The 208,902-nt window shown below is 59.9% G+C and carries 195 protein-coding genes and 7 tRNA genes; 127 read left to right on the top strand and 75 right to left on the bottom strand.

What is annotated here, in order from left to right; genetic code table 11:
- Positions 1 to 431: 431 nt before the first annotated feature.
- Both QP908_RS03510 and QP908_RS03505 read left to right on the top strand, forming a co-directional pair.
- Positions 432 to 1,160: an ABC transporter ATP-binding protein gene (locus QP908_RS03510; RefSeq protein WP_239270132.1), complete on the top strand. Its 729-nt coding sequence runs from the start codon at positions 432 to 434 to the stop codon at positions 1,158 to 1,160.
- Positions 1,161 to 3,704, top strand: a complete 2,544-nt coding sequence (locus QP908_RS03505; protein WP_284771648.1) for an ABC transporter permease — start codon at positions 1,161 to 1,163, stop codon at positions 3,702 to 3,704.
- Here the strand turns inward: QP908_RS03505 and QP908_RS03500 are convergent.
- From QP908_RS03500 to QP908_RS03485, 4 genes are all read right to left on the bottom strand, one after another.
- Positions 3,701 to 5,836, bottom strand: coding sequence for a bifunctional lysylphosphatidylglycerol flippase/synthetase MprF (locus QP908_RS03500; RefSeq protein WP_284771647.1), 2,136 nt, complete (start codon positions 5,834 to 5,836; stop codon positions 3,701 to 3,703). The two genes, QP908_RS03505 and QP908_RS03500, sit on opposite strands and share 4 nt — an antisense overlap.
- Positions 5,823 to 7,022, bottom strand: coding sequence for an alpha/beta hydrolase (locus QP908_RS03495; protein WP_284771646.1), 1,200 nt, complete (start codon positions 7,020 to 7,022; stop codon positions 5,823 to 5,825). The genes QP908_RS03500 and QP908_RS03495 overlap by 14 nt, the downstream gene beginning before the upstream one ends.
- Positions 7,023 to 7,084: 62 nt before the next feature.
- The gene (locus QP908_RS03490; protein WP_284771645.1) at positions 7,085 to 7,444 is read right to left on the bottom strand and encodes a fluoride efflux transporter FluC; all 360 of its coding nucleotides are present in this window, start codon (positions 7,442 to 7,444) and stop codon (positions 7,085 to 7,087) included.
- Complete coding sequence (locus tag QP908_RS03485) at positions 7,441 to 7,743, bottom strand: fluoride efflux transporter family protein (RefSeq protein WP_284771644.1); 303 nt, start codon at positions 7,741 to 7,743, stop codon at positions 7,441 to 7,443. Before QP908_RS03485 ends, QP908_RS03490 begins: the two co-directional genes overlap by 4 nt.
- A gap of 85 nt (positions 7,744 to 7,828) precedes the next feature.
- Here QP908_RS03485 and QP908_RS03480 point away from each other — a divergent pair, with 85 nt between their 5' ends.
- The 4 genes from QP908_RS03480 (at position 7,829) to QP908_RS03465 (ending at position 11,183) form a co-directional block, all read left to right on the top strand.
- Complete coding sequence (locus QP908_RS03480) at positions 7,829 to 8,275, top strand: MauE/DoxX family redox-associated membrane protein (protein ID WP_239270138.1); 447 nt, start codon at positions 7,829 to 7,831, stop codon at positions 8,273 to 8,275.
- A 53-nt stretch (positions 8,276 to 8,328) separates the two neighbouring features.
- Entirely contained in the window at positions 8,329 to 9,087 is a 759-nt protein-coding gene (locus tag QP908_RS03475) for a DsbA family protein (RefSeq protein WP_284771643.1), read from the top strand.
- A gap of 1,028 nt (positions 9,088 to 10,115) precedes the next feature.
- Positions 10,116 to 10,188, top strand: a tRNA-Ala gene (locus QP908_RS03470).
- 158 nt (positions 10,189 to 10,346) lie between these two features.
- Complete coding sequence (locus tag QP908_RS03465) at positions 10,347 to 11,183, top strand: cutinase family protein (protein ID WP_284771642.1); 837 nt, start codon at positions 10,347 to 10,349, stop codon at positions 11,181 to 11,183.
- A 36-nt stretch (positions 11,184 to 11,219) separates the two neighbouring features.
- Here QP908_RS03465 and QP908_RS03460 read toward each other — a convergent pair whose 3' ends face one another.
- The 3 genes from QP908_RS03460 to QP908_RS03450 form a co-directional block, all read right to left on the bottom strand.
- The gene (locus tag QP908_RS03460; protein WP_284771641.1) at positions 11,220 to 12,419 is read right to left on the bottom strand and encodes an IS30 family transposase; all 1,200 of its coding nucleotides are present in this window, start codon (positions 12,417 to 12,419) and stop codon (positions 11,220 to 11,222) included.
- A 549-nt stretch (positions 12,420 to 12,968) separates the two neighbouring features.
- Positions 12,969 to 13,766 carry a GDSL-type esterase/lipase family protein gene (locus tag QP908_RS03455; RefSeq protein ID WP_284771640.1) on the bottom strand — a complete coding sequence of 266 codons (798 nt, stop codon included), beginning with the start codon at positions 13,764 to 13,766 and terminating at the stop codon, positions 12,969 to 12,971.
- Between the two features lie 43 nt (positions 13,767 to 13,809).
- Positions 13,810 to 14,655, bottom strand: a complete 846-nt coding sequence (locus tag QP908_RS03450; protein ID WP_284771639.1) for a GDSL-type esterase/lipase family protein — start codon at positions 14,653 to 14,655, stop codon at positions 13,810 to 13,812.
- 170 nt (positions 14,656 to 14,825) lie between these two features.
- Here QP908_RS03450 and QP908_RS03445 point away from each other — a divergent pair, with 170 nt between their 5' ends.
- Positions 14,826 to 15,563 carry a fructosamine kinase family protein gene (locus tag QP908_RS03445; RefSeq protein ID WP_284771638.1) on the top strand — a complete coding sequence of 246 codons (738 nt, stop codon included), beginning with the start codon at positions 14,826 to 14,828 and terminating at the stop codon, positions 15,561 to 15,563.
- On the opposite strand, the gene nadE is transcribed toward QP908_RS03445, so the two are convergent.
- The gene (gene nadE / locus QP908_RS03440; RefSeq protein ID WP_284771637.1) at positions 15,560 to 16,381 is read right to left on the bottom strand and encodes an NAD(+) synthase; all 822 of its coding nucleotides are present in this window, start codon (positions 16,379 to 16,381) and stop codon (positions 15,560 to 15,562) included. The genes QP908_RS03445 and nadE overlap by 4 nt on opposite strands.
- A 27-nt stretch (positions 16,382 to 16,408) precedes the next feature.
- Between nadE and QP908_RS03435 the strand changes: the two genes are divergently transcribed.
- From QP908_RS03435 to nrdE, 5 genes are all read left to right on the top strand, one after another.
- Positions 16,409 to 17,758: a sugar porter family MFS transporter gene (locus QP908_RS03435; protein WP_284771636.1), complete on the top strand. Its 1,350-nt coding sequence runs from the start codon at positions 16,409 to 16,411 to the stop codon at positions 17,756 to 17,758.
- Positions 17,759 to 17,885: 127 nt separating this feature from the next.
- Positions 17,886 to 18,008 (top strand): type B 50S ribosomal protein L36, encoded by a 123-nt coding sequence (ykgO, locus tag QP908_RS03430; RefSeq protein WP_003847162.1) that lies wholly within the window; start codon positions 17,886 to 17,888, stop codon positions 18,006 to 18,008.
- Positions 18,009 to 18,378: 370 nt separating this feature from the next.
- The gene (nrdH, locus tag QP908_RS03425; RefSeq protein WP_005284554.1) at positions 18,379 to 18,618 is read left to right on the top strand and encodes a glutaredoxin-like protein NrdH; all 240 of its coding nucleotides are present in this window, start codon (positions 18,379 to 18,381) and stop codon (positions 18,616 to 18,618) included.
- A gap of 24 nt (positions 18,619 to 18,642) precedes the next feature.
- Positions 18,643 to 19,074 carry a class Ib ribonucleoside-diphosphate reductase assembly flavoprotein NrdI gene (gene nrdI / locus QP908_RS03420; RefSeq protein WP_239269913.1) on the top strand — a complete coding sequence of 144 codons (432 nt, stop codon included), beginning with the start codon at positions 18,643 to 18,645 and terminating at the stop codon, positions 19,072 to 19,074.
- Positions 19,075 to 19,128: 54 nt separating this feature from the next.
- Positions 19,129 to 21,291, top strand: coding sequence for a class 1b ribonucleoside-diphosphate reductase subunit alpha (nrdE, locus tag QP908_RS03415; protein WP_239269912.1), 2,163 nt, complete (start codon positions 19,129 to 19,131; stop codon positions 21,289 to 21,291).
- Here the strand turns inward: nrdE and QP908_RS03410 are convergent.
- Positions 21,288 to 21,974, bottom strand: a complete 687-nt coding sequence (locus QP908_RS03410; RefSeq protein WP_239269911.1) for a FadR/GntR family transcriptional regulator — start codon at positions 21,972 to 21,974, stop codon at positions 21,288 to 21,290. The two genes, nrdE and QP908_RS03410, sit on opposite strands and share 4 nt — an antisense overlap.
- 130 nt (positions 21,975 to 22,104) lie before the next feature.
- Here QP908_RS03410 and nrdF point away from each other — a divergent pair, with 130 nt between their 5' ends.
- The 4 genes from nrdF (at position 22,105) to QP908_RS03390 (ending at position 27,022) form a co-directional block, all read left to right on the top strand.
- The gene (gene nrdF, locus QP908_RS03405) at positions 22,105 to 23,094 is read left to right on the top strand and encodes a class 1b ribonucleoside-diphosphate reductase subunit beta (protein ID WP_239269910.1); all 990 of its coding nucleotides are present in this window, start codon (positions 22,105 to 22,107) and stop codon (positions 23,092 to 23,094) included.
- A 330-nt stretch (positions 23,095 to 23,424) separates the two neighbouring features.
- A complete protein-coding gene (gene ctaD, locus QP908_RS03400) occupies positions 23,425 to 25,119 on the top strand; it encodes an aa3-type cytochrome oxidase subunit I (RefSeq protein WP_239269909.1) in 1,695 nt (564 codons plus the stop codon).
- A gap of 81 nt (positions 25,120 to 25,200) precedes the next feature.
- Positions 25,201 to 26,307 carry a phosphoserine phosphatase SerB gene (serB, locus tag QP908_RS03395; RefSeq protein ID WP_284771635.1) on the top strand — a complete coding sequence of 369 codons (1,107 nt, stop codon included), beginning with the start codon at positions 25,201 to 25,203 and terminating at the stop codon, positions 26,305 to 26,307.
- Positions 26,300 to 27,022 (top strand): peptidyl-tRNA hydrolase, encoded by a 723-nt coding sequence (locus tag QP908_RS03390; protein WP_284771634.1) that lies wholly within the window; start codon positions 26,300 to 26,302, stop codon positions 27,020 to 27,022. Before serB ends, QP908_RS03390 begins: the two co-directional genes overlap by 8 nt.
- On the opposite strand, the gene QP908_RS03385 is transcribed toward QP908_RS03390, so the two are convergent.
- Both QP908_RS03385 and QP908_RS03380 read right to left on the bottom strand, forming a co-directional pair.
- A complete protein-coding gene (locus QP908_RS03385; protein WP_284771633.1) occupies positions 26,988 to 28,952 on the bottom strand; it encodes an ATP-dependent DNA helicase in 1,965 nt (654 codons plus the stop codon). The genes QP908_RS03390 and QP908_RS03385 overlap by 35 nt on opposite strands.
- Before the next feature lie 18 nt (positions 28,953 to 28,970).
- Positions 28,971 to 30,299, bottom strand: a complete 1,329-nt coding sequence (locus tag QP908_RS03380; protein ID WP_284771632.1) for a nicotinate phosphoribosyltransferase — start codon at positions 30,297 to 30,299, stop codon at positions 28,971 to 28,973.
- Between the two features lie 117 nt (positions 30,300 to 30,416).
- Between QP908_RS03380 and clpS the strand changes: the two genes are divergently transcribed.
- The 8 genes from clpS to rdgB are packed head-to-tail and all read left to right on the top strand — an operon-like array spanning position 30,417 to position 35,785.
- On the top strand, positions 30,417 to 30,743 hold the full coding sequence (gene clpS, locus QP908_RS03375) for an ATP-dependent Clp protease adapter ClpS (RefSeq protein ID WP_239269904.1): 327 nt from the start codon (positions 30,417 to 30,419) through the stop codon (positions 30,741 to 30,743).
- 4 nt (positions 30,744 to 30,747) lie between these two features.
- Positions 30,748 to 31,284, top strand: a complete 537-nt coding sequence (locus QP908_RS03370; protein WP_005277760.1) for a DUF2017 domain-containing protein — start codon at positions 30,748 to 30,750, stop codon at positions 31,282 to 31,284.
- Positions 31,284 to 32,198 (top strand): P1 family peptidase, encoded by a 915-nt coding sequence (locus tag QP908_RS03365; RefSeq protein WP_278723591.1) that lies wholly within the window; start codon positions 31,284 to 31,286, stop codon positions 32,196 to 32,198. Before QP908_RS03370 ends, QP908_RS03365 begins: the two co-directional genes overlap by 1 nt.
- Positions 32,199 to 32,211: 13 nt before the next feature.
- Positions 32,212 to 32,844, top strand: coding sequence for a rhomboid family intramembrane serine protease (locus QP908_RS03360; RefSeq protein ID WP_284771631.1), 633 nt, complete (start codon positions 32,212 to 32,214; stop codon positions 32,842 to 32,844).
- The gene (murI, locus tag QP908_RS03355; protein WP_237801527.1) at positions 32,844 to 33,623 is read left to right on the top strand and encodes a glutamate racemase; all 780 of its coding nucleotides are present in this window, start codon (positions 32,844 to 32,846) and stop codon (positions 33,621 to 33,623) included. Before QP908_RS03360 ends, murI begins: the two co-directional genes overlap by 1 nt.
- Before the next feature lie 60 nt (positions 33,624 to 33,683).
- The gene (locus tag QP908_RS03350; RefSeq protein WP_284771630.1) at positions 33,684 to 34,445 is read left to right on the top strand and encodes an MBL fold metallo-hydrolase; all 762 of its coding nucleotides are present in this window, start codon (positions 33,684 to 33,686) and stop codon (positions 34,443 to 34,445) included.
- A gap of 15 nt (positions 34,446 to 34,460) precedes the next feature.
- Entirely contained in the window at positions 34,461 to 35,189 is a 729-nt protein-coding gene (rph, locus tag QP908_RS03345) for a ribonuclease PH (protein ID WP_284771629.1), read from the top strand.
- The gene (rdgB, locus tag QP908_RS03340) at positions 35,183 to 35,785 is read left to right on the top strand and encodes an RdgB/HAM1 family non-canonical purine NTP pyrophosphatase (protein ID WP_239269899.1); all 603 of its coding nucleotides are present in this window, start codon (positions 35,183 to 35,185) and stop codon (positions 35,783 to 35,785) included. Before rph ends, rdgB begins: the two co-directional genes overlap by 7 nt.
- On the opposite strand, the gene QP908_RS03335 is transcribed toward rdgB, so the two are convergent.
- Together QP908_RS03335 and QP908_RS03330 are read right to left on the bottom strand one after the other, a co-directional pair.
- Positions 35,786 to 36,136, bottom strand: coding sequence for a DUF3817 domain-containing protein (locus QP908_RS03335; protein WP_005277777.1), 351 nt, complete (start codon positions 36,134 to 36,136; stop codon positions 35,786 to 35,788).
- A gap of 3 nt (positions 36,137 to 36,139) precedes the next feature.
- Positions 36,140 to 36,640, bottom strand: a complete 501-nt coding sequence (locus QP908_RS03330; RefSeq protein ID WP_239269898.1) for a hypothetical protein — start codon at positions 36,638 to 36,640, stop codon at positions 36,140 to 36,142.
- A 96-nt stretch (positions 36,641 to 36,736) separates the two neighbouring features.
- On the opposite strand from QP908_RS03330, the gene QP908_RS03325 reads away from it, so the two are divergent.
- Positions 36,737 to 36,818, top strand: a tRNA-Leu gene (locus QP908_RS03325).
- Between the two features lie 52 nt (positions 36,819 to 36,870).
- On the opposite strand, the gene QP908_RS03320 is transcribed toward QP908_RS03325, so the two are convergent.
- Positions 36,871 to 38,778, bottom strand: a complete 1,908-nt coding sequence (locus QP908_RS03320) for a solute carrier family 23 protein (protein ID WP_284771628.1) — start codon at positions 38,776 to 38,778, stop codon at positions 36,871 to 36,873.
- Between the two features lie 311 nt (positions 38,779 to 39,089).
- Between QP908_RS03320 and pflB the strand changes: the two genes are divergently transcribed.
- Genes pflB through QP908_RS03295 form a run of 5 tightly spaced genes read left to right on the top strand, consistent with a single transcriptional unit; the run spans position 39,090 to position 44,536 of the window.
- The gene (pflB, locus tag QP908_RS03315; protein WP_284771627.1) at positions 39,090 to 41,177 is read left to right on the top strand and encodes a formate C-acetyltransferase; all 2,088 of its coding nucleotides are present in this window, start codon (positions 39,090 to 39,092) and stop codon (positions 41,175 to 41,177) included.
- 23 nt (positions 41,178 to 41,200) lie between these two features.
- The gene (gene grcA2, locus QP908_RS03310; protein WP_255716700.1) at positions 41,201 to 41,452 is read left to right on the top strand and encodes an autonomous glycyl radical cofactor GrcA2; all 252 of its coding nucleotides are present in this window, start codon (positions 41,201 to 41,203) and stop codon (positions 41,450 to 41,452) included.
- Between the two features lie 2 nt (positions 41,453 to 41,454).
- On the top strand, positions 41,455 to 42,324 hold the full coding sequence (gene pflA / locus QP908_RS03305; RefSeq protein WP_005277788.1) for a pyruvate formate-lyase-activating protein: 870 nt from the start codon (positions 41,455 to 41,457) through the stop codon (positions 42,322 to 42,324).
- Positions 42,325 to 42,335: 11 nt separating this feature from the next.
- Positions 42,336 to 43,574, top strand: a complete 1,239-nt coding sequence (locus QP908_RS03300; RefSeq protein WP_239269896.1) for an alpha/beta fold hydrolase — start codon at positions 42,336 to 42,338, stop codon at positions 43,572 to 43,574.
- Between the two features lie 56 nt (positions 43,575 to 43,630).
- Positions 43,631 to 44,536, top strand: coding sequence for an SPFH domain-containing protein (locus QP908_RS03295; protein ID WP_284771626.1), 906 nt, complete (start codon positions 43,631 to 43,633; stop codon positions 44,534 to 44,536).
- Positions 44,537 to 44,540: 4 nt separating this feature from the next.
- On the opposite strand, the gene QP908_RS03290 is transcribed toward QP908_RS03295, so the two are convergent.
- Positions 44,541 to 45,935, bottom strand: coding sequence for a peptide MFS transporter (locus tag QP908_RS03290; RefSeq protein WP_284771625.1), 1,395 nt, complete (start codon positions 45,933 to 45,935; stop codon positions 44,541 to 44,543).
- 50 nt (positions 45,936 to 45,985) lie between these two features.
- Between QP908_RS03290 and QP908_RS03285 the strand changes: the two genes are divergently transcribed.
- Together QP908_RS03285 and bioD are read left to right on the top strand one after the other, a co-directional pair.
- Positions 45,986 to 47,251 carry an adenosylmethionine--8-amino-7-oxononanoate transaminase gene (locus tag QP908_RS03285; RefSeq protein WP_502868861.1) on the top strand — a complete coding sequence of 422 codons (1,266 nt, stop codon included), beginning with the start codon at positions 45,986 to 45,988 and terminating at the stop codon, positions 47,249 to 47,251.
- Entirely contained in the window at positions 47,248 to 47,922 is a 675-nt protein-coding gene (gene bioD, locus QP908_RS03280) for a dethiobiotin synthase (protein WP_284771624.1), read from the top strand. The genes QP908_RS03285 and bioD overlap by 4 nt, the downstream gene beginning before the upstream one ends.
- A gap of 21 nt (positions 47,923 to 47,943) precedes the next feature.
- On the opposite strand, the gene QP908_RS03275 is transcribed toward bioD, so the two are convergent.
- The 3 genes from QP908_RS03275 to bcp form a co-directional block, all read right to left on the bottom strand.
- Positions 47,944 to 48,930, bottom strand: coding sequence for an HNH endonuclease signature motif containing protein (locus QP908_RS03275; protein WP_284771623.1), 987 nt, complete (start codon positions 48,928 to 48,930; stop codon positions 47,944 to 47,946).
- 84 nt (positions 48,931 to 49,014) lie between these two features.
- Positions 49,015 to 49,632, bottom strand: a complete 618-nt coding sequence (locus QP908_RS03270; protein WP_284771622.1) for a TetR/AcrR family transcriptional regulator — start codon at positions 49,630 to 49,632, stop codon at positions 49,015 to 49,017.
- A 4-nt stretch (positions 49,633 to 49,636) separates the two neighbouring features.
- Positions 49,637 to 50,104, bottom strand: a complete 468-nt coding sequence (gene bcp / locus QP908_RS03265) for a thioredoxin-dependent thiol peroxidase (protein ID WP_284771621.1) — start codon at positions 50,102 to 50,104, stop codon at positions 49,637 to 49,639.
- 97 nt (positions 50,105 to 50,201) lie between these two features.
- Between bcp and QP908_RS03260 the strand changes: the two genes are divergently transcribed.
- The 5 genes from QP908_RS03260 (at position 50,202) to QP908_RS03240 (ending at position 54,877) form a co-directional block, all read left to right on the top strand.
- Entirely contained in the window at positions 50,202 to 50,480 is a 279-nt protein-coding gene (locus tag QP908_RS03260) for a DUF3618 domain-containing protein (RefSeq protein ID WP_284771620.1), read from the top strand.
- A gap of 59 nt (positions 50,481 to 50,539) precedes the next feature.
- Positions 50,540 to 51,817, top strand: coding sequence for a glutaminase (locus QP908_RS03255; RefSeq protein WP_284771619.1), 1,278 nt, complete (start codon positions 50,540 to 50,542; stop codon positions 51,815 to 51,817).
- 83 nt (positions 51,818 to 51,900) lie between these two features.
- The gene (locus QP908_RS03250) at positions 51,901 to 53,070 is read left to right on the top strand and encodes an ABC transporter substrate-binding protein (RefSeq protein ID WP_284771618.1); all 1,170 of its coding nucleotides are present in this window, start codon (positions 51,901 to 51,903) and stop codon (positions 53,068 to 53,070) included.
- Positions 53,070 to 54,125 carry a FecCD family ABC transporter permease gene (locus QP908_RS03245; protein WP_239269886.1) on the top strand — a complete coding sequence of 352 codons (1,056 nt, stop codon included), beginning with the start codon at positions 53,070 to 53,072 and terminating at the stop codon, positions 54,123 to 54,125. The genes QP908_RS03250 and QP908_RS03245 overlap by 1 nt, the downstream gene beginning before the upstream one ends.
- Positions 54,116 to 54,877, top strand: coding sequence for an ABC transporter ATP-binding protein (locus QP908_RS03240; protein WP_284771617.1), 762 nt, complete (start codon positions 54,116 to 54,118; stop codon positions 54,875 to 54,877). Before QP908_RS03245 ends, QP908_RS03240 begins: the two co-directional genes overlap by 10 nt.
- Before the next feature lie 100 nt (positions 54,878 to 54,977).
- Here QP908_RS03240 and QP908_RS03235 read toward each other — a convergent pair.
- Positions 54,978 to 55,050, bottom strand: a tRNA-Lys gene (locus tag QP908_RS03235).
- A gap of 208 nt (positions 55,051 to 55,258) precedes the next feature.
- On the opposite strand from QP908_RS03235, the gene QP908_RS03230 reads away from it, so the two are divergent.
- Entirely contained in the window at positions 55,259 to 56,464 is a 1,206-nt protein-coding gene (locus tag QP908_RS03230; protein WP_284771616.1) for a L,D-transpeptidase, read from the top strand.
- A 20-nt stretch (positions 56,465 to 56,484) separates the two neighbouring features.
- On the top strand, positions 56,485 to 57,429 hold the full coding sequence (locus tag QP908_RS03225) for an MsnO8 family LLM class oxidoreductase (protein ID WP_349837918.1): 945 nt from the start codon (positions 56,485 to 56,487) through the stop codon (positions 57,427 to 57,429).
- A gap of 28 nt (positions 57,430 to 57,457) precedes the next feature.
- Here the strand turns inward: QP908_RS03225 and QP908_RS03220 are convergent.
- Together QP908_RS03220 and orn are read right to left on the bottom strand one after the other, a co-directional pair.
- A tRNA-His gene (locus QP908_RS03220) sits at positions 57,458 to 57,533 on the bottom strand.
- Between the two features lie 49 nt (positions 57,534 to 57,582).
- Positions 57,583 to 58,224, bottom strand: a complete 642-nt coding sequence (gene orn / locus QP908_RS03215; RefSeq protein ID WP_284640171.1) for an oligoribonuclease — start codon at positions 58,222 to 58,224, stop codon at positions 57,583 to 57,585.
- A 160-nt stretch (positions 58,225 to 58,384) separates the two neighbouring features.
- Here orn and QP908_RS03210 point away from each other — a divergent pair, with 160 nt between their 5' ends.
- Positions 58,385 to 59,929 (top strand): alanine/glycine:cation symporter family protein, encoded by a 1,545-nt coding sequence (locus QP908_RS03210; RefSeq protein WP_239268767.1) that lies wholly within the window; start codon positions 58,385 to 58,387, stop codon positions 59,927 to 59,929.
- Here QP908_RS03210 and cmrA read toward each other — a convergent pair.
- From cmrA to QP908_RS03195, 3 genes are all read right to left on the bottom strand, one after another.
- Positions 59,926 to 60,726 (bottom strand): mycolate reductase, encoded by an 801-nt coding sequence (gene cmrA / locus QP908_RS03205; RefSeq protein ID WP_239268765.1) that lies wholly within the window; start codon positions 60,724 to 60,726, stop codon positions 59,926 to 59,928. The genes QP908_RS03210 and cmrA overlap by 4 nt on opposite strands.
- 125 nt (positions 60,727 to 60,851) lie before the next feature.
- Positions 60,852 to 60,925: transfer RNA gene (locus QP908_RS03200), tRNA-Arg, on the bottom strand.
- Positions 60,926 to 60,965: 40 nt separating this feature from the next.
- A complete protein-coding gene (locus tag QP908_RS03195) occupies positions 60,966 to 61,889 on the bottom strand; it encodes a LysR family transcriptional regulator (RefSeq protein WP_239268763.1) in 924 nt (307 codons plus the stop codon).
- Between the two features lie 66 nt (positions 61,890 to 61,955).
- Between QP908_RS03195 and QP908_RS03190 the strand changes: the two genes are divergently transcribed.
- The 6 genes from QP908_RS03190 to ald all read left to right on the top strand — a co-directional run bounded on the left by QP908_RS03190 (position 61,956) and on the right by ald (position 69,033).
- Positions 61,956 to 64,007 (top strand): bifunctional copper resistance protein CopD/cytochrome c oxidase assembly protein, encoded by a 2,052-nt coding sequence (locus tag QP908_RS03190; RefSeq protein ID WP_370658451.1) that lies wholly within the window; start codon positions 61,956 to 61,958, stop codon positions 64,005 to 64,007.
- 192 nt (positions 64,008 to 64,199) lie between these two features.
- Positions 64,200 to 64,796 carry a single-stranded DNA-binding protein gene (locus QP908_RS03185; protein WP_239268759.1) on the top strand — a complete coding sequence of 199 codons (597 nt, stop codon included), beginning with the start codon at positions 64,200 to 64,202 and terminating at the stop codon, positions 64,794 to 64,796.
- 110 nt (positions 64,797 to 64,906) lie between these two features.
- A complete protein-coding gene (gene ettA / locus QP908_RS03180; protein ID WP_005277855.1) occupies positions 64,907 to 66,577 on the top strand; it encodes an energy-dependent translational throttle protein EttA in 1,671 nt (556 codons plus the stop codon).
- Between the two features lie 12 nt (positions 66,578 to 66,589).
- Positions 66,590 to 67,003 (top strand): acyl-CoA thioesterase, encoded by a 414-nt coding sequence (locus QP908_RS03175; RefSeq protein WP_239268757.1) that lies wholly within the window; start codon positions 66,590 to 66,592, stop codon positions 67,001 to 67,003.
- 42 nt (positions 67,004 to 67,045) lie between these two features.
- A complete protein-coding gene (locus QP908_RS03170) occupies positions 67,046 to 67,684 on the top strand; it encodes a DUF8185 domain-containing protein (RefSeq protein WP_239268755.1) in 639 nt (212 codons plus the stop codon).
- Positions 67,685 to 67,941: 257 nt separating this feature from the next.
- On the top strand, positions 67,942 to 69,033 hold the full coding sequence (gene ald / locus QP908_RS03165; protein WP_284771614.1) for an alanine dehydrogenase: 1,092 nt from the start codon (positions 67,942 to 67,944) through the stop codon (positions 69,031 to 69,033).
- 131 nt (positions 69,034 to 69,164) lie between these two features.
- On the opposite strand, the gene QP908_RS03160 is transcribed toward ald, so the two are convergent.
- Together QP908_RS03160 and QP908_RS03155 are read right to left on the bottom strand one after the other, a co-directional pair.
- The gene (locus QP908_RS03160) at positions 69,165 to 69,548 is read right to left on the bottom strand and encodes a globin (RefSeq protein ID WP_239268751.1); all 384 of its coding nucleotides are present in this window, start codon (positions 69,546 to 69,548) and stop codon (positions 69,165 to 69,167) included.
- Positions 69,549 to 70,553, bottom strand: coding sequence for a mechanosensitive ion channel family protein (locus QP908_RS03155; protein WP_034659037.1), 1,005 nt, complete (start codon positions 70,551 to 70,553; stop codon positions 69,549 to 69,551).
- 155 nt (positions 70,554 to 70,708) lie between these two features.
- Here QP908_RS03155 and QP908_RS03150 point away from each other — a divergent pair, with 155 nt between their 5' ends.
- Entirely contained in the window at positions 70,709 to 71,866 is a 1,158-nt protein-coding gene (locus tag QP908_RS03150) for a cystathionine gamma-synthase (RefSeq protein ID WP_034658136.1), read from the top strand.
- 26 nt (positions 71,867 to 71,892) lie between these two features.
- On the opposite strand, the gene QP908_RS03145 is transcribed toward QP908_RS03150, so the two are convergent.
- Entirely contained in the window at positions 71,893 to 73,764 is a 1,872-nt protein-coding gene (locus QP908_RS03145; RefSeq protein ID WP_239268747.1) for an FAD/NAD(P)-binding protein, read from the bottom strand.
- 79 nt (positions 73,765 to 73,843) lie between these two features.
- On the opposite strand from QP908_RS03145, the gene QP908_RS03140 reads away from it, so the two are divergent.
- Positions 73,844 to 74,533 (top strand): SDR family oxidoreductase, encoded by a 690-nt coding sequence (locus QP908_RS03140; RefSeq protein ID WP_239268745.1) that lies wholly within the window; start codon positions 73,844 to 73,846, stop codon positions 74,531 to 74,533.
- A gap of 3 nt (positions 74,534 to 74,536) precedes the next feature.
- Here QP908_RS03140 and pepN read toward each other — a convergent pair whose 3' ends face one another.
- The gene (pepN, locus tag QP908_RS03135; RefSeq protein ID WP_239268743.1) at positions 74,537 to 77,053 is read right to left on the bottom strand and encodes an aminopeptidase N; all 2,517 of its coding nucleotides are present in this window, start codon (positions 77,051 to 77,053) and stop codon (positions 74,537 to 74,539) included.
- 98 nt (positions 77,054 to 77,151) lie between these two features.
- On the opposite strand from pepN, the gene QP908_RS03130 reads away from it, so the two are divergent.
- Entirely contained in the window at positions 77,152 to 77,775 is a 624-nt protein-coding gene (locus QP908_RS03130) for a mycothiol-dependent nitroreductase Rv2466c family protein (protein ID WP_239268741.1), read from the top strand.
- On the opposite strand, the gene QP908_RS03125 is transcribed toward QP908_RS03130, so the two are convergent.
- Entirely contained in the window at positions 77,776 to 78,177 is a 402-nt protein-coding gene (locus QP908_RS03125; RefSeq protein WP_284771613.1) for a hypothetical protein, read from the bottom strand.
- A gap of 119 nt (positions 78,178 to 78,296) precedes the next feature.
- Between QP908_RS03125 and QP908_RS03120 the strand changes: the two genes are divergently transcribed.
- Positions 78,297 to 78,776 (top strand): ribose-5-phosphate isomerase, encoded by a 480-nt coding sequence (locus QP908_RS03120; RefSeq protein ID WP_005277878.1) that lies wholly within the window; start codon positions 78,297 to 78,299, stop codon positions 78,774 to 78,776.
- An 89-nt stretch (positions 78,777 to 78,865) separates the two neighbouring features.
- Here QP908_RS03120 and QP908_RS03115 read toward each other — a convergent pair whose 3' ends face one another.
- The 4 genes from QP908_RS03115 to QP908_RS03100 all read right to left on the bottom strand — a co-directional run bounded on the left by QP908_RS03115 (position 78,866) and on the right by QP908_RS03100 (position 80,758).
- On the bottom strand, positions 78,866 to 79,699 hold the full coding sequence (locus QP908_RS03115; protein WP_239268737.1) for an aldo/keto reductase: 834 nt from the start codon (positions 79,697 to 79,699) through the stop codon (positions 78,866 to 78,868).
- Positions 79,700 to 79,838: 139 nt separating this feature from the next.
- The gene (locus QP908_RS03110; protein ID WP_237799855.1) at positions 79,839 to 80,066 is read right to left on the bottom strand and encodes a hypothetical protein; all 228 of its coding nucleotides are present in this window, start codon (positions 80,064 to 80,066) and stop codon (positions 79,839 to 79,841) included.
- Positions 80,056 to 80,220, bottom strand: coding sequence for a hypothetical protein (locus tag QP908_RS03105; protein WP_237799856.1), 165 nt, complete (start codon positions 80,218 to 80,220; stop codon positions 80,056 to 80,058). The genes QP908_RS03110 and QP908_RS03105 overlap by 11 nt, the downstream gene beginning before the upstream one ends.
- 463 nt (positions 80,221 to 80,683) lie before the next feature.
- Positions 80,684 to 80,758 (bottom strand) — tRNA-Gly (locus tag QP908_RS03100).
- Between the two features lie 121 nt (positions 80,759 to 80,879).
- Between QP908_RS03100 and QP908_RS03095 the strand changes: the two genes are divergently transcribed.
- The 9 genes from QP908_RS03095 (at position 80,880) to QP908_RS03055 (ending at position 88,953) form a co-directional block, all read left to right on the top strand.
- Complete coding sequence (locus QP908_RS03095) at positions 80,880 to 81,734, top strand: DUF1542 domain-containing protein (protein ID WP_239268735.1); 855 nt, start codon at positions 80,880 to 80,882, stop codon at positions 81,732 to 81,734.
- Between the two features lie 134 nt (positions 81,735 to 81,868).
- A tRNA-Pro gene (locus QP908_RS03090) sits at positions 81,869 to 81,942 on the top strand.
- A 94-nt stretch (positions 81,943 to 82,036) separates the two neighbouring features.
- Positions 82,037 to 83,392: a trigger factor gene (gene tig, locus QP908_RS03085; RefSeq protein ID WP_239268733.1), complete on the top strand. Its 1,356-nt coding sequence runs from the start codon at positions 82,037 to 82,039 to the stop codon at positions 83,390 to 83,392.
- Between the two features lie 191 nt (positions 83,393 to 83,583).
- The gene (locus QP908_RS03080) at positions 83,584 to 84,195 is read left to right on the top strand and encodes an ATP-dependent Clp protease proteolytic subunit (RefSeq protein WP_023023580.1); all 612 of its coding nucleotides are present in this window, start codon (positions 83,584 to 83,586) and stop codon (positions 84,193 to 84,195) included.
- 20 nt (positions 84,196 to 84,215) lie between these two features.
- Positions 84,216 to 84,839 (top strand): ATP-dependent Clp protease proteolytic subunit, encoded by a 624-nt coding sequence (locus QP908_RS03075; protein WP_239268731.1) that lies wholly within the window; start codon positions 84,216 to 84,218, stop codon positions 84,837 to 84,839.
- Between the two features lie 272 nt (positions 84,840 to 85,111).
- On the top strand, positions 85,112 to 86,614 hold the full coding sequence (locus QP908_RS03070) for a peptide MFS transporter (RefSeq protein ID WP_239268729.1): 1,503 nt from the start codon (positions 85,112 to 85,114) through the stop codon (positions 86,612 to 86,614).
- Positions 86,615 to 86,936: 322 nt separating this feature from the next.
- Positions 86,937 to 88,241, top strand: a complete 1,305-nt coding sequence (locus QP908_RS03065) for an inorganic phosphate transporter (protein ID WP_284771612.1) — start codon at positions 86,937 to 86,939, stop codon at positions 88,239 to 88,241.
- 3 nt (positions 88,242 to 88,244) lie between these two features.
- The gene (locus QP908_RS03060; protein WP_023023571.1) at positions 88,245 to 88,535 is read left to right on the top strand and encodes a hypothetical protein; all 291 of its coding nucleotides are present in this window, start codon (positions 88,245 to 88,247) and stop codon (positions 88,533 to 88,535) included.
- Positions 88,536 to 88,698: 163 nt separating this feature from the next.
- Entirely contained in the window at positions 88,699 to 88,953 is a 255-nt protein-coding gene (locus QP908_RS03055) for a hypothetical protein (protein WP_239268725.1), read from the top strand.
- 82 nt (positions 88,954 to 89,035) lie between these two features.
- Here QP908_RS03055 and fabG read toward each other — a convergent pair whose 3' ends face one another.
- The gene (gene fabG / locus QP908_RS03050) at positions 89,036 to 89,800 is read right to left on the bottom strand and encodes a 3-oxoacyl-ACP reductase FabG (RefSeq protein ID WP_284771611.1); all 765 of its coding nucleotides are present in this window, start codon (positions 89,798 to 89,800) and stop codon (positions 89,036 to 89,038) included.
- 231 nt (positions 89,801 to 90,031) lie between these two features.
- Between fabG and clpX the strand changes: the two genes are divergently transcribed.
- Positions 90,032 to 91,327, top strand: a complete 1,296-nt coding sequence (clpX, locus tag QP908_RS03045; RefSeq protein ID WP_239268721.1) for an ATP-dependent Clp protease ATP-binding subunit ClpX — start codon at positions 90,032 to 90,034, stop codon at positions 91,325 to 91,327.
- A 39-nt stretch (positions 91,328 to 91,366) separates the two neighbouring features.
- Here the strand turns inward: clpX and QP908_RS03040 are convergent, their stop codons facing one another.
- Positions 91,367 to 92,125, bottom strand: coding sequence for a TetR/AcrR family transcriptional regulator (locus QP908_RS03040; protein ID WP_284771610.1), 759 nt, complete (start codon positions 92,123 to 92,125; stop codon positions 91,367 to 91,369).
- Positions 92,126 to 92,533: 408 nt separating this feature from the next.
- Here QP908_RS03040 and QP908_RS03035 point away from each other — a divergent pair, with 408 nt between their 5' ends.
- The gene (locus tag QP908_RS03035) at positions 92,534 to 93,496 is read left to right on the top strand and encodes a malate dehydrogenase (protein WP_284771609.1); all 963 of its coding nucleotides are present in this window, start codon (positions 92,534 to 92,536) and stop codon (positions 93,494 to 93,496) included.
- Here the strand turns inward: QP908_RS03035 and panC are convergent.
- Together panC and panB are read right to left on the bottom strand one after the other, a co-directional pair.
- On the bottom strand, positions 93,493 to 94,314 hold the full coding sequence (gene panC, locus QP908_RS03030) for a pantoate--beta-alanine ligase (protein ID WP_284771608.1): 822 nt from the start codon (positions 94,312 to 94,314) through the stop codon (positions 93,493 to 93,495). The genes QP908_RS03035 and panC overlap by 4 nt on opposite strands.
- 11 nt (positions 94,315 to 94,325) lie before the next feature.
- Entirely contained in the window at positions 94,326 to 95,147 is an 822-nt protein-coding gene (gene panB / locus QP908_RS03025) for a 3-methyl-2-oxobutanoate hydroxymethyltransferase (protein WP_005277923.1), read from the bottom strand.
- A gap of 57 nt (positions 95,148 to 95,204) precedes the next feature.
- On the opposite strand from panB, the gene QP908_RS03020 reads away from it, so the two are divergent.
- From QP908_RS03020 to ndk, 5 genes are all read left to right on the top strand, one after another.
- Positions 95,205 to 97,937, top strand: a complete 2,733-nt coding sequence (locus QP908_RS03020) for a valine--tRNA ligase (RefSeq protein ID WP_284771607.1) — start codon at positions 95,205 to 95,207, stop codon at positions 97,935 to 97,937.
- Positions 97,937 to 99,508, top strand: a complete 1,572-nt coding sequence (gene folC / locus QP908_RS03015) for a bifunctional tetrahydrofolate synthase/dihydrofolate synthase (protein ID WP_502868860.1) — start codon at positions 97,937 to 97,939, stop codon at positions 99,506 to 99,508. Before QP908_RS03020 ends, folC begins: the two co-directional genes overlap by 1 nt.
- Positions 99,505 to 99,999 (top strand): DUF4233 domain-containing protein, encoded by a 495-nt coding sequence (locus QP908_RS03010; RefSeq protein WP_284771606.1) that lies wholly within the window; start codon positions 99,505 to 99,507, stop codon positions 99,997 to 99,999. Before folC ends, QP908_RS03010 begins: the two co-directional genes overlap by 4 nt.
- Before the next feature lie 5 nt (positions 100,000 to 100,004).
- The gene (locus QP908_RS03005) at positions 100,005 to 100,316 is read left to right on the top strand and encodes a hypothetical protein (RefSeq protein ID WP_023023552.1); all 312 of its coding nucleotides are present in this window, start codon (positions 100,005 to 100,007) and stop codon (positions 100,314 to 100,316) included.
- Positions 100,317 to 100,391: 75 nt separating this feature from the next.
- Entirely contained in the window at positions 100,392 to 100,802 is a 411-nt protein-coding gene (gene ndk / locus QP908_RS03000) for a nucleoside-diphosphate kinase (RefSeq protein WP_005277934.1), read from the top strand.
- Between the two features lie 147 nt (positions 100,803 to 100,949).
- Here ndk and QP908_RS02995 read toward each other — a convergent pair whose 3' ends face one another.
- Positions 100,950 to 101,300 carry an ArsR/SmtB family transcription factor gene (locus QP908_RS02995; protein WP_284771605.1) on the bottom strand — a complete coding sequence of 117 codons (351 nt, stop codon included), beginning with the start codon at positions 101,298 to 101,300 and terminating at the stop codon, positions 100,950 to 100,952.
- A 110-nt stretch (positions 101,301 to 101,410) separates the two neighbouring features.
- On the opposite strand from QP908_RS02995, the gene arsB reads away from it, so the two are divergent.
- Complete coding sequence (gene arsB / locus QP908_RS02990; RefSeq protein WP_284771604.1) at positions 101,411 to 102,475, top strand: ACR3 family arsenite efflux transporter; 1,065 nt, start codon at positions 101,411 to 101,413, stop codon at positions 102,473 to 102,475.
- On the opposite strand, the gene QP908_RS02985 is transcribed toward arsB, so the two are convergent.
- Positions 102,472 to 103,239: a helix-turn-helix domain-containing protein gene (locus tag QP908_RS02985; RefSeq protein WP_284629150.1), complete on the bottom strand. Its 768-nt coding sequence runs from the start codon at positions 103,237 to 103,239 to the stop codon at positions 102,472 to 102,474. The genes arsB and QP908_RS02985 overlap by 4 nt on opposite strands.
- A 223-nt stretch (positions 103,240 to 103,462) precedes the next feature.
- Between QP908_RS02985 and QP908_RS02980 the strand changes: the two genes are divergently transcribed.
- From QP908_RS02980 to QP908_RS02950, 7 genes are all read left to right on the top strand, one after another.
- Entirely contained in the window at positions 103,463 to 107,311 is a 3,849-nt protein-coding gene (locus tag QP908_RS02980) for a translation initiation factor IF-2 N-terminal domain-containing protein (protein WP_284771603.1), read from the top strand.
- A gap of 224 nt (positions 107,312 to 107,535) precedes the next feature.
- Positions 107,536 to 107,841, top strand: a complete 306-nt coding sequence (gene rplU, locus QP908_RS02975) for a 50S ribosomal protein L21 (RefSeq protein WP_023023542.1) — start codon at positions 107,536 to 107,538, stop codon at positions 107,839 to 107,841.
- 43 nt (positions 107,842 to 107,884) lie between these two features.
- The gene (gene rpmA, locus QP908_RS02970) at positions 107,885 to 108,163 is read left to right on the top strand and encodes a 50S ribosomal protein L27 (protein WP_005277951.1); all 279 of its coding nucleotides are present in this window, start codon (positions 107,885 to 107,887) and stop codon (positions 108,161 to 108,163) included.
- Positions 108,164 to 108,335: 172 nt separating this feature from the next.
- Entirely contained in the window at positions 108,336 to 109,868 is a 1,533-nt protein-coding gene (gene obgE, locus QP908_RS02965) for a GTPase ObgE (protein WP_023023539.1), read from the top strand.
- A gap of 140 nt (positions 109,869 to 110,008) precedes the next feature.
- A complete protein-coding gene (proB, locus tag QP908_RS02960; protein ID WP_023023537.1) occupies positions 110,009 to 111,241 on the top strand; it encodes a glutamate 5-kinase in 1,233 nt (410 codons plus the stop codon).
- A 22-nt stretch (positions 111,242 to 111,263) separates the two neighbouring features.
- Positions 111,264 to 112,193 carry a D-isomer specific 2-hydroxyacid dehydrogenase family protein gene (locus QP908_RS02955; protein WP_239268697.1) on the top strand — a complete coding sequence of 310 codons (930 nt, stop codon included), beginning with the start codon at positions 111,264 to 111,266 and terminating at the stop codon, positions 112,191 to 112,193.
- A 171-nt stretch (positions 112,194 to 112,364) separates the two neighbouring features.
- A complete protein-coding gene (locus QP908_RS02950) occupies positions 112,365 to 113,039 on the top strand; it encodes a metal-dependent transcriptional regulator (RefSeq protein WP_034659051.1) in 675 nt (224 codons plus the stop codon).
- A 59-nt stretch (positions 113,040 to 113,098) separates the two neighbouring features.
- Here the strand turns inward: QP908_RS02950 and QP908_RS02945 are convergent, their stop codons facing one another.
- The 4 genes from QP908_RS02945 to QP908_RS02930 are packed head-to-tail and all read right to left on the bottom strand — an operon-like array spanning position 113,099 to position 116,479.
- Entirely contained in the window at positions 113,099 to 113,896 is a 798-nt protein-coding gene (locus QP908_RS02945) for a metal ABC transporter permease (protein WP_023023531.1), read from the bottom strand.
- Positions 113,884 to 114,708 (bottom strand): metal ABC transporter permease, encoded by an 825-nt coding sequence (locus QP908_RS02940; protein ID WP_023023529.1) that lies wholly within the window; start codon positions 114,706 to 114,708, stop codon positions 113,884 to 113,886. Before QP908_RS02940 ends, QP908_RS02945 begins: the two co-directional genes overlap by 13 nt.
- Positions 114,705 to 115,403, bottom strand: coding sequence for a metal ABC transporter ATP-binding protein (locus QP908_RS02935; RefSeq protein WP_284771602.1), 699 nt, complete (start codon positions 115,401 to 115,403; stop codon positions 114,705 to 114,707). The genes QP908_RS02940 and QP908_RS02935 overlap by 4 nt, the downstream gene beginning before the upstream one ends.
- The gene (locus QP908_RS02930; protein WP_284771601.1) at positions 115,403 to 116,479 is read right to left on the bottom strand and encodes a metal ABC transporter substrate-binding protein; all 1,077 of its coding nucleotides are present in this window, start codon (positions 116,477 to 116,479) and stop codon (positions 115,403 to 115,405) included. Before QP908_RS02930 ends, QP908_RS02935 begins: the two co-directional genes overlap by 1 nt.
- 224 nt (positions 116,480 to 116,703) lie before the next feature.
- Between QP908_RS02930 and QP908_RS02925 the strand changes: the two genes are divergently transcribed.
- The 11 genes from QP908_RS02925 (at position 116,704) to QP908_RS02875 (ending at position 125,894) form a co-directional block, all read left to right on the top strand.
- Positions 116,704 to 117,972: a glutamate-5-semialdehyde dehydrogenase gene (locus tag QP908_RS02925; RefSeq protein ID WP_239268691.1), complete on the top strand. Its 1,269-nt coding sequence runs from the start codon at positions 116,704 to 116,706 to the stop codon at positions 117,970 to 117,972.
- Between the two features lie 75 nt (positions 117,973 to 118,047).
- Entirely contained in the window at positions 118,048 to 118,905 is an 858-nt protein-coding gene (locus QP908_RS02920; protein WP_239275181.1) for a cutinase family protein, read from the top strand.
- Between the two features lie 18 nt (positions 118,906 to 118,923).
- On the top strand, positions 118,924 to 119,541 hold the full coding sequence (gene nadD / locus QP908_RS02915) for a nicotinate-nucleotide adenylyltransferase (RefSeq protein WP_023023517.1): 618 nt from the start codon (positions 118,924 to 118,926) through the stop codon (positions 119,539 to 119,541).
- Positions 119,542 to 119,658: 117 nt separating this feature from the next.
- Positions 119,659 to 120,102 (top strand): ribosome silencing factor, encoded by a 444-nt coding sequence (gene rsfS / locus QP908_RS02910; RefSeq protein ID WP_198010486.1) that lies wholly within the window; start codon positions 119,659 to 119,661, stop codon positions 120,100 to 120,102.
- A 7-nt stretch (positions 120,103 to 120,109) separates the two neighbouring features.
- On the top strand, positions 120,110 to 120,808 hold the full coding sequence (locus QP908_RS02905; protein WP_005277992.1) for a histidine phosphatase family protein: 699 nt from the start codon (positions 120,110 to 120,112) through the stop codon (positions 120,806 to 120,808).
- The gene (locus tag QP908_RS02900; RefSeq protein ID WP_239268687.1) at positions 120,808 to 121,605 is read left to right on the top strand and encodes a DegV family protein; all 798 of its coding nucleotides are present in this window, start codon (positions 120,808 to 120,810) and stop codon (positions 121,603 to 121,605) included. The genes QP908_RS02905 and QP908_RS02900 overlap by 1 nt, the downstream gene beginning before the upstream one ends.
- A 158-nt stretch (positions 121,606 to 121,763) precedes the next feature.
- Positions 121,764 to 122,441: a ComEA family DNA-binding protein gene (locus QP908_RS02895; RefSeq protein WP_239268685.1), complete on the top strand. Its 678-nt coding sequence runs from the start codon at positions 121,764 to 121,766 to the stop codon at positions 122,439 to 122,441.
- 20 nt (positions 122,442 to 122,461) lie between these two features.
- Positions 122,462 to 123,874: a ComEC/Rec2 family competence protein gene (locus tag QP908_RS02890; protein ID WP_284771600.1), complete on the top strand. Its 1,413-nt coding sequence runs from the start codon at positions 122,462 to 122,464 to the stop codon at positions 123,872 to 123,874.
- A 7-nt stretch (positions 123,875 to 123,881) separates the two neighbouring features.
- Positions 123,882 to 124,850 carry a DNA polymerase III subunit delta gene (holA, locus tag QP908_RS02885; RefSeq protein ID WP_239268681.1) on the top strand — a complete coding sequence of 323 codons (969 nt, stop codon included), beginning with the start codon at positions 123,882 to 123,884 and terminating at the stop codon, positions 124,848 to 124,850.
- Between the two features lie 10 nt (positions 124,851 to 124,860).
- Entirely contained in the window at positions 124,861 to 125,250 is a 390-nt protein-coding gene (locus QP908_RS02880) for an ankyrin repeat domain-containing protein (protein ID WP_034659054.1), read from the top strand.
- A complete protein-coding gene (locus QP908_RS02875; protein WP_239268680.1) occupies positions 125,247 to 125,894 on the top strand; it encodes a LysE family translocator in 648 nt (215 codons plus the stop codon). Before QP908_RS02880 ends, QP908_RS02875 begins: the two co-directional genes overlap by 4 nt.
- On the opposite strand, the gene QP908_RS02870 is transcribed toward QP908_RS02875, so the two are convergent.
- Both QP908_RS02870 and QP908_RS02865 read right to left on the bottom strand, forming a co-directional pair.
- Positions 125,891 to 127,252 (bottom strand): type II restriction enzyme, encoded by a 1,362-nt coding sequence (locus tag QP908_RS02870; protein WP_239268678.1) that lies wholly within the window; start codon positions 127,250 to 127,252, stop codon positions 125,891 to 125,893. The two genes, QP908_RS02875 and QP908_RS02870, sit on opposite strands and share 4 nt — an antisense overlap.
- Entirely contained in the window at positions 127,245 to 128,087 is an 843-nt protein-coding gene (locus QP908_RS02865) for a DNA adenine methylase (RefSeq protein ID WP_284771599.1), read from the bottom strand. Before QP908_RS02865 ends, QP908_RS02870 begins: the two co-directional genes overlap by 8 nt.
- A 342-nt stretch (positions 128,088 to 128,429) precedes the next feature.
- Between QP908_RS02865 and QP908_RS02860 the strand changes: the two genes are divergently transcribed.
- Entirely contained in the window at positions 128,430 to 129,008 is a 579-nt protein-coding gene (locus QP908_RS02860) for a TetR/AcrR family transcriptional regulator (RefSeq protein ID WP_239268674.1), read from the top strand.
- Between the two features lie 85 nt (positions 129,009 to 129,093).
- Here the strand turns inward: QP908_RS02860 and rpsT are convergent, their stop codons facing one another.
- The gene (rpsT, locus tag QP908_RS02855) at positions 129,094 to 129,357 is read right to left on the bottom strand and encodes a 30S ribosomal protein S20 (RefSeq protein WP_023023493.1); all 264 of its coding nucleotides are present in this window, start codon (positions 129,355 to 129,357) and stop codon (positions 129,094 to 129,096) included.
- A gap of 221 nt (positions 129,358 to 129,578) precedes the next feature.
- Positions 129,579 to 130,115, bottom strand: a complete 537-nt coding sequence (locus QP908_RS02850) for a type II toxin-antitoxin system PemK/MazF family toxin (RefSeq protein WP_239268672.1) — start codon at positions 130,113 to 130,115, stop codon at positions 129,579 to 129,581.
- 18 nt (positions 130,116 to 130,133) lie between these two features.
- Between QP908_RS02850 and lepA the strand changes: the two genes are divergently transcribed.
- The 4 genes from lepA to efeB all read left to right on the top strand — a co-directional run bounded on the left by lepA (position 130,134) and on the right by efeB (position 136,487).
- Positions 130,134 to 131,984, top strand: coding sequence for a translation elongation factor 4 (gene lepA / locus QP908_RS02845; RefSeq protein WP_239268670.1), 1,851 nt, complete (start codon positions 130,134 to 130,136; stop codon positions 131,982 to 131,984).
- Positions 131,985 to 132,234: 250 nt separating this feature from the next.
- Positions 132,235 to 134,136 (top strand): phospholipase C, encoded by a 1,902-nt coding sequence (locus QP908_RS02840; protein WP_239268668.1) that lies wholly within the window; start codon positions 132,235 to 132,237, stop codon positions 134,134 to 134,136.
- Positions 134,137 to 134,139: 3 nt separating this feature from the next.
- Entirely contained in the window at positions 134,140 to 135,261 is a 1,122-nt protein-coding gene (locus QP908_RS02835) for an EfeM/EfeO family lipoprotein (protein ID WP_284771598.1), read from the top strand.
- Entirely contained in the window at positions 135,261 to 136,487 is a 1,227-nt protein-coding gene (efeB, locus tag QP908_RS02830) for an iron uptake transporter deferrochelatase/peroxidase subunit (RefSeq protein WP_239268664.1), read from the top strand. The genes QP908_RS02835 and efeB overlap by 1 nt, the downstream gene beginning before the upstream one ends.
- Before the next feature lie 403 nt (positions 136,488 to 136,890).
- Here the strand turns inward: efeB and QP908_RS02825 are convergent, their stop codons facing one another.
- Positions 136,891 to 137,880: an HNH endonuclease signature motif containing protein gene (locus tag QP908_RS02825; protein ID WP_239268662.1), complete on the bottom strand. Its 990-nt coding sequence runs from the start codon at positions 137,878 to 137,880 to the stop codon at positions 136,891 to 136,893.
- 156 nt (positions 137,881 to 138,036) lie between these two features.
- Here QP908_RS02825 and QP908_RS02820 point away from each other — a divergent pair, with 156 nt between their 5' ends.
- Entirely contained in the window at positions 138,037 to 139,413 is a 1,377-nt protein-coding gene (locus QP908_RS02820) for a M20 metallopeptidase family protein (protein ID WP_239268660.1), read from the top strand.
- A gap of 67 nt (positions 139,414 to 139,480) precedes the next feature.
- On the opposite strand, the gene QP908_RS02815 is transcribed toward QP908_RS02820, so the two are convergent.
- The 11 genes from QP908_RS02815 to QP908_RS02765 all read right to left on the bottom strand — a co-directional run bounded on the left by QP908_RS02815 (position 139,481) and on the right by QP908_RS02765 (position 154,399).
- Positions 139,481 to 139,861 (bottom strand): hypothetical protein, encoded by a 381-nt coding sequence (locus QP908_RS02815; protein WP_239268659.1) that lies wholly within the window; start codon positions 139,859 to 139,861, stop codon positions 139,481 to 139,483.
- Entirely contained in the window at positions 139,861 to 141,660 is a 1,800-nt protein-coding gene (locus QP908_RS02810; RefSeq protein ID WP_239268771.1) for a BCCT family transporter, read from the bottom strand. The genes QP908_RS02815 and QP908_RS02810 overlap by 1 nt, the downstream gene beginning before the upstream one ends.
- Positions 141,661 to 141,804: 144 nt before the next feature.
- A complete protein-coding gene (locus QP908_RS02805; RefSeq protein WP_284771597.1) occupies positions 141,805 to 143,496 on the bottom strand; it encodes an FUSC family protein in 1,692 nt (563 codons plus the stop codon).
- Between the two features lie 60 nt (positions 143,497 to 143,556).
- Complete coding sequence (locus QP908_RS02800; RefSeq protein ID WP_239268655.1) at positions 143,557 to 145,005, bottom strand: ATP-binding cassette domain-containing protein; 1,449 nt, start codon at positions 145,003 to 145,005, stop codon at positions 143,557 to 143,559.
- Positions 145,002 to 145,823: an ABC transporter permease gene (locus tag QP908_RS02795; protein ID WP_239268653.1), complete on the bottom strand. Its 822-nt coding sequence runs from the start codon at positions 145,821 to 145,823 to the stop codon at positions 145,002 to 145,004. Before QP908_RS02795 ends, QP908_RS02800 begins: the two co-directional genes overlap by 4 nt.
- Positions 145,820 to 146,785, bottom strand: a complete 966-nt coding sequence (locus QP908_RS02790; RefSeq protein ID WP_023023469.1) for an ABC transporter permease — start codon at positions 146,783 to 146,785, stop codon at positions 145,820 to 145,822. The genes QP908_RS02795 and QP908_RS02790 overlap by 4 nt, the downstream gene beginning before the upstream one ends.
- Positions 146,782 to 148,260, bottom strand: coding sequence for an ABC transporter substrate-binding protein (locus tag QP908_RS02785; protein WP_284771596.1), 1,479 nt, complete (start codon positions 148,258 to 148,260; stop codon positions 146,782 to 146,784). Before QP908_RS02785 ends, QP908_RS02790 begins: the two co-directional genes overlap by 4 nt.
- A gap of 230 nt (positions 148,261 to 148,490) precedes the next feature.
- Positions 148,491 to 149,510, bottom strand: coding sequence for an LLM class flavin-dependent oxidoreductase (locus QP908_RS02780; protein WP_239268649.1), 1,020 nt, complete (start codon positions 149,508 to 149,510; stop codon positions 148,491 to 148,493).
- 188 nt (positions 149,511 to 149,698) lie between these two features.
- Positions 149,699 to 151,126 carry a branched-chain amino acid transport system II carrier protein gene (brnQ, locus tag QP908_RS02775; protein ID WP_284771595.1) on the bottom strand — a complete coding sequence of 476 codons (1,428 nt, stop codon included), beginning with the start codon at positions 151,124 to 151,126 and terminating at the stop codon, positions 149,699 to 149,701.
- A gap of 213 nt (positions 151,127 to 151,339) precedes the next feature.
- On the bottom strand, positions 151,340 to 152,470 hold the full coding sequence (locus QP908_RS02770; RefSeq protein WP_239268645.1) for a MalY/PatB family protein: 1,131 nt from the start codon (positions 152,468 to 152,470) through the stop codon (positions 151,340 to 151,342).
- Positions 152,471 to 152,512: 42 nt separating this feature from the next.
- On the bottom strand, positions 152,513 to 154,399 hold the full coding sequence (locus QP908_RS02765; RefSeq protein ID WP_239268643.1) for an ABC transporter ATP-binding protein: 1,887 nt from the start codon (positions 154,397 to 154,399) through the stop codon (positions 152,513 to 152,515).
- Between the two features lie 169 nt (positions 154,400 to 154,568).
- Between QP908_RS02765 and QP908_RS02760 the strand changes: the two genes are divergently transcribed.
- On the top strand, positions 154,569 to 155,117 hold the full coding sequence (locus QP908_RS02760) for a hypothetical protein (protein ID WP_239268641.1): 549 nt from the start codon (positions 154,569 to 154,571) through the stop codon (positions 155,115 to 155,117).
- Positions 155,114 to 155,665, top strand: a complete 552-nt coding sequence (idi, locus tag QP908_RS02755; RefSeq protein ID WP_239268639.1) for an isopentenyl-diphosphate Delta-isomerase — start codon at positions 155,114 to 155,116, stop codon at positions 155,663 to 155,665. The genes QP908_RS02760 and idi overlap by 4 nt, the downstream gene beginning before the upstream one ends.
- A gap of 3 nt (positions 155,666 to 155,668) precedes the next feature.
- Here the strand turns inward: idi and QP908_RS02750 are convergent, their stop codons facing one another.
- Positions 155,669 to 156,931: a carboxylesterase family protein gene (locus QP908_RS02750; RefSeq protein WP_284771594.1), complete on the bottom strand. Its 1,263-nt coding sequence runs from the start codon at positions 156,929 to 156,931 to the stop codon at positions 155,669 to 155,671.
- A 56-nt stretch (positions 156,932 to 156,987) separates the two neighbouring features.
- On the opposite strand from QP908_RS02750, the gene QP908_RS02745 reads away from it, so the two are divergent.
- The 4 genes from QP908_RS02745 (at position 156,988) to QP908_RS02730 (ending at position 160,330) form a co-directional block, all read left to right on the top strand.
- Positions 156,988 to 157,173: a hypothetical protein gene (locus QP908_RS02745; protein ID WP_232215134.1), complete on the top strand. Its 186-nt coding sequence runs from the start codon at positions 156,988 to 156,990 to the stop codon at positions 157,171 to 157,173.
- Positions 157,166 to 157,441, top strand: coding sequence for a hypothetical protein (locus QP908_RS02740; protein WP_239268636.1), 276 nt, complete (start codon positions 157,166 to 157,168; stop codon positions 157,439 to 157,441). The genes QP908_RS02745 and QP908_RS02740 overlap by 8 nt, the downstream gene beginning before the upstream one ends.
- 151 nt (positions 157,442 to 157,592) lie before the next feature.
- Positions 157,593 to 159,425 (top strand): AMP-dependent synthetase/ligase, encoded by a 1,833-nt coding sequence (locus QP908_RS02735; RefSeq protein ID WP_284771593.1) that lies wholly within the window; start codon positions 157,593 to 157,595, stop codon positions 159,423 to 159,425.
- Between the two features lie 224 nt (positions 159,426 to 159,649).
- Positions 159,650 to 160,330, top strand: a complete 681-nt coding sequence (locus QP908_RS02730; RefSeq protein WP_239268632.1) for a hypothetical protein — start codon at positions 159,650 to 159,652, stop codon at positions 160,328 to 160,330.
- Positions 160,331 to 160,469: 139 nt separating this feature from the next.
- Here QP908_RS02730 and QP908_RS02725 read toward each other — a convergent pair whose 3' ends face one another.
- The 4 genes from QP908_RS02725 to QP908_RS02710 all read right to left on the bottom strand — a co-directional run bounded on the left by QP908_RS02725 (position 160,470) and on the right by QP908_RS02710 (position 165,296).
- Complete coding sequence (locus QP908_RS02725; protein WP_284771592.1) at positions 160,470 to 161,420, bottom strand: hypothetical protein; 951 nt, start codon at positions 161,418 to 161,420, stop codon at positions 160,470 to 160,472.
- A gap of 164 nt (positions 161,421 to 161,584) precedes the next feature.
- Positions 161,585 to 162,739, bottom strand: a complete 1,155-nt coding sequence (locus QP908_RS02720; RefSeq protein WP_284771591.1) for an ATP-binding protein — start codon at positions 162,737 to 162,739, stop codon at positions 161,585 to 161,587.
- A 110-nt stretch (positions 162,740 to 162,849) separates the two neighbouring features.
- The gene (locus QP908_RS02715; RefSeq protein WP_239268627.1) at positions 162,850 to 163,908 is read right to left on the bottom strand and encodes a CNNM domain-containing protein; all 1,059 of its coding nucleotides are present in this window, start codon (positions 163,906 to 163,908) and stop codon (positions 162,850 to 162,852) included.
- Entirely contained in the window at positions 163,908 to 165,296 is a 1,389-nt protein-coding gene (locus QP908_RS02710; protein ID WP_239268625.1) for a hemolysin family protein, read from the bottom strand. Before QP908_RS02710 ends, QP908_RS02715 begins: the two co-directional genes overlap by 1 nt.
- Positions 165,297 to 165,445: 149 nt before the next feature.
- On the opposite strand from QP908_RS02710, the gene hemW reads away from it, so the two are divergent.
- The 12 genes from hemW (at position 165,446) to QP908_RS02650 (ending at position 177,982) form a co-directional block, all read left to right on the top strand.
- Positions 165,446 to 166,585, top strand: coding sequence for a radical SAM family heme chaperone HemW (hemW, locus tag QP908_RS02705; protein WP_239275175.1), 1,140 nt, complete (start codon positions 165,446 to 165,448; stop codon positions 166,583 to 166,585).
- A gap of 109 nt (positions 166,586 to 166,694) precedes the next feature.
- A complete protein-coding gene (locus tag QP908_RS02700; RefSeq protein WP_239268621.1) occupies positions 166,695 to 167,867 on the top strand; it encodes an ATP-binding protein in 1,173 nt (390 codons plus the stop codon).
- A 12-nt stretch (positions 167,868 to 167,879) separates the two neighbouring features.
- Entirely contained in the window at positions 167,880 to 168,920 is a 1,041-nt protein-coding gene (gene hrcA / locus QP908_RS02695; RefSeq protein ID WP_239268619.1) for a heat-inducible transcriptional repressor HrcA, read from the top strand.
- 80 nt (positions 168,921 to 169,000) lie between these two features.
- Positions 169,001 to 170,146 (top strand): molecular chaperone DnaJ, encoded by a 1,146-nt coding sequence (dnaJ, locus tag QP908_RS02690; RefSeq protein ID WP_239268618.1) that lies wholly within the window; start codon positions 169,001 to 169,003, stop codon positions 170,144 to 170,146.
- On the top strand, positions 170,146 to 170,889 hold the full coding sequence (locus QP908_RS02685) for a 16S rRNA (uracil(1498)-N(3))-methyltransferase (RefSeq protein WP_239268617.1): 744 nt from the start codon (positions 170,146 to 170,148) through the stop codon (positions 170,887 to 170,889). Before dnaJ ends, QP908_RS02685 begins: the two co-directional genes overlap by 1 nt.
- A 10-nt stretch (positions 170,890 to 170,899) precedes the next feature.
- Positions 170,900 to 171,877 carry a PhoH family protein gene (locus QP908_RS02680; RefSeq protein WP_005284200.1) on the top strand — a complete coding sequence of 326 codons (978 nt, stop codon included), beginning with the start codon at positions 170,900 to 170,902 and terminating at the stop codon, positions 171,875 to 171,877.
- Positions 171,878 to 172,498 (top strand): rRNA maturation RNase YbeY, encoded by a 621-nt coding sequence (gene ybeY, locus QP908_RS02675; RefSeq protein ID WP_239268616.1) that lies wholly within the window; start codon positions 171,878 to 171,880, stop codon positions 172,496 to 172,498.
- Positions 172,499 to 172,549: 51 nt separating this feature from the next.
- Positions 172,550 to 173,398 (top strand): pyridoxal kinase PdxY, encoded by an 849-nt coding sequence (gene pdxY, locus QP908_RS02670; RefSeq protein WP_284771590.1) that lies wholly within the window; start codon positions 172,550 to 172,552, stop codon positions 173,396 to 173,398.
- 127 nt (positions 173,399 to 173,525) lie between these two features.
- On the top strand, positions 173,526 to 174,545 hold the full coding sequence (locus tag QP908_RS02665; protein WP_023023423.1) for a formamidase: 1,020 nt from the start codon (positions 173,526 to 173,528) through the stop codon (positions 174,543 to 174,545).
- Positions 174,546 to 175,458: 913 nt separating this feature from the next.
- Complete coding sequence (gene era, locus QP908_RS02660) at positions 175,459 to 176,496, top strand: GTPase Era (protein WP_023023416.1); 1,038 nt, start codon at positions 175,459 to 175,461, stop codon at positions 176,494 to 176,496.
- Between the two features lie 6 nt (positions 176,497 to 176,502).
- Positions 176,503 to 177,219 carry a DNA repair protein RecO gene (gene recO, locus QP908_RS02655; protein WP_284771589.1) on the top strand — a complete coding sequence of 239 codons (717 nt, stop codon included), beginning with the start codon at positions 176,503 to 176,505 and terminating at the stop codon, positions 177,217 to 177,219.
- Between the two features lie 10 nt (positions 177,220 to 177,229).
- Complete coding sequence (locus QP908_RS02650) at positions 177,230 to 177,982, top strand: isoprenyl transferase (protein ID WP_239268611.1); 753 nt, start codon at positions 177,230 to 177,232, stop codon at positions 177,980 to 177,982.
- A gap of 31 nt (positions 177,983 to 178,013) precedes the next feature.
- On the opposite strand, the gene QP908_RS02645 is transcribed toward QP908_RS02650, so the two are convergent.
- Entirely contained in the window at positions 178,014 to 178,433 is a 420-nt protein-coding gene (locus tag QP908_RS02645) for a Fur family transcriptional regulator (protein ID WP_370657781.1), read from the bottom strand.
- 68 nt (positions 178,434 to 178,501) lie between these two features.
- Positions 178,502 to 178,792 (bottom strand): ArsR/SmtB family transcription factor, encoded by a 291-nt coding sequence (locus tag QP908_RS02640; RefSeq protein WP_005278104.1) that lies wholly within the window; start codon positions 178,790 to 178,792, stop codon positions 178,502 to 178,504.
- Between the two features lie 189 nt (positions 178,793 to 178,981).
- Between QP908_RS02640 and QP908_RS02635 the strand changes: the two genes are divergently transcribed.
- From QP908_RS02635 to QP908_RS02625, 3 genes are read left to right on the top strand one after another with little or no spacing between them, the layout of a single operon-like run.
- Positions 178,982 to 180,361: a glycine--tRNA ligase gene (locus QP908_RS02635; RefSeq protein ID WP_284771588.1), complete on the top strand. Its 1,380-nt coding sequence runs from the start codon at positions 178,982 to 178,984 to the stop codon at positions 180,359 to 180,361.
- Between the two features lie 4 nt (positions 180,362 to 180,365).
- Complete coding sequence (locus QP908_RS02630) at positions 180,366 to 180,875, top strand: hypothetical protein (protein ID WP_239268605.1); 510 nt, start codon at positions 180,366 to 180,368, stop codon at positions 180,873 to 180,875.
- A gap of 11 nt (positions 180,876 to 180,886) precedes the next feature.
- The gene (locus QP908_RS02625; protein WP_239268603.1) at positions 180,887 to 181,402 is read left to right on the top strand and encodes a hypothetical protein; all 516 of its coding nucleotides are present in this window, start codon (positions 180,887 to 180,889) and stop codon (positions 181,400 to 181,402) included.
- A gap of 47 nt (positions 181,403 to 181,449) precedes the next feature.
- On the opposite strand, the gene QP908_RS02620 is transcribed toward QP908_RS02625, so the two are convergent.
- A complete protein-coding gene (locus tag QP908_RS02620; protein ID WP_284771587.1) occupies positions 181,450 to 183,468 on the bottom strand; it encodes a TPM domain-containing protein in 2,019 nt (672 codons plus the stop codon).
- Positions 183,469 to 183,539: 71 nt separating this feature from the next.
- Between QP908_RS02620 and QP908_RS02615 the strand changes: the two genes are divergently transcribed.
- Both QP908_RS02615 and QP908_RS02610 read left to right on the top strand, forming a co-directional pair.
- On the top strand, positions 183,540 to 184,127 hold the full coding sequence (locus tag QP908_RS02615) for a YdcF family protein (RefSeq protein ID WP_284771586.1): 588 nt from the start codon (positions 183,540 to 183,542) through the stop codon (positions 184,125 to 184,127).
- Between the two features lie 11 nt (positions 184,128 to 184,138).
- Positions 184,139 to 185,431: a deoxyguanosinetriphosphate triphosphohydrolase gene (locus tag QP908_RS02610; RefSeq protein ID WP_284771585.1), complete on the top strand. Its 1,293-nt coding sequence runs from the start codon at positions 184,139 to 184,141 to the stop codon at positions 185,429 to 185,431.
- A gap of 173 nt (positions 185,432 to 185,604) precedes the next feature.
- Here the strand turns inward: QP908_RS02610 and QP908_RS02605 are convergent, their stop codons facing one another.
- Both QP908_RS02605 and QP908_RS02600 read right to left on the bottom strand, forming a co-directional pair.
- Positions 185,605 to 185,838: a hypothetical protein gene (locus QP908_RS02605; protein ID WP_005284161.1), complete on the bottom strand. Its 234-nt coding sequence runs from the start codon at positions 185,836 to 185,838 to the stop codon at positions 185,605 to 185,607.
- A gap of 2 nt (positions 185,839 to 185,840) precedes the next feature.
- The gene (locus QP908_RS02600; protein ID WP_239268595.1) at positions 185,841 to 186,263 is read right to left on the bottom strand and encodes a guanyl-specific ribonuclease; all 423 of its coding nucleotides are present in this window, start codon (positions 186,261 to 186,263) and stop codon (positions 185,841 to 185,843) included.
- Between the two features lie 225 nt (positions 186,264 to 186,488).
- On the opposite strand from QP908_RS02600, the gene dnaG reads away from it, so the two are divergent.
- Positions 186,489 to 188,408 (top strand): DNA primase, encoded by a 1,920-nt coding sequence (dnaG, locus tag QP908_RS02595; RefSeq protein WP_239268593.1) that lies wholly within the window; start codon positions 186,489 to 186,491, stop codon positions 188,406 to 188,408.
- A 67-nt stretch (positions 188,409 to 188,475) separates the two neighbouring features.
- Here the strand turns inward: dnaG and QP908_RS02590 are convergent, their stop codons facing one another.
- Positions 188,476 to 188,757, bottom strand: a complete 282-nt coding sequence (locus QP908_RS02590) for a hypothetical protein (RefSeq protein WP_023023385.1) — start codon at positions 188,755 to 188,757, stop codon at positions 188,476 to 188,478.
- Between the two features lie 138 nt (positions 188,758 to 188,895).
- On the opposite strand from QP908_RS02590, the gene QP908_RS02585 reads away from it, so the two are divergent.
- Positions 188,896 to 189,021, top strand: a complete 126-nt coding sequence (locus tag QP908_RS02585; protein WP_255716704.1) for a hypothetical protein — start codon at positions 188,896 to 188,898, stop codon at positions 189,019 to 189,021.
- Between the two features lie 144 nt (positions 189,022 to 189,165).
- Positions 189,166 to 190,452, top strand: coding sequence for an acid phosphatase (locus QP908_RS02580; protein ID WP_239275171.1), 1,287 nt, complete (start codon positions 189,166 to 189,168; stop codon positions 190,450 to 190,452).
- A gap of 44 nt (positions 190,453 to 190,496) precedes the next feature.
- On the opposite strand, the gene QP908_RS02575 is transcribed toward QP908_RS02580, so the two are convergent.
- Both QP908_RS02575 and QP908_RS02570 read right to left on the bottom strand, forming a co-directional pair.
- Positions 190,497 to 191,714, bottom strand: coding sequence for an acetyl-CoA C-acetyltransferase (locus QP908_RS02575; protein ID WP_284771584.1), 1,218 nt, complete (start codon positions 191,712 to 191,714; stop codon positions 190,497 to 190,499).
- A 9-nt stretch (positions 191,715 to 191,723) separates the two neighbouring features.
- Positions 191,724 to 192,497, bottom strand: coding sequence for an IclR family transcriptional regulator domain-containing protein (locus QP908_RS02570; protein ID WP_023029078.1), 774 nt, complete (start codon positions 192,495 to 192,497; stop codon positions 191,724 to 191,726).
- 116 nt (positions 192,498 to 192,613) lie between these two features.
- Here QP908_RS02570 and QP908_RS02565 point away from each other — a divergent pair, with 116 nt between their 5' ends.
- Together QP908_RS02565 and QP908_RS02560 are read left to right on the top strand one after the other, a co-directional pair.
- Positions 192,614 to 193,357 carry a CoA transferase subunit A gene (locus tag QP908_RS02565; RefSeq protein ID WP_239268587.1) on the top strand — a complete coding sequence of 248 codons (744 nt, stop codon included), beginning with the start codon at positions 192,614 to 192,616 and terminating at the stop codon, positions 193,355 to 193,357.
- Positions 193,357 to 193,998 (top strand): 3-oxoacid CoA-transferase subunit B, encoded by a 642-nt coding sequence (locus QP908_RS02560; RefSeq protein WP_005278126.1) that lies wholly within the window; start codon positions 193,357 to 193,359, stop codon positions 193,996 to 193,998. Before QP908_RS02565 ends, QP908_RS02560 begins: the two co-directional genes overlap by 1 nt.
- A gap of 73 nt (positions 193,999 to 194,071) precedes the next feature.
- Here QP908_RS02560 and QP908_RS02555 read toward each other — a convergent pair whose 3' ends face one another.
- On the bottom strand, positions 194,072 to 195,418 hold the full coding sequence (locus QP908_RS02555) for an MFS transporter (RefSeq protein WP_239275169.1): 1,347 nt from the start codon (positions 195,416 to 195,418) through the stop codon (positions 194,072 to 194,074).
- A 425-nt stretch (positions 195,419 to 195,843) separates the two neighbouring features.
- Here QP908_RS02555 and QP908_RS02550 point away from each other — a divergent pair, with 425 nt between their 5' ends.
- The 4 genes from QP908_RS02550 (at position 195,844) to QP908_RS02535 (ending at position 200,423) form a co-directional block, all read left to right on the top strand.
- Positions 195,844 to 197,400 (top strand): hydroxymethylglutaryl-CoA lyase-like TIM-barrel protein, encoded by a 1,557-nt coding sequence (locus tag QP908_RS02550; RefSeq protein WP_239268583.1) that lies wholly within the window; start codon positions 195,844 to 195,846, stop codon positions 197,398 to 197,400.
- 2 nt (positions 197,401 to 197,402) lie between these two features.
- The gene (accB, locus tag QP908_RS02545) at positions 197,403 to 197,960 is read left to right on the top strand and encodes an acetyl-CoA carboxylase biotin carboxyl carrier protein (protein WP_239275167.1); all 558 of its coding nucleotides are present in this window, start codon (positions 197,403 to 197,405) and stop codon (positions 197,958 to 197,960) included.
- A 17-nt stretch (positions 197,961 to 197,977) separates the two neighbouring features.
- Positions 197,978 to 199,354, top strand: a complete 1,377-nt coding sequence (gene accC, locus QP908_RS02540; RefSeq protein ID WP_005284133.1) for an acetyl-CoA carboxylase biotin carboxylase subunit — start codon at positions 197,978 to 197,980, stop codon at positions 199,352 to 199,354.
- A 145-nt stretch (positions 199,355 to 199,499) separates the two neighbouring features.
- The gene (locus QP908_RS02535; RefSeq protein ID WP_239268579.1) at positions 199,500 to 200,423 is read left to right on the top strand and encodes a DMT family transporter; all 924 of its coding nucleotides are present in this window, start codon (positions 199,500 to 199,502) and stop codon (positions 200,421 to 200,423) included.
- 73 nt (positions 200,424 to 200,496) lie between these two features.
- On the opposite strand, the gene QP908_RS02530 is transcribed toward QP908_RS02535, so the two are convergent.
- Positions 200,497 to 201,549: a PDR/VanB family oxidoreductase gene (locus QP908_RS02530; RefSeq protein ID WP_239268577.1), complete on the bottom strand. Its 1,053-nt coding sequence runs from the start codon at positions 201,547 to 201,549 to the stop codon at positions 200,497 to 200,499.
- 449 nt (positions 201,550 to 201,998) lie between these two features.
- Here QP908_RS02530 and QP908_RS02525 point away from each other — a divergent pair, with 449 nt between their 5' ends.
- From QP908_RS02525 to QP908_RS02510, 4 genes are all read left to right on the top strand, one after another.
- Complete coding sequence (locus QP908_RS02525; RefSeq protein ID WP_284771583.1) at positions 201,999 to 203,312, top strand: oxygenase MpaB family protein; 1,314 nt, start codon at positions 201,999 to 202,001, stop codon at positions 203,310 to 203,312.
- 58 nt (positions 203,313 to 203,370) lie between these two features.
- Complete coding sequence (locus QP908_RS02520; protein WP_239268573.1) at positions 203,371 to 204,747, top strand: oxygenase MpaB family protein; 1,377 nt, start codon at positions 203,371 to 203,373, stop codon at positions 204,745 to 204,747.
- A gap of 34 nt (positions 204,748 to 204,781) precedes the next feature.
- Positions 204,782 to 205,987 (top strand): oxygenase MpaB family protein, encoded by a 1,206-nt coding sequence (locus QP908_RS02515; protein WP_239275161.1) that lies wholly within the window; start codon positions 204,782 to 204,784, stop codon positions 205,985 to 205,987.
- 124 nt (positions 205,988 to 206,111) lie between these two features.
- Entirely contained in the window at positions 206,112 to 207,485 is a 1,374-nt protein-coding gene (locus QP908_RS02510; RefSeq protein WP_239268569.1) for an NAD-dependent succinate-semialdehyde dehydrogenase, read from the top strand.
- A gap of 266 nt (positions 207,486 to 207,751) precedes the next feature.
- Here QP908_RS02510 and QP908_RS02505 read toward each other — a convergent pair whose 3' ends face one another.
- Positions 207,752 to 208,852 carry a site-specific integrase gene (locus tag QP908_RS02505; protein WP_239268567.1) on the bottom strand — a complete coding sequence of 367 codons (1,101 nt, stop codon included), beginning with the start codon at positions 208,850 to 208,852 and terminating at the stop codon, positions 207,752 to 207,754.
- Positions 208,853 to 208,902: the final 50 nt, after the last annotated feature.

Raw genomic sequence — 208,902 nt, 5'->3', positions numbered from 1 at the left:
ACAACCGGCGCCGTCGCCACTCGTCCATCGGGATGGTAAGCCCCGTCGATTTCGAAGCCCAGCTCGCTGATCAAAATGGTAATAAGAAGGCCGCTGCTTAACCCCTAAGCAGCTTAACTACGTGTCCACGATTTGCGGGCAACCCCACATGGACCCAATCACCGGCACCATCGCCTGGCTACACACCGACGGAACCTACCAAACAGACCACCCGAAAGGACCACTCGCCACCACAAACACACACTGGCACTACACCTGGACACAATTCCTCAACCACAAAAGAAACAAACACAACAACAAAAAATAAACCCCACCAACCCAACACCACCACACCAATACGCCCAAATCAGCCCATGGGATGATGAGAGACTGCGAATAAGCGGGTTACTATATAGAGAGGTAATTTCCCATTTACAAGGAGAACACGCTTTATGACTGATGCCGCGGCACGCGCCGTTGACTTGTTTAAGCAATACGGAAGCGATGACACGGCTGTTATCGCCCTTGATCACGTTTCTATTGAGTTTGGACAGAACCAATTCACGGCCATTATGGGCCCCTCGGGTTCGGGCAAATCTACGTTGATGCACACGATGGCAGGATTAGACTCTGCTACTTCTGGGTCGGCGTTTATCGGAGATACCGATATGTCCCACCTCAATGACAAAGACATTACGGCGCTGCGTCGTGATCGCCTGGGATTTATTTTCCAGTCTTTCAACTTGGTCCCTACCTTGACGGCGGCGGAAAACATTACGCTGCCGACTGACATTGCGGGTAAGGACGTCGACAAGCAATGGTTCGAGGAAGTCACGCGTCGCCTGGGGCTGGCGGAGCGGTTGGAGCACCGTCCGGCGGAATTGTCTGGTGGTCAGCAGCAGCGTGTGGCCTGTGCTCGCGCCTTAGTGTCGCGGCCGGAGATTATTTTTGGAGATGAGCCTACGGGTAACTTGGACTCCAATTCCTCGGCTGAGGTGCTGGATATTCTGCGGACTGCAGTGGACCAGGATGACCAGACTGTGGTTATTGTGACGCATGATGCTAAAGCGGCGTCTTATGCCGATCGCGTTGTTTTCCTTGCTGATGGCAAGCTCGTTAATGAACTGCAGGATCCAACGATGGAGGCCATTCACAATGTAATGGCAGAGATTGAGGGTTAAATGGCACGCGGAAACGCAATGCGCAGGGTATCCGTGCGCAATATTTTGGCGCATAAGTTGCGCCTTGGGCTGACAATTTTGGCGGTGGTTTTAGGCACCGCCTTTATTGCTGGCTCTTTCATGTTCACTAACTCATTAAAGGCCACTTTTGATTCCGCGGTGGATAACCAATTCCGCGGTGTAGACGCAGTGGTCAGTGAGAATGACGATAGTGACCAGAAGCTGGATGAAGTGCTGCGCCAACAGCTGCTTGATGATCCCGAGGTTAAAAACATCAACGTCGCTGACTCGCAGACGGTAGTTGTTGCCGATGAAAACTCGGAGGCCTTCCAAACTCAGAGCGGTACTGCGAGCCTCGTGCCGTATTATCCTGCGGATAAAACCGTCGGCGGCGCTAGTGAGCTCATTGAAGGCAATGAGCCGCAAGCCTTAGATGAGGTAACGATCAATTCCTCTGCTGCGGAGAAATACGATATTTCCGTTGGACAGAAGCTTGTGGTGGTTCATCCGGATAGCCAGGACGAGGTTAAGGTCGCGGGTATCGCGGAACCGCCGGTAGAGCAGGGCGATAGCATCGAGCTGCGCATGGACGAGGCGAATTACCTAGAACGCTTTGGTGATCCCTCCCAGCTGAAGGTCTCTGCTGCTGATGGCGTGGATGCGAATGCGCTTGTCGATGACCTCAATAACAAGTTCGACATCAAAGTCGAATCCGGTGAGCGCCTGGCAGAGCAAACCAGTGAAGCAATGACTGAGGCATTGAAGTTTGTGAACTACTTCCTCGTTGCCTTTGGTCTGATTGCCTTGTTGGTGGGCACCTTTATTATTGCCAATACGTTCTCCATGATTGTGGCCCAGCGCATCAAGGAGTTTGCTCTGCTGCGCGCTTTGGGCGCTTCGCGTCGCCAGATCGCCAATTCCGTTGTGGTGGAATCCGTTATCGTTGGTGTGCTGGGCTCCATCGTCGGCGTTCTTGCCGGCGTGGGATTGGTCGCCGTTATCAAGGCGGTTATGGGCGCCAATGGGATGGACATCGGCGGTGGCTTGGGCTTGAGCGTGTCGGCCGTGGTGGTCCCCATTATTTTGGGCACGATTGTCACCGTGGTCTCCGCGTGGGCTCCGGCGCGGCGCGCGGGTGCTGTGGAACCGGTTGAGGCGATGCGCACGACGGAGTCGGCCTCCGGCTCTTCGTTAAAGGTGCGCACGATCTTCGGTGCCATCATCATGATTGGCGGCATTATCGCGGCGTTTGCAGGCGTGCTTAGCGATGCCGAAACGAACGTCCGCGCCATTCTCGTTGGCCTCGGCGCCGTCGGAGTGATTATTGGTTTCTTCCTGGCCGGGCCCGCACTCTCTTTGCCGTTGGTGCCAACGCTGGGCAGGGCTATCGGTGCACCATTCGGGTCCATCGGCAAGCTGGCTGCTACCAACTCGCGGCGTAACCCGCGCCGCACCGCCGCCACGGCCTTTGCCCTGACCTTGGGCGTGGCATTGGTCACGAGCATCGGCATGCTGGGACAGACAATGAAGGCTTCCATCTCGGATACGGTGGACCAAACTATTACGTCGGACTATATTTTGTCCGGACCAAGCTCCGGAAACTTCCCGACGCCGAAGGAAACCGGTGCGCGTGCCGCAGAGGCAGACGGTGTGGATAAGGTCATTACCGTCGGCTCGGCGCCGGTTGCCGTGGACGGTCAGGCCTCCTTGGACTTTGGTAGCGGCGGGTTGTTCACCGTGACGGTGGATGCTGACCCTACCTCGATGCTGGCGATGAACATGGTGGAAGGCGATGCCAATATTGAAGGTGGCTTTGCCGCCACGGAAGACTTCGCCAAAGAAAATGGCTGGAAGGTAGGAGAGACCTACGAGGTCACCGGGAGCGAGCCGGGCAAGACTGCGGAAGCGAAACTGGTCGGTACCTTTGAACCCATCGAGACCATTCAAAATATGGTGGTTTCGCAGGACGTGGCAGAACAGGTCGCCGCTGACGGTGAATTCTCCGTGCAGATGGTGGGCGTCTTAGGTCAAGAAGGCTATGACAAGGAAGAGCTGCGCAATAACCTCGAGGATGCCGTCAAGGATCTCGTGGTGGTGCAGGTCAATACCGGTAAGGAATACGCGGGTCAGGCCGCTGGCTTCATCGACCAGATGCTGGCCATTCTCTACGGTCTTCTCGCACTAGCCGTGATCATCGCGGTACTGGGTATTGTCAATACCTTGACCTTGGGTGTTATCGAACGCCGCCAGGAGATTGGCATGTTGCGTGCGGTGGGTACGCAGCGCCGCCAAATCCGCAGGATGATCACACTGGAGTCGGTCCAGATTTCGCTCTTTGGTGCGATCATGGGAATTCTCATTGGCCTCGGCTTGGGCTGGTCCTTCATTGAGATCTTGAATGATCAGGGCCTTGGCGGCGCCGAGGTTCCGTGGGGCATGTTGGTAACCATGCTGCTGGGATCCGCAGTTGTGGGCATCATTGCAGCGGTATGGCCATCGCAACGCGCGGCAAAGACGCCGCCGCTGGAGGCGATTGCGGATTAATGCCTGGATATCCAGGCCTTGACCGCATCCGTGGTCTTGAGGTCTGGAAGGTAGGCGTGCATCGTCGCTAGACCGATATTAGGAAGTTTCAGCTCGTCGTCGTAGCACAGGAACCATGGGTGCTCTTCGGGCTGGAACTTCTTTTTGCTTGCCGCCAGGCTGTGGAATCCGTAGAAGGGCTCGACCTCATTGCCTAGGCGCTGCAAGAGATTGTCGAGCCAGGAGGGCGACGGTGCTTGCCCGGCCAGAGGGGCGCCGGATAAGGAGATCCAGGCACAGCCCTCGGCGTTTGCGATGAGCAAGGCTTCTGAGATGAGCAGTTCCATAACTCCCTTGAAGCCGTGCTCGTTGCGGCGCATGACGTCGAGGGTATAGCCCGCGATGGAGCCGTTTTCGAAGACGGGCATCCAGCTGGTGACGCCGTGGAGGGTGCCGTCCTGGGCTTCGGCAAGCAGCAGGCGAGTGCCGGGGACTTTCATTTCTTCTAGCCCGCCGAGGGTAAATCCCATTTCGGGCAGCGCCTTTTCTGCTACCCATTCCTCGCTGAGCGCGGTGATCTTGGCGATGGTGGTCAGGTCGAGTTCAGCCCAACTGGTCCAGCGGGTGCGAATTCCTTCCTTGGTTGCTTTATTGCGGGCGGTGCGCACGTTCTGGAATTTCTTTCCCTTGAACTCTGTGCGGCAGGGCAAGACGGCCTCTTCGGCAACGTGGACGCGCTTGAGCTCCGGGTGGGCGGCGGCGAAGTCCGCGTTGACGGAATACCAGGCCACGGCCCAGCCTTGGTGGGCGGCGAAGGCTGCGAATTCGGCGCTGATATCGCTGCCCACGGGCGTGCCTAGGGTGAGGGTGACACCGTTGGAGACGCGGTAAGCCACAAAGGAATCGCCGTGGAAAAAGTAGCGATTGGATTTCCACAGCGTCATAAAGGAAAGGTGGTCGCCGGTGCCGGATTCAAGCAGGCGGCGCGCGGTGCGGAGATCTGCCTCATTCGTTGGATCGGTGGGCCGGGAGAAACCGCGATAGAGGCGGAAGGCCACGAAGATCCAAAAGGCGTTTCCTATCCACTCGTAAAGGAACCAGGCGAGGGAGGACGTGGGGATTACGTGGTGGGGAAGTATCAGGGCCACCACGGTGGGCAGGAAGCGCAACGGGGTTTCAGCGAGCACGTTCGGCAGCGGGGCGTGCAGCTGCGCGATGAGAATCCAGAGCACCGATCCACATGCGGCGATGCCAGCGCTTAACAGAGCGGTGTGCAGGAGATAGGCCCGGTTTTCGTGGGTGGGAAACAGCCGCCGGTTAATGAGCAGGATTGCGAGCACGCTAAGCCAAGGCAACGTGACAGGGATGAGCTCGGGGAGGAAAGAAAGCCTATAGGCAAGCAGGGCAAGGGCCGCTACCTGCGATAAGACCGCGAGCCTCCAGGCGGTGATGCGCCCGCGCACGAGGCCGAAGCAAAAGACGAGCTGCAAGATGAGCGGTAACAGGTTGGCTATCACGGGCCCGATCCCGCGGCTATCTTGCCAGAGCAGGCGCGTGACATCGGAAAATGGGCCTTGCGCCAACGGATCCAGAGCGATGAAGGCGGGGCCTATCGCAACGCAGGCGACGCAGACGGCGATGAGCACGCGCTGTTCGCGCACGGTCGGCGTACCGGGCGCGGGTTTGGCGAGCAGCTGGCCGGCGGCGATGGATAGGGCGGCGGTGGTGATACCGAGGACATCGGAAAGCGCGCCCGCGTACAGCACGTACGTGGCGGTCAGGGAAAGAATGGAGATTCGGAGGCGGCGGCGCCACAGGCGAGGCATGAACGCGGAGGCGAACCCGGCCGCGCCTACGATGAATCCAATCGGGCTGAGGAAGTCGGTGCTATTGGGCCAGTGCTTGGCGATGCCCAGCGTTATCGGCACTCCAATCGCCGTCGCCGCCAGCCCGGTGGTGAGGGTATAGGTGGAACCGAGGAGCCACTCGGCCGGGGCAAGCCAGGTGGCGATGAGCAAGGTAATGATGATGGAAGCACCCGGGTGAGCGGTGGTGAGCGCAAGCCACGGTTTGAGGGGAAAATCGACGAGGTGTAGCGACCACATGATGGCCAGCAGAGCGATGGAAACGGGAAGCTTTTTAAGAATGGACATTGTTAATCCCATCGAACGGATCTGTTTCTACCTTGATGCCGCCGCGGGCAGCGGCCCAAGCAAAGGATTCGCGTAGCGCGGGGCGCCAGACCTGGAAGGAGTGCCCACCCGGCCGCGTGCCGTAATAGGTTTTCATTCCGGCTGCCCGAGCTTTATCTGATAGCGAGCGCAGGGCGTTGACGGATGCGGCATCGTCATCACCGGCGATGAAGATGGCCTGAAGGTTGTCGTAGCGGTTGCGCTCCAAGAGGTAGGCGGGGTCTTGGTTGTTATAGGCGGATTCATCGCCGTGGAAAAACTTATTAACGGTGGCGGAATGGCTGCCAATGGTCGGCTCGGCCTCGCCGGAGATATCAATAACGGAGCCGTAGGCATTCGGATGGGTGGTAGCTATTTGCAGCGCGCAGGTGCCGCCGTAACTTAGCCCGCCGATGGTCCAGGTGTGCTGATCGTTGTTGACTTGGAACTTTGACTTTATATCTTTGGAAACATCGCGGGTGAGGTAGGTCATGACTTGAGCTACATCGCTATCGGCGCAGATGGGGTTCGCGGTCTCGGAACCGGTGGCATCGACGGCGATGACGATGGGGCTGCGCCCGCCATTGGCCGCTTGGAATTGATCGGCGGTTTCGTCCGCTTCGCCCGAACCAAACCATTGATCCGGTCCGCCGGGGTTGCCGTGGAGAAGGACCAGAACTGGGAGGTTCTGGTCCGTCCAGTATGCCGGCGGGATATACGCGGTGGCGGTGCGCGCGGAGAAGTGGGACGTTGTGCCGGGCAGATCGACGTGGACGAGGGCGGCGCCGGAATGGGTGGTGGTGAACTCGGCGTAGTCCATTTCCTTCGCCACGGGGCGAGGGTCAAGGGAACCGACGTCTGGATAGGTTTGATATTCCATATTGACTAGCCCGACGGTGGCCAAGAGGGAAAATATTCCCACCACGACCGTGATTACCTTGGGCCTGCGGAGGAGTGCGGCCAAGGGGACCAGCGCGGCAAGATAGATGTACCAGGGCACTTCCCAGTGCCGGAGGAACAACCACGCGACGGCGCAGAGGACTAGGGCGAAAAGTATCGGCCAGATTTTCTTTTGGGTGATAACGACGATCGCCGCTACCACCAGGATGAGGAGGAATATGACGCCGTTGACGGGCTCGGCCAACGGCAGGTCCATAAAGAAGTTCACATAGAGAAATCGTAGGCTTGCGCTGGTCCAATGTAGCTAGGAGCGAGCTGGGAATTGCGTACCTAGATCCCGTGATAGATAAGTCCGGCCCACATCACTCCGCGCCAAGCCAGGACAACACCGATCCCGATGGTCCAAAAGAGGTATTTGCAGAGGGCCCACCAGCGCCGCTGCTTGACCATTTCCCCCAGCTCTTTCGCCATGGTGGACCAGGTGGAAAGTCCACCGGCGAGGCCGAGGGCGAAGAGGGGATGGGTGAAGGGGGCATCGGCAAGCTGCGAAAAGCCCACCGCCAGGCCAAAGACCAAGGAGCCCAGGATATTGGATACGAAGGTGCAATACGGCGAGGGGAGCAGGCGGGTAAAACCGTAGCGCGCCGCGCCGCCGAGAAAGCCGCCGATAAGCACGAAGAGCAGGTTCATCGCAGCTTATCCCCAGCAAGGTAGGCAGCGGTGCAGCCCACGAGCGTGGCCGCGACATAGGCCAGGGCGAGACTCCAGTGGGACTCCGCGGTGAAGAAAGCAAAGCTAGCGAAGCTGGTAAAACCGCCCAAGAATCCGGTGCCCCAGAATGGCCCCGGGCGGGTATATCCCATCAGCGCGCTGCCGACGATGTTGAGGATAAGCAGCGGGATCAGCCCGCCGCCGAGCGCGATGGTTAAGAGATAGCGGGCACCGGCGCCGAGCGCGGCACCGGACCCGGCGATGAGGAAGTGCGGCATGGGGCCCATCATAGTGGGCGAAGTCTCAGGAAAAGCACAGGGCATTGTATCTGAAAAAAGGAGGTTAAACGCTAAACTAATCGGCGTGGATAAGACGTTTGATGTGGTGAGCTTCATTGCTCGCTTTGGCATGGCCGCGGTGTGGATCATCGCCGGCGTAGAGAAGATGGCGCACCCGCTGGATACCATGCAATCCATCAAGGCCTATGAGATTTTCACGCCCGAATGGTCTGGGTATTTGGCCCAGCTCATTGGCCCGCTAGAGCTGGTGGGCGGAATGCTCCTTCTGCTGGGGATTTTCCTCCGCGAGTCCTCCAAAGTTGCGGCCGTGGTCATGGTGCTTTTCATGGTCGGCATTCTCCAGGCATGGCTGCGTGGGCTGGACATCGATTGCGGGTGCTTTGGTGCTGGTGATGCTGCTGCGGAGCCCGGCATGAACTACGGGCTGACGCTGCTTCGCGATGCCGCCTTCCTCGCCCTTACCGCATGGACCATCAAACGCCCGTTCACGAAATTTGCGCTCCACCCGTAGTGGTGGGCACAGTAGGTTGCAAGAGTCCGAAAGTATCAACAGGCAAGGTTTAAATGAGCAAAGTAAGTGACCCAAATGCCAAGTCTGGCAATGGTTTCATCTGGGGCGTCGGCGTCCTCCTCGTCATTATCGCCGTGGTCATTGGCTACATCGTGTGGAATGGCAAGCAGTCAGATTCAAACCGAGTGGGGGATGTCAAAAGAGAAGCTACGGAGATGGGAATCTCTTATTCCGAAGGCGTTATTACGCTTAAGTCGTCTCACCCAGTCGACAACGCGGCGGAAGTTGACCTATATGAGGATTATTCTTGTCCTCATTGTGCTGAGTTGGCCGAGAAAACTGATGGGAGGATGAAACAGGAGATTGAATCCGGTCGATTAATTGTGAATGTTTATACCCTCAATTTTCTGGATCTTGGAAACCAAAAGGCGGAGGACTACATTCGCGATGAATCGATAATGCTGGATTCGCATTCAACAAAATCGGCAGGAGTCGTTAAGGCTATTGCCGAGCAGGGAGACGTAGAAACCTATTGGGCACTGCGGAAATATTTGATGCAGAATCAAAGTAATGTTTACGAAAAGTGGGAGATTGGAGACTTTGCTGATGCAGTTAAACGTTTAGGTGCCGATAGCTCCGTAGTAAAAGCGGTTGAACGGGTTTCTAAAGAGGACGGAAATGCGGTTGGTCGTTCTAATATCAAAACTCTAAAGGAGCAAACGGGAACGGTTTCGTCACCACGAGTTCTACAAGGCGGGAAAGATATTTCTCAAGAAAATATCTTTGAGTGGATCGATGCTGCTCTAAAGTGAAATTCCATGGTTTTCGTAATTAGATTCCTTTTAGGAACTTCTGAAAAGGTGCTTAAGGCTGGAAGGGGATGCAGGCAGAATCCAACAAGAGTCTGCCTGCATCCCCTTCCAGTCAGCTAAGTTTAGCAACTACAGAGAACTGAGACTAGGAACGGAAGTTCCGTTCCTAGTCTCAAAGTGTGAAAGCTAGAAATACTAGAGGTGTTGATTAGCTTATGGGGGTCTATTCGCCTTTAGTACGAGTTGAAGTACCAAGCTCCGTTCCCTATTTCACAGGAGGTTGTATGGTGCTTTTTCATTTCCTGCTTCTTGGCCTGCAAACACTTTCCGGCAGAGGGGAACGGGCCATGCTGTACGCAGCGACCGATTTCTGCGTTTGCAGGACCGGCGCAGAGTAAGCCTGCGACTACGGCTGTGACAATTGCTCGACGTGTATAGATGACGTCTCCTTTCAGAGTTGAACTCAAAGACATTCAAAACCCTATTCATAAGGACGGGTGATGTCAATGGTCTAGATGTTTAATCAATTGAGTCTCCTAGTCGAATTTCGAAGACCGACCTCAAAATTGCAATACTGCCATTTGGTGCAGTTGACTTCTTTGGCAGTCACATTAAGTTTTGTAAACAGCCAGGTTATAGCTTGGGTGCGCTGGTACGAAGAAAGATGTTCATTTCTGTATCGTCGCCGGATTGCTTAGATTGGCTTCAGTGTGACGTAAGCGCTGTGTGCGAGAGTAATTTCGCTGCGTTGATGGAATTTGTGGCTGAGAATTTAGGCTCAATTGAGTTGTGCGCCGTATGGATAGTTCGGCTTCATGCAGACCCAAATATCTCAGCTGGCGAGCCATTGACCGGGGATAAATTGCGCTATCTTTGAACCTAAAGCGCCCAGTCAAAAGGAGAATGTGGTACGGGGTAGGTAGCAGGACGGGACGCGGACCAAATCTTGGAGAATTTTTGCCATCCTGTCCTGCTACTTAACCAAGATTTGGTCCGGAGCAGCTTTCGGGGTAGAGTTCCCTGAGTGAGGGGCTATGGCGCAGCTGGTAGCGCACCACACTGGCAGTGTGGGGGTCACGGGTTCGAATCCCGTTAGCTCCACAATATAGTGTCCCGAGGCATCGTGTAAGAACGGTGTCTCGGGATTTTTCATATGAAAATGTGTCTGGTTACAGTGCGTTGGGGTGTCGCCTGTTAACTAAGACTCATGTAATGTAACCCGTGCAAACCGCCGGAACCTTTTGAAAAGGGGAAATTATATGAATCTTACTGTGAAAGCTGCGGCTGCTGGCGCAATCTCTGCAGCCGCACTTGCACTTTCTGCTCCCGCCGCCACTGCGGCGATTCCTGGGAACCCAATGTCTGCTCCGACGTGTGCTAATCAGCAGGTCGTTTTTGTTCCTGGCGGAGCGAATACTATTCCGTCAGCACCTTCGGATGTTCCGCACGGTCTGATTACCGGACAGATGGGCGTAAAGCTCGGACTCCAGCCGGATACGAACGCCACCTTTGTGGGCTACCAGGCCTTCCCATTTGCTGTGTCGAAATATTCTGACTCTTCTAACGAAGGATATAACCGCACGGCAGCTAAGATCCAGCAAATCCAGAATGATTGCCCGAATAGTAAGATTTCCTTGGTCGGTTACTCCGAGGGGGCAGATATTTCCGCACGCATCATCAACGATGCAGCGCACGGGCGCGGACCACTTGATAAAGATAGGTTTGCATCTGCAGCCCTCTATGCCAACCCGTATCAAGGCGGTAATGGTGCTGCGCAGTATCACGATGACATGTCCAATGCGACCGGCGCGCTAGGCCACCTAGACGGTGGATACGGCGAACTGGGGGCTGACGTGCTTGAGGTTTGCAACCCGCAGGATATTATTTGTAACTACCCACAGGAATATCTGGGATTGGTATCCCCGTCCATGGAAGTGGACGCGGTACACGGCAAGCTTCCTCTGCAGCAGATCGTAGGTGAGGCTGCGCAGCATGGCCCAATGGATAATGTAAACCTGTTGCACGGACAACTTGCGCACCTGCAGTACGGTGGTGCTGAATTTCAGGCAGGCATCGATTGGATCAATAACCACTAACCACTTGGATTCTAGGGGTGGTTGCAACGATGATGGTTACTTTGGTGTGATACTACCGGTTTGTGTCAGGGCGTTGGTCATTACTTCGGCTGGGGTGCGCCAGTTGAGTGCTTTGCGTGGTTTGTGGTTGTGAATGTTGGCGATCATCTCTAGGTCCTCGGCGCTGTAGATGGACAGGTCGCTGTTTTTGGGAAGGTTTCTCCTGAGCCTGCCGTTGGTGTTTTCGTTGCTGCCTCTCTCCCACGGTGATCCTGGATGGCAGAAGTAGATGGGAATGTCAGTGGCCATGGTAAAGGCTTTATGGCCAGCCATTTCACTTCCTTGGTCCCAGGTAATTGATGACCAGATAGCTTTATCGATCCCAGCAACAGCCTTGTGCAGGGCTGTGAATACTTCTTTGCTGGTGTGCCTGCCTGCCAGGTGGCCAAGGACAACAAATCGGCTGACGCGTTCTACTAACGTGATCACCGCTGATTGGTTATTTTTACCAAGGATGAGGTCGCCTTCCCAGTGGCCTGGCAAAAGACGTTCAGTAACTTCTTCTGGCCGGTCGTCGATGAGGATCATGTCGTCAACGAAGCGTTGCTGGGCCGGTGTGGTGGTGCGTGTTTGGCGTTTCTTGCGTTTCTTTCTGCCGGTAGGCAAGTCCAGGCCAAGGTCTTTGAGTCTTCCTTTGGACTGTAGATAAAAGGCGTCATAAATCGTTTCGTGACTAATGCGCATGTCCTTATCAGTGGGGTAGTCGATGGGCAGGCGATTGGAAATCTCCTCCGGTGACCATTGTGCCCGCAATTGTGCGCATACATAGTCCCATAACCTTTTGTTGGCCAGCAGTTTCGGTATTTTCGGCCGCAACCTACGCGCACAAGCCTTTAGCTGGGCGGTTTCTGCACGATACGGGCCTTCAGCGCTGTGGTTTCTGCGTACTTCACGCTGAATTGACGAGGCACTTCGCCCTAAACGGCGCCCGATTTCCCGCAGCGGCACATGCTCACGAAGAAGGTCGGCGATAATAACGCGTTCTTCAAAGCAAATATAGCGATCACTGATACGTTTATACGGATCCACACCGCCAGGCAAGGCAGGGGCACAAAGCCGTCCAGATTCGATGACGTCATGGCGTTGGCGCAGCGCTTTCATGAGTCTTTTATACGTGGTCGCATCCTCACCGACAGGTATGAACTCTTTACGTGGCCCTCCGGATTTGATGAGTCCTTTTTCGAAGTCTAAAGACAATCGACGATCAATTCCTACCCCAGCCCCAGCATCACCAACAGGCAAGCTCGCCAACCGAAGGCGTAAGTATTCCACCCTTAACTGTGTTTGGCGGACTTTCCGGGCATACCTCGTTAGCCGGATATGGCACCCGGCTTCTGTAGCAACGGCATACGCAGCGGTGGGATGCATCCCACACGTTTTGGCGGCTTGGTGTACCGAAAGTCCGCCTTTAACTAGTTCTACAAGCTGTAAAGCCTGGCTACCGCGGCGATCAACTCGTTTGGCTTTATGTATGACTGGCAATCCATGAGCATGGCAAAAATTCAAAGCATGCGCGTAATGACAGTCAAGCTCACCAGCAGCCGAGCGAACGCTACGCCCACTGCCAACCATGGACACCAAGCCACGACGATCCGACTCAGACAACGAATGAAACGGGCCAACAACTCCAGACACAACAACACCCTCCTAAGGGAAAGTGTTGCAACGACCCTCTGAACTCAAGCCAGAAAAACTCATAAAAATATCCCGCATAGTTCAAAACTATGCGGGATATTTTCTTCCTACTTACTGCAGAGCGTGGCCGATGAACTGGCCATAAGCTGCGGTGCCGTGGGCATTAAGGTGCAGTGGTAGGTTGCCGGGAGCTGGTGGTACTGGGTCAACGAGGTTAACCCACCAGCGGTCTGGGGAGCACATGTCATGTCCTTCAGATATGGGCTGTGCATCTAAGAATGTTGCGCCGTTTTGCTCGGACACTTCGCGCAGGGTGTTTTGCAGGCGCTGCTCTGTATCAGAGACGGCTGCGATAGGCAGGGGAATGATCGAAGAGGTCAGGCAAGTGGTGTTGTCCCGGGTAATGCGCGGGTAACCTACGACAGTCACCTTGGCATTTGGCGCATGTTGGTGGGCTATATCGAGTGCACTGCGGAGACCACCGCGAATCGCACGGTCGGAAGCCTCGATATCCGATTTGTAGGGGTAAGTGTCATTTGCGCCGGCAACGATGACGACATTTTTGGTCTCGTGGTTGAGGTTGCCGTCTTCTGCTGCCTTTCGGAGAGAGTTATCGACGTGAATACCGCCAGTGGCTAAAGAGGCACCTGCGCATTGGTACTGGTCAATGTGCGCACCGGAAACATTGCTCATCTCAGTGGCAATCGCGTTATCGGTAACGCAACCTACTCCGGTATTGGCCTTCTTATGTGCCTTGTTTAGTGCATGGTCGGTGAAGGTTGGGTTGGCTACAATACTGTCACCAACGAGAACAGTGTTTCCTGGGACTGCAGCTGTGGCAACGGTACTCGTGCCCACAAGCGCTGTGATGAAAGTAGCGGCTGCGGCGAGTTTATTAATACGCTTCACTTTTACTCCGTGTTTATTTTCCGGGAATAGGGGAGGATAGGGCCTAGTTCCTTAGACCATTCGTAATAATACCTGCCATTCCTGTGTGTCCTACATCAGTTGGGTGCATAGGCATCACGGAAGGAGCCGTGGGGGTCTTAGCAATGACAGCCCACCGGTGGTTGGTATCCGGCTGGCAAGGATCGTGCGTTTTTGCTTGGTTGTGTAGATCAATGAAGTTCACGCCAAGGGAGTCTGCAGCACGGCCGATTTCGCGGTTGAACTCTTCTTCGGCGCCAGTAGCACCAGGGATGGACAGTGGCAGCTGCATCCGGCCGTCATTGACCACACAGAGGGTGTCATTAACCGTCATCGGGATGTAGTTGACCATCGTGATGCGGGCATTCGGGGCGACGGACCGAATTTTATCGAATTGTGCGGTCAGTAATCCGCGGTAGGTTGAGCCCTTAGGGATATTTGGGGCGGCGGCGTTAGCCAGTGCATCGATATAGGTCCCAGGCTGCAAGCCGCCATACATGAAGGCGACTTCTTTTGTATCGGGGCCGATATTTCCGGAACGGATCGCGTGTTCGACGTGGGCAGCTACCCAATAACTGGTTCCGTTGCATGTGTAGTCCGCAAGGCTGTGGCCGAGATTCCGGGCGGTTTGGTGTGGCCAGTTGTGGGTGTCATTGCCACACGTGTGTACTGGAATACCAGGGATAGAGAAGGGGCTGACTGCTGCGCGGTCCCCAGGGGCGCCGCCGTTAGCGGAAAAAGAGTCGCCGAAAGTGACCATTTCCTTTCCGTGGGGCTCTGCTGCGTTGGCAGACTGGGCCATCGTCAAGGCGGCGCCAAGCGCGAGGAGGCCGCCGGCGATCTTTTTCTTAATGCCGTTAGTTCCGACCATGATTATCCTTTTCAATTCGGGAGAGAAAATTTACCATTGGGTAAATTATTTATGTACAGCATCTTAATTCGCAGTGGGCCAATTAACTAACTGAAAAACTTTGTCAATTAAAGTGCGAGGCATGTAATTCTAAGTTTTCCGGCCCAACCTGGTGTGCTACCGAAGTAGTTATGCTGGTCAATATGCAGACCTTTGCTAAGCAAGTACGCGATAAAGACCAAGCTGGTGCTGAGGCTGCCGGCCTCCGGTGGTTGGGTGAAGCCACTGATGCGGTAGCCACAGTAATTAGCGCCGACGATAAGGAAATCGTTACAGAACGCATCAACGAGGTAGCGCCCACTGCAGAGGCCGCGCGAAAATTTGGTGCGGAGCTCGCGCGCGTGCACCGTGCTGGGGCACCGGCTTTTGGCAGCGCGCCGGAGGGGTGGGAAGGAAGAAACTTCATCGGCACCATTGAACAGGAGTGCACGCCCACCGATAACTGGGGTGAATTCTATGCCCAGCAGCGCGTGCTGCCCTTTGCGGAGCTGGCCGGAATCAGTACCGCGCAAAGGGACTTGGTGAAGCGGGCTTGCGATGCGATTGCCGCCCGCAGCTGGGATGTGGCCCCTGCGCGCATCCACGGTGACTTGTGGGCGGGCAACCTGCTTTTCGATGCCCAGGGTGGCGTCATGATCGACCCCGCCGCTCACGGCGGACATCCGCATACGGACTTGGGCATGTTGGCGCTATTCGGCGCGCCCTATATAGAGGAAATCTTCCGCGGCTATGGGGCGCCGAAAGATATTGAAACCTGGATTCCCATGCATCAACTGCACCCACTAGCTGTGCACGCGCTGACCCATGGCGCGGCGTATAACCGGCCGCTGGAGCGCGCGGCGCTCGCCACGCTTGAGGCGCTAGCTTAGTTGGTTGGACCCTGCGGCATCTGGCGCTTGTGGCTGCCCTGGTGCCATAAGGTCTCGATGCGCTCGCGGGCGGCATCGGGAACCGCCTTGCCTTCTAAGTAGTCATCGATGTGGGCGTAGGTGACGCCGAGCGCCTCTTCATCGGGAAGCTGCGGCTTATCGTCTTCCAAATCCGCGGTAGGGACCTTGGACCAGGTGGACTCTGGCGCGCCTAGGTGTTTGAGTAATGCCGCGCCTTGGCGCTTATTTAGCCCGGCCAAAGGGAGTAGATCCGCCGCGCCATCGCCCCACTTGGTGTAGAACGCGGTGACGTTTTCCGCTGCGTGATCCGTGCCCACAACCAGCGCGCCCACCTCACCGGCGATGGCATATTGCGCGGTCATGCGCAGGCGCGCCTTGGCATTGCCGCGATTGAAATCGTTCAAGGAATCCTGGTTCACCGCACGGGCGACCTCGTGGCTCAGCGCCGCGGTGGCCGGTTGAATATCAACGGTGAGCCGGTGATCGGGGCGGATGAAATCGAGGGCGATCTGGGCATCGTCCTCATCCGCCTGCGTGCCGTGGGGCAGGCGCACGGCCCAAAATTCGGCGCCTTCTACCCGCTCTACTGCCAGCTGGGTGAGCTTTCCCGCCAGGGTGGAATCCTGGCCGCCGGAAATGCCCAGCACGTAGCCTTTGGCATGGGTCGTTTCCAAGTATTCCACGAGGAAATCTACGCGGCGGGCAATTTCCTCTTCTGGATCGATAAAGGGGCGTACATCCAGCTGTTTTATGATGGATTGTTGCAAGTTTTCGGCATCGGGTGACATGACGTTCATCGTAGTCTCCTGACACAATTGCGTGCTGTGAATAAAGAAAGTTATGTCAAGGTAGTTGCAGCGATTGCCGCCCTTGGCGGTTTATTATTTGGTTATGACACCGGCGTGATGTCCGGTGCCTTGCTGTATATCACCCCGGAATTTAATATGACCGCCCACCAAGAGGGGTGGGTGACCTCCATGCTGCTGGTAGGTGCCGCAGTAGGTGCTTTGACCGCAGGCCGCATCGCAGACCGGTTTGGCCGCCGCTTTACGCTGATCGCCGGCGGCATCATCTTTGTTTTGGGCTCTATCTGGTGCGCGCTGGCGGGGTCGGTGACCATGCTGGCCACAGCCCGTACCTTCTTGGGCTTTGCCGTCGGTGCGGTATCCATTGTTTCGCCCATGTATATCTCGGAGATGGTGCCGGCCAAGATCCGCGGGCGCATGGTTTCCCTGAATACCCTGTTGATCGTGGTGGGCCAGCTCTTGGCCTACCTGGTGAACTCGGCCCTCGCGCCCACGGAAAGCTGGGAATGGATGCTGGGGCTTGCGGCCGTACCGGGTGCGGCCCTCGCCGTGGGCATGCTCTTCTTGCCAGAGACCCCAGTTTGGCTCGCCACGCACGACAAAATGGCTCGGGCCCGTGAGGTCGCAGGCCGCGCCGGGATGGATCTGGGAGAGCTTACCTCCCAGGAAACGGCGCGCCGCTCCAGCGGCTCCGAGTGGAAGGCGCTGAAGGCCAATCGCTGGATGCAGGTGACGGTATTGCTCGCCATGCTGATGGGCCTGACCCAGCAGATCACCGGCGTTAATGCCATCGTCTACTTCGCTCCCACCATGATGAGCCAGGTGGGCATTTCTACCACCAACTCGGTCTATACCTCGATTGTCATTGGCGTGGTATCCGTTATCGCCTGTTGGGTGGGCCTCAAGGTGGTCGACCGCATCGGCCGCAAGCGCCTGCTGCTCATCGGCCTGACCGGCAACGTGATTTCGCTATTCATCTTGTCCGTGGCGTACTCGCACGCCGCCGATTCCACCACGATGGCGATGGTCTCGCTGGTATTTATGGCCTCGTTCATTGCCTTCCAGCAAGCGGCGGTCTCGCCGACGACCTGGTTGCTCATCTCGGAGCTCGTGCCCCTGCAGGTACGCGGCTTGGGCATGGGCATCGCCGGGCTCTCGCTGTGGGCCACCAACTGGGCCGTGGCCCAGTACTTCCTGCCGCTGGTGGAGTGGCTCACCGGCCCGGTGGCCTTTGGCGTCTTCGGCGTACTGGGGCTCATAGCCATCGGCTACACCCGCATTTTGGTGCCAGAGACTATGGGACGTAGCCTGGATGAGGTAGGCGAGGAGATGAAAACCCGTTACTCACGGGAATCCGCACCCCATTAAGCCCTAGTGTTTTGGTCTTAATGGCCGCGTGAGGTAAAATTATTCCTCGTGTCATGGCTGGGGATTCCCAGTCCGTGCTTTATTTACTCAACCGCATGTAGATTGCGCATAACGAAAGGAGCGCCCGATGAAGGTCCGTAAGTCCCTTCGGTCGCTGAAGAAGAAGCCGGGCGCCCAGGTTATTCGCCGCCACGGTAAGGTCTTCGTGATCAACAAGAAGGATCCCCGTTTCAAGGCTCGTCAGGGTTAATTGAAACTTAAGGAAGTCCGCCTCCTCCGAGTGTTCGGAGTGGGGCGGACTTTTCGTTTTCTACGGTTCGACGCCAGAATGTGAACTTTGCCACATGTTTAGGTGAACAGAAGGTAAACCTGCAGGAATGGCAGGCGTGTAGTTTCACGGTTGGGTGCCGCGGTGGTCAACATGTGGGGTCTGACCCCAGGCCCTCCTGGGAATATCATGGATGTAACTACTATATGTTGTGTCAGTTGCGGTCAATTCCCCCAAAGTATAGTGTCGTTGGTGTCGCTCAGAGCGGTGCAGGAAGTGGCCTGAAAAGGGGTCAGAACCTCCGCTTTTTAAGAGCAAAAGCTATCTCGCAAAAGGATTTTAGGGAGTTATTATGTCTATCACCGTCTACACCAAGCCTGCCTGCGTTCAGTGCAACGCCACCAAGAAGGCCCTTGACCGCGCGGGCCTGGATTACAACGTGGTAGATGTCACCGTGGACGATGAGGCCCGTGACTACATTATGGCTTTGGGCTACGTCCAGGCACCCGTCGTGGAAGCAAACGGCGAGCACTGGTCCGGCTTCCGCCCTGACCGCATCAAGAACCTTGCAGCACTAGCCGCCTCTGCGTAAGCAGCCGAGGAGGGAGGTGCCGTCATGTTGGTCGTGTATTTTTCCTCTACTACGGAAAATACGCACCGGTTCGTGCAGAAGCTAGGTTTTCCTAGCGCACGAATCCCCCTGCGCCGCACTGATGAGCCGCTAGTGGTCAATGAGCCTTACGTCTTGGTGTGTCCCACCTACGGCGGGGGAGCCTCCATAAGTCACCAAAACTCCCGGCCCGTACCGGTGCAGGTAATTAGATTCTTAAATAATGAGCACAACCGCAGTTTTATTAGGGCGGTAATCGCCGGCGGAAATAGCAACTTCGGCGCCGATTTTGGCAAAGCTGGTGACGTTATCAGCGCCAAATGTAAGGTGCCTTATGTGTATCGTTTCGAATTGCTCGGCAACGATGAAGATATAAAAATTTGTCGCGAAGGCCTGCTGGCTAATGCTTCCCAGTTGGGACTGGATGAGGCAGCCTAGCCGCGGTGCGACACACTTAATAGAATCCTGATTTTAAGAAAGGCCGCGTCAGCTGTGAGTACGCAATTGGGAAAGACCGTAGCAGAGCCAGTATCGCAGGAAGAGCAGCTGGATTACCACGCGCTCAATGCCATGCTGAATCTCTACGACGGAGACGGCAAGATTCAATTTGATAAGGACCGCGAGGCCGCCAATCAGTTCTTCTTGCAGCACGTTAACCAGAACACGGTCTACTTCCACGACTTGGAAGAAAAGATCGATTACCTGGTGCGCAATAAGTACTATGACCCAGCGGTCATTGAGGCTTATGACTTCGAGTTCATCAAGTCCCTATTCAAGCGCGCCTACTCTTATAAGTTCCGCTTCAAGTCCTTCCTTGGCGCCTATAAGTACTACACCAGCTATACGCTGAAGACATTCGACGGCCGCCGGTACTTGGAGCGCTTTGAGGACCGCGTCTCCATGACGGCGCTTTTCCTTGGTGATGGCGATGGTGAGCTGGCTGAGCGCCTCGTCGATGAGATCATGACCGGCCGCTTCCAGCCGGCTACGCCGACCTTCCTGAACGCCGGCAAGCAGCAGCGCGGCGAATTGGTTTCCTGCTTCCTGCTCCGCATCGAAGACAACATGGAATCCATCGGCCGCTCCATCAACTCTGCGCTGCAGCTGTCCAAGCGCGGCGGCGGCGTGGCCCTGCTGCTGTCTAATATCCGCGAATCCGGCGCGCCGATTAAGCACATCGAGAACCAGTCTTCCGGCGTTATTCCGGTGATGAAGATGCTGGAGGATGCATTCTCCTACGCCAACCAGCTGGGTGCACGCCAGGGTGCGGGCGCGGTGTATCTCAACGCCCATCACCCGGACATCATGAACTTCCTCGACACCAAGCGCGAGAACGCGGATGAAAAGATTCGCATTAAGACCCTGTCCTTGGGCGTGGTGATCCCTGATATCACCTTCGAGCTGGCCAAGAACAACGACGATATGTACCTGTTCTCGCCGTACGACGTCGAGCGCGTCTACGGCAAGGCCTTCGGCGATATCTCCATTACCGAGCACTACGAAGAAATGGTCGAGGACCCGCGCATCCGGAAGAAGAAGATCAACGCGCGCCACTTCTTTCAAACCGTGGCAGAGCTGCAGTTCGAGTCCGGCTATCCGTACATGATGTTTGAGGATACGGTGAACCGCGCCAACCCGGTTAAGACCTCCCGGATCAACATGTCCAACCTGTGCTCGGAGATCTTGCAGGTCAACTCCGCTTCCGAGCTCAATGCGGATCTTTCTTATGACCAGGTGGGTAACGATATTTCTTGCAACCTGGGTTCGCTGAATATCGCCATGACCATGGATTCGCCGGACTTCTCCCAAACGGTGGAAACCGCGATTCGCGGTCTAACCTCGGTGGCGGATAAGACCTCCATCGATTCCGTCCCGTCCGTGCGCAAGGGCAACGATGACTCGCACGCCATCGGCTTGGGCCAGATGAACCTGCACGGCTACTTGGGCCGTGAGCACATCGAGTACGGCTCCGAAGAGGGCTTGGACTTTACTAACGCCTACTTCGCGGCCATCATGTACGCCGCCCTGCGCGCTTCTAATAAGATCGCCCGCGAGCGCGGCACGACCTTCACCGAGTTCCCCGAATCCGATTACGCCAGCGGCGAGTTCTTTGATTCCTATGATCCGGCGGAGTTCCAGCCGCGCACCGAAAAGGTCAAGGCTCTTTTCGATGCCTCCTCTATCTACACCCCCACCGCAGAGGACTGGGCGGAGTTGAAGGAGGACGTCGCCAAGCACGGCCTCTACAACCGCAACCTGCAGGCGGTGCCGCCGACGGGCTCGATTTCCTATATCAACAATTCCACCTCGTCGATCCACCCGATTGCCTCCAAGATTGAAATCCGCAAGGAAGGCAAGATTGGCCGCGTGTACTACCCGGCATCGCATATGGATAACGACAACTTGGAGTACTTCAAGGACTCGTACGAGATTGGTTACGAGAAGATCGTTGATACCTACGCTGAGGCCACCAAGTACGTGGACCAGGGGCTATCGCTGACGCTGTTCTTCAAGGACACCGCCACCACCCGCGACGTGAATAAGGCGCAGATTTACGCTTGGCGCAAGGGCATTAAGACCTTGTACTACATCCGCGTGCGCCAGATGGCCCTGGAAGGCACCGAGATCGAGGGCTGCGTTTCCTGCATGCTCTAAGTGCGGGCGCGGTCCAGGATAGCGCGGGAGGTGCGCTCGGCGGCTTCGGCCTCGCCGGCGTCGATCTCCCGCGCTAAATCCATATGTAGCTGCGTCGTGCCGCGAATCGGATCCCGCTTGCGGGAACCAAAGACGGACTTACCCTTCAAGATGGCCAGCAAGGCTGGCGCCAACGCGGCGATCATCTCGTTGCCGGAGGCCTCCAGGATGAGGGTATGGAATTGCAGGTCGGTTTCGAGTTCTTCGCCTACCCGTGGGGAAGGGGTGGTCTCGAGCTCGCTGAGCCTTTCTGCTAGCCGCAGCAATTCGCGGCGCTGCTGCGGGCTAGCATTGCGCGCGGCAAGCTGCGCCGCCACCGGCTCGATGCCAAGGCGCAGCTCGTTGAGGCGCGCGACCTGTTCCGCGCGCGTTCTATCGTGGCCCAGCCGCCACGAAATAACGGCGGGATCATAGACCGCCCAGCTGCTGCGCGGTAGCACCTTGAGCCCCACCCGGCGCCCGGAGGAAACCATCCCTAGGTGCTCGAGGGTGCGCATGGCCTCGCGCGCCACGGTGCGGGAGATGCCAAAGCGCTTTTCGATGTCCCCAAGGCGAAACCGCGTGCCTTCCGCCATGTCCCCGCTGACGATATCCGTGCCCAGCTGGTCTACTACAGGGCCTAAAAGGGGAGTGGTTTCTGCCATGGCGCGGGCGTCCTTTCCTGGCTGTGTAATGCGCTTTTATTATAGGCGCGGTGCGGCGGGATGAGGTAGGGCGGCATTGGGTATGCTGGGACTCGAAATTCTACACAGTGAAGCATTGGAGTGACATCGCGTGTCGCACGAATACGATGACTACGTTGCTAGTCATGACAGCCCGGTAAAAGCTATCAACTGGAATACCATCCCCGATGACAAAGACCTCGAGGTATGGGAGCGGTTGACCGGTAACTTCTGGCTCCCGGAAAAGGTCCCAGTCTCTAATGATCTCCCCAGCTGGAAGACGCTGACGGAAAAAGAAAAAGAAACCACCATGCGGGTCTTTACCGGCCTGACGCTGCTGGATACCATCCAGGGCACAGTCGGTGCGATCTCCTTGCTTCCGGATTCGCAGACCCTGCACGAGGAGGCGGTATATACCAATATCGCCTTCATGGAGTCGGTGCACGCCAAGTCCTATTCCAATATCTTTATGACCTTGGCTTCCACCCCGATGATCAATGATGCCTTCCGCTGGTCCGAGGAAAACGAGAACCTGCAGAAGAAGGCCAAGATCATCCTAGCCTACTACAACGGTGATGACCCGTTGAAGAAGAAGGTGGCCTCCACGCTGCTCGAGTCCTTCTTGTTCTACTCCGGCTTCTATCTGCCGATGTACTTCTCTTCCCGCGCGAAGCTGACCAATACTGCCGATATCATCCGGCTGATCATCCGCGACGAAGCCGTGCACGGCTACTACATTGGCTATAAGTTCCAGCAGGAATACAAGAAGCTGGATGAAAAGCGGCAAGAGGAATTGAAGGACTATACCTTCGATCTGGCCTTCGAGCTCTATGACAACGAGATCGACTACACCGAGGATCTCTACGACGAGCTGGGCTGGACCGAAGACGTCAAGCGCTTCTTGCGCTATAACGCCAACAAGGCCCTGAATAACCTGGGCTTTGAGGGCCTCTTCCCGGCCGATGAGACCCGCGTCTCGCCGGCTATCCTGTCCTCTCTTTCGCCCAACGCCGACGAGAATCACGACTTCTTCTCCGGCTCGGGTTCGTCCTATGTCATCGGCAAGGCCGAGGACACCACGGATGATGACTGGGACTTCTAGCCGTTCCTAGTCCCCGCGCACCTTCGCTTCACACTCAACCGAAAGGTTGATAACGAGCGGGGGTGCGTTTTCCGGTTTTTGACCTGCATATCTCGCAACCGATGTGACATGCGACACCCATACCTAGCCCAAAGAATGTAAACCTTAAATGATGCCCGCCCCACGTGCTGGGGGTATGTGACGGTTGTGGTTATTGGGGGGGATACCCCCAAGCTGAAAGACCTTTAAGAGAAGCTGGCAAGAACAGGGGAAAATGTCCTAATATAATCGAAGTAAACCTAGGTGTAGGTGGACCCGGTCCGCTGACACTTTGTTATTCAGGAGGATTCTATGACCGCTGTGGCGCCACGGGTCGACGATTACGTCGCTCCCACACGTCCAGAGCCGACCGGTAGGGAAAAGACCGGTTCAAAGGCTTGGGTATTTTTAACCACCACCGACCACAAGCAGCTGGGCATCATGTACTTGATCATGGCCTTCAGCTTCTTCTTCCTCGGTGGCTTTATGGCATTGCTGATCCGTGCGGAGCTTTTCACCCCGGGTCTGCAGTTCCTGTCCAATGAGCAGTTCAACCAGCTGTTCACCATGCACGGCACCGTGATGCTGCTGCTGTTTGCTACGCCAGTTGTCTGGGGCTTTGGTAACTACATCCTGCCCCTCCAGATTGGCGCGCCGGACGTGGCCTTCCCGCGTCTGAACGCCTTTGGTTTCTGGGTGACCCTGCTCGGCGGTATCGTCATGCTGCTTGGCTTTATCACCCCTGGTGGTGCGGCTGACTTCGGCTGGACCATGTACATGCCGCTTGCCGATGGCGTACACACCCCCGGCATCGGCGCCGATATGTGGATCGTCGGTGTGGGCGCTACCGGTGTCGGTACCATTGCCTCCGCCATCAACATGATCACCACCATCTTGACCCTGCGCGCACCGGGCATGACTATGTTCCGCATGCCGGTCTTCTGCTGGGGCGTCTTCACCGCCTCCGCCATCGTGCTGATGATCTTCCCGCTGCTGACCGCAGCCGCCTTGGGCGTGCTGTATGACCGCAAGCTGGGCGGCCACATCTACGATTCCGCTAACGGCGGTGCCATCCTGTGGCAGCACCTGTTCTGGTTCTTCGGCCACCCCGAGGTCTACGTCCTCGCGCTGCCGTTCTTCGGCGTTGTCTCCGAGATTGTCCCGGTCTTCTCCCGCAAGCCGGTCTTCGGCTACATCGGCCTGGTCTTCGCCATCCTGGCTATCGGCTCGCTGTCCATGGCCGTGTGGGCACACCACTTGTTCGTCACCGGCGCCATCCTGCTGCCGTTCTTCTCGTTCATGACGTTCCTGATTGCGGTGCCTACCGGTGTGAAGTTCTTCAACTGGGTCGGCACCATGTGGAAGGGCCACATCACCTGGGATACCCCGATGATTTGGGTCATGGGCTTCATGGCTACCTTCCTCTTCGGTGGTATGACCGGTGTTATGCTCGCTTCTCCGGCGCTGGACTTCCACTTGGCTGAGTCCTACTTCCTGATTGCGCACTTCCACTACACCCTGTTCGGTACGGTTGTGTTCTCCGCATTCGGTGGCCTGTACTTCTGGTTCCCGAAGATGACCGGCCGCATGCTGGACGAGCGCCTAGGCAAGATTCACTTCTGGCTGACCTTCATCGGCTTCCACGGCACCTTCCTGATTCAGCACTGGGTCGGCAACATGGGTATGCCACGTCGCTACGCCGACTACCTAGAGTCCGATGGCTTCACGGTCTTCAACCAGATTTCCACCATCTTCTCCTTCGTTCTCGGCGCCTCCGTTATCCCGCTGGTCTGGAACGTATTCAAGTCTTGGCGCTACGGTGAGGTCGTTACCGTGGACGACCCATGGGGCTACGGCAACTCCTTGGAGTGGGCAACCTCCTGCCCGCCTCCAAGCCACAACTTCGTCTCCCTGCCACGCATCCGCTCCGAGCGTCCGGCATTCGAGCTGCACTACCCGCACATGGTTGAGCGCATGCGCGAGGAAGCTCACGTAGGCAAGCACTAAGCCCGCACTTTAACTCCTGACTACAGCCGCCTTCCCCAGCTTCTCAGAGGTAGGGAGGGCGGCTTTGGCGTGTGTGGGATAATGGTCGTTGTGAATATTCAAACTGATACCACGATCATTACTAGCCTCGGACCAGATGTTCCGGGGGCGGCCGCCGCTTTCCTTACCGCGTTGGCTGATTTTCCTGACCCGCTTGCCGATGTCCACCTCGCCACCGTCTCCAACCACCTCGCCCTCACCGCGCAGTGCGGTAACGCTGGCCTAGAAGAACGAGTGCGCGAGGCCATGACACCCTTCGGGCACGAGGTGTCCGTTGCGCCAAGCTATGCCGTCGCGCTCATCGGCGCGGATATTACCGCCGAGGACATTAGCGCGGTGCAGGAGACCGTGAAAGGGGAGACGTTTCGCATGCGCCGGATAGCGCTGGATTCCCTTTTCGCGGTGGAACTTACCGTGGCACTCGAAGATGCCGCCGCGGCGCGGCGGGAGCTGCGGCAAGTCGCCGTTGAACGTGGTATCGATATCTCCCTCGAGAGCTTGGGCAATCGCGGCAAGCGCTTGGTGTGCTTCGACTGCGATTCGACGCTGATTGAAGGCGAGGTCATCGAGATGCTCGCCGCCCACGCGGGCAAGGAAGCAGAAGTGGCCGCGGTGACCGAGCGCGCCATGCGCGGCGAATTGGACTTCGAGGAGTCCCTACGCGAGCGCGTCGCGGTGCTGGAGGGCCTAGATGCCTCCATCATCGATGAGGTTGCCCGCGATATCGAGCTGACACCTGGCGCTAAGGAAGCGATCGGTACCCTCCACCGTCTGGGCCACCGCACCGCCGTGGTCTCGGGTGGCTTTATTCAAGTTCTCGAGGGCTTGGCCACAGACCTCCAGCTCGACTACGTGCGGGCTAATACCTTGGAAATCCGCGATGGGAAGTTGACCGGCAAGGTGATTGGGCAGGTGGTCGACCGCCAGGCGAAGGAGGATTTCTTGCGCGAATTCGCCGCCGATTCCGGAATCGGCATGGAGTCCACCGTCGCGGTGGGCGATGGCGCTAATGACATCGCCATGGTCACCGCTGCCGGGTTGGGTGTTGCCTTTGACGCGAAGCCAGCGTTGCGCGAGACCGCCGATGCTTGCATCACCCCGCGCCGCCTCGACGCCGTCCTACCGATGCTGGGGATTGCCGATGACTAAGTTCGAGATAGCCCACCAGCGCCTCGTCGCCGCCTGCACGGCCCGCGATTCCCACGAGGACCCAGCGGACCCGTCCACCGTGCAAGCGATGCAGATAGCCCTCCACCTCCCCAAGCAGGATCCTCCAGCGCGCAGCGAGGTGCTTACTGCGGCAGCCCGCGCCGTGGTGGCCGCCTGCCTAGATGACCGCGCCGGCGAGGACGGCGCCTTCGCCGCGGCGCTCGCGCAGTGGTACGGCCACCGCATCCGCAAGATCGCCCGCCGCGCGCGCAATAAGGCGTGGCGCGATGTGCAGCTACTGCCTGGTGTCACCGTTGATGACCGCGCGCGTGCGTTTGCGCCCTCGGCAGTGGGCGAGGTGGACCCGTTGATTAGCAAGCTGCAGATCGGTCATACGGATCTCGCAATGGACGAGCCAGGGCCTCCGCTTGCCGATGCCCCCATTATCTACGTCGACCGCAGCCTCGCCATGACCGTGGGCAAGGCCGCCGCTCAAGTGGGCCACGGTTCGATGATGCTCGCCGCGGCTATGAGCCAAGAGGAAGCCGCCGCCTGGGCGGCAGAAGGTTTCCCGCTTTCCGTCCGCGAGGTGGACGCGGAGTTATTTGGCACCGCCTGCGCGCAGGAAGAGGCGGTGGTCATCATCGATGCCGGGTTTACCGAGATCGCCCCCGACTCGGCTACCGTGTGTGCGCTGCGGCGACCAATCGCTTAAGCGCCCCGCGCACCGTCTCCGGGTTCGTGGTTTGCCAGAACTGCGGCATGGATGCTTTGAGGAATGCGCCGTAGCGCTTGTATTCCAGCCGGTTATCCAACACGGCGACGACCCCGCGGTCCGTTACGTGGCGCAACAGCCGCCCGGATCCCTGCGCCATGAGGAGGGCCGCGTGATTGGCGGAGACCTCCATAAACCCGGAGCGGCCGGCGGCGTCGGCTGCCTGGGATCTGGCCTGCAGCAGCGGGTTATCGGGCCGCGGGAAGGGGATGCGGTCAATGAGGACCAGCGAGCACGACGGCCCCGGAACGTCCACGCCTTGCCAGAGGGTTAAGGTGCCAAACAGGCAGGAGTTTTCCTTAGTGGAGAACTTGTCCACCAGCGTGCCGATGGCGTCTTCGCCCTGCACATACAAATCAAACGGCAACCGCGGCGTCAAGGCCTCCGCAGCCTCTTCCGCCGCCCTACGCGAGGAGAATAGCCCCAGCGTGCGCCCGCCGGCGGCCATGATGAGCTCGTATATTTCCTCTAGGGTTTCGGAGGACAGGCCGTCGCGCCCCGGCGCCGGGAGGTGTTTGGCGGTATATAAGATGCCGGATTTCGCCGGGTCAAAGGGCGTTCCCGCATCGAGCGTGTCATACGTGCCGGACGGTAGGCCCCATTGTGCTGCCATGGCGTCGAATCGCCCGCCTAGGGCCAGCGTGGCCGAGGTGAGTACGACCGTTTGCTCCCCAAATAGGTTCTCGCGCAGCATATGCGCGATAGACAACGGCGCGACGGCGAGTGTATCGGTGCCCTCCAGCCACACGACATCGTCCTGCGCGGCAGGGTCATCGGTGGCGAAGACCTCCAAGATCCTCCCGATTGCCTCGGCCAGGTCCGTGAGGTGATTGCTTAGGTTTTGGCGCTCGGCGTTCTTTTCTGGGTCATCGTTAGCCTCGCCTTCTGGGGCGCGGGAGATGAGGGATTTAACGCGCAGGAACTCGTCGGCAAGCGCGCGCAAGTGCGCCTGGGACGTCTCATCCAAATCCGTCCACCGGCCGGGCTCCTGCACGCGCAGCAGATCATCGAATTCATCCGCCAACTCCGCCAGGTTACCGGCATTGCCCAATGACTTAGCCCGGTTCGCCGCCATCTTAATGGCGCGGGAGGTAATCTCCGCCGTGGAGACGGAGGTAATGCGCCCATCGAGCTCGTGGGCCTCATCGATGATCGCCACATCGTGTTCGGGCAGGATATTGGCCTCAGAGATGGCGTCGATGGCGAGCATGGCGTGGTTGGTGACGATAATATCGACATCGGCAGCCGCTCGGCGGGCCTCTTCGGCGAAGCAATCCGCACCGTGCGGGCAGCGCCCAGCCCCCAAGCACTCATTCGAAGTCACCGATACCGCCCGCCACACCAAATCCGGCACGCCGAACTCTAAATCGTCCCGGTCACCGGTCTCTGTCTCCTGCGCCCAGTCGTGGATGCGGCGCACGGCCTTGCCGCGGTAGGAGATATCGGACTCATCGATTAGAGCCTCCGGGTCATCCGGTGTGGCCGCGATCTTATTCAGGCACACATAATTATTGCGGCCCTTCATGATGGCGAAGGTGGGGGTGCGCTCCATGACATCGGCTAGCGCCTCCGTCAGCCGCGGGAGGTCGCGCTCCACCAACTGGCGCTGCAGGGCCAGCGTGGCCGTGGAGACGACGACGGTGGAACCCGAGTTCATCGCATGCCGGATGGCCGGAACCAGGTAGGCCAGGGATTTACCCGTACCCGTGCCCGCCTGGACGGCGAGGTGGCGCTCGGTTTCCAAGGCCTTGGATACCGCGTTGGCCATGCGAACCTGGCCCTCGCGGCGGGAGCCGCCGAGCGCATCCACCGCCGCGCCTAGCAGCGTTTCCGTGTCGTGGTTTAGGGGCTCATCTGCAGGGTCACTCACCCCACACAGTCTAGCGACCTAGTCCTTAAAGCCCACCATTCGCGTGGGCACGGCGGCGTCATCGCGCGAAAGCGCCAGGCCCTCCCACGGCAGGGTCTTGCGGGCCTCGTCCAAGTAGGTGCGAGAGGCCTCCAAATCGGGCAGATCCTCCACGATGTGCCCATCGCGCATCAAGGGGATGGTCAACTCGCGGGTGGTGAGCTGGCCCGTATCCGGCGCCTGCGCGGCGAAGGGGTACACGACCTCTTCTACCGCGACGCCGGAAGACCGGTAGGTGCGCAGCGCGCGCTTGGCCCCGCCCACCGATTGCTTGGACGACGAGCGCTTGGCCACCGGGACCCCGTCGACCTCGACGACCTTGTAGACCATGCCCGCGGTCGGGGCACCGGATCCGGTGACCACGGAGGTGCCCACGCCGTAGACATCGACGGGATCGCCGCGCAGACCCGCAATGGCAAACTCGTCCAAATCGGACGAGACAACGATATTGGTATTGTGATTGCCCAGCTCATCGAGCTGCTTGCGCACGCGGCGGGTCACCGCACCCAGGTCACCGGAATCGATGCGCACCCCGCCAAGCTCCGGACCACCGACCTTGACGGCGGTCTCGACGCCCTTGGTGATGTCATACGTATCCACCAGCAGGGTGGTATCGATGCCCAAGGTATCGATTTGCGCGCGGAAGGCCGCCTCCTCATTGCTCGTGCCATCCGGGTTCGTGTGCGCCAAGGTCCAGGCGTGGGCGGCGGTGCCAGATACCGGGATGCCGTAGCGGAAGCCGGCCTCCAGGTTGGAGGTGGCGGTAAAACCGGCGAGGTAGGCGGCGCGGGCGGCGGTTACGGCCGCGTACTCGTGGGTGCGGCGGCTGCCCATCTCCAGAATGGGGCGGCCATCGGCGGCGGTGACCATGCGGGATGCGGCAGAGGCGACGGCGGAATCGGCGTTGAGGATAGAAAGCACGATGGTTTCGAGCACCACGCACTCGCCAAAGGTGCCGCGCACCGTCAAGATAGGAGAGTTGGGAAAATACAGCTCGCCTTCGCGGTAGCCGTCGATCTGCCCGGAAAAACGCCAGTCGCGCAGGTACTTGCGGGTATCTTCATCCAGGAAATCCATCTGTTCCAGCTGCTCGGGGGAGAAGCGGAAGTCTTCCACCGCGCGCAGCACGCGGTCGGTGCCGGCGACGACGCCGTAGCGACGCTCATTGGGCAGGCGGCGGGAAAAGACCTCGCAGGTCACGTTGCGGTGGGCGGTGCCATCGCGAAGCGCGGCTTGCAGCATGGTGAGCTCGTATTTATCCGTGAGCAAAGCGGTGGAGCGATCGATAGGGCGTGCTATGTCATTCATGAGCCTGATACTACTCACAGGTTAAGAAGCTTTCAGCATACCCGGGCCACCACCCTAGTGAGCTGTGGGGAGACCCAATGCCCAAAATGCCAGCGAAAAATGATTAGGCTATAAGGCATGAAGCCGCAAAACCCCGAAGTCCGTATGAGCTCTCCCATGGCCACGCCCGACTTGGATGAAGGAATCGAAGTTGATGTGGCCGCGAGCGAGAACCTGCCGTGGATGTGCATCGTCTGGGACGATCCCGTCAACTTGATGAGCTACGTGTCCTACGTATTCCAAACCGTTTTGGGCTACGACAAAAAGCGGGCCAACGAGCTGATGATGCAGGTCCACACGGAGGGCAAGGCCGCCGTGTCCAGCGGCGAGAAGGACAAGGTTGAGGCGGACGTTAAAAAGCTCCAGATCGCGGGTCTGTGGGCGACAATGCAACAGGCAGGGTAGATAGATGCAACCGTGGAAAAAGAAGAAATCGCTCATGCGCGGGCCCAAAATCACGGCGGTATTCGAGCCCATGGAGCGCGAAGTCATTGGCAACCTCACCGCCACCGTCTCTGAGGCGATCATCGGCCGCGCCCAATCCGCGCCGAAAGACGAGCTCGCGGAAATGCTGGACATGCCCACCGGCCACACCGAGGCCCCCGAGGATCCCTCCCTGGCGCGGCTGTTCCCGGATTTCCAAAAGCCCGGCGATGAGGAATACGACGGCGATGCCTCGCTTTTGCGCTCGCTGCACGAAAACGACATCGCGCGGGCGAAGCTGCAGAACCTGCAGGTCATCGGCAATGCGCTCGGCCCCACCGGCGGGGTAGAGGTCTCCATTTCGGAGCAGGAAGCCCAAGCCTTCGTGGCCGGCCTCAATGACCTGCGCTTATACGTCGCGGCCGGGGACGCGACCGACGAAAACCTCATGACGGACCGCGATACCTTGGTGGAATGGCTGGCCTATTGCCAGGATTCCCTGCTGGAAGTGTTGATGGATTAATGATTGACGGCATTAGCATTGGCCATTTTTCCGGCGAGGATACCGGCGCCACCGTGCTCTACTGCGGCCCGAAAGGCGCGCTAGCCAGCGTGGATGTGCGCGGCGGCGGGCCCGGCACGCGCGAGACCGATCTCTTGCAGCCGCACAATACCGTTGAGCGCGTCCACGCCATCGTGCTCGCGGGCGGGTCCGCCTTCGGCTTGGCCGCCGCGGACGGCGTCATGCGCGAATTGGAAGCCCACGGGGTCGGTTTCCCCGTCTTTGGCGAGGACAAGCCCGGACCACGCGTGCCCATCGTGCCGGCGGCGGTGATTTTCGATCTGCTGGCGGGCCCCTCTCGCCCGGGACCGGAGGATGGCGCGGCGGCGCTGCGGGCGGCAATGGCAGGCCACGACGAGACGGTCGGCACGGTCGGCGCGGGCGTGGGCGCCACGGCGGGCAAGCTGCGCGGCGGCTTCGGCCTGGCCACCCGCAAGGTGGGAAACTACGAGGTCAGCGCCGCGATGGTGGCCAATCCCGTGGGCGAGGTCATCGACCCGCGCTCCGGCCATCTCTACGGCGCGCCGGGCCGCACGCCGGTCAACGCGGACGCCTACCGCGAACTGCCGCACCCGGCGGCGAAGCTGAATACGACGATTGGCGCCGTGCTTACCGATGCCCCCGTCACCACCGCCCAAGCCCAACGCCTCGCCATGACGGCCCACGACGGTATTGCGCGCGCCGTTCGCCCCGCGCATTCGCCACTGGACGGAGATACCATTTTCGCCTTGTCGACGGCGCAGGAACCCGCTGAGGTGGACATGGTCCAGCTGTGCGCCGCGGCGGCTGACGTGGTGGAGGAGGCCATCGTCACCGCGGTCACCGCCGCACGCCCTGGCCTGGGGCTTCGCGCGTATCGCGACTTGCTCGGCTAAGATATTGCCCATTATGACTATGGGTGGAACTTCACGTAATCAGCCGGCGCCGACCAGCACGAACAACCGCGGCCGTGGCCGCATCAGCACCGGCCTATCCTTGGCCCTGGGGTTCCTTGCGGTGGAGTGGTCGGTCCACCTCATCAACGTGGTCGTCTTCGGCGGCGGGCTGTCGAATTACGGCATCCGCCCGCTGGATGTAGACGGCCTGTGGGGCATTATCACGGCGCCGCTCTTGCACGGCAGCCTGGAGCACTTGATGTCTAACTCGCTGCCGGGCGCCCTGTTCTGCTTCCTCATCGGCTTGTCCGGGCGCCGGGTGTGGTGGGAGGTCACCTTGATCACCACCGTGGTGGCGGGCCTTGGCACGTGGCTTTTGGGCGGGGCCGGTACCTCGCACATCGGCGCGTCCGGGCTGGTCTATGGCTGGCTGGCCTACCTCGTGGTGCGCGGCGTCTTCAATCGCTCCCTGCTGCAAATCATTTTGGGCATCATCCTGGGCTTTTCCTATTCCGGGCTGATTTGGGGCGTGCTGCCCGTCGCCGAGGGCATTAGCTGGCAAGGCCACCTCTTCGGCGCCCTGGGCGGTGTAGCGGCCGGCATGTTCATCACTTCCGATAACCCCGCAAAGGCAGGGAGGAAATAATGCCCAACGCGTCGTCTCCCATCGGCATCTTTGACTCGGGCGTTGGCGGGCTGACCGTGGCCCGCGCGGTAATGGAGCAGCTGCCGCAAGAATCCGTTATCTATAAGGGTGATACCGCCCACGGCCCCTACGGGCCGCGGCCCATCTCGCAGGTGCGGGCCTTTTCTCAGGATATTGCCGATGAGCTGGTGGAACGCGGCTGCAAGATGCTGGTCATCGCCTGCAATACCGCCACCGCGGCCTTCCTGCATGATGCCCGCGAGCGCTACGATATCCCCATCGTGGAGGTCATCCGCCCGGCCGTGCGCCGCGCCATGTCCACCACGCGCAATGGCAAGATCGGTGTCATCGGCACTGAGGGTACCATCAAATCCGGCGCTTACCAGGACCTTTTCGCGGTTAATCCCAATGTTGAGGCGGTAGCCGCGGCCTGCCCGGACTTCGTTCCCTTTGTCGAGCGCGGGATTACCGCGGGCCGCCAGATCCTCGGCGTTGCCGAGGGCTACCTTGCGCCCCTGCAGGCCCAGGGCGTGGACACCTTGGTGCTGGGATGCACGCACTACCCGCTGCTTACCGGCATCATCCAGCTCGCCATGGGCGAAAACGTGTCCCTGGTGACCTCCTCAGAGGAGACCACGAAGGACGTCATGCGCCTTCTTACGGAAACGGACATGCTCGCCCCCGAGGGCAACCAGCCGGTCCATTCCTTCGAATCCACCGGCGATCCAGAGGTCTTTGCCCAGCTGGCCACGCGCTTTTTGGGCCCGCAGATCGGTTAATCCTCCCCCTTTTGCGCGCGGTACCAGCATTCGGTCCGGATTCATGGAACTATTGGTTGCATGAAGCTGACCATCCTAGGCTGCTCCGGTAGCGTCCCCACCGCAGACAATCCTGCCTCCGGCTATGTCGTGTCCTTCGATAATGCACCGTCCATCATCCTGGATATGGGCTCGGGCACGCTGGGCCAGCTAGCTAAACTGCAGGATCCGTGCGATGCCCACGTGGCCTTTAGCCACCTGCACGCGGATCACTGCGCAGATTTTCCCTCCCTCATGGTGTGGCGCCGCTTCCATCCCACCGCCCCGGCGGCCTCGCGCGACTTCTGCTTTGGCCCATCTGCCACGCCGACGCACCTAGGCCGCCTGTCTTCCGACGAGGTAAATGGGATCGACGATATGTCCGATACCTTGGCGTTTAGCCCGTGGGTGGCGGGGGAGCGCCAGCTTGTCGATGACGTCTTTATCACCCCCTTCCCCGTCAATCACCCGGTCGAGGCGTATGCGCTGCGCATCGAGCACGCCAAGACCGGCAAGACCATTACCTATTCCGGCGATACGTCTTATACGCCCGCGCTTGTCGATGCCGCCCGGGGCGCCGATCTCTTCCTCTGCGAGGCCACCTGGGGTGCTTCCTCCGAGGGCATGGCACCCGGCATGCACATGTCGGGCGCGGAAGCGGGGCGCGCGGCGCGGGAAGCGGGCGCTGGCACGCTAGTGTTGATCCACATCCAGCCCTGGGGCGATGCTGAGGCCACCGTGGCGGCGGCGCGGGAGGAATTCGACGGCGAGATCGTGCTGGGTACTGCGGGCATGCAGTTCTAAGTTACGCTGGAGGGCATGACTGAATTTACTCGTGCCGATGGGCGCGCGCTCGACCAAATGCGCAGCGTCCTCATTACCCGCAATTTCACCACCAACCCGGCTGGATCCGTCTTGGTGGAATTTGGCAATACCCGCGTGATGTGCACCGCCTCCGTCGAACTCGGGGTGCCGCGTTTCAAGCGCGATTCCGGCGAGGGCTGGCTAACCGCCGAGTACGCCATGCTGCCATCCGCCACCCACGACCGTATGCCGCGCGAGTCCATGCGCGGCAAGGTCAAGGGCCGCACCCACGAGATTTCCCGCCTAGTCGGCCGCTCCCTGCGCGCCGCCGTGGACTTGGAGGAGCTGGGCGAAAACACCATCCAGCTCGACTGCGACGTGCTGCAGGCCGATGGCGGCACCCGCACCGCCTCCATCACGGGCGCCTACGTTGCGCTTGCCGATGCCATCGCCCACCTCAAGTCCGAAGGCGTCGTCCCCGGCGAGCCGCTGCTCGATCCCATCGCCGCGGTGTCCGTGGGCATCATCGACGGCGAAATCTGTCTGGATTTGCCCTATGAGGAAGATTCCCGCGCCGAGGTGGACCTCAACGTGGTGATGCAGGAATCCGGCGACTTTGTAGAAATCCAGGGCACCGGCGAGCACGGCCTCTTTGGCCGCGAGCAGCTCAACGGCATGCTGGATGTGGCCCAGAAGGGCTGCAGCGAGCTCATCGCGGCGCAGAAAGCGGCGCTGGGATGGTAATCCTCGTCGCATCCGGCAATCCGAAGAAGCTGGCCGAGCTCGATCGCATCCTGTCCGAGGCCGGCATCGAGGGCGTGGAGCTGCGCCTGCTTTCCGAGGTCGAACCCTACCCAGAGCCCGTCGAGGACGGCCGCACCTTTGCCGATAACGCGCTCATCAAGGCCCGTGCCGGCGCCTCCGCCACGGGTCTGGTGACCATCGCGGATGATTCTGGGCTGGCCATCGAGGAACTCAACGGCATGCCCGGCGTGCTCTCGGCCCGCTGGTCCGGCGAACACGGCAACGACCAGGCTAATAATGACCTAGTCTTGGCGCAGATGGCGGATGTGCCGGATGATCGGCGCGCCGCTGCCTTCGTCTCCGTGTGCGCCCTCGTGACCCCCGAAGGCACAGAGCGCGTGGCCGAGGGCCGCTGGGAGGGCAAGCTTTTGCGCGAGCCGCGCGGCGCTAATGGTTTTGGCTACGACCCACTCTTCCAACCAGAAGGCGAGTCGCGTTCTGCGGCGGAAATGTCGCCTGCGGAAAAGAACGCGGTCTCGCACCGCGGCCGCGCCCTTTCCCAGCTAGCCCCGTTCATCGCGGAGCTGGCCGGCTAATTAGGCGTTGAGCTGGAATTGCTCCTCGATTTCCTTGCGGCGCTTGTGCTCCATCCAGAAGGACAGGAAGGGCACCACGCCGGCGAGCGCGGTGGTAATCAGCTTGCCGGCGGGCCACAGCGCGCGCGGGCCCAGAATCAGGATGGACAGCAGGTAGGTCATGTACGCGATGCCGTGCACGATGGCGATATAGGTCGCCCATTCCGGGATCTCTGCTCCCATGACGTATTGGAAGAACATGCGGATGACCAGGATGATCAGGAAGATACCGGTCACCGTGGCCGCGATGGAAAAGAACTTCAGCGGGCCGCGGATGCGCGCCTTGCGGTCTGGGTGTACCTGGTTTGTCATGATTTACTTTCTCCTTTTATCTGTTGTGCCTTCGTCGCGTCCCTCTGCGGGGGAACCGCGGCGGCGCCGAGGCTGATTCAACGCATTAAACTCTTCCACATTCAGCTGCGGGCGCTGCGGCAAGAAATCCTCATCGATGGCGGTTTTCTCCGCCGAGTCCCTCACCTCAGAACCATCGGTCGAATTTGTTATTCCGTCGGCGGTTTCGCCGACATTTTCAGAGGCGTTTCCTGAGGCCTGCAGCGAATCCATCTCGCGGGCTTCGTTTTCCGCGGCGAGGCGCTCATTTTCATAGCGCAGCGTGGTGCGATAAGCATAGATCACGAACACGGCAAAAAGCGGCCACTGGAAGGCGTAGCCCAAGTTTTGGAAGGTGCCCGAGCCGGAGCGGAAGCGCGTCCACTGCCAATAGGCGAGGAAGAGGAAAAGCACCACGAAAAATATGACGAGGGCGATGTGCCACCACCGCACCTTCACGCGCCGTTTCTTCTGATCCTCGTGCATAATCACCCCACCCAGCCTACCTATCCACCGCCGCAATACGGAATGCCCCTGGTTTCTTGTTTATCAGCCCGCCGTGTACACTATTCAACGTTGCTCGCGCCCGTGGCGGAATTGGCAGACGCGCTAGATTTAGGTTCTAGTGTCTTATGACGTGTGAGTTCAAGTCTCACCGGGCGCACAAGAAAAGCACCGCAGTACTTGCTTGAAGAACTGCGGTGCTTTTGCGGATCTTAGTCCACCTCGGTGAACTTGCGGTCCCAGGAGGAGCGGACGGGGTTGGCATCGGCAAGCAGGATATCGAAGCGGTCATTAGCGATCTCAACGATTTCGCTGAGAGCAATGCGGTATTCCTGCGCATCGGAATTGGCCAGGCGCCGCACGCCGGCATCGATGACGCGCTCCACCGTGTCATTGGTATCCAAATAAGCCACAAACGGCATGCCAAAGCGCTCGCGGTAGGCGGCGGACAGCTCGGTAATGCGCTCGGTTTGCACGTCGTCAAGCTCGCTGAGTCCCAGCGAGCCGCGGTCGGCGGAAATATTCGCCGCCTCATCGGCCGAGGCCAAAAGCAGCTCGTCCATCGCGGGGTAGTCGTGGATGAGCGCATCGCGGCGTTCAGCATCCGCGGTCAGCACGGCAACCTGGATGGCGGCGCGCAGCTCGTTGACATCGCTAAACGGCCGGGACTGCCAGGCCAGATCCAGCGGCCAGGTCTCATTATTAAAGAGCGGGCGCAGCGCGGCGGTGAACTCCTCGCGCGAGGCCTCGTTCAGCTCGTTGAGGCTCACGCCCTTGCCATCGGCGCGCGAGACCTGTGCGCTCGCGCTGCCGGTGTGGAAGAACAACAAGTTGAGCAGGATGGCGGTAATCGCGCCGATGGACATGCCAGAAGAGACGAAGGTCTGCGCCCACTCCGGGAAGGCAGTGGCAACCTCCGGCTTGAAGGTCACCAGCATGGCCAGGCCCAGGGCGGAGGTGACGATGACGGAGTTGCGGCCATCGCTGAGATCCGACTTTGCGATGGTCTGCAGGCCCACCCACGCCACGTTGGCAAAAAGTGCTAGCGATGCGCCGCCGAGCACCGGCGACGGAATCGCGGCAACGACCGCGCCGGCCTTCGGCAAAAGGCCCAGCACAATCATGAACCCCGCAGCCGCCACGGCCACCCAGCGCGATTTCACATTGGTCAAGCGCACCAGGCCCACGTTTTGCGCAAAGCAGGTATAGGGGAAGGAATTCATCACGCCGCCTACCAGGGTGGAGACACCATCGGCGCGGATAGCGCGCACCACGTCATCGCGGCGAATGCGCTTTTTGACGATTTCGCCGGTGGCAAACACATCGCCGGTCGTTTCCACCATGGTGATGATCATGACGATAATCAGCGAGAAGATCGCCACGAGGTCGAATTGCGGCATGCCGAAATAAAACGGCGTGGTAATGCCGAGGGCGGGGGAGGAGGAGACTTCGCTAAAGGAGGCATCGCCAAGCGCGAGCGCCACGCCCGTGCCCAACACCAAGCCGATGAGCACCGCCAACGTGCCCACGAAGCCGGAGGAAAAACGCTGCACCAAAATGATGACCGCGAGCGTGCCAAAGCCGTAGAGCAAATCGCGCGTGGCCGGCACACCCTCGGCGTAATTGACAAAGTCATTGGCAGATACCGCCAGCAGCGAGGTACCCATCACCAGCAGCACCGAACCGGTGACCACCGGCGGGAAGAAGCGCAGCACCTTGCCAAAGACCGGCGCGGCGAAGAAGGTGAAAAGGCCTGCGACGATGATGGCGCCGTAAATCGTGGGCAGCGAAGCCACCCCGCCCTCGCCATCGGTGGCACCCAGGCCAATCGCGATGATGGGTGACACCGCCGTCGTGGTCACGCCCTGCACGATGGGCAGGCGCACGCCAATATGCTTGCCGATGCCCATCGACTGAATGATCGTTGCAATGCCGCAGGTCAAAAGGTCTGCATTGATGAGGTGGATGGTAGTTTCCGCGTCCAGGTTTAACGAGCTGGCGATGAGCAGCGGGACGATGACCGCCCCGGCATAAAACGCGAGGACGTGCTGCAGCCCAAGGGCGGCGAGTTTCGGCGCGGGGGGAACGATGTCTACGGGGTGCTTGGGCTGGGACGCCACGAAGTCCTCCTTGTTACGGAAGCGAAGCTGACCGCCTTAACAGTAGAGGTACACGCAGGTCGGCGCCAAAGTGTACGTGAGCAAAGCCACGATCGGGGCTAGATTGCCCCCGAACAAAAACGTACGGGTGGTTTATATGAATCGGGTAACCAGCAAAGTATGACGACCGGTTTATAACTGGTGCTCAAAGGGAAGTTTACGGTTGTTAATTTCGCGAATCGAGCCGACAATTAAGAGGTGACGGGGCTTGATGCTGCGGGAAGAAAAAGGCGGCATGCGCCCCGGGAAATTTGACCCAGAAGAAGGGAATTATGACTACCGCAACTAAGCCCCAGCAGTATCAAGGGTGGGAAGGTTTTGCGCCCGGCCCTTGGACCGAGGGCATCAACGTCCGCGATTTCATCCAGCGCAATTACACGCCTTATAACGGCGACTCCAGCTTCCTCGCTGGCCCCACCGATAAGACGCTACGCGTGTGGGACACCCTGGAAAAGGACTACCTGTCAGTCGAGCGCGAAAAGCGCATTTACGATGTCGATACGCACACCCCGACCGATATCGATGCCTTCCCGGCCGGTTACATCTCAGAAGACGATGACGTCATCGTCGGCCTGCAAACCGATACACCGCTCAAGCGCGCCATGATGCCGTTCGGCGGCTGGCGCATGGTGAAGCAGGCCATCGGCGAGGCGGGCAAAGAGGTTGATCCCGAGGTGGAGAAGATCTTCACCCGCTACCGCAAGACCCACAATGATGCGGTCTTCGATATCTACACCCCGCGCATCCGCGCCGCCCGTTCATCACACATCATCACCGGCCTGCCCGATGCCTATGGCCGCGGCCGCATCATCGGCGATTACCGCCGCGTGGCGCTGTACGGCGTGGACTATCTCATCCAGGAAAAGATTGAGGCCCGCGATGCCATTGCCGATGCCGGCTTTTCCGAGCACTGGGCCCGCTACCGCGAGGAGCACTCCGAGCAGATCAAGGCCCTGAAGAAGCTCAAGGCGATGGCCGAGTCCTACGGTTTTGACATCTCCGAGCCGGCGCGCACCGCCCACGAGGCCGTGCAGTGGACCTACTTTGGCTACCTCGCCTCCATCAAGTCCCAGGACGGCGCAGCCATGTCCATCGGCCGCCTGTCCGCATTCTTCGACTGCTACTTCGAGCGCGATTTGGCCGCTGGCATCATCACCGAGAAACAGGCACAGGAAATCATCGACGCGCTCGTGCTGAAGCTGCGCATCGTCCGCTTCCTGCGCACCATCGACTATGACCAGATTTTCTCCGGCGATCCGTACTGGGCCACCTGGTCCGATGCCGGCTTCGGCAGCGACGGCCGCCACATGGTCACCAAGACCTCCTTCCGCCTCCTGCAGACCCTGATCAACCTGGGTCCATCACCGGAGCCGAATATCACCATTTTCTGGGATCCGGAGCTGCCTGCAGGCTACAAGGAATTCTGCGCGCACATCTCCATTGAAACCTCCTCCATCCAGTACGAGTCTGATTGCCAGATTCGCGACGAGTGGGGCGATGACGCTGCGATTGCCTGCTGCGTGTCCCCGATGGAAGTGGGCAAGCAGATGCAGTTCTTCGGCGCCCGAGTCAATGCCGCCAAGGCCCTGCTCTACGCCATGAACGGCGGCCGGGATGAGGTCTCCGGCAAGCAAGTCGTTGAAGGCTACGAGCCGATTCAAGGCGATGGCCCGTTGGATTTCGACGAGGTCTGGCAAAAGTACGAGGAGATGCTGGACTGGGTGGTTGGCACCTACGTCGAGGCGCTAAACATCATCCACTACTCGCACGATAAGTACGCCTACGAGGCCGTGGAAATGGCGCTGCATGATTCCAATATCATCCGCTCCATGGGCTGCGGCATCGCGGGGCTTTCCATCGTCGCCGATTCGCTATCCGCCATCAAGTACGCCAAGGTCACCCCGGTCCGGGATGAGACCGGCCTGATTACGGATTACATCACCGAAGGCGAATTCCCGTTCTACGGCAACGACGACGACCGCGCTGATGACATCGCCGCCACCATCGTGCACACCGTGATGGAGAAAATTAAGGCCATCCCGATGTACCGCAATGCCATCCCCACCCAGTCCGTGCTGACCATTACCTCCAACGTGGTCTACGGCAAGGCAACAGGCTCCTTCCCGTCGGGCCACAAGGCCGGCACCCCCTTCTCCCCGGGCGCTAACCCCGAAAACGGCGCGGATAACCACGGCATGGTTGCCTCCATGCTGTCGGTGGGCAAGTTGGATTACAAGGATGCCCTGGACGGCATCTCGCTGACCAATACCATCACCCCGTCCGGTTTGGGCCGCACCCCAGAAGAGCGCATCACCAACTTGGTGGGCGTGCTGGATGCCGGCTTCATCATGGAACAATAAGAATCACGACAAGGAGAACCATCATGGCAACCCCAACCTTTGCAGAACGCCTTTCAGACATGAAGGCCAGCCGCGACGAGCACAAGATGAACTCTGGCCTGTACCACGCCAATATCAACGTGCTGGACAAGTCCACGCTGGAAGATGCCGTCGAGCACCCAGAGAAATACCCGAACCTCACCGTTCGCGTCTCTGGCTATGCGGTCAACTTCGTCAAGCTCACCAAGGAGCAGCAGCTTGACGTCATCTCCCGCACCTTCCACCAGGGTTCATAATCATGGCTGATGGCATTACTGGTGTGGTCACCCTGTCGCCGGAATCCGGCGAGCGCGTTCGCGGTGTTGCCGCGGGCCTGGGAACCGACCACGAACTCGATGAGATTACCCGCCCCGAGCTAATGGAGGCGCGCCGCACCGGCGATATCGCCCTCGTGCACTCTTGGGAGCTGGTAACCGCCGTCGACGGCCCGGGCACCCGCATGACCATGTTCATGTCCGGCTGCCCCCTGCGCTGCCAGTATTGCCATAACCCGGACACCATGGAGATGAAGACCGGCACCTTGGAGCGGGTCGACGATGTGGTCAAACGCATCAAGCGCTATAAGCCCATCTTCCAAGCTTCCGGTGGCGGCCTGACCATCTCCGGTGGTGAGCCCCTCTTCCAAATTGCGTTTACCCGGCGTGTGCTCAAGGAAGTCCACGACGCCGGCATCCACACCACAATCGATACCTCTGGGTTCTTGGGCTCGCGCCTGCGCGATGAGGACCTAGACAATATCGACCTGGTCCTGCTGGACGTGAAGTCGGGCGACGAGGAAACCTATCAGCGCGTAACGAGGCGCCAGCTGCAGCCCACGCTCGATTTTGGCGACCGCCTCAACGCGATAGGCAAGCCGGTGTGGATTCGCTTCGTCGTCGTGCCGGGCCTGACGGATTCGGCCGAGAACGTCGAAAACGTCGCCTCCATCGTGGCGCGGTGGAAGTCCAATGTGGAGCGCGTCGAGGTCTTGCCCTTCCACAATATGGGTAAGGACAAGTGGGAGGGGCTCGATATGACCTACCACTTGGCAGATACCAAGCCGCCAAAGCCGGAAGACGTGGAAAAAGTCCGCGACGTTTTCCGCGCGAAGGGTCTGGAGGTTTACTAACCTGGGTGGGCATGACTCACTACCGCCGCTTCGGCCACGATATTATTGAACACACCCTGGAAGTCCCGTGGGATTATGACAATCCGCGCGGGACTTTTGCTCTCTATGCCCGCGAAATCATCCCGCCAGGCGGCGAGGACTTGCCGGCGCTGCTGTACCTGCAGGGAGGCCCAGGTTTTCCGGCCCCGCGGCCGGTGAAACCGACGGGGCTTATCGGCAAGGCGCTCGAGCGCTACCGCGTCATCCTCCTCGATCAGCGCGGCACGGGGCGCTCGCACCGCATCGATAGGCTAAGCCCCGCAGAAGAGCGCAGCGCCGAGCACCTGGCCTTATTGCACCAGGACAGTATCGTGCGCGATGCCGAGCGCCTCCGCGAACACCTGGGGCTTGAGACCTGGTCCCTGTTCGGCCAATCCTTCGGCGGCTTTTGCATCACTGCGTACCTGTCTCAGGCTCCTGAGTCCGTCAAGCACGCGTTTTTCACCGGTGGCATCCCCACGCTGCAGGGCGCGGATCACCTTTACCGCGCGACTTTTAGCAAGCTCAAGGCCCGCCAGGAGCGCTTCTACCGAGAGTTCCCCTGGGTGCAGCGCCGCATCGAGGAAATCATCGCCCACCTCGATAATTCCGACGAGCGCCTGCACACCGGCGAGCGGCTGTCCTCGCTGCGTTTTCGCACCATCGGCACCGATCTGGGGCGGGGCACCGGCTTCGACGGCCTGGCTTACCTCCTGGAAGAGCCCTTCCGCACCGTGCGGGGAGAGAAGGTGCTGCGGGATGATTTCCTGTGGGGCATCGGCGAGCGCGTGAGCTTTGCGGAGGCGCCGCTTTATGCGGCGATCCACGAGTCCATTTATGCCGGCAGCGGCGGGCAGGCGTCGACGCAGTGGTCGGCGCACCGCGTGCGCGAGGAGTTCCCGGAGTTTGCCGAGTCCGGCACCTGGCTGACCGGCGAGCATATTTCCCCGTGGCAGTTCGACGAGGACCCGGCGCTGCAGGCCTTCAAGGAGGGTGCGCACGGCTTGGCGGAGCGGGAATTTAGTGCGCCTTATGCGCTTGCCGATGCCCCCACCACCGCCGCCGCCATCTACCTCGACGATATCTTCGTTCCCCTGGAGGAATCTTTGGCCACCGCCGCGCACTTGGGCGATCTGCGGCCGTGGGTGACGAATGAGTACCAGCACAATGGCATCGGCGAGAACGGCGCGGAGGTGATGGGCAAGCTCTTTGCGCTTATCGATGACCACTAGCGAACGCTTTCCGCCTGTGCGAAAATTAATTTCACATACGTAGTTAGGGAGAGGAAATGTTGAGCTTAATCATCATCGGTATCATCATCTTGCTGATTCTCGCCACCGTATTTGATGGCTATTACATCGTGCGTACCCGCGAGGCGGCCATCTTGGAGCGTTTGGGTAAATTCCAGACGGTCGCCCACGCGGGCTTGCACTTCAAGATGCCCTGGATCGACCGCGTGCGCGATAAGATTTCGCTGCAGGTGCGCCAGCTAGACGTGATGGTAGAAACCAAGACGAAGGATAATGTCTTCGTCCAAATCCCGGTCGCGGTGCAGTACGAGGTCGTAGAGGGCCGCGAGCGCGAGGCCTTTTATATGCTCTCCAACCACGAGCAGCAGATCGTGGCCTATGTGCAAGATAATGTGCGCTCGTCGGTGGCGAATATGGGCTTGGACGAGTCTTTTTCCTCCAAGGACACCATCGCGCAGAACGTGGCGGCCTCGCTGCGGGATAATATGGCCGAATACGGCTGGAACTTCGTCAATACGCTGGTAACCGATATTCGCCCGGATTCCCGCGTGCGCGAGTCCATGAACTCCATTAACGCGGCGCAGCGCGAGCGCGAGGCGGCCATCGCCCAGGCGGAGGCGGAAAAAATCCGCGTGGTCAAAGAAGCCGAGGGTGCCGCGGAGGCAAAGAAGCTGCAGGGTAGGGGTGTTGCCGAGCAGCGCAAGGAGATAGTGGAGGGCATCGCCCAGCAATACGAGCTCCTGCGCGATGCCGGGGTGCAGGAATCCCCCGAGGTCCTCATGCTGGTCTCGCAGTACCTCGACGCGATGGTCGATGTCTCGGATAACGGCCAAGCCTCCGTGCTCTACATGCCGTCCAACCCGCAGGGAATGGGCGATCTGTTCAGCGGCATGCGCGACGTGCTGATGGCGGACCGCGCGCTAGATGAGTCCGCCGGGCGTTAAAGGCCTACCTGCGCCGCAGGAGGAGTATCAGCCCCAAGATGATGGGGACGCCGCCCATGATGAGGAGGTAGGTTGTTTCCGCGGATGCCGAGGTGGGATCGTACAGCTGCGACATTGATCCGGCCAGCGAGGTGCCGATGGCCATGGTGAGGAAGTACAGCGTGGAAAAGCGAGTGGCATAGGCCCGCGGCGCGTGGGCGGCAGATGCTGCCATGCCCACTGGGCCGATGAAGAGCTCGCCGAGCGACATTAAAAAGATGGTGCCCGCTAGCACCAGGAACGGCGTGGAATTTTCCCCGCCTCCCACAAAGGGCAGTAGGAGGAACATGCCTGCGCCGGCGAAGATGATGCCGCAACCCATGAGCGCGCGCCGCGAGTTGGCCCAGCGCGTCATGCCCGCGGCCAAGGGTAGCGAGAGCAGGAGGATGAATAGCGGGTTGAGCGATTGCGTCCACGCCGGCGGGATTTCGAATCCCCCGATGGATCGGTTGAGGCGCTGATCCGAGTAGACCGCGAGGACTCCGTAGATTTGCGGTTGCAGGGTCCAGTAGGCCGTTGAGCAAGCGAAAAGCGGAATAAAATCCAGGATGCGGCGTCGCTCGTCTGCGCTAATCTGCGGGGATCGCAGCATGCTGGCAAAAAGCCCCGCCGCGGCCGCCACCGTGGCGATAAGAAGCAGCACCGTCAGCGTTGCTGGAGAAACGGTGATAATGAGCAGCACGCCGGCTAGGAGCGCCGCCAGCGCGACCAGCCCCGCCTTGCCTGGGGCCTGGGTGGGGTGAGGCGGGCGCGATGGCACATCTATCTTTTTCCGCAGCGCGCCGTAGGTGGCACACCCGCAGCACATGAGCACCGCTGCGGCGAAGAATCCGGCGTGGTAGCCGTATTCCTCGGCTAGCCAGCCTGTCAACATGGGGCCAAAAAGCGCGCCGACATTGATGCCGAGGTAGAAAATCTGAAAGGCCCCGTCGCGCGCGCCGGCCTCGGCGGGGAAGGCGGCGCCCAGAATCGTTATCGCGGCGGTCTTGAGCAGCCCCGAGCCAAGCGCGAGCGGCAAGAGCCCGATGATGAGCCCAGCGGTGCCGGGGATAAACGAAAGGGCAAAGTGTCCGCACACCAACAGCCCAGCGCCGGTAAGCAAGGTGCGCTCGGCGCCCAAGAGGCGGTCGCTGACCCAGCCGCCCACAAACGTGAAAAGATAGAGCAGGCTGCCGTAGGCGCCGACGAGCGCGGTGGCCTGCGTTTGCTCCATGCCGAGCCCGCCGGAGGTGGAGTAGAGGTAGTACGCGAGGATGGCTTGCATGCCATAAAAGCTGAAGCGCTCCCACATTTCGATGCCCGCAACCGCCGGCAAAACCACGGGTACGCGGCGAATTGAACGCCGTTCAAGAACTTTCATAAAAAGGACTATAGCGGCCGACAGTGTGTGCTAGATCTAATTTGGTGGATATTTCTACTAACGACATAGCAACAATCGATGCCCACCACATCTGGCACCCCTACGCCGAGCCCGGCGCGCCCACGCGCGTGGTCGAGTCGGCCGCGGGCGTCCACCTCACGCTTGCCGATGGCACCCAGCTCATCGACGCCATGTCCTCCTGGTGGGCCGCCGCCCACGGGCACAGCCACCCGCGGCTTACCGCTGCCGCCAAGGAGCAGATCGACCGCATGAGCCACGTGATGTTCGGTGGGCTCACGCACGAGCCAGCGGCGCGGCTGACGGCTAATCTCATGGAGCTCACGCGCCACGACTTCGCGCAGGTCTTTTATGCGGACTCGGGATCGGTCTCGGTGGAGGTCGCCATCAAGATGGCCCTGCAATACCAGCAGGGGATTGGCCACCCGGAGCGCACCAAGATGCTGACCTGGCGCTCGGGCTATCACGGCGATACGTTTGCAGCGATGAGCGTGTGCGATCCCGATGGCGGCATGCACTCGATGTGGACCGGCACCCTGGTGCAGCAGGTTTTCGCCCCGGCACCGCCGACGCGCGGGGCGAGCGAGAAGGTGCGCGAGGAGTACCTGCGCGAATTGGAGGGCTGCATTACCGACGAGGTCGCGGCCCTGATCATCGAGCCTGTCGTCCAAGGCGCCGGCGGCATGCGCTTCCACGACCACGAGTTGGTGCGCGGGGCGCGCGAAATTTGCGACCGCCACGGAATCGTGCTGATCGCGGATGAAATCGCCACGGGATTTGGGCGCACCGGGGACCTCTTTACCACCCAGGGGGCGGAAGTGGTGCCGGATATCATGTGCGTGGGAAAGGCGATGACCGGCGGTTTCATGACGATGGCCGCCACGCTTGCCACCGGCCGGGTAGCCGAGGGTATGCACCCCCGCGCGCTTATGCACGGCCCGACCTTTATGGCCAACCCGCTGGCTTGCGCGGTATCTGCCGAGGCGACCTCCATGATCCTGGAGGGCAGGTGGCGGGGGCAGGTTGCGGGCATCGAGAAGCAGCTGCGCGCCGGGCTTTCCGGGCTAGAGGACGAGTCGGGCGTGGCGGACGTGCGGGTACTGGGCGCTATCGGCGTGGTGGAGATGGAGCGCGACGTCGATATGTCAGGTGCTACGGACGCGGCGGTGGACCAGGGCGTGTGGCTGCGCCCGTTCGGCCGCCTCATCTACACCATGCCGCCGTTTATCAGCACCGAGGACGAAGTTGCGCAGATTTGCCGCGGTGTGCGCGCTGCGGTGGCAGGAGGAAAGCGATGATTATCTTTGTCACCGGCACCAATACCGACGTGGGAAAGACGGTAGCCACGGCGGCGCTCGCTAGCGCCTTTGCCCAGAGTGGGCGCGAGGTTGTCTATGTCAAGCCCCTGCAGACCGGCGAGCCGGACAATAGCGGTGACGCGGCGACGGTGCGGGCCCTGGCCGGGGTCGAGGTCACGGAGATGGTGCGCTTTCCCGAGCCGCTGGCACCGAACCTTTCGGCGCGCCGGGCGGGTATGATTCCACCGAGCAAAGAGGAACTCTGGGACTGGATCGCAGGGTTGGATGCACCAGGCCGGGTGGTGCTGGTGGAAGGCGCCGGCGGCTTGCTGGTGCGTTTGGCAGACGACTACACGCTTGCCGATGTCGCCACCAACCTCCTCATCGTCACCTCCCTCGGCCTCGGCAGCCTCAACGCCGCCGAGCTCACCGTCCGCGAGGCGCAGCGGCGCGGGATTAACGCGATGGGGCTTATCGGCGGCAGTTTGCCCGCGAGGCCAGATCTGGCGACGCGGCTGAACGTGGACGAGCTTCCGGCGGTCACGGGCTGCCGGTTGTGGGGCAGCGTGCCAGAGGGCGCAGGTGCGCTGGGCCGAGAGGACTTCGCGCGGATGGCCAGAGAGCTCTTTCCCAGTGATGTGTGCGCGGAGCTGCTTGCGCACGCCGAGTAGCGCTACCTCGGTGAGGCAGCGCTAGCGGCTCCAGCGGACCTTGCCGTTTACCCGGGCAAGGCGGCCGCGCAGGGGAGGGGCGTTCGGATCGTCTTGGTTCACCCCGTTGTGGTACGGGCAGCACACCGTGAGGTTCTCCGCGTTGGTCATCCCGCCGTGCTTCCACGCCTGCAGGTGGTGGATCTGAGACTTATCCGCCGGGTGATTGCACGGCGGCCACGGGCAGGTGGGGTTTTCGGCGGCGGCCATCAGCCGCTGCTTTTCTGAGGCGAAGCGCGAGGTCCGATACAGGTTGACCGGGCCCTTCACTGGGTGGATAAGCGTGGCTAGCCCGTGTTCGCTGAAGGTGCGCTCGACGAGCTGCGCGCCGGTGATGGTCGAGCCGTTGGTGAGCCGAAGCGTGACCTCGTCGCCATCGCCTTCCAAAATTTGGTCCAGCGCGTTGAGCGGGATAATCACGTTCGTCGTGGTCTGTACCGTAGCAGCGCCCTCGCCGCGGAGGAGTTCGCGGAAGGATGCGAGTGGGTTATCGGGGTCGAGGGCGGAATCGAGATCCGCGAGGAAGGACGAGGGCGCGGTAATGCGCATCGTCCACGGGCCATCCGGGCGGCGCAGGAGTTGTACGCCCTCGCGCGGCGGCCGGCGGCGCGGGCGCCATTCGCGCAGGCGCTTTTTAGCGAGCCGGGCAATCTCGGAGGCCGGGCCGTGTTGTCGGCACAGTTCTACGCGCAGGTTCCATGCGGCGCGCTTGGTGGCCGCGCGGGTGGCGTACTTCTCGATGAGCTTCAGCGTCACCAAATCGTGGTGGCGCGCGCCTGCGGCGGCAAGGCGCTGCTTGCGGCTAAAGGAGGTGGTGCCGAAATAAACTTCAGCCAGCGCGAGCAGCTCGCGGGCCTCGACATCCGGCAGGCCGAGCTCGATGAGGTCGCGTTCAGGCATGCCGTGGGCCTCGGCGAGGATATCCATCGCCGAGGAAATCTGGGTGGCATAGGCCTGCAGTGCGTTCATGCCTGCAAATCTAGGCGCGCGCTGCTGCGGCGCCAATCGCGCCCAGTGCCCGCCTGTGGATAACTTGTATAAACGTCTACAAACTTAGCCTGCGGCCACCGCAAAAAGATACGAAATCAACATGCGCTTTAGCTCCATGACCACGGAATCGAACTTGTCTGGATCGCCCGAAATGGCGTAATTGAGCAGCGAGACCACGGTGTGGATAAGGAAGCGTGCAAGCTCAATGCGTTGCGCATCGCTGTGCTCGGTGGCCAGCGGGCGGAGGATCTCGGCGAGTGGCTCCAAGAGCTGCAGCTCGGTATCGGCGGCCGTGGCCCGCGTCGCCGGGGTGGATTGGATGGCGTGCCAAACAGCACGCCGGGAAGGGTCCTCGCGCCACATCCGCGCCAAGTGGTCGATGAATTCATCCAAGACATCCGGCCACTGCGGGGCCGGCACGAGGCGCGAAAAGCGCTCGATTTCGGCCAGGCTGGTGGCGGTATCTTGCCGGTCGAGCTCGCAGATGAGCACGTATTTATTGGCAAAGAACTGGTACAGCGTGCCGATGGGGACCCCAGCGCGGTGGGCGACTTCATCGAAGGTGAAGGATTCGAAGCCGACATCGACAAGCACGGCGCGCGCCGCCTGCACGATGCGAGCAAAGCGCTCCCGGCTGCGCGCCTGCGCTGGCCGGCGCCGCGGGACGAGGATTTCCTCCACCGGCTTACTCGAGGCCCTTCATCACGCGCGCGACGTGCCCGGTGGCCTTCACGTTGTAGTGTGTCTGGCCGATGGTGCCATCCGGCTCCACGAGGAAGGTGGAACGGATAACGCCTTGGACCACCTTGCCGTAGTTCTTCTTCTCCCCGAAGGCGCCATACGCGGTCATGACGGACTTATCCGGATCAGAAAGCAGCGGGAAGTTGAGATTGTGATCATCGCGGAACTTCGCCAGTGACTCGGGCTTATCGGGGGAGATGCCTACCACCGCGATATTGAGCCCATTGAGCTCTTCTAGGGAATCGCGAAAATCGCAGGCTTCCTTGGTGCAGCCCGGCGTATTGGCGCGCGGGTAGAAGTACACCAACACGCGCTGGCCTGCGTAATCGGACAGGGACACGGTGTTGCCGGTGGCATCGGCAAGCGAAAAAGCGGGGGCGGTATCTCCTACGTTCAAACGAGTTTCAGTCATGGGCCCCACTTTACGTGCTCCCCGGCCTGCGCGGTGGAGGCCCTGCACGGTAAGATAAGCTCGTTAAGAGCGAAACTTAAGCTAAGAGGAGAATTCCGTGGCACGCAATATTGAAGATATTCAACGCGATATCGAACGCACCCGGCGCCAGCTGGCTAGCACCCTGGATGAAATTGCGGATCGCAGCAAGCCGCAAAACCTCGTCGATGACGCCAAGAACGCCGCCACCGAAAAGTTGCAGGACCGCAACGTACAGCTGGTGCTCGGTGGCATCGGCGCGGCCGTCGCTGGGCTCATTGCCTATTCCGTGTTCCGCTCGCGCCGCCGCAAGAGCGACCTGAAAGAATTGCAGCGCTTGCTGTCTGAGCGCCACTAGCTTTCCCTGCCGTACCCCCCACGCGCGCCGTGGGGGCTTTTTTCGTATGCTAAATTGCGATGAAAACTCCAATTCCTTTTTATTTGCAGGAAATTTTGACCCAGGTGCGAGGAAACCGCAGCGGCGCGGTGGCGGATTATATTCCCGAGCTCGCCAGGGCGGAACCGGACTACCTCGGCGTGGCCATCTGCACCACGACGGGGCACGTGTATTCAGCCGGCGATGCAGAGGTGGAATTTACCTTGCAGTCCGTGTCAAAGCCCTTTGCGTATGCCCTAGCGCTGCAGGAACTCGGCTTGGATGCGGTGCGCGAGATTGTCGGTATGGAGCCGTCCGGCGAGGCCTTCAATGAGCTTTCGCTGAACCGCTATGACCACCGGCCGGTGAATCCGATGATCAATGCGGGAGCGATTGCGGTAACGCAGCTGATTAACGGCGTGGATTCGGATCCGGCCGAGCGCGTGGAGCAGCTGCGCAGCTACTTTTCGCGGCTGGCGGGCCGCGAGTTGAAGATTGATGAAAAGGTGCGCGATTCCGAGCTGCAGGTCTCCGATAGGAACCTATCTTTGGCGCATATGCTGCGCAATTACGACATCATCCAGGATGAGGCCCACGATGCCGTCTCGACCTATGTGGAGCAGTGCTCGATTAAGGTCACGGTGCGTGACCTCGCCGTGATGTCTGCCACCCTGGCCAATGGTGGCACGCAGCCGGTGACGGGGGAGAAGATTCTCGATGCCGATGTCTGCCGCCTGACGCTTTCTGTCATGAGCTCTGCGGGCATGTACGACGGCGCTGGGCGATGGATGGCCGAGGTTGGTATCCCGGCGAAATCCGGTGTTTCGGGCGGCCTGCTGGGTACCCTGCCCGGCCAATTGGGGGTCGCGACCTTCTCGCCGCGGCTCAATAAAGAGGGCAACTCCGTCCGCGGGGTGGATGCCTTGACCTTGCTCTCGAAGGATATGGGGCTGCACTTGATGTCCACGGATGAGCGCTACGGCGTGCATCCCGTGCGCAGGATGGAGACAGAGGACGATCTCACGGTGATCTTCCTGCAGGGGCTTATCAACTTCAACGCGGCGGAGACCATCTTGCATCAGCTCACCGAATGCGAATTTGGTGAAGGCACGGTGGTGCTGGAGCTATCCCATATCACCGGATCCAACCGGATGGGCCGGCGCATGCTGAAGGAAGGCCTCCGGCGCATTCGCGAAGCCGGCTTCGATATCGCCATCGTGGATCCGGACGGCGAATTGGAGGACCGTACCATGGCGGACGGCACTGAGGTGCCCAAGGGCGAGCCGGAAGATTACGCAATCGCCGAGGAGGTAGTTTAGGTTTGGTTCACCTTACTTGGTTAAGCTAGGATAAGCTCGCACTTATCCTCAATTCGAGGAATCCGACTAACCAAGGACTCAAGATGGCATATAGATTCCCCAAGGTAATGGCCGTGGTGGCGGCCTCCGCCACCGCACTTGTAGGCTGTAGCACCGCCGAAGAAACAACCAACAACGGCGGCGGCAACGACGATGCTGCCCTGTCCTTCACCGACCTCGCGGGCCGCGACGTAGAACTCGACAAGGCCCCCGAGCGCGTCCTGTTAGGCGAGGGCCGCTCCATCTTCGCCACCGGCATCCTCAATACCGAGGATCCTCTGGATAAGGTCGTAGGCATCGGATCCGATCTGAAGAAGAACGTGCCGGACTACTACAACGTCTTGGAAGAAAAGCTGCCCAAGGTCAATGAATTGCCGGAAATCGGCGGGTTCACCAAGGGCGATGTCACCGTGGAAAACCTGGTGAGCTTGGATCCAGACCTCATCGTGTTGTCCAAGGACCAGTACGACGCCTCGCAAGAGGCAGGCCTGACAGAGAAGATGGATCAGGCAGGCCTCAAGTACGCCGTGACCGATTTCCGCGCCAAGCCGCTGGAAAACACCACCAAGTCCATGGATATTTTCGGTGAGATCTTCGGTAAAGAAGAGCGCGCCAAGGAATTCAACAAAGAGTGGCAAGAAACCGTGGACCTGGTCAAGGAGCGTGCGGACAAGGTAAAGGACAAGCCCAAGACCTTCGTTTGGCGCGCGGCCGGTGTCTCGGACTGCTGTGGCTCGTGGAATGACTCCAATATCTCGCAGCTGGTCAACGTCGCCGGCGGCGAAAACGTGGCCGACGGCATCATCCCAGGCGAATCCGGTGCCCTGACCCCAGAAAAGGTCCTCGAGACTGACCCAGACATGGTGATTGCCACCGGCGGCGATTGGTCCGAAATGAAAGACGATGAGGGCAACCCCGTGGGCTACGCCGCGGTGGGCTATGGCATCGGTGAAGATGAGGCGGAGTCGAGCGTTACCAAGCTGCCGAGCCACCAGCCCGGTTTTGAGAACCTGCGCGCGGTCAAGGACCACAAACTGCACAGCATGTGGCACCAGTTCTACAACTCGCCGTTCAACTACCTAGCGCTGCTGCAGATCGCGGAATGGATCAACCCGGAGGCGTATGAGGATATGGACATCGACAAGCAGTGGATGCAAGCGCAAGAAAAGTACTCGCCGGTTGCAGACGAGGGAACCTTCTTTAGCACGAATTAATGGTGAGCGCGGAGGTAGCTGCCCTGACGCAGCAACACAAGAAGCTCACCTGGCAGCGCATTAGCATCGTCGCGGGCCTGTGCCTTATTGCGGCGGTGGCGTTTGTGGTCAGCAACTTCGTCGGCGCCATCGACATCAGCCCCGGCGAGGTCATCAGGGGCATCGTGAATCCCTCGAGCCTGGATGACCAGACGCATACGGTGCTGTGGAAGCTGCGCTTGCCGATGGCCGTCATGGCCCTGCTCATCGGCGTCAGCCTCTCGCTGGCCGGCGCGGAGATGCAGACCATCTTGAATAACCCGCTGGCGGAGCCGTTTACCCTCGGTATTTCCGCCGCGGCGGCCTTCGGCGGTGCTAGTTCCATCGTGCTGAAGTGGCAGCTGCTAACCCAGCCGCAGTTCAACCTGGCGCTGGTGGCGTGGTTGTCTGCGGCGGTGGCGACGGCGATCATCGTCGTGGCGGCCATTATCCGGGGTGCGAAAGCGGAGACCATGGTGCTGCTGGGCATTGGCTTGGTCTTTTTCTTCCAGGCCATGCTCGCGCTTATCCAGTACCAGTCTTCGGCCGAGGCGCTCCAGCAGATCGTCTTTTGGTCCATGGGGTCGCTCACGCGCGCGAACTGGGCCGCCAACGGCGTGCTGGCGGGTGTGCTGCTGGTTGCCCTGCCCATTTTGTGGGCGCTGTCGTGGCGGCTTACGGCCTTGCGGCTTGGCGATGCCCGCGCTGCCGCCATGGGCATTAATACCGCGCGGCTACGCGTGGTGGTGCTCATCGTGGTCTCCCTCGTGGCGGCAACGACGGTGGCCTTTGCCGGCATCATCGGCTTTATCGGTCTGGTGGGCCCGCACATCGCCCGTATGCTGGTGGGCGAGGACCAGCGCTATTTCGTGCCTGCTTCCATGGCTGCCGGCGCGGCCGTGATGTGCGCGGCGCACGCGGCGAGCCTGATGATTAAGCCGGGTCTGGCCATCCCGATTGGTATTGTGACCTCGCTTTTGGGCGTGCCGTTCTTTATCGCCATCGTGATGACTCGAAGGAGGGCGCTGTGGACGTAGAGCTTACCCTGCGCGGTATAAGCGCAGCCTACGGCAAGCACACCGTGCTCGAAGCGGTAGACGTGGATACGCTGCAAGGCGGTCAACTGGTCGGCCTCTTAGGTCCCAACGCGTCCGGTAAAACCACTCTGATCAAGTCCCTTGCCGGCGTGCACCGCGGGTACAAGGGCGAGGTGGATTTCCTGGTGGAAGGAGAAAGCCCGCGGGGCAAGCGCCGCCGCCAGCTGATTGGCTACGTCCCGCAGGATCTGCCCAGCACCGCGGCGCTGCGGGCGTTTGAGACGGTGCTGATCGCGGCGCGTCGGGAAGCGTGCGAGGACCCTATTACCCGTACCGGCGAGGTGCTGCACGCGATGGGGCTGGACGCCATTGCCTCGCGCTACCTCAACGAGCTATCTGGCGGCCAGCGTCAGCTTGTCGCCGTGGCGCAGATGCTGGTGGGAAATCCCGGCCTGATGCTCTTGGACGAGCCGACGTCCGCGCTCGACCTGCATCGCCAGTTCTTCGTCCTCGAGGAGGTGCGCGAGAAGGCTAGGCGCGAAGGCAGCCTGGGGCTGGTGGCCATCCACGACATCAACCTGGCCGCGCGCATGTGCGACCAGCTGGTGGTGCTCAAATCCGGCCGTATTCGTGCCCAGGGCACGCCTGGAGACGTGCTCACGCGCGAACTGGTGGAAAGTGTTTATGGGGTAGAGGCGGACATCGTGGAGCACCGCGGTGTTCCCGTCGTCGCGCCCCAACGCGTGAAATAAGCAAAGGCCGAGCGAGATGCTCGGCCTTTTTGCTAGCCTTGAACTGCTAGCTTTGAAAACGAAAAAATCGCGAGGTGCTTGCCTCGCGATTTTACTGTTGTGCGCCATCAGGGAATCGAACCCCGAACCCACTGATTAAGAGTCAGTTGCTCTGCCAATTGAGCTAATGGCGCAGTGTTGACGTCCTGCCGTGTGGCTCTCTGTGCAACGAGTAGAAACTTTAGCACCCCGGTTGAAAAACTGTAAAATCGCCTGCTCATAGTGTATTTCTGGGGAGTATAACAGTTTGGATAATGGTGAGCTTGTTTCTGGTATTTGGGGTGGCAAGACGATAGTCTGGATTGGTCTTGAAAGAACTACTGTATTTCTAAGGTCTACTTAGTGATTATTTCCCTCCCTAATCCCCGCCGCATTGCTGCTGCGAGCATTGCGTGCATTTCCCTGGTAGTAGCCTCGTGCTCCGTTAATTCCGCCGCTGAAAACCGCTCGGGGGACCAGGAATCTACCTCGAGCTCAGCTGAGCAATCTGAGCAGAAAGAAAAGTCCAAGCTTTCCGCCTCCGTGAAGGATGGGGCAGAGGATGTCGATCCATCCAAGCCTGTCACCGTGGAATCCACCACCGAGCTCAAGAGCGTGACCATGACCAATGAGCTGGGCGTGGAAGTTGAAGAAAAACTCTCTGAGGACGGCAAGAAGTGGACTACGGCGGAGGATCTTGGCTATAACCACACTTATTCCATCGTGGCCACTGACAAGGATGACAATAAGAAGAACCTGAGCTTTTCCACCTCGCAGGCCGCGGGCGTCGCCCAGGTGGCTATGACGCCCATCCCGGGCTCCGAGGTAGGCGTGGGCCAGGTTATCGGCGTCAATTTCGGCACCTATATCACTGACCGCAAGGCGGCAGAGGACACGATTACGGTTAAGACCAACCCAGAGGTGGAAGGCGCGTTCTACTGGGTGAATAACCAAGAGGTGCGCTGGCGCCCCAAGGAGTATTGGGAGCCGGGCACCAAGGTTGAGGTCAAGGTCGATCAATACGGCAAGGACCTCGGTGGCGGCATCTACGGCGGGGAAAATACCGGGACGGATTTCACCATCGGGGATCGCACCGTCACGCTGGTGGATAATGCAACCAAGACCATGAAGGTCTACAAGAACAAGGAGCTCTTGCGCACCATTCCGGTATCGCTGGGTCGCGATTATCAATATGACACCCCGAATGGGCGTTATGTCATTGGCGATCAGCACCAGTCGCTGCTGATGGATTCTGAGACCTTCGGGCTTGCGCACGATGCGGGCGGCTACAGCACCGAGGTGGACTGGGCTACCCAGATGTCCTATTCCGGCATTTACGTGCACTCCGCACCGTGGTCCGTGTGGGCGCAGGGTAATTCCAATACCTCTCACGGCTGCATCAACGTCACGCCAGAGGCCGCGCAGTGGTTCCAGAACACCGTCAAGCGCGGCGATATCGTCCACGTAATCAATACTTATGGTGGGACGCTTAACCCCTTGGACGGCTTGGGCGATTGGAACATGTCTTGGGAGGAATGGTCCAAGGGCAACGCGTACGCTAATCAATAATCCGCACAACTTTTAGGCGCATGGTTACAGTGGTGGCCATGCGCTTTTCTATTTTGGACCGCGGGGCGGCGGGCACACTCGATGGGATAGCCGAGCATGCGCAGCAGGTGGAGCGGCTGGGGTTTCGCAGGTTTTTCCTCGCCGAGCACCACGGCGTGCCGGGCATCCCAGCGGGCCAGCCGGGCATGTTGGCTGCACACGTAGCGGCGCGCACGCAGCGCATTCGCGTGGGCACCGCAGGCATCATGCTGCTCAACCACCCGCCGTTTCTAGTCGCGGAACAAATCAACCTCTTGGAGGCGCTGTACCCGGGCAGGATCGATATTGGGCTGGGCTCCTCAGTGGGATTTACCGTGCCGGTGCGCAAGGCGCTGCGCCAGGGCGGTCCGCTGGAGCTCAAGCCGCAGTTCGAGAACGAGGTCGGGACCCTGTTGCGCTACCTGCGCGGAGAGGAGGCGGTGACGGTGCGGCCCGAGTATGCGGGCACGCCCATCTATATCCTCGCCGGCTTCCGGTCGGTCACGGTGGCCGCGCGGCTGGGATTGGGTGTCATCCTGGGCGGGCCTGTTGAGATGCAGGAAAAGGCGGCGCGGCTCTACCGCGAGCATGCGCTTGCCGATGCCCCACCTATCATCTCCTCCCTCAATATCGCCGTCGCCGATACCGCGGACCAAGCGCGCGACCTTTTGCTGCCGGAGTCCTATGCAAAGGTCATGGCCCAGTCCACCGGGGAATTCGCGCCGCTTCGCCCGGCCCGCGAATTGGATCTAGAGGGCCTGACGAGCCAACAGCAGCGCCGCATCGACGAGTCCCTGAGCCACGACGTCTGGGGGACGGTGGGGGAAGTGGGGGAGGAACTAAGGGACATCGGCAAGCGGCTGGGCGTCGATGAGTTCCTGATTACCGGAGACATGCCGGATCTTGCCGGGAGGTCCCGCTCGGAGGAAATGGTGGTGGAGATATAAAAAATCCCGAGCGCGGGGCTCGGGAGATTGGGGTGGCTGACGGGACTCGAACCCGCGACAACCAGGATCACAACCTGGTGCTCTACCAGCTGAACTACAGCCACCATCGTTGCGCGAAAGCAACGAGATATAGGTTAACTCACGCCGCGTAAATTACAAAAACGCCTGGTAATCGGCGGTGGTTTCGGCCTTGAGGTCCTCGGCTTCGGTAGAAGTTGGGCCCTCATCGGTGCGAAAGACGCTGCGGCGATAGAAATCGAGCTCGCGGATGGACTCGATGATGTCCTGCAGCGCGCGGTGGGCCATGCCTTTATCGGGCTGGTTGTAGTAGGCCCGCGGGTGCCAGCGCCGGGCGAGCTCCTTGATGGTGGAGACGTCGATCATGCGGTAGTGCAACGCCTCATCCAGCCGCGGCATGTAGGTGCGGATGAAGGTGCGGTCGGTGGCGATGGAATTGCCGGCTAGGGGAGCGGGGTGCTCGCAGTGCTCGTTGATGAGCGCCAGCACCGCGTCCTCGGCCTCGCGGATGGTGGTGGTGGACTGGCGGATTTCCTTGTCGAGGCCGGAGTTCGCGTGCATCTCGGTGACGAAGGAATCCATCTGGGATAGTTCCTCTTCGGTGGCGTGGACGACGAGATCGATGCCCTTGCCAAGGATATTGAGGTTACCATCCGTGATGACGGCGGCCACCTCGACGATGACGTGGCGCTCTGGGTCGAGGCCGGTCATTTCCAGGTCGATCCACACGAGGCGATCATATTTTGCGGCGATTTCGGGAGAAGACATGCGTTCCATTCTAGCCCCGGCCGGCGGGGCCCTCCGCGCGCCCCGATCTGCACCCCGAAAAGCAAAAGAAAAATTTACCTATCGTTTTACCGACACGGGGGAGTGATTTACGGCATACTTTCTATATCGTGCTTCACAAGGGAGGTGCGAATGACTAAGGAGTTTCTCGATGGCAAACTTTCTCGATGCCCTCAATTCCATAATTTGGTCGCCCGCCCTCGTGTTTTTGTGCTTGGGTGCGGGTGTTTATTTCACCGTGATAACGCGGGGCCTGCAGGTCCGTTGCCTACCGGATATGCTGCGGCAAATTTCCAAGGGCGAAAAATCTGACGACGGTGTTTCTTCCTTCCAATCGCTGATGGTCTCTCTATCCGGCCGCGTGGGCGTGGGTAATATCGCCGGCGTGTCCACGGCCATTGCCTTCGGTGGCCCGGGTGCGGTGTTCTGGATGTGGGCTGTGGCGCTTTTGGGCTCGTCCACCTCCTTCATCGAGTGCACCCTGGCGCAGATTTATAAAGAAAAGGACCAGGACACCGGCGAGTACCGCGGTGGCCCGGCTTATTACATCGAAAAGGCGTATAAGCACACCAAGGCTGCGCCGTTCATGATGGTCTATGGCATCCTCTTTGCCATCGCCATGATTTTGGCCACCAGCTACTTCCTGCCGGGCATTCAGGCCAATGCTGTGGCCGCAGCGGCCGATACCGCGTGGGGTATCAATTCCACCTGGGCCGCGGTAGTCCTGGCCGGCATTTTGGCCACCATCATTATCGGTGGCGTCAAGCGCATCGCTAACTTCGCCACCCTAGTCGTGCCGTTTATGGCTGCGATCTACATCGGCATCTCCATCGTCGTGATGCTCATCAACTACTCGCAGATCCCAGAGGTCTTTGGCCTTATCTTTAAGTCTGCCTTTAACCTCGAGGCCGGGTTCTCCGGCATGCTGGGTGTGGCCATCATGTGGGGCGTTAAGCGCGGTATTTACTCCAACGAGGCTGGCCAGGGCACCGGCCCGCAGTCCGCTGCCGCCGCGGAGGTCTCCCACCCGGCCAAGCAAGGCTTCGTGCAGTCCTTCGCCGTGTACATCGACACCCTCTTCGTGTGCTCCGCAACGGCGTTTATGATCATCTCCACGGATATGTACACCGTCTTCCGCGGCGAATCCGAGGATGGCGAGGTTGTCTACCAAGGCTCGCTTCCCGATGACGTCGCAGTCGGCCCCGGCTTCGTCCAATCCGGCCTCGATAGCGTCTTTGCTGGCTGGGGCCCGACGTTTATCGCCGTGTCCATTGCCTTCTTCGCCTTTACCACCGTGCTGGCGTACTACTACATGTCCGAGGTCAACCTGACCTACTTCAACCGTTGGGTCAAGTCCCGCGCGGTTCGTCGCGGCCTAGTATGGGCGCTGCGCATCCTGATTATCGTCTCGGTCATCGTGGGTGCTACCACGACTCCGGGCTCGGCCTGGGCGCTGGGCGATATCGGCGTGGGCACCACCGCATGGCTAAATATCATCGCCGTCCTCTTCCTGCAGGTGCCGGCGCTCAAGGTCCTGAAGGACTACGAGAAACAAAAGAAGGCGGGCAAGGATCCGGAATTCGACCCAGAGGCGGTGGGCATCAAGAATGCCGATTTCTGGGTGGACCGCAAAAACGCCCGTGCGGCGGCACAAGCGGCCAGCAAGCAAGCCGCCGGCGAGAATGCGGAACGCTAGCTCATCTGGGAATAAAACCGCCCAATGAGCGGCGCGATGACTGGGGTCGGCAGCACCTTGCTGACCACGTTCATCGCCTTTGACAAGGGGCCAGGGACCACGCGTCGCTGGCCTTTTTGCATGGCCGCGATGGTCTCTTTGGAGCAGGACTCATACGTGGTCCACAGCGCATCGGGCACGACCTTATCCACGATGGTCTGGTCCTCTTCGGCGATGGTCGCCTCACGTACCGGCCCAGGAGCTAGCAGGGTACAGCTGATGCCAGAGCCCTTGAGCTCATAGTGCAGCGCCTCCGTAAACGCATTCACCCCGGCCTTGGTAAAGACGTAGGTCGCGTTATTGGGGATGGGGATATTGCCGGCCGTTGAGCCCACATTGCAGATGGCGCCCGCACGCCGCGGGAGCATGTGTTCCAGCGCGGCGCGGGTCAGGCGGTGCACGGCGGTGCCGTTTAAGGCGAATTGGGAGGTCTCGTAGCCCCAGTCCTGGTCCATGAAGGGCCCGAAGCTGGCGATGCCGGCGGAATTGACCAAGATGGAGACTTTCTTGGAGGAGATGGTGTCAATGACCGCCTCGACGCCCTCATCGGTGGCCAAATCCGCGGGTAGGGCACTGGCCTCAATGTGGTGGCGGCGCTGAAGTTCTGTGGCTAAATCTTCCAAGATTTCGCCGCGCCGGGCAACGAGGATGACGTTATAGCCCATCGCCGCGAAATCGTGGGCCATCGCCTTGCCGATGCCCTGGCTAGCGCCCGTAACTAGGGCGTAGGAGGTACGAGATGGTGCCGGAAGTGACATTGTCGAGCCTTTCGAAGGGGGGGGCTAGGTTCTAAAGACCCCAGCGTAGACAAAAAGCCGGCACGCTGCGAAAAAGTCTCGAGGCATCGTAGCTTTAAGAAACGATGCCTCGAGACTTCAGACGGTGCCCCCAGCAGGACTCGAACCCGCGACACATGGGGTAGAAACCCACTGCTCTAATCCGCTGAGCTATGGGGGCTGGACAGCACACTCATATTAGCCCACAGCCACGGCGATTCCTAAGCCAGGGGGCGGGCGGAATCGTGCGCGCGCAGAATTTCGATCAATTCTTGGGCGGCAGGGGTCAGTTCGCGGTCGGAGCGATACGCCAAGATGGCATGGAATCGTGGAAGATCCTCTTTGACCGTTAGTTTAGCGATGCCCTGCGGATGCAGTGCGGGGGCGCATCGCGGCATGAAGCTGATGCCAAAGCCGCTGGAAATCATCGGGATGGCGGCATGCAGCGATGCGACGTCTTGAATGTGATCCGGCTTGTAGGAGGGGTGGTGTTCCCACAGTTCATCGTAAAGCTCCGCCATGCCGGGAAGCTCGCGGCAGTGGGGAGGAACCAGCCAGGTTTCCTCGCGCAAGTCCTGCAAGGAGACGGGGGAAGGAAGATCTGCCATGCTCTCTGGCACCGCAAGGGAGTAGTCGAATTCGGCGACGTCGTGGACGGTGAGCTCGGGGGAGTAGCGGCGGATGAAGGCTTTGGGGTCGGACGTCGGCAAGAGCGCGAGGTCCACCTGGCCCTCCAAGAGCCGCTTGATGGCGGTGGCGGCGGTGGAATCATCCAGGCTGATGCGAGCTGAGGGGTGGATTTCGGTGAGCTCGGAGAGGATGGAGGGGGTAAATTCCCAGTTCAAAATGGGACACGACGTCAGGGAGACGGTATTGGCGTTATCGCCGGTGATTTCGCTGATGTGGCGCTGGGCATCGGCCAGCAGGGCATCGACCTTAAGGGCGGTGTCATAGACATAATCACCTGCCTCCGTGGTGGTTACGCCCGAACGACCCCGGGACAGCAACTGGGTATTGAGCTCCTTTTCCAATTTGCGGATGGAAAGGCTCAGGGAGGGCTGGGTCATTTCGAGGGCTGCGGCGGCATGGGTAAAGGACCCATTGTCTACAACGGCACGGAAATAAAGAAGTTGACGGGTGTCCATAAGTCCTATCATGGCACATCCAGGGAGAAAATATGCGTTCGCTTTGCATTAGGGTGGCCCTATAGAATGCGAGCTATGGTCAATAAGCTGGTCAAAGGCACGCAGTCTGGAACGCAAAAACCCCGTCCTTCCTGGGGGATTTTTATTGCAGCAATGCTTTTTGCTGGCTTGCTCGCCGGGTTCATTTCCTTGTTCTTATTGGCGGATTCCTTGGCCGCCTTGGGCATTCCGGACCCAGGACGGATTACCACCTTCGGCCTGCCGCTGTTCCGTGGGCTGGCGTGGCTATTGATGGCGCTATCCGTGGGGTCCTTTTTGGCCTCGTCGTTTCTCATCGCCCCGCGCGGGGAGAACGATTCCCTCATCGAGGCGCCTTTATCGGTCGACGGCCATATCGCCGCCCGCACTGGCACGTGGTCGGCCTTCGGTGCTGCGGCCGTGGGGCTGGTAGAAATCCCGATGATCATGTCGGACCTGACCGGCACGCCGTTTTTTAAGGTCTTCAACCTGACCATTTTGAAAATGGCCTTTACGGAAATTTCCTCCACCATCGTGTGGGGCATTGCGGTGCTCATCGCCCTTACCGTGGGAATTATTGGCAGCCTCAGCCGCACCTGGGCCATGCAGCCGGTGCTGCTTTTGCTGTCCATCCTGCAAGTAGTCCCCATCGGCCTTGAAGGCCACTCTGCGACCGGTGGCGATCACGATTACGGCACGAACTCGCTGCTGTGGCACCTGGTATTTGTGATGCTGTGGGTGGGCGGCCTCATGGCGCTCATCGCGCATGGCCGGCGCCTGGGCCCGAACCTCCCCTTCGCGGTCAAGCGATATTCCGCCATCGCTTTCATGGCCATCGTCGTGCTGGCGGTATCCGGCCTAATCAATACGCTCATCCGGATGGATATTTCGGACCTGCCGCAATCGCCTTACGGCATTATCCTGATCACCAAGTTCGTGCTCACCATCCTGCTGGGCATTTTGGGGCTTATCCACCGCGAACTCACCATCCCGCAGTTAGATAAAAACCCGCGGCTCTTTATCCGCATCGCCATCGTGGAGCTCGCGGTCATGGCGGGCACGATTGGCGTAGCCATCACCCTGGGGCGCACCGTGCCGCCGCCACCGCGGGATCCGAACTTGAGCTCCATGCAGATCCTCATGGGCTATAACCTGCATGAGGCGCCCACGGTATTCAATATCTGGACGATGTTCCGCTTTGACATCATGTTTGGCACGATTGGCCTGCTCATGGCCGCGGCATATGGCTACTGCGTTTACCGCGTGCACAAGCGCGGGTTGAGCTGGGACAAGGGACGCACCGCGTGGTTTATGGTCGGCTCGCTGGGCCTTACGCTTGTCATGTCCACCGGCCTCGGCCTGTACATGCCCGCAATGTATTCCATCCACATGCTGGTGCACATGATTTTGTCCATGACCATTCCGCTGCTCATGGTGCTAGGCGCGCCCGTCACCTTGGTCATGGAGGCCTACGAGCCGGGTCCAAAGGGGCAGCCGAGCCCGCACGATTATGCCTTGGCGCTGACCCAATCTAAGTTCGTGCGGGTCATTACCAATCCCTTCGTGAACTTGGCGCAGTACCTCTTTTTCCTCTACGTGCTCTATCTTTTCCCGAGCCTGTACGAATTCGCCATTTCGGAGCACGCCGGCCATCTCATCATGAACTACGTGTTCCTCATTTCCGGCTACTTCTACTTCTGGGAGGTCATTGGCCCAGATCCCTTGCCTAAGCGCCATTCCACGCCCTTCCGGCTTGGCATGCTTTTCTTGTCGATGCCCTTCCACCTCTTCGCCGGGGTCTACCTGATGCAGCTGCAAACGGTGCTTGGCCTCGACTTCTATCAGTATCTCGAGCTGCCTTGGGATCAGGACTTGCTGCAGGATCAGCGCGTGGGCGGGGGTATTGCCTGGGGCTTTGGCCAATTCCCCTTGGTCATTGTCTTTGGCAAGCTCTTTTTGGATTGGCTGCGCGATGACCGCGCGACCGCACGGCGCCACGATGTGCAGGCGGAGGCGGACGACGATGCTGAGCTCGCCCGCTATAACGCGATGCTGGAGGACATGAGCCACGGCGATGAAAGCGGCTTCCGCGGGCACTAATTTATTGCCCACCTGTGGATAACCCGCCCGAAAGTGACCATCCTGGGGCCGCTTTGTTGAGGGGAACAACAAGTTATCCACAGCGCTGGGCGGCATGGCATGGTGCGGTTTGCGCTGCGGCAGCAGGATGTGAAGGCGAGCGAGGGACATACCACTCGCGAACTCACAACCTAGTAAAGGAATTTCAGCACCATGTCTCAATACCCAGTAATGTTAACCGGCCGCCTTACCCAAGATCCCATCCTGACCAAGACCTCGACCGGCGCATATAAAACCAAGCTGCGCATCGCATCCTCCCGGCGCGTTCCTGATCGCCCCGCCGATACCGGTACCGACGCCGAAAACCAACGCGGCCAGCAGCAGTGGCGCGATGTAGACCACCTCTTTATTGACGTGGAGATGTGGAACCAATTTGCCATCAACGTCAAGAAATCCCTGGCCAAGGGCATGCCGCTATTGGTCTGCGGCTCGATCGTCTCTGATCAGTGGCGCGATGATGAGGGCAAGGACCATTACCGCACCTTTATCAAGGCGCAGTATGTGGGCCTAGACCTAAACCGCCACGTCATCGGCGCAAAGCGCTTGGCGCCGCAGTATAACCAGGAAAACATCGCCATCCCTGAGCTTGGCGATAATGAGGTGGAACCGGACGTAGATAACTCCGCGCCGGGCGATACCGCCGCTGATACCGCTGCAGACCGCATCCAAGCGGGAAATAGTGCAGCAGCCCAGGACGGCGAGCAAGTAGCAACGCAAGAAGAGGAGGCCGCCGAAACCGTGCATGCATAGCGCCTGCCATCCGCCTCGGGTTCGCCCGACCCGAGGCACCTAGGCGCGCATTCTGATGTAGTGTTTGTGTAGATAAATACGTCTCCCAAATTTTTGCAAAGGGGTAAAAAGTGGGCGAATTCATCTACACGATGAAAAACGTGCGCAAGGCAATTGGCGATAAGGTCATCCTTGATGATGTCACGATGGCGTTCTACCCGGGCGCCAAGATTGGTGTGGTCGGCCCCAACGGTGCCGGTAAGTCCTCCATTCTGAAGATTATGGCCGGTTTGGATCAGCCTTCTAACGGTGAGGCATTCCTCGATCCGGGTGCCACCGTGGGCATCCTGCAGCAGGAGCCGCCGCTGAATGAAGAAAAGACCGTGCGCGGCAACGTCGAGGAGGGCCTCGGCGATATCTTTGAAAAGAAGCAGCGCTTCGAGGAAATCGCCGAAGAGATGGCGACCAATTACAGCGATGAGCTCATGGCGGAAATGGGCAAGCTGCAAGAGGACTTGGATGCCGCCGATGCATGGGAGGTTGATTCCAAGATCGAGCAGGCGATGGAGGCATTGCGCTGCCCGCCTTCCGATGCCCCGGTGACCAACCTCTCCGGTGGTGAGCGCCGCCGCGTGGCCCTGGCCAAGCTCCTGTTGACGGAGCCGGACCTGCTACTTTTGGACGAGCCCACCAACCACTTGGACGCCGAGTCCGTGGAATGGCTGGAAAAGCACTTGGCGGATTACCCAGGTGCCGTCCTAGCCGTCACCCACGACCGTTACTTCCTAGATCACGTGGCCGGCTGGATCTGTGAGGTGGACCGCGGCAAGCTGTACCCGTACGAGGGTAATTACTCCACCTACCTGGATAAGAAGCAAGAGCGCCTCCAGGTCGCCGGCAAGAAGGACGCCAAGCTGCGCAAGCGCTTGAAGGACGAGCTGGAATGGGTACGCTCCGGCGCCAAGGCTCGCCAGGCCAAGAACAAGGCTCGTTTGGAGCGCTACGAAGAGATGGCTGCAGAGGCGGAGAAGTATAAGAAGCTGGACTTCGAGGAAATCCAGATTCCTACGCCGCCACGCTTGGGCAATAAGGTCGTCGAGGCAAAGAACCTGGTCAAGGGCTTCGATGATCGCACCCTGATTAAGGACTTGTCCTTCACCCTGCCGCGCAATGGCATCGTCGGTGTTATCGGCCCGAACGGTGTGGGTAAGACCACGCTGTTTAAGACCATCGTTGGTTTGGAAGAACCGGATGATGGCTCCGTTGAGGTCGGCGAGACCGTCAAGCTGTCCTACGTGGACCAGAATCGCGAGAATATCGACCCAGAGGCTACGGTGTGGGAGGTCGTCTCCGGCGGGCTGGATTATATTCACGTTGGCCAAAATGAGATGCCATCGCGCGCGTACCTTTCCGCCTTCGGTTTTAAGGGCCCGGATCAGCAAAAGCCGTCGAAGGTGCTCTCCGGCGGTGAGCGCAACCGCTTGAACTTGGCGCTGACCTTGAAAGAGGGCGGCAACCTTATCCTTCTTGACGAGCCAACCAACGACTTGGACGTCGAAACCCTGGGTTCGCTAGAAAACGCCTTGGAGAAATTCCCGGGCTGCGCCGTTGTTATTTCCCACGACCGCTGGTTCTTGGACCGTACCTGTACCCACATTCTGGCGTGGGAAGGAAACGTTGCCGAGGGGCAATGGTTCTGGTTTGAGGGTAACTTTGGTGACTATGAGAAGAACAAGGTGGAGCGTCTGGGAGAAGACGCCGCCCGTCCTTCTCGCGTCACTCACCGCAAGCTCACCCGATAATCCCTGAGGAGAATGATGGCGACCGATAACGCGCATACCCACCAAGTGCCCACCCGCTGGGGCGATTTCGATATGTACGGCCACATGATGAACGCCAACTATATCGAGGTTGCCCAGGAGGCACGCTTGGCTTTTGCCAAGGAGAATATCTATGCCAAGGGCATCGATTTCATGGCCTTGGTGCGTCATCTCGACGTGGACTATATGCGGCCCATTCCCTTTGAGGGCAATGCCCACGTCATCGTGGAAACCTCCGTTTCCCAGATCGGTTCGTCATCCTTTACCACGACCCAGCATGTCAAGACCGCTGCTGGGGAGGTAGCGGCCACGGTGAACTGTGTGCAGGTTGTCATTGACAAGAAGAAGCACACCCCGCGCCCGTTGACGGATGAGGAAAAGGATATTCTGCAGATGAGCGCCTCTTAAACGGCGCACTGTGCACACATAGAAAGGTAGGGCCCGCAAGCCATGGTCACCGAGTCGCTTGAAGTTCGCAGCGGAGGACCTGGCTTACGGGCCCTTCTTGCGCGCGCAGTCGGGGTAGACGCGAATGCATCGGTGCGCCTGCGCCAGCTTGCCGATGACGTCGTTGATGCCTTCGTTACCACCCCCTTCGAGGTTGTCGCCTCCCGGCGGGTGCAGGGGAAAGCCTCTCGCGATGGGGCAGTGGGGTCCGCGGAGACGCTGGAGCAACAGCTCGCGAAAAACGATGGCACCGGTGTTATGGAACTCGGCCCGTCCCGCGATGCGTCGTGGCCGGGCGCATTGCCCCCGGCGACCGGCTTTAGCGTGGTAGATACCCTGCCGGTGACGGTAGTACGCGAGCTCTCGGACCAGGGGCAGAAGCTGACCCGGGAATTTTCTGGACCCATGGGCCCGCCGCCCAGCTTGCTTAATCAGACCGTGGTCACGGTTGAGGGCAACGGCCAAACGGTGGAAATTCCGATGCGGATGATCTTCGCCTGCACCAACCTGGGCTTAATTCCGGGGTTTTCTGCCTCCATGGATATTCCGCGACACCTGCGTGTATCGAGCCTTGGCCGGTGGGTGCGCCTTGATGCACCGTTTGGCAGCATCTACCGTTCCACGCGGCTATCCGTGCTGTAAAACTCCCCGAATCTGGTATTCCGTTACCCAAAACGGACAGTGATTAATACCTATAACCCAATAGTCGGGGGTAGTGGGTATCCCCGGTGCGCGCATTTTTAACCCTATATACTGCGGTATCTGGGAAAACGGGATTTTAGCTTCCACCCCCGTTCGTGAAATACGCACAAACTTATATTCTCTTTCTCATTCTGCGTTAACCTGACAGCGAGAAGTAAATTTTCGCCTCTGTAACCAACACATGAAGGAGAACCTCCGTGCGCATTTCTGTACCCAAAGAAATCATGAATAATGAAAGCCGCGTCGCCCTCACCCCAACCGAGGTGCGGACCTTGGTTACTGATGGGCACGAGCTTTTCATTGAAACGGGCGCGGGCGTCGGCGCGTCCTTCCCCGATGAGGAGTACGTAGAGGCTGGGGCCACCATCGTCGATTCTGCGGACGAGACGTGGGCCAAGGCCGAGCTCCTGCTGAAGGTAAAGGAGCCGTTGGAGTCGGAGTACCAGTACCTGCGCTCGGATCTCACCGTCTTTACCTACCTCCACTTGGCGGTGGATCGCCCGTTGACGGAGGCGCTGACGGAATCGAAGACGACCTCGATTGCCTATGAAACCGTTACGGACCGCCGCGGCACCCTGCCGCTTCTGACCCCCATGTCCCAGGTCGCCGGGCGCTTGGCCGTTATTGAGGGCTCGCACCACCTTTTGTCCACCCAGGGCGGCCGCGGCCTCTTGGTCTCCGGCATTCCGGGCACCCAGCCTGCGCGCGTGGTGGTCATCGGCGGTGGCCAGGTAGGAGCGTCCGCCGTGGCCATGGCGCACGGTCTACGCGCAGAAGTCACGGTCCTAGACGTGGATCCGCACGTCCTGCAGCGCTTTGATGACCAGTACGCCGGCGGCGTACGCACCCTGATCTCTGATCCGTCCACGCTGGATAAGGAGCTGGAGGAGGCCGATCTCGTCATTGGCGCCGTTTTGATTCCAGGCGCTGCGGCACCGAAGCTGGTGCGCGAGGAGACTGTGAAGAAGATGAAGGAGGGCGCGGTGCTTGTCGATGTCGCCATCGACCAGGGCGGCTGCTTCGAGAACTCGCGCAAGACCTCCCACGACGAGCCGACCTTCAAGGTGCACGACACCCTCTTCTACTGCGTGGCCAATATGCCCGGTGCGGTGGCCAATACCTCGGCCCGCGCCTTGGCCTCGGCGACGCTGCCGTATATCCGCGCGGTGGCTAACGACGACCTGGATGCCGCGATCGAGCGCTTCCCAGGTCTGCGCTCAGGCGTGATGACCCGCGGGGGCAAGCTGGTATCTGAGCCGGTACGCCAGGCTTTCGACTGGAAAGACTAAGCATCCGGCAGCGCTAACTTGGCGCTAGCGCACAGTAAAAGAGGCCCGCGCACTACCTAATGTGAAAGTGCGCGGGCCTCTTTGTACAGCTTGCAACGCTTGCACAGGCAGCGCTACAAGCAGTTGAAAAATTAAGGCGCTCTGTTGATGAGCATGGCGGCGACGCGCTGCATGTGATCCCAAAGCATGGTGCGATACGCCGGCGGGATGGTGTCTTCCTCGATGCTATCGAGGGACTTTCCCATGAGCTCGAGCCAGCGATCGTGGGCTTCCATACCAATGGGGAAGGTCGCATGCCGCATGCGCAGGCGCGGGTGGCCACGGTTTTCGGAGAAGTGTTGGGGACCGCCCCAGTACTGAATCAGGAACCAGGTAAGACGCTGTTCCGCGCCTTCCCAATCCTGATCCGGGTACATGGGACCAATCACGTCATCTTCTTTGACCTGGTCATAAAAGCCATGCACGAGGCGCTCAAAGGTAGGGGTGCCACCGATGGCTTCATAGACGGAATTCATTTAGGCATCGTCTCCCTTATGCGGATTGGCAATGCCGATGCCGTGTGGGTACGGGGTGGTAATGCCCTCTGCGTGCATGACGTTGAGGACGCGGGACTGGACAAAGCGCTGGACATCCCACTGGCGGCCCGGCAGCGTCTTGGTGGACACGCGGAAGGATACGTAATCCGGCTCGAACTTGGACATGCCGTCGATGCGCGGGGTGCTGAGCACCATCTTGCGGATCTTTTCGTCCTTGACGGCATCCTTGACGGCCTTGTCGATGACCTCGCCGGCAACCTCTGGGTCATTGGATAGCCCGACGGGGATTTGGATGCGGGCAACGGAGTACTCATCGGAGTGGTTAGCCACCTGCAGGATTTCGCCATTGCGGACGTACCACAGGGCACCGTCGATATCGCGGACGGTGGTAATGCGCAGGGAAATGGACTCGACGTCACCGAAGACGCCGTTGCCCAGGTCAATGACATCGCCAATGCCGTATTGATCCTCAATGAGCATGAAAATACCGGAGAGGAAGTCTCGGACCAGTTCCTGCGCACCGAAGCCGAGGGCAACACCGATAACACCGGCTGAGGCGATCAGCGGGGCGACGTTGACTTCCAACTCGTCCAGGATGGCAATGCCGGCAGAAACCCAGACCACGATGGCGACCGCCGAGCGCCCTACGCCGGCGAGGGTCTTAATGCGCGAGGCGCGGCGCGCCTCCCTGGTTTCTCGCAGGGTGTCATCCGGTTGGCCGTCCTCCGCAGACCTGCTGCGGCTGCGGCTGGGCTTTTTGAGGGTGGAGGCCTTAATGCTGTTTTTCGCCAGCCGGTTGATGAGGTGGCGCAGCGCCCAGTGCGCAATGAAGGCCAAAATGATAATGAGGCCGATGCGGATGGGTCGCTCGATAAGCCAAAGTTGAACGTTCTCGTCGTTCCAGAAGCTCGATACGGACTCTACTGCATCGTCTTTTTTCTCTGCAGCGCCCTGAGCCATGGTAAATAGGTTCGTACTCATCATTCTTTCTTGATCGTGGACACAAACTAACCGCACCCATTCTAGAGAAAATCCTGAAATCTCACTGATGGCGCCGAATCGGCAACGCGTGGAGAGGGCAGAATATAAATTGCCGAATGGCCGGTGTGGATGAACCGCTTAGTCTACGATTGGGAGGCATGACTGAACACAGCGCGCATAACTTGGCAAAAGGATTTTCATCCCGATCCATTCACGCTGGATATCACCCGGATCCGCACATGGGATCCATCAACGTGCCGATCTACGCTTCGACCACGTTCGCCCAGGATGGCCTCGCGCAACTGCGCGGCGGCTTTGAATACGGGCGTGTGGCCAACCCGACGGTGCGCTCCCTCGAGAAGACCTTGGCTGCACTGGAGGGCGCGGATTACGCCCGCGTCTTTGCCACCGGCATGGCAGCCGCCGATACGATGGTGCGCATCTTGGTGCGCCCCGGCGATCACGTCATTTTGGGCAATGATTCCTACGGCGGTTCTTATCGCCTGCTTAATGATTTCACGGAGTGGGGCGTGGAGATGTCCATTATCAACACCTGTGATGTCGATGCCGTCGCCGCTGCGGTAAAGGACAATACTAAGCTCATCTGGCTGGAAACCCCGACCAACCCGGCGCTGAATATCACCGATATTGCGGCGGTGGCTAAGGTCAAGGGCAATGCGCAGGTGTTGGTGGATAATACCTTCGCCACGCCGTACCTGCAGAACCCCCTCGCACTCGGCGCGGACCACGTTCTGCACTCCACCACGAAGTACTTGGGTGGGCATTCCGATGTCCTCGGTGGCGCCGTAGTTACCAATGACCCCGAGGTGGATGAGCAGCTGCTGTATTTCCAGGGCAACGTGGGCGCGGTCGCCTCGCCTTTCGATGCCTACCTGACTGCGCGTGGCATTAAGACCCTTGGCGTGCGCATGGATCGCCACTGCGCCAATGCGCAAAAGGTGGCGGAATTCTTACAGGCCCGCCCAGAGGTTAAGCAGGTGCGCTACCCGGGATTGGCAGAGCACCCGGGCCACGAACTGGCGGCGCAGCAGATGCGCGGGTTCGGCGGCATGATGTCCGTGCGCTTCCACGACCCAGAGCACGCCAAGCAGATTTGTTTGAATACGCGCCTTATTTGCCTGGCGGAATCGCTGGGCGGGGTGGAATCGCTCATCGAGCACCCGCAGAACATGACCCACGTTTCGGCCGAAGGATCGGAACTGGTGCCACCGGAAGACATGGTGCGCATCTCCATCGGCATCGAGGACATCGATGACCTGCTAGCGGATCTGCAGCAGGCGCTCGACGCCCTTTAAATCGCGCTCACAGCGCAACCGCGAGTTTACCGGCCGCCGGCAACCTTGAGCAGGGAGCCGGCGGTCTTATCGGTTTCCTGCAGCATGAGTGGATCCGTGCCCGGCATGGGGGAAATCGTTGTATCCGGCCACTGCGCATAGGTGGGAATGCCCACGATATGCAGGCGCTCATCCAGGCTGCCATCTGGGTGGACGGTGCGCCGCGTGGCACCATCGGTTTCGGGGGAGCCGGTGTCCTGCCCGTGATCAGCAAACGGGCGCACCCGGCCACCCTCGGCCAATCCGCGGGTGAGCGGATCGCCGGCGACGCGGATATCGGGCTTGTGCATGAAGGCATCGACAAGCGTGGGCGACGATGCCGAGCGCGGGCCAGAAGTCAGGGTGTAATGGTCTGACTCGATCGCGAGGGTGGGGTGATCACCAAGGAAATGGACCAGGTGGGCATCGACAAGCGCGAGCAGCTGGCGCACGCGGAACAGCGGAGGGCCCGAGCCCACCATCTGCCCAAAGGACATGAATTGCGCGTAGCGGCCTGTGCGGGACTCGCGGGTATAGCGGCCTTCTGCACCCAGGATGGAGGAGGGCTTGCGCGACTGGGACAGTGACCACAGCGCGGCCTTCATGGGCGAATCATACCCGGCGGCCGCCTCCTGGATATCGCCCGCCAGGGAATCCGCAATGTGGGCGGTGAGCGCCGAAATATCGCCGGTAAATCCAGCAACTTGGTACATAAGGTCTGTCATATCCCACGGCTGGGTGACTAGGGGAGCAAGGGCGGTGCCGAGATCGTCAGGCGCGGTGGCATCGATGACCGTGAGGATCTCTTCGCGCGGGCGAAGGAGAGCTGCCGGATTCACTCGTTCCAGCGTGGTGATATACGCCTCGTAGCTATCGCGCGCGATGGCGGGCCAAACCTGGGCGTCGAAGTCGATGTCCTCGGCGCCCTTGAGCTTTCCGATGACCCCATGCAACCGCCGCCGCGGCATCGTGGGCGGCAGCTCGTTGTACTCGGACTTGGGATGGAAGGGATAACCGCGGCCGGAGGCGACGATGAAATGTGGTTCCTTCCCGCTCGCCTCGTAGCGCAGGCCAGAGCGAGTGGTGGCATCCTCGACGAATTTGCCACCGCGTTCAATGGTGGTTAGCGCCATGATGTCATAAAAACCCATGCCAAGCCCGCGTACCAGCACGTCTTCGCCGGCGGGAATGGCTTTATAGTCTTGTTCCACGGGATTGCCCGGCGCGATCCAGTGCAGCCCGGATTCCGCCAAGTGCTGCTCCTCGTCATTAAAGCGCGGCGCCATCCAGCCATAGGCTAGGACCGAGGCATCGGCGTGCACCTGCGAGCCATCGTCCAGGTGCAGGATATCGGCTGAGCCATCCGTGGTGATGGTCTCCACGCGGTGGTGGTGGCTCACCGTGGAAATGCTCTCCGGCAGGCGCGCCAGCACCACGTCATAGACCCAGCGCAGGTACTCGCCGTATAAAGCGCGCGTGGGATTGGACTCTGGGCGGGTGGCGGCCAGCTCCGCGCGGTACTCGGTGGCAATGTGTGGGGCGGGAGGGTGCTGTGCATAAAGCTCGCGCTTGGCAGGAGCTACCTTATCGCCCTCACCGCGCAGCAGCTGGATCCACTCGTATTGCGTTGGCCCCTCGAGCACCGGGGCGTTCACCGTCGCGCCGGGCTCGGTAAAAAGCGTGACGGCGCCAGCGCGCGTATTCATGCACAGGGTCTTGGTTTGGGCGGTGTCCCAGACCCGGCCGGCGCCGTGCTGGGCCTCGTCGATGAGGTGGACGGTGACGGGGGAGCTGGAATCATCCATGCGAGCGGCGAGGCGTTCCAAGATAGAGATGCCGCGCGGGCCCATGCCGACGATCGCGATTGCAGGAGTAGCCATAGCCCCTATCGTTCCACATCGCGGAACGGGGACGAACGCCGCGCACCGCTAGCATCCATTTTCCCTATGATGGGGTGGCATGACTGATACCACGAATGTGCCAGAGAAAATCGCCGTCGTTACCGGTGCCACCGGTGGCATGGGGCGCGAGATCATCAAGGATCTCGCCCGCGATCACCACGTGTATGCGCTGGGCCGCAGAGCCGATGAGCTGCCGAAAGCCGCAAATATCACGCCGGTTGCCAGCGACTTGGTAGCCGGGCTGGATGAGGGCATGCAGCTGCCCGAGCTAGAGCGGGTCGATGTGCTCGTGCACGGCGCGGCACGCGCCACGAAGTTCTCGGTGGAAGAGGCCACCCCGCACGATTGGCGCGCCCACATGGACTTAAACGTTCACGCGCCAGCGGAGGTTACTCGCGCGCTCTTGCCGCAGCTGCGCAAGGCGGAGGGCACCGTCGTCTTCATCAACTCGGGGGCGGGGCGCAAGAGCTACGGCGATAACGTGGTTTATGCCGCGACGAAGCACGCGCTGTATGCGCTTGCCGATGCCCTGCGTATCTCCGAACCCGGCATCCGCGTCTCCACCGTGGCGCCGGGGCCCACCGATACCCCGATGCTGGAGGGCCTGCAGGACTACAACCCGAACGAGGTTATTGCGCCCGTGGAGGTGGCGCGCGCCATCCGCACCGTCGTGGAGGCTGGGCCCACCACCCAGCTCACGGAGATTCAGGTGCGCCCGCGCATCGAACTGAACCTCCGCAAGAACTAAGCATTAAGCGGCGTCGACCTCGCGGTTGCGCAGGGCGCGGGCCACGCGGTCGCGCTGCTCGGTAATCGTGCGGCGCAGGCCGCCTGCCAGATCCTTCTGCAGGAAGGCATCGGCGCGATCGAGGCCATCTTGGCTGATATCCCAGGACGGGAATAGCCCGGTAACGGTGGTCAGGCCCACCTCGGAGGACTGGGAGTCCCAGATCTTTTCGGCCACCTCGAAGAATTCCGCGGTGGGTAAGAGATCATCGGAGTGCGGGTAGTTTAAGCCCTCCAGCTTCGAGGTGAGCTCGCGGTTGGTGAGATCCCCGGCTACGATTTCTTCCCATACCGCGCGCTTATTATCCGCGGTGGCAATCGCGGCGTGGGCGCGCAGGGAAGAGTAGTAGCCGGTAGCGGAATTATCGCGCTTGAGCTGGGCGGCGATGGCGGCCTCGGCATCGGCAAGCGCACCCGCGGCAGCGAGCGCTGCGACGGCGGACCAGCGCAGCCCGGCATCATCGGAATCCGCGAGGAGATCGTGCAGGTAGTCGCGGGCCGGCTGGTGCAGCCGAATCCTAGACAGCGCCTGCGTGCAGATGATGGAACGCTGCGCATCGGTGCTCCGGGCGCCATCGACAAGCGCCTGCGCCAAAACCGTGCTGTCTTTCGCCCACGCCGGATCGGCGTAGTTCTTCAGTGCGGTAGAGGCCTGCGAGACGATGCGCTCGAGGACGGCGAGCTCGGTCTCCGCCTTCATACCGCGGGCCACCAAGCGGATAAAGTCGCGGGCGCGCATGGTGCCGGCGCGGGTCATCTCCCAGGCGGTGGACCAGCACAGGGTGCGCGCCATGGGGTCATCAAATTTCTCGATATTATCCAGCAGAAATTGCAGGGATCCTGCATCCAAATCGATGAGGCAGTAGGTCAGATCGTCATCGTTGGGCAGGATGAAGTCGATGTCCTTCAGGTTGCGGCCGACCAGCTCTGGGATCTCGGTGGATTCGCCATCCACGTCCATCTCGAGGCGCTCGGTGCGCACAACCTTGCCGTCCTGCGTGCTGTACAGGCCCACTGCAACGCGGTGGGTGCGCAGGGTATCGCCGCGCTGGGTGAGCTGCGCCTGGGTGATGGTGCCGTCATCATCGGCCCCCGTGGCAACCGCCAGGGTATTAATACCGGTGGTCTTCAGCCACTGCTGTGCCCAGAAGGAGAGATCGCGCCCGGAGGCCTCCTCGAGGTGGCGGAGCAGATCGTCGAAGGTGGCATTGCCCCACGCGTGAGCGGCGAAGTGACGGCGCACGCCGGCGAGGAAGTTCTCGCGGCCAACGTAGGCCTGCAGCTGCTTGAGCACCGAGGCGCCCTTGGCGTAGGTAATACCGTCGAAGTTTTGCTCCACGGTTTCGATATCGCTGGCATCGGTGGAAATGGGGTGGGTGGTAGGCAGCTGATCCTGCTGGTAGGCCCAGGACTTTTCCACGTTGGCAAAGGTGACCCAGGCGGTATCGTATTCGGTTTCTTCCGCCTGCGAGATGGCCGCGGACCAGGTGGCGAAGGACTCGTTGAGCCATAGGTCATTCCACCACTGCATGGTCACGAGGTCACCGAACCACATGTGGGCGAGCTCGTGCAGGACGGTATCGGCGCGGCGCTCGTACTTGTAGTGCGTGGCCTGCGAGGTAAAGACGTATTCATCGCGGAGGGTTACGCAACCGGCGTTTTCCATCGCGCCGGCGTTGAACTCTGGGACGAAAATCTGGTCGTACTTGCCAAAGGGGTAGGGGAAGCCGAAGTTGCGGTGGTAAAAGTCGAAACCCTGCTTGGTCTCAGTAAAAAGGCGCTCGGCATCGAGGGAATCTGCCAGCGAGGCGCGGCAGTAAATACCGAGCGGGACCTCGAGCTTTTGCGCCGGCTTGCCTTCGGGGTGCTCGGTCAGCTCGCCGCGCCAAGTATCGGTGACCTCGTGGTAGGGGCCTGCGCACAGGGCAACCAGGTAGGTCGATAGCGGGTAGTCGATCTCAGAATGGGAGGTATCGCCCTCGCGGGTGACCGGGCCATTGGTGATAATGGTCCACTCCTCTGGGGCCTTAAAGTGCAGGGAGTAGGTGGCCTTCAGATCCGGCTGGTCGAAGCAGGCAAAGACGCGTTTGGCATCGGCGGTTTCAAACTGGGTGTAGAGGTAGACCTCGTTATCGGCAGGGTCCACGAAGCGGTGCAGGCCTTCGCCGGTGCGGGAGAAGGGGATCTCCGCGGTGACCTTGAGCGTGTAATCCGCTACCTGCAGCCCGGAGAGGGGAATGCCGTAGGTGGGGTCATAGGACTGCGTGGGCAGCGGGTTTCCGTTCAGGCGCACCTCGTGCAGCTTGTCCGCGCGCAGATCGATGAAGGTAGAACCGGCCTCCTGGGTGCTAAAGCGCACCGTGGTGGTGGACAGGAAGTGGGTATCGGAATGCTTAAGGTCTAAAGCGACATCGTAATGCTCAACCTTGAGCATCTGGGAGCGATTTTTTGCTTCCTCCCACGTGAGGTTTACAGAGGTCATTGCCTAGATTCTCCTTTGCTAACGAAAATAGTGATGCATCAAGGTTAGCAGCGCGTTTACAGTGGTGGGGCAAACTGCACTTATTTCAAGGAGGAATAATGACCACCCCAGTTAAGTTTTGGTTCGACGCTTCCTGCCCCTTCGCATGGGCAACGTCCCGCTGGATCAAAGAGGTAGAAAAGGTCCGCGATATTACGGTGGAATTCGAGCCGATGTCCCTGTCGGTGCTGAATGATGGCCGCGATCTCGATCCCGAATACATGGAGATGATGGAGGCCAACTGGGGCCCTGCCCGCGTATTTGCCAAGGTAAAGACCGAGCAGCCAGAAAAGGTAGACGAGCTCTATACCGCCATGGGCACCCTGATTCACGCCAAGGGCAATGGCGGAAAGAAGGGGGATGGCGGCTATGACGAGATCATCGCCCAGGCATTAGAGCAGGTTGGCCTCCCCGCAGACTTTGCGGAGGTGGCACGCACCGAGGAGTACGACGAGAAGCTGCGCGAATACCACCACAACGGCATTTCTTCCGTGGGCGATGAGGTAGGAACCCCGGTTATTAAGTTGGGCGATACCGCCTTCTTCGGCCCGGTTATTACCCGCGTTCCCACGGGTGAGGAAGCCGGTGAGCTTTTCGATGCCTCCGTGCGCCTAGCCCAGTTCCCTTACTTCTTCGAACTCAAGCGCTCTCGCACAGAGATGCCACAGGTAGAAGAGGACTAGTTATGAGCGCTGCTGGCCTTGCTTGCGGCGCACGGCGGCGGCCAGGCAGCACACCGCGATGACCGGCGTGAGTAAAAACGCCGGCACCCCGGCGATATTGATAATGGGCAGGGCCGTCTGGGCTTGAAATTCTGACCAAGCGGCGGCCACCCACGTAGCCCATGAGGCCGCGGTAAGCAGGGATAACACCCCAATCACCGCGGCTAAACCGCCGAGGCGATTTTTCTTTAGTACCCTCTGATTCAGCCACCACGGCCCAAGAACAAGGTGGGCGACAGTGAAAAGTACGGTATGAATAAGCGGCACGAGGTAGTTCTTATTGGTTAAGAAGATATTCGCCGCAAATAACAGCACCGCGATAGCAAGGATGCTGCCGTAGAGTGCGAGGACGCGAGGGGCCATGCTTTAGCCTTTCTATGCAGCACGTAATCTGCGCTTTAGCTTAACAGCACCGGACGATGAACGAAATAGGTTGTAGAAAGTGGTGCCCAGAAGGCGGCGGTGCCGGTACTGTAGGGGCTATGCGCGTATATCTTGGAGCTGACCACGCAGGTTTTGAGACCAAAAACCTGATTTCTGAACACCTCACCAAACAAGGCCATGACGTCATCGATTGCGGCGCTCATACCTATGACGCCGAGGATGACTACCCCGCATTCTGCATTGAAGCGGCCCTATGCACCGTCAACGATCCAGGTTCCCTGGGAATCGTGCTAGGTGGATCCGGAAATGGCGAGCAGATTGCCGCCAATAAGGTCAAGGGCGCGCGCTGTGCGCTGGCATGGTCGCCAGAAACGGCACGCCTAGCCCGCGAGCACAATAATGCGCAGCTCATCGGCATCGGCGGGCGCATGCACTCGCAGGAAGAGGCCCTAGAAATCGTGGATGCTTTCTTGGATCAAGAATGGTCCCGCGCCGAGCGTCACCAGCGCCGCATCGATATCCTCGCAGAATACGAGCGCACCAATATCCCACCCGAGCTGCCCAAGGACCCGCGCTAAAACCGCCAGGTTCCTTAAATAGACATAAATGAACGCCGCGGGCCCTTTGTGCCACGCGGCGTTTCTATGTGGTGGTTACACCAAGCGCATTAGGCGTCGTTCATGTCATTGGGGTGGTGCCCACCGCGGCCGTCTTCGCCTTCCTCCAAAGAGGTAATGGCGGCCATCTCTGCATCAGTGAGCTCGAAGCCGAAGACATCGAAGTTTTCTGCAATGCGCGATGGCGTCGAGGACTTGGGGAAGAGGATGACCCCATTTTGCAGGTGCCAGCGAATAATGGCCTGGGCTGGGGAAACACCGTGCGCCTCGGCGGCTTCAGTAACCTCTGGTGCCTCCAAGATATCGCTCTTGCCCTGACCCAGCGGGCCCCATGCCTCGATGGCGATGCCGTGGGCGCGGCCAGCGTCCAGTTCGCGCCAGCGCTGCAGGTAAGGGTGCAGCTCCACTTGGTTAATCGCGGGGACGACGTCCGTGTGTGACTCCAACTGATCTAAGTGCTCCGGCTCAAAGTTGGACACGCCGATGGACTTCGCCTTGCCTTCTTTACGCAGTTCAATGAGCTGCTTCCAAGCCTCCACGTACGTGCCCTTGGCTGGGGTAGGCCAGTGGATGAGGTACAGGTCTACGTAGTCAAGGCCCAGCTTCTGCAGGGATTCATCCAGCGCTGCAGCGGCATCGGTGTGGCGGTCGTTCCACAGTTTGGTGGTAATGAAGAGTTCCTCGCGCGGGATGCCGGAGTTGGCAATGGCCTTGCCCACGCCTTCTTCATTGCCGTAGATGGCTGCGGTATCGATGTGGCGGTAGCCCACGCGCAGCGCCTCAGCTACGTATTCCTCGGTCTTTTCCGGGTCCATTTGGAAGACGCCAAAGCCCAGCTGGGGGATTGTATTTCCATCGTTCAAAGTAATATTAGGTACGGTCATGGACACCAGATTACGCTTTTCTGGCTACCGCCCCAATGTGATGTATTTATAGCCGCGCTTGGCGGGAGATGGGCGGCGGGATGGAGGGAGGCATCGGCAAGCAGGGACCTCGATAAAGCTAAGGAACCAGCAAGGAGGCCTAACGGCGGAGCTGGCTGGGTGACCCCGGCCGGGACGCGTGCCAGCGCTTAATATCCTCAGCAAGCCACAGTCGCGTGCGGCCCAAAATCGTGGCCACATGCTCAGGGGTGCGGTGATTAGCTGAGTAATTGCGCCAGGTTGCGTAGCTCACGCCGATATGGGCGGCGCAATCCGAGCCAGTCCACAATTCATCGCCGGTATCGACATCGATGATTTTAGGCTGCACGGTTTTTCCTCCCTTGGTTAGTGGCTGTAGCTAGGTTGTAGCCGGATAGTGCCGCTAAGGCTATGACAATAAGCCAGATGGGCGAATCGGCAATTATCGAGTAGGCGGCGGCGACTACGATGCCTGAGACGGCGGAGGCCTGTTTCAATGTCACTGTAATGTGTCCTTTCGGTATATTGGGAGGTGTGCCCCTAGAGGCTATTTGCGATGCCTACCCGATTTTGGTGGGTGGTCGTTGCGGTGCTGCTTTATCTGAATAGCTAGGCTACACAGTGAAATAATTAGCGCCGCGACCTCCATCACCTCTTCAGTTTTGTAAGTGCCTTGCAGCCTTACATTCACTAGTATTACACAGTAATGCGTTATTGGTAAACTGGAAGAACGAACATTTTAAGAATATTTCCCAAAAACAACCCAAACCCACACCACACGAGCCGGATGGGGGCGCCCGCCGTGCCCGCACTCTGGAAGAAACTCTAACCAAAGCTAAAAATATTCAAACCCCCACAGAATATACAATCTGTGAGGGTTTAAACACGCCAACCAAAATGGTTCTACCAATGGTTCCACTTACCGCTAACAACCAGCTGCAATAGTCAATTATTGCAGTACAAACATGGAGGGAATGACGGGAATCGAACCCGCGTCTTCAGCTTGGAAGGCTGAGGTATTAGCCACTATACGACATTCCCACAGCGTTACCTTGAACGCTGTCGGCTACTTTAGCGCATGAGCGCCCCAAAATGAAAATAGGGAACACGCGCAGTGGGTAGGCCGTTAAAATAGGTAGGACCAATTCCAGTAAAGAAAGCGATGATTGTTGTGGAACTTCTACTTCTTGTAGTCGTACTCGGTGGCGGCGCGTGGTATCTATCCTCGCGCAGCTCAAAAAAGAGCCGGGAGGAGCGAGAGGCGCAGCAGTTAGCGGATGCCCAGGCGGATGCGCGCCGCTGGATTGAGCGCCTGGGTGGCCAGGTCATGCAGATTTCCGGTACGGATACCGCCTCGCAGCAGGCGATGGCGGACGCATCAGAGCGCTTTACTGCGGCTAACTCCGCTATTTCAAGGGCCACCACGGTCAAGCAGGCCAATTTGGCCCGCGAATCGGCGCTTGAGGGCATGCATTACGTCAATGCCGCCCGCGAGATTATGGACATGAACCCAGGGCCGGAATTGCCGCCGCTGGAGGGGCAGCGCGCCGCCGGTAAGGTCACCGAGAAGCGCACGGTGGATGCCAATGGGCAGGAATTGACTGCCTCCCCCTACGCCTCTGAGGAAACCCCGAACTATTACCCAGGCGGAACCGTGGCCGGCCGTCCCGTTCCGGCCGGTTGGTACTCCCGCCCTTGGTGGGAAGATGCCCTGCAAACGGGCGTGTGGATGATGGGTTATTCCATGATGTTTAACGCCATGTTTGCCGGCATGTCCGGCGTGGGCTATTCCGCAGCCGCCGCAGAAAACGGCGACTGGGGCGGCGCCGAAGGCGGCGGCATAGACGGAGCCGACGGCGGCGCAGACGTAGGAGATGCCGGAGACGCCGGTGACCCCGGTGATATGGGCGGCGATGCCGGAGGGGGAGACGCCGGTGACGGTGGCGGATTCTTCGATGGATTATCTGACGGCGATGGCGGCGGCTTCTTTGACGGTATGTTTGATTTCGATTTCTAAGTCAAGCGGCCAGAAATTATGCCGTTAACCTGCGTCTACGCCCTTAACAGGGGGTTGATTTAGGAGATTTAAAACCAACACGCTAAACTGTCTCAGGTATGCAACGCAGCCAAGGCAACTTGGTGGCCTACATACGGGGCGTGGCGCAGTTTGGTAGCGCACCTGCTTTGGGAGCAGGGGGTCGCAGGTTCAAATCCTGTCGCCCCGACGTATGGGGGTCTGAAAATGCCCTAATAAGGTTTTTCAGACCCCCTTTAATTTTTATGTACGTAGAAAAACAATGAAGCCAGGGAGATTCACTCGTGAAGACCACCGTAGACAAGCTGAGCGATACCCGCGTTAAGCTCACCGTCAACGTTCCGTTTGCGGAGCTAGACCAGGAAATCGATCAAGCTTACGCGGCAATCGCGCAGCAGGTTTCTATTCCAGGTTTCCGTAAGGGCAAGGCCCCGCGCCAGCTGATCGACGCTCGCTTCGGCCGCGGCCCGATTCTGGAGCAGGTTGTCAATGACATGCTGCCTTCCCGCTATGAGCAGGCCGTTCAGTCCGAGGACCTGAAGGTCATCGGCCAGCCGGACGTAGACATTTCCAAGATCGAGGACAAGGACTTCGTCGAGTTTACCGCCGAGGTTGACATTCGCCCTGAGTTCGAGGTTCCGGACTTCTCCGAAATCTCCGTCATCGTCCCGGCCATCAAGGCCGGCGAGGAAGACGTGGACAAGGCCCTCGAGGATCTTGCAGAGCGCTTCGGTGAACTGAAGGACACCAAGCGCAAGATGAAGACCGGTGACTACGCCATCATCGACATCACCGCAGAGGTGGACGGCGAGAAGATCGAGGAGGCTTCCACCGAGGGCCTGTCTTACTCCATTGGTGATGACAACCTCATCAAGGGGCTGGACACCGCACTGCGCGGCATGAAGACCGGCGAGGATAACGAGTTCACCTCCACCATCCAGTCCGGCGAGCACAAGGACGAAGAGGCTACCTTCAAGGTCCACGTGCAGCAGACCAAGGAGCGCAAGCTGCCGGATATGGACGATGAGTTTGCCCAGATGGCCTCCGAGTACGACACCATCGAGGAGCTGCGCGAAGCCACCAAGACCGAGGTTGAGGAGTCCAAGAAGGCTGAGCAGGCCGGCCAGATCCGCGATGAGGTTCTGAAGGCTGCGCTTGCCGATGTCGACTTTGAGCTGCCCCAGTCCGTAGTCGACGAGCAGGCTCACGCCCAGCTGCACCAGATCCTGGGCCAGCTCGCACACGATGAGAAGGCACTGGCACAGCTGCTCGAGGCACAGGGCACCTCCCGCGAAGAGTTTGATAAGCAGACCCGCGAGCAGGCCGAAGAGTCCGTGCGCACGCAGATCTTCTTGGATGCCGTGGCAGAAAAGGAAGAGCCGGAAGTTTCCCAGCAGGAGCTCTCGGACCACATCCTGTTCACCGCGCAGTCCTACGGCATGGACCCGAACCAGTTCATCCAGCAGCTGCAGTCCAACGGCCAGATTGCCAACCTGTTCTCTGACGTACGCCGCGGCAAGGCACTGGCTGCCGCCATTTGCCGTACCACCGTAAAGGACGAAGAAGGCAACGACGTTGACGTTGAGCAGTACTTCGGTGAAGTAGAAGAAGATGAGAACGAAGCTACCGACGCGGAGTAAATCTTCTCCTTAAAAGCCCAGCTTGGCCCCTCGCACCAGCGAGGAAGTCTGGCTGGGCTTTTCTCATCGCCGGGTCGAAAAAGCAGACAAAGATCGGTGCAAACGCTGATAGCGAACAGACCCCACAATTATCGCCACATTAAGTAGTGTGGTGGCATTAGAGATTAACCGTCCTCAAGGAGACTTTTCGAATGTCTAAGAAATCTGACCAGCTTCAGATGACCACCCCAGCAGGCTCCGGCCTGAACTTGGGTGACAGCGTCTATGAGCGCCTGTTGCACGAGCGCATTATCTTTTTGGGCACCCAGGTAGACGATGAAATTGCCAATAAGCTGTGCGCACAGATCCTGCTGCTTTCCGCAGAGGATCCCACGCGCGATATTTCGCTCTACATCAACTCCCCGGGTGGCTCCGTGACCGCGGGCATGGCCATTTATGACACGATGAAGTACTCGCCCTGCGATATCTCCACCTACGGCATGGGCTTGGCCGCTTCTATGGGCCAGTTCCTGCTCTCTGGTGGTACGAAGGGCAAGCGCTATGCACTGCCGCACGCTCGCATCATGATGCACCAGCCTTCCGCTGGCGTGGGCGGTACCGCTGCCGATATCGCCATCCAGGCGGAGCAATTCGCACAGACCAAGCGCGAGATGGCCGAGCTCATTGCAGAGCACACCGGCCAAACCTTCGAGCAGATCACCAAGGACTCTGACCGTGACCGCTGGATGACTGCGCAGCAAGCCAAGGATTACGGCATTGTTGACCACGTAATCGAGTCTGTAAACGGCCCGCTGAGCAACTAGGGAATAAGGAGAAAATCACTATGAATAAGTCGCAGATGCCAAGTTCCCGTTACGTACTGCCTTCTTTTATTGAGCAGTCCGCTCAGGGGACGAAGGAAACCAACCCGTACTCTAAGCTCTTTGAAGAGCGCATCATCTTCTTGGGTACCCAGGTCGATGACACCTCTGCCAATGACATCATGGCCCAGCTGCTGGTTCTTGAAAGCCAGGATCCGGACCGTGACATCACCATGTATATCAACTCGCCCGGTGGCTCCTTTACTGCCCTGATGGCAATTTATGACACCATGCGCTACGTGCGCCCTGATGTGCAGACCGTGTGCCTGGGCCAGGCGGCTTCTGCTGCTGCAGTGCTGTTGGCCGCTGGTGCTCCGGGCAAGCGTGCGGCGCTGCCGAACTCGCGCGTATTGATCCACCAGCCTGCAACCCAGGGCACCCAGGGTCAGGTCTCGGACTTGGAGATCCAGGCCGCAGAGATCGAGCGTATGCGCACCTTGATGGAAAACACCTTGGCGGAGCACACCGGCCGTACGTCCGAGCAAATCCGCATCGACACCGACCGCGATAAGATCCTGACTGCGGAAGACGCTGTGGAATACGGAATTATCGATACCGTCTTTGAGTACCGCAAGCTCAATTCTTAATTCGGTCCTGATGGACTGAATCCATCAGCGGAGGCCCTGTGAGACCGCTTCGAGAGAAGCCCTCGCAGGGCTTTTATTATTTGCGTATAAGCGACTGCAGTATATGCCTATGAGAAGGTGCGCTGGGCGAGTAACGGTGCACGCACATCTACCCCAAACGGGGTGAATCTTTCAGAGAAATATCTGCAGGTCGTTAGGCAGATTATTTAGTGCGATGTTTCACGTATAATGGCCGATTTGTGAATTAGGCCTCTGAGTGGTCGTATTATGTTATGACAAATAAGGAACCAGAAGCGGAGGATCGAACCTCCGCACCCGCTGCTTCGAGCGGGGAGCGCACATTTTTCGGCCACCCGTGGGGGCTGGCTAACCTGTTCGGCGTGGAGATGTGGGAGCGCTTCAGCTTCTACGGCATGCAGTCCATCGTGCTGCTGTATATGTACTACGCCACCACCGATGGCGGCCTAGGCCTCGACCGTGGCGACGCGACGTCGATCGTCGGTGCCTACGGCGGCTTGGTGTACATGGCATGCCTGTTGGCATCGTTGGTAGCTGACCGCATCCTCGGTGCGGAGCGCACCCTGTTCTACTCCGCACTCATGGTGATGGCTGGTCACCTCGTCTTGGCCTTCATTCCTGCCGTAACCGGCCTGGCTATCGGCCTGATCCTCATCGCCGTTGGTTCCGGCGGTGTAAAGACTACCGCTTCGGTGGTGCTGGGCTCGCTGTATAGCCGCGACGATCCTCGCCGTGACGGCGGCTTCTCCGTCTTCTACATGGGCGTTAATATTGGTGCCCTCTTCGGACCGCTTCTTACCACCGCAATGTGGGGCTGGAAGGGCTTCCACTGGGGCTTCGGCATCGCTGCCGTCGGTATGGCCCTAGGCCTTATCCAGTATACTGCCATGCGTAAGACCACGATTAAGGACGCTGGTCACGAAATTCCTAATCCTGCAGATTTTAAACAGCGCATGCTGGGCTTGGGCGCGATTGTCGTCGCTGTCCTCGTCATGGTTATCGGCCTGGGTACTGGGATCATCAAGGTAGAGTGGCTGTCTAATATCGTCACCGCCGTTGCCCTGATCGCCGCCGTGTACTTCTGGATTCAGATGTACACCTCTGATTTGGTGACCCGGAAAGAAAAGAACCGCCTCTTGGGCTTTATTCCAATGTTCATCTCCGGTGTGCTGTTCTTCGGTATCTTCCAGCAGCAATTTACCGTGATGACCATTTACGCCGATGTGCGCCTGGACCGCCACATCTTTGGTATCGAGATTCCGCCGTCATTGGTGCAGTCCATTAACCCGATTTTCATCGTTATCTTCTCTGCAATCTTCGCGGCTATGTGGACGAAGCTCGGTGACCGTCAGTGGTCCACGCCGGTGAAGTTCGGCGTGGCCAATATCATCATCGGTATCTCGCTGTTCTTCTTCCTGCCATTCTCCGGCTCGGGCGCAAACTCCACGCCAATGTATGTCATTATCTGGATCCTCTTCCTATTCACCATGGGTGAGCTGATGTTGTCCCCAGTGGGCAACTCTCTGGCCACCAAGGTGGCACCTGAGGCGTTCCCATCGCGCATGATGGCCGTGTGGATGATGGCCGTGGCCATGGGTACCGCACTTGCCGGTTCGCTGGCTAGCTTCTACAACCCAGAGGATGCGGGTGCGGAAAACACCTTCTTTATTTCCTTAGGTGTCGTCTCCATCGCACTGGGCATCGTCCTACTCGTGCTGAGCCGCTGGGTGGTCAAGAAGTTTGCTACCTTCCGCTAAAAAGGGAAGCTAAAACCTTTATTTCGAGAGGTGTGTTGGTGTTAAGCCGGCGCACCTCTCTAAGTGTTTTCTGCCACGCTATTAAAGGGTGAAAATAGATTAGGTGTCTTAAAAATTGCTGGTAAACCGCAGATCTTTGGCAGGTGCCTAGCGCTCAGGCATATGTGGAAGGTTAACACTAGGCAAAGTGCAGTTTACTTCTTAGAAAAGCTATTGGCTCAACTTATTGTTGCGGAGTACGCTGCACTTCGTACGCGACGCGTGATGGCGCCGCAATAACACTTTCTTCTCATTTGTTAATTGCTTACAAGGGGCCAATGCTGTGACAGCGACTCTGATTATCTTGGGCATTGTGGTGTTTACCGCCTTAGCCTTCGACTTCACCAATGGTTTTCACGACACAGCCAATGCGATGGCAACCTCCATTGCTACTGGCGCGCTGAAGCCATTTACTGCGGTGGCGATTTCTGCCGTACTTAACCTCGTTGGCGCATTCTTGTCCGTGAATGTCGCGGCAACGGTGGCCAAAGGCATCGTCAACCTCGATTCCTATGACCTTTCGGGTGCAGCCGCCGACTCGGATGGCCAAGCCCTGTTGATGGTGGTCTTTACCGGTCTTATCGGCGGTATTCTGTGGAACCTTTTCACCTGGTTGCTCGGGGTACCGTCCAGCTCTTCCCACGCCCTTTTCGGTGGCCTTATCGGCGCTGGTTTCGCCGCCATGGGCACTGGGGGAGTGGAGTGGACCTCCATTATGGCCAAGATCATCATTCCGGCGGTGGCGTCCCCGATTATCGCCGCCTTGGTATCTGCGTGCGCCACCTTCCTCGTTTATTGGGTGACCAACACCATTCCGAAAAAGGAAAAGAACGAGCACTTCCGCCATGGCCAGATTGTGACCGCCTGCTTGGTATCGCTGGCACACGGCGCCGGTGACGCTCAGAAAACCATGGGCGTTATCTTCCTCGCCCTCGTGGCTTCGGGCCACGCGGCTGCCGATGCCCGCATTCCAACCTGGGTCATCTTCGGCTGTGCGATTGCCATTGCGGCCGGTACCTTGTCCGGCGGTTGGCGCGTTATCCGCACCCTGGGTAAGGGCTTGGTGGAGATCGAATCCCCGCAAGGTATGGCAGCCGAGGCTACCTCCGCGGCCATCATCCTGACTTCCTCAGCCGGTGGTATGGCTCTGTCTACGACCCACGTGTCCACCGGCTCTATCCTTGGTACTGGTTTGGGCCGCCGTGGCGCGGAAGTGCGCTGGGGTGTTGCAATGCGCATGGTGGCTGCCTGGCTCATTACGCTGCCCTGTGCCGCCTTTGTTGGCTTCGCATCGTGGTGGTTGGCGCACGGCGTCTCTTCCGCTACCAATGTGGCAACCGGCGCTATCGTGGACTTCGTTCTACTCTTGGCCATGACGGCGCTCATCGTCATCCGCTCCCGTATGAACCCAGTTGATGCATCCAACGTTAATAATGACTGGGATGAGAACGCTGAGTCCGTGGATTCGTCCTTGGAGCCACGCGTTGGTGCGAAAGAGTCTGTCGCAGCTTCAGGGGGCATGACCCCGGTAGCGGCGGTCAACGGGGACAACGACTCCACCTCATCTACTCCACAAGAGGAGCGCTAGAACATGACTGTTGCAGAAATCTTCGAATCTATACTCCGCGTCGCTGGCCTGGCCCTTGTCTTCGGTGCTGGTATCCCCTTGCTCTTCGCCTTGGGCATGCGTTCCATGACAGGTGATCCCATTCGGGATGACAATGGTGTGGTGGTAGGAGATACTCCCGCTAGCCGCCAAATGAAGCTGCTGGGTTGGACCGTTTATGCCGTACTGGGTGTCGTTATCGTGGTGGCAATCGCGTGGATCGCGCGCGATTCCCTAGACCACTACTTTGGTTTCGCACCATTTGGCGACCTTTAAGAGTAACCCGCGGACTATATAGCAAGCCCGTGACCATGTAATATGCCTCATAGCCATTTAATGTTAACAAAAGATTAACTTTAAATGGCTTAGGGGTTGCTTAGTGGGTAAGTACCAAGTATATTTGTACCTATCAACAGAGCAACATTGAGAGGTGAGAGAGATGAACACGATGCGGACCTTCATTGGTGGCATTAGCGATATGTTCAAGGACTCCACCACGGGTACGGGTTTGGATACCGTGTCTCAGGCACCGGTTTCTGCCCGCGTAGCGGAAAATCTCGTTGACGCGGGGCTTACCCCCGCGACGACCAAGGACGTCGCTGAGTCCTTCGCATTCGTTGTCGGCCATGCACCAGATGAGCTGGAAATGCTCGATGTTGAGGCATTCTTGCTCGAATTCGGCTGGCTGCAATAAAAGCCGCACTAGATAACCCGCCAGGCACCATCCTAGGTGCCTGGCGGGTTATCTGCGTTATAGGGCTGGGCATCGGCAAGCGCTAGCGCGGCGGCAGGATGGCCTCCGGGGTTTCGGGCAGGAGCTGGCCGCCATCAATAATCAGCGTTTGGCCGGTGATATATCCGGCCTCGGTGGAGGCGAGGAAGGCCGCGGCGTTGCCAATATCGCGGGGGTTGCCAAGCCGGTGCAGCGGGATGGAGCGCGTCATCTCATCGAGGTACTCTTGGCCCTGTGCCTCGAGGCCCTCGGTGAGGATATTTCCGGGCAATACGCCATTGATGGTGATGCCATCGCGGGCGATTTCTAGCGCAGCGGAGCGGATAAAGCCCTGTTGGGCCGCCTTGGAGGCGCCGTAATGCGCCCAGCCAGGAAAGCCGGTGTGTGAGCCGGTAATGGAGGTGGTGATGACGATGCGCCCGTAGCCGCGCTCCTTCATATACGGCAGGGCTTCTTGCACGACCTTGAACGTGCCGTGGGTATTGATGTCAAACATGGTCTCCCACTGCTTATCGGTCATCTCTTCCAGCGGGCAGTTGGGAAAGACCCCGGCATTGGAGCAGACGATGTCGATCGCCCCGTGCGCGGCGTGGACCTTGGCAAACATTTCTTTGATGGAGGCCCTATCGGTGACATCGACGGGGTAGGCGGTCGCGCCGAGCTCTGCGGCGGTTGCTTCGGCCTTGTCGGCATCGATATCGGCAATGACGATGCTGGCGCCGGCTTCGCGCAGGCAGGCAACGATGCCCTTGCCGATGCCCGCAGCTCCGCCCGTGACAATCGCGGTACGGTTGGTGAGGTCAAACATGAAATGGCTCCTTCGGCGGTGGTGGAGGAAGTGGAGGATCCAATCCCAAGTTTAGTGGTGTGGGCGGATAAAGATCTGCGAATTTCGCCACGCGGAGGGAATGAATAAGAGCCGTGTCGGGTTGATTTACTAAGGTAGATTTTTGAACAACCAACCGCGGGGATGGAAGTAAGCGAGCCTTCCGCCCCACCTTTAAAAAGCGGTAAACAAGAGCGAGTGTGAAAGTACTGAATGGCACGTATGCAAGAAAGCGCTGATCTCCTGAAGTGTTCCTTCTGCGGAAAGAGCCAAAAGCAGGTGAAAAAGCTCATCGCCGGCGGCGGGGTCTACATCTGCGATGAGTGCATCGAGCTCTGCAATGAGATTATTGAAGAAGAGCTCGGCCACGAGCAGGCCGAGGAATCTTCCGAAGCGGAGGTGCGCCTGCCTAAGCCTTCGCAGATTTCTTCCTTTTTGGATAAGTACGTCATTGGCCAAGACAAGGCCAAGCGCGTGCTGTCGGTAGCGGTGTATAACCACTACAAGCGCATTAAGGCCGAAGAATCCGCCGCGCTAGATGCGCGCCGTAAGAAGGCCGAAGGCGAAGAGGTAGAGATCTCCAAGTCCAATATTTTGATGCTGGGGCCCACCGGTTCAGGTAAGACCTACCTGGCCCAGACCTTGGCGCGCCTGCTGGATGTGCCTTTCGCCATCGCGGATGCCACCAGCCTGACGGAGGCCGGTTATGTCGGTGAGGACGTAGAAAACATCCTCTTGAAGTTGCTGCAGGCGGCGGACTTTGACGTGGAGCGCGCCCAGCGCGGCATCATCTACGTCGACGAGGTGGATAAGATTTCCCGCAAGTCTGAAAACCCCTCCATTACCCGCGATGTCTCCGGCGAGGGCGTGCAACAGGCGCTGCTGAAGATCCTGGAGGGAACCGTGGCCGCCATCCCACCGCAGGGCGGGCGCAAGCACCCGAACCAGGAATTTATCCAGCTAGATACCTCCAATATCCTCTTCATCGTCGCCGGCGCGTTTGCGGGCCTTGACCAGGTGATCGCGGATCGCGTGGGCAAGAAGGGCGTTGGCTTTGGCGCGAAGCTCGGCACCGAAGACGAGCGGGAAAAGGTGGACCTATTCTCCCAGGTGCGCCCGGAAGACCTCGTGAAGTTCGGCTTGATCCCAGAATTTATCGGCCGCCTGCCCGTGGTGGCGACGGTGGATAACTTGGACCGCGAGGCCCTGGTTAAGGTGCTCACTGAGCCCAAGAACTCGCTGCTCAAGCAGTACAGCCGCCTATTTGAGATGGATGATTGCGAGCTGCACATGGATGACGGGGCGCTGGATGCCATCGCAGAGCTCGCCCTCGAGCGCAAAACCGGCGCGCGCGGCCTGCGCGCGATCCTTGAAGAACTGCTCGTTCCAGTGATGTTTGAGCTGCCGGACCGGGAAGATATTTCCGCCGTGCACATCACCGCGGGCTGCGTCACCCAGGGCGCAGAGCCCGAATTCACCTACAAGGATGAGGCGAAGGAATCGGCTTAGTTAGAAGGGGGCATCGGCAAGCAGCCGGTGCCCCTACTTTTATGCCTCGCCGTAGATATCTTGCGGGGAGGCCTCATCGCCCTCGTCGGCATCAGAAGGCACCAAATAAGACTCGTGGCCGGAATCGGGGATATTGGCGGTGAGGAATGCCAGCACGGTATCGACGGTAAGCCGGTGCATGCCGTCGGTATTTGCCTGGCTGGACATATCCACGCCCAATAGGTTGTCCATCATCGCCCGGTTGGTCACGCGGTACGAGGTGAGCGAGGCGATGATGGTGAAAATATCGTTGGTGGAAATGCCCGGGCGGAAGGCACCGGCGTCCTGGCCCAGCATGAGCAGGCGGTCGAGGTGGAGGGCGACGCCGCTGAAATCCGCCACGGGATTGGTGGAAGAGCCCACGATGGACTGGGCGGTTTCCCAGGTCATCATGCGAATGGCCTCGGGGTGGTTGACGTATTGCCAGAAGATCCAGTCCACCAGCTTGCGCACGCCCTCGACCGGGACCGCGGAATCGAGCTCCAAGTCCTCTTCATTGGGGCGGAGGCGCTCGGCGGCGGTGCTTAGAGCGCTCAAACACAGGCCCTGCTTATCGCCAAAGTGGTAGTGAATCATGCGCTTGGACATGCCGGATTCCGCGGCAATGGTGTCCAGCTTGGTTTCAGAAAAACCCCACGCGGAAAACTGGGAAATGGCGATATCCACCACGGCATCGGTGCTGATGGAATCCGCAGCGTGAGCGTCGGAGTCCTCCGCCTGCTCCGCAGCGTGCAGCGGTTCGGTGTGCTCAGTGCTCATAGCATGTGTCCTATCTCTGCTTCGCGGCGCCGATGTGGCGATGGTGGGTAGTGTCTCGGGAACTGCACGATCGGCCTCATGCTGGTTCGATGCGGCAGTGGTTGGCCACCGTGCAGCCGCCCACAGGCGGTGAATGCATCCCTGCAAGCGCGCTCCCAAGTGGGGTCTGTGCCGCTTCCATCATGCCCGATTAACCCCACCCCGCGGGAGGAATGTGCCCATTGGGGGCGTTAATTTGGAGGTAAATGGGGGTAATATCCGGAAATTTGGCGGCGTTTTCCCTCCGAAAGAGGGGGATTTATTTCACAACACGCTACCTCCGTATAGCGCTAAGCTCGGGGGTGGATACATCCCGTGGAGGGTGGCGTGCATGAGGGACGCTTACATCTCCACGACATTTGAGGAGGAATGAGCATGACCCAGCCAGTAAAAGTAACCGTTACCGGTGCCGCCGGAAATATCGCCTACTCCCTGCTGTGGCGGATTGCCGCGGGCGACGTATTTGGCAAGGACACCCCGGTTGACCTTGCCCTGTTGGAAATCCCCGCGGTAGTAGAAAAGGCCGAGGGCGTGGCCATGGAACTGCGCGACTCCGCCCTGCCGCTGGTGAACTCGATTACGGTGACCGATGACCTCAAGGTCGCTTTCGAGGATGCCTCCGCCGCATTCCTTGTGGGCTCCCGCCCGCGCAGCAAGGGCATGGAGCGCGCTGACCTGCTCGAGGCCAATGGCGCCATCTTTACCGAGCAGGGCAAGGCCATCAATGACTACGCGGCGCGTGATGTTCGCGTGCTGGTGGTGGGCAACCCAGCCAATACCAACGCGCTGATTGCCGCGCATAGCGCGCCGGATCTGGATAGCTCCCAGTTCAACGCGCTCATGCGTCTGGATCACAACCGCACCTTGGGCCAGTTGGCGGCCAAGACGGGCAAGGCCACCAAGGACTTTTCCAAGATTGCGGTCTGGGGCAACCACTCCGCCACCCAGTTCCCGGACCTGACCTACTCCAACGCTGAGGTAGATGAGCAGTGGTACCGCGAGGAGATGATCCCCAAGGTGGCCAAGCGCGGCGCGGAGATCATTGAGGTGCGCGGCAGCTCGTCCGCGGCGTCGGCGGCATCTGCCGCCGTGGATCACATGCACGATTGGGTCCACGGCACCGAGGATTGGCGCACCGCCGCCGTGTCTTCGGATGGTTCCTACGGTGTAGACGAGGGCCTCATCTGCGGCTTTCCCACCATTTGCCGCGACGGCAAGTGGGAAATCGTCCAAGGCCTGGAGCTCAGCGATTTCCAGAAGGAGCGCATCGAGGCCTCCGTGCAGGAGCTGCGTGAGGAGCGCGAGGCCGTAGCCCACCTGCTGAAAGGTTAAGCCTCCAGCACCAAGTTATCGATGAGCCGCACCGGCCCCACATGCGCTGCTACCAGCGCCAAGGCGGGCCGGTGTTGTGCATCTACGGGCTCGAGCGTGGCCGGGTTCACCACGGTGAGGTAATCCACCGTCACGCCGGGGGAGGAAGCGAGCTGGGCCTCAGCTTCTTCACGTGAGGCGCCATCCTGCAGCGCGAAGAGTGCCTGGGATAAGGCGACCGCCTGCTCACGCTCGGCGGCACTGAGGCGCGCATTGCGGCTGGACTCGGCCACGCCGTCCGTTGCGCGCACGATGGGCACGCTGATGATGTCCAGCGGCAGGTCGAGGTCCGCCACCAGGCGGCGGATGATCGCTACTTGCTGCGCATCCTTTTGTCCAAAATAAGCGCGGTCTGGTGTGACAAGGTGAAACAGCTTGCTCACCACGGTGGCCACGCCGTCAAAGTGGCCGGGGCGCGAGGCACCTTCCAAGACCGAGCCCATCTCACCCGTGCGCACCCACACCCGCGGGGTGCCACCCGGGTACATTTCCTCCACGCTGGGGGCGAAGACCGCATCGACTCCCAACGAGTCCAGCAGTGCGGCATCCGCGTCGAGGGTGCGCGGGTAGGCGCGGTAGTCTTCGCAGTCGCCCAGGTCCGTGAACTGGAGGGGATTGACAAAGACCGAGCACACCACGGTGTCGTTGTCTTCGCGGGCGCGGCGAATGAGGGAAGCGTGGCCGTCGTGAAGCGCGCCCATCGTGGGCACCAAACCCACGGAACCGGACGCTGCCGCGCGGAAGGCACGGAGTTCGGATTTAGTTGTGAGGATCTGCATGGCTTAAGACCTTAGTCCTCGAAAGACTCCTCGGCGTTGGGGAAGGAACGTTCACCCACATCTGCGACATAGTCCTTCGCTCCTTCCAGCAGCGCGCCGCGCAGATTCGCGTAGCGGCGCACAAAACGCGGCGCCTTGGGACCTCCCAGGCCGAAGGCATCGGTCCACACCAGAATCTGACCGTCGGTCTGCGCGCCGGCGCCGATGCCGATGGTGGGGATGGGCAGCTCCTTGGTCACCTGCTCAGCAAGGGCTGCCGGGACCATCTCCAGCACCACGGCGAAGGCGCCGGCCTCGGCGAGGGCGCGGGCGTCGTCGTGAAGCTTCTCCGCACCGGCACCCCGGCCTTGGACCACGAAGCCGCCCAAGGCGTGGACCTGCTGGGGTGTAAAGCCAATGTGGGCGCAGACCGGGATGCCGGCGGCGACAAGCGCGGCAACAATGGGAGCGCGCTCCGCACCGCCCTCCAGCTTCACGGCCTGCGCGCCGGTTTCCTTCATGACGCGCACCGCGGTCTCCAGCGCCTGGGAGGGGCCGTCCTCATAGGAGCCGAAGGGAAGGTCCACCACCACGAAGGCGCGGGAGGTCGAAGCAACCACCGCGCGGGCCAGCGGGATCATCTCATCGAGGGTGAGCGAGAGCGTGGTTTCGCGGCCCAGCACCACGTTGGCCAGGGAATCGCCGACGAGCAGGAGATCGACCCCGGCTTCATCGAAGATTTCGGCGGTCAAGCAGTCGTAGCTCGTCAGGCACGCGAAGGCCTGAGAGTTGTCTTTGGCTTGGGTGAAGTAACGGGTGCGGAGGCGGGCGCGGTGGCCAGGGTTGTGAGACATGCCCTTACTCTAGACAGGCCGGTGGTGCCAGTTGACGCACAGGGTAGAGTTGGCCAGGTGACTGATCAGAATAAAGAGCAACTCGTTGGCACCAACCGCGCGGACCAGCTTCCCAAGTCCTGGGAGCCGCAGGCAGTAGAAAAAGACCTCTACGAAGGCTGGGTAAGCGCCGGTTACTTCACCCCGGATGCATCCTCGGAGGCGGAGCCCTATTCCATCGTGCTGCCGCCGCCGAACGTCACCGGCCAGCTGCACATGGGCCACGCCTTGGACCACACTCTGATCGACTCCATCATTCGCCGCAAGCGCATGCAGGGCTATGCCACCCTGTGGCTGCCGGGCGCTGACCACGCAGGCATCGCCACCCAGACCAAGGTGGAGGCCCGTCTGCGTGAGCAGGAGGGAAAGAAGCGCTGGGACTATGAGCGCGAGGAATTCATCAACAAGGTCTGGGAATGGAAGGAAGAATTCGGTGGCACCATCCAGAACCAGATGCGCGCCATCGGTGACTCCGTGGACTGGACCCGCGAGCGCTTTACCCTGGATGAGGGCCTGTCGCGTGCGGTACAGACCATCTTTAAGAACCTCTACGATGAGGGCATGATTTACCGGGCCAACCGCCTGGTCAACTGGTCACCGGTGCTAGAGACCGCCGTTTCTGATATCGAGGTCGTCTACAAGGACGTCGAGGGCGAGCTGGTCTCCATCCGTTATGGCTCGCTCAATGACGATGAGCCGCACCTCATTGTTGCCACCACGCGTGTGGAAACCATGCTTGGCGATGTCGCCATTGCCGTCCACCCCGACGATGAGCGCTACGCCCACCTCGTGGGCCAGGAATTGGATCACCCCTTCCGCGATGACTTGAAGCTGAAGATCATCGCCGATGATTACGTGGACATGGAATTTGGTACCGGTGCGGTAAAGATCACCCCAGCCCACGATCCCAATGACTACGCCATGGGCACCCGCCATAACTTGGATATGCCGACGGTGATGGATACCACCGGCCACATCGCGCATACCGGCACCCGTTTTGATGGCCTGACGCGCGAAGAGGCGCGCGTGGAAATTCGAGAGGCGCTGCGGGAGCAGGGGCGCATCGTCAAAGAAATCCGCCCCTATGTCCACTCCGTGGGCCACTCGGAGCGTTCCGGCGAGCCCATCGAGCCGCGGCTATCGCTGCAGTGGTTCGTCGATGTAGCGCAGATGGCGAAGGCCTCTGGCGATGCCGTGCGTGAGGGCGATACCGTCTTGCACCCGCAGTCGCTGGAGCCGCGCTATTTTGAGTGGGTCGATGACATGCACGATTGGTGCATTTCGCGCCAGCTGTGGTGGGGCCACCGCATCCCCATTTGGTACGGCCCGGAGCGCACGAACGAGTCCGGTGAGGTTGAACGTGACATCGTGTGCGTCGGCCCCGATGAGGAGCCGCCGGCAGGCTACGAGCAGGATCCCGATGTCCTCGATACCTGGTTCTCTTCGGCGCTGTGGCCATTCTCCACCTTGGGCTGGCCCGATAAAACCCCGGACCTGGAGAAGTTCTATCCCACTAACGTGCTGGTAACGGCCTATGACATCTTGTTCTTCTGGGTCGCACGCATGATGATGTTCGGCACCTTCGCCGGCACCAAAACCCCAGAGCTTTTGGGTAAGGGCACCGATGGCCGCCCGCAGATTCCTTTCAAGGACCTCTACCTGCACGGCCTCGTGCGCGATGAGCAGGGCCGCAAGATGTCCAAGTCCCTGGGCAATGGCATTGACCCCATGGACTGGGTGCGCGATTACGGCGCCGATGCGCTGCGCTTTACCCTTGCCCGCGGCGCCAACCCGGGCGTGGATTTGCCGCTGGGCTCTGATGCCGCCGCGGCATCGCGCAACTTTGCCACCAAGCTCTTTAATGCCACCAAGTTTGCGCTGATGAACGGCGCCGGCGTGGCACCACTGCCAAAACGCACGGAGCTTTCCGATGCCGACCGCTGGATCCTCGACCGCGCCGAAGAGGTGCGCACCCAGGTCGATGCCTACTTGGACGATTATCAATTTGCCAAGGCCAACGAGCTGCTTTACCACTTCACCTGGGATGAGCTCTGTGACTGGTACCTGGAGATTGCCAAGACGCAGATCCCACGCGATGGCGAAACGGTAGAAGGCCGCAATACCCAGATCGTCCTGGGCCGCGTCATCGACGTCGTGCTGCGCCTATTGCACCCCACCATGCCGTATGTGACCGAGGTGCTGTGGAAGGCGTTGACCGGCGGGGAATCCATCGTCATCGCCCCATGGCCCACGGTGGCCGATACCAACGGTGGCGCCACGAAGGATGCGGTGGCCGCCCGCCGCATCGACGATGCCGATAAGCTCATTACCGAGCTGCGCCGCTTCCGCTCCGATCAGGGCGTTAAGCCTTCGCAAAAGGTGCCCGGCCGCCTCGACTTCGCCGCGGCTGACCTGCAGGGCCAGGAGGAATTGGTCCGCAACCTGGCCAATACCACCGCGCCGGGCGAGGACTTTAACCCCTCGGCCTCCATTGAGGTGCGCCTGTCCCAGGCCACCGTGGAGGTAACGCTGGATACCCACGGCGCGGTCGACGTCGAAGCAGAGCGCAAGCGCCTGGAAAAGGATCTGGCCAAGGCCAATAAGGAACTGGAACAGACCGGCAAGAAGCTGGGCAATGAAAACTTCCTGGCCAAGGCGCCGGAAGAGGTGGTCACTAAGATTCGGGCGCGCCAAGACATCGCGCGCGAGGAAGTCGAGCGCATTACCAGCCGTTTGGAGGGCCTTAAGTAGTGACAGATCAGCGCTTCAATCACGACGCCAACGGCAATGGCGAGGCCACCGGGGGAGAGGACGATTTTGAGATCGTCGATGCCCTCAAGGAAGGCACCGATGGCACCCCGGTGGAGATCACGGAATCGGGCCTGACCCTCAACCTGGGCATGGGCGAAAACGAAGAATATAACGACGCCGCGCCTCAAGAGGTATCCCCGGAGGAGCTGCAGGCGCTCGGTGAGGTGGAAGACGAGCTCAACCAGCGCTGGCCGGAGACCAAGATTGAGCCCACCCTGGAGCGCATCGAGATGCTCATGGATTTGCTGGGACATCCCGAGCAGTCCTTTGATGTCATCCACATCGCGGGCACCAACGGCAAGTCTTCTACCGCGCGTATGGTCGATTCGCTGCTGCGTTCCTTCCACCGCCGCGTGGGCCTGGTCACCAGCCCGCACCTGCAGCGGGTTACCGAGCGCATCGGCATCGATGGCCGGCCCATCCACCCGCGCGACTACGTGCGCCTGTGGCACGAAATCAAGCCGTACGTGGAGATGGTGGATGCGCGCTCCGAGGTCCCCATGTCCAAGTTCGAGGTCTTGGTGGGCCTGTCCTATGCAGCGTTTGCCGATGCCCCCGTTGATGTCGCCGTCGTCGAGGTCGGCCTCGGCGGGCTGTGGGATGCCACGAACGTGATCAATGCGGACGTCTCCGTAATCACCCCGGTGGGCCTTGACCACACGGATTACCTGGGCAGCGATATTCGGGAGATCGCGGGGGAGAAGGCGGGCATCATCAAGCGCCGCGCCGATGCCGAAGACCCGCTGACCCCGAATGAAAACATCGCCATCATTGCTGAGCAAGACCCTGAGGCCATGCAGGTCATCCTGCAGCGCGCGGTGGATATGGATGCGGGCGTGGCCCGCTCCGGCGCAGAGTTCGCGGCCCTAGAATCCCGCATCGCGGTCGGTGGCCAGCAGGTCAATATCCAGGGCCTCGGCGGCATGTATGAGGATATTTTCTTGCCGCTGCACGGCGAGCACCAGGCCAAGAACGCGGCCGTTGCCCTTGCGGCGGTGGAAGCCTTCTTCGGTGCCGCTTCCGGGCATCCTCTGGATATTGCCTCTGTGCGCAATGGTTTTGCCAAGACGATTTCACCCGGCCGCCTTGAGCGCGTGCGTACTTCGCCCACGACGTTTATCGATGCCGCCCACAATCCCCACGGCGCCAAGGCGCTCGGCGCGGCGCTCGACCGCGACTTCGATTTCGCCCGGCTTATCGGCGTGGTCTCCATCTTTGGCGATAAGGACGCCCAGGGCATCCTCGCCGCGCTGGAGCCGTACTTGAGCGAGGTGGTCATCACCCAAAACTCCTCGCCGCGCGCGATCGATGCCTATGAGCTAGCGGAAACGGCCCGCGATATTTATGGCGAAGAGCGCGTCTATGTGGCCGATGATCTGCCCGGTGCCTACGCGCAAGCCGTGGAGCTGGCCGAGGAGTCCGAGGTGCAATCCGGCTCCGGTATTGTCATTACCGGTTCGGTGGTTACCGCCGGCGAAGCCCGCGCGATGTTTGGAAAGGAGCCCGCATGACCAGCCCCAATCCTAGGTCCCGCCCGCATCGTCCGCCTCGGCCGCCGCGCCGCGGTGATGAAGTCGCGGATAATGAAATCGGCCCATTGGGCTTGGGGCAGGATCCCGTCAAGGATCCGCTCAAGAGCTTTAATGGCATGGTCATCGCCAGCTCGCTCATCATGGAGTCGATCACGTTCGTATTGGCGCTGCCACTGTTGTACAAGCTGTATGACGGCACGCTGTGGACGCCGTTTAACTACGGCGTGGTCATAGGTGCCCTGATATTCCACCTGGGCATGATCGCGTTTATGAATAAGAAGTGGGCGCTGACCGTCATCGTGTGGGCACAGCTATTGGGCCTTATCCTTGGCTTCATGGCGCACTGGTCCATCGCCGCGATCTTCATCATCTTTGGCATGGAGTGGCTCCTTGCGGCGTATTTGCGCAGTAACTTGATCGCCCGCATGAAGCGCGGTTACTTAACTACCCAGCACCTCAACCAGAAGTAGTGGCCATGCGCACCGTCTATCTCGTCCTCGCGGCCCTGGCTTGCATTGCCGCGGTCGCTGCCCGCGCAGCCACGGGTACACCGTGGCTGCCGCTGGTAGCACTCATCATTGCCGCCGTGTTTTTAGTCCTTGCCCTGCGCGCTAATTTTCAACGGGCGGAAGAAGCCACCCTTGATGATTTGGATGAAAAGCAGCGCGCAGAGATTAAGCGCTTGCTGGGCAACGGCCAGTTCGGCACGGCGGTTAACCAAGTGCGCCTCTGGTTTAGGGGGACCTCCCACGAGCGCGCGACGGAGATAGTCCAGCAGCTTACTTAGTGCCGCCCACTGCGCTGCCCCCGCATATAGCCCTCGGTCGTGGAAGAATTGTGGGTATTCGGTACAGTATGGGGCATGACTGAACGTACATTGATCCTTATTAAGCCGGACGGCGTAAAGAACGGCCACGTGGGCGAGATTATTGCCCGCATCGAGCGCAAGGGCCTCAAGCTGGCCGAGCTGGACCTGCGAGTAGCTGACCGCGAGACCGCAGAAAAGCACTACGAAGAGCACAAGGATAAGCCATTCTTCGGCGAGCTGGTGGACTTCATCACCTCCGCACCATTGATTGCCGGCGTCGTTGAAGGCGAGCGCGCCATCGAGGCATGGCGCCAGCTGGCCGGTGGCACCGACCCAGTCTCCAAGGCCGCGCCCGGTTCCATCCGCGGTGACTTTGCACTCAGCGTGGGCGAGAACATCGTGCACGGCTCCGACTCCCCAGAGTCCGCAGAGCGCGAGATCGGAATTTGGTTCCCCAACCTCTAAGTACTGACGTTACCTAGATTTCAAGGAGGCCCGAGCATTAAGCTCGGGCCTTTTCATTTATAAGGGGATTTATTGAGGGGCTAAAAACTTTGCTTGATTCACAGTGTTGCAGACATATTAGGCCAAGATTTTAAGATTGGCGGCTTTTTAGTCGAAGGAGAGTAGCTTGCACAGTGCGGTGAAAGCTTGCTTTTGCACTTCGTGGGTGACGGTGCGGCCAGTCTGTCGTTTGGCTAGGAGGCCAGCATCCCGCAATTTTGCAAGATGGTGAGATACCGTTGGCTGGCTGAGACCGGATAATGTGGTCAGTTCGGAAACGCTCATCGGGCCGCAGCCTTTATCGCACAAGATGGATAAAAGACGAAGTCGGGCGGGATCTGCAAGTACCTTGAATTGCTGGGCAAGATGCACGGAATCGGCCTGGTCTAGGGGGCCGTTGCTGAGTGAACAACATTCGTTGATGTGGGGATCTTTGGTCATGCCGTGCGAAGAAACCATGCCTTTAGTATATGGGCGTTTGACACACCCTTTCATATTGACAGGTATCGATATGAATGGCTACAGTGCTGCACGGTACGGTGCGACTTGGGTCAATGAAGGAGACAAGTATGGCTACCTCACAGCAGCCGCGTTTAGCTTTTCTCGATCGCTTTCTACCCCTGTGGATCATTCTAGCTATGGTCCTTGGCCTGCTCATAGGTCATTTCCTTCCAGGAATAGGGAACGCGCTCTCAGCTTTGGAAATTGGAGGTATTTCCCTCCCAATCGCTTTAGGGCTGCTGGTGATGATGTATCCACCGCTTGCTAAAGTGCGCTATGAAAAGACTCGGGAGATTGCCACTGACAGACGGCTGATGACCGTGTCGATCGTTTTAAATTGGCTTGTGGGGCCAGCATTCATGTTCGTACTGGCCTGGCTATTCTTGGCGGATCAACCTGAGTTGCGCACGGGTCTTATTATTGTCGGCCTTGCCCGCTGCATCGCTATGGTCTTGGTATGGTCAGACCTATCCTGCGGTGACCGGGAAGCCACGGCAGTACTAGTAGCAATCAACTCCGTTTTCCAAGTTGCGATGTTCGGAGTCTTGGGTTGGTTCTATTTGCAGATACTGCCAGGGTGGCTGGGCCTTGATACCACCTCTGTCGAATTTTCTTTCTGGTCCATTGTTACTTCAGTGCTCGTATTCTTAGGTATTCCGCTTTTGCTTGGGATCATCTCCCGAGCATGGGCAGAGAAGACTAAAGGGCGTGAGTGGTTTGAAAGCCGTTACCTTCCCGCCGTGTCTCCTTTGGCAATGATCGGTTTGTTGTACACAATTGTCTTACTGTTCTCCCTGCAGGGAGAACAGCTCGTGGAGCAGCCGATAGCGGTAGTTAGGGTAGCGGTGCCTCTGATGCTGTACTTTGTCGGGATGTTCTTTTTGGCTTTGGGCGTAGCTAAGGCTGTCGGAATGAACTATGCACAATCTGCTTCAGTGGCCTTTACCGCAGCGGGAAATAATTTTGAGTTAGCCATCGCGGTTTCCATTGGTACCTTTGGAGCTACCTCTGCTCAAGCATTGGCCGGTACTATCGGACCCCTTGTCGAAATTCCGGTTTTGGTTGGCCTGGTATACGTAATGCTCTGGATTGGTCCCAAGTTATTTCCTGGAGACCGGACTCTGCCGAATTAGCGCCTGCCAAATTGATATAAGCACCGCACGCCAGTAGGGGTGAGGGTGATGCGCCAGCTTTCTACTTTGGAGCGCAGCCCAATATTTTCTACCTTCACTAGCCCATGCTTTTTTAGTTCCTGGATCGCATCGGACAGGGTATTTAGCTCCACCTGCATCAGTCGGGACAAGGCCTTGGTGGTGGTTGTATTGCCCTGGACGGCCCCGGCGGTGACGAGGGCGGTGAGGATATCGAGGTGGGCATCGGCAAGCTGCATGGCACTATCTGTGACCCCTTCTAGTGGATCTTCAGCCACGATGCGCTGCATGCGGCGGCGGCCAATGCGAAAGGACTGGGAAAACATGGCCCACAATCCCAGTGGAAATGCGAACGCCGACACCGCGCCGGTTAAGATACCTTCCACGGGTGGGGCCAGGGAAATGTCCGGCAACCAGCCAGCCGCGGATAGCGGGGCCATGGCCAGCGGTAGAGCAAGTGGAATTACTGGCGCCCAATAAGCAATGGTGGGGTAATCGCCTTCGAGGTAGACATCCTGGCTAGCCCCAATGGAGCGGGGATAGTGGCGGATGAGGGGCACTAATCCGATGACCGCAAAGACCGCAAAAACGGCGGCGCCTATCAGCATGTAGCTGGTCTCCGTTTGGGCAAAACCGAGGGCAAAGCCGGCCGGAACGCCGAATAAGCACGCTTCTTTCGGCGTAATCTCATTGCGCTGCCGGTACTGCGATAATGTCCGTGCGGGGCGCGGTGCCAGTTCTGCCATAACTTCAAACGTAGCATCGCCCACAGCCTGCTCGCCCCGCCAGGATTCTGTGACACAATGGAACTCACGCGCAGCGCGCGCATAATTTCATAACCCCACAAGCTTTAACGCAGTGCGTTTATCGCGGCTATTCGTGCGGCAGCGGCACAGCTCCTCTAGGGCTGTGCCTGCGCCCGAGTAGCTGGCGCACCATACAATCGAAGTACAGGAGTAAGCCCAACTAATGGTGGCACAGAACTCTCAAGAAACAACTGAAAACCTACAGGCAGCTGCGGCTTTGGCCCAGCGGATAGATCCGAGCGAGCTGAAAGATAAAACTCGCGTGTATGCGATGGCCAAAAAGCTCGGCCTATCATCACGCCAGCTGGTGGCCCAGCTGAAGGACATGGGCCTGAATAAGACCGCGCAGAGCTCTATTACCCGCGCGGAAGCAGGCGACCTCTTTGCCGCTTTGGCGCGCCACGCAGGGGCTGCGGAGGCGGGGCAGCCGGCAGCCGCGGACGAGAACCCAGAGGATGCAAAGCCTGAGAACAAGGCCAAGACCACCAAGCGTGCTCGCCGCACCCGCAAGGCCACGAAGAAGTCCGCGCCCGCGGCAAAGAAAGAACCGGCGCAGGCCGATGCCGGGGAAGAAGCTGGCACCCCGGCTGACAACACCGCAGCCAATGCGGAAGAGGAAAAGAACCTGCGCTACCGCGTGCGCAAGAACGTGGACAATGAAATCTCCCAGATTGAGGAAAAAGTCGATGCTTCGCTGGTAAAAAACGCATTGCCGGATGTAAAGCAGGCACCGGACCGTCTGCCGGATCCTGAGCCGGCGAAAGCACCCGCGCGCGCTGAAGACGTTACAGACGCTGAAGATGCCGATGCTACCGATGCGGGCGCTGCGGATGCCGGTGAGGGTGACACGACGGGGACCGTGGATCCAGCCAAGTTGCATGAGGTGCTGGCAGAGGCCGGCGAGGATTTCGACGATGATTACTATGCACCGCGCATAGTCCCGCGCGCGGAGACGGACGACGATTCCGCCGCGTATGACTTCGCACCGCTATTTATGCCACCGCAGCAGCAGGAAACCGCCGATCTCGGTGAGGACGCGGCCGCGGACATGGCGGCGATCGCTGAAGCCGCAGATGCGGCGGATCCTGCCAAAGACGCCGAGCCCGCTGAGGCCGACAAGGCCGAGGCAGGCAATAAGGCCACGCGCGGGGGCTCTGACAAGCGCCGCCGCGGCCGCCGCGGAACCTCCCGTGGGCGCGGCGGGAACGAGAACTCCAAGAAGGAGGCGGCGGATAAGGAGCCGGAGCTTATCGATGAGCCCAAGGCTATCCGCGGCTCTACCCGAATCGAGGCGCAGAAGCGCCGCCGCGCGGAATTGCGCGAAAAGGGCCGCGAGCGCCAGCACATCGTGTCCCAGGCGGAATTTTTGGCGCGGCGCGAGGCCGTAGAGCGCACCATGGTGGTGCGCGATAAGCAGCGCGAGGACGGCGCGGGCATCGTCACGCAGGTGGGCGTGCTTGAAGATGACCTCTTGGTCGAGCACTTCGTTACCACCGAGGCCCAGGCTTCCCTCATCGGCAATATTTACTTAGGCCGCGTGCAAAACGTCTTGCCGTCTATGGAGGCGGCGTTTGTGGACATCGGCCAGGGCCGCAATGGCGTGCTCTATGCCGGCGAGATTGACTGGCGCAAGACCAAATTGCACGGGCGTTCCCGCAAGGTAGAAAATACCCTGAAATCCGGCGATCAAATCTTGGTGCAGGTGGCAAAGGACCCGATTGGCCACAAGGGTGCGCGCCTGACTACCCGGATTTCCTTGGCCGGGCGCTACCTCGTCTACGTACCAGGCGGGCGCAGTGCCGGAATCTCGCGCAAGCTCCCAGCGCCGGAGCGCAAGCGCTTAAAGGACATCTTGGGCCGCGTGGTGCCAGGCGATGGCGGCGCCATCATCCGCACCGCTGCCGAAAACGTTCCCGAAGAGGCCATCGCAACCGACGTGCAGCGCCTGCATAACCGGTGGGAAGATATTTCTGCCCAAGCCAAGAAGGAAAAGTCTTCCAAGGGCGCTAAGCCGGTCACGCTCTATGAAGAGCCGAATATGCTCATCAAGGTCGTCCGCGATCTCTTCAATGAAGACTTCCACCGCCTGATCGTGGACGGGAAGCGTTCCTTTAATACGGTCAATGCCTACGTGGAATCAATGGCACCGGACCTTGCGGATCGCGTGGTGCGCTATAAGCCGAAGGACCACGGCGGCCAGGATGCCTTTGCCGCCTACCGTATTGATGAGCAGCTGCATAAGGCGCTCTCGCGCAAGGTATGGCTGCCATCTGGCGGTACCTTGGTCATTGACCGCACTGAGGCTATGACCGTCATCGATGTCAACACCGGCAAGTTCACCGGCTCCGGCGGCAACCTGGAAGAGACCGTGACCCGCAATAACTTGGAGGCGGCCGAAGAAATCGTGCGCCAGATGCGCCTGCGCGATTTGGGCGGCATGATCGTGGTGGACTTTATTGACATGGTCCTGCCGGAAAACCAGGACCTGGTTTTGCGCCGCCTGAAGGAGGCTTTGGGCCGCGACCGCACGCGCCACCAGGTATCCGAGGTCACTTCCTTGGGCTTGGTACAAATGACGCGCAAGCGTTTGGGCACCGGCCTGGTAGAGACCTTTTCTACCGAATGCGAGCACTGCCATGGCCGCGGCATCATTATTCACGAGTACCCGGTCGATGAAGCCGAAGACAACCACTCCGGCCACCATTCGCACGGTTCCTCTAAGTCGCACAAGAAGCCTGACCACGATCCCCAGCAGCACCCTACTGCCGTGGCCATGCACGAGCACGACGATGAGGACGAGCGCGCGGAGAAGAAGGGGCAGAAGCACCACAAGGGGCATAGGTCCGCTCACCAGCCGCAGAAGTACCAGAAGACCAATGCTCCTCTTTATGGCAGTCAGGATGAGCAGTCACCGTCCTTGGAGGAGCTGGTAGCCAACGTCGTCGTAGATGACGGGCCTGACGAGTCAACACAGAAGGGAGCGCAGAAGCGCGGCGAGGGCAAGCAAAACAAGCGCCGCCGGGCGCAGAAGAAGTCTGAGGTCTCTGAAATCGAGGCCATTGCCTATGCCGCGGCGGAAAACGCTGCCGAAAGCGATGAGGTGCAGAAATTTAATTCCTATGTGCCCGATGGCCAAGAAACACCGGCGAAGGAGAAGAAGCGCACCCAGCGGGGCAAGAAGCCGCGCCGGGCAACGCGGACCTCGCCCGCGTCCCGTCGCGCGCAGGAGCGGCCGAACCAGCGCCAGCAGGACGCTGAAGCGAAGGCTGAAGACAAGAAGGCGGTAGCTACCGATGCCCCAGAGAAGACCTACGAGGAGGCAGTAGCCGAGTTTGAGGCTTCTCCGCGCCGAAAGCGGCGCACGCGCGGGAATTCGCGTTCCGATAACCGCCCGCGCCCAGAGGATTTTGCCAAGCAACAAAAAGAGGAATCCACGGGTTCCTCCGAGAAGGAACGCGGTGGCGATGCGGCACAGCAGGACGCCGAGCAGCAAAAGCCCCGCAGCACGTCACGCGGGCGCGGTCGGCGTCGCAGCGTTCGCACCCAGCCGAACTCCCGCCGGGCAAATGTGCAGGCCTCGCACCGGGCAAACGCGCAGGATGTAAAGCAGGACGGCAAGCGCGGGGACGCCTCGCGAACTGCGGAACAGCGCCACGAGAATATCAGCGGCGGGAAGAAGAATTCTTCGACACAGGGAAGCCGTCGCGGCAAGCGCCGGGTGGTGCGTACCAACCCGAGGGACAAAGCCACCTCGCATAATGCGGGTGCCCCAACGGCTATACCTGTTCAAGGGGAGAAGGATTCCCAGAAGGCTAGTGCTCCGCAGACCGAAACCAAGGTCATTCGCCGCGGGAAGAAGCGCGCGGTGAAAAAGACCGGGGCGCCGGCCGCGGCTGCGCGGCAGGAACGTGCTGGGGATAAGGCGCCCACTAACGCACCGGAGACCCCGCAGACTGGTGCTAAGGACGCGGGCCGGCGGCGGCGCCGCGTAGCACGGCGAGCTACGTCCTAGGGCATCGCCACGCGGGTGCGAAGTGCGTGGTTTGTATTTTGTACCCGCGGCGGGGTAGTCTTTGACAGTCGCTGTTTAGAACTCTCGGCGCTGGATCAGCCCACAATTGCCGCCCGGTGATTGAGGACATGTTCGCGCGGGGTCTGAACGCAATATGTAAGTGTCCATTCGGATAACGGCTTGGATGCCGTGTCCGAGCGAGTTTAGATAAGGGGTAACCCTCTATGTACGCGATCGTCAAGACCGGCGGCAAGCAGTACAAGGTTGCTGAAGGTGACCTCGTCAAGGTCGAGAAGATCGAGGGTGAGCCAGGCTCTGCCGTGGCTCTCACCCCGGTTCTGCTCGTCGATGGCGCCGCTGTGAAGTCCAAGGCTTCCGACTTGGAGAAGGTTTCCGTCGCTGCGGAAATCGTTGAACAGGGTAAAGGTCCAAAGATTGATATCCTGAAGTACAAGAACAAGACTGGTTACAAGAGGCGTTTGGGTCACCGCCAGCCTCAGACCACCTTGAAGATCACCGGTATCAAGTAAGCCTTAACCGGGCTGCAAATCATCCCCGAAGGAGGGAAACGACATGGCACACAAGAAGGGTGCTTCCAGCTCCAGCAACGGTCGCGATTCCGAGTCCAAGCGCCTCGGCGTCAAGCGCTTCGGTGGTCAGCAGGTTAACGCCGGCGAGATCATCGTGCGTCAGCGCGGCACCAAGTTCCACCCAGGTGAGAACGTTGGTCGCGGCGGCGACGACACCTTGTTCGCACTTGCTGCTGGCTCCGTGAAGTTCGGCATCAAGCGCGGCCGCCGGATGGTAAACATCATCCCGGCTGAAGAGGTTGCTGCAGAAGCTACTGCTTAAGCACGACCGCAGCGGTCAATCCTCGGGCAGCTTTCACTACGGGTGAGGGCAGCTCGAGGATTTTCTCGTTTTACCTCCCACTGTGCTGGCAGGGCATGGGTTGGAGTCCGAGCTTGGCTACGCATTACACTGGCTAAGACAATAGATTTAAATAAGAAGGGTGTGGCACATCATGGCACGATTTATTGACCGCGTCGTCTTGCACTTGCAGGCTGGCGACGGTGGGCATGGCTGTGTGTCTGTCCACCGCGAGAAATTCAAGCCATTGGGCGGACCGGATGGCGGCAATGGCGGCCACGGTGGCGACATCGTTTTGGAAGTTTCAGAGCAGATCCATACTTTGATGGACTTCCACTACCGCCCGCATATTAAGGCCGAACGAGGCGGCAACGGTGCCGGCGATATGCGCAATGGCGCGCGCGGTGAGGACCTGATTCTGGAGGTTCCCGCGGGTACGGTTGTGCGCACGGAAAAGGGTGAGACCCTGGCGGATCTTACTGTGCCGGGCACGCGTTTCGTCGCGGCTGAGGGCGGTTTCGGTGGCTTGGGCAACGCGGCGCTTGCGTCTAAGAACCGGAAGGCACCGGGCTTTGCGCTGCAGGGCGAGCCGGGCCAAGCTCATGATTTGGTGCTCGAGCTGAAATCCATGGCGGATGTGGGGCTTGTGGGCTTTCCTTCGGCGGGTAAGTCCTCGTTGATCTCTGTGCTCTCTGCAGCCAAGCCGAAGATTGGTGACTACCCGTTTACCACCCTGCAGCCCAACTTGGGTGTGGTGGATATGGGCGATAGCTCCTTTACCATTGCCGATGTCCCTGGCCTTATCCCTGGCGCCGCCGATGGCAAGGGCCTAGGCCTAGACTTCCTGCGCCACATCGAGCGCACGGCCGTGCTGGCCCACGTCGTTGATACCGCATCCATCGAGCCTGGCCGCGATCCGGAATCCGATATTGAGGCGCTGGAAAATGAGCTGGCTAAGTACCAGGAGGCGCTAGAAAGCGATACCGGTTTGGGTGACCTGCGCGAGCGCCCGCGCGTCATTATTTTGAATAAGGCCGATGTGCCGGAGGCGGAAGAGCTTGCGGAGTTCGTCAAGGATGACCTGAAGGAAAAGTTTGGCTGGCCGGTGTTCATCATTTCTGCGGCAGCACGCAAGGGCTTGGACCCGCTGAAATTCAAGCTCATGGAAATGGTCACCGAGCATCACAAGGCACAGCCTAAGCCGAAGCGGGATCCTTCCCATACCGTTATTCACCCCAAGGCCCAAGCGCATAAGAAAAACACCGGCAGCTTCGCAGACTTTAGCGTGCGACCGGACCCAGAAGTGCAGGGCGGATTCATTGTGGAAGGCGAAAAGATCGAGCGCTGGATTACCCAGACCGACTTTGAAAACGATGAGGCCGTGGGTTACTTGGCGGACCGCCTGGCCAAGGCCGGCGTGGAAGACGAGCTGCACAAGCAGGGCGCGGTGGAAGGCTGTCCCGTGACCATCGGCGGCATTACATTCGAATGGGAGCCGATGACCGGCGGCGATCCAACTATGGCCAGCCGCGGCGAGGATGCCCGCCTGAAGGGCACCAACCGCGTGTCGGCAGCGGAGCGCAAGCGTGCCTCCCAAGCCCGGCGTGGCTTGGTCGATGAGCTCGACTACGGAGATGAGGAAGAGATCACCCGCGAAGGCGCTAACCGTGACCGGTGGCAGGGTTAGTTGTTAACTTCTGGCGAAGGGAAGTGGGGGCAATTCCACCGGACGATTGCCCCCAGTTCAGACACATTATGCTGCGCACATGGGGGAAATGTGCCCCAATGAAGGGGGCGGGAGGCATAAGCTTTGTACACTATTGAGTTATGTCTTCTGATCAACAGAAAGAGCCCATTCTTCCGCTCCCCGTAGAGCCGTTTGATGGCCCTACCGCTGATACTCCGTTCCCCGAAGCCCTTGATGAAAACCCGATAGCCTCCGGGTTTGAATCCGAATTGCGCAACTCTATCGCTGAGGCCAAGCGCGTCGTTGTAAAGATTGGTTCCTCGTCGCTGACGGATGAGAATTTCCGCGTGGCGCAGGAAAAGATCGATCACATCGTTGATGCTGTCCACGCACGCATGGGACGCTCCGATGTCATCATCGTTTCCTCCGGTGCGGTTGCTGCCGGTATGGGCCCGCTCGGCCTGCACCAGCGCCCCACCGACCTGGCTACGAAGCAGGCTTCGGCGTCTGTGGGCCAGGTACACCTCGCCTATGAGTGGGGCCGTTCCTTTGCGCGTTATCAGCGCACCATCGGTCAGGTGCTGCTTACGGCCTCCGATGCCGGACACCGCGACCGCGCCCGCAACGCGCAGCGCACCATTGATCGTCTGCGCCAGCTGCGCACCATTCCCATCGTGAACGAAAACGACGCCGTTGCTACCTCTGAGATGCACTTCGGCGATAACGACCGCCTGTCGGCCTTGGTCGCCAACTTGGTGGGCGCAGACGCGCTCTTCCTGTTCTCTGATGTCGATGGCCTCTATGACAAGAACCCGGCCGAGCCGGATGCGAAGTTCATCGATGAGGTGCGCACCGGTAAGGATCTCAAGGGCGTTGTTGCCGGCGATGGCGGCAAGGTCGGCACCGGCGGCATGGCCACGAAGGTCTCCGCCGCCCGCCTGGCCACCCGCGGCGGCATTCCTGTGCTGTTGACCTCTACCGATAATATTGGCCCCGCGCTTTCCGATGCCTCCGTGGGCACCGTCTTCCACACCCGCGAGGAACGCCAGCTTTCGGCTTGGAAGTTCTGGGCGCTCTACTGCGCCGATACCGGCGGAGCCGTCCGCCTGGACGAGGGCGCCAAGGAGGCCGTGACCAAGGGCGGTACCTCCTTGCTCGCCGTGGGTATTACCGATGTCCGCGGTGAATTCAACAAGGGCGAGATCATCGATATCTTGGGCCCGAAGGGCGAGGTTATCGGCCGCGGTGAGGTCCGCTTCGATTCCGAGGAATTGAACGCCATCAAGGGCATGCAGATGAGTGAGCTGCCAGAAGATAAGCGCCGCTCCGTCGTGCACGCGGATTACCTGTCCAACTTCGCCTCTCGCATCTAGCTAAGTGCCGTACGCTGGTCCCATGAAGTATTTTATGGGACCAGAAACGTGGCAGCCGATGGTCGATGACTTAAGCGCTGCCGGCCACGAACGCGTAGAAAACCTCGAAGACGCAGAGGTTTATGTCAATAACACACCCAGCCCACGCCGCATCCCAGAGATGCCGGACAATATCGGCTGGGTACAGCATTGTTTTACCGGTGTAAACCAACTCATTGATGCTGGATTGATTACCCCTGAGGGCTTGCCGTGGTGCAATTCCGCCGGCGCCTTTGCCAAGCCGGTGGCCGAATGCGCCTTGGGCCTACTGCTCTCCCAAGCTCATCAGCACAAGGCCTTTGTGCAGGCCGGCACCTGGTCGGTGGCCAAGGAGCTGGATGAAGCGCAGGAGTGGATCTATGACCAGCAGGGGCCGAAGAAGGTAGCGATTTTGGGTGCTGGTGGCATCGGCAAGCAGCTCATTGCCCTGCTCAAGCCCTTTGGGGTGTACATCACCGCCGTGAATCGCTCTGGGCGCCCCGTGGAGGGCGCCGATGAGGTGGTTGCCATGGCTGATGCCGCACACGTGTGGGGCGAGGCCGATGTTATTTTCTGCATCCTGCCCGCCACGCAGGAAACGGAGGGGCTAATCGATGCCGCAAAGTTCCGCGCCATGAAACCGTCCTCGCTGTTTATCAACGTCGGGCGCGGCAGCACCGTGGTTACCGATGACCTCGTGGATGCCCTGCGCGAGGGTGAAATCGCCGGGGCCGGCTTGGAAGTTGTGGACCCAGAGCCGCTTCCCGATGGCCACCCGTTGCTCTCCCTGCCCAATTGCACCATGACCCCGCACATCGGGGCAACAAAGCACGTGGCGCAGTACCACATGGGCGATATTTTTAATGCCAATGCCGTCGCGTGGGATAAGGGTGAGCCCATGCCCACCCAGGTAGATCCGGAGGCGGGATACTAGAAAGCTTAAGAGCCACGGACAGCGAAGCCTGGGTGCGTCGTGTGTGTACCGAAGAAAGGACGTACCGCCCACTGTCCGTGGCAAGTGAAATTAAAAGTTCAATGTGTTGAACTACTGCTAATTTAACACTTATCCAAGGGCAACACAAGCACGATTATTAAGATGGTGGACATGCACCTAGAAGAACTCCCTACCCGCAGCCAGGACTACCTCAAAGTTCTGTGGGACTTATCGGAGCATTCCGGCGGCGCCCCAGTGGGGCTGAAGGATGTGGCGGGGCGCCTGGATCAAAAGGTGCCTACTGCCTCAGAGGCGATTAAAAAGCTCGCCGCTCAAGGGCTGGTGGAGCATGAGCGCTATCAGGGCGTCTCATTGAGCCCTGCGGGCCGCGAGCTGGCGATGCAGATGGTGCGCCGCCACCGGCTTTTAGAAACCTTCTTGGTAGAGACCCTGGACTATTCCTGGGACGAGGTGCACGAGGACGCTGATCGCCTCGAGCACGCCTGCTCCGATCGCTTTATTGGCCGCATCGATGCGCTGCTGGGATCCCCCGACCGCGATCCGCACGGCGATCCCATTCCCGATATTGGCGGCGGGATCGAGGATCTTGGCACGCTCACGCTCGCCAGCGCCCCGCTCGATGCGCCCGTGACCGTGGAGCGCGTCTGCGATGAGGATCCTGGCCTATTGCGCTACCTCGACCGCTTTGGGGTGGAGCTGGGCAATGAGCTGCGCGTAAGCGATAGCGTGGCCGGCTTATTGACGGTGCAGACCAAAGGCGGCGAGATGTCGCTGGCGGAGGTGGCCGCCCGCGAGATCACAGTCCGCCTGTCCTCGTCTAATTAACGCGCGGCGCAGCAACGCAGTGCTGCGCCGCGCCGTGCGACGCCATGCCGCGCCGCACGTTAGGAAATCGCCTTATAGGCCGTCATGCTGGCGAGGTAAAAGACGCCGGCCACAATGGCGATGGTGCCGCCGGCCGAAAGGCTTAAGTGCGCGGCGATAAAAAGCCCGGCGACCGCGATGGTGATACCAATGATGCCCGCCCCGATAAGCAGCGCCTCTGGGCGCGATACCCACGGGCGCAGGCCCGCGGCCGGGGCCACGAGTAGGGCAATGGACAAGATGGTGCCGACGGCGGGGATGACGGCGGCCATCGTCAAGCAGATAAGGCCGAGCGTCAGGGCATCGTAAAGCCCGCTATGCGGGGACGTGCTGGGGTCGAAATAGGCCTGGAAGAGGCGGCGCCGGCAGGCCAATACCGCCAGCAAACAGATAATGACAAGGCCAGCCGCGACGGCGACATCGCGGTGGTTGACCGTGGTGAGCGAGCCCACCAGGAAGCTATCGACGTGCAGCGGCAGCGGCTGAAACCAGCGCAGTAGCAAAATGCCCAGCGCAAAGCCCAGGGTGAGCGTGGTGCCCGCCGCAGCGGTAGAGGATACGCCATGCACCTTACCCAGGTAATGCATGAAAATCGCCAGCGGAATGCAGACCGCCACGGAGCCGAGCATGAGCCCATCGCTTAAGTTGGCGCCCACCGCATTGGCCACGACGACGCCGATGACCGCGCCGGGAAAGGTGCCGTGGGAGAGGCTTTCGGCAAAAAAGACGCGGTTGCCTAGCACCATGAGCGTGCCCACCAGCCCGGAGAGGCAACCCACCGCGATGGCTTCGAAGAATGGCAATGTTAAGACACCCATATGCGCCTGCCTAAAAGTGCGAGCGGAACGGTCAGGGAAAGCGACAGCGCGACGATGGCCTGCGGGGAAATCTGGTGGGAGGTTACCGAAAGCATGAGCCACAGGCCTACGCATACGGCTAGCACCGCGCCGACCAGCGCCCACAGGAGCATCTGCACCGGGGTACTGGCTAAGACGCGCCCGACCAGGCCTGGTACCACGACGAAACCCAAGACGAGCAACACGCCGATGGCGGAGCTCGCGGCGACGACGATAAGGCCCACCGCTACGTTGGCGATGACATCGACTAGCCCCACGCGGATGCCGGTGGCGTGCGCTGATTCGCGGTCAAAGGCTACGGCGACTTGCGAGCGCCAGGTGGCCAGGATGAGCAGGGCGGCAACCGCACACAAGATGATCGAGGGGATCATGCGGTCAGTGGTGATATCGAGCAGGCGGCCAAACATAAGGGCCTCCAGCTGGCCGGAGCGATCCCCCACGGCGAGGCTGATGACCACGCCGATGCCATACATCAAGGTCAGCACCACCGCGGTGCCGGACTCATGATCGTGGCCATCGCCGCCGGAATTAAGGCGCGCCAAAATAAGCACCGCGATGCCCGCAGCAGCGGCGGCACCGGGCAAGATGCCGGGAAACCCCGCCACGGCCAGGCCAATGACGATGCCCGGGAATACCGAGTGGACCAGCGCCTCGACGCTAAATTCCATGCGGCGCAGGTTGACCACCACGCTGACTATCGCGCCGGTCAAGGCCACGCACAGCAAAAAGAGGGCCGCGCGCTGCATATAAGGAGCAGTAAGCAGAAGCGTCACATCTCCCCCTGAAATACCGACGTGGCCTCCAGGTAGCGCTCGACGGCATCCTCGGTATCAAGGACCTCGCTGTGGCCGTCCACGATGAGCATTCCGGCATCGCAGGCGCGCTGCGCCAAAATGGGATCGTGGGTGGAAATGAGCAGGGCAACCCCGCTTTCCTTAAGCTTGGCGATGATCCCTAAAAGCACCTGCCTGCTATCCTGATCAAGGCCATTGAAAGGCTCGTCCATGAGCACGAGGTCAGGGTGCGAGGCGAGCGCGCGGGCGATGAATATGCGTTGGCGCTGCCCGCCCGATAGCTTGTCCCAGCGCGTCTTCGCCTTATCCGTCATGCCGACGAGTTCCAGCGCTTGCGTTATCTGCGGGTGCAGGCGGCGCATGCTGCCCATGCGCTCCCACCACGAGGCCTTATTGAGCAGGCCCATTTCCACGACCCGGCCAGCGGTGACGGGGAAAGTGGGATCGCAGGTGTGGTGCTGGGGAACATATCCCAGCGTCGCCGTGCGCTCGTGCTCGCCGCGCAGCGTCGCAAGGCCAGCGATGGCCTTTAAGAGCGTGGACTTACCGGCACCATTAGCCCCCAGCAGCGCGATGGCCTCACCTTCGTGGATGGTTAAGGAGACATTGTCCACGATGGTGGTGGTGCCATAGCCACAGGAGGCATGGGAAAGCTTTAGAAGCGGTGCACTCATTATGCGTTATCCAGGCTGTCTGGCAGATCGGCCGCTTCACCGTCCCAGGCTTTTACCAGGGTAGTGACGTTGTGGATGATGGAGCCGATGTAGGTGGCGCCGTCGCTATTCGGCACGCCCAAGGAATCGCCGTACAAGGCGTCTTCATCCGTAATGGCCTTGACACCTGCGGCGCGGGCGATGGCTTCGATGGACTTAGAGTTATTGGAGTTTTCCGCGAAGATGGCCTTGGCACCGGAATCGCGGATCTCCTTGGCGGCATCCTCGATGTGCGAGGAAGTAGCATCCTGTTGGTTATTGAAGTCCGTGAGCGCGGATCCGATGAACTCCACGTCATAGTCGTTGGAGAAGTAGCCGAAGGCATCGTGCGATGAAAAGAGCACGCGGTCCTGCTCAGGGACGGTCTCTAAGGACTCGGTGACCCATTTATCCAGCTCGTCGAGCTGCTTGGTGTATTTTTCACCGACTTCCTTCACGGATGGTTCCTTATCGGCCAAGGCATCCACGATGTTTTGTACCTGGATTTTGGCGTTCTTGGGGGAGGTCCATACGTGTGGGTCGTGGGTGAATTCCGGTTCCTCGCCGTCCTCGCCGGGGAAGGGCCACGGGCGAAGGTCTACCTTGTGGTTGGAATCGTCATCGCCTGCAGTGACGATGGTCTCGCCGTCGAAGCCGGAGGACTCCACGGCGTTATCGAGGAAGTGCTCGAGGTCAACGCCGTTTTTAAAGAGGAAGTCCGCATCCGCCATGGCACTCATCTGCTGCGGGGTCATCTCATGCTCGTGCGCGCTGGCATTCGGTGCCAGCAGGCAGGTGAGATCGAGGGTGGTATCACCCCCTCCCTCGGTGGTCTCCTTGCCGCTGGAATCCACCTTGTGAAGCGTCATGCCACCCTGGGCAATCTGGGTGAGGTAATCGCAAATCTGCGTGGTAGTGGCGACGGCCTTGATGGCCTGATCGTCGCCCGAACCGGAGCCCGCGTTGGCACCGTTGCCGCCGTCATTCGTGCTGCAGGCGGCGAGGGCGAGCCCGCTCAGGGTCAACATCAGGCCCAGCTTGGCCACGTTCTTTTTCATGAGTGCTCCTTTTTCAGGCTGAAACTTATCAAACAAAGAATAAACATACCCAATTAAAAGTTTCAAGGTATTGAACAATAAGATTTGGTATTGTGAGGTTCACTGCACTTTCGGGCTAGGGTAGGGAAGTGGTTTTCTCTGCGTGGCCTGTCCAATTCAGGCAAAGCGTGAGGTTCACGGCGGGCGGCTGAAAAACTCGGGCGGGTACGTTACTCTGGTATGACATGAGCAACACTGAACGCGAAGAAGTTCTGTCCAAAGCCCGTGCTGCAAAGGACGTTGCGCCCGTCGTGGCGCAGCTGTCCACGCCGCGCAAGAATGAAATCTTGCAGCGCGCAGCCGAAAATCTCATTGCCCACACCGATGACATCCTTGCTGCCAACCAGCAGGACATTGAGGCAGGCCGCGAACGCGGCATGTCCGATTCCCTGATTGACCGCCTGACCTTGGACGCTGCCCGCGTCGAGGGCATTGCCGATGGCCTGCGCCAAGTCGCTGGCCTGCAAGACCCGGTAGGCGAGATCCTGCAGGGCCGCACCATGGATAACGGCATCCAGATGAAGCAGGTGCGCGTCCCGCTCGGTGTGATGGGCATGGTCTACGAGGCCCGCCCGAATGTCACCGTGGATGCCTTCGGCCTCGCTTTGAAATCCGGCAACGTGCCGCTGCTGCGCGGTTCCAAGTCCGCGCGCAACTCCAATACCAAGCTGGTGGAGCTCCTGCAGGACACCCTTGCAGAGTTTGATCTGCCGCGCGAGGTAGTCCAGCTCCTGCCCTGTGAGACCCACGATTCCGTCCAGGACTTGATTACCGCCCGCGGCTTGGTGGACCTAGTCATTCCCCGTGGCGGTGCCAAGCTCATCGAGGCTGTAGTTACCGGCGCTACCGTTCCGGCCATCGAGACCGGTACCGGCAACTGCCACTTCTACATCGATGCTTCGGCCGATATGGACAAGGCCATCGACATGGTCATCAACGGCAAGACCCGCCGCACCTCTGTCTGCAACTCCACCGAGTGCGTGCTTATTGATGCCGCGCTTGATGATGCCACCAAGCTGCGTATCGTCCGCGCCCTCCAGGACGCAGACGTCACCGTCCACGGTGATGTAGACGAGCTCGAGGGCTTCGGCGCCACGGACGTTGTTCAGGCTACCGAGGAGGACTGGCGCGAAGAGTCGCTGTCCATGGATATCTGTGCGAAGGTGGTCGACGGCGTTGACGCTGCCATCGCCCACATCGCGGAATTTACCACCGGCCATACCGAGGGCATCGCCGCCCAGGATGCGGACGTCTTGGTCAAGTTCGGCAACGAGGTTGATGCCGCAGCCGTCATGCTGAATGCCTCCACTGCCTTCACCGATGGCGAGGTCTACGGCATGGGTGCAGAAATCGGTATTTCCACCCAGAAGCTGCACGCTCGTGGCCCAATGGCCCTGCCGGAGCTGACCTCCTCCAAGTGGGTCCTCCAAGGCACCGGTCACGTACGCCCATAAGAACGTGCGCCTTTTTCCTCTCTCTCTCGCGCCGCCGCTGGCTTTGTAGCTATCTCCGCCACGGCGGCGCTTGGCATGTCTGTGCTCACACCTGTCGCGGCAGCGGGGGAGACTCATCCGCCGGCCGAGACCTGCCCCGACTATGTATTCCTTGCCGCGCGCGGCTCGGACCAAAATGAGGAACACGGGGAGTACTTCGGCCCGCAGCGCTATTCGGACCAGGGCGCGGAATCCAATGGCTATGAAGGTCCCAACCTCGCAGCGCTCTTCCACCTGGTAGAACAACGCCACCCCGGAACCATGGATAATGCCTACGTGCTGGCGTTGGATGCGGATGCATATCCGGCCTCTATGAACCTTCCACCGTTGGCCCAAGAGGGCGAAAACCTGGGCCCGCTGCAGCTGATGCGCCGCTTGGGCGGGGTGCTGCTGGAACATCCCTTGCATGAGCTGGTCTATCAGGTCACCGTTGGCTTTGTGCAGAGCCTGCGCAGCGGTATGAACAACGCGCCGCGCGTGGTGGAGAAGTACGAAGAGGAAACCGGCTGCAGCCCGCGCTATATCACCGCTGGGTATTCGCAAGGAGCCATTATCGCCACCAGCGCGGAGCGCTACCTCGCGTCCCAGGACAAGCTCGCCGGGGCGATCTACCTGGGCAATCCCTTGCGGCGTCCCGGCGGCATGGCCGGGCCGATTCCGCGATATCTCATTCCTCACAGCGCCGCACTGCAGGCCGATCGCCGGATCGATTACTGCCTTGCCGGCGACTTCGTCTGCGACCTCAACCTGCGCAATGCCAAAGACACCCTGGCCACCAAGGCCGCCCACCACGCCTCATATTTCCGCGATAGCGAAGGCGATGCGGCAGTGGAACAGGACAATGCCCGCGTGGCCGATACCGTGGCTGGCTGGCTTAACTCCCCAGCAGGGTAGCGGCTATACTCTCCAGCCATGACTAATTCCCAGCGCATTGGGATCATGGGCGGCACCTTTGATCCAATCCACAATGGCCACTTGGTCGCCGCCAGCGAGGCGGCGCACCGCTTTGCCCTCGATACCGTAGTCTTTGTGCCCACCGGCAAACCGTGGCAGAAGGCCTCCCGCGAGGTCACCGCCGCGGAGCACCGGTATTTGATGACGATGGTGGCAACTGCCTCCAACCCGCGCTTTACCGTCTCCCGCGTGGACATCGACCGCAAGGGCCCTACCTATACCATCGATACCCTGCGGGATCTGCGCGAGCTTTTTCCGGACGCCGAGTTTTACTTCATCACCGGTGCGGATTCCCTGCAATCCATTATGAGCTGGCATAACTGGGAAGAGATGCTGGAAATGGCGCACTTCGTGGGCGTCACGCGCCCGGGCTACGAGCTGAGTACGGACATGCTGCCCGCCGGTTCGCGGGAGGATATCAACCTTATCGATATCCCGGCCATGGCCATTTCTTCCACGGATTGCCGCGAGCGGGCCGCCCAAAACCGCCCGGTGTGGTACCTGGTTCCGGATGGGGTGGTGCAATACATCACCAAAAATAACCTCTACTCGGCGCAGCCGGATAAACCTTTATAGTTCAAGTTTGGGCACAATCGCGCCGAACGTGCAAGAATAGACAGCTAAAAGACACTTCCTCACCAGACGCGAAAAGGGAATTTTTATACATTGTCTATTTCTGATCTCGCCCGCCGCATGGCGGCAACCGCGGCGCATGCCGCACAGGACAAGCTGGCAAGCAATATCGCTGCAATCGATGTCTCCGATGTCCTCGCCATCACCGAGGTTTTTGTGCTGGCTTCTGCCGATAATGAGCGCCAGGTCGGCTCCATCGTGGATGAGGTGGAGGACCAGATGACGGCTCAGGGCTTCGAGCCGCAGCGCCGCGAGGGCAACCGCGAAAACCGCTGGGTGCTGTTGGATTATGGCAATATCGTCATCCACGTGCAGCGCACGGACCAGCGGGAGCACTATGGGCTCGACCGCCTCTACCACGATTGCCCTTTGGTGGACATTGAGGGCATTGAGCCACCCGAGCGCCCCGGCGATTGGACCAACGGCATCAATCCGCGCACCGTGGATTCCATTGATGAGCTGCCATTGGCGCAAAAGGCCCCTGGCGAGGACGAGGAGCTTTAACCCCACCATGAGCCGCCGCCTGATTCTGATCCGCCACGGACAAACCACCTACAATGCCTCCGGCCGCATGCAGGGCCACTTGGATACTGAGCTTTCCGATGTCGGCTACGAACAGGCCCGCGCCGCTGCGCGCCTGCTCCGGGATCAGGGCGTGGTAAAAATCGTCGCCTCCGATTTGCAGCGCGCTCGGGAAACCGCGCGGGTAGTGGCAGAATCACTCGGCTTGGACTTTTCTACGGACCCTCGCCTGCGCGAGACCAATCTAGGGCAGTGGCAGGGAAAGAGCTCTGCCGAAGTGGATGCGGAATTCCCCGGCGCCCGCGCCATCTGGCGCCACGATCCCACCTGGGCCCCGCCAGAGGGCGAGTCCCGCGTGGACGTGGCACGGCGCGCCCGCCCGGTCATTGACGAGCTCATGCAGGAATTTTCCGGTTGGGATGACGGCGCCGTACTCATCGTCGCCCACGGTGGCGCAATCTCCGCGCTCACGTGCCACCTGTTGGGCTTGGATCACGGCCAGTACGGAATTTTATCCGGTCTGAAAAATACCCACTGGTCGCAGCTGACCGCCCGCCCGGATTTCAATCCAGAAACCCCCGTGACCTCCCTGGAATTTACGCCGGAGACGGTGGCGAGCGCACAATGGTACTTCGACGGCTGGAATATGGGTGGCGAGGTCACCGGTGATGGAGGGGCAGATACCTAGTGACCGTTCGCGTCATTACTGACTCCGCGGCCAGCCTGCCCCCAGAGATCGCTGAAGAACTCGATATCACCGTCATTGACCTACACGTGATGGATAGCGAGGATAAGGGCGGAAAGCTGCGCACCACCTCGGGCCTGTCTTCCCTCGAATTGGCCGCCGCCTACGGCCGGGAAATGGAAAAGGCGCAGGATGATGGCGTGATCGCCATCCACCTGTCCAAGGAGCTTTCGTCCACGTGGTCGGCGGCGGTGGCCGCAGCTGGGGTTTTTCCCGATACGGTGCGCGTTATCGATTCCGGCTCGGCCGGCATGGTCATGGGCGCGGCGGCGATGGCGGCTGCTACCAAGGCGGCACAGGGCGCGGCGCTGGAAGAATGCCACGCGGCGGCGCTAGACAGCATCGAACGCGCGGCTACCTGGGTGTACCTGCATTCCACGGAGGATATGCGCCGCTCGGGCCGCATGTCCGCGGCCACCGCCATGTTGTCCACCGCGCTTTTAGCCACCAAGCCGATTATGTCCATCGTAGATGGCAAGCTGGAGTTGGTGGGAAAAACCCGCACGCAGACCAAGGCCTTTACCAAGGTGGTAGAGATCATCGCCGCCCGCGCCGCCGGGGAGCCCGCCTTCATCGCCATTCAGCATAACCAGGCCGGCGAAGCGGCGGACAAGCTGCAGGGCCTCTTGCGCGATGCCCTACCAGAAGGCACGTCCTTTATCACCACGCCCCTAACCGAGGTGCTCGCCGTGCACGCTGGACCCTCCGCCATTGGGGTATCTGCGGTATTTAGCTCCTAGGCCCTCGCACGCACGGGCGAAGCCCGACGGCCTGTGCGCCCCCGATTGTGGATAACCACCCCGCCAGGACCCGTTTGGTTGCTTCCTACAACGACTTATCCACAGCGCCTCCGCCCACGTTCTCGCACCGCACGCGGCGGCTTCCTAGCCTGTGGGCTATGGCGGCACCCAAAATCAGCGAACGACTCCGCGAATTTACCCAACCCACCGGCGAGGAAGAACTCCTCCACGTCGATTACCCGCGCCCGCGCGTGCGCATCAGCCGCTGGCAGGCCTGCGCGGTAGCCATCATTGTGGTGGTGGGCGTCATTATCTGGCTGGGCCTTAGTACCCGCAATTCGGATGAGTCCGGCATGCCCGAACCCGCGGCGATGGGCAGTACCACCGCCGAGCCTAGCGCGGAGGCGAGCGAAATCGTCGTATCCGTCGTCGGCGAAGTTGCAGCGCCCGGCCTGAAGACCCTCGAGCCTGGTGCCCGCGTCGCCGATGCCCTCGCGGCCGCCACGCCCTTGCCGGAGGCGGAGACCATGACGCTCAACCAAGCGCAGCGGCTTGCCGATGGCCAGCAGCTCCGCATCCTGCCCCAAGGTGCTCCGCCCGACCCCGCGCTTGCCGATGCCCCCACCGCCGCACCCGCCGGCGGCGATAAAGTCAGCCTCAATTCCGCGACCGCCGCCGAACTCATGGATCTCAACGGGGTAGGGGAGGTCACCGCGGAAGCCATCGTCTCCTTCCGCGAAGAGCGCGGGGGTTTTAAGGACGTCGAGGAACTCCTCGAGGTCAGTGGGATTGGCCCTGCCAAGTTTGCCAAGCTCAAAGATAACGTGCAGCTGTAGACGTAAGAGGCCACGCCGAGATGAAAGAACTCCGTCTGCTTCCCGGCGCCCTGACCGCGTGGGTGGCGGTCATCGCGGTGCTGGTTTTCGGGCAGGGGTGGGCCGTGGCGTGCATCGGCAGTGTCGTAGGGATATGCCTGCTCGCCCGGCACTGGGGCCAAGCCATTTTTTGCGGCGTACTCGCCAGCGCCGCCGCCTTCGTAGCCGCCGTGCGGCAGGCGCGAGCGGCCGCCTTCGAGTTCGGCCGCGAGATCACCGGCCGGGTGGTCACCGCGCCGACCCAAACGAGCACCGGCGGCTGGCTCATCCGGCTCGATGTCCCGGGCTATCCCGCGCAGCTTCCGGTCTTTAGCCCCGAACCACTGAGCGCACCCGCCGGAACGCAGGTCACGGTAGCGGTACAGCTTTCCGAGTCCGACCAACCCGGAGTCGGGACCGTGATAGCAAACGCCTCCCACCTGAGCATCTCTGCGCCACCTTCGGGCCTGGCCGGCTGGGCCGCACGGGTGGCCGATAACTTCCGCGCGGTCGTACTAGAGACAGTAGGCCCGAGCAGCCAGGGGCTTATCCCAGGCATGGTGCTTGGCGATACCTCCCTGCAAAGCCCCGCGGACCGCGAACTCTACATCGATACCGGGCTATCGCACCTCAGCGCTGTATCCGGTGCCAATGTGGCCATCGTCTGTTCCTTTGCCGCCATCGTCTGCGCCGCGTGCGCCGCCGGTCCACGCACCAGAGTGGCGGTGTCCTTGGCCGCGCTAGCCATCTATGTCGTCTTGGTGGGCCTTGAACCGTCGGTGCAGCGCGCGGCCGTCGCCGGGGTAGTAGGCCTGCTCGCGGTGCTGCACTCGTCCACTATGGAACCCATCCACGCGCTCAGCCTCGGCATCCTCACCCTGCTTTTCGTGGATTCGGACCTCGCGGTGCACTTTGGTTTTGCATTATCGTGTGCGGCGACCTTCGGCATCGTCATGCTGAGCCCGCTTATCTATTCGCAGCTCGCGGTCACCGGCTGGCCCGCCATCTTCCTGCGCGCTGTCGCCGTGGCGATTGCCGCCGATATCCTCACCCTGCCGCTTATCGCCCTCATGTCCGGCGAGGTATCCGTCGTCTCGGTCCTCGCCAATGTCTTGGTAGCACCCGCCACCGCCCCCATTACTGTGGTGGGGTTGCTCGCGGCCATCGCCGCGCAGCTAGGCCCCTTAAGCATCGTCGCCGCGGGATTATTGAAACTCATCGAACCCGCAGCGTGGTGGATCAATACCATCGCCCACGGCGTGGCTAGCTTGCCCGTGGTCACCATCACCGCCCACCCGCTGTTTACGCTCCTTGCGTACGGATGGGTCATCGCCGGGCTGCTGTATCACCGGCCATGGCTGACCTTGGCAGGGGTTATCGCGGGCATCGTTTGTCTGGGTGCGTTTGCCGCCTAGCGCTAAAATGATGGGCATGCCTCCCGTACACCTCATTCTCGGCGACGATGAATTCCTCACCGAACGCGCCCGCCACACCATCCACAAGGCAGCGGCCGAAGGCGAGGCCACTCGCCCCGAATTGATGACGCTCAAGGCCTCCGAGGTTTCCGAGGGCGAAATCCTGGAGGCCACCAGCCCGTCGCTGTTTGGCGATAACCGCGTCATCGTCATCACGGACTGCGAACGCGCCGGGAAAGAGGTAGTCGATATCATCCTGCGCGCCTGCGTTAATCCCGCGCCGGGCATGACCATGGTGGTGGTTTATTCCGTGGCCGCGAAGACACTGAAGAAAAAGAAGAAGGCGCCCGAGCTGGTGGCGAAGCTGCGCAAGATTGCGGAGGTGCACGAAGTCTTTTCGCTCTACCCCAATGAGCTGGGCCAGTGGGCCACCCGCGAGTTCGCCTCCCACGGCGTTCGCCCCACCCCGGATGTCGTGCACGCGGTACTCGACGGCGTCGGCTCCGACCTCCGCGAGCTTGCCTCCGCCATCTCCCAGCTCGTGGCCGATACTGGTGGAAACGTGACGCAGGAAGCGGTGCGTAATTATTACGTCGGCGTGGCCGAGGTAGCCAATTGGGACATTGCCGATGCCGCCGTCGCCGGCCGCGTTGAGGCCGCCGTCTCTACCTGCCGGCGCGCCCTCCAACTCGGCGCCAGCCCCGTGGCCATCGCCGCGGCCTTGGCCAATAAGGTGGGTGCCATCGCGCGCCTGTATTCCGCCCGCGGGGACCAGTACACACTTGCCAGCCAAACCGGGCTTGCCCCGTACGTTGTAAAAATGACCCAACCGGTAGCCAGGCGCTGGACTGCCGATGACATCACCGCCGCCGTCATCCTCGTCTCTGAACTGGATGCCGCCGTTAAAGGCCAAGGTGGCGAGCCCGAATTCGCCGTTGAGGCGGCCGTAAAACGAATCGCGGAATTGGCACGTTAAGCTAGAGTCCATGTCTGAGGAACAAGTGCAAGAATTCGCCGGCCGGCTCTTTGACATGGCGCGGGAAGGAAACCCGGATCTCCTGAACTATATTGACCAGGGCGTCAATATCAATCTGGTCAACCAAGAAGGCCAGTCTTTTCTCATGCTTGCCGCCTACCACGGCCACGCGGAACTCGTCACCGCGCTAGCGAAGGCCGGCGCCGACGTGAACTTGCTCAATGATCGCGGCCAGTCACCCCTGGCAGGTGCGATCTTCAAAAAAGAAGACGCGGTTGTCGATGCCCTCCTAAACGCCGGCGCCTCCGCTACCGCCGGCCAACCAACCGCCATCGATTCGGCCCGCATGTTTGGCCGCGAGGATCTGCTCGGCCGCCTGGAAGGCGAGTCCGCGCAGTGAGCTGGACTTCATTTTTCACCATCCTCCTGATGAACCTGGTGGGTGTGGCCTCGCCAGGCCCGGATATCATCCTGGTCACCCGCTACGCCACCAAGTCGCGCCGCCATGCCATCGCCGCGGCCGCGGGCATTCAAATCGGCGTGTTGTTCTGGTGCGGCGCCACGGTCTTTGGTGCGGCCGCCCTCCTGACCGCTTTCCCCGGAATCTTAGGCGCGGTCCAGGCAATCGGCGGCAGTTTCCTCGTTTTCATGGGATGGCGGGCGCTGCGCAGCGGCCTCGAACAGCGCACCAACCCGCCCGTTGATCTGGAGGACGCCGAGGCCAAGCTGGGCCGGCTGCGCCATTCCTTCAAGATGGGGCTGGCAACGAACCTGTCCAACCCGAAGATCGTATTGTTCCTCGCCGCCATGATCGCCCCGCAGCTGCCGGCATCCCCGCCGTTGTGGCTGGCCATCGCCTTAACCCTGGCGCTGGCGCTATCGGCCTTCGCCTTCTTCCTCGTGGTGGCCACGGTGATTTCCACGAATGCGGTGCGCCGCAAGCTCATCGCCGCGGGCCCGTGGATCGATATCGGATCGGGCCTGTTCTTCATCATCGCCGGCCTCGCGCTCGTGGTCGCTGGTGTACAGCAGCTCGTGGCTTAAAGCCCGGGCAGGGTTTCAGGTTCGCCCTCTGCCACCACATCCAGCGCCCACTGGATCCACCGCGCCACCGTCGAGGCCCGCCGCCTCGCCGTGCCAGCGCCCAAGCCGAGTCCTTCTATCGCCGCCGCTATCTCGTGCGCCTCGGCCACCTTCCCACGCCGCAGGCTCACCTCTAGCGCCTGCCGGAATACCTGCCGCGCCGCCAACGCGCGCAGCAGGGCAGCGTTGCGCCCATCGCGCCGCGGCTGTGCGATGGCCTTTTCGCCGCGAGGGGTGAGCTGATAGTGACCATCGGCAAGCGCCAGCAGCCCGAGGTAGCAGGCCGCATTGGCGTAATAGTCCGCCTGGCGCAGATGGAAATCGTACTGCTCGGCGATGTCCTCCTTGCTCATCGGCTGCTGCGCGATGAGCTCCACCAGGTTGACCACGCGCTCGAAGCTATTGGCCTGTGGGAAGGGAATCCCCGCCGGCTCCGGCTCGGCCTCGACGGAGCCAATGATGCCCAGCGCATCCTCCACGTTGAGGTGCGAAGCGCTCAGGGCGTAGCGAGCGTGGTCTACCAGCGCGATGCTGCGAAAATCCGCGGGATCGCTGAAGTCGTACCGATACAGGTGGAAAATCCCATTCGAGTAGACCAAAAAGACCGGCACCACGGCCTTGGATAGCCATTGCTGGAAACGCCGGTACGGAAAATACAATTGCCGGATATTGAAGTCTTCGGAGATGTGATTTTTCGCCTCCACCAGCACCAAATGCTCGAGGGATTCGAAGCCGCCGTCGATTTCCATCTGCGCGCGGTCGACCTTGACTTTCAGCCCAAGATCCGGCACCGGAATGGTCATCTCCAGCGACGACATGCGCCCAGCGACGGTGGCCTGCAATGGTTCGCATCCCAAGAAGTGCTCAAGCATGCCGCTTGCCGATGCCACATTCAACGCCATCGATTCCGAGTTCACGCTTTCGATATCGAGGGTGTCAAGGCCCGCGGGCATGTCCAGCGTGCGCACGGAACCCGCCCCGGCGTGGGTGGGCTCCGGGAACTGTTCATACAGGTCCAATGGCCCGACAAAGTATTCGCTGCGGCTAACCGGGAGAATCCCAAGCCCCAATTCCTTGAAAATCCACGGCCGAGAGGTGGAAAAGTCGTGTTTGGCCATCAGCCGCGGCTCCCGGCCGGAGAGCTCCTTTAGCTCTTTGGCCGTGAGGTAGAAGTATCCTTTTTCTTCTAGCTGCTCGCCACACCCCGAGGCCACGATGCGCAGCCAGCCCCAATCATCGAGGCCAAGCTTTTCGCCCTCTGGGACACCGAACAGCGTGCGAAGCTCCCGCTGTTCTTGGGCGCTCGGTACTTTACTCATGGCCCACCTCCCAGTTACGCACGAGCACTTCATCTACCTTGCCGCGGCGCGATCCCACGGAGTTGATGGCGCGGGTGGCCGCAACGGTGTCGATGGAAAAATCCGCGTAGAGGTCGCGGATGAACTCCGTGGCGGAATTAGAGAGGAGGAACTTCACCCCGCGGGCATCGAGGTCATCGCACACCGCCTTCAATCGCTCTTGTTCCGCGCGGTCAAAACCGCCCTTTTGATAACCGGTAAAGGAACTGGTGACGTTGACCGGGTCATAGGGCGGATCGAAATAGACAAAGTCTCCCTCACCAGCACCTGCCACCGCCGCAGCGAAATCGCCCTGCGTGAAGGTAACGTCATTGTCCCGAAAATACCGGTGGACCCCGCGCAGCGTATCCGCATCACAGATAGTGGGGTTTTTATAGCGTCCAAAAGGCGCATTGAATTGCCCCGCGGAATTTACCCGGTACAGGCCGTTATAGCAGGTCTTATTCAGATACAGCGTCCGCGCGGCGCGCTCGGTGGCAGAAAGCGCCGCGAATCGTTCCGCATCCCGGTCCACCGCGCGCAGCTGGTAGAAAAAGTCCGCGTCGTTCGGATACGTCGATACCAAGCCGATGAGCTCGTCGACACCTTCGCGCACTACCTCATATAAATTAATCAGCTCCGAGTTGAGGTCATTGACCCGCGCTGAGGCCGGGGTGAGCGAAAATAAAACCGCTCCGCCGCCGATGAAGGGTTCATAATAACGCCGCGGCGTCCCAGCGGGCAGGGCGGCGTGAATATGCGGCAAGAGCTGGCGTTTTCCGCCGGCCCATTTCACCAGAGGCTTGACGTTGTTCATTGGTGACTTATCTTAGCCGCCCCCGCAGACACGAACACCATCACCCTTTCGAACGTATAAGCCCATAAACTGGTTGCTACAGCGTAAAATGTCCCGGCGATCAAGCGCCTGCTTCAGTAGCTGTCTTAGCGTTTGAGTAGGCGCCTGCTTTGCCGTCGTGGGCTGGGAACGTCGTATTGACATGCTGTAACTTCGGTGATTTAAGACGGTTAGGCAAGCCTACCAAGGGTCGGTTTTTCGTGGTGGGCAGAAAGACTATAAGGTGAAGAAAAATACCATATTTATGGGGTTGAATAGTTGGGTTTCCACGGGTTGAATATCGTGAGGAAGAGGGGAGAGAGTATGCCGCGCATTTCAGAAATCCGCGTCGCAGCACTGCGGCTCGTCATTGACCACGGATATGACGGGTTCACCATGGAAGAGCTTGCACAAGACGTAGGGATATCGCGGCGCACCCTTTTTAACTACGTCAAGGATAAGGAATCGGCGGTTCTGGGCCCAGAGGTTTCGGAAAAGTTCGACCAGCAATTGCAGAACTTCGCCGCAGGCCTGCCCACGGGTAGCCTGCGGGAGGATTCTGCCATCATGGCGAATGCGGAATTTGATCACGCCGTGGGTAACGATCATTTCCCGGAGATTTCCCAATTAACCGCCCAGGCGCTTTCCCAAGACGGGAAGTTATTGTCCATGTATTGGCGCCGAAACGAACGCGTCATGATGCACATCCGCCGGGCATTGCAAGCGCGCGAAGGGTGGAAGGCCTCGGATCTGAGGCTCATTCCGACGGTCAATATCATCCACACGCAGTTTCAAACCGCCATCCAGACTTTCGTCGAAACCCATGGCCGTACATCTTTGTCGGTGGCCTATGCGGATGCAGGCAAGATCTTCGAGGCCTACTTCGATGATGACCTAGCCTAGGTCCACCTCGGCGCAATAAAAATCCCCCGAACAAGCCGCTGCACACAGGCAGCGCTTTGCTCGGGGGAGACAAGAAGGCTAGTTACTAGTCCATCTTGTTGAAGGCGGTGGCCAAACCGGACTTCTTGTTGGCAGCAGCGTTGCGGTGGAAGACGCCCTTGGAAACGGACTTATCCAGCGCACGGGAAGCGACGCGCAGCTGCTTTTCAGCTGCAGCCTTGTCACCAGTCTCTACGGCTGCGTGGAACTTGCGGATCTCGGTGCGAACCGCGGAACGTACGCTCTTGTTGCGCTGACGAGACTTCTCGTTGGTCAGAACGCGCTTCTGCTTGGACTTGATATTAGCCATGAAAATACCTCTTGATAATCGAAGATGATTGATTCAGAAACAAACCCGCCGGACGTGTCCCGTGATCCCCACTAAGCGTGGAGAAGCGCTCGGCGTTGGTATTCGAAGAGCGAACCCAAGGTCCTGCCCGCCCCGACCAACGCGCCCGGAAAGTAAGTAACTTGCACATAGTAGCAGCGCAACCGCGCATCAGCCAAGTCTGCCGCCGCCACGCCGCTGAGCTACGCCCAGTGATAGCGCGAGCGCAAGCGGTTCGCAATCCGTTCGAACCTGCGTTCTGGAAAAAGGATGCCCTGGCGGCGCACCTGCTCCTCGGAAACCTCCAATAAACGGTCCAAGCGCACCCAACAATTGCGCCCGGAGGCGTCCCATTCGCCGCTGCCGATTTCGAGCCAGGCATCGTCAAGCGCATGCTCCGGGTTGGCGGAAATGAGCAGGCCCGTCACGGTGGTGCGGGTGCGCCCGATCACCAAGATGGCGCGCTCGCGGGGAGGCGACTGCTTGCCTTCCGATGGCGTCCACACCCATACCACCTCGCCGGAATCGGCCTGGCCATCCATATCGGGGGAGAAGAAGATGGAGCGGGGGTGCGCCGCGGTGGCCTCGACCTGGATGGAGGCGGCCTTGCGCGGCTCGTGGTTGTGGGTGGACCTATCCAGCCCTAACTGGGAGTTGATGCGGTTGAGGCCGGAGTCCACGGGCTCGCGCTCGCTGATTCCGAGCGCCTCGCGCAGACGGGTGAGCATGCCGGAATTCATGTCGACTATTGTAGACGTATGTCTGAAAACTTTGCGGCCACGACGTTTACGGATCCCTCCCGGATCCGTAATTTCTGCATTATTGCTCACATCGACCACGGAAAGTCGACGCTGGCAGACCGCATCCTGCAGCTATCTAAGGTGGTTGCGGAGCGCGATATGCGTGACCAGTTCCTCGATAACATGGATATCGAGCGCGAACGCGGCATTACTATTAAGGCGCAGAACGTGCGCCTGCCGTGGGTGCCGCAATCTGGGGCATCGGCAGGCGAGCAGATCGTCATGCAGATGATCGACACGCCCGGCCACGTGGACTTTACGTACGAAGTCTCCCGTGCGCTCGAGGCGTGTGAAGGCGCCATTCTGCTTGTCGATGCCGCCCAGGGCATCGAAGCCCAAACCCTCGCCAACCTGTACCTGGCGATGGAAAATGACCTGGAAATCATCCCAGTGCTCAATAAGATCGACCTGCCTGCGGCGGATCCGGAAAAGTACGCGCTGGAAATCGCCAATATCATCGGCTGCGAGCCCGAGGAAGTGCTGAAGGTATCGGGCAAGACCGGCGAGGGCGTGGTCGAGCTGCTCGATAAGGTCTGCGAGTTGGTGCCGCCGCCCTCCTCGGAGCACACTCCCGATGCCCCCGCGCGCGCGATGATTTTTGACTCCGTCTATGACACCTACCGCGGCGTGGTGACCTATATCCGCATGGTGGACGGCAAGCTCACCCCGCGCCAGAAGGTGACGATGATGTCCACCAACGCCAACCACGAGCTGCTGGAAATCGGCATCGTCTCGCCCACGATGCAAAAGTGTGAGGGATTGGGCCCTGGCGAGGTGGGCTACCTGATTACCGGCGTGAAGGACGTGCGCGAGACCAAGGTGGGCGATACCGTTACCTGGTCCCACGGCGGCGCCGAGACCCCGCTGAAGGGCTACAAGGACCCTGACCCGATGGTCTATTCCGGGCTTTTCCCCATCTCCCAGGCCGATTTCCCCGACCTGCGCGATGCGCTGGAAAAGCTGCAGCTTAACGATGCCTCCTTGACATTCGAACCCGAGACCTCCGTCGCCCTAGGCTTTGGCTTCCGCTGCGGTTTCTTGGGCCTGCTGCACATGGAAATCACCCGCGACCGCCTGGAGCGCGAGTTCGGACTCGACCTGATTTCTACCGCCCCGTCCGTGACCTACCGCGTGGTGGCAGAAGACGGCGAGGAAAGCTGGGTTCACAACCCTTCAGATTGGCCGGAAGGCAAGCTCAATGAGGTCTACGAGCCCATTGTTTCCATGACCGTCATCGTGCCCGAGCAGTTCGTCGGCCCGACGATGGAGCTATGCCAATCCAAGCGTGGCCAGATGGGCGGGATGGATTACCTGTCCGAAGACCGCGTGGAGCTGCGCTACACCATGCCCTTGGGCGAAATCATCTTTGATTTCTTCGACATGTTGAAATCCCGCACCAAGGGCTACGCCTCGCTCAACTATGAGGAGGCCGGTGAGCAGCAATCGGACCTCGTTAAGGTGGATATCCTCCTCAACGGCGACCCGGTGGATGCCTTCTCCGCCATCATCCACCGCGATTCCGCCCAGTGGTACGGCAATAAGATGACCAAGAAGCTCAAAGAGCTCATCCCGCGCCAGCAATTCGAGGTCCCCGTCCAGGCGGCTATTGGCACCAAGGTCATCGCCCGCGAAAACATCCGCGCCATGCGCAAGGACGTGCTGGCCAAGTGCTACGGCGGCGATATTTCGCGTAAGCGCAAGCTGCTGGAAAAGCAGAAGGCGGGTAAAAAGCGCATGAAGACCTTGGGCTCCGTGTCGGTGCCGCAGGAGGCCTTTGTGGCGGCACTGTCGACCGACGGGGACGACTAGGCACTGGAAAGCGCAGCGTAATAGTACCTTAACTTTCAGTTAACAATCTCCGCGGTGGCCGCCGCCTAAAAGCGAGGCTGAGCTGCACCTATAGGGCATTCCTGAGACTGGGAATGCCCATTTTGAGTGTTTGCGGTTTATGGTTTCGCGGCGTTTAATTTCGATTCGAAAGCGACCGATGACTCTTCGGCGAGCCACAGCCACTTTCTCCCTCTTTGTTTCACTCGTTTAACTTAAGGCGGAAAATAAGATGAAGCTTCGCTCTCGCGCTGTGGCAGTGTGCGCCGCAGCCGCTGCCACAACTTTCTTGGCCCCCGGTATCGCACAGGCCGAAACCAAGACCCCCATCGATCACGTCGTGGTCATTTACTCCGAAAACATTTCCTTCGACCACTACTTCGGCACCTACCCCCACGCCGCAAATAACGACGACGAGAAACTCCAGGGCAGCGAGAAGCCCGCCCCCAAATTCACCGCCAAGGACGACACCCCTCGGGCAGAAAACCTCGAAAATACTGACCTGCTGGGGGAGAAGAACCCCAACTCCATCAAGCCCTTCCGCATCGCTCCCGAACACGCCGTGACCACGGACCAGAACCACCATTACGCCGATGAGCAGGAAGCCTACAACGGCGGCAAGATGGACAAGTTCCCGGAGACGGTGTCCACGGACATCGATAAGTATGGCGAAGGCTCGTACGCCACCCCCGGCATGACCATGGGATACTACGACGGCAATACCGTGACCGGCATGTGGAACTACGCGCAGAACTTCGCGCTGAATGACAACAGCTTTTCCACCATCTTCGGCCCCTCCACCCCGGGAGCGCTGAACCTGATTTCCGGCACCGTCGCGGATGCCACCATGCACGACCCAGCCACGGGTGACCAGCAGAAAATCGAAGATGGCAAGAACCACGCCCTGGCCGGCGTATCCGAGGACGGCAGCACTGCCACCGTGGTGGGCGACCCGGACCCGCTTTTCGATGACTGCTCCAATAAGTCCTCCGCCGGTACCAACCAGGTCACCGCGATGCACTCCAAGAACATCGGTGACCAGCTCAACGATAAGGACGTCACCTGGGGCTGGTTCCAAGGCGGATTCCGCCCCACCGATGAGGCGACGAAGGACTCTCGCGCCCGCTGCGGTTCTTCGCACACCACGCTGACCGGTCAGAACCAGACGGATTACAACCCGCACCACGAGCCGTTCCAGTACTACGCCTCTACCGCCAACCCGCACCACCTGGCCCCGTCCAGCGATGACATGATTGGCAAGACCGACCAGGCAAACCACCAGTACGACCTCGCGGACTTCGATACCGCCATCGAGCAGGGCAACCTGCCCTCCGTGTCCTTCCTCAAGGCCGCCAACTACCAGGATGGCCACGCCGGCTACTCCAACCCACTGGATGAGCAGGCGTTTATCACCCACTACATCAACGAGCTGCAAAACTCCCCGGAGTGGGATTCCACCGCCGTCGTCATCGCTTACGACGATTCCGATGGCTGGTACGACCACAAGGCGCCGGAAATCCTCAATGGCTCCGCCGACCCGCACCAGGATAAGGAAATCTGCACCGCCGCTGCCGCAAAGGTAGGCATCAAGGGCGATAAGAACGGCCAGTGCGGACCCGGCACCCGCCAGCCGCTGCTGGTTGTATCCCCCTACGCCAAGACCAACCACATCGATTCCACCTATACCGAGCAGACCTCGGTAACCCAGTTCATCCAGGACAACTGGGGCCTCGGCCGCTTGGGCGGCGATTCCTTCGATGACCGCGCAGGTGCGCTCACCGGCATGTTCGACTTTGCGGCTGCAGATAAGGCTCCGAAGCTCTTCCTCAATGAAACCGATGGCACTGTCGCAGAAGATTATGACTCCGTAGAGCGCGTGGATGACACCTCACGCGCTGGCACCAATCTGAAGCCGGTTGTCGATGGCATGAATGACACCAAGGTCACCGAGCAGGGCGTTCCCGCCGTGACCACGCTGGATAAGGCCCAGCAGCCGGACACCAACCACGCCGCTTCCGGGTCCTCCAAGGCAGGCATCATCGGCATCCTCGCCGCACTGGGCATCGCCGCCGGCATCATCGGCTGGTTCATGAGCGGTCACCCCGGCCTAGATTTGAAGAACCTGCCGTTCTAAGTTATGAAGATTTCCCGTTTCGCCATTGCATTCGCGCTCGCCGTTGGGCTTTCCATCCCGCAAACGGCTGCCCAGGCGAGGCTCGGCGGGCACAGCGACGAGCAACCCATGCGCGAGCTCGCCGTGCGCGATGTGTATTCCTGCCTGGTGCCTGAGGACGTGCAGGGCGAGGCGAAATGGAAGATCAATAACACCACCGGGCTTGCCCTCACGGTCTATGTTTCAGATGACAAGGGTAATGCCTACCAGGTCCTCGAGCGTATCGGTACCCCCGCCATCCGCGAGTGGAACCCCCAGCTGGAGGATGGAACCTACCACCTGACCTGTGTATTTCACAACGATTCCGCGGTGGAGTCGGATGATTTCACGGTGGCGGGCTCTACCGTGGCTGATGCTCCCAAGATGGTTCCCATTACGGATCACGAGGTCGCCGCGGTGTCCATCAAGCAGGCAGAAAACCAGAAAAAGCGCGTGCCGGAGCTGCAAAAGCGTGCGCATGCGCTTGCCGATGCCACCTCCTCCTCCCGCTCCGCCGCCCGAGCCGCCTACCTCGACTACTTGGAGTATTACCGTTCCTTCGACGATTCCAGCGCGGAGTGGCCGGGCCCGGATTTGGAGGGCTACGAAGACATCGAGCGCATCCTGTGGTCCAACCGCCCGCCCAGCGATGCCACCCTGCCCGCCACCGCGCTTGCCGATGCCACCGACAAAACCGCCCACGCCCTCGATACCTCCCATTTCGCCATCCCCGCCCCGGATTATGGGCTGCGCGCGCATGAGGTGATGGAGGAGTTCGAGCGCTTTGACCTGCGCGGCGAGTGCGATTTCGGCGCCCATGCCCTTCCTTCCGCCCTGCGCGGGGTTATTACATCGACGCGGGTGACGTTGGATCCCGTGCGCTCTTTGGTCGAGGATCGCGGCTTAGACACCGAGCCCATCTACGACCAGCTCGCGGACTTGGACGCCCTTGCTGAGGAATTCGACGATAAATACGGTGGTGCGCCTAGCGTCGCTTTTGCGGACTGGCCGCAGGAGGACCGCTTGCGTTTGCAGGCGGGCGTCGCCAAGGCGAATGAGCTGCTCGCCCCGGTTGCCACCATGACCGTTATCCGGAGGATGAACTAGTGCCGTGCCCGTTTAACTTTTCCCGCCGCTCCTTTTTATCTGGCCTCGCCGCCTCCGCGGCCGTCGGCGCAGCCCCGGGAGCAGAAGCTGAGTCCCCCTCGCTTCCGTTGGAATCCACCGACTCCTTGGATCAGCCGGGCGCGCTGGATTTTCACGGCGAACACCAGCAAGGCATCATCAATCCCCCGCAGAAATACTCGGAAATAGTGGCGCTGGACGTGCAGGTGAAGACAAAAGCCCGTTTGGACAAGCTCCTGCGCACGCTAAGTGAAAGGGCGCGCATCTTAACCGCAGGTGGCACGCTCGCCCCCGACGGAATTGCCTATCCGGCGATGGATTCGGGCGAGTTGGGCCCAGAGCTGCCGGCCGATCACTTATCCATCACCCTCGCGGTGGGCGATTCGCTTTTCGATGACCGCTTCAGCCTTGCCGCCCACAAGCCCGCGCACTTGAGCGCGATGGAATCGTTTGCCGATGACACCCTGCAAGAAGAAATGTGCCACGGTGACTTAGCCTTGCAGATTTGCGCCGATGAACGCGATACCGTTCTCCACGCCCTGCGCGATATATTGCGACATACGCGCGGCGATGTGGCGGTGCGCTGGCGGCAAAATGGTTATATGAACTCGCCGCGGCCATCGGGTACGCAGCGCAATCACCTGGGGTTTAAGGATGGCATCGTCAATCCTGGCCCCGATGACTACGATTCGCTCGTGTGGGCCGGTTCGGATGAGCCTGCCTGGGCCACGGGCGGCAGCTATATGGCGGTGCGGCTTATTGCCATGTACACCGAGTTTTGGGATCGCATTTCCATTGCTGAGCAGGAGCAAATCTTCGGCCGCGACCGCGCAACGGGCGGCCCGTTATCGGGCGGCGACGAGCACGCCGAGCCGGATTACCTCGACGACGCCACCGGCGATGTCATTCCCACCGATGCCCACATCCGCCTGGCCAACCCCCGCACCCCAGAAACCGCTGACCAACTTATGTTGCGCCGCGCTTATAATTACGACAACGGCGTGCGCGATAACGGCACCCTCGACGTGGGGCTGGTCTTCATCTCCTTCCAGCAGGACCTGGAACGACAGTTCATTACGGTGCAAAAACGCCTCGAAGGCGAACCGCTGGCTGACTATATCCGCCCCTACGGCGGCGGCTACTTCTACGCGCTTCCCGGCATTGCCGATGAATCCGATTATTTCGGCCGCAGCCTCCTCGAAGCATAAAGCCTCCTACCCAGCTAACCACTGGTCGCTCGCGAACATCTACCACCGCGCCAAGGCCGTGACTTAGCCACCACCCAGCGTTGAGGACACACCACAGCGCACCGGCGGCACAAAGATGCTACGGCGGCCGGACCCCAGGGCGTCCTGTCTCTTGGCATACGGTTCCCATGGCGCGCGAGCCTTACGGCGCACGGGTCTCATGGCACACGGTTCCCACGGTGCACGGGTCTCACAGCATACGCTCCGCAGGGTAGAAGGCTTATGGCATGCCAAACCGGCAACCGCTAAACCAGCGGTTGCTATCGGCGGCAATGAGAAGAGCAACGGTAGGAAAAGGAGCCACTTACTTAGGAACCGCAGAACTTCTCGGGCCCGGCTCAATCGAATCAAGTAAAGGCGGCACTTAGCTGGGCGGCGAGGCCCAGGGCGGAAGCCATTCGATGCGGCCGCGATGGCGATGCAGGCGGCCGCGCACCGGTGGGGCGTGCGGGTCATCGTCATTGACGCCGTTGTGATAGGGGCAAGAAATGGTCAAGTTGTCCATATTCGTCTCGCCGCCGTGCTTCCACGCCTGGAGATGGTGGACTTGGCATTTATCGGCCGGATAATTGCACTCCGTCCACGGGCAGGAGGGGTTTTCAGCGGCGGCCATCAGCCGCTGCTTTTCGGAGGCGAACCGCGAGGTTCTATAGAGGTTGACTGGGCCCTCGAAGGGGTGAATGAGGGTGACAAGGCCGACCTCGGCAAGCTTTTTCTCCACCAACTTGGCCCCGGAAATCTCGGCGCCATTGGTCATCTGCAGCGTGACCTCTTCGCCGCCACCGCTTAAGATCTTGTCCATCTCATCGAGGTGGATGACGATATTGGTGCTAGCCACCGGGCGCGTGGCGCCACCGCGGAAGAAGATGCGATCGACGGCCTCGAGCGGGGAATCCTCCCCAATGGTGGAATGCAGGTCGGCGATGAAATCGGAATCGCCGGTAATCGACAGCGTGGAGGGCCCGCCCTTTCGCCGGGTCATGCGCACCCCGCGCTGGGGCTGGCGGGGAGGATACATCTCCTTGAGGCGGGTGCGCGCCAGCTTGTCAATGTCCCCCGAAGTCCCACACAACTCTGCCCGCAGCGCCCAAGCATCCCTCTTCGTGTTGGTGCGGGAGACGTATTTTTCAATCAACTTGAGCGTGGTTAAGCAGTGCTTCGTCGCCCGGCACGTGCGCTGGCGGCGGGTGAAGGAGGTGGGGCCGAAGTAGGTATCGGCAAGCAGCAGCAATTCGCGCGATTCCTGCCGGGAAATGCCAGTCCGGCGCAGGTCCGCCTCGGCAAGGACGAAGACCTCGCCGAGAAGCTCCATCGGCGAGGTTAATTGGCGGGCGTAGTCCTGCAAGCGGGTCATGCCTGCGAGGTTAATCCACCGGCCACCCGCGGGAAAGCCCGCGCCGCCCCGCCTGTGGATAACTCGCCCCACGCGTCACACCTGATGCCTCGCCGCCATTCACCCTGTGGATAACCTGCGGTATTGTCGAATACGACAGCGAGTAAAGGAGCCCACATGACTGATCCCACGAAAATTGTTCGCCCCAACCACCCCGGCCGTAAGTCCGTCCCGCGCCAGGCGCAGGAGTTGCCGCCGCTGCCGGTGACAAGGGCGCGCATTGGCAAGCAGCCGGCGACGGAGATTTTTCAGGACATGGGCGAATCCATGGTGGAGGACCTGCAGGACATTCGGCGCGATTTGCACCGCCACCCGGAAATCGGGCTGCACCTGCCGCGCACCCAGAAAAAGGTCCTTGAAGCACTCGAGGGCCTGCCGCTGGAGATTCATGTGGGGCAGGACCTCAGCTCCGTAGTGGCGGTGCTGCGCGGCGGCAAGCGCGGCGAGCGGCCGGTTTCGGTGCTGCTGCGCGCGGACATGGACGCCCTGGAGGTGCATGAGCAGACCGGCAGCCCCTTTGCGTCGATCAATGAATACATGCACGCCTGTGGCCACGACCTGCATACCGCGGGGCTGATTGGGGCGGCGCGCATGCTGTGCGAGCACCGCGAGGAGTTGCATGGCGATGTCACCTTTATGTTCCAGCCCGGCGAGGAAGGCCCCGGCGGCGCGCAGCTGATGATCGAGGAGGGCGTGCTCGATGCCGCTGGCCGACGCCCAATCGCCGCCTACGGCCTGCACGTCGGCCCGCAGGATCGGGGCACGTTCCACTATGTTCCCGGGCCGATGATGGCAAGCTCGTCCAACCTAACCATTACGGTGCTGGGCAAGGGCGGGCACGGGTCCCGCCCGCACGATGCCATCGATCCCGTCGCGGCGCTGGCGGAAATCCAGATGGCGCTGCAGACCGCGCTCACGCGCCGCTTCGACGCGCTGGAGCCCATCGTGATCACCGTGACCAACCTATGGGCGGGCAATGGTGCGTATAACGCCATTCCGGATCGCGCGGCGCTGGGGGCGACGGTGCGCGTGCTTCGCGACGAAAAGATCGACGCCGTCCGCCAAATGATTACCGAGGTCTCCAGCTCGGTGGCCGCCTCGCACCGGTGCACCGCGCAGGTGGATTTCGAGGTGTTGTATCCCACGACGAAGACAAACCCGCGGGAGAATCAATTCGCCGCTACGCTGTGGGGGCAGATGTTTGGCGCGGAAAACATGCAGCCTTTCGAGGCCCCGATGATGGCCTCCGAGGACTTCGGCTATGTCCTTTCGCAGGTGCCGGGCACGTTTATGTGGATGGGTACGGCCAACCCTTCGACACCCGAAAACCAGCGCGAGTGGAACCACTCGCCGATGATGCGTTTCGACGACTCCGTGCTCGGTATGCAGGCGGCAGCGCTCGCCGCCGTGGCTTTCGAGCGCCTAGCCACCGAAAACGAGCACCCTTCCGCGCAGACCAAGGCCATGCGCGAGGCCGCCGGCGTGCAGAAGTAATTCATCCCTGTGAACTGCGCGTGCGCCAGAGTAGTGGGCAGGTCGCTGGAGGTGCCGTGCTCGGCGGCTAAGGCCGTCGGATAAAGGCAGAGGCAAGGCCGATGAGCGCGATGGCGCCGACAATGACCGAGGCCACCGGCCAGTATTGCGGGAAGTACTTGAGTGTATAGCCAAAGACCTGACCGTCATCGAAGTGCCGTGCCAAAGCGAAAGGCATCCACCACAGCTTGCTCACCGTGAGCACCGCGCCCGGTACACCAGCGATGACCCGCCCGCGCCCGCGCAGGAATAAGCTGGCGGCGACGAGCGCGATGCCGGCGATGGTGAGCGCGAAGAGCAGGGGAGTGTTGGTGCTAAGCGGCGAGCCGCGCAATAAGAATTCGTGGTCAATCTCGTGTTGCTCGATGAGGGTGTAGCCATCGAGGACAACCTCGCTGGGAAGACCCATTACTTCTCCTCCTCTGGGTCGTAGCCGTCGGACCATTCGCCGGTTTCGAAGTCGTAGTCGACGTTTCGACCTTCTTCGTCCGTGCGCTGGTACCACTCGGTGTAGCGGTCCGCGGCGGAATCGAAGTCATGGCCGGCCCCGCGGTCGTCTTCGGCGTGCTGGACGGAGAACTCGAACTCATCGCCATGCTCCGCGATGCCGCGCATGACCGCATTGTCCATCGCCGAACGGGCATAGGTGCGGCGGATAAACATTGGATCAGAGCGCAGATCCTTGATGAACGCCACCATCATAGTTAGCAGCACGAGGCAGAAGGGCAGGGCGGCCAGGATGGTGAGGTTTTGCAGGCCGGTGAGCACGTCTTCGCCACCGGTCAGCAGCATGACGATGGCGATGCCCATCATGCACAGGCCCCAAAAGATGACGATGAGCTTATTGGGGGTTGGGTCGCCCTTGGAGGACATGGTGCCCATGACCACAGAGGCAGAGTCAGCCGAGGTGACAAAGAAGACCGCGAGGATAACCAAAAGGATAAACGGGGTGATGGTGCCGAGGGGGAGATCTTGGAACATCGAAAAGAGCACCTGCTCATTGGAGGATTCACCGTCGAAACCCGCTACGCCATCCTGATTGAAGGAAATGGCGGTGCCACCAAAGATGGTAAAAGCCAGCGCCAAAATGGCGGTGGGCGCGAAGATGGTGACGGCGGCGAATTCGCGGATGGTGCGGCCGCGGGAGATGCGGGCGACGAACATGCCCACAAACGGCGTCCATGCAATCCACCAGGCCCAGTAGAACGCCGTCCAGTAGGACTGGAATTCAATGGTTTCATCGCCCCACGACAGCCCCTTGGCCATCATGGGCAGGAATTGATCGATATAGACCACGATGCCCGAAGGAATGAGGTTTAGCAGCAATAGGGTGGGCCCGACCAAGAAGACGAAGGCAATTAGCCCCAAGGTCAAGGTGATATTGAAGTTGGACAGGTAGCGCACGCCGCGCGCGACGCCAGAGACTGCGGAGACGATAAACGCGCAGCCCAAAACGGCGATGACGATGATGAGCGCGGAATTGGTCATGGGGCCTGCGCCGCGAATGATGCTGACACCTTCGCCGATTTGAATCGCAGAAAGCCCCAGGGTAGCGGCGGTGCCGAAGAGGGTGGCGATAAGCGCCATGACATCGATAAGCTTGCCCAGCGGACCATCCGTGGCGCGGGAGCCGAAGAGCGGCTGGAAGATGGAAGAGATGAGGGGAACGCGCCCGCGCCGGTAGGAGGAATAGGCAATCGCCGCGCCAACCAAAGCATAGGCCGCCCACGGGGAAATGCCCCAGTGGAAGTGCGATTGGGCCATGGCTTGGTGCAATGCCTCGACGGAGCTGCCGTTATCCACGGTGTGCGGGGGAGGGCTGAGGTAGTGCGATAGCGGCTCGGAGGGCCCATAGAAGAAGATCCCGACGCCGATGCCGGCACCAAACATCATCGCTACCCAGCTAAAGTAGCTGAATTCGGGCTTTTCTGTATCCGTGCCGAGCTTGATGCGGCCGAGGCGGGAGAACCCGATATAGGCCATGGTCACGGTGGCCAGCAGCATGGTGATGTTCAGCAGCCATCCGGTATTGGTAATGGCCCAGTTAAAGGCGGTGGAGGAGGCGGCGGCCAGGTTATCGGGCATGGTAATGCCCCAAATGATGAAGGCTACGATGAGGACGGCGGTGATGGAAAATAGCGATTTATCCAGGCCGAAGCGGTTGCGTTGGTCCTCAACGCTGATGCCGGGCACCAGCCCGGGGTGCATATTGTGCGGGTAGAGCCCGACGGCGCTGCCCTTATCGTGCGGTTCGAGGGAGCGCTTATAGGCGCGGGAGGAAGAAGTCACGGTGTCCTTAGCTCGGCGGGAGTCGTGGCTTCAATTGTTCAGCACCGCAGCGCATTCCACAAGCTAGCGCGGTTGGGCATGCGCGGCGTGAATCTGCTTGACGATGCCATCTAGCTCCTCCCTGCTCGCCATCCTGAACGGGTGCGTGGAGCAATAATCGAGCAGGAAATAGCCCGCGTGCTGGATGGCGATGTGCCGTTGCCACAATTCGCGGGCGGTGGCGGGGTTATCGGCGGCGAGGGATTGGATGGCGCGGCGCTCGGATAACAACTCGTATTGCAGGTCGCGGCGGCTGGCTAGGACCTCTTCGGGGGTATTGATAAACAGCAACCCGAGCAGGGTGGACATGGATTCCATGGCGCGGGTTTGCAAGCGGTGCTGGTTGCGGACGGGCGCGGAGCGCTGCCAGAACCACAGCACGATGGTGGCCACGATGATGGAGATGAGGACCTCGCTGATGCGCGCCTGGATGGTGGGCCAGAGGGGGCGCTGCGCGGAATTGCCCATGAGCAGTGCGAGCGGGGTGGAGAAGATGACGCAGATGGCGTAGTTCTTGGCCACGAAAATCTCTGCGCAGAATTGGCAGGCGGCGAGGGCTAAGAGCAAGCTCCACCCGGATACGCCGAAGTAGTGGAAGATAGAAAACAGCATGACGCCGACGATGGATCCGAGCATGCGGTGGATGCCGCGGACGGTGCCGGCGACGTGGTCCGGTCCCCACTGCAGCATGAGGAAGGCGGAGACCACGCCCCAGTCCGGGCGGTCAAAGCCTAAAGACAGGCTGACCACCGTTGTGATGGCGGCGGAGACCACGATCTTTTGCGTGGTCACCATGGCATGCGAATCCCGCACCGCGGCGCGGTAGATGCGGTAGCGGCCGGTGGGGTGGGTGTGCGGGATGGCGGTGCGGTGCGGATCCACATCGGTAGCGTGATCGGTGAGCAGGTCCGAAGAGGATCCCAGATCCAGCGCGCGGTTATGCGCGACGATGCGCCCTTGGGCCTGCAAGGTGCGATCCACCAAGCCCGCGGCGGCGGTATTGATGATGCGGCCGCCGCGGATGATGCCGGCATCGGCAAGCGCTTGCCAGGCCGTCGACAACGCCGTCTGGGCCTGGTGGTGGCGGGCGAGGGAATCATCTTCACCGGAGACAAACGCGGCGGTGGCCTTTTCCAAGGCTGCGACGGCGCGGCGTTCGGGGCCGTGCACATCAATGAGCGCGGGCGCCATGCCCAAAAGCAGGCTGGCCAGCACGCCGGTCAGGGACCAGAGGAACAGCTGGCTAACACTGGTATCCGTCCGCGCCAACATCACCGAACCGCCGCCGACCAAGACGAGGAAGAAGGCGCCCGGCGGCGGCAGGCGCAGCGCGTTCTGGGTGAAGCCACAAAGCGCGGCGAGCAGGAGGGAATAAAGACCGGCGAGCAGCAGCCACCAGTGCCCGTGCCCGGGGACGAAAATGAGGTGGCCGACCAGCACGCCCACGGTCGCCACGGTGGTCAGGGCTAAGCCAGCGGTGAGGATGACGCGGGGCCGGGTGCGAAAGGGATGGCCTTCGCCGAAAATCACGGCGAAGGCGCCGGTGGCCAGCAGCAGGATGGCGTAGTCGTGGCCGGTGAGCAGGGCGAAGGTGCCGGGAATCAGCAGTGCCAGGGCCGCGCGCAGGGCACCGGGCCAGCGCACGGAGGCGGTATTAAAGGCGGTCAGCAACTGGGTGGTGCTGGGGCGTTGCGGGATAGGGTGGTCGATGCTCACGAGCCTGTGGGACTCCTTTCGCTAAAAACGTCTACCGCAACCACCTTACGCCGTGGGAATTTATTGCCCTGCGGCGGCGATGAGCCGGCGGGTGTAGTCGCTCTCGGGCTTCGACCACACGCGCTCGGTGGGACCGTGTTCGACCAGTTCGCCGCGGTTGAGCACGGCGACCCTATCGCAGAGCCCGCGCACCACGGAGAGATCGTGGGTGACAAATAGCAGGGTCAGCCCGCGATCCTCAATGAGGCGGGCGAGCAATTCCAGCACCTGGGCTTGCACGGACATATCGAGGGCGGAGACGGCTTCATCGGCAAGTAGAATATCCGGTTCGCCGCACAGCGCGCGGGCGATGGAGATGCGTTGGCGTTGCCCGCCGGAAAACTCGTGGGGATAGCGGTCGAGCGCTTTGCCGGAAATTCCCACTTCTTCCAGTGCGGCGGCGGCGCGCTCGCGCTGCTCGGCCTTGGATAGGCGCCCGGGCATGGCCTCGGCGATGGATTTCCAGATCTTCAGCCGCGGGTTCAGTGAACCTTGCGGGTCTTGGAAAACCATCTGCACGCGCCCGTCCACGGTGCTGGTTCCAGAGGTCGGGGCATCCAGGCCCGCCACAATCTTCAGCAGGCTGGTCTTGCCGGAACCGGAGCCACCGACAATGCCGAGCCGCTCGCCGCGGCGCACGCGGAGATCGATCCCCGCCAGCGCGGCCTGGGAGCCATGCTGCTTGCCGATGCCCTCCAATACCACCACATCCTTCCCCTCGCCCGCCGGGGTGAGGGCGAAGTCGGGCGGCTGCGAGGCCGAGACCAGCTCTTGGGTATAAGCGTGGCGGGGCTTAGTAAGCACGCGCTCGGTGCGGCCTTCTTCCACGATGTAGCCATCGCGCATGACCAACACCCGCGGGCACATGCGCTGGATGACATTGAGGTCGTGGGTGATAAAAAGCAGTGCGGTGCCGCGTTGTTCGGTAACGCGCTCGATGACGCGGAGGACACCGTCCTGCGTGGTGGCATCGAGGGCGGTGGTGGGCTCGTCGCAGATGAGCACGTCGGGGCTGCCCGCCATGGCCATGGCTAAGAGGACGCGCTGGCGCTGCCCGCCGGATAGCTGGTGGGGAAAGCGCGAGGCGAGGTCGGCGTCGAGGTCGACTTCCTCTAGGGCCGCGGCGGTATCGTGTGCGCCGGCGTGGGTGAGCTGGGCACTAATGCGCATTAAGGGATCCAGCGCGCTCATGGGCTCTTGAAAGACCATGGCCATGGTCTTGCCGCGCAGCGGGCGGATAGCGGAATCCCGCGCGCCGATGATCTGGTGATCGGCCACTGTGACCTCGCCGGTGGCGGAAATGCCCGTGGACAGCAAGCCCATGATGGACAGCGCGGTCAGTGATTTACCAGAGCCGGATTCGCCGATGATGCCGAGCTTTTCGCCCGCCTCGAGCTCGAAGTTAAGAGGCCCGACGAGGGAGGATTCGGAGGCACTGAGGCTGAGATCGCGCACGCTTAAAAGGCTCATCGCGTGGCTCCTTTCATGCGGGGGTCGAGGGCATCACGGAGGGCATCGCCAAGCAGGTTAAAGCCCAAGACCGTGGCGGCGATGGCAAGGCCTGGCCAGAGGGCCTGGAGGGGATCGGTGCTCAGCAGCGATTGGGAGTCCTGCAGCATGCGGCCCCACGAGGCGGCCGGGGGAGGCGTCCCCAAACCGAGGTAGGACAGGCCCGCCTCTGCGAGGATGGCGAGGGCAAAATACACCGACGCCTGGACGATGATAAGGCCCGCGATATTCGGGAGGACATGGCGCACCGCCACCTTCCATCCCGGCACGGCGGAGATGCGGGCGGAGGCGATATAGTCCTGCGTGACCACCTGCAGCGTGCCTGAACGCGCCACGCGGGCAAAGGACGGGATGCCGGAAATACCGATGGCAATCATGGCCGTAAGCGTCGATGGGCCCCAGACCGCGCCGGCGATAATGGCTAGCAAAAGCGCCGGGAAGGCGATTACGACGTCGGCGCCGCGCATGACCAGCGCTTCTACCCAGGTGCCGCGGCGCATGCCCGCGAGGATCCCCAGCGGGATGCCGATAAGCCCTGCGATGCCGACGGCGATAAGCCCCACGAAGACCGTGATTTTCGCGCCCGCCATGATGCGCGAGGCGGTATCGCGCCCGAAGCGGTCCGTGCCCAAGAGATGATCTGCGGTGGGGCCGGACAGGCGGCTGCCCGGTTGCGCGAGGGTGGGATCGTACGGCGTCCACACCAGCGATACGAGGGCGACTACTACGACCGCGCCGACGAGCACGGCGCCTAGCCAACCAGAAAAACGCATTTTCATCGTGCGTCACCTGCCTTGATTCGGGGATCGATGAGGCGGTAGGCGACATCGGTAAGCATGTTTACTGCCAGCGCGAAGGTGACCAGCAGCATGACAAGCGTCTGCACCGTGGTCAGATCGCGCACGGAGACTGCATCGAGCAGCATGGAACCTACGCCGGGGATGACGAAGACGGATTCAATGACCACGGCGCCTACCACCATCGAGGTCAATTGCAGGCCAGAAACAGTCAGTACCGGCAGCGCGGCATTGCGCAGCCCGTGGCGGTGCAGGGCCTCCCGCGGGGAATCGCCCAGGGCGCGCGCGGTACGGATATAGTCTTGGTCCATAACGTCGAGCACCGAGGAGCGCATATAGCGCGTGAGCATCGCACCCTGGACCAGGGCCAAGGCGATGACCGGCAGGATGAGGTGGCGCAGGAAATCGCCTACGCCGCGGTTAGGTGGCACCCAACCATTGGCCGGCAGCCAGCCCAGGTGGACCGCGAAGATGGCCACTAAGATGATGCCGACCAAGAAGCTTGGTACGGCGATGCCCAGCTGCGTTCCCGCAGAGACCAAGCCGGCAACCCGCGAATTGCGGTTGTGCGCCAACCACATACCGATGGGAATCGCGCAGGCCAGCGCCAAGGCCATGGCCAGGCCGATGAGGATGAGCGTGACCTGCAGGCGGTCAAGGACGAGCGGGGTGATGTCCTGCTGCGAGGACAGCGACTTGCCGAAATCGCCGGTGGCCAGGCCCTTTACCCACTCGACATACTGTGCGAGCAGCGGCCGGTCCAGGCCGAGTTCCGCGCTGAGCTCGGCGATGGCATCATCAGTGGCATTAACCCCCAACGCGACGCGCGCCGGGTTGCCGGGCACGGCGCGCATGAGCGCGAAAATGATGAGGGAGGCGAGAAAAAGCGTGAGCACAAAGCGCAGCAGCGGCCGGATTAAGGCCTGGGCTCGAGAGGTACTCATTGGTCCTCCTTGTCGTCGGTGAGATCGCGCAAGACTATCGCGTCGGTGACCTGATCTGTGTGCAAGCCGCTAATGCTGTGGCGCGTTAAAACGACATTCGGCATATTCATCACGGTCAGCGCGCCGGCATCGGCCATGATTTGGTCCACCACCTGCGTCATGCGGCGGGGATAGTCTTCAGGCGCTGCGGTATCGGCCTTATCGAGCAGCTCGCGCGTGCGGGCGGAATCGTAATTCAGGTAGTAATCCGGGTTGCCAAAAAGCGCCGGAATATCGCGGGCCTCCACGTGGGAGATAATCGACATCTGGTAGTCCTTGGCGCCGTGAACCTGGCCCAGCCACACGGCGGGGAACTCGGCGGTTTCGAGGGTGACATCAAAACCGACATCGGAAAGCTGCGAGTACAGCAGCTCGGAAATGGCCTGGGCGTAGTAGAGCGTGGGCACGGTGATGGTGAGTGGGGTGCCCTCGGCGCCGGCATCGGCAAGCAGCGAGCGGGCTTTATCCGGGTTGAAGTCGTAATAGTTCTTGCCCTCGAACCAAGGATCGGTGGGCGGCATGGGCGCGCCGCCGGTATCGGTGGCCATGCCGGACCACACGATGTCATTGGCCGCCTCGCGGTCGACGGCGTAGGCCACGGCCTGCCGCACGCGCGGATCGTCGAAGGGGGCGCGGTCATTATTCATCGATAACAGGACCTCACCATTGGTGGTGCCTACGTTGGTATCGATGGAATCATCCAGGGAATCGAGGATTTCGGGATTACCCACGCCCCAGACGACGTCCACTCCGCCCGAACGCAGCGCGGTGACCGAGGAAATGGCATCGGGGAAGTAGCGCACCGTGACATCGTGCTCAGACGGTGTGCCCCAGTAATCATCGCGCTTGTGCAAGGAGACGAATTCTGCGGGGGAAAATCCCGCCACCTCGTAGGGGCCGGTGCCGATAGGCTTCGCTGCAAGGTCATCCATGCCCTTAGGCGACATCATCGCGCCGATGGTGGTGCCCATGGACCACAGCCAGCGGTTGGAGGGCTTTTCTAGGCGCACCTTGAGGGTGTGGTCATCTACTGCGGTGGCGCTTTCGACGGGGTCCATGGCAGCGGAAATGCCGTTGGCCCAGTCATTTTTTACGTAATTAATGGAAAAGGCTGCGGTCTGCGCGGTAAAGGGGTCGCCATTGGAAAAGGTCACGCCATCGCGCAGGTGGAAAGTATAGGTCTTCGCATCCTCACTGATGTCCCAGTCCTTGGCTAAGCCTGGGGTGATGGAGCCGTCTTCATCGATGCGCACCAAGGTTTCATAGACATTATCCATAAGCACCGAGGGCGCGGCGGCCCCACCGGTAGTGGTGAAATCGAGCGAGGTGGCCCCCGAACTAGATGCCACCGTTAGGGCGGCGTTGTCGCCGGAGGTATCTACCACCGCGGTATGGCCCGCTGAACAAGCTGTTATCGTGCTCAGCGCTGTCACCATCGCGAGACAGCCTAGCGCTGAGCGCGCACGCAAAATTTTCATAAATGAAGAATAACGTGTGTGTTACTCAACACATAAACGCTCTAAAACCATTCGGGGGGAGGCATATATTGCCATTAATTAGGGCAATCTCAGCGGCTGTTGTGTGGCGAGCCTCGGTGGCACCGAGCGGCCAGCGTTGAGGCCGAGGGCGGCCCAACGCGGCGCTTTGTAGCGCAGTGAGGCGGGGTTTAGCGCGGGGTACCCGCTACGTTGGCTGGATCGAGCTGCCAGCCCTCAGCAAGCACGTGCATATTCTTGATGACGTTCTCGTGCGAGCTGGACTGCAGGGAAATCATAAGCTCGTCGGCCTTGGCGTGCTCTTGGAACTTCTCTAAGTATTCGGTGACTTCCTTGGTGGTACCCACCGCGGAGTAGCGCAGCATGTCCAGGATTTGCTGGCCCTGGTAGGACTCGATGATCTGCTCTACCTGCTGATCGGTCAGGTACTTGCCGCGGCCGGCGAAAGACTTCACGCGGTTGAAGCACACGCGCTCGTACTCGGCTTCTGCCTCTTGCATAGTATCGGCGGCTGTGACGTTTACCCCGGCGATGACGTAGGGCTTGGTAAACCGCTCGGAAGGCTGGAAGTTTTCCCGGTAGTAGGTGGTTGCTTCCTCGAGGTGCTGCGGGGCGAAGTGGGAGGCAAAGGCGTAGGGGAGGCCGAGCTTTGCCGCGAGCGAAGCGCCGAACATGGACGAGCCCAGAATATAGATAGGAACGTTCGTATTAGCTCCGGGAATCGCGCTAACTCCAGGGATATAGGCCTTGCCCTCGAGGTACGCATTGAGCTCTTTGACGTCTTCTGGAAAACGCTCGGCAGACTGCCCATCGCGGCGCAGCGCACGGCCCAAGGTATTCATGTCCGTGCCGGGGGCGCGGCCGACGCCCAAGTCGATGCGGTTCGGGTACATCTCTTCCAGGGTGCCGAATTGCTCGGCGATGACGTACGGCGAGTGGTTGGGCAGCATCACGCCGCCGGAGCCTAACCGGATGCGCTCCGTCTTGGCGCCGATGTGCGCGATGAGGACGGCGGGCGCGGAGGACATAATGGACTTCATATTGTGGTGCTCGGTGTACCACATGCGGGAATACCCCAGCTTTTCGGCTTCTTGGGCCAATTCCACCGACCGGTTAATGGATTGGGCAGGGGTTTCACCGTCATAGATGGTGCAAAAGTCCAATACGGAAAGCGGCGCCTGATCAGTCATGGGAAAATAATCCTTTTTCTCGCGGGGATAGTACCTATAGTGCAACGGTACGTGGGGCGGGGCTATTCCGTACTTTTTCGCGCGACCATGCGCATCCCGGCGTCCCTAGCTGAGTTGAAATCGCAGACAAAACCCCGCCGCGGAGCCCGAGGAATGCGGGCCCACGGCGGGGTGTGGAAGGAGAGAGCTTAGCTCTTTGGCGATGCCGCGGCATCGAGCGGCGAGTCAACGACGGCCTCGTCATCAGCATCGGCCGCCGCGGTCACGGAGTTGGAGTGCTTCTCCCCGGCCTTGGTGGAGATATCCACAATCAGGCCAATAACTGCCGCGATGACGGTCGGCACGATCCAGCCAAGATCCACCGCTTGGCCCGGCGACAGCGACAAGACGGGATCCAGGGCGGTGGTGCCCCAACCCTGCGCGGAAATGACGGTCAGGGCGGACCAGATGACCGATACCCACAGGGCCAGGCGGTAGGTCCAGTAGAACACGACGGACTTCTTTACCGCCGGCTGGATAAGCGTGAGCAGGATAAGGGAAATGGCCGGTGGGTACAGGAAGGTAATAAACGGCACCGCAATGGATAGCACGGTGTCGAGGCCTTGGAAGGCGAAGAGGATAGACATCGCGGTAAAGATGCAGGCCCACAGGTGGTAGGTCGTCTTCGGCACCAGCATCTCGAAGAACGCGGAGGTGGCGGTAATAAGGCCCACCGCGGTGGTCAGGCAAGCGAGGACGACGATGGCGGAGAAGAGGGCCTGGCCGAAGGTGCCCATGGTGAGATTGGCGGCCTCGGCAAGCAGCGGCGCACCTGAATCATAGGACTGGCCATCGGGCAAGGTCTGGCCTACCCAGGCAAGGCCCAGGTAGATGGCGGCAAGCAGGGCGCCGGCGACGAGCGCCGCGGTGATGGTGCCCTTCACCAGGGACTTTTGGGTCTTAAAGCCCTTAGAGCGCAGGGAACCCACGATGACGATGGAAAAGGCCAGGCCGGCGATGGCGTCCATGGTGTTATAGCCCTCGAAAAGGCCGGTGACCATGGGGGAAGAAACGTAATCTTCAGTGGGCATCTGGGGATCGCGCGGGTGATTCAGCGCGGCCAAGGTAATGAGGATGACCAGCAGCGCAACCAGGGCTGGGGTGAGGAATTTGCCCAGGGTATCGATGATGGAATTGGGCTTCCACGCCAGGCCGAGCGCGATGAGGAAGAAGATGGTATTGAATAAACCGCTAGCCAGGGTGCCTTCCCAGCCCAAAAGGGGAGTAATCGCCGTTTCCATGGAGACCGCGCCGGTGCGCGGGAGCGCGTAGAAAGCGCCGATGGACAGGTAGGCCATGGCGGAAAAGACGACGCCGAAGATAGCGCCGCCATTCGCGCCCAGGTCGCGCACGGAGCGGCCGGAAATGGCGACCGCGATGATGGCCAGGACGGGCAAGAGTACGCCGGCAGCGAGGAAGCCCAGCACCGCGGGCCAGAAGTTGGTACCGGCGGATACGCCCACCATGGGCGGGAAAATGAGGTTGCCGGCGCCGAAGAACATCGAAAAGAGCATGAGCGAAGCAATGACAACGGTGGCCTTGCTCTTGGGGGTGCCTGAGGCGGTGGTGGTAGCCATCCTGGCTCCTTAACATTGCGTACTAAAACCATCGGCCGCGCCGAGAGCCGTGGTGGCGGGGCGCGAACGAGAATGCGAATTCTGTAGCCCTATAGGGGCTATTCGTGTAATGAGATATTACTGCCCACCTGTTGAGAAATCAAAGCATGGTGAAAATGCAATAAAAGCCCCATCGCGCGTGCGATGGGGCGAGGAGAAAGGATGGCGGGGGAGCTAGTCGAGCTCGGCGAAGGCCTTTTCCATGCGGTCGAGTGCCTCGCCCAAGATCTCGCGGGAAGTGGCGAAGTTCAACCGCGCGTGGCCGGGGCCGCCGGTGCCGAAGGTATCGCCCTCGTTGAGGGCGACGCGGGCGTTTTCGCGCAGCCACTTGGCGGGCTGGGGATTGCCAGCGAGGGCGGTATCGGAAAAGTCTAGCCACAACAGGTAGGTGGCTTGGGGCTGCGAGGTCTTTAGCCCAGGGATGCGCTGCGGGAGTTCTTTCACCAACCAGTCGCGTGTCTCGCGCAGGTACTCGATTCCCTCGTCTAAGAAGCCCCCGCCGTGGCGGTAAGCGGCCTCGGCGGCAAGCACGCCCAAGGTGCCGGTCCCGTCTTTGGCTACGCCGGTCAGACCGTTCCACTTTTGGGCATCGGCGGCATTGGAAAAGATGATCTGCGCGCACTTGAGTCCCGCGGTATTAAAGGCCTTGGAAGTGGCGGTGACGGTGATGGTGCGCTGCGCTGCTTCCTCGCTTAGCGATGCCACCGGGATATGCTTTCCTTCATAAACCAGCGGGGCATGGATCTCATCGGCCAAGATGCGGGCATCGTATTTCTCCGCCAACTCCACCAGCCCGCGGAGGTAGTCCTCCGACAAGACGTGGCCGTGCGGGTTATACGGATTGGCCAAGAGAATAGAACCGGCGCCGTCCTTGAAGGCCTGCTCGATTTCCTCTAGCTCGAGGCTAGTTTCTATCTTTTCGCGCCCAGCCGTGCGGGGGAGCTCTAGCAGCGGTGGGTAGGAGGGCACGGGCACGATGACGGGGGAATCATTGCGGGTGAAGTACTGCACGCCGAGCAAGAGGCCGCGGACGACATCGCCTATCCAGAAGATGTGATCGGCATTGGGGCGCCAGTCGTAGCGTTCCGCATAGAAATCGGCGACTGCCTCGCGCAGCCCCGAGGCCTTGGGGGAGGGGGTATAGCCGAAGGTTTCATTATCCACCATCTCCTGCAGCGCCTTTTTGACGGCGGGGGCGGTGGGAAAATCGGACTCCGCGATCCACAGCGGGAGGACGTCCTCATCAAAGACGGTCCACTTGCGGGTTCCGCGGGCTTGCAACTCTTCTAGGCTAGGAAACTGCATGCACACAAGCTTAACGCTTTAAGCGCAGCAGTCCCAGTGGATTTATTCACTTTCTTCGCCGTGCTCGCTGCGGGAATTGGTCCCGGTGACAAAGCCGTACTTTTTCAGCCGGCGGCGGTCCGCGGCGGAGCTGGATTGGGTGAGCTTGAGCAGCTCGGCATAAATACCACCGGATTGCGCGAGCTCGGCAGGCGAGCCCATTTCATCAATTCGCCCTGCCTCTAGGGTGATGATGGTATCGACATCCGCGATGGTGGATAGGCGGTGCGCGATAATAAGCGTGGTCCGGTCCTTCATCAGCTCGTCTAGGCCAGCCTGGACCGCGCGCTCGGCCTTGGTATCCAGCGCGGAGGTGGCCTCATCGAGCACCAGGATGGGCGCATCCTTTAACATGGCGCGCGCGACGGACACGCGCTGCTTCTGCCCACCGGAAAGCTTCAACCCGCGCTCGCCGATGACCGTGTCATAACCATCCGGGAAGGCCTCAATGAAGTCATGGGCATTGGCGCGCTTGGCCACATCCACGATTTCTTCCTCAGTAGCCCCCGGCTTGCCATAGGCAATATTGTCGCGGATGGTGCCCGAAAAGAGGTAGGACTCTTGGAAGACCACGCCGACGGACGCGCGCAGGCGTGAAGCGGTGAGGTCATCGACGCGGTGGCCCAGCACGTCGAGGTGGCCAGCCGAGGGGTGATACAGGCCCAGCAGCAGGTTGACCAGGGTGGATTTACCGCCGCCCGATTCACCCACGAGCGCGACCTTCTGGCCCTCGTGCGCGCTAAAGGAGATATTTGTAACGACGGGTTTTCCTTCTTCATAAGCGAAGGAAACATCATCAAAGGCAAAGACCGGCGCGCCGGGCGTGGGCTCCAATGGGGTAATAGGGGTGAGGTTCAGATCGGGGGTGCCGGAGTCTGTGATGGCGGCGACCAGCTCGCGCGAGGCGGTGGGCTCCAGGTCTTCTTCCATGACCTTGAAGTAGTCGCGTGAGCCGGCGATAGCGCGCTGGGCCGTATCGATCATCCAGCTCATCATGAAGACGGGTTGCTTGGCCATGGTGACCATCTGCAAGAGCATGACCATATCGCCGATGGAGAAGTGGCCTTCAAGGGTGCGCCAAAAGATGACCGCATAGATGCCTAAAAAGATTACGGCCATGGCGATGCCGCGGAAGGTATCCATCATGTGCCACCAGCGGGACTGCGGCCGCGTGGTATCGACTACGGTGCCATAGCGCTGGGCAAAGTGGTCCAACTCGCGGGATTCGGCGACGAAGGACTTGGTGACCTTGACCTGGCCTATGACCTCGGCGAAGCGGCCATTGGCTTGGTCGATGTTTTCGTTTTTAATGGCTTCAAATTTTTGCCAGCGCTTCGAGGTCAGCGCGGTCAGCCACATATAAATGGGGAAAAGCAGCGCCAATAAGATGGTCAGCGGCCAGTAGTACCAGGCGGTAATGGCCAATACCGCGATGGTCTGAATGATCATCGTGAAGAAATTATTGGCAAAGGACTGGATAAACTGCGTGATATTCGCGATGGAGCGATCCAGTCGGGCGATGATCGTGCCGGTGACCTGATTATCGTAATAGCCCTGCGGCAGCGCCAAGAGCTTGGCAAAGTAGCGGTTGGATAAAATCTGGCGCAGGCGCGAGACCATGACATCGCCGATGTAGCTGCCGATATTGCGGAATAGGGCATTGGCGGCATCAGCCAGGAAGAGGGCGAGGGCTAGGAAAAGGACGGAACGAAGGGCATCGCCAAGCGGCTCGCTTGTTTGGAGGGCCTCAACGATGATGTCGGTGGCTTCCCTGGTGAAAAAGGGTGAAATCAACGCAAGGACGGCGGTGACCGTCGCTGCGAGCAACACGCCGAGATAATAGGGCCACAGGGCAGAAGCGCTGCGGGTAATGCGTACGAGGGATTTCATGGAGGGATGCTCAATTCAAAGACGCGTAGGGAAGTAGAGTACCTAAAAGAGACAGTCCAGTATGCCACACGCCACGGCGCGCAGCCCAGATGCATACCTTGGGCGGGCTTTCGGCTAAGGTATCTGTGCAGAAATAAAGTTATCTTCGCGTGCAAAGGATCCATCCACGGTGAAAATTTCTCACACTTTAGGCGCAGGCGTGGTCAGCCTTCTCGCCGTGACCCTGGCCGGATGCAGCATTCTCCAGCCGGAAGAGACCGGGCTGGGGGACAATATCACCGTCTCCAGCTCAGAAGAAGCGCCTTATCAAGCGGAAGACACCGACGATAAGGAAGTCACTTCCAACCTAGCGAGCCCGGTCAAAGATGCCGGCCTCGGTGTCAGCTGGGAGCTGCAAGGAGTGTATACGGACAATAATTCCGGCGGCTCCGTGGTAACCATTTTGCTCAAGAACGAAAACGAAATGGCCCTGCCCACCGATGCCTTCGATGACCCCGTCCTTGAGCGCGCCGACGGGAATGGCGGCTGGTCTAAGGTAAAAGCCCTGCCGTATGACGAGAACTCCGCGCCTGACGTGGAACCCCCGGGCCTCGATCACCCGCTGGGCGCGGGCGCCGCGGTCAACCTCCAATACCGTTACGATGTCGCGCCGGGTAACCTCTGGAATGCCCGCCTGCACATTGGAAACGTCACGTGGGTGGGGGATCTGAACCTATGACGGAACGGGTAGTCCTGGCGGGTGCTGATGGAAAAGCCATTGGTACTGCGCTCAAATCCGAGGTGCATACCACCGACACCGCCTTGCACTTTGCCTTTTCCGCGTGGGTTACCTGCCACGGAAAGGTGCTCATCACCCGCCGGGCGCTGGGCAAGCAAACCTGGCCCGGCGTGTGGACCAATTCCTTCTGCGGGCATCCTGGTCCGGGGGAGGCGACTGCCGATGCCGTTACTCGCCGCGCCGAATTCGAGCTAGGCATTCCCGCGGATGCGTTATCCAACTTGCGCGTGGTGCTGCCCACCTTTTCCTACCGTGCGGTGGATTCTTCCGGCTTGGTGGAAAACGAAATCTGCCCCGTCTACTGCGTAGAGCTCGACTCCCAAGCGCAGTGGCAGCCGAACCCGGACGAGGTCGACTCCTGGGAATGGGTCGAGCCCGCCCGGCTTATCGCCGCGGCCGATGCCGTGCCGGCGGTATTTAGCCCGTGGATGTGCGAGGAACTGGCGGAAGCCGAATTGCGCGCGGCGCTTCAGTCTTTGGCGCAGTAGCAGTTAGTCTTCCTCATAAAACGCCGCCGCCACGTAATCAAGGGTGGCATAGGCGATGCGCCTATCCCCGGTATCCAAATCAAACTCGAGGACGCGGTGGTCGCTGCCATAGCGAGGGAAACCCGGCTCGCCGGTGGTGGCGAAGTGGCAGAGCCACTCACTTAGCTCGCAGTCGGTGCCGAAGAGCGGGTAGAGCTCATCGCAGTGCAGCGCTGGCTTAAGCTTCCTCGTAAACTCCATCATCCAGGTAGGCCCTGGCGCGCCGGAGGCTACCTGCGCCGTCCAGCGGCGAACGAGGGAATCGCCGATCATCCGGCCCATCAGGCGGTCCGGGTCCACGTACTGCGCGAGCTGGCGCCATTGCGTGTAGCGCCCGTGTGGGAAGCCGAAGCGTTGGGAAAGGTAATTACAAATAAACTTGCCCAGGGCCATATTATCGATGCGCTTGCCGGCCGGGAGATCGTAAAACTCATCCCGGGTGGAGCTCACCACGATGGGGATATCCGCCAGTTCGGATGCCTGCATCGGCGCCGGGCCGAGGGCCAAGTCATAGCGGTGCTTCTTGCGGAACTTTTTATAGCCCTTTTCCAATGCCTCGGGCGAGAGCGATTCCAGGGCGCTGCGCTCAATAGGTACCGAGAGGTACCTGTGCAATCCCGCCACGCGGTGCTCAAAGGTATCGCGGGGGTAGGCGGGCGAGAGGGCGAGGACGCGCCGGAAAGCGCCGCGATAGTGATCGCGCCGGGCAAGCCACAGGCTAATCGCCGCGCCGGCGGATTGTCCTACCAGGGTGATATTCGTTTTATCCCCGCCAAAGGATTCGATATTGTCCTGTAGCCACTCCAACGCCAGCACGCAGTCATCGATGCCCCGGTAGCGGTCCGCTTCATCGTCGGCAAAGCGGGCGAAACCAGCCAGGCCCACGCGGTAGCCCACCCGGACTTGGATGATGCCCTTGCGGGCCGTTACCGTGCCTGGCACCCGCTCGTCCTCATGCGAGCCGCCTTCAAAACTTCCCCCGTGGATATAGACCACCACGGGGCAATCCGTCGCGTTTTCCGGGGCAGTAATACTGAGCGCTACCTCATCCGGTTGCGGTGTGCGCGCATCTTGGTCGAGGGGCTCATCCAGCGGCCGCGCCGTGGAAAAGCGGCTAGGGATTTCGCAAAAGCGCAGCGAATGAAAGTAGGAGAGGCCATCGCGGCTAAAGCCGGTGATGCGTCCAGATGGGGTGGCAATGGTAACGGGTATCTGTGCGCTCGACATACCTGCCAGATTACCGTGGGGCAGTAATATAAGGACCCATGGAGTGGTTGACTGACGTGAGCAGCGCATTTTCGCAGTTCTTGGTGCAGGCGCCCGTGTGGGTACAGATGATCATCGTGGTCATCATCGTGGTGCCCATCATGATTGGGCTGGCCTGGTGCCTGATGTGGGCCGTGGACCGCAGCGCCGTCCTAATTTCCCAGTTTCGCAATCGCGGCACTACAGTAAAAGACCATGGCTGAACAACATTCGGAGGGCGCGGGCGATAACGCAGCGAGCGGCGACGTGCCCAGCGCCAGCTCGGATAGGATCCAGCCGGTCGATCCCCGCGAAGGCCTGTGGGATCCAGAGCGCAAAAAGGATGAGCGCGCTGCAAACCCGCTGGTTGCTGGCACCTCTCAGCCCGTTCGCCGCAAGCGGTCTCTGCCTAAATCCCGGGTCTCGCTCACGCTGTGGTCCATGATTGCGTTAGTTCTCATCGTTGCGCTTATCGGCAGCCTGTGGCCCTAGGGCAAGCTGGTGGATTGCTCCAATAAATAGGCCACTCTGGTGTTATAAGCCCTGAATAATTACAGCTTCGATCGTGGGTGAAACGCGTTGATACGCTCTCCGGTTGGTACAGTAGGCACAGGTTATTATTAGCTGTGCGAAAGGATATCGCGTGACCCTGCAACAAGTGCACACCCCGGCGGAATTTACCATTGAGCCGGGGGAGACCTGCCTCACCGCCCTAATGGATACCGCGAAGAAGCGTCCGCACGGCGTCATGTTTACCCGCCCAGCAAATTACGAGTGGGTCAATGTCACCGGTAAAGAATTTATCGATGAGGTCTTTGAAGTAGCTCAGGGCTTAATCGCGCTAGGCGTGAAGCAGGGCGATCGCATTGCCCTCATTTCTGCTACCCGCTACGAATGGTCCCTGCTGGACTACGCCATTTGGGCAGCCGGTGCGGCATCGGTTCCGGTCTATCCTTCCTCATCTGCCTCCCAGGTGCGCTGGATCATTGAGGATTCCGGGGCGGTGCTGGCCATTACCGAAACCCGCGAGCACTCCGAATTGGTAGAAAACTTGGTCCTACAAGACGACGGGGAACCAAACCTGAAGGGCTCGCCATCGCAGCTGCGGCGCGTATTGGAGATTAACTCCTCCGCCATCGATACCTTGAAATTCGAAGGCCGTAGCGTCGGCACCGACGAGGTATCTGCGCGCATTGCCGCCACCAATACCGATGATCTTGCTTCCTTGGTTTATACCTCCGGCACCACCGGTAGGCCGAAGGGGTGCATCCTGACGCACCGGAATTGGCTCTCGGAGGCTAGGGCGCTGACCACCAATCCCATCGGTGTATTCGCCGTGCCGGGCAGCCATACCCTGACATTTTTGCCCCTGGCACATGTCTTTTCCCGTGCCGTATCGATTGCCGTGGCCATTCGCGGTGCTTCGCAGAACCACTGGTCTGATTTTTCCACCATCTCCATCGAGTTCGCCCGCTCTCGCCCCAACGTGATTTTGGGCGTGCCGCGCGTATTTGAAAAGGTCCGCAACTCTGCGGCCTCGAAGGCAGCGGATTCTGGGATCAAGAGCTTCCTTTTTGAGCAGTCCGAAAAGATCGCCATCGAATACTCCAAGGCACTCGATACACCGGAAGGCCCAGACCGCCTGCTGAAAATTAAGCACAAGCTCTTTGACAAGCTGGTCTATTCCACCATCCGCCAGGGCGTGGGCGGCAATGTTCGGTACTGCATCACCGGCGGCTCCGCGATGGGCCACGATTTATTGCACTGGTTCCGCGGCATTGGCGTTCCCGTTTTTGAAGGCTATGGCCTGACCGAGACCGCTGCGGCCGCGGCCGTGGACTACGTGGACCAATCCATTGGTACCGTCGGCCCGCCTCTCGGCGGGGTTACCCTCCGCATCAACGATGACGGCGAAGTCTGCATCAAGGGCGGCATGGTATTCGAAGGGTATTGGAATAACCCCGAGGCCACGGAGGAAGCCTTTGAGGACGGCTGGTACAACACCGGTGACTTGGGGGAAATCGACGATGATGGCAAGCTCACCATCACCGGGCGCAAGAAGGACCTGATTGTTACCGCGGGTGGCAAGAACGTCTCGCCTGGCCCGATGGAGGACATCCTGCGCGGCCACCCGCTGATTTCACAGGCCATGGTCGTAGGCGATGGCAAGCCGTTCGTGGGAGCGCTTATCACCCTGGACCCGGACATCCTCAAGCGGTGGAAGCTGGACCACAATATCCCAGAAAACCGCTCTATGGACGATATCGCTACCGATGCCACCCTGCGCGCCGAAGTGCAAGACGCCGTCAACAAGGTCAACTCCACGGTGTCCCATGCGGAAGGCATTAAGAAGTTCTACATCCTAGAAAGCGACCTTACCGAGGATGAAAATGAGCTTACGCCAACGATGAAGGTCAAGCGTAACGTGGTGGCGCAACGCTACGCCAGCGCCATCGAGCACATTTACAAGCGCTAGAAAGGCGTGAAACGGGTACACCCGAGGATTTTATTCCTCGGGTGTTTTCCTTCTTGCAGGTCACCATGGGCGAAGCGCGAACCTGCCATAAACCTGTGAAACGCTTCGGAGTGTCGCACTCTCGCGGTAGACGATCTGGCATAGAGTCATGAGTCGTCGCCGAAAACCTCAACCTCTACTAGAGGTTAGAAAATGAAAACCGCGGAAGGAGTGGCTCGAAGCCTATGCAGAAGATCGCCGCCGAGCTGCGTCACCGCGAGCTCACCCAGGAGATTTACAATATCGGCGACGAAGTCGCGGAATACCTCGAGCACCTCATTGAAGCAATCGAGGATTGGGATGAGGAACTGTCCATGGATTGTTTGGCGGAACTCGGCGATATCGTCGACGACGCCCGCGTGGACTCGGGGCGCTGCGTGGGTGAGCTAATTGGGCTTCGCCAAGCGCTCGTGTCCGGCGTGCGTTCGGGAACCATTTCTGCCGCTCCCTCCGGCGCGAATGATGCGGAGGAGCCGGAGCAGCTCACCCCGCGCCTGTTGGATGAGCGCTATCCCATTGCCAAGCCCATCGTTGTGCATGAATTGGCAGAAGCGCTGCGCCAGCGCACACAGGCGGTAGCAGATTACCTGCGTGAGGTCGTGGAATACGTGCTGGAGCAAACGGATGCCGTCGCCCGCAACCTCGACATGGTCTCCCTACCGCACCTGTATAAGTGTACCGGGGAATCCGCGCTCATCGCCGTGCAGGCGTGGAAGCACACCGTGCTCGATACGCACCCGGCGTACGTGCGCTCCATGCGCGGGCATAACCCGCCGCAATTCCTAGAAGAACGCGCCCGCATTGCCGTGGTCGTAGAAAAAGTCCGCGCCAAGCGCGAGGCAGCCCGCCGGGCCACAACTGCATAGTTCCTTTAGACTTCCTTGCTTAAGGCAAGGGGAATTTAGCGGCCACCGAGATTCCCTCTCTCGGTGGCCGTCGCATTTTTAGATGGACACCCTGCGTGGACTAGAACCTTGCGTGGCTTCATCTTTAGCGTTGAATGGCTCAGTTGTGGGACTGCTGGGAGCGTATAGCGTTCTGGCGCGCGGAGATAGTGGCCGTGACCTCAGAGATAAAGCGCTCCGGGTGCTGAACTAACTGCTGCGGGGAGCACCGTATGACGATAAAGCCAGCATCGCGCAGGCGCTTGTCGCGGGACCGCTCAGTGTGGTCCCGCGGCTTCGTTGGTGCCGCGGTGGATGGGGCATCGGCAAGCGGCTGTATGGAGGTGGTAGTGTCATCGCCCGGTTCGGTGATGTCGATGACGTAGGTCTTATTGATGCAGAGCTCCGCGGTGATGCCGGGCAGGGCGGTGTAGTGGACCTCGAAAAACATCGGCCAGGGAAAATCCGCCTGGATGAGCAGGGCACGGGCAAAGGAAGCATAGGGGGAAGGGGAGGCGGCGCAGCTGTGGTGGATAGCTTCTCGCACGACGGCACTATTGCGTACCCTGCCCATCTGGGCGAATTCCTGACTAAGAGCTTTCTTCGTAATTCCTGCGCGCAGGGCAGAATCGGCGGCAATGAGGCCCTCGCGAAAACCGTGGAACCGGGCAATATCGATTACCGCCCGAGCCGGAGAAACGGTACGGGCGCCGTGTACCAGCATCGGTTCGGGTAATTTCGTTTTGCGGTAAATGCGTTCTGGATTGCGCCGGTCCTTATTAGGCAAAGAGTTATGGGGAAGGGCCATTTCCACCTTTTCTTCGGCGGAGGCAAGCACCCATAGCCCGTGGACGCGGGCGGCGGATTTGGAAATGAGCACCGCGGTATAGGCGCTGCGGGCGGCGGCAATGGCGCGCAGGCGCAGCTGAGAGGACAGGTTCAGGCTGTGGTAATGTTCGCGGTGCACCGCGATGCGGGGTGCGAGTTTGAGGTAGGTGCCGTTATCGAGTTCGTGCCAGAAGGTGGGATGGTTGTGCCGGATGGACGGAATATTAGTTAATGCTTGGTTCATGCCCTCGAGCACATACGAGGAGCATGATGCCCGCTACCCGAATGCGCGCAGGCTGTGGAGTTCTCGTTGAATCTTCACTAAGTGTTAATCATGATTCCCCAGTGGCGCCACGAGCTCAAGTTATCCACACCTGCGATAACAATGGGTTGCGTGACTGAGTTCGATTAGTACGAATCGATGACCAAGCTAGCTGCATGCTCGCGCAAGTAGTCCCGAAGGTAGGGCAGGGCAAAGTCTACTTGGCCACTGGCTGGTATTTCGATTAGTTCCGAGTCAAGCAAGCGGCGCCGGTAATTGGATGCATATTGCGAACTTTTTCCTAGGCGGGCCGTGATATCACTCATGGATGAGGGGCCATTGTCTTGAGCCATGTGGAGCAGGAATGTCCGATCGATGGGGGAAAGCTCCGCTAGGGCGGGCTCATGGACTAGCTGCCCTAGCTTTCGTCGCGCTTTGGAAATGCCTTCCTGCGCAGCTTCCACCGAAATCGTATTGTCTGTTCGGTGGCGGAAAGCCCATAGGCCGACGAGCTGAATCATAAAGGGATATCCCTGGCAAGCGGTTACGGCAGAATTCAGTGCGTCCTTGTCCCAATTAACCTCTGTTTCTTCTACGGGAGCATTGAGTGCCTTCCGGACGTCCGTATCCGGCACTCGGTCCAATTCAATGCGGTTCGCACGGCGAAGAAAAGTGACAGGATTAGAGTCATCTTGGCTAGCCAAAAGCGGTTTAATTGAGGGTGGGATTCCTGCCATGACTACAGCAATATTTTCCCCTTCTCGCACGAGGTGCTGGATGGTAGCTCCAAAATCGATGACCTCATCACTGCGCTGGTGGTGCATTTCATCCAAAGTAATGAGCACCCCAGTGGGCTCGCTGTGGGAAATCCGGTCTAGTTCCCGCTGCGCATGGAGGAGGTCTTTCAAGGCCCTTCTTAAGGGGTAGGTTTCCGCGGATAATGTTCTTGAATCCCATTCCATGCCGATGCCCAATTGGAAAAGGTGCAGGTTGAAACCTTTTAGCGCTGCCCGGTTGAGGTGAAGGGTATTAATAATTTCAGCACGGAGCCGTTCCGCAAAACCGGCAGATGCCGTGTCATTAAGGATGCGCCACCCGCGATCTGACGCGGTGTCTTCGAAGGCATTGAGCAATACCGTCTTGCCGATACCGCGCGGACCCACGACGAGGGAAATGCGTTCATGGGATCCGGGGCCATCGTCCAAGGCATAAGCAAACTCCTCGATGGAGTCTTTACGGCCAGCCAGGTAGGGAGGCGTGGCCCCAAGCGTGGCGGTAAACGGATTCTTCCGGGTGGTCATAGTCCAAGTGTAAAACACTGCGCTTGTGTACGCTTGTTTATCTTTTGAATTTTGTTTATAAAACTATTAGGCATCGAAACCAACGGGGACGGTTGGTTTCGATGAGGACGCTATACCGCTGGGGGAGGGGTGACCTTGTCCAGCTGCTCGGTAATCTGCGGCCACAGCTGGCCCATGATGTCATCCCAGGTAAGGATCCACACGGCCTTGTCCTTATCTGCCTTGCCCACGACGACGAGCTGCTCATTGCGGGAGCGCATGTGATCCAGCGTCTTTTGCACGGTGGTGGCAGAAGAGACAGAAATCGGGGCGCGGGAGAATTCGAGGACTGGGGTATCGGGATCCGCCATGAGGGTATCGCGCACGTGCACCACGCGGGGGACGCGGGAATCCTTGGGGAAGACGAGCACGCGCATGATGTTCTTGCGCAGGACGAGCTCTTGGAGCTGTTCCACGGTGGCATCGGAAGGCAGGGGCACGACCTCTGAGCCGTGGGCGCGCGCCATGGCACCCACCGTGGAGTTCTCGAGCTCGATGACATCGGAAATTTGGTTGGCGGAATTATCGTCGAGCGCGCCGGTCTCGCGGGAGTGCTCGACCAAGGTGCGTAGCGTCTCGGCATCGTAGCCGGCGGCGCCGGCGCGGTCGACCGGTTCCTCGCCGGTCATGGCCACCAATTTATTGGCCATCGTGTTAATCCACTTCAGCAGCGGGCGGAAGACCCACACGAACCCGCGGGCGGGAATGGCAATGACCTGCAGGGCGGATTCTGGGTGGGCGATGGCCCAAGACTTAGGCGCCATTTCACCCAGCACCAGGTGCAGGAAGGTGACGATGAACAGCGCGAGGATGAAGCTGGCGACATCGGCAATGCCCAGCGGCAGGCCAAGGGCCTCTAGCGGGGTCATCAGAAGGTGATGGACCCACGGTTTGGTCACGGCACCGAGCACGAAGGTGGCGGCGGTAATGCCCAACTGCGCGCCAGCCAGCATGATGGTCAGCTCATTGAGCGAGCGCAGACCGGCGCGGGCGGTGCGCGAAGACTCCGCGTTTTCTTCGAGCCGGTTGCGGCGCGAACCCATGAGGGAGAACTCGATGACCACGAAGAAGCCGGATGCGGCGATGATGAGCAGCGTGACGATGAGGTTGAACCACCACGTATCGGTCATTATGCCTCCTCCTCTTCGTCATCGCTGTCGTGGACATAGTCCTCAATGAGCTCGATGGCCAGGGAGGATGGCACGTGGCGGTCCACGTCATCCACGCGCATGCGGATGGAGCGGGTGGGTGCTTCATCCTGATCCACCCAGTCATCCGGCTCTGCCTCCAAGGCGATGGTGTGGATTTCGCCCACCTCAGGCAGGGCACCGGCGTGCGCGATGAGCAGGCCGGCGATGGTTTCGAAATCGCCCTCTGGAAGATCGTGGCCAATGGCGCGCTCGATTTCATCCAGCGGGGTATCGCCATCGACCAGCCAGTGGGATTCGTCCTGCTCGGTAATTTCTTCGGTTTCCTCGATATCGTGCTCATCGGTGACATCGCCAAGAATCTCCTCGGCCAGGTCCTCCATGGTGACGATGCCGACGAATCCGCCGTACTCGTCGATGACGCAGGCCAGCTTTTGTTCTTCGCCGCGCAGTTCATCGACGACATCGGGAAGCGGCATAAGCTCCGGAACCACCAGGGGCTCGCGCATGATGGCGGTGGCGCTGGTGGCGGCAGGGAGATCGGAGCCCAGGACATCGAAAAGATGCACCACGCCGATGGGATTGTGCTCATCATCGATGACGGGGTAGCGCGTATGGTTCTCAGACATCAATTCGCGCACCTCGCCCAGGGTGGTGCCAGGATCAATGACGTCCACGCGGGAGCGGGGGATCATGGCGTGCTCGACGTCGTGCTCGGGAAAGTCGAGCAAACGGTCCAAAACCATGTACGTGTCCTCATCCAAGACGCCGGTTTCGTGCGAGGAATCCACGATGGATTCGAGGTCATCGGCAGTAGCGGAAGAGTCGACGTCTTCTACCGGCTCGATGCGAAAGAGCTTCAAAATCGCATTGGAGGAATACTCGAAAAAGCGGATGAGCCAGCCGAAAATGCGCAGGTACCACTGCGTGGACGCGGCCAGGCGCAGCGCCGTTTTCATGGGCGCGGCGATGGTGTAGTTCTTAGGAAAAAGCTCCGCAAAGAGCATCGTGGCGATGGTGGAAATAAATAGCGCCGCGATGGTGCCGATAGCCACGGACACGCCGGTGGGAATTCCCACTCCGCCAAGCAGCACGCCAAGGCCCTGGCCCACCAGGGGCTCTGCCACATAACCAATAAGCAGGCCGGTAATGGTAATGCCGAGCTGCGCACCCGAAAGCATGAAGGAGGTGCGCTTGGTGATGTCCAGCGCGCGCTGGGCGGATTTATCACCTTCAGCGGCCATGGACCGCAATTGGGTGCGGTCCACGGACATGAATGAAAACTCTTGTGCCACGAAATAAGCGTTCGCGACGATGATGAGCCCGATGACGATAAAGCCTGCCAGGATCATCATAATAGCCGATAACATGAGTTACTCCCCACCGCCTATAAGGTGGCGGGGACATCGACTGGGAGGCTCCACTGAAGGTACCTTTCTATACGCGGGAAGTTGGCAATATACTACATGTTTAACACCCATTTCGGCCATTTTGTTCCCTGCCTATTAGAGTTTGATTCATGACTGAACCATTCGGGCTGTATATCCACGTTCCCTTTTGCGCCACCCGCTGCGGTTATTGCGATTTTAATACTTATACCCCCGGCGAGTTGGGCAGCCCGCGCGATCTCACCGGCCCTTACCTCGATGCCTTGAACAAGGAGCTGGAGATGGCGGCCACCCGCGTGGGGCGCACCGCGGATACGGTCTTCATCGGCGGCGGCACGCCCTCACTCCTGGGCGGGCAGGGCCTGAGCCGCATCCTGGATACGGTGCGCTCTACCTTTGGGCTTAGCCCAGGCGCCGAGGTCACCACCGAGTCCAACCCGGAGTCCACCTCGCCGGAGTACTTTGCCGCGCTTGCCGATGCCGGCTTTAACCGCATCAGCCTCGGCATGCAGTCCGCCTCGCACAGCGTGCTCCAAGTGCTCGAGCGCGCCCACACCCCCGGACGCGCCTTCGCCGCCGCGCGCGAGGCCCGGGAGGCAGGCTTCCAGCACGTCAACCTCGACATGATCTATGGCACGCCCACCGAAACCGACGATAACGTCCGCGAGACCTTGGACCGCGTGCTGGAGACCGGCGTCGACCACGTCAGCGCGTACTCGCTCATCGTAGAAGACGGCACGCGTATGGCCCGCAAGGTGAATAAGGGGCTGCTGCCCGCCCCGGATGAAGACGTGCTGGCCCGGCGCTATGAAATGATTTCTTCCACCCTCGAAGACGCCGGCTTCGAGTGGTACGAGGTCTCCAATTGGTCGCTGCCCGGCGGCGAATGCGAGCACAACCGCATCTATTGGGTGGACGGCAACTGGTGGGGCGCAGGTCCTGGTGCGCACTCCCACCTAGGCGACGAGCGCTTTTATAACGTCAAGCACCCTAGCCGCTATATCCAAACGCTAGGAAACGGCGAGCTGCCCATCAAAGACAGCGAAACCCTAACGGGTGCCGATCGCCACATGGAAAAGGTGATGCTGGGCCTGCGCCTGCGCGAGGGCATCCCAGAATCCTGGCTCGATGCCCACGCTGCCCCGGCATTGGAGGACTTCATCGACCGCGGCCTGCTCGAGCGCGCCGGCCAGCGCGTGCGAGTGACCAAGCCTGGGCGCCTGCTTGCCGATGGTATCGTCTCCGACCTCCTCATCGCCGAAGAGTCCTAGCCGCCGTCAGAAATTCCTTATATTTGCCCCTGAACCACCAAAACCCCTTATATTTGTCCCTGAACCACCAAAACCCCTTATTCGGCCTTATTCTTGTTAGACTTTGGGCATGGACGACGCACTCAACCCCTATACCCCAGGCTCTGGGCTTGCGCCGACGGTTCTTACGGGGCGAGACAAGGATTTACAAGCCTTCGATAACCTCATCAAGCGCGCGGAAAACGATCTTTTGGGACGCCCAATGCTGCTCATTGGTTTAAGGGGCGTGGGAAAAACAGTTTTATTGAATCAGCTTAAAACTCGTGCGGATCAAAACGACTGGCTGACGGTTAAAGTCGAGGCTTCCCAGGGAACACGAGGTCACGAAAGCGTCCGTAGAGCGATTGCGGATGGGCTGGCAAAAGCATCTCTTCGTTTTCGTGCGAAAATCAAAGTTAAAGAAAGCGCAGCGGCATTAACGCGGGCAGTTGCGGCTTTTAATGTTTCATTAGGGGCTGGCACGATTGATTTGGGTGTGGAGCCGAAAGAATTTCCACCTTTAACAGGAAATCTGGAACTTGATCTACAAGATGTGGTCTCTGCAACTGCGGAAGCATTGCGGAAAGAGAAAAGAGCGGTGGCGCTGTTCATTGATGAAATGCAAGATCTCGATGAAGAGATGCTCGAGGCCTTGATTTCTGCGCAGCACGAGGCAGGTCAAAATAGGCTCCCGTTTTATATCATCGGGGCTGGACTGCCGAGCCTTCCAGGAAAGGTGGCGCGTTCACGCTCTTACGCAGAGCGAATGTTTGAAATTCACAATATTGACCGTCTAGGAATGATGCCGGCACGGCTCGCTTTATCTGAACCTGCGGAACGCCAAGACGTGGAATTTCAGGATGATGCATTGGATCATCTCGTAGAAGTTAGCGGCCAGTATCCTTACTTTCTGCAAGAATTCGGTTCGCAGATTTGGAGAGTGGGACAGAGTTCTCCATTTTCGCTCAATCATGCGCAGCAGGCAGCACGGTTGGGCATCAACCAACTAGATTCTGGGTTCTTTCAAGCTCAGTGGGACCGGGCTACCCCTGCTGAAAGGGAATACCTGATCGCTATGGCGGAAATCGGGGGTGAATCCGCTGAGACCAAGGATATTGCTGAATTTTTGGATAAGGAAACCAGTAAATTGGGTCCAGTTCGAGCAAACCTTATTAATAAGGGGCTGATTTATTCACCCGAACATGGCAAGGTGCGATATACCGTCCCCAATTTTCAAGAATTTATTAAACGCCGTAGAGAATAGGAGCGCTGAGAAGTGTCTACCTCAACTGATGCCCGCCGCAAGGAGGTCCTGCGGGCCATCGTTGCGGATTACATTGCCTCCCAGGAACCCGTGGGCTCTAAAACGCTGGTAGAGCGCTACCGGCTGGGCGTTTCTTCCGCGACCATCCGCAATGACATGGCCGTGCTGGAATCGCAGGGGCTGATTTCGCAGCAGCATGCCAGTTCTGGGCGCGTTCCCACGCAGCAGGGGTACCGGCAGTTCGTTGATTCCCTGCACGAGGTCAAGCCGCTTTCTACCCCAGAGCGCAAAGCGATGCTGAGCTTCTTGGAAGGCGGGGTAGACCTCGAAGATGTCCTGCGCCGCTCCGTGCAGCTTTTGGCCCAGGTCACTGAGCAGGCGGCCGTGGTGCAGCTGCCCAATTTGAAGGTCTCGCGCGTCAAGCACTGCGAGGTCGTCACGTTGTCCCCGGTGCGGGTGCTGCTGGTGCTGATTACGGATAACGGCCGCGTGGATCAGCGCAACGTGGAACTAGATGAGGTCATCGACCAGGATCAGACGTATCGCCTGCGGGACATCGTCAATAATGCGCTGGTGGGCAAGACGCTTACTGATGCCTCCGTGGAGCTCGCCCACCTCGTCGATGACGCCCCGCTGGATATTCGCCACCACGTGCTCAAAGTGGCGACCACGCTCATTGAAACCTTGGTGGAACAGCCTTCCGATCGCTTGATTTTGGCGGGTACCTCGAACCTCACCCGCGTCGCGCGCGAATTTCCGGAAGGACTGCCCAAAATTATCGAAGCCCTGGAAGAACAGGTCGTCGTGTTGAAATTGCTGGCACGCGTGCCGGACTTAGGCAATGTTTCCGTGGTGATCGGGGACGAAAACGAAGAGGATCAACTGCGCGATGCCTCCGTCGTTGCCGCCGGGTATGGTTTTGGAACCGGGGGACAGGCGGCGACGCTAGGTGGCCTTGGAGTGGTGGGGCCGACGTTTATGGACTATTCGGGAACAATCTCTAAAGTCTCTGCTGTTGCACAATACGTGAGTGAAATTTTGGCCGGCGAGTAGTGCGAGTAGACTAGCCGGTCGCTACATAAATTTTTGCAAGGTAATACCAACAAAACGATCGAGAAGGAATATCTCTAACAGTGGCTCGTGACTATTACGGCATCCTCGGTGTTGATAAGGACGCAACGGACCAGGAAATTAAGAAGGCGTACCGCAAGCTGGCCCGCAAGTATCACCCGGATGTGAACCCGGATGATGAGGCAGCGGCGGAGAAATTCCGCGAGGCTTCGGTTGCCCAAGAAGTTTTGCTGGATCCACAAAAGCGCCAGATCGTCGACATGGGCGGCGACCCCATGGAGCAAGGCGCCGGTGCCGGCGGATTTAGCGGCTTTGGCGGCGGTGGCTTGGGCGATATCTTCGCCGAGTTCTTCGGCGGTGGCGCCGGCGGCGGATCCCGCGGGCCTAAGTCGCGTGTGCAGCCCGGCAACGATGCCCTCCTGCGCACCCGGATTACCCTGGAAGAAGCCTATACGGGCCTGAAGAAGAAGGTCACCGTCGATACCGCGGTGCTGTGTGACTCCTGCGGCGGCACCGGCTCGAACTCCAAGTCCAAGCCCGTTACCTGTGATAACTGCAACGGCATGGGTGAAATTCAGGAGATGCAGCGCAGCTTCTTGGGCAATGTGATGACCACCCGCCCGTGCCCGAAGTGCCAGGGCTTTGGCGAAATCATTGAGGATCCCTGCAACCAGTGCGCCGGCGATGGCCGCGTGAAAAAGCGCCGCGACCTTACGGTCTCCATCCCGGCTGGTATCAACGATGGCATGCGCATCCGTATGGCCTCCCAGGGCGAGGTCGGCCACGGCGGTGGCCCTGCCGGTGACCTCTACGTGGAGGTGCACACGCAAGAACATGAGGTCTTCCAGCGCAATGCGGATGACCTGAACGTCACCGTGCACGTGCCGATGATCGATGCTGCGCTGGGCACCAACTTCACCATCGATCAGCTCAACGGCGAGGAGCTCACCATCGATATCGAGCCGGGCACCCAGCCAGGCGAGTCCATCAAGGTGGAAGGCGCAGGCATGCCACGCCTGCGCACCGACGGTTACGGTAGCCTCTTTGCCCACGTGGACGTGGTCGTGCCCAAGGATCTGGACCGCAAGAGCCGCGAGGCGCTGGAAAAGATCCGCAATACCCGCGATGAGGGTGCCCGCGTGCGCACCGCCAGCGACGGGCAGGAAGACTCCTTCTTTACCCGCCTGCGCGATAAGTTCCGCCGCTAATGTCGTTGCCAGTCTTCATCCACCCAGATCTCTCCGCCGCCCAGGCCGGAGACAGCATCACGCTGTCTGGGCCCGAGGCGCGCCACGCCGTGACGGTCAAGCGAATGCAGCAGGGGGAGAAGCTGGCGCTTATCGATGGCACCGGTATCCGCCTCACCCTCACCGTCACCGAGACCTCGGGCAAGGATCACTTGACCGGCACCATCGAGTCCGTTACCCAGCTTCCGGAGCCGAATCCGCGGGTAACCGTGGTGCAGGCGATCCCCAAATCCGAGCGCGCCGAGCTAGCCGTTGACCTGGCTACACAGGCCGGGGCGGATGAGATCATCGCCTGGCAGGCGGATCGCTGCGTGGCCAAGTGGGACGGGAAGAAGGCGCCGAAGGCCGTCGTCAAATGGAAGGCCGCGGCCGAAGCGGCCGCAAAGCAATCCCGGCGAGACCGTATCCCGCAGGTTCGCGGCCCGCTGACTACCCGCCAATTGGTTGCGGAGCTGGCAGAGCACGCAGAATCCGCGAGCGTGTTAGTCCTGCACGAGGAAGCCACCGACTCTATCCGCGAGGTGGACTTGCGCGGCGAGGTCTTCCTCTTAGTCGGACCTGAGGGCGGCATCGGGGAAGAAGAGCTGACAACGCTGAGCGAGGTAGGAGCCGTGCCCATCAAATTAGGCCCGGAGGTTCTGCGCACCGCCAGCGCGGCGATGGTGGCCTTGGCGGCTATCGGCATGCGGACTGAGCGCTGGTAGCCTATTAGACGTGCCTATCATCACCAAGAAATGTGAGATCGATTCCGCGTATGTCAGCAGCGTTTTGGGCAGCGCGGACGATAACCTCCGCGTGCTCAATGACCGCCTCGATGCGGACCTTTTTGCCCGCGGCAATATTGTCACCGTCACCGGTCCCGATTACGAGGTAGCCCGCGCCGCGAAGATCCTCGATGAGCTCGAGGCCATCGCCAGGCGCGGCCATGCCGTATCTACCGATACGGTCAAGCACACCATGGACATGGTGGCCGTAGAGGCGCCGCAGTCGGTGGCAGCGGCGATGGCGGCGGACATCGTCAAGCGCCGCGGCAAGTCCATCCGCCCTAAGACCGTGGGGCAATCCGAATACGTGCAGGCCATCGACAATAATACGGTGGTCTTTGGCATTGGCCCGGCCGGTTCCGGCAAGACCTACCTGGCGGTGGCGAAGGCCGTCCAGGCGCTGCAAAATAAGCAGGTCTCGCGCATCATTCTTACCCGTCCGGCGGTTGAGGCGGGCGAAAACCTCGGCTTTTTGCCAGGCACGCTCAATGACAAGATCGACCCGTACCTGCGCCCGCTCTATGATGCGCTGCGGGACATGCTCGATCCGGAGATGATTCCCAAGCTGATGGATGCCGGCATCATCGAGGTTGCCCCGCTGGCGTATATGCGCGGGCGCACGCTCAATGATGCTTTTGTCATCCTCGATGAGGCGCAAAACACCACCCCGGCGCAGATGAAGATGTTTTTGACCCGCCTGGGCTTTGGCTCCACCATTGTGGTCACCGGCGATATCTCCCAGGTAGATCTGCCACGCGGGCAGGTATCTGGCCTGCGTATTGTGCGGCGAATTCTCAATAACGTGGACGATATCCACTTTGCGGATCTCAGCGCCCAGGACGTGGTGCGCCATCAGCTGGTGGGCCGCATCGTGGATGCCTATGATTCCTTTGACAATAAGCAGGCTGCGGAAAACGAGGGGAAATAAGTGAGTATCGAGTTTCTCAATGAGTCGGGTTTTGATGGCGTCAACGAGGAGATGCTGATCGATGTCGCCTCCTATTCCTTCGGCGCAATGGACATCAACCCCGATGCGGAATGCACCATTACCTGCGTGGACCTGAAGTCCATCGAGGATCTGCACATCCGCTGGATGGACTTGGAAGGCCCTACCGATGTAATGAGCTTTCCCATGGATGAACTTACCCCCGGTGCCACTTCTGGTGGCGGGCGCCCCGATGCCGCCGATCCGGGGCCTGCAATGCTTGGCGATATCGTCTTATGCCCCGAGTTCGCCCTCCGCCAGGCCGATGCCGCCGGGCATTCGCTCGGCCACGAGCTCGCGCTGTTGACGGTGCACGGCTGCTTGCACTTGCTGGGCTACGATCACGCCACCGCGGCGGAAGAAAAGGAAATGTTTGCCCGGCAGAATGAACTGCTGGCGGATTGGTACGATGACCTCGCCGCACGCGGGAAGAGCTACCAGCCAAAGCCCTCGGGCCCGAAGGCCTTCCCAGACGCTGCCGAGCGAGCACGCCTTGATGAGCAGGTACCGGGCGGCGGCATTCCCGCGATTGGGGAACCACGCGACGAGGAACCCCGAGAATAATTTCGCCCCTTCCTTTGTCTCTGTGCACAGTCAGTAGCACAATGGATAGCTATGACTATCCTTTCCATCCAGTCTCATGTCACCTACGGCCATGTGGGAAATTCCGCGGCCGTCTTTCCCCTCCAGCGCGCCGGCCACGAGGTGTGGCCCGTGCATACGGTGAATTTTTCCAACCACACCGGATACGGTGACTGGGGCGGGCCGATGATTCCAGCCAGTGATGTCACGTCGATCATCGATGGCATCGAAAAGCGCGGTGCTTTTGAAAACATCGACGCCATCCTTTCCGGCTACCAGGGCGGCTCCGACATTGCCGATGCCATCGTGGATACCGTCCGCCGCATCAAGGCCGTCAACCCCAAGGCGCTCTACGCCTGCGACCCCGTGATGGGTAATGCGAAGTCGGGCTGCTTCGTTTCCGATGACATCCCGCCGCTGCTACGTGACCGCGTAGTACCCGTTGCCGATATCATCACTCCCAACCAATTCGAGCTGGGCTACCTCACCGATACCGAGGTCAGCACCTTGGACCAGACCTTGGCGGCGGTGAAGAAGGCGCAGGAAATGGGGCCGAAGACGGTACTGGTTACCTCCGTCAAGCGCCCGGAAACCCCTGCGGATCAGATCGAGATGCTCGCCGTGGACGGTGAGCGCGCATTCTTGCTCTCGACCCCGCTGTTGCCGTTTAAGCGCAACGGTTCCGGCGACGTGACCGCCGCGCTGTTTACCGGCCACTACGTTGAAACCCATGACGTGAAAGAAGCGCTGCGCCGCACCGCATCTTCCGTCTACGAGCTTCTGCGTACGACGTATGAAGCGGAATCCACTGAGCTGCAGCTTATTCAAGCTCAGGACGCCTTCGCCCACCCGAGTATGCAATTCCAGGCGGAGGAGCTCTAAAGCTGCACTGGTGGAGTGGTGTGGTCTGCAATCCGAGACAAGTAATCCGCTGTTTTGGTGCATAACTTGCTGAATACCTATAAAGTGATAGGTGTAACGTAATCAACGACGTGATTGGAGTCCCGTCTTGTCCAGCACCGGAAGTATCAGCGCATCCCCCGACGGCCTGTTGATGGCCCTTATTCAATACCCAGTTCCCGTAGTCAATTCCCCGGAAGACGTTCAAGCAAACGTCGATGAAATCTGCCGCATGGTGGCCTCGACCAAGGCTGGCTACCCAGACCTAGATCTCATCGTCTTTCCGGAATACTCCTCTTCGGGCCTGAACACCAAGATTTGGTCCTACGATGAATTCCTCATCGGCCTCGATGACCCCAAGGTGGACCAGTACAAGCAGGCTTGTAAGGATAACGACGTCTGGGGCGTCTTCTCCATCATGGAACCCAACCACGAAGAGGGGAAGCCCCCGTTCAACACGGCGATTATCATCAACTCCGATGGCGAGATTGCGCTGCACTACCGCAAGCTGCAGCCATGGACCCCCATCGAGCCGTGGTACCCGGGCGACTTGGGGATGCCGGTATGCGATGGCCCGAAGGGGTCCAAGCTCGCGGTCAATATTTGCCACGACGGCATGTTCCCTGAGCTCGCCCGCGAAGCCGCCTATAAGGGCGCCAATGTCTACATCCGCATCTCGGGCTATTCCACCCAAACCCAAGACCAGTGGATCATGACCAACAAGACCAACGCCTTCCAGAACCTCATGTACACGGCATCGGTGAACTTGGCGGGCTATGACCAAGTCTTCTACTACTTCGGTGAAGGCAATGTCTGCAACTATGACGGCCACATGATTTCTGAGGGCCACCGCAACCCGGGCGAAATCGTTACTGCAGAGGTATTCCCAGCGCTGGCTGATAAGGCGCGCATCAACTGGGGCCTCGAAAACAACATCTTCAACCTGGGCAATCGCGGCTACGTTGGCTACCCAGGCGGAAAGACCGAAAACTACCTCACCTGGGTAGAAGACCTTGCCAAGGGCGAGTACAAACTACCGTGGTCCGATGATGTCCGCATCAAGGACGGCTGGAAGTACTACCCGGACGGACCGCAGCTTGGCCCGCTTCCGGATGAATTCAAGAAATAGACACCCGGCTAAATCTCTTGGCTATTGAAGGCCCCGCACCCTCGTTTATTTTGAGGGTGCGGGGCCTTCGGGCTGGTGTTGGCCTAGAGGGAAAATCAAAAGGTCAGGGTCCTCGGGTATATCTGAGCGCGATTTGCTACATTTCAGGCGCGAATATGCTCAGTTGTTGCAGTGGACCTGTAGCATCTGCGAAAAGGTAGACGGGATACAGGTTCGAGGCACCGCTCTAGAGGCCTTCCCCTTGTGTTTCCAAGGGCGTTCCCGCGAGAGAATCTTCGTCATAGAATTCTGACGAGGCTCCACCCTGCGGCGGTCCCGAATATGGAGCGCCGCCGTTGCAAAGTTCTGGCCACTCGTCTGGATAAAGCAAGTATCCATTAAGGCCACCGCATACTCCTTCTGCGCGCACGGAACGCTGGAGTGCAGGGGTATTGCACAGTTCAGTTTGGTGCGAAGAGCCATCAGAAAATCTCCCGACTGCGCCAAGGCCCATTTCGCAGTACAACAGCTCTGGCTCAGCGGCTGCCGCTTGTGGTTGTGCGCCTGACTCCTCAGTTGCTACTTGGGCTTCTGGCTCTGCTGGGGTTTCGGAGGTGGGCTCTTGAGTAGTGGATTGTGCAACGTTGCTCGAAGAGGACGCACTAGATGAGCTGGATGATGAACTAGTAGAAGTACTTGTGGATTCCTCTTCGGAAGGCGAAGGGCCAGCATCAGGGGATGAACAGGCACTAATGGAAATGGTGAGAAGAGCGCCCAGGAGCAGTAGGGGAAACTCGGTTGGCATGGCGGAGTGCCTTTCAGGAAGCGGTGAGAAATACACCGAGGAGGAGAGAACGGTCTTAGCTTAGCCTGCAGATTTGTTAGCGCGTGAAACAATCGGAGATTTTGGTGCGGTGGGTTATCATTGCAGGTAATGAGTTCTGACATTGATACACAGTTTGATGCGGCATTCGAGGGCCTGCCAGATGACCCCGATGATGCTGCTCCGGAAGCCGCCGGGGAGAAGGCAGCTCCGTTAGATTATTCGCAGTACACGGATACCCCAGAAGGATTCCGCTCTGGATTCGTATCCTTTGTGGGCCGCCCGAATACGGGTAAATCCACGCTGACCAACGCGCTGGTGGGCCAAAAGATCGCCATTACCGCGGACCAGCCGGAAACGACCCGCCACACCATCCGCGGTCTGGTTCACCGCGAGGACGCACAGGTCGTCGTGGTGGATACACCGGGTCTGCACCGCCCCCGCACCTTGTTGGGCGAGCGGCTTAATGAAGTGGTTAAAGAAACGTATGCGGATGTGGATGTCATCGGCTTGACCATTCCTGCTGATGAGAAGATCGGTCCGGGTGACCGGTGGATCCTGGATAATGTGCGCTCGATTGCGCCGAAGACCCCCATCATCGGCATCGTGACCAAGCTGGATAAAGCCTCTAAGGACCAGGTGGGCGCGCAGCTTTTGGCCTTGCACGAGCTCTTGGCGCAAGAAGATCCGGAGGCCGTGGTGATTCCGGTTTCTAGTAAAAAGGGCGTGCAACTGGATGACTTGGTGCAGGTCATCGTGGAGCACTTGCCGGAGGGCCCGAAGTTCTACCCGGATGATCACATCACGGATGAGGGGCAAGAAAAGCGCATCGAAGAACTCATCCGTGAGGCTGCGCTCTCTGGCCTGAAGGCAGAGCTACCACACTCGGTTGCGGTGCAGATTGATGAAATGCTGCCTTCGCGCACGCGTGAGGGAGTGCTGGATATTCACGCCATCATGTACTTGGAGCGTCAAGGGCAAAAGCGGATCATCGAGGGTAAAGATGGCCTGCGTTTCCGCCGCATCGTGGGCAATGCCCGCAAGGAAATCATGGAGCTACTGGGCCAGAACGTGTACCTGGATCTGCGCATCAAGGTGCTGAAGAACTGGCAATCTGATGCCAAGTCGCTGGGCAGGCTCGGGTTCTAAAAGGCCATGCGCGAAAATTATCGCGACCGCGCCGTGGTCATTCGCTCCTATGATTTTGGGGAAGCCGACCGCGTCATCGTACTGCTCACCCAAAACCATGGGTTGGTGCGTGCGGTGGCCAAGGGCGTGCGCCGGGCAAAATCCCGCTTTGGATCGCGGCTGCAGCTCTTCGTCAATTTGGATGTTCAGCTGTATGTGGGAAAGAACCTGGCCACGATTTCCCAGGCAGATACGGTAAATTATTTTGGCGCGTGCCTCATTGAAGACTACGAGCGCTATACGGCCGCCTGCGCGGTCTTGGAATCGGCGGAGCGGCTCATCTACGCGGATGGCGACGGCGACCCGTACCTCTACAACGCAGGCGTAGCTGCGCTCGAGCAATTGCAAACCGATGAGCCGACACAAACGCTTGATGCGTTCTTATTGCAGGCCATGGCGCATGCCGGATGGGCGCCGAGCCTCTTTGATTGCGCCCAGTGCCAGCGCCCCGGCCCGCACCACGCCTTTCACCCGGCCGTCGGCGGCGCCGCTTGCCACGAATGCCGGCCGCCAGGTGCTGCGGAGGTGGATCCGGAAACCCTGCACCACTTGTGGCTTTTGGCACACGGCTACCCGACGGACCCGACGAATGCGCAGCGGCAGGAGGGGCATCGGCTAGCGCGGGCGCACCTGCAGTGGCACATGGAGCGAAATGTGTCCGCATTACAGGTGATGGAACAGTAAACTGTAGTCCGTGATTACCCCAGATCCTTCTCGCCGCCTGACCCCGCCGACTATCCCGGAAGAGCTGCTGCCGCGCCATATTGCGTTGGTGATGGACGGCAATGGCCGCTGGGCCCAGGAAAAGGGCATGAAACGCACGGAAGGCCACCGCAGGGGAGAGGCGGTGCTTCTCGATGTCGTCGATGCCTGCCTCGCCGCCGGTGTCCCGTACCTTTCGGCCTATGCGTTTTCTACTGAAAATTGGCGGCGCAGCCCGGAAGAGGTGCGCTTTTTGATGGGCTTTAACCGCGATGTGCTGCGTCGGCAGCGAGAGTGGCTCAATGAGCGTGGCGTACGCGTGGTGTGGGTGGGCCGACGCCCGCGCCTGTGGCGTTCGGTAATTAAAGAGCTCGAGACCGCCGAAGAATTGACCAAAAATAATACGAAAATGACGCTGGCCATGTGCGTGAATTACGGCGGCCGGGCGGAAATGGTCGATGGCGTGCGCCAGATTGCGGAAAAGGTCGCCGCTGGTGAGATTCGCCCGCGCGATATTAAAGAAAGCACCGTCGCAGAGCATCTTTATGATCCCGGTATGCCGGACGTGGACCTATTCTTGCGGCCTTCCGGTGAGAAGCGCACTTCGAACTTCCTATTGTGGCAGTCTGCCTACGCTGAGATGATTTATCAGGACAAGCTATTTCCTGATTTCACCCCAGAGGATCTCTTTGCCGCTATTGAGGAATATGCCCGCCGCGATCGCCGCTTCGGTGCCGTGAAGTAGGGAAATAGGGGATTAAAAACAGCGCGCGTGATTATTGTGCGGCGGCGCACTGCGAGCACACGCCGAAGATCTCCGCGTCGTGGCCGGTAAGCTCGAAGTTGTACTCGGTAGCTACGGCCGAAGCCCACTTTTCAATGGGGCCACCATCGATTTCTTCGGTGCGGCCGCATTTGGTGCATACCAAGTGGTGGTGGTGCGCGTCGGTTTCGCAATGGCGGTACAGGGTCTCGCCATTGGGCATGTGTAGCGCATCTACGGCATCAATATCGGACAGAGACTGTAGGGTGCGGTAGACGGTGGTGAGGCCGACCTTTTCTTGCCGCTCTTGGAGCTGGTGATAAATTTCCTTGGCGGAGGCGAACTTGTCGATGTCCCGCAGGACCTCAACAACCGCGGTGCGCTGTTTAGTATTGCGCGAGCCGAGCTTGGGGATACTCTCATGAATGGACATGACATTCATATTATCAACTCTTTTTCAACAAGCGCTATAATAAATCGTCTTTATATGCAGACCTGTTATTAAGAGGCGATTTTCGCCGCGTCTTCCAAAAGGGTTAAAACCTCCGGTGCGACCAGAGAGTAGGTCACCTCGCGCCCATTGCGTTCAGAGCTGACAATCCCTGCCTGCTTAAGTACTCGCAGGTGCTGGCTAATCAGTGGCTGAGACTTGCCAGTGGCTTTTACCAGCTCGTGTACGTAATGGTCGCGCTCCGCTAGGCGGGTAATAATGGAAATGCGCAGCGGGGAATCGAGGGCCGCGATAACGCTTGCGGCCGCAGAGTTATTAAATGCTAATTGAACGGTCGTCATAGGGAGTGGGCACCTTCAATACGGTATCTATTATCTGTCGACCACTACTATATTACCTCAAGTTGGTCATTACCTGTACATTAACCGATTTAAATTTGCACTCCCCTGATCGCACTACGGATGGGCGAAAAGGGTTAAACTGAATGAGATTGTCACGACTGTCCCCTACCAGAGGAGTCCTTTACAACCATGGCATCCCTTATCGATACCGTTGTTAATCTGTGTAAACGCCGCGGCTTGGTCTACCAGGCGGGTGAGATTTACGGCGGTTCCCGCTCCGCATGGGACTATGGTCCTCTCGGTGTGGAGTTGAAGGAAAACATCAAGCGCCAGTGGTGGCGCCACATGGTCCAATCTCGCCCCGACGTCGTGGGTGTGGATACCTCCGTCATCCAGCCGCGCCAGGTGTGGGTCTCCTCCGGCCACGTGGAGGTCTTTACTGATCCCCTGGTGGAATCCCGCCACACTGGTAAGCGCTACCGCGCCGACCACTTGATCGAGGCCTACGAGGAAAAGCACGGCCACGAGCCAGAAAACGGCCTAGCGGATATCAACGATCCGGAAACCGGCCAGCCGGGTGACTGGACCGAGCCGAAGGCCTTTTCTGGCCTGCTGAAGACCTTCCTGGGGCCAGTCGATGACGAGCAGGGCCTGCACTACTTGCGCCCGGAGACCGCACAGGGCATTTTCATCAACTTCAAGAACGTGATGACCTCCTCGCGCATGAAGCCGCCATTCGGCATTGCCAATATTGGTAAGTCCTTCCGCAACGAGATCACCCCTGGTAACTTCATCTTCCGCACCCGCGAGTTCGAGCAGATGGAGATGGAGTTCTTCGTCAAGCCGGGCGAGGACGAAGAATGGCACCAGTACTGGATCGATGACCGCTACAAGTGGTACACCGACCTGGGCATCAAGGAAGAAAACCTGCGCCTGTACGAGCACCCCAAGGAAAAGCTCTCGCACTACTCCAAGCGCACCGTGGATGTGGAGTACGCCTTCGGCTTCAAGGGCTCCAAGTGGGGCGAGCTGGAAGGTGTGGCCAACCGCACCGACTATGACCTGTCCGTCCACGATAAGGGCTCTGGCGAGGACCTGTCCTACTATGACCAGGCCAATGACGAGCGCTGGATTCCGTACGTCATCGAGCCGGCCGCCGGCCTGGGCCGTTCCATGATGGCGTTCCTGGTAGATGCCTACGACGAGGAAGAGGCGCCGAACGCTAAGGGCGGCACCGACAAGCGCGTGGTTCTGCGCTTGGACCGCCGCTTGGCGCCCATCAAGGTCGCCGTCCTGCCGTTGTCCAAGAAGGAGGAGCTGTCCACCCCGGCCCGCGAGCTCGCGGATAAGCTGCGCGCCTACTGGAACGTGGACTTTGACGTCTCCGGCGCCATCGGCCGCCGCTACCGCCGCCAAGACGAGGTCGGTACGCCATTCTGCGTCACCTTCGACTTCGATTCGCTCGAGGATAACGCCGTGACCGTGCGCGAGCGCGACACCATGGAGCAAGAGCGCGTACAGATTGAGGATCTTGAGTCCTACCTCTCCGCGCGCCTGATTGGATGCTAAGCAGATGCACTACACCAGCTGGGATCGCTCCGACCGCGAAAAGCCCGTCCTCCTCGCTGAGGAAGGGCCGGAGCGCCTAGGTGTCTTTGCGGAGCATTCCGCCGAGGTGGACGGCAATTTTTGGCGCGTTGAGGTCAGCGATCTGGGCGCTTCGGTCACGCTTGATGATGGCTCCGTCTACCGCCTCGCCGGCCGCCTCGGCCGCGATAAGCGGCTGGAGGCCTCGCTCAATGGCCGCACCTTTCATTACGTCAATGAAAATAGCGGCGATTGGATCATTGATGACGTCGATGACAACAAGGTGGCACAGTTTTCCGCCAAGAATTCTGGTGTGCGCAAGGCCATCTTGGAATTCGAAGACGATGCGGAGGGTCTAAGCACCGCCGAGATCGCCGGCCTGAGCTGGTTCACCCGCGCAATTTTGGAAAAGAACACCAAAAATTCCGCGTTGGTATGGATCATCACGCTGGTGTTGGCCTCCATCGTTGCCCTGCTGGCGGTGCTCATCTTCTAATGGCGGGAACGATGCCGTGGCAGTGGAACGGAAATACCCTGCGCGACGTACGCGGAACCGACATCGCCTGGGTGCGAGATGGAGTACTGACCATTGCCGGCGCGCTTTCCGGGGATCCCGCACGCCCCGATATGCTTTTTGACGTGGAGACGTCTTTGGACGGTGCAACCGCCTCCCCGCGTTTTTTCCTGCGGGCCCGGCCGCGTGCCAGCCGCGGCGCGGATTCCGGTGCCGTGAAGCATAGTGAAGTCTCGCAGGCGGGATTGACCGTCACGCGCCTGCGCGCGACCTGCGGAGATGCCCACTACCTTTTGGAGCGCTCCGCCATCTTTGGCAAGCAGCGCCGCATCGTGGCCCTTGCCGAAGATGGTAGCGCGGAGGGCACCGAAGTTGCGCGCCTTACCCCGCGGGGCAATGGCCTGGAAGTCGCGGCCTCTGATAACAATGGCCTTCCGGACGTGGATGCGGTGGTGCTGAGCTATAGCTGCCTGCTTGTCGATGCCACACCGCGCATCGTGCGCGGCTAAGCGCCAACAAAGCAGGCCTTCTGCGCCGCGGTTAAGGGGAGCCCCGCTTAGAAGGAGCCGCCGCGGAAACCGCCTCCGCCACCGCCGCCGGAGAATCCTCCTCCGCCGCCACCGAAGCTGCCGCCGCCTCCGCTGAAACCACCGCCGAAGCCGCGGCCACCGCCGCCCAAGATTTGGCCTAAGACCATACCGGTGATGATATTGCCGGCCGCAGAACTCGTCTGCTGGCGTTGTCGCTGGCGGCGGTACTCATCGGAATCATCCTTGGCCCGTTGCAAGGCGGCTTGCGCTGCGGCAACGGCTTCGCGGGAGGATTGCAGTGCGCCGCGGATATCGCTGCGCTGGGTGTGCAGGGCTTGGGCGTGGAGACGCTTGGCATCGGCAAGCGCGGTGCGGGCGCCGGAACCAACGATGCGCCCGCGCGAGGAAATGAGATCCTCGGCGGCCTGAATATTGGATTCCGCCACCGACATTTGCTGGTGGAAAAGCTCGAGCTGGCGCGCGTGGGTGGAGGTCTTTTCCCGCACGCGGTCGAGGCCCTCATCAAGCTCGGTATCGATGCTCATAAGGGCGGTGTGCTGGCCCAAGGGATCCGTATCGCCCTGCTGCTTGGCGTCAGTTACCGCGGCAGAAGCGCGCTCAAGCAGCTCCTCGAGGGCCTCCCAATCCGCCTGGGTTCCCTGAGATTTGCCTTGGCGCTCCAGTTCTCGGGCTTCCTCGATTTCACCCTCGACCTCGGTGATGAGCGCGCCCAGATTGCGGCGCGCGGAGGAAATATTCTCCTCGGCGTGTTCCACACTGGTAAGGAGCCTATCGGTAACCTCCGTGGCGTGCTCAATATCGCGGATAAGCCCCACGAGCGACCCCTGTTGTCCGGCGGGTTGGCCCTGCACCTCGCGGGCTTGGTCCAGGAGCTTTTCCGCTTCATCGAGGGAGGCGCTAGCCAATTCTGGGTTATCCGCAATGGAGGATAGGACCTCTGCAGAGTAGTCCTCTTGGAGCTTTTTCAGGGTACCTTCGGCACCCGGCAGGCGGGTGCGCAGCCCGACGGTGCGCTGGGTGAGCTCGTCCAACTTAGAGTCGCTTTGCAGCAGCAGGTCTCGCATCCGGGCAAACTCTTCTGCCTGGCTATCCAGTGTGTCATCGGCTTGGCCGCAGGTGGAGACTATTTCTACCAGCATTTGCCGGCGCTCGGCCTGGGATTCCGGTACCGCATCATCGAGGCGCTGGCGAATCTTGAAGGCCTTTTGCAAGGTAGAGGTGGAATGATTCATCGCCTTGGTAAACGGGCGGGTGCGCTCCGGCCCGAATTCAGACAGGGCGATATTGAGCTCTTCCTTGCCGCGGCGGATGGATTCATCCGTGGAAACCAACTCTTCCTGGGCCAATTTATCCAAGGTATCTAGCGGCAGCCGGTTTAATTGATCGGTATCTTCTGGCGCAATCTCGCGGGCAGACTCTAAAGTCTTTGCCTTACTCTTCTTTGTATTGCGGCGCGAGTAATACCAGACGCCACCTCCTGCAGCGACGATGGCGGCGGCGCCACCGCCCAACCAGGCCATGCCAGAAGAATCGGAGGAGCTGGAGTTACCAAGGGCAGCATCGGCAAGCGCGATCGCAGAAGCGCCGTATTCCTCATTGGAGAGCTTGCTATAGGCGGCATCGTACATCTGATCCAGGCGGCCCTCGGGCCATTGATCGCCGGTCTGCACGCCCACCTGGCGCTCGTTCACGCCAACGACATAGGCCGCGGAATTCGGGCCCTTCTCGTTGACGATGTTGCGTGCATAGCTTTCTGGATCAGTGCCAGGATCGTTTGCGAAGACAACGAAGATGATGAGCGACTGGTCTTTTTGTAGCTGGGTGATCTTCTCATTGATCTCCCTAATTTCCTCGGTGCTTAAGACCCCTGCCTCATCGTTTACCCTATCCGTCACCGCTGCCGTATCCGGGGCTTGGGCGATGGTAATGGTCTCCGCGGCTAGGGCCTGGCCTGCGCCAATGGAGGTGCAGCCGAGCAAAAATGCCGCGATGGTAGCGCGGCCGATTCGTGCACTAAGATTCATGCCCACAACTCTACCTGCCCGAACGCCCAATCCGGAGAACCTCCTCTGCAGGCAGTAGGGTGGGAAGTATTGTGAAATACGTCGTTGTTTTAGGCACCGCGCAATACGATGGCCGCCCCTCCCGCATCCTAGCCGGGCGTCTGCGCCATGCCGGGGAGCTGGCCACCTCCCGCGGCCTGCCCGTCATAACCGTCGGCGGCCAGCTGCCCGGGGATCGGTTTACCGAGGCTGGGGTCGCGCGCGATTACCTGCGCGAGCACTTCCCTGAGCTGCAGGTATCCGCCGTGGAGGAAGGCCTCGATACGCGTGAGTCCTTAGCTGCGGTTATCGATGCCCACGGCCTTGCCGATGCCATCATCGTCACCGATCCCTTGCACAGGTTGCGCACGTGGGTCATCGCCAAGCAAGAAGGGCTCAATGCCTCGGTCTCGGGCACGCCCTATTATCCCGCCCGGCGCTTTTCCAAGTCCTGGTGGCGCTACCTCGCGCACGAATGCGGCGGGCTGTTTTATATTGGGCTCGCCAGCATCGTCTCTCCCCGGTGTGCGCGTGCCTGGAAAAGGCGCCTGTACCGCATTGAACTGATGCTGCGGCCGAATCAGAAGCTGCGGCACGAAACGATGCAAAATAAAGACGCAGACCGCACGCAGGGGGAATAGACTAAAACGCCGTGTCTTACTCTTATGCTGCAGCTGATTTTGCCCGGCTGGCCGAAGAACGGCCCAAGGGATCCACGATTAGCGATATTGAAGAACACCGCGGGGTATTCTCCCGCGACCGCGCCCGCGTTTTGCACTCGGCTGCTCTGCGGCGATTGGCGGATAAAACTCAGGTCGTAGGCCCACGCGATGGCGATACCCCGCGCACCCGGCTTACCCACTCGCTCGAGGTCGGCCAGATCGCCCGCGGCATCGGCGCAGGCCTCGGACTCGATCCGGATCTCTGTGACATGGCCGGGCTCACCCACGATATCGGCCACCCGCCCTATGGCCACAACGGCGAAAATGCCCTTAATGAGGTCGCGCAGGGCGGTTTCGAGGGAAATGCGCAAACCCTGCGCATCCTCACGCGGCTCGAACCCAAGGTCTTAGTCGAGGACGCCGATGGCACCGCCTACAGCTTTGGCCTCAACCTCACCCGGGCCGCGCTCGATGGTGCGTGCAAATATCCCTGGACCAAGACCAATCCGGATGGCACCATCAACCGCAAATACGGCGCTTATGATGAGGACGCTGACCTTTTAGCGTGGCTGCGCGAAGGCCATAGCGATAAGCGAAAGTGCATCGAAGCCCAGGTCATGGACTGGTCCGATGATATTGCCTATTCCGTGCACGATGTGGAAGACGGCATCATCTCCCAGCGCATTTCCTTGAACGTGCTGTGGGATTTGGTGGAGCTAGCCCACCTTGCAGAAAAGGGCGCCGAGGCCTTTGGCGGAACTGCCGATGAGCTCTTGGAAGCCGCCGATAGCCTGCGCAACCTCGATGTCATCAACGCTCTTGGGAATTTCGACTACACCCTGCGCGATTATGCCAAGCTGAAAAAGATGACCTCTGAGCTGGTGGGACGCTATGTGGGCGCCACCATCGGTGCCACCTCGGAGGCGAATGCCGAACTTATCAGTGCCAATACGCTCGGCCGCATGCACGGTGACCTGCACGTTCCGCCCTTGGCGCAGGCAGAGGTCAAGCTCCTCAAGACGATTGCTGTGCTTTATGTAATGGATGAACCAGCGCACCTAGCGCGCCAAGACCGCCAGCGCGAACGCATCTACCGCGTCTACGACTACCTCGTTGCCGGTGCGCCCGGTTCGCTCGATGCCACTTTCCGCCTGTGGTGGGAGCAGGCCGATACCGAGGCCGCTCGCGACCGCGCCATCATTGATCAGATCGCTTCCATGACCGAATCCCGCCTCGAGCGGCTTGCCCGCCGAAGCGCTGACCTTTCGGGGTTCTTGGACTAGTAGCTATGCAGGCCGTGGGGCTCCTTCGGAGGAACTTCGGCGCTGGTGTTCGCGAAAAGTGCAACCTCTGCTGCTATTTTTGAGGCGGAAAAGTGATATCTGAGGGCGCGCAATGCTCAGTTATTGCAGTGGACCTATAGCATCGCGGAATGTCAGCATCTGCAGAGTAGCTATTAGCGTGCGAGCCTAACGCCTTCATCCTGGGCGATGGCCGCGATGGCCGCGAAGTCATCCAATTCCATTTCCATGTTGGCTGCGACGATGGTGGAGACCTCATTCTCGCGTAGGAATTTAGCTAGATCCTCTAGGCTGCGCGGGCCACAATCCACGCAACCATGGGTGCGTCCTAAGGCATTGAAGAAATCCGTACGGGTACGGATGGGTTCCGTAATTAAAATGCGGTGCACTATTAGTCCTCTGCGTCCGGGATAGAACAGAATGTTTGGTAATGGTCGTCGGTGTAGTACCACACATCGGGGTCGGTTTCGGTGCCGCCGCCGGTGACGATGCGCCTCGAACCGCGATGGTTACTGCCAGGGGTTTCTACCGTGTACTCGCGGTAGTAGTCCTGCGCCTGCTTGGGGAGGACGCCTTCATAATTGCCAAAATGGGAATTGTCATTGTCGGGGTAGTCATAGGGGCCACCGGCGAGAATATCGCCTGCGGTTTCTTCGGCCTCGCTGGGAAGGGAAGAAATAGCGCAGGTCTCATCCGTCGACGTTGCATCCTCATCACCGCCGAGGTCGAAGCCGAAGTAGCTAGCACCTGCGACGATGGCGAGTCCACCAAGGGCCACTGGAAGCGATTTCTTAGACGCTTTGGACTTGGACATGCTCCCTATTGTTGCAGGAAATATCTCGAAAACATAAACGTCCACCGTGTCAAGGCCAATATTCAAAATTGCCCCGTCACGGGGGTGGGAATACCCGGGGAGAGGCCGCCACACATGTGGGTAAAACACGGTGATTCTGTGTACTTGTTGAGTGGCACCGCCCAATGCGACCATCCTGGCTTTGGCAGTTAAGCATCCGATAAATGGGCGGGGTAGTCTGTAGCCATGGCAAAGGGCAGAATTCCGGACAGTGATATCCAAGCTATCCGTGAACGCGCGCCTTTAGAAGAAATTGTAGGCGAATATGTGCAGCTCAAACCAGCAGGGCATGATTCTTTGAAGGGCTTGAGCCCTTTCAAGGATGAAAAGACACCGTCCTTCCACGTCCGCCCGCAGCGCGGTTATTATCACTGTTTTTCCACCGGAAAAGGCGGCGATGTATTCAGCTTCCTAATGGAAATGGAACAGGTCTCTTTTCCGGAGGCCGTGGAAGCCGTAGCGCAGAAGATCGGCTACCACATTAATTACCAGGGCGGCTCGACCGGTGCCCGCAATGAGAAGCCGGGTACTCGGCAGCGGCTAATCGCTGCGAATAAGGCGGTGCACGAGTTCTACCGGAAGCAGCTGGAAACCCCGGAGGCGGCAACGGCGCGCAATTTTTTGCTGGACCGCGGGTTTAGCCGCGAGGTTATTTATGATTTCGAGTGCGGATACGCCCCAGAAGGTTGGGACACCGCCACAAAGCACCTGTTGCGCATGGGGTTTTCCTTTGAAGAGCTAGAGGCGGCCGGCATTTCCAAGATGGGCAAGCGCGGTCCCATTGACCGTTTTCACCGCCGGTTGCTGTGGCCCATTAAGGATCTTTCCGGCAACGTCATTGGCTTTGGCGCGCGCAAGCTCTTTGATGATGACAAGCTGGGCAAGTACATGAATACGTCCGAGACCATGCTTTATCACAAGTCCAAGGTGCTCTTTGGGCTGGATTTGGCCAAGCGCAATATCGCAGAAGGACACCAAGCTGTGGTGGTGGAAGGCTATACGGATGTGATGGCCATGTACGCGGCAGGCATTAAGACTGCCGTGGCCTCATGCGGTACGGCCTTTGGTGGGGAGCACCTGCAGGTGCTGCGCCGGCTCATGCTGGATGATTCCTATTTCCACGGCGAGCTCATCTACACCTTCGATGGTGATGAGGCGGGACAGAAGGCCGCGATGCGTGCCTTTGACGGGGAGCAGAAATTTACCGGACAATCCTTCGTCTCTGTGGCGCCAGACGGCATGGACCCGTGCGATCTGCGCCTTGAAAAGGGCGATGCCGCGGTGCGCGATCTGGTGGCAGACCGCATCCCCATGTTTGAATTCGTCATTCAGTCGGTTATTGCTGATTTCCGGATTGATACTGCCGAAGGCCGCTTGCAGGCTTTGCGGCGGGCGGTGCCCATCGTCGCGCAAATCCGGGACCAGCCCCTGCAGCGCGAGTACGCCCGCCGGCTTGCCGGCTGGGTGGGCTGGAACGATCCGGAAGAGGTGCTCCGCCAAGTGCGCGCGGAGGCGAAGAAACCGAAGAAGGCGGATAAGCCGACGATACGCCGCTTTGATAATGCACAGCCGCAGCCGGCGCAGCAGGATGTGCCCATGATCCATCCGCCCAGCCCGAAGGAGACCCATCTGTGGCCGCAGCGGGAGGCGCTAAAGTTGGCCTTGCAGATGCCGGAGGTAGTTGGCTCGTACTTTGATGGCATTACTGCCGATGCCTACACCAACGACGCCTACCGCATTGTCCGGCAGGCGATTTCCGCAGTGGGCGGGGCAGACAAGGGCGCCACTATGTCCGGGGTGGATTGGATTGCCGCCGTTGCTGGGGAAATGCAGGATCTGACGGGAAGGAATTTCGTCTCCGAGCTGGCAGTCGAGGCCATCCTGCCCACGGACGTAGGCGCAGAAAAATATGCGGATTCCGTACTCTCGCGGCTGCAGGAAACCGTCGTGGGCGATCAGATTGCACAGCTGAAAGCCCAGTTGGGCCGGATGCGGCCTACCGATGATGAGGCCGGCTATAACTCCCTGTTCGCGGACCTCATTGCCTTGGAGCAGGCCCGCCGCGAGTTAAATGACCGCGCCTTTCGCGGTACGCCAGGTATATAAAATCCCCGGGCAGGCACTCGAGCGCTAGTTCAGGTGCTGCGCGGGGAAGGGCTAACGGGGAAAGGTTTTAATCCTCATCGGGTTCATAAATCCGGTCTGCCTGTGGAGCCTGGTTCCCGCGAGCCTTGCCTTTGCCCCGGCGCTTTTCGGAAAGGTCGTGGATTTCGCGCATGCGTGGCTCGGGATCCAGGCGGTTGGCTACCATCTTGCGCGCGGAACGCACCGCGGATTTGGTGGCGGGGGAGTTGACGGTCTTTTGGTAGGCGCTTTTCATTTGGTGGTAGCGCTTGCGGCCCGCTTTGGTGCCAAATACGTACCCTGCGGCGGCGCCGAAGACGAATTGGATCATTATTGACTAATTCCCCTTTATCCTATGCGAGCAAAAGTTCCTCTCTAGCTTACCGCGTAAGTACGGTTTCGCGCCGAAACCGCCCGCTGGAAGTGCCTTCCTGTTTTCATCGGCGCCCATTCGCGCTAGATTGAGTTAATGATTCTTCATCAGCAGCGAGATTCGGCCATGGCCGCCGCGGTGGCATTTGCTGCACTCGCCACGGCGGGCTTGTCCGCGTCTGGTGCCGAACCGTCCGAGGAAACATGGTTCTGGGTGGAGTAGGCAGGGAGGCATCGATTAGCTTGAGCGGTCATATAACTATTTGTTTAAAAAAGCGCTGAGAAAGGTTAGCGCGCAGTTCATATTTCCTTAACGTTAGCTGGTTAGTGTGCAGAGGAAATCACTTCTAGCTGAAAGTTGCGTTATATGACCCGTATTTTCAATCGTGGTGTTTCGCGTCGAGTACTTGCTCTCGGAGCGGCCGCCAGCTTCACCGTTGCTTCCTTTGCACCCGCTGCGCAGGCGGGTGAGCTTTCGTCCAAGGTGCCGCAGGTACAGGGATCTAGCAGTGGATCCAGTATCGGCCCCTCTCCAGTGCAGCACCCAGGCGCGCCGGTTCCTCAGCCCTTTGGTGTGGACTATCTGGCAGGCTTTGAATCCGATATTTCGTCCTACCAATTTGGCAACTATTGGCAGGTTGTCCGCGAGTTTGACCAGATTAAGCACCAGCCTGAGGTCCTTGAAGAAAACATGGATAAGGTAGTGGCCATTAACAATGCGGCTGCCGATGACCCTGAGCTGATCGCCCGTGCGCAATCCGATGCCAAGGCAAGCTCCGGTGGGATGCTCGAGGCCATTTCTGACTCCATGGGGGAGAGCCTAGGCGGCGCATTCCGCGAGGCCTTGGCAGAGCATCGACTGCCAAAGACTCAGTACCTGCTGGGCAATGGCTACGCCGCCCGTGCTGGTGGACTGGCTAGCTCCACCTTCGCAGAAAAGTACTACTTCCGCTATGACCGCCCATTCGTGCAGGCACCCGATGCTATTAACCGCTACGAAGACGAGTCGAAGGATCTCTATTCCACTTCGCCGGCTTTCCCTTCTGGGCACACTAACCAGGCAACGTGGATCACCACTTTGATGGCTTCTATGCTTCCGGAGGTAGGCCCGCAACTAATGCTGCGCGGCGCCGAAGCAGGAAACCACCGCGTCGTACTGGGTGTGCACTACCCATTGGACGTCATTGGTGGACGCATGACCGGTCAAGCTGCGGCGGCGGATCGCTTGAACGATGACCGCATGCGCGATGCATTGCAGCAGGCTGCGCAGGAAATTCGTGAAGAGATTCAGTGGCGTACGGGCAAATCTGTAGAAGAACTCGTCGCACAAGATAGGGCCGATGGTAAGGAATACCGATCCACTACAGATGCTGTAGACGAATACACGGATTTCTTGGATTATGATTTCACTCCAAGCAATCCGACGGATGCGTCGATGGTTGTGCCGCAGGCCGCCCCGGTACTCCTCGCCGCTTCCCACCCGGACCTGACTCCGGAACAGCGCGCCGAGGTGCTACGCCAGACCGCACGCCCTGCCGGCAATCCATTGGATTGGCAAGGCAAGGACGGCTCCTGGCAGCGGCTTAACGTTGCCCGTGCCATGGCGGCGCAAGTCAACGTCAATGCAGATGGCAGCGTGAGCGTCCAAGGCTAGCTTGGTCGCCCGCCCCGAAACCGCCTAGGCCCTCACTGCGAGGACTAGGCGGTTTCGATTATGGCGGCAAGGCCCTGGCCGCCGCCGATGCACATCGTAACCAGCGCGCGCTTGCCGCCGGTGTGGCGCAGGTGGTGCGCGGCGGTAACCACGATGCGGGCACCGGTCGCTCCCACTGGGTGGCCCAGCGAGATGCCGGAGCCATTGGGGTTCAAGCGAGGATCTTCGGGGGAAATACCCCACTGATCTAGTACCGCGAGGGCTTGGGCGGCAAAGGCCTCATTGAGCTCGATGAGATCGAGGTCATCGAAGGTGAGATCGAGGCGGTCCATGACCTTGCGGGTTGCCTCAACCGGTGCGATGCCCATGCGCTCTGGCTCCACGCCGGCAAGCGCCCAACCCTTCAAGACCACCATCGGCTCGAGACCAAGCTCGTCGGCCTTGTCACGGGTGGTAACGAGGACGGCGGCGGCGCCGTCGTTTTGACCGGAGGCGTTACCCGCGGTCACCGTGGCCTCGTCGTCCTGCTTGCCCATCACCGGGCGGAGCTTGGATAGCTTTTCCACGCTGGAATCAGCGCGCACGTGTTCATCCTTGTCCACGATGATGGGATCACCCTTGCGCTGGGGGACGGAGACGGGGACGATTTCGGTATCGAAAAGCGCCTGCTCCTGCGCGCGGGCAGCGTTGTGGTGGGAACGCACCGCAAGCTCATCCTGATCCTTGCGCGACAGGGAACGCTCGCGGCGGAGGTTTTCGGCGGTTTCGATCATGCCGCTGGGGATGGGGTGGTTTTTACCACCGGCGGTTTCGCGGGCCTCCTGGAGGCGATCGCGAAAGACCATGTTTCCGCCCTTCGCACCCCAGCGAATATCGCCGTCCACGGTGTACTCGGTGCGCGACATGGATTCGGCACCGCCGGCGATGACCACCTCGGCCGCGCCGGTGGCGACGTGGGCGGCGGCGGTGACGATGGCTTGCAGGCCGGAGCCGCAGCGGCGGTCGAGCTGCATGCCGGTCACGGAGACGGGGAGGCCGGCATCGAGGGCGGCGACTCGGCCCAAGGCAGGCGCAGCGCCGTTCGGGGAGGCTTGGCCGAGGATGATGTCATCGATGATGTTCGGGTCGATGCCGGATTCTTCCACGATGGTGGATACCACCAGGCTGGCCAGATCCTGGACGGGGACGGATTTGAGCGCGCCGCCGTAGCGGCCGACTGGGGTGCGCTTGGGGTAGCACAGGACAACGTCTTGAGTATGCATGGATTCTCCTTAGGAAATTTCGGTGGTAGTGAGATCGTGGGAAATGGCCGCGCAGGTAGTGAGGAGCTCGGGGAGGAGCTGCGCGGTGAGATCTTGGGTGGAATACACGGAGGTCTGGGTGGAAATATTGATGGCCGCCACAGCGCGCCCGGTGCGATCCCGGATGGGAACGGCGATGGAGCGCAGGCCTATTTCTAGCTCTTGGTCCACGATGACCCAGCCGCGCCGTCGGACCTCGCCGAGGCGGGCCCGCAGTGCATCCTGGGATACCAGGGTATGCGGGGTGACCTGCTCGAGCGGAGCGGTGGTGGCGAAGTACTCATCCAGCTCCGCCGGCGTTAAATCGGCGAGCAGCACCTGGCCCATGGACGTGGCGTGCGCCGGGAAGCGCGTACCGATGGTGATATTGGTGGACATAATGCGGTGAGCGGCGGCGCGGGCGATATAGACCACGGTGTCGCGGTCGAGCACGCTCACGGAGCAGGACTCATCGAGTTTGGTGGATAACTCCCTCAAATGGGGCTGGGAAATATCCGGCAGTCCCAAGCTCGATAGATAGGAGTAGCCCAGTTCCAAAACGCGCGGGGTGAGCCAAAAATCCGAGCCATCGGTGCGGGCGTATCCTTCCGCGACAAGCGTGTGTAAAAAGCGACGTGCGGTGGCGCGCGCTAGGCCTGTGACCTCGGCAACCTGGGCCAGTGTTTGCCGCGGGCGTTCGCCATTAAACGAGTGAATGACATTGAGTCCGCGGGCTAATGATTGCACTACGGGGGTATCTGCCACGGTGTGTCCTCCAAGCTATTTTTAGGGTTAAGTGTCCCAGATCTCTTCAGTGTACCCGATCGTGTTCGCATTCTGAACCCTTGTGCTGTCTGTGAACCGCACGTAGTCTAAGGCCCATGTTGAATAAAGTCATAGCCTCAGTAGAGGAGGCCGTCGCGGATATCCCGGACGGTTCCTCCATCGCGGTGGGCGGATTCGGCCTTGTGGGTATTCCAGCGCAACTCATTGCCGCGCTGCGTTCCCAAGGCGCGAGCGAGCTCACCATCATTTCCAATAACCTCGGTACGGATGATTTCGGCCTTGGCCTACTACTCAAGGATCACCGCATCGCCCGCTCCATTGGTTCCTACCTGGGAACCAATAAGGAATACGCGCGCCAGTACCTCGAGGGCGAGCTTACCGTCGAATTTACCCCGCAGGGCACCCTGGCAGAGCGCATGCGCGCCGGTGGCGCGGGCATTCCGGCCTTCTACACCAAGGCTGGCGTGGGCACGCCGCTTGCCGATGGCGATATCCCCACCCGCTACAACCCCGACGGCACCATCGCGGAGACCTCCGCACCGAAGGAAACCCGCGAGTTCAACGGCGAGCTCTACGTCATGGAAGAAGCCCTTACCCCGGACTTCGCCTTCGTCCATGCCGCCCGCGCGGACCGCTTTGGCAACCTTGCCTTTAATAAGACCGCGCAGAACTTCAACCCCGATGCGGCCAAGTCCGCCGATGTCACCATCGTGCAAGCGGAGCAGCTGGTTGAAGCGGTTCCGCCCGCAGAGGTGGATGTGCCCGGAATCTACGTGGACCGCGTAGTGGAAGTGGGCAAACAAGAAACCGGAATCGAATTCAGGACGGTGAGCAAGTAATGACCTGGTCACGCGAAGAAATGGCGGCACGCGCCGCACAAGAACTGGACAATGGTGACTACGTCAACCTGGGCATCGGCATGCCGACGCTCATCCCGGGCTACCTGCCAGAGGGCCGCGAGGTGGTCCTGCATTCTGAAAACGGAATCCTGGGCGTTGGTGCCTACCCTGAAGAGGACAAGGTTGATCCGGAGCTCATCAATGCCGGTAAAGAAACCATTACCGAAGCCCCAGGTGCATCCTTCTTCTCCTCGTCCGAGTCCTTTGCCATGATCCGCTCCCGCGCCATTGACGTCGCGGTGCTCGGTGCCATGGAGGTATCCCAGTTCGGCGACCTGGCCAACTGGATGATTCCCGGCAAGATGGTCAAGGGCATGGGCGGTGCGATGGATTTGGTGCACGGCGCCAAGCGCATCGTGGTGATGATGCAGCACGTATCCAAGCACGGCGATTCCAAGATTCTGGCAGAGTGCCAGCTGCCGCTGACCGGCGCTCGCTGTGTGGATCTGATTATCACCGACCGCGCTGTATTCACCGTGGACGAGCTGGAGGGCCTGACGCTTATCGAGGTCGCCGAGGGTGAAACCGAGGAGTCCATCCGTGAGGTCACGGACGCACCCTTTAAGGTAGCGCTCGATTAATTAGTTGTGGACGTGAAAATCGCCGCTTCCCGGGAGAGACTGGGAAGCGGCGATTTAGTGTTTCGCGGGTGGATTAGACATCGCGCAGGTCCACGCCCTTGGTTTCAGGCAGAATGTACATGCTGATAAGCGTCAGGATGCACAGTGCGACGACGTAGAAGCCAGAAGCCCAGGTAAGGCCGTGGGCTACGAACCACTGGTAGATATACGGTGCGGTACCGCCGAAGACGGCAACGGACAGCGAATAGGCCAGGCCGATGCTGCGGGTGCGCTGGGCGGTGGGGAAGACCTCGGACATGATGGAGGACAACAGCGCGCCGCCGGCGGCAACGATGACCACACCGACGGTGGAGGCCACCAGCAGGGTCCATGGGCGATCATCGATGAAGTTCATCAGTGGGATCTGCAGGATGGCTAGGCCGATGGCGCAGATGTAGATCACTGGCTTGCGGCCGATTTTATCGGACAGGCTGCCCCACAGCGGTAGGGCAATGAGACCGGCGGTCTGTGCGGCCACGGTGACCCAATAAGCACCCTGAATGGACATCCCCTCGTGGCTAATGGCGTAGGTGGAAACATAGGAGGTCCACGTGTAGTGCGAGGCCGTAACGCCGGAGACCATACCCACGACGAGCAAGATATTCTGCCACGCCGGGCGGACAACAGAGGCAGGCTTTTCCGAGTTCACGGACTTCTTGGTGCGCTTCGGAGCCTCAACGGTGGGCTCGGCGCTATCGATTTCCTGGAAGTGATCCGATTCCTTCATGTGGCGGCACAGGTACAACGCAACCAACGCTGCGGCGGCACCCAGGAGGAACGGAATGCGCCAGCCCCAAGCGCCAATCTGCTCGTCCGTCAGGACCAGTGAAATGCCGCCACCCAAGACGTAGGCGATGACCGAGCCGCCGAAGATGGAGACATAGACCATGGAACCCCAGCGGCCGCGGTGGGCGTTCGGGGCGATCTCAGGGATGTAGCTATTGGCAGCTGCGGATTCACCACCGTGTGCAAACCCCTGTAGCACGCGGATGAAGAGCAGGCCGACGGAGGCCCAGATACCAATGGATTCGTAGGTGGGCAGCAAGCCGATGAGGACCGAGGCGCTAGCCATCATGATGATGGTGGTCATCAAGACGGTCTTGCGGCCGCGCTGGTCGGCGATGTGGCCAAAGACGATGCCGCCCAGCGGGCGGACCAAGAAGCCGACGGCGAAGACACCGAAGGTGGCAAGCAGTGCGGAGGCGTTATCGCCCTTGTCGAACATCGCCGCGGCGATGAACGGGGCGAAGACCGCATAGGAGCTCCACTCGTACCATTCCAGGACCTGGCCGGTCAGGCTGGCTGCGAGGGATTTGCGGTCTGTTTTTGTCGCGCCCGATGACTTAGTGGGCGTGGGGCTCGGCGGGGCGGTAGAAGTCATTGTTCCTCCTAGGTATGGGTCCGAAATGTTGAGAAGGATATTACGCACATCACACTTCGCTTAGACCGCGATGTAGGCCACGAAAGCGGCAGCGCTACAGGGGCTGATTTGGTTACCGACTAGAAAGTGCATGTCGTCCACCACTTTTCAGGGGGAATGCCCATAAAAACTCGCTGTTCGCTAAGTGAACGGTAGTGCGCACTGTGACCCCGTATAGGGGTATTTGTATAAATTCTTTGCCGTGACGAGCTTGGAATTCGTAGGAAAAGGTCATTTTTGGCCGGAATTCCGGCGCTGAAAATTTAGGTGTGGTGTAGCGTGTGAGCCACGACACGGAAGGTTCTCGAAGAGTCTTGAACCACCAAAGTGAACCATCACTGTGAACCAACCGAGTCTTTCCGGAGCCACACCCTAAGGAGGGATTTATGACTGCTCTTAGTCCCGAGGAACTAAGCACAGAAGGCCTCGCCGAAATCATGGCCGCGGGCGGACGCCCGGCCGATAGCGAGCGCAAGATCAACATCATCGATACCACCCTGCGTGATGCGCACCAGAGCATCTGGGCCACCCGCATGACCACGAGTCACATCCTGTCGCTGTTGGATGACATCACCAACGCCGGTTTCGAGCACGTGGACTTGGTAGCGCCCATCCAGTTCGACGTGTCCGTGCGCTACCTCAAGGAAGACCCGTGGGAGCGCGTTCGCCTCGTACACGAGAACGCCGCGCCGGGCACCAAGTTCCGCGCCCTGATTCGTTCCAAGAACCTGGCCTCCTTTGACTTCCTGCCGGATGACGCCATCTTGAACTGGACCGAGCGTCTCTACGCCAATGGCTTCCGTGTGATCGGTTCCTTCGATGGCTTGAATGACATCGACAACATCGACCAGGGCCTCAAGCTGGCTAAGGAACTCGGTGCCGAAACCTTCGGCGCATTGTCCTACTGCTTGAGCCCCGTACACACCGATGACCTGTACAAGCGAAAGGCCACGGAGCTGCTCGAGCGCACCGATGTGGACCGCATCATGCTAAAAGACGCCGGCGGCCTGCTTACTCCGGATCGTTTGAAGACCCTCATCCCGGCGATCCGCAGCTCCATCGGTGACGTCCCGCTCGAGGTACACACCCACTCGCTGACCGGACTGTCCCCGCTGACCTACCTCTACGCTGCAGAATTGGGCGTGGACTCCATCCACACCTCCATCGCCCCGCTGGCCAATGGCCCGGGACAGCCGGCCACCCAGGCCGTAGTGCGCGATCTTCGCGCACTGGGCTACACGGTGGACGTTGACGATGAGCGCATCGATTCCGCCAGCGAGCGCATTCAGGAAATCGCCGATACGGAAGATAAGCCAGTTGGCGTTCCGCGCGCATTCGATGGCCTGCACTACATGCACCAGCTGCCCGGCGGCATGCTCACCAACTTCGAATCCCAGCTGGAAACCGCTGGGTTGGGTGACCGCTTCGAAGAGCTGCTGTACGAGGTCGCACGCGTGCGCGAAGAGCTCGCATACCCCATTATGATTACGCCGTTCGCCCAGTTCGTAGGAACCCAGGCCGTCATGAATGTGACGACGGGTGACCGATACTCCGTGGTCCCGAACGAGATTAAAAAGTACGCCTTGGGCTACTATGGCGAGCCGCTCGCCCCGCTGGACCCAGACGTGCTGGAGAAGATTATGGCCAACGGTTCCTCCGAAATTACGGAGGAAATCCCAGAGCTCAAGCCGGTTCTGCCGGACCTGAAGAAGGCCCACCCGGACGAGGACATCGACACCCTGTTGCTGCGCGTGATGTTCGCCGGCAGCCAGGTCGATGAAATGAAGCGCTTCGTGGCCGAAGGCCGCGGCGGCGAGGGCGAAGGCGTCAAGGGCGGCGTCCTTACCTCCCTGGTACAGCAAATCTACGACTCTTCCGATACCACCGACTTCCACCTCAAGACTTCCGATTTGGAAATCAACCTCACCAAAGGAGAAAAGTAACCATGACTGATTCCACCAACTTGCACGACCTGAAGTCCCTGCTGAAGTGGGCCAACCTGTCTGATGACATCCAAGAGCTGCAGATCAAGTACGGCGACGTCGAGCTCGCGATGTCCCGCACCCCAGGCGGCCTGAACCGCCCGGCACCGGCTCCGGAAGCCGCTCCGGCCGCAGCTCCAGCTGCCGCACCAGCACAGGACGCAGCCCCAGAGGCCGCCCCAGCCCCAGCCGCTGAGCCAGAGTCCAAGCCTGCTCCGGCGCAGGAGGAAGCTCCGAAGGAAGAGGCAAAGGCCTCCGGTTCCGGTGAGCCGTCCGCAGAAGGCGAGACCGTGAAGGCTCCCATGGTCGGTACCTTCTACGCCGCTCCGAAGCCTGGCGCAGATCCGTTCGTCAAGGTGGGCGACGAGGTTGAGGTTGGCCAGGTGCTGTGCATCGTCGAGGTTATGAAGCTGATGAACAACATCGAGTCCAAGGTTGCTGGCACCGTGAAGGAAATCCTTGTAGATAACGAGGACGCCGTGGAGCACGGCCAGCCCATCATGGTCATCCAGCCGAAGTAATCGACCTGGAGGAAAATATGTCAGATCTACTAGGTAGCGTGCTCATCGCTAACCGCGGTGAGATTGCGCTTCGCATCATTCGCGCCTGCAAGGAATTGGGCATCAAGTCCATCCTTACTTATTCCGAAGGCGATAAGGACTCCTTGCCGGTAAAACTCGCTGATCAAGCAGTGTGCATCGGCCCGGCGAATGTTTCCAAGAGCTACAACAGTCCCGAGCTGGTCATCTCCGCAGCCATGGCGTACAAGGCAGATGCCATTCACCCGGGCTACGGCTTCTTGTCCGAAAAGCCGGACTTTGTCCGCATGGTGGAAGAAGAAGAGATCGGCTTTGTTGGCCCTTCGGCTGAGCACATTGGCTTGATGGGTGACAAGATCGCGGCTAAGCGCATCGCCAAGTCCGCCGGTGTTCCCACCGTTCCGGGCTCCGACGGCGTGGTCACCGAGTTCGACGAAGCGCTTGAGGTTGCCCATAACACCGGCTTCCCGCTGCTGATTAAGGCGGCCGCCGGTGGTGGTGGACGCGGTATGCGCGTCGTGGAATCCGAGGACACGCTGGAAAAGGACCTCAACGAGATCATGAATGAGGCTGAGTCCGCGTTCAATGACCCGTCGGTCTACATCGAGCGTTTCTTGACGGATATCCGCCACATTGAGATCCAGGTGCTGGCCGATGGCGAAAACGCCGTCGCCCTGGGCGAGCGCGACTGCACCTCGCAGCGCCGCAACCAGAAGCTCATTGAGGAAGGCCCTTCGCCGGTGTTGACCGATGAGCTGCGCCAGGAGATGCAGGAAGCCGCGATTAACCTGTGTAAAGAGGTGAAGTACAAGAACGCCGGAACCATCGAGTTCGTCTTCGATAACACCGAAGATAAGTTCTACTTCATCGAGATGAACACCCGCATCCAGGTGGAGCACCCGGTTACGGAGATGATCACCGGTGTGGACCTCATCAAGGAGCAGCTGCGCATTGCCTCCGGGCAGAAGCTATCCATCACCCAGGATGATGTGGAGATTCGTGGCCACGCCATCGAGTGCCGCATCAACGCCGAGGATCCGAACCAGAACTTCGCGCCGCGGCCGGGCAAGATCGAGCACTACCGCGTGCCAGGTGGCTTCGGTGTGCGCATGGATACCCACATCGAAACGGGCTACACCATCCCGCCGTTCTATGACTCCATGGTGGGCAAGCTCATCGTATGGGCAGAAGACCGTGATGAGGCCATTACCCGCATGCTGCGCGCCATCGACGAGCTGCAGGTAGAAGGCGTTGTTACCACGGCGCCATTCCAGGCCATGCTGTTGGACAGTGAAAAGTTCCGCAGTGGCGAGTTCAACACTGGTTACGTTGCCAAGTTGCTGGAAGGCACCGACTCGATCCCTACGGATGACTAAACTCGGCTCCTTCTAGCGAGAGAGTGCAGGTTCCGCTTTTGCCGGCCTGCACTTTTTTGCATTTTAAGCCTCTAAAATTACATCTCTATTTAACGCCTGGTTCCAGGCTTTGCTTAGACCTAAACCTGTGGGGGAAGGAAAAACAATGTTGGTTATTGCCGCCATGCTGGTCGGCGCCATCGTGCCGGCGCAAACGGCCATTAATACACGACTGCGCGAGTCCGTGGGCTCGCCCATCGCCGCCGGGTTCTTCTCCTTCATTATCGGCTTTGCCGTCTCCGCCATCCTTGCGCTGATAGTCACCGGTGACGCGATACCGGACCTGGCGCTGGCGGCCGCGCAACCGTGGTGGGTGTGGCTCGGCGGCTTTATGGGCGTGGCCTTCATCGTGGGAAATATCCTGCTCTTCCCGCGCATCGGCAGCGTAGAAACCGTCATCCTTCCCATCCTGGGACAGGTGACGATGGGCCTTATTTATGATCTGACCGGCCTTTTCGAATCCCCCTTGGTTCCCGTCGGCCCGCTGCGCATCCTCGGCGCCCTCATCGTGGTGGGCGGCATCGCCTTGGTGCTAGAAATCGGCCGGGGCGCTGCCACCACGCGCGCGCAAGCCACCGGGCTTTCGCTGTGGCTGTGGCGGGTCTTCGGCGTGCTCATCGGCATGGGCTCTGCCACCCAAACCGCCGTCAACGGCTACCTGGGAGGCGCGTTGCACAGCCCCATGCCCGCCAGCGTCATTTCCCTGGGCGTCGGCGTGATCCTGTTGGCCCTGCTCACCCTGGGCTGGAAGGCACCCCGCCGTGCCCTTTTGAGCGGTATCGCCCCTGGGCCCTGGTGGATGTGGCTCGGCGGTGTGCTCGGCGCGCTTTTTGTGGTTGGTGGAGCGACGCTTTCGCCCATGATCGGCACTGGCACGACGGTCATCGGCTCGCTGGTGGGCTCAATCATTTGCGGCCAGGTCATTGAATCGCTGGGCTGGGGCAATGCCAAGCGCGGCCTGCCGCCGGTCCACCGCATCATCGGCCTGGTCTTGGTCATCATCGGCGTGATTATGGTGCGCGCCCTTTAGGGCTGTGCCGCGCTTGCCGATACCCCCTTTATTCCCCTTCGCTCCCACTCCCGGCTGGGACCGGAGCGAAGGGTTATTGCCGCCAGCGCTCTAAGGTGAGCTTGGGGCTTAGTGCTCGGGAGACGCATGGCGCGAAGGCGCCCTCGGCATACATTTGCGCGTCATAGACGGAATCCCGGTGGTCTGGCTCGCCGTCAACCACGCGCATCAGGCAGGTGCTGCACGTTCCTTCCAGGCAGCGCGATTTTACGGGCAGATCGAGATCCTCGAGGACCTCTAGGACCGTCTTATTCTCTGGGATTTCTACCGTCTCTCCGCAAAATTCTACTTCGAACGGACCGTCGCCGGCCCCGGCGTTTTTCTCACCGGATAGCGCTTGTAGATCGGGGTGGAAGTTCTCCCAGTGAAAGGCGTGCTCGGGCAGGTAGTCGAGTGCGATTTCTTTGGCGGAATCCATAAATCCTTGCGGACCGCAGACATAAAAGGCCGTCTCCTTTGGCGCCTGGCCCAGCAGGTGCCGGTAGATATCTGCTTGCTTCTCGCGCGGGCGGCCAAAGACCTCGATGAGTTTATCGCCGCAGGTTTCGCGCAATTGCTCGAGCAGCACCGCGTGGTGGCTATCGCGCGCGAAAAAGAGCACTATATACGGTTTGTTCTCGCGCTCGAGGGATTGGGCCATAGAGAGCATAGGGGTAATGCCCACTCCGGCGCCGACCAAGACGTAGTAGCCGGCGTCTGCCACGAGCTCGAAGTTATTAAATGCCTGCGAGATCTTAAAACTATCCCCGTGGCGCAGTTTGAGCATCGCAATCGAGCCACCCGTGGAGTTTTCCTCGCGCTTTACCGCGACGCCATACGTTGGCCGTTCCTGTTGGCCGGCAGGAGGGGAGGAGATGCCGGTCAGCTCAAAAACCGAGTACTGGCGGGTAAGCATCTCACCGTTGGCTCCCGGGAGGGTGATATCGACGTGGCAGCCGGGGGAGTAATCCGCGAGCGGAGCATCACCGTCCAGTGAAAACGCGATGACCGAAAGGTCATCGGCTACGGCGGTGACGTTGTGCACCGTGGCGGTGGTGGAGGGGACATCGGCAAGCTGGGGCGCGGGTTGAGAAGGAGAAGTAGGCATAGGGGTGAATAGACCTCACTTTCGTGACTGTAGTTCAGTGCCAATTCACTGCATGTAATGCACATCATGGTACAGCCTGGAGCGAGATACAGGTTACAAATGCGTTCGCATAGCGGACAGATGTACGGCTGGTACACCTATATGGGGTGAGCAGGCAGAAGGTTTGCAAAATCTGCCAAGATGGCCATTTTTGCTATTTGCGCAGGAGGGGATAGGTGCTGTGAAGGCGGGCGTAGTAGCGGCGTTGGCGGCCAGAAATTTCCCAGAAAATTGGATTCAAAATTCATTGCGGTCGCGAGCAAAGTCTCTATAGGCTTACGGGCACAGCTAAATGGTGAACTACGCCACATAAACAGGAAACGTGTGTGGTGTGGCACCAAGATTGGAAAGGTTGTTTACTCCCCATGACTGCTCCTACTGATACTCGGACTGAACCTAAGGTTCTGCCCATGTCCGATAATCCCTATGAGGATTTCCGCTACTTCTACCGCGATGGCATGGACCTGCGCCCGGCGCCGAAGCGCCGCGTGGACAAACCCGGCTGGTCCACCCTGCGCCACAATATTTTTGACCACTGGCACACCGTTCATGACGAGTGGGAAGGCTACGACACCCAGCAGACTCGTTTGCTCGATGATCACATGTGGCAAACTGATGAACTGGGTGCCGCGTTAGCAGAATCTTTCCGCCGCGATGGTGCCAAGGAATCGCGCACAAAGTTCGAGCAGGCGCTGAATGGAGGAATCGAGACCGTCGAGGACCCATCGCCGGAATTGGTGGCTTTCTTCGAGCAGGTCGATAACATCCCAGACTGGATCGACCTTGAAGCCGCCGAGCGCGGGCGCGTTGCCTACTACAACGCCACCCCGAGCGCGGACCTTCTCACCTTCAACTTTGGCTATTGGGCCACCACCATGGAAGACCGCACCTCTGCGGCCACCGGTGAGACGGGCATGTTTGAGTTCAAGGCCATGCAGCGCGCGCTGGAGACCTCCAAGTTCTTCGTGGACTTGGGCAAACAGGACGTATTCGACCGCTTTGGCGAAGGCCGCAAGGCCGCAGTCCACGTCCGCCTGCTGCACGCCCAGGCTAACCGCGGGCTGGAAAAGCTTTGGGGCAAGGAGCACTACAACGAATTCGGCCGGCCGATTGGCTCTAGCTTTTTGGTCTCCGGTGAAGGCTGGTTCGCGCTCATGCCGCTGGCCATCGACGAGCTTTTCGGGCGCCCGCACTCCGGCCAGGACTGGGACGATGTCGCCCAATACTGGGCATATGTGCTGTACATGATGGGCGGCGAAGAACGCATCATCCCCAAGACCGGCGATGAAATGCGCAAGATGACCGATTTCATTTACGCAAACGGCGGGCGCTCTTCCACGTACCACCAGCGGGTGGCCACGGCACTGATGTCCATCGTGGAGCAGATGAACCCGGACCTTCCGCTGGAAATGTTGGGTTCGCTGGCAACGCTAGTGGGAGAAGAAGACACCAAGTTCATGGTGGAAGGAACCCGCTGGGCCGATATGGACTTTTCTCAGGCAGCCAAAGACTTTGAGGCCAAGGCGCGCGCAGAGGCAAAGGAAGCCCGCGAAGCCGATGAAAAGCCGGGCGCGGAGGAATACAAGAAGCACAACGCCGCGCAAGGGCGCCCGCTGTGGATCAATGCCTTGGAGGAAGTGCAAGAGCACATCAACAACCATGAGCCAGACGTCAAGGCCGAGTGGACCCTGCACGATGACTCCAAGGAAGCCCGCCGGAACTAGCCGCTGCGCCCCACAGCTAGTTATCAAGGCCTAATAATAAGGAAGGGAATGAAATACAATGACTGCTCCCACAGATACGTCTGAGGCTGCCAACACGTCGCAGGTGGAACCAAAGGTTCTGCCTATGTCCGATAATCCCTATGAGGATTTCCGCTACTTCTACCGCGATGGCATGGACCTGCGCCCGGCGCCGAAGCGTCGCACCGCGGCCCCAGGCTGGTCCGAGCTGCGACACAATATCTTCGATTCCTGGCACACCGTAGAAGATGAATGGTCTGGCTACGATAGCCTGCAAACCAAGCTTCTTGATGACCACATGTGGCAGACCGATGAGACCGGTGAAAAGCTGGCGCAGGCCTTCCGCCGTGATGGCGCCAAGGAATCGCGCGCCAAGTTTGAGCAGGCGCTTAACCACGGCATCGAGACGGTAGAAGACCCCGCGTCGGAGCTGGTGGACTTCTTCAAAGAGGTAGACCGCATTCCGGAGTGGCTGGATCTTGAGGCCGCAGAGCGCGGCCGTGTGGCCTATTACAACGTCACGCGCACCTCAGAGGTTCTGGCCATCGCCTTCGCATACTGGGCCACCACGATGGAGGACCGCACATCGGCGGCCACGGGCGAGACCGGCATGTTCGAGTTCAAGGCCATGCAGCGCTCCATTGAAACGGCGCAATTCTTCACTGACTTGGGCAAAAAGGACGTCTTTGACCGCTTCGGCGAAGGTCGCAAGGCCGCCGTGCGCGTGCGCTTGCTGCATTCCCAGGCCAATCGTGGCCTAGAAAAGATGTGGGGCAAGGAGCACTACAACGAATTCGGACGGCCGATTGGCTCCAGCTTCCTGGTCTCCGGTGAGGGCTGGTTCGGGATGATGCCGTTGGCCATCGACGAGCGCTTTGGCCGCCCGCACTCCGGCCAGGATTGGGACGATGTGGCCCAGTACTGGGGATACATCCTTTATATGATGGGCGCCGAAGAGCGCCTCATCCCCAAGACTGGCGATGAAATGCGTAAGATGACGGATTATATCTACGCCAATGGCGGGTATTCCTCCACCTATCACGAGCGCGTGGCCACCGCCTTAATGAGCATTCTAGAAACCATCCACCCGCTGGTTCCCAAGATGGCGCTTGGTGCGCTGACCACCATTTGCGGCGTGGAAGATACCAAGTTCATGGTTAAGGGCACGCGCTGGGAAAAGGTGAACTACAAGCCGTGGGCCATCCTGTATCGGGGTGCCGCGCGCGCAGAAGCCAAGGTTGCGCGCCTGCGGGACAAGCTGCCGGGTGCGCAAAAGGCAAAGATTAAGCGCGCCAATAAGAATAAGCCGCCATGGTCCGATGTCACCGCGGTGATCAAGGCACACATCGCGAAAAACGAGCCCGAGACCAAATCCGATTACACGCTGCACGATGACTCTAAAGAAGCTCGCAGCTAACCCATCCCCCATAACATTCTCAGAGGAGAACACCATGACTAACACTATGTCCCTAGGTACCGTCGGCGAGTGGCCTGCTGGCCGCGGCGATAAGGATGAATTCATCGCCACCTTTGGCCAAGAGCGCGCAGACCGCTACCACGAGGCTTTCTGGAAGATGGACCCGGTGGCTGATGCGCTGTTTACCAGCGGCCACACCGTCAAGGAAATCATGCCTAACCTGCGCGATGCCCTCGCGCGCGGCACCGCCAACGAGGACACCTTCCCCGAGGTTGCCGCCCTTATTGAGGACATGACCAAGGCACTTGACGGCATCGACGCCGAAAAGCTGGAGCGCGGCCGCCGCGTCTACCTGTCCATCCCGCCGCTTAGCCACGGCCTGGCGCTGGGCCCGGGCTCGCTGGTCCACACCTATTCCACCCCAGCGATCGCGGACTTGCTGGTCAACACCGGTGAGCTTACCGATGGCGCCGTCAAGCGCCTTGCCTACACCACCAACTGGACCTATTCGCTCTACCTGCCGAATGCGCTGCAACCCGGCGGCGAAGGCTTCATTCACACCGGCATGGTGCGCGCCATCCACGCCCACGTGCGGCGTGTGCACACCCGCAAGGAGCTGGATTACTCCCACTACGGTGCTCCGATCAGCGAGTTCGACATGCTGCGCACCTGGTTTGATTTCACCTACATTCCATACGCTGGCCTGCGCAACATGGGCTGGAAGCTTACCGCAGAAGAAGAAAAAGACGCGTTCTACCTGTGGAAGATTGCCGGGCGCATGCTGGGCATTTCCGCGGACCTTTTCGAAGGCGAAGATGGGGTAGAGGCCTCCCAGGAGACCATGGATGCCATCCACACCGTCGACGGCGAGATCAACGAATCGGCCCGCAAGCTTGTTGATGCCCTCATGGACGGCTTCGTCGTCAACGCCAAGGAGCTCACGGGCATGCCCGATGACACCTTGGCGGACTGGACCGCCGCGCACGTGCGCATCATTCACGGCGATGAGGTCGCCGATGCCTGTGGCGTGGCCGACTCCGTCATGCGCCCCATCCTGCAAATGGAGGCACCGCTGGTGCAGGAGCGCTTTGACCTCCTCCGCCAAGACTCGGAAGCGCTCGAAGCGGAAATCCAGAAGAACGAGGAGGCGGTGCGCCAGATGCTCACCCGCGATGCCACCTATATGAAGCAGGATGAGGGCATCAAGATGAAGGATGGCTCGGTCGTCGCGGCCTCCTAAAACAAATTACCCACTTTCATGGGTGACACGTCACTAGAACTTTAAGTACTCTTGTGGCAGGCGCACACAGACTGTGTTCGTCGCCACATTAGTTCCAAGAATCCAATTAGAAAGGGATCCAATAATGTCCAAGGATTTTGCGGTAACTAACCCCGCTACCAATGAAGTAGTAGAGAAATTCGACACCTTTAGCGATGAGCAGATCCAAGAGGTTCTGGCTAAGTCCAACGAGGCTTTCCAGACCTGGCGCGAGACCCCAATTGAGGAGCGCGCCAAGATTGTGTCCCGCGCCGCGGAACTGCTCAAGGAGCGCAAGGGCGAGCTATCCAAGATTGCCGCACAGGAGATGGGTAAGTCCACCCCAGAAGGCGAGTGGGAAATTAACTTCTCCGGCGACATCCTGCAGTTCTATGCAGACAACGCCCCAGAGCACAACAAGGACCAGCCGGTTGACGTGCCAGGCGGCAAGGCCACCCTCCGCCGCCTGCCCATTGGTACCCTGCTGGGCATCATGCCGTGGAACTACCCCTTCTACCAGGTCGCCCGCTTCGCCGGCCCGAACCTGATGAACGGCAACTGCATCATCTTGAAGCACGCCGAAATTACCCCGAAGTCCGCTGCAGCCATCGAGGAGATCTTCCGCGAGGCTGGCCTGCCAGAGGGCGTGTACATCAACGTGTACGCCGACCACAAGCAGATTGAAGAGATCATCGGGGACAAGCGCGTCCAGGGCGTATCCCTGACCGGTTCCGAGCGCGCCGGTGCCGCCGTGGCCGAGATCGCTGGCCGCAACCTGAAGAAGGTTGTGCTGGAGCTTGGCAGCACCGACCCCTACATCATCCTGGATGCAGCCGATATCACCAAGGCTGCCGAGGACGCTTGGGTCAAGCGCATCGAAAACGTTGGCCAGGCTTGCACCTCCAACAAGCGCATCATCGTCATGGAAGACATCTACGACGAGTTCGTCGATGAAATGGTCCGCATTGCTGAGGGCATGAAGCAGGCTGACCCAACCCAGCCGGGCGAGAACCAGTACTACCCAATGTCCTCCCGCGAAGCAGCAGAGAACTTGGACAAGCAGGTCAAGACCGCTGTGGACAACGGCGCTAAGGTTCGCACCGGCGGTAACCTGCACGAGACCGCTGCGTACTACGAGCCGACCGTGCTTACCGATGTCCCCGTCGGTTCCGACTCCTACTACGAAGAGTTCTTCGGCCCAGTAGCAGAGATCTACAAGGTTTCCTCCGAGAAGGAAGCCGTAGAGCTGGCCAACAACTCCAACTACGGCCTGGGCGGTGCCGTCTTCTCCGATGATACCGAGCGCGCCACCAAGGTTGCTGACCAGATCGAAACCGGCATGATTCACGTCAACCTGGGCCAGTACTTCTCCCCAGTACTGCCATTCGGTGGCGTTAAGAACTCCGGCTTCGGCCGCGAGCTCTCCGTCTTCGCACTGGACGAGTTCGTGAACAAGCAGTACCTCTACATCAACGACTAATTACTCGTTGACGCTCGCTCAGCGCTCCCTGAGCCTGCGGCGAGCGCATAGAGTGCAGTAGGGAAGGGGCCTAGCCTTGATTGGCTAGGCCCCTTTTCCTGTCCCCGTTGTGCTTAACCTGTATCTTCCGCAACCCTCTGAACTCGAGCTGTGTGGCGTATACGAAAAATCCCGCTCAGCGCAATGCTGGGCGGGATGTAGTCTGCTCCTCCAACTGGGGTCGAACCAGCCACCTAAACCCCATTTAACCTGCATAAACACCCTTTTTAAGCCCTACGTGACGACAATTTGACGACATCTGAAATCTTTTCATCCACAGCACTGCCCACCGCCTCCAAATCCTCATCAAACAATTCAGCGTAAATATCAAGGGTCATCGCAGCCGAAGAATGCCCGAGTTGCCTTTGCACAACCTTCACATTCGCCCCGGCGGAAATCATCAATCCCGCCGCCACATGCCTAAGCCCGTGCGGGGTGACTCGCGGAAAATCCGGGTACTTATCCATGCACCTATCCAGTGCGTTGTAGTACCACTTGCCATGCGTAGGCGGCTTCATCGGAGTGCCGTCACGACGCGGCCACAGCAACTCATCCGGCCCCTTACTCTCCATCACAGGGACCAGCATCCGCATCACGGACACGGGCACAGACACTTCCCGCACTTCATGGGTTTTAGGCGTACCAATAATCACCTCACTGCCCACGGTGACCGCATTACGCTCCACGTTGATGCGATTCCGTAGCACGTTCACATCTCGTACCCTGAGTGCTGCGGCTTCACCCCAACGCAGGCCCACGGTGCCAAGCAGCCAGACCAACTCCTGATAGCGTGTGCATTCACTCACCAATAGGCTTAGCTGTTCCGCTGTGAGATACACTTTCCGCGCCGCACCCTTACGCGGTAGTTTCACGCCCCGCGCTGGGTTCTCCCGCACCGCCTTATCCATCACCGCCAGGTCAAGAATCTGCGCCAGCACCGCATGGGCCTGCCTAACCAACGACGCCGACCTATCCAGGCTGGACACCCATGCTTGTACCTCCGAGGGTTTAATGCCGGCCACCTGACGCCCGCCCCACTTTGGTTCCACGTGGTTACGCCACACCGCAAGCATGTCATGCCGCGTCTTAGGCTTCAGGTGAGTCAGGTTCGCCTCCCACGGCACAGCAACCTCACCAATAGTCACTTTGCCGGCGTTGGGGTCTATCCAGTTTTGCTCGTTCATGTGGACGGCGTTTTTGTCAGCCCAGGCTTGTGCTTCATTTTTAGTGCGGAATCCACGCTTGGTGCGATTCCGCCCATCGGGGGAGCGGTACTGCACGCGCCAAGCTTTACCCTTGGCGGTCTTGTATTGCTTGATTGATGCCATAAGACAGACCTGTTCTGTTCTTTAATCGGATGGGGTGATACCCGTCCCGG

It is taken from the genome of Corynebacterium sp. MSK204 (genome assembly GCF_030229885.1).
Taxonomy (GTDB): domain Bacteria; phylum Actinomycetota; class Actinomycetes; order Mycobacteriales; family Mycobacteriaceae; genus Corynebacterium.
Note: the sequence above shows the minus strand (reverse complement) of the source record. Positions and strands in the feature narration are given on the sequence as shown.

Bases quoted from the DNA above. Each gene is read 5' to 3' on its own strand.
- QP908_RS02550 (WP_239268583.1), top strand. From the start codon at position 195,844: ATGACTGCTCTTAGTCCCGAGGAACTAAGCACAGAAGGCCTCGCCGAA.
- QP908_RS03500 (WP_284771647.1), bottom strand. From the start codon at position 5,836: ATGTCCATTCTTAAAAAGCTTCCCGTTTCCATCGCTCTGCTGGCCATC.
- QP908_RS02850 (WP_239268672.1), bottom strand. From the start codon at position 130,115: ATGAATTCCGGCATGCTCACCCGTCTGCGCGAGGCGCTCGGAATCAGC.
- QP908_RS03010 (WP_284771606.1), top strand. From the start codon at position 99,505: ATGACCAGCCCCAATCCTAGGTCCCGCCCGCATCGTCCGCCTCGGCCG.
- rsfS (WP_198010486.1), top strand. From the start codon at position 119,659: ATGGCGGCAACCGCGGCGCATGCCGCACAGGACAAGCTGGCAAGCAAT.
- panB (WP_005277923.1), bottom strand. From the start codon at position 95,147: ATGTCTCACAACCCTGGCCACCGCGCCCGCCTCCGCACCCGTTACTTC.
- QP908_RS03095 (WP_239268735.1), top strand. From the start codon at position 80,880: ATGATTGTTGTGGAACTTCTACTTCTTGTAGTCGTACTCGGTGGCGGC.
- pdxY (WP_284771590.1), top strand. From the start codon at position 172,550: ATGACTATCCTTTCCATCCAGTCTCATGTCACCTACGGCCATGTGGGA.
- QP908_RS03350 (WP_284771630.1), top strand. From the start codon at position 33,684: ATGAAGCTGACCATCCTAGGCTGCTCCGGTAGCGTCCCCACCGCAGAC.
- QP908_RS02865 (WP_284771599.1), bottom strand. From the start codon at position 128,087: ATGAACAACGTCAAGCCTCTGGTGAAATGGGCCGGCGGAAAACGCCAG.
- QP908_RS02945 (WP_023023531.1), bottom strand. From the start codon at position 113,896: ATGGGTGTCTTAACATTGCCATTCTTCGAAGCCATCGCGGTGGGTTGC.
- QP908_RS02790 (WP_023023469.1), bottom strand. From the start codon at position 146,785: ATGAGTACCTCTCGAGCCCAGGCCTTAATCCGGCCGCTGCTGCGCTTT.
- fabG (WP_284771611.1), bottom strand. From the start codon at position 89,800: ATGTTTGACCTCACCAACCGTACCGCGATTGTCACGGGCGGAGCTGCG.
- QP908_RS03505 (WP_284771648.1), top strand. From the start codon at position 1,161: ATGGCACGCGGAAACGCAATGCGCAGGGTATCCGTGCGCAATATTTTG.
- QP908_RS02580 (WP_239275171.1), top strand. From the start codon at position 189,166: ATGACCCGTATTTTCAATCGTGGTGTTTCGCGTCGAGTACTTGCTCTC.
- QP908_RS02640 (WP_005278104.1), bottom strand. From the start codon at position 178,792: ATGACGACCGTTCAATTAGCATTTAATAACTCTGCGGCCGCAAGCGTT.
- QP908_RS03445 (WP_284771638.1), top strand. From the start codon at position 14,826: ATGCTGGTCAATATGCAGACCTTTGCTAAGCAAGTACGCGATAAAGAC.
- QP908_RS02700 (WP_239268621.1), top strand. From the start codon at position 166,695: ATGGACGACGCACTCAACCCCTATACCCCAGGCTCTGGGCTTGCGCCG.
- rdgB (WP_239269899.1), top strand. From the start codon at position 35,183: ATGGTAATCCTCGTCGCATCCGGCAATCCGAAGAAGCTGGCCGAGCTC.
- QP908_RS02820 (WP_239268660.1), top strand. From the start codon at position 138,037: ATGACTGATCCCACGAAAATTGTTCGCCCCAACCACCCCGGCCGTAAG.
- QP908_RS03335 (WP_005277777.1), bottom strand. From the start codon at position 36,136: ATGACAAACCAGGTACACCCAGACCGCAAGGCGCGCATCCGCGGCCCG.
- QP908_RS03475 (WP_284771643.1), top strand. From the start codon at position 8,329: ATGAGCAAAGTAAGTGACCCAAATGCCAAGTCTGGCAATGGTTTCATC.
- QP908_RS03370 (WP_005277760.1), top strand. From the start codon at position 30,748: ATGCAACCGTGGAAAAAGAAGAAATCGCTCATGCGCGGGCCCAAAATC.
- QP908_RS02620 (WP_284771587.1), bottom strand. From the start codon at position 183,468: ATGAATCTTAGTGCACGAATCGGCCGCGCTACCATCGCGGCATTTTTG.
- lepA (WP_239268670.1), top strand. From the start codon at position 130,134: ATGTCTGAAAACTTTGCGGCCACGACGTTTACGGATCCCTCCCGGATC.
- ndk (WP_005277934.1), top strand. From the start codon at position 100,392: ATGACTGAACGTACATTGATCCTTATTAAGCCGGACGGCGTAAAGAAC.
- QP908_RS02795 (WP_239268653.1), bottom strand. From the start codon at position 145,823: ATGAAAATGCGTTTTTCTGGTTGGCTAGGCGCCGTGCTCGTCGGCGCG.
- QP908_RS03075 (WP_239268731.1), top strand. From the start codon at position 84,216: ATGAATAAGTCGCAGATGCCAAGTTCCCGTTACGTACTGCCTTCTTTT.
- rpmA (WP_005277951.1), top strand. From the start codon at position 107,885: ATGGCACACAAGAAGGGTGCTTCCAGCTCCAGCAACGGTCGCGATTCC.
- QP908_RS03155 (WP_034659037.1), bottom strand. From the start codon at position 70,553: ATGATGAGTACGAACCTATTTACCATGGCTCAGGGCGCTGCAGAGAAA.
- QP908_RS02730 (WP_239268632.1), top strand. From the start codon at position 159,650: ATGCAGAAGATCGCCGCCGAGCTGCGTCACCGCGAGCTCACCCAGGAG.
- QP908_RS02530 (WP_239268577.1), bottom strand. From the start codon at position 201,549: ATGCCTACTTCTCCTTCTCAACCCGCGCCCCAGCTTGCCGATGTCCCC.
- QP908_RS02890 (WP_284771600.1), top strand. From the start codon at position 122,462: ATGAAAGAACTCCGTCTGCTTCCCGGCGCCCTGACCGCGTGGGTGGCG.
- nadD (WP_023023517.1), top strand. From the start codon at position 118,924: ATGACTAATTCCCAGCGCATTGGGATCATGGGCGGCACCTTTGATCCA.
- QP908_RS02810 (WP_239268771.1), bottom strand. From the start codon at position 141,660: ATGCACCCCGGGCTGGTGCCCGGCATCAGCGTTGAGGACCAACGCAAC.
- QP908_RS03300 (WP_239269896.1), top strand. From the start codon at position 42,336: ATGACTCACTACCGCCGCTTCGGCCACGATATTATTGAACACACCCTG.
- QP908_RS02770 (WP_239268645.1), bottom strand. From the start codon at position 152,470: ATGCAGTTTCCTAGCCTAGAAGAGTTGCAAGCCCGCGGAACCCGCAAG.
- QP908_RS03510 (WP_239270132.1), top strand. From the start codon at position 432: ATGACTGATGCCGCGGCACGCGCCGTTGACTTGTTTAAGCAATACGGA.
- idi (WP_239268639.1), top strand. From the start codon at position 155,114: ATGACGGAACGGGTAGTCCTGGCGGGTGCTGATGGAAAAGCCATTGGT.
- orn (WP_284640171.1), bottom strand. From the start codon at position 58,224: ATGGAACGCATGTCTTCTCCCGAAATCGCCGCAAAATATGATCGCCTC.
- QP908_RS03175 (WP_239268757.1), top strand. From the start codon at position 66,590: ATGATGGCGACCGATAACGCGCATACCCACCAAGTGCCCACCCGCTGG.
- QP908_RS02515 (WP_239275161.1), top strand. From the start codon at position 204,782: ATGACTAACACTATGTCCCTAGGTACCGTCGGCGAGTGGCCTGCTGGC.
- QP908_RS03150 (WP_034658136.1), top strand. From the start codon at position 70,709: ATGACTGAACACAGCGCGCATAACTTGGCAAAAGGATTTTCATCCCGA.
- QP908_RS03070 (WP_239268729.1), top strand. From the start codon at position 85,112: ATGACAAATAAGGAACCAGAAGCGGAGGATCGAACCTCCGCACCCGCT.
- QP908_RS03210 (WP_239268767.1), top strand. From the start codon at position 58,385: ATGGCAAACTTTCTCGATGCCCTCAATTCCATAATTTGGTCGCCCGCC.
- QP908_RS02815 (WP_239268659.1), bottom strand. From the start codon at position 139,861: ATGGGTCTTCCCAGCGAGGTTGTCCTCGATGGCTACACCCTCATCGAG.
- pflA (WP_005277788.1), top strand. From the start codon at position 41,455: ATGGCTGATGGCATTACTGGTGTGGTCACCCTGTCGCCGGAATCCGGC.
- QP908_RS02710 (WP_239268625.1), bottom strand. From the start codon at position 165,296: ATGTTATCGGCTATTATGATGATCCTGGCAGGCTTTATCGTCATCGGG.
- accB (WP_239275167.1), top strand. From the start codon at position 197,403: ATGACTGATTCCACCAACTTGCACGACCTGAAGTCCCTGCTGAAGTGG.
- QP908_RS03255 (WP_284771619.1), top strand. From the start codon at position 50,540: ATGAAAACTCCAATTCCTTTTTATTTGCAGGAAATTTTGACCCAGGTG.
- pepN (WP_239268743.1), bottom strand. From the start codon at position 77,053: ATGACCTCTGTAAACCTCACGTGGGAGGAAGCAAAAAATCGCTCCCAG.
- QP908_RS03365 (WP_278723591.1), top strand. From the start codon at position 31,284: ATGATTGACGGCATTAGCATTGGCCATTTTTCCGGCGAGGATACCGGC.
- QP908_RS02895 (WP_239268685.1), top strand. From the start codon at position 121,764: ATGGCGGCACCCAAAATCAGCGAACGACTCCGCGAATTTACCCAACCC.
- grcA2 (WP_255716700.1), top strand. From the start codon at position 41,201: ATGGCAACCCCAACCTTTGCAGAACGCCTTTCAGACATGAAGGCCAGC.
- serB (WP_284771635.1), top strand. From the start codon at position 25,201: ATGGTCGTTGTGAATATTCAAACTGATACCACGATCATTACTAGCCTC.
- QP908_RS03245 (WP_239269886.1), top strand. From the start codon at position 53,070: ATGGTGAGCGCGGAGGTAGCTGCCCTGACGCAGCAACACAAGAAGCTC.
- QP908_RS03005 (WP_023023552.1), top strand. From the start codon at position 100,005: ATGCGCACCGTCTATCTCGTCCTCGCGGCCCTGGCTTGCATTGCCGCG.
- accC (WP_005284133.1), top strand. From the start codon at position 197,978: ATGTCAGATCTACTAGGTAGCGTGCTCATCGCTAACCGCGGTGAGATT.
- hemW (WP_239275175.1), top strand. From the start codon at position 165,446: ATGACTGAACCATTCGGGCTGTATATCCACGTTCCCTTTTGCGCCACC.
- QP908_RS02520 (WP_239268573.1), top strand. From the start codon at position 203,371: ATGACTGCTCCCACAGATACGTCTGAGGCTGCCAACACGTCGCAGGTG.
- QP908_RS02715 (WP_239268627.1), bottom strand. From the start codon at position 163,908: ATGACCGATACGTGGTGGTTCAACCTCATCGTCACGCTGCTCATCATC.
- QP908_RS02685 (WP_239268617.1), top strand. From the start codon at position 170,146: ATGTCGTTGCCAGTCTTCATCCACCCAGATCTCTCCGCCGCCCAGGCC.
- QP908_RS03410 (WP_239269911.1), bottom strand. From the start codon at position 21,974: ATGGCAGAAACCACTCCCCTTTTAGGCCCTGTAGTAGACCAGCTGGGC.
- QP908_RS02635 (WP_284771588.1), top strand. From the start codon at position 178,982: ATGGCATCCCTTATCGATACCGTTGTTAATCTGTGTAAACGCCGCGGC.
- QP908_RS02985 (WP_284629150.1), bottom strand. From the start codon at position 103,239: ATGGCAGAACTGGCACCGCGCCCCGCACGGACATTATCGCAGTACCGG.
- QP908_RS02600 (WP_239268595.1), bottom strand. From the start codon at position 186,263: ATGTCCAAGTCCAAAGCGTCTAAGAAATCGCTTCCAGTGGCCCTTGGT.
- QP908_RS03250 (WP_284771618.1), top strand. From the start codon at position 51,901: ATGGCATATAGATTCCCCAAGGTAATGGCCGTGGTGGCGGCCTCCGCC.
- QP908_RS03330 (WP_239269898.1), bottom strand. From the start codon at position 36,640: ATGCACGAGGATCAGAAGAAACGGCGCGTGAAGGTGCGGTGGTGGCAC.
- QP908_RS02995 (WP_284771605.1), bottom strand. From the start codon at position 101,300: ATGGTTTCTTCGCACGGCATGACCAAAGATCCCCACATCAACGAATGT.
- brnQ (WP_284771595.1), bottom strand. From the start codon at position 151,126: ATGGCTACCACCACCGCCTCAGGCACCCCCAAGAGCAAGGCCACCGTT.
- QP908_RS03080 (WP_023023580.1), top strand. From the start codon at position 83,584: ATGTCTAAGAAATCTGACCAGCTTCAGATGACCACCCCAGCAGGCTCC.
- QP908_RS03195 (WP_239268763.1), bottom strand. From the start codon at position 61,889: ATGGACACCCGTCAACTTCTTTATTTCCGTGCCGTTGTAGACAATGGG.
- QP908_RS03120 (WP_005277878.1), top strand. From the start codon at position 78,297: ATGCGCGTATATCTTGGAGCTGACCACGCAGGTTTTGAGACCAAAAAC.
- QP908_RS02555 (WP_239275169.1), bottom strand. From the start codon at position 195,418: ATGACTTCTACCGCCCCGCCGAGCCCCACGCCCACTAAGTCATCGGGC.
- QP908_RS03170 (WP_239268755.1), top strand. From the start codon at position 67,046: ATGGTCACCGAGTCGCTTGAAGTTCGCAGCGGAGGACCTGGCTTACGG.
- pflB (WP_284771627.1), top strand. From the start codon at position 39,090: ATGACTACCGCAACTAAGCCCCAGCAGTATCAAGGGTGGGAAGGTTTT.
- QP908_RS02765 (WP_239268643.1), bottom strand. From the start codon at position 154,399: ATGAAATCCCTCGTACGCATTACCCGCAGCGCTTCTGCCCTGTGGCCC.
- QP908_RS03040 (WP_284771610.1), bottom strand. From the start codon at position 92,125: ATGAGCACTGAGCACACCGAACCGCTGCACGCTGCGGAGCAGGCGGAG.
- QP908_RS03225 (WP_349837918.1), top strand. From the start codon at position 56,485: ATGGTTACAGTGGTGGCCATGCGCTTTTCTATTTTGGACCGCGGGGCG.
- QP908_RS03390 (WP_284771634.1), top strand. From the start codon at position 26,300: ATGACTAAGTTCGAGATAGCCCACCAGCGCCTCGTCGCCGCCTGCACG.
- nadE (WP_284771637.1), bottom strand. From the start codon at position 16,381: ATGAACGTCATGTCACCCGATGCCGAAAACTTGCAACAATCCATCATA.
- proB (WP_023023537.1), top strand. From the start codon at position 110,009: ATGTCTTCTGATCAACAGAAAGAGCCCATTCTTCCGCTCCCCGTAGAG.
- QP908_RS02625 (WP_239268603.1), top strand. From the start codon at position 180,887: ATGCCGTGGCAGTGGAACGGAAATACCCTGCGCGACGTACGCGGAACC.
- QP908_RS02840 (WP_239268668.1), top strand. From the start codon at position 132,235: ATGAAGCTTCGCTCTCGCGCTGTGGCAGTGTGCGCCGCAGCCGCTGCC.
- bcp (WP_284771621.1), bottom strand. From the start codon at position 50,104: ATGACTGAAACTCGTTTGAACGTAGGAGATACCGCCCCCGCTTTTTCG.
- QP908_RS02925 (WP_239268691.1), top strand. From the start codon at position 116,704: ATGAGCAACACTGAACGCGAAGAAGTTCTGTCCAAAGCCCGTGCTGCA.
- QP908_RS02505 (WP_239268567.1), bottom strand. From the start codon at position 208,852: ATGGCATCAATCAAGCAATACAAGACCGCCAAGGGTAAAGCTTGGCGC.
- QP908_RS03115 (WP_239268737.1), bottom strand. From the start codon at position 79,699: ATGACCGTACCTAATATTACTTTGAACGATGGAAATACAATCCCCCAG.
- QP908_RS03450 (WP_284771639.1), bottom strand. From the start codon at position 14,655: ATGGTCGGAACTAACGGCATTAAGAAAAAGATCGCCGGCGGCCTCCTC.
- panC (WP_284771608.1), bottom strand. From the start codon at position 94,314: ATGCAGATCCTCACAACTAAATCCGAACTCCGTGCCTTCCGCGCGGCA.
- QP908_RS02905 (WP_005277992.1), top strand. From the start codon at position 120,110: ATGAGCCGCCGCCTGATTCTGATCCGCCACGGACAAACCACCTACAAT.
- QP908_RS02535 (WP_239268579.1), top strand. From the start codon at position 199,500: ATGTTGGTTATTGCCGCCATGCTGGTCGGCGCCATCGTGCCGGCGCAA.
- QP908_RS02950 (WP_034659051.1), top strand. From the start codon at position 112,365: ATGCACCTAGAAGAACTCCCTACCCGCAGCCAGGACTACCTCAAAGTT.
- QP908_RS02630 (WP_239268605.1), top strand. From the start codon at position 180,366: ATGCACTACACCAGCTGGGATCGCTCCGACCGCGAAAAGCCCGTCCTC.
- QP908_RS02565 (WP_239268587.1), top strand. From the start codon at position 192,614: ATGTTGAATAAAGTCATAGCCTCAGTAGAGGAGGCCGTCGCGGATATC.
- QP908_RS03275 (WP_284771623.1), bottom strand. From the start codon at position 48,930: ATGAACGCACTGCAGGCCTATGCCACCCAGATTTCCTCGGCGATGGAT.
- QP908_RS02725 (WP_284771592.1), bottom strand. From the start codon at position 161,420: ATGAACCAAGCATTAACTAATATTCCGTCCATCCGGCACAACCATCCC.
- QP908_RS02560 (WP_005278126.1), top strand. From the start codon at position 193,357: ATGACCTGGTCACGCGAAGAAATGGCGGCACGCGCCGCACAAGAACTG.
- QP908_RS02785 (WP_284771596.1), bottom strand. From the start codon at position 148,260: ATGGTGACAGCGCTGAGCACGATAACAGCTTGTTCAGCGGGCCATACC.
- QP908_RS02930 (WP_284771601.1), bottom strand. From the start codon at position 116,479: ATGAAAAAGAACGTGGCCAAGCTGGGCCTGATGTTGACCCTGAGCGGG.
- QP908_RS03140 (WP_239268745.1), top strand. From the start codon at position 73,844: ATGACTGATACCACGAATGTGCCAGAGAAAATCGCCGTCGTTACCGGT.
- QP908_RS02800 (WP_239268655.1), bottom strand. From the start codon at position 145,005: ATGAGCCTTTTAAGCGTGCGCGATCTCAGCCTCAGTGCCTCCGAATCC.
- QP908_RS03190 (WP_370658451.1), top strand. From the start codon at position 61,956: ATGCGAGCTATGGTCAATAAGCTGGTCAAAGGCACGCAGTCTGGAACG.
- QP908_RS02510 (WP_239268569.1), top strand. From the start codon at position 206,112: ATGTCCAAGGATTTTGCGGTAACTAACCCCGCTACCAATGAAGTAGTA.
- QP908_RS03290 (WP_284771625.1), bottom strand. From the start codon at position 45,935: ATGAAAGTTCTTGAACGGCGTTCAATTCGCCGCGTACCCGTGGTTTTG.
- rph (WP_284771629.1), top strand. From the start codon at position 34,461: ATGACTGAATTTACTCGTGCCGATGGGCGCGCGCTCGACCAAATGCGC.
- QP908_RS02750 (WP_284771594.1), bottom strand. From the start codon at position 156,931: ATGTCGAGCGCACAGATACCCGTTACCATTGCCACCCCATCTGGACGC.
- QP908_RS03465 (WP_284771642.1), top strand. From the start codon at position 10,347: ATGAATCTTACTGTGAAAGCTGCGGCTGCTGGCGCAATCTCTGCAGCC.
- QP908_RS03185 (WP_239268759.1), top strand. From the start codon at position 64,200: ATGTCTCAATACCCAGTAATGTTAACCGGCCGCCTTACCCAAGATCCC.
- rplU (WP_023023542.1), top strand. From the start codon at position 107,536: ATGTACGCGATCGTCAAGACCGGCGGCAAGCAGTACAAGGTTGCTGAA.
- bioD (WP_284771624.1), top strand. From the start codon at position 47,248: ATGATTATCTTTGTCACCGGCACCAATACCGACGTGGGAAAGACGGTA.
- QP908_RS02645 (WP_370657781.1), bottom strand. From the start codon at position 178,433: ATGTCCATTCATGAGAGTATCCCCAAGCTCGGCTCGCGCAATACTAAA.
- QP908_RS03295 (WP_284771626.1), top strand. From the start codon at position 43,631: ATGTTGAGCTTAATCATCATCGGTATCATCATCTTGCTGATTCTCGCC.
- QP908_RS02780 (WP_239268649.1), bottom strand. From the start codon at position 149,510: ATGACTGATCAGGCGCCGCTTTCCGTATTGGACTTTTGCACCATCTAT.
- QP908_RS03125 (WP_284771613.1), bottom strand. From the start codon at position 78,177: ATGGCCCCTCGCGTCCTCGCACTCTACGGCAGCATCCTTGCTATCGCG.
- QP908_RS02880 (WP_034659054.1), top strand. From the start codon at position 124,861: ATGTCTGAGGAACAAGTGCAAGAATTCGCCGGCCGGCTCTTTGACATG.
- QP908_RS02980 (WP_284771603.1), top strand. From the start codon at position 103,463: ATGGTGGCACAGAACTCTCAAGAAACAACTGAAAACCTACAGGCAGCT.
- QP908_RS02525 (WP_284771583.1), top strand. From the start codon at position 201,999: ATGTCCGATAATCCCTATGAGGATTTCCGCTACTTCTACCGCGATGGC.
- QP908_RS02870 (WP_239268678.1), bottom strand. From the start codon at position 127,252: ATGAGTAAAGTACCGAGCGCCCAAGAACAGCGGGAGCTTCGCACGCTG.
- QP908_RS03145 (WP_239268747.1), bottom strand. From the start codon at position 73,764: ATGGCTACTCCTGCAATCGCGATCGTCGGCATGGGCCCGCGCGGCATC.
- QP908_RS03060 (WP_023023571.1), top strand. From the start codon at position 88,245: ATGACTGTTGCAGAAATCTTCGAATCTATACTCCGCGTCGCTGGCCTG.
- dnaG (WP_239268593.1), top strand. From the start codon at position 186,489: ATGGCAAAGGGCAGAATTCCGGACAGTGATATCCAAGCTATCCGTGAA.
- QP908_RS02740 (WP_239268636.1), top strand. From the start codon at position 157,166: ATGGCTGAACAACATTCGGAGGGCGCGGGCGATAACGCAGCGAGCGGC.
- ykgO (WP_003847162.1), top strand. From the start codon at position 17,886: ATGAAGGTCCGTAAGTCCCTTCGGTCGCTGAAGAAGAAGCCGGGCGCC.
- ctaD (WP_239269909.1), top strand. From the start codon at position 23,425: ATGACCGCTGTGGCGCCACGGGTCGACGATTACGTCGCTCCCACACGT.
- nrdH (WP_005284554.1), top strand. From the start codon at position 18,379: ATGTCTATCACCGTCTACACCAAGCCTGCCTGCGTTCAGTGCAACGCC.
- QP908_RS02575 (WP_284771584.1), bottom strand. From the start codon at position 191,714: ATGCATACTCAAGACGTTGTCCTGTGCTACCCCAAGCGCACCCCAGTC.
- QP908_RS02935 (WP_284771602.1), bottom strand. From the start codon at position 115,403: ATGAGTGCACCGCTTCTAAAGCTTTCCCATGCCTCCTGTGGCTATGGC.
- QP908_RS02585 (WP_255716704.1), top strand. From the start codon at position 188,896: ATGATTCTTCATCAGCAGCGAGATTCGGCCATGGCCGCCGCGGTGGCA.
- QP908_RS03380 (WP_284771632.1), bottom strand. From the start codon at position 30,299: ATGAATGACATAGCACGCCCTATCGATCGCTCCACCGCTTTGCTCACG.
- QP908_RS03055 (WP_239268725.1), top strand. From the start codon at position 88,699: ATGAACACGATGCGGACCTTCATTGGTGGCATTAGCGATATGTTCAAG.
- cmrA (WP_239268765.1), bottom strand. From the start codon at position 60,726: ATGTCACTTCCGGCACCATCTCGTACCTCCTACGCCCTAGTTACGGGC.
- QP908_RS03485 (WP_284771644.1), bottom strand. From the start codon at position 7,743: ATGCCGCACTTCCTCATCGCCGGGTCCGGTGCCGCGCTCGGCGCCGGT.
- nrdI (WP_239269913.1), top strand. From the start codon at position 18,643: ATGTTGGTCGTGTATTTTTCCTCTACTACGGAAAATACGCACCGGTTC.
- QP908_RS03160 (WP_239268751.1), bottom strand. From the start codon at position 69,548: ATGAATTCCGTCTATGAAGCCATCGGTGGCACCCCTACCTTTGAGCGC.
- era (WP_023023416.1), top strand. From the start codon at position 175,459: ATGAGTTCTGACATTGATACACAGTTTGATGCGGCATTCGAGGGCCTG.
- QP908_RS02920 (WP_239275181.1), top strand. From the start codon at position 118,048: ATGTCTGTGCTCACACCTGTCGCGGCAGCGGGGGAGACTCATCCGCCG.
- QP908_RS02955 (WP_239268697.1), top strand. From the start codon at position 111,264: ATGAAGTATTTTATGGGACCAGAAACGTGGCAGCCGATGGTCGATGAC.
- rpsT (WP_023023493.1), bottom strand. From the start codon at position 129,357: ATGGCTAATATCAAGTCCAAGCAGAAGCGCGTTCTGACCAACGAGAAG.
- QP908_RS03035 (WP_284771609.1), top strand. From the start codon at position 92,534: ATGAGCATGACCCAGCCAGTAAAAGTAACCGTTACCGGTGCCGCCGGA.
- murI (WP_237801527.1), top strand. From the start codon at position 32,844: ATGCCCAACGCGTCGTCTCCCATCGGCATCTTTGACTCGGGCGTTGGC.
- QP908_RS02590 (WP_023023385.1), bottom strand. From the start codon at position 188,757: ATGATCCAATTCGTCTTCGGCGCCGCCGCAGGGTACGTATTTGGCACC.
- recO (WP_284771589.1), top strand. From the start codon at position 176,503: ATGCGCGAAAATTATCGCGACCGCGCCGTGGTCATTCGCTCCTATGAT.
- QP908_RS03130 (WP_239268741.1), top strand. From the start codon at position 77,152: ATGACCACCCCAGTTAAGTTTTGGTTCGACGCTTCCTGCCCCTTCGCA.
- QP908_RS02720 (WP_284771591.1), bottom strand. From the start codon at position 162,739: ATGACCACCCGGAAGAATCCGTTTACCGCCACGCTTGGGGCCACGCCT.
- arsB (WP_284771604.1), top strand. From the start codon at position 101,411: ATGGCTACCTCACAGCAGCCGCGTTTAGCTTTTCTCGATCGCTTTCTA.
- holA (WP_239268681.1), top strand. From the start codon at position 123,882: ATGATGGGCATGCCTCCCGTACACCTCATTCTCGGCGACGATGAATTC.
- QP908_RS02860 (WP_239268674.1), top strand. From the start codon at position 128,430: ATGCCGCGCATTTCAGAAATCCGCGTCGCAGCACTGCGGCTCGTCATT.
- QP908_RS03490 (WP_284771645.1), bottom strand. From the start codon at position 7,444: ATGAACCTGCTCTTCGTGCTTATCGGCGGCTTTCTCGGCGGCGCGGCG.
- QP908_RS02825 (WP_239268662.1), bottom strand. From the start codon at position 137,880: ATGACCCGCTTGCAGGACTACGCCCGCCAATTAACCTCGCCGATGGAG.
- obgE (WP_023023539.1), top strand. From the start codon at position 108,336: ATGGCACGATTTATTGACCGCGTCGTCTTGCACTTGCAGGCTGGCGAC.
- QP908_RS03360 (WP_284771631.1), top strand. From the start codon at position 32,212: ATGACTATGGGTGGAACTTCACGTAATCAGCCGGCGCCGACCAGCACG.
- clpS (WP_239269904.1), top strand. From the start codon at position 30,417: ATGAAGCCGCAAAACCCCGAAGTCCGTATGAGCTCTCCCATGGCCACG.
- clpX (WP_239268721.1), top strand. From the start codon at position 90,032: ATGGCACGTATGCAAGAAAGCGCTGATCTCCTGAAGTGTTCCTTCTGC.
- QP908_RS02835 (WP_284771598.1), top strand. From the start codon at position 134,140: ATGAAGATTTCCCGTTTCGCCATTGCATTCGCGCTCGCCGTTGGGCTT.